At 56.4% G+C, this 230,686-nt stretch carries 230 protein-coding genes and 10 tRNA genes (2 of these 240 running past the window's edge); 128 read left to right on the top strand and 112 right to left on the bottom strand.

What is annotated here, in order from left to right; all coding sequences use genetic code 11:
• The 3 genes in view from ACAM_RS06015 to ACAM_RS06005 are tightly spaced (at most 55 nt apart) and all read right to left on the bottom strand, a layout consistent with a single transcriptional unit that may run on beyond the window.
• On the bottom strand, window positions 1-1,024 hold the 5' portion of the coding sequence (locus ACAM_RS06015) for an L-fucose/L-arabinose isomerase family protein (protein ID WP_022541925.1). Its footprint begins 269 nt before the window's first position; 1,024 of the gene's 1,293 nt are visible here — the first part of the coding sequence; the start codon lies at window positions 1,022-1,024; the stop codon falls past the left edge of the window.
• Between the two features lie 55 nt (window positions 1,025-1,079).
• Window positions 1,080-1,937, bottom strand: coding sequence for a hypothetical protein (locus tag ACAM_RS06010; RefSeq protein ID WP_022541924.1), 858 nt, complete (start codon window positions 1,935-1,937; stop codon window positions 1,080-1,082).
• Window positions 1,912-2,739, bottom strand: a complete 828-nt coding sequence (locus ACAM_RS06005) for an S-methyl-5'-thioadenosine phosphorylase (protein WP_022541923.1) — start codon at window positions 2,737-2,739, stop codon at window positions 1,912-1,914. Before ACAM_RS06005 ends, ACAM_RS06010 begins: the two co-directional genes overlap by 26 nt.
• Window positions 2,740-2,839: 100 nt before the next feature.
• On the opposite strand from ACAM_RS06005, the gene ACAM_RS06000 reads away from it, so the two are divergent.
• Both ACAM_RS06000 and ACAM_RS05995 read left to right on the top strand, forming a co-directional pair.
• Window positions 2,840-2,916, top strand: a tRNA-Ala gene (locus ACAM_RS06000).
• Window positions 2,917-3,053: 137 nt separating this feature from the next.
• A complete protein-coding gene (locus ACAM_RS05995; RefSeq protein ID WP_022541922.1) occupies window positions 3,054-5,486 on the top strand; it encodes a hypothetical protein in 2,433 nt (810 codons plus the stop codon).
• Between the two features lie 39 nt (window positions 5,487-5,525).
• Here the strand turns inward: ACAM_RS05995 and ACAM_RS05990 are convergent, their stop codons facing one another.
• Window positions 5,526-6,302: a hypothetical protein gene (locus ACAM_RS05990; protein WP_022541921.1), complete on the bottom strand. Its 777-nt coding sequence runs from the start codon at window positions 6,300-6,302 to the stop codon at window positions 5,526-5,528.
• A 27-nt stretch (window positions 6,303-6,329) separates the two neighbouring features.
• Window positions 6,330-7,247 (bottom strand): heme o synthase, encoded by a 918-nt coding sequence (gene cyoE, locus ACAM_RS05985; protein WP_022541920.1) that lies wholly within the window; start codon window positions 7,245-7,247, stop codon window positions 6,330-6,332.
• A 128-nt stretch (window positions 7,248-7,375) separates the two neighbouring features.
• Between cyoE and ACAM_RS05980 the strand changes: the two genes are divergently transcribed.
• Window positions 7,376-8,194 (top strand): rhomboid family intramembrane serine protease, encoded by an 819-nt coding sequence (locus tag ACAM_RS05980; RefSeq protein WP_232502288.1) that lies wholly within the window; start codon window positions 7,376-7,378, stop codon window positions 8,192-8,194.
• Here the strand turns inward: ACAM_RS05980 and ACAM_RS05975 are convergent.
• Both ACAM_RS05975 and ACAM_RS05970 read right to left on the bottom strand, forming a co-directional pair.
• Complete coding sequence (locus ACAM_RS05975; protein WP_022541918.1) at window positions 8,191-9,009, bottom strand: hypothetical protein; 819 nt, start codon at window positions 9,007-9,009, stop codon at window positions 8,191-8,193. The two genes, ACAM_RS05980 and ACAM_RS05975, sit on opposite strands and share 4 nt — an antisense overlap.
• 65 nt (window positions 9,010-9,074) lie before the next feature.
• Complete coding sequence (locus tag ACAM_RS05970; RefSeq protein WP_022541917.1) at window positions 9,075-10,145, bottom strand: radical SAM protein; 1,071 nt, start codon at window positions 10,143-10,145, stop codon at window positions 9,075-9,077.
• Between the two features lie 115 nt (window positions 10,146-10,260).
• Between ACAM_RS05970 and ACAM_RS05965 the strand changes: the two genes are divergently transcribed.
• The 7 genes from ACAM_RS05965 to ACAM_RS05935 all read left to right on the top strand — a co-directional run bounded on the left by ACAM_RS05965 (window position 10,261) and on the right by ACAM_RS05935 (window position 16,984).
• Window positions 10,261-11,346, top strand: coding sequence for a hydroxymethylglutaryl-CoA synthase (locus ACAM_RS05965; protein ID WP_062662314.1), 1,086 nt, complete (start codon window positions 10,261-10,263; stop codon window positions 11,344-11,346).
• A 50-nt stretch (window positions 11,347-11,396) separates the two neighbouring features.
• Window positions 11,397-12,521 (top strand): thiolase family protein, encoded by a 1,125-nt coding sequence (locus ACAM_RS05960; protein WP_232502337.1) that lies wholly within the window; start codon window positions 11,397-11,399, stop codon window positions 12,519-12,521.
• A gap of 12 nt (window positions 12,522-12,533) precedes the next feature.
• The gene (locus ACAM_RS05955) at window positions 12,534-12,935 is read left to right on the top strand and encodes a Zn-ribbon domain-containing OB-fold protein (protein WP_022541914.1); all 402 of its coding nucleotides are present in this window, start codon (window positions 12,534-12,536) and stop codon (window positions 12,933-12,935) included.
• The gene (hmgA, locus tag ACAM_RS05950) at window positions 12,907-14,172 is read left to right on the top strand and encodes a hydroxymethylglutaryl-CoA reductase (NADPH) (protein ID WP_022541913.1); all 1,266 of its coding nucleotides are present in this window, start codon (window positions 12,907-12,909) and stop codon (window positions 14,170-14,172) included. Before ACAM_RS05955 ends, hmgA begins: the two co-directional genes overlap by 29 nt.
• 291 nt (window positions 14,173-14,463) lie before the next feature.
• Window positions 14,464-15,219: a DUF432 domain-containing protein gene (locus ACAM_RS05945; protein ID WP_022541912.1), complete on the top strand. Its 756-nt coding sequence runs from the start codon at window positions 14,464-14,466 to the stop codon at window positions 15,217-15,219.
• A gap of 13 nt (window positions 15,220-15,232) precedes the next feature.
• On the top strand, window positions 15,233-16,060 hold the full coding sequence (locus tag ACAM_RS05940) for a mechanosensitive ion channel family protein (RefSeq protein ID WP_022541911.1): 828 nt from the start codon (window positions 15,233-15,235) through the stop codon (window positions 16,058-16,060).
• A gap of 225 nt (window positions 16,061-16,285) precedes the next feature.
• Window positions 16,286-16,984, top strand: a complete 699-nt coding sequence (locus ACAM_RS05935) for a DUF2258 domain-containing protein (RefSeq protein WP_022541910.1) — start codon at window positions 16,286-16,288, stop codon at window positions 16,982-16,984.
• A gap of 153 nt (window positions 16,985-17,137) precedes the next feature.
• On the opposite strand, the gene amrS is transcribed toward ACAM_RS05935, so the two are convergent.
• Window positions 17,138-18,238 carry an AmmeMemoRadiSam system radical SAM enzyme gene (amrS, locus tag ACAM_RS05930; protein WP_022541909.1) on the bottom strand — a complete coding sequence of 367 codons (1,101 nt, stop codon included), beginning with the start codon at window positions 18,236-18,238 and terminating at the stop codon, window positions 17,138-17,140.
• Between the two features lie 127 nt (window positions 18,239-18,365).
• Here amrS and ACAM_RS05925 point away from each other — a divergent pair.
• From ACAM_RS05925 to ACAM_RS05915, 3 genes are all read left to right on the top strand, one after another.
• Window positions 18,366-18,453 (top strand) — tRNA-Leu (locus tag ACAM_RS05925).
• 51 nt (window positions 18,454-18,504) lie between these two features.
• Window positions 18,505-18,978 carry a hypothetical protein gene (locus tag ACAM_RS05920; RefSeq protein ID WP_062662308.1) on the top strand — a complete coding sequence of 158 codons (474 nt, stop codon included), beginning with the start codon at window positions 18,505-18,507 and terminating at the stop codon, window positions 18,976-18,978.
• A 184-nt stretch (window positions 18,979-19,162) separates the two neighbouring features.
• Window positions 19,163-19,744 carry a TATA-box-binding protein gene (locus tag ACAM_RS05915; protein WP_369406425.1) on the top strand — a complete coding sequence of 194 codons (582 nt, stop codon included), beginning with the start codon at window positions 19,163-19,165 and terminating at the stop codon, window positions 19,742-19,744.
• 49 nt (window positions 19,745-19,793) lie between these two features.
• On the opposite strand, the gene ACAM_RS05910 is transcribed toward ACAM_RS05915, so the two are convergent.
• Window positions 19,794-20,570, bottom strand: a complete 777-nt coding sequence (locus ACAM_RS05910; protein WP_022541906.1) for a metallophosphoesterase — start codon at window positions 20,568-20,570, stop codon at window positions 19,794-19,796.
• Between the two features lie 272 nt (window positions 20,571-20,842).
• Window positions 20,843-20,958 (bottom strand) — tRNA-Lys (locus ACAM_RS05905).
• A gap of 122 nt (window positions 20,959-21,080) precedes the next feature.
• Between ACAM_RS05905 and ACAM_RS05900 the strand changes: the two genes are divergently transcribed.
• From ACAM_RS05900 to ACAM_RS05870, 7 genes are all read left to right on the top strand, one after another.
• On the top strand, window positions 21,081-21,353 hold the full coding sequence (locus ACAM_RS05900; protein WP_022541905.1) for a DNA-directed RNA polymerase subunit H: 273 nt from the start codon (window positions 21,081-21,083) through the stop codon (window positions 21,351-21,353).
• 10 nt (window positions 21,354-21,363) lie between these two features.
• Window positions 21,364-24,867 carry a DNA-directed RNA polymerase subunit B gene (locus ACAM_RS05895; RefSeq protein ID WP_148706534.1) on the top strand — a complete coding sequence of 1,168 codons (3,504 nt, stop codon included), beginning with the start codon at window positions 21,364-21,366 and terminating at the stop codon, window positions 24,865-24,867.
• Between the two features lie 42 nt (window positions 24,868-24,909).
• Window positions 24,910-27,585, top strand: a complete 2,676-nt coding sequence (gene rpoA1 / locus ACAM_RS05890) for a DNA-directed RNA polymerase subunit A' (protein ID WP_022541903.1) — start codon at window positions 24,910-24,912, stop codon at window positions 27,583-27,585.
• A 14-nt stretch (window positions 27,586-27,599) separates the two neighbouring features.
• Window positions 27,600-28,823 (top strand): DNA-directed RNA polymerase subunit A'', encoded by a 1,224-nt coding sequence (rpoA2, locus tag ACAM_RS05885; RefSeq protein ID WP_022541902.1) that lies wholly within the window; start codon window positions 27,600-27,602, stop codon window positions 28,821-28,823.
• Between the two features lie 34 nt (window positions 28,824-28,857).
• Window positions 28,858-29,166 carry a 50S ribosomal protein L30e gene (locus ACAM_RS05880; RefSeq protein WP_022541901.1) on the top strand — a complete coding sequence of 103 codons (309 nt, stop codon included), beginning with the start codon at window positions 28,858-28,860 and terminating at the stop codon, window positions 29,164-29,166.
• A 1-nt stretch (window position 29,167) separates the two neighbouring features.
• Window positions 29,168-29,602, top strand: coding sequence for a NusA-like transcription termination signal-binding factor (locus ACAM_RS05875; RefSeq protein ID WP_022541900.1), 435 nt, complete (start codon window positions 29,168-29,170; stop codon window positions 29,600-29,602).
• Window positions 29,603-29,691: 89 nt separating this feature from the next.
• Entirely contained in the window at window positions 29,692-30,135 is a 444-nt protein-coding gene (locus ACAM_RS05870) for a 30S ribosomal protein S12 (protein ID WP_010866634.1), read from the top strand.
• An 86-nt stretch (window positions 30,136-30,221) separates the two neighbouring features.
• Here ACAM_RS05870 and ACAM_RS05865 read toward each other — a convergent pair whose 3' ends face one another.
• Window positions 30,222-30,692, bottom strand: a complete 471-nt coding sequence (locus ACAM_RS05865; protein ID WP_022541899.1) for a bifunctional nuclease family protein — start codon at window positions 30,690-30,692, stop codon at window positions 30,222-30,224.
• A gap of 91 nt (window positions 30,693-30,783) precedes the next feature.
• Here ACAM_RS05865 and ACAM_RS05860 point away from each other — a divergent pair, with 91 nt between their 5' ends.
• The 4 genes from ACAM_RS05860 to ACAM_RS05845 all read left to right on the top strand — a co-directional run bounded on the left by ACAM_RS05860 (window position 30,784) and on the right by ACAM_RS05845 (window position 33,702).
• Complete coding sequence (locus ACAM_RS05860) at window positions 30,784-31,401, top strand: 30S ribosomal protein S7 (RefSeq protein WP_022541898.1); 618 nt, start codon at window positions 30,784-30,786, stop codon at window positions 31,399-31,401.
• 73 nt (window positions 31,402-31,474) lie between these two features.
• Window positions 31,475-32,788: a translation elongation factor EF-1 subunit alpha gene (gene tuf / locus ACAM_RS05855; protein WP_022541897.1), complete on the top strand. Its 1,314-nt coding sequence runs from the start codon at window positions 31,475-31,477 to the stop codon at window positions 32,786-32,788.
• 308 nt (window positions 32,789-33,096) lie between these two features.
• On the top strand, window positions 33,097-33,411 hold the full coding sequence (gene rpsJ, locus ACAM_RS05850) for a 30S ribosomal protein S10 (protein ID WP_022541896.1): 315 nt from the start codon (window positions 33,097-33,099) through the stop codon (window positions 33,409-33,411).
• 202 nt (window positions 33,412-33,613) lie between these two features.
• Window positions 33,614-33,702, top strand: a tRNA-Ser gene (locus tag ACAM_RS05845).
• A gap of 17 nt (window positions 33,703-33,719) precedes the next feature.
• Here the strand turns inward: ACAM_RS05845 and ACAM_RS05840 are convergent.
• Window positions 33,720-34,793, bottom strand: a complete 1,074-nt coding sequence (locus ACAM_RS05840) for a hypothetical protein (RefSeq protein WP_022541895.1) — start codon at window positions 34,791-34,793, stop codon at window positions 33,720-33,722.
• A gap of 185 nt (window positions 34,794-34,978) precedes the next feature.
• On the opposite strand from ACAM_RS05840, the gene ACAM_RS05835 reads away from it, so the two are divergent.
• On the top strand, window positions 34,979-35,386 hold the full coding sequence (locus ACAM_RS05835) for a CBS domain-containing protein (RefSeq protein ID WP_022541894.1): 408 nt from the start codon (window positions 34,979-34,981) through the stop codon (window positions 35,384-35,386).
• Between the two features lie 62 nt (window positions 35,387-35,448).
• Window positions 35,449-35,562: transfer RNA gene (locus ACAM_RS05830), tRNA-Pro, on the top strand.
• A 21-nt stretch (window positions 35,563-35,583) separates the two neighbouring features.
• Here ACAM_RS05830 and ACAM_RS05825 read toward each other — a convergent pair.
• The 6 genes from ACAM_RS05825 to gyaR form a co-directional block, all read right to left on the bottom strand.
• Window positions 35,584-36,516 (bottom strand): ribonuclease Z, encoded by a 933-nt coding sequence (locus ACAM_RS05825; protein WP_022541893.1) that lies wholly within the window; start codon window positions 36,514-36,516, stop codon window positions 35,584-35,586.
• Window positions 36,509-37,561, bottom strand: coding sequence for a TIGR01177 family methyltransferase (locus ACAM_RS05820; RefSeq protein WP_022541892.1), 1,053 nt, complete (start codon window positions 37,559-37,561; stop codon window positions 36,509-36,511). The genes ACAM_RS05825 and ACAM_RS05820 overlap by 8 nt, the downstream gene beginning before the upstream one ends.
• Entirely contained in the window at window positions 37,561-38,487 is a 927-nt protein-coding gene (gene prs, locus ACAM_RS05815) for a ribose-phosphate diphosphokinase (protein ID WP_148706446.1), read from the bottom strand. The genes ACAM_RS05820 and prs overlap by 1 nt, the downstream gene beginning before the upstream one ends.
• Window positions 38,488-38,592: 105 nt before the next feature.
• Entirely contained in the window at window positions 38,593-38,877 is a 285-nt protein-coding gene (locus ACAM_RS05810) for a DNA-binding protein Alba (protein ID WP_022541890.1), read from the bottom strand.
• A gap of 75 nt (window positions 38,878-38,952) precedes the next feature.
• Window positions 38,953-40,932, bottom strand: a complete 1,980-nt coding sequence (locus ACAM_RS05805; RefSeq protein ID WP_062662297.1) for an alpha/beta hydrolase family protein — start codon at window positions 40,930-40,932, stop codon at window positions 38,953-38,955.
• Window positions 40,933-41,013: 81 nt separating this feature from the next.
• Window positions 41,014-42,021, bottom strand: coding sequence for a glyoxylate reductase (gyaR, locus tag ACAM_RS05800; RefSeq protein WP_022541888.1), 1,008 nt, complete (start codon window positions 42,019-42,021; stop codon window positions 41,014-41,016).
• A 332-nt stretch (window positions 42,022-42,353) separates the two neighbouring features.
• On the opposite strand from gyaR, the gene ACAM_RS05795 reads away from it, so the two are divergent.
• Genes ACAM_RS05795 through ACAM_RS05780 form a run of 4 tightly spaced genes read left to right on the top strand, consistent with a single transcriptional unit; the run spans window position 42,354 to window position 46,200 of the window.
• Window positions 42,354-43,388 carry an ABC transporter ATP-binding protein gene (locus tag ACAM_RS05795; RefSeq protein ID WP_022541887.1) on the top strand — a complete coding sequence of 345 codons (1,035 nt, stop codon included), beginning with the start codon at window positions 42,354-42,356 and terminating at the stop codon, window positions 43,386-43,388.
• An 18-nt stretch (window positions 43,389-43,406) separates the two neighbouring features.
• Entirely contained in the window at window positions 43,407-44,252 is an 846-nt protein-coding gene (locus ACAM_RS05790) for an ABC transporter permease (RefSeq protein WP_022541886.1), read from the top strand.
• Between the two features lie 2 nt (window positions 44,253-44,254).
• On the top strand, window positions 44,255-45,073 hold the full coding sequence (locus tag ACAM_RS05785; protein ID WP_232502336.1) for an ABC transporter permease: 819 nt from the start codon (window positions 44,255-44,257) through the stop codon (window positions 45,071-45,073).
• Window positions 45,070-46,200, top strand: a complete 1,131-nt coding sequence (locus ACAM_RS05780; protein WP_022541884.1) for an ATP-NAD kinase family protein — start codon at window positions 45,070-45,072, stop codon at window positions 46,198-46,200. The genes ACAM_RS05785 and ACAM_RS05780 overlap by 4 nt, the downstream gene beginning before the upstream one ends.
• Before the next feature lie 60 nt (window positions 46,201-46,260).
• On the opposite strand, the gene ACAM_RS05775 is transcribed toward ACAM_RS05780, so the two are convergent.
• Window positions 46,261-47,415, bottom strand: a complete 1,155-nt coding sequence (locus ACAM_RS05775; RefSeq protein ID WP_062662293.1) for a DUF763 domain-containing protein — start codon at window positions 47,413-47,415, stop codon at window positions 46,261-46,263.
• A gap of 131 nt (window positions 47,416-47,546) precedes the next feature.
• Between ACAM_RS05775 and albA the strand changes: the two genes are divergently transcribed.
• Window positions 47,547-47,855 (top strand): DNA-binding protein Alba, encoded by a 309-nt coding sequence (gene albA, locus ACAM_RS05770; RefSeq protein ID WP_022541882.1) that lies wholly within the window; start codon window positions 47,547-47,549, stop codon window positions 47,853-47,855.
• A gap of 295 nt (window positions 47,856-48,150) precedes the next feature.
• Complete coding sequence (locus ACAM_RS05765; RefSeq protein ID WP_022541881.1) at window positions 48,151-49,563, top strand: phytoene desaturase family protein; 1,413 nt, start codon at window positions 48,151-48,153, stop codon at window positions 49,561-49,563.
• A 9-nt stretch (window positions 49,564-49,572) separates the two neighbouring features.
• Here ACAM_RS05765 and truD read toward each other — a convergent pair whose 3' ends face one another.
• The 4 genes from truD to ACAM_RS05745 form a co-directional block, all read right to left on the bottom strand.
• A complete protein-coding gene (gene truD, locus ACAM_RS05760; RefSeq protein WP_062662288.1) occupies window positions 49,573-50,661 on the bottom strand; it encodes a tRNA pseudouridine(13) synthase TruD in 1,089 nt (362 codons plus the stop codon).
• Between the two features lie 151 nt (window positions 50,662-50,812).
• The gene (gene rpl7ae, locus ACAM_RS05755; protein WP_022541879.1) at window positions 50,813-51,196 is read right to left on the bottom strand and encodes a 50S ribosomal protein L7Ae; all 384 of its coding nucleotides are present in this window, start codon (window positions 51,194-51,196) and stop codon (window positions 50,813-50,815) included.
• A gap of 92 nt (window positions 51,197-51,288) precedes the next feature.
• On the bottom strand, window positions 51,289-51,717 hold the full coding sequence (locus ACAM_RS05750) for a DUF2286 domain-containing protein (protein ID WP_022541878.1): 429 nt from the start codon (window positions 51,715-51,717) through the stop codon (window positions 51,289-51,291).
• A complete protein-coding gene (locus ACAM_RS05745) occupies window positions 51,714-53,048 on the bottom strand; it encodes a class II fumarate hydratase (RefSeq protein ID WP_022541877.1) in 1,335 nt (444 codons plus the stop codon). Before ACAM_RS05745 ends, ACAM_RS05750 begins: the two co-directional genes overlap by 4 nt.
• Window positions 53,049-53,334: 286 nt before the next feature.
• On the opposite strand from ACAM_RS05745, the gene ACAM_RS05740 reads away from it, so the two are divergent.
• Window positions 53,335-54,243, top strand: a complete 909-nt coding sequence (locus ACAM_RS05740; protein ID WP_022541876.1) for a VIT1/CCC1 transporter family protein — start codon at window positions 53,335-53,337, stop codon at window positions 54,241-54,243.
• A 14-nt stretch (window positions 54,244-54,257) separates the two neighbouring features.
• Complete coding sequence (locus ACAM_RS05735) at window positions 54,258-54,728, top strand: hypothetical protein (RefSeq protein ID WP_022541875.1); 471 nt, start codon at window positions 54,258-54,260, stop codon at window positions 54,726-54,728.
• On the opposite strand, the gene ACAM_RS05730 is transcribed toward ACAM_RS05735, so the two are convergent.
• Window positions 54,725-56,401, bottom strand: coding sequence for an ABC-ATPase domain-containing protein (locus ACAM_RS05730; RefSeq protein WP_022541874.1), 1,677 nt, complete (start codon window positions 56,399-56,401; stop codon window positions 54,725-54,727). The two genes, ACAM_RS05735 and ACAM_RS05730, sit on opposite strands and share 4 nt — an antisense overlap.
• A gap of 154 nt (window positions 56,402-56,555) precedes the next feature.
• Between ACAM_RS05730 and ACAM_RS05725 the strand changes: the two genes are divergently transcribed.
• A complete protein-coding gene (locus ACAM_RS05725; protein ID WP_022541873.1) occupies window positions 56,556-57,041 on the top strand; it encodes a metal-dependent hydrolase in 486 nt (161 codons plus the stop codon).
• A gap of 64 nt (window positions 57,042-57,105) precedes the next feature.
• On the opposite strand, the gene ACAM_RS05720 is transcribed toward ACAM_RS05725, so the two are convergent.
• Both ACAM_RS05720 and ACAM_RS05715 read right to left on the bottom strand, forming a co-directional pair.
• Window positions 57,106-57,183 (bottom strand) — tRNA-Glu (locus tag ACAM_RS05720).
• Window positions 57,174-57,701 (bottom strand): hypothetical protein, encoded by a 528-nt coding sequence (locus tag ACAM_RS05715; RefSeq protein ID WP_022541872.1) that lies wholly within the window; start codon window positions 57,699-57,701, stop codon window positions 57,174-57,176. Before ACAM_RS05715 ends, ACAM_RS05720 begins: the two co-directional genes overlap by 10 nt.
• Before the next feature lie 87 nt (window positions 57,702-57,788).
• Between ACAM_RS05715 and ACAM_RS05710 the strand changes: the two genes are divergently transcribed.
• Together ACAM_RS05710 and ACAM_RS05705 are read left to right on the top strand one after the other, a co-directional pair.
• Entirely contained in the window at window positions 57,789-60,257 is a 2,469-nt protein-coding gene (locus ACAM_RS05710; protein WP_022541871.1) for a valine--tRNA ligase, read from the top strand.
• A gap of 65 nt (window positions 60,258-60,322) precedes the next feature.
• Window positions 60,323-61,393 carry a pelota family protein gene (locus ACAM_RS05705; protein ID WP_022541870.1) on the top strand — a complete coding sequence of 357 codons (1,071 nt, stop codon included), beginning with the start codon at window positions 60,323-60,325 and terminating at the stop codon, window positions 61,391-61,393.
• Here ACAM_RS05705 and ACAM_RS05700 read toward each other — a convergent pair.
• The 4 genes from ACAM_RS05700 to ACAM_RS05685 all read right to left on the bottom strand — a co-directional run bounded on the left by ACAM_RS05700 (window position 61,380) and on the right by ACAM_RS05685 (window position 64,161).
• Window positions 61,380-61,619: an Lrp/AsnC ligand binding domain-containing protein gene (locus tag ACAM_RS05700; protein WP_022541869.1), complete on the bottom strand. Its 240-nt coding sequence runs from the start codon at window positions 61,617-61,619 to the stop codon at window positions 61,380-61,382. The genes ACAM_RS05705 and ACAM_RS05700 overlap by 14 nt on opposite strands.
• 188 nt (window positions 61,620-61,807) lie before the next feature.
• Window positions 61,808-62,668 carry an ATPase gene (locus tag ACAM_RS05695; RefSeq protein WP_022541868.1) on the bottom strand — a complete coding sequence of 287 codons (861 nt, stop codon included), beginning with the start codon at window positions 62,666-62,668 and terminating at the stop codon, window positions 61,808-61,810.
• A 2-nt stretch (window positions 62,669-62,670) separates the two neighbouring features.
• The gene (locus ACAM_RS05690; RefSeq protein ID WP_022541867.1) at window positions 62,671-63,474 is read right to left on the bottom strand and encodes an inositol monophosphatase family protein; all 804 of its coding nucleotides are present in this window, start codon (window positions 63,472-63,474) and stop codon (window positions 62,671-62,673) included.
• Between the two features lie 3 nt (window positions 63,475-63,477).
• The gene (locus ACAM_RS05685) at window positions 63,478-64,161 is read right to left on the bottom strand and encodes a B3/B4 domain-containing protein (RefSeq protein ID WP_022541866.1); all 684 of its coding nucleotides are present in this window, start codon (window positions 64,159-64,161) and stop codon (window positions 63,478-63,480) included.
• 108 nt (window positions 64,162-64,269) lie between these two features.
• Here ACAM_RS05685 and ACAM_RS05680 point away from each other — a divergent pair, with 108 nt between their 5' ends.
• Window positions 64,270-64,752, top strand: a complete 483-nt coding sequence (locus ACAM_RS05680; RefSeq protein ID WP_022541865.1) for a signal peptidase I — start codon at window positions 64,270-64,272, stop codon at window positions 64,750-64,752.
• A gap of 44 nt (window positions 64,753-64,796) precedes the next feature.
• On the opposite strand, the gene topA is transcribed toward ACAM_RS05680, so the two are convergent.
• Window positions 64,797-66,878 carry a DNA topoisomerase I gene (gene topA, locus ACAM_RS05675; RefSeq protein WP_022541864.1) on the bottom strand — a complete coding sequence of 694 codons (2,082 nt, stop codon included), beginning with the start codon at window positions 66,876-66,878 and terminating at the stop codon, window positions 64,797-64,799.
• 124 nt (window positions 66,879-67,002) lie between these two features.
• Between topA and thpR the strand changes: the two genes are divergently transcribed.
• The 3 genes from thpR to ACAM_RS05660 are packed head-to-tail and all read left to right on the top strand — an operon-like array spanning window position 67,003 to window position 69,631.
• A complete protein-coding gene (gene thpR / locus ACAM_RS05670; RefSeq protein WP_062662268.1) occupies window positions 67,003-67,572 on the top strand; it encodes an RNA 2',3'-cyclic phosphodiesterase in 570 nt (189 codons plus the stop codon).
• A 2-nt stretch (window positions 67,573-67,574) separates the two neighbouring features.
• Window positions 67,575-68,990: a CCA tRNA nucleotidyltransferase gene (gene cca / locus ACAM_RS05665; RefSeq protein WP_148706444.1), complete on the top strand. Its 1,416-nt coding sequence runs from the start codon at window positions 67,575-67,577 to the stop codon at window positions 68,988-68,990.
• Between the two features lie 47 nt (window positions 68,991-69,037).
• Window positions 69,038-69,631, top strand: a complete 594-nt coding sequence (locus ACAM_RS05660) for a serine/threonine protein kinase (protein WP_022541861.1) — start codon at window positions 69,038-69,040, stop codon at window positions 69,629-69,631.
• Here the strand turns inward: ACAM_RS05660 and ACAM_RS05655 are convergent.
• Complete coding sequence (locus ACAM_RS05655) at window positions 69,628-69,990, bottom strand: hypothetical protein (protein ID WP_148706443.1); 363 nt, start codon at window positions 69,988-69,990, stop codon at window positions 69,628-69,630. The genes ACAM_RS05660 and ACAM_RS05655 overlap by 4 nt on opposite strands.
• 329 nt (window positions 69,991-70,319) lie before the next feature.
• Between ACAM_RS05655 and gapN the strand changes: the two genes are divergently transcribed.
• The 3 genes from gapN to ACAM_RS05640 all read left to right on the top strand — a co-directional run bounded on the left by gapN (window position 70,320) and on the right by ACAM_RS05640 (window position 73,154).
• Window positions 70,320-71,852 (top strand): NADP-dependent glyceraldehyde-3-phosphate dehydrogenase, encoded by a 1,533-nt coding sequence (gapN, locus tag ACAM_RS05650; RefSeq protein ID WP_022541859.1) that lies wholly within the window; start codon window positions 70,320-70,322, stop codon window positions 71,850-71,852.
• A gap of 324 nt (window positions 71,853-72,176) precedes the next feature.
• Window positions 72,177-72,632 (top strand): hypothetical protein, encoded by a 456-nt coding sequence (locus ACAM_RS05645; protein ID WP_022541858.1) that lies wholly within the window; start codon window positions 72,177-72,179, stop codon window positions 72,630-72,632.
• A gap of 222 nt (window positions 72,633-72,854) precedes the next feature.
• Window positions 72,855-73,154, top strand: a complete 300-nt coding sequence (locus ACAM_RS05640; RefSeq protein WP_022541857.1) for a hypothetical protein — start codon at window positions 72,855-72,857, stop codon at window positions 73,152-73,154.
• Between the two features lie 61 nt (window positions 73,155-73,215).
• Here the strand turns inward: ACAM_RS05640 and cobB are convergent, their stop codons facing one another.
• Entirely contained in the window at window positions 73,216-73,953 is a 738-nt protein-coding gene (gene cobB, locus ACAM_RS05635; protein WP_022541856.1) for an NAD-dependent protein deacetylase, read from the bottom strand.
• Window positions 73,954-74,075: 122 nt separating this feature from the next.
• On the opposite strand from cobB, the gene ACAM_RS05630 reads away from it, so the two are divergent.
• From ACAM_RS05630 to cyaB, 11 genes are all read left to right on the top strand, one after another.
• A complete protein-coding gene (locus tag ACAM_RS05630; RefSeq protein WP_232502282.1) occupies window positions 74,076-74,543 on the top strand; it encodes an ASCH domain-containing protein in 468 nt (155 codons plus the stop codon).
• 296 nt (window positions 74,544-74,839) lie between these two features.
• Window positions 74,840-75,994 carry a hypothetical protein gene (locus ACAM_RS05625; protein WP_022541854.1) on the top strand — a complete coding sequence of 385 codons (1,155 nt, stop codon included), beginning with the start codon at window positions 74,840-74,842 and terminating at the stop codon, window positions 75,992-75,994.
• Between the two features lie 495 nt (window positions 75,995-76,489).
• Entirely contained in the window at window positions 76,490-77,992 is a 1,503-nt protein-coding gene (locus ACAM_RS05620) for a carboxypeptidase M32 (RefSeq protein WP_062662126.1), read from the top strand.
• 57 nt (window positions 77,993-78,049) lie between these two features.
• Window positions 78,050-79,378, top strand: a complete 1,329-nt coding sequence (locus tag ACAM_RS05615; protein WP_022541852.1) for an MATE family efflux transporter — start codon at window positions 78,050-78,052, stop codon at window positions 79,376-79,378.
• A gap of 71 nt (window positions 79,379-79,449) precedes the next feature.
• Window positions 79,450-80,295, top strand: a complete 846-nt coding sequence (gene amrB, locus ACAM_RS05610) for an AmmeMemoRadiSam system protein B (protein WP_022541851.1) — start codon at window positions 79,450-79,452, stop codon at window positions 80,293-80,295.
• Between the two features lie 4 nt (window positions 80,296-80,299).
• Window positions 80,300-81,103, top strand: coding sequence for a hypothetical protein (locus tag ACAM_RS08360; RefSeq protein ID WP_022541850.1), 804 nt, complete (start codon window positions 80,300-80,302; stop codon window positions 81,101-81,103).
• Entirely contained in the window at window positions 81,078-81,833 is a 756-nt protein-coding gene (locus ACAM_RS05605) for an isopentenyl phosphate kinase family protein (RefSeq protein ID WP_022541849.1), read from the top strand. Before ACAM_RS08360 ends, ACAM_RS05605 begins: the two co-directional genes overlap by 26 nt.
• Window positions 81,830-82,957, top strand: a complete 1,128-nt coding sequence (gene fni, locus ACAM_RS05600; RefSeq protein WP_022541848.1) for a type 2 isopentenyl-diphosphate Delta-isomerase — start codon at window positions 81,830-81,832, stop codon at window positions 82,955-82,957. Before ACAM_RS05605 ends, fni begins: the two co-directional genes overlap by 4 nt.
• A 72-nt stretch (window positions 82,958-83,029) precedes the next feature.
• The gene (locus ACAM_RS05595; RefSeq protein WP_022541847.1) at window positions 83,030-84,028 is read left to right on the top strand and encodes a polyprenyl synthetase family protein; all 999 of its coding nucleotides are present in this window, start codon (window positions 83,030-83,032) and stop codon (window positions 84,026-84,028) included.
• Window positions 84,029-84,565 (top strand): DUF2118 domain-containing protein, encoded by a 537-nt coding sequence (locus ACAM_RS05590; RefSeq protein WP_022541846.1) that lies wholly within the window; start codon window positions 84,029-84,031, stop codon window positions 84,563-84,565.
• Window positions 84,566-84,718: 153 nt separating this feature from the next.
• Window positions 84,719-85,252 carry a class IV adenylate cyclase gene (gene cyaB / locus ACAM_RS05585; RefSeq protein WP_022541845.1) on the top strand — a complete coding sequence of 178 codons (534 nt, stop codon included), beginning with the start codon at window positions 84,719-84,721 and terminating at the stop codon, window positions 85,250-85,252.
• 29 nt (window positions 85,253-85,281) lie between these two features.
• Here cyaB and ACAM_RS05580 read toward each other — a convergent pair whose 3' ends face one another.
• Window positions 85,282-86,727, bottom strand: a complete 1,446-nt coding sequence (locus ACAM_RS05580; RefSeq protein ID WP_022541844.1) for an RtcB family protein — start codon at window positions 86,725-86,727, stop codon at window positions 85,282-85,284.
• Between the two features lie 368 nt (window positions 86,728-87,095).
• Here ACAM_RS05580 and ACAM_RS05575 point away from each other — a divergent pair, with 368 nt between their 5' ends.
• The 4 genes from ACAM_RS05575 (at window position 87,096) to ACAM_RS05560 (ending at window position 91,305) form a co-directional block, all read left to right on the top strand.
• Window positions 87,096-89,030 (top strand): arginine--tRNA ligase, encoded by a 1,935-nt coding sequence (locus tag ACAM_RS05575; RefSeq protein WP_022541843.1) that lies wholly within the window; start codon window positions 87,096-87,098, stop codon window positions 89,028-89,030.
• Between the two features lie 92 nt (window positions 89,031-89,122).
• Complete coding sequence (locus ACAM_RS05570; protein ID WP_022541842.1) at window positions 89,123-90,298, top strand: aminotransferase class V-fold PLP-dependent enzyme; 1,176 nt, start codon at window positions 89,123-89,125, stop codon at window positions 90,296-90,298.
• Between the two features lie 7 nt (window positions 90,299-90,305).
• The gene (locus tag ACAM_RS05565) at window positions 90,306-90,869 is read left to right on the top strand and encodes an AAA family ATPase (protein WP_022541841.1); all 564 of its coding nucleotides are present in this window, start codon (window positions 90,306-90,308) and stop codon (window positions 90,867-90,869) included.
• Entirely contained in the window at window positions 90,853-91,305 is a 453-nt protein-coding gene (locus ACAM_RS05560; RefSeq protein ID WP_022541840.1) for an RNA-binding domain-containing protein, read from the top strand. The genes ACAM_RS05565 and ACAM_RS05560 overlap by 17 nt, the downstream gene beginning before the upstream one ends.
• 84 nt (window positions 91,306-91,389) lie before the next feature.
• Here the strand turns inward: ACAM_RS05560 and rpsB are convergent, their stop codons facing one another.
• The 9 genes from rpsB to ACAM_RS05515 all read right to left on the bottom strand — a co-directional run bounded on the left by rpsB (window position 91,390) and on the right by ACAM_RS05515 (window position 95,935).
• Window positions 91,390-92,007 carry a 30S ribosomal protein S2 gene (gene rpsB, locus ACAM_RS05555; RefSeq protein ID WP_022541839.1) on the bottom strand — a complete coding sequence of 206 codons (618 nt, stop codon included), beginning with the start codon at window positions 92,005-92,007 and terminating at the stop codon, window positions 91,390-91,392.
• A gap of 8 nt (window positions 92,008-92,015) precedes the next feature.
• The gene (locus ACAM_RS05550) at window positions 92,016-92,249 is read right to left on the bottom strand and encodes a DNA-directed RNA polymerase subunit N (RefSeq protein ID WP_022541838.1); all 234 of its coding nucleotides are present in this window, start codon (window positions 92,247-92,249) and stop codon (window positions 92,016-92,018) included.
• A 6-nt stretch (window positions 92,250-92,255) separates the two neighbouring features.
• A complete protein-coding gene (locus ACAM_RS05545; protein WP_022541837.1) occupies window positions 92,256-92,729 on the bottom strand; it encodes a 30S ribosomal protein S9 in 474 nt (157 codons plus the stop codon).
• Window positions 92,726-93,190 (bottom strand): 50S ribosomal protein L13, encoded by a 465-nt coding sequence (rplM, locus tag ACAM_RS05540; protein ID WP_022541836.1) that lies wholly within the window; start codon window positions 93,188-93,190, stop codon window positions 92,726-92,728. The genes ACAM_RS05545 and rplM overlap by 4 nt, the downstream gene beginning before the upstream one ends.
• A 38-nt stretch (window positions 93,191-93,228) precedes the next feature.
• On the bottom strand, window positions 93,229-93,591 hold the full coding sequence (locus ACAM_RS05535; protein WP_022541835.1) for a 50S ribosomal protein L18e: 363 nt from the start codon (window positions 93,589-93,591) through the stop codon (window positions 93,229-93,231).
• Window positions 93,588-94,448 (bottom strand): DNA-directed RNA polymerase subunit D, encoded by an 861-nt coding sequence (locus ACAM_RS05530; RefSeq protein WP_022541834.1) that lies wholly within the window; start codon window positions 94,446-94,448, stop codon window positions 93,588-93,590. Before ACAM_RS05530 ends, ACAM_RS05535 begins: the two co-directional genes overlap by 4 nt.
• Window positions 94,449-94,530: 82 nt before the next feature.
• Window positions 94,531-94,932 (bottom strand): 30S ribosomal protein S11, encoded by a 402-nt coding sequence (locus tag ACAM_RS05525; protein WP_010866566.1) that lies wholly within the window; start codon window positions 94,930-94,932, stop codon window positions 94,531-94,533.
• 15 nt (window positions 94,933-94,947) lie between these two features.
• On the bottom strand, window positions 94,948-95,463 hold the full coding sequence (gene rpsD, locus ACAM_RS05520) for a 30S ribosomal protein S4 (protein ID WP_022541833.1): 516 nt from the start codon (window positions 95,461-95,463) through the stop codon (window positions 94,948-94,950).
• Between the two features lie 19 nt (window positions 95,464-95,482).
• Window positions 95,483-95,935, bottom strand: coding sequence for a 30S ribosomal protein S13 (locus tag ACAM_RS05515; protein ID WP_022541832.1), 453 nt, complete (start codon window positions 95,933-95,935; stop codon window positions 95,483-95,485).
• 242 nt (window positions 95,936-96,177) lie between these two features.
• Here ACAM_RS05515 and ACAM_RS05510 point away from each other — a divergent pair, with 242 nt between their 5' ends.
• A complete protein-coding gene (locus tag ACAM_RS05510; protein ID WP_022541831.1) occupies window positions 96,178-97,503 on the top strand; it encodes a signal recognition particle protein Srp54 in 1,326 nt (441 codons plus the stop codon).
• Between the two features lie 33 nt (window positions 97,504-97,536).
• Window positions 97,537-98,052 carry an RNA methyltransferase gene (locus ACAM_RS05505; RefSeq protein WP_062662094.1) on the top strand — a complete coding sequence of 172 codons (516 nt, stop codon included), beginning with the start codon at window positions 97,537-97,539 and terminating at the stop codon, window positions 98,050-98,052.
• On the opposite strand, the gene ACAM_RS05500 is transcribed toward ACAM_RS05505, so the two are convergent.
• From ACAM_RS05500 to ACAM_RS05475, 6 genes are all read right to left on the bottom strand, one after another.
• Complete coding sequence (locus ACAM_RS05500; RefSeq protein ID WP_022541829.1) at window positions 98,049-99,125, bottom strand: ABC transporter ATP-binding protein; 1,077 nt, start codon at window positions 99,123-99,125, stop codon at window positions 98,049-98,051. The genes ACAM_RS05505 and ACAM_RS05500 overlap by 4 nt on opposite strands.
• A 7-nt stretch (window positions 99,126-99,132) precedes the next feature.
• Window positions 99,133-100,917, bottom strand: a complete 1,785-nt coding sequence (locus ACAM_RS05495) for an ABC transporter permease (RefSeq protein ID WP_022541828.1) — start codon at window positions 100,915-100,917, stop codon at window positions 99,133-99,135.
• 9 nt (window positions 100,918-100,926) lie between these two features.
• On the bottom strand, window positions 100,927-102,486 hold the full coding sequence (locus ACAM_RS05490; protein ID WP_022541827.1) for an ABC transporter substrate-binding protein: 1,560 nt from the start codon (window positions 102,484-102,486) through the stop codon (window positions 100,927-100,929).
• Window positions 102,487-102,529: 43 nt separating this feature from the next.
• Window positions 102,530-102,973 carry a vitamin K epoxide reductase family protein gene (locus ACAM_RS05485; RefSeq protein WP_022541826.1) on the bottom strand — a complete coding sequence of 148 codons (444 nt, stop codon included), beginning with the start codon at window positions 102,971-102,973 and terminating at the stop codon, window positions 102,530-102,532.
• 118 nt (window positions 102,974-103,091) lie between these two features.
• On the bottom strand, window positions 103,092-104,807 hold the full coding sequence (locus ACAM_RS05480) for a cytochrome b (protein WP_022541825.1): 1,716 nt from the start codon (window positions 104,805-104,807) through the stop codon (window positions 103,092-103,094).
• A gap of 22 nt (window positions 104,808-104,829) precedes the next feature.
• Complete coding sequence (locus ACAM_RS05475) at window positions 104,830-105,627, bottom strand: Rieske 2Fe-2S domain-containing protein (protein WP_022541824.1); 798 nt, start codon at window positions 105,625-105,627, stop codon at window positions 104,830-104,832.
• Window positions 105,628-106,011: 384 nt separating this feature from the next.
• On the opposite strand from ACAM_RS05475, the gene ACAM_RS05470 reads away from it, so the two are divergent.
• On the top strand, window positions 106,012-106,623 hold the full coding sequence (locus ACAM_RS05470) for an O-methyltransferase (protein ID WP_022541823.1): 612 nt from the start codon (window positions 106,012-106,014) through the stop codon (window positions 106,621-106,623).
• Between the two features lie 32 nt (window positions 106,624-106,655).
• On the opposite strand, the gene ACAM_RS05465 is transcribed toward ACAM_RS05470, so the two are convergent.
• The 9 genes from ACAM_RS05465 to ACAM_RS05430 all read right to left on the bottom strand — a co-directional run bounded on the left by ACAM_RS05465 (window position 106,656) and on the right by ACAM_RS05430 (window position 114,070).
• Window positions 106,656-107,132 carry a copper chaperone PCu(A)C gene (locus tag ACAM_RS05465; RefSeq protein WP_022541822.1) on the bottom strand — a complete coding sequence of 159 codons (477 nt, stop codon included), beginning with the start codon at window positions 107,130-107,132 and terminating at the stop codon, window positions 106,656-106,658.
• A gap of 101 nt (window positions 107,133-107,233) precedes the next feature.
• Window positions 107,234-108,403: a DUF6568 family protein gene (locus ACAM_RS05460; RefSeq protein ID WP_022541821.1), complete on the bottom strand. Its 1,170-nt coding sequence runs from the start codon at window positions 108,401-108,403 to the stop codon at window positions 107,234-107,236.
• A gap of 59 nt (window positions 108,404-108,462) precedes the next feature.
• Window positions 108,463-109,227 carry an SCO family protein gene (locus ACAM_RS05455; protein ID WP_022541820.1) on the bottom strand — a complete coding sequence of 255 codons (765 nt, stop codon included), beginning with the start codon at window positions 109,225-109,227 and terminating at the stop codon, window positions 108,463-108,465.
• A gap of 121 nt (window positions 109,228-109,348) precedes the next feature.
• A complete protein-coding gene (locus ACAM_RS05450) occupies window positions 109,349-109,939 on the bottom strand; it encodes a cytochrome c oxidase subunit II (protein WP_022541819.1) in 591 nt (196 codons plus the stop codon).
• Window positions 109,929-110,063, bottom strand: coding sequence for a hypothetical protein (locus tag ACAM_RS08490; RefSeq protein ID WP_022541818.1), 135 nt, complete (start codon window positions 110,061-110,063; stop codon window positions 109,929-109,931). The genes ACAM_RS05450 and ACAM_RS08490 overlap by 11 nt, the downstream gene beginning before the upstream one ends.
• A 107-nt stretch (window positions 110,064-110,170) precedes the next feature.
• Window positions 110,171-110,743: a thioredoxin domain-containing protein gene (locus tag ACAM_RS05445; RefSeq protein ID WP_022541817.1), complete on the bottom strand. Its 573-nt coding sequence runs from the start codon at window positions 110,741-110,743 to the stop codon at window positions 110,171-110,173.
• A 116-nt stretch (window positions 110,744-110,859) separates the two neighbouring features.
• A complete protein-coding gene (gene gatB, locus ACAM_RS05440; protein ID WP_022541816.1) occupies window positions 110,860-112,320 on the bottom strand; it encodes an Asp-tRNA(Asn)/Glu-tRNA(Gln) amidotransferase subunit GatB in 1,461 nt (486 codons plus the stop codon).
• A complete protein-coding gene (locus ACAM_RS05435) occupies window positions 112,317-113,759 on the bottom strand; it encodes an amidase family protein (protein ID WP_022541815.1) in 1,443 nt (480 codons plus the stop codon). Before ACAM_RS05435 ends, gatB begins: the two co-directional genes overlap by 4 nt.
• Complete coding sequence (locus ACAM_RS05430; RefSeq protein WP_022541814.1) at window positions 113,756-114,070, bottom strand: Asp-tRNA(Asn)/Glu-tRNA(Gln) amidotransferase subunit GatC; 315 nt, start codon at window positions 114,068-114,070, stop codon at window positions 113,756-113,758. The genes ACAM_RS05435 and ACAM_RS05430 overlap by 4 nt, the downstream gene beginning before the upstream one ends.
• Window positions 114,071-114,139: 69 nt before the next feature.
• On the opposite strand from ACAM_RS05430, the gene ACAM_RS05425 reads away from it, so the two are divergent.
• Window positions 114,140-115,045 carry a triphosphoribosyl-dephospho-CoA synthase gene (locus ACAM_RS05425; RefSeq protein WP_022541813.1) on the top strand — a complete coding sequence of 302 codons (906 nt, stop codon included), beginning with the start codon at window positions 114,140-114,142 and terminating at the stop codon, window positions 115,043-115,045.
• An 81-nt stretch (window positions 115,046-115,126) separates the two neighbouring features.
• Here ACAM_RS05425 and ACAM_RS05420 read toward each other — a convergent pair whose 3' ends face one another.
• Window positions 115,127-116,311, bottom strand: coding sequence for a citrate/2-methylcitrate synthase (locus ACAM_RS05420; RefSeq protein WP_022541812.1), 1,185 nt, complete (start codon window positions 116,309-116,311; stop codon window positions 115,127-115,129).
• Window positions 116,312-116,428: 117 nt separating this feature from the next.
• The gene (locus ACAM_RS05415) at window positions 116,429-117,373 is read right to left on the bottom strand and encodes a helix-turn-helix transcriptional regulator (RefSeq protein ID WP_022541811.1); all 945 of its coding nucleotides are present in this window, start codon (window positions 117,371-117,373) and stop codon (window positions 116,429-116,431) included.
• Between the two features lie 187 nt (window positions 117,374-117,560).
• On the opposite strand from ACAM_RS05415, the gene ACAM_RS05410 reads away from it, so the two are divergent.
• A complete protein-coding gene (locus ACAM_RS05410; protein WP_022541810.1) occupies window positions 117,561-119,948 on the top strand; it encodes a coiled-coil domain-containing protein in 2,388 nt (795 codons plus the stop codon).
• A gap of 44 nt (window positions 119,949-119,992) precedes the next feature.
• Here ACAM_RS05410 and ACAM_RS05405 read toward each other — a convergent pair whose 3' ends face one another.
• From ACAM_RS05405 to sufC, 3 genes are all read right to left on the bottom strand, one after another.
• A complete protein-coding gene (locus ACAM_RS05405; RefSeq protein WP_022541809.1) occupies window positions 119,993-121,168 on the bottom strand; it encodes a SufB/SufD family protein in 1,176 nt (391 codons plus the stop codon).
• 47 nt (window positions 121,169-121,215) lie between these two features.
• A complete protein-coding gene (gene sufB, locus ACAM_RS05400) occupies window positions 121,216-122,646 on the bottom strand; it encodes a Fe-S cluster assembly protein SufB (RefSeq protein ID WP_022541808.1) in 1,431 nt (476 codons plus the stop codon).
• A 72-nt stretch (window positions 122,647-122,718) separates the two neighbouring features.
• Entirely contained in the window at window positions 122,719-123,480 is a 762-nt protein-coding gene (sufC, locus tag ACAM_RS05395; protein WP_022541807.1) for a Fe-S cluster assembly ATPase SufC, read from the bottom strand.
• Window positions 123,481-123,569: 89 nt separating this feature from the next.
• On the opposite strand from sufC, the gene ACAM_RS05390 reads away from it, so the two are divergent.
• The 3 genes from ACAM_RS05390 to ACAM_RS05380 are packed head-to-tail and all read left to right on the top strand — an operon-like array spanning window position 123,570 to window position 125,399.
• The gene (locus ACAM_RS05390) at window positions 123,570-124,322 is read left to right on the top strand and encodes a thioredoxin/glutaredoxin (RefSeq protein WP_022541806.1); all 753 of its coding nucleotides are present in this window, start codon (window positions 123,570-123,572) and stop codon (window positions 124,320-124,322) included.
• Window positions 124,307-124,810, top strand: a complete 504-nt coding sequence (locus tag ACAM_RS05385) for a DUF2299 domain-containing protein (RefSeq protein ID WP_022541805.1) — start codon at window positions 124,307-124,309, stop codon at window positions 124,808-124,810. The genes ACAM_RS05390 and ACAM_RS05385 overlap by 16 nt, the downstream gene beginning before the upstream one ends.
• A 34-nt stretch (window positions 124,811-124,844) precedes the next feature.
• Window positions 124,845-125,399 (top strand): hypothetical protein, encoded by a 555-nt coding sequence (locus tag ACAM_RS05380; RefSeq protein WP_022541804.1) that lies wholly within the window; start codon window positions 124,845-124,847, stop codon window positions 125,397-125,399.
• A gap of 8 nt (window positions 125,400-125,407) precedes the next feature.
• On the opposite strand, the gene ACAM_RS05375 is transcribed toward ACAM_RS05380, so the two are convergent.
• From ACAM_RS05375 to ppa, 5 genes are all read right to left on the bottom strand, one after another.
• Window positions 125,408-125,755 (bottom strand): hypothetical protein, encoded by a 348-nt coding sequence (locus tag ACAM_RS05375; RefSeq protein ID WP_022541803.1) that lies wholly within the window; start codon window positions 125,753-125,755, stop codon window positions 125,408-125,410.
• A gap of 17 nt (window positions 125,756-125,772) precedes the next feature.
• On the bottom strand, window positions 125,773-126,900 hold the full coding sequence (gene gcvT, locus ACAM_RS05370; protein ID WP_022541802.1) for a glycine cleavage system aminomethyltransferase GcvT: 1,128 nt from the start codon (window positions 126,898-126,900) through the stop codon (window positions 125,773-125,775).
• 226 nt (window positions 126,901-127,126) lie between these two features.
• Window positions 127,127-127,579 carry a COX15/CtaA family protein gene (locus tag ACAM_RS05365; RefSeq protein ID WP_022541801.1) on the bottom strand — a complete coding sequence of 151 codons (453 nt, stop codon included), beginning with the start codon at window positions 127,577-127,579 and terminating at the stop codon, window positions 127,127-127,129.
• A 7-nt stretch (window positions 127,580-127,586) separates the two neighbouring features.
• A complete protein-coding gene (locus ACAM_RS05360; protein WP_022541800.1) occupies window positions 127,587-128,402 on the bottom strand; it encodes a hypothetical protein in 816 nt (271 codons plus the stop codon).
• 41 nt (window positions 128,403-128,443) lie between these two features.
• Window positions 128,444-128,971, bottom strand: a complete 528-nt coding sequence (gene ppa / locus ACAM_RS05355; protein WP_022541799.1) for an inorganic diphosphatase — start codon at window positions 128,969-128,971, stop codon at window positions 128,444-128,446.
• A 245-nt stretch (window positions 128,972-129,216) separates the two neighbouring features.
• Here ppa and ACAM_RS05350 point away from each other — a divergent pair, with 245 nt between their 5' ends.
• From ACAM_RS05350 to ACAM_RS05340, 3 genes are read left to right on the top strand one after another with little or no spacing between them, the layout of a single operon-like run.
• Window positions 129,217-130,029, top strand: coding sequence for a ZIP family metal transporter (locus ACAM_RS05350; protein WP_022541798.1), 813 nt, complete (start codon window positions 129,217-129,219; stop codon window positions 130,027-130,029).
• A gap of 21 nt (window positions 130,030-130,050) precedes the next feature.
• Window positions 130,051-130,680 carry a DUF309 domain-containing protein gene (locus ACAM_RS05345; protein ID WP_022541797.1) on the top strand — a complete coding sequence of 210 codons (630 nt, stop codon included), beginning with the start codon at window positions 130,051-130,053 and terminating at the stop codon, window positions 130,678-130,680.
• Entirely contained in the window at window positions 130,646-131,137 is a 492-nt protein-coding gene (locus tag ACAM_RS05340; RefSeq protein ID WP_022541796.1) for a hypothetical protein, read from the top strand. The genes ACAM_RS05345 and ACAM_RS05340 overlap by 35 nt, the downstream gene beginning before the upstream one ends.
• On the opposite strand, the gene ACAM_RS05335 is transcribed toward ACAM_RS05340, so the two are convergent.
• On the bottom strand, window positions 131,134-131,952 hold the full coding sequence (locus ACAM_RS05335) for an ABC transporter substrate-binding protein (protein ID WP_148706530.1): 819 nt from the start codon (window positions 131,950-131,952) through the stop codon (window positions 131,134-131,136). The two genes, ACAM_RS05340 and ACAM_RS05335, sit on opposite strands and share 4 nt — an antisense overlap.
• 171 nt (window positions 131,953-132,123) lie before the next feature.
• Between ACAM_RS05335 and ACAM_RS05330 the strand changes: the two genes are divergently transcribed.
• From ACAM_RS05330 to meaB, 3 genes are read left to right on the top strand one after another with little or no spacing between them, the layout of a single operon-like run.
• On the top strand, window positions 132,124-133,797 hold the full coding sequence (locus ACAM_RS05330; RefSeq protein ID WP_062662136.1) for a methylmalonyl-CoA mutase family protein: 1,674 nt from the start codon (window positions 132,124-132,126) through the stop codon (window positions 133,795-133,797).
• The gene (locus ACAM_RS05325) at window positions 133,775-134,260 is read left to right on the top strand and encodes a cobalamin B12-binding domain-containing protein (RefSeq protein WP_022541793.1); all 486 of its coding nucleotides are present in this window, start codon (window positions 133,775-133,777) and stop codon (window positions 134,258-134,260) included. Before ACAM_RS05330 ends, ACAM_RS05325 begins: the two co-directional genes overlap by 23 nt.
• A complete protein-coding gene (gene meaB / locus ACAM_RS05320) occupies window positions 134,247-135,215 on the top strand; it encodes a methylmalonyl Co-A mutase-associated GTPase MeaB (protein WP_022541792.1) in 969 nt (322 codons plus the stop codon). Before ACAM_RS05325 ends, meaB begins: the two co-directional genes overlap by 14 nt.
• Window positions 135,216-135,273: 58 nt before the next feature.
• Here the strand turns inward: meaB and ACAM_RS05315 are convergent, their stop codons facing one another.
• Window positions 135,274-136,443 carry an acyl-CoA dehydrogenase family protein gene (locus ACAM_RS05315; protein WP_022541791.1) on the bottom strand — a complete coding sequence of 390 codons (1,170 nt, stop codon included), beginning with the start codon at window positions 136,441-136,443 and terminating at the stop codon, window positions 135,274-135,276.
• 248 nt (window positions 136,444-136,691) lie between these two features.
• On the opposite strand from ACAM_RS05315, the gene pdhA reads away from it, so the two are divergent.
• The 8 genes from pdhA to ACAM_RS05275 all read left to right on the top strand — a co-directional run bounded on the left by pdhA (window position 136,692) and on the right by ACAM_RS05275 (window position 144,269).
• Window positions 136,692-137,861 carry a pyruvate dehydrogenase (acetyl-transferring) E1 component subunit alpha gene (gene pdhA, locus ACAM_RS05310; RefSeq protein ID WP_232502281.1) on the top strand — a complete coding sequence of 390 codons (1,170 nt, stop codon included), beginning with the start codon at window positions 136,692-136,694 and terminating at the stop codon, window positions 137,859-137,861.
• Between the two features lie 13 nt (window positions 137,862-137,874).
• Window positions 137,875-138,852, top strand: coding sequence for an alpha-ketoacid dehydrogenase subunit beta (locus ACAM_RS05305; RefSeq protein ID WP_022541789.1), 978 nt, complete (start codon window positions 137,875-137,877; stop codon window positions 138,850-138,852).
• 15 nt (window positions 138,853-138,867) lie between these two features.
• Window positions 138,868-140,115, top strand: a complete 1,248-nt coding sequence (locus tag ACAM_RS05300; protein WP_022541788.1) for a dihydrolipoamide acetyltransferase family protein — start codon at window positions 138,868-138,870, stop codon at window positions 140,113-140,115.
• A 93-nt stretch (window positions 140,116-140,208) separates the two neighbouring features.
• Window positions 140,209-141,603 carry a dihydrolipoyl dehydrogenase gene (gene lpdA / locus ACAM_RS05295; protein WP_022541787.1) on the top strand — a complete coding sequence of 465 codons (1,395 nt, stop codon included), beginning with the start codon at window positions 140,209-140,211 and terminating at the stop codon, window positions 141,601-141,603.
• 80 nt (window positions 141,604-141,683) lie between these two features.
• Complete coding sequence (gene cutA / locus ACAM_RS05290; RefSeq protein ID WP_022541786.1) at window positions 141,684-142,004, top strand: divalent-cation tolerance protein CutA; 321 nt, start codon at window positions 141,684-141,686, stop codon at window positions 142,002-142,004.
• Window positions 142,005-142,009: 5 nt separating this feature from the next.
• Window positions 142,010-142,816, top strand: a complete 807-nt coding sequence (locus ACAM_RS05285) for an HD domain-containing protein (RefSeq protein ID WP_022541785.1) — start codon at window positions 142,010-142,012, stop codon at window positions 142,814-142,816.
• Between the two features lie 41 nt (window positions 142,817-142,857).
• Complete coding sequence (gene pyrB, locus ACAM_RS05280) at window positions 142,858-143,784, top strand: aspartate carbamoyltransferase (RefSeq protein ID WP_148706442.1); 927 nt, start codon at window positions 142,858-142,860, stop codon at window positions 143,782-143,784.
• A gap of 5 nt (window positions 143,785-143,789) precedes the next feature.
• Window positions 143,790-144,269: an aspartate carbamoyltransferase regulatory subunit gene (locus ACAM_RS05275; RefSeq protein WP_022541783.1), complete on the top strand. Its 480-nt coding sequence runs from the start codon at window positions 143,790-143,792 to the stop codon at window positions 144,267-144,269.
• Window positions 144,270-144,273: 4 nt separating this feature from the next.
• On the opposite strand, the gene pth2 is transcribed toward ACAM_RS05275, so the two are convergent.
• The gene (gene pth2, locus ACAM_RS05270) at window positions 144,274-144,648 is read right to left on the bottom strand and encodes a peptidyl-tRNA hydrolase Pth2 (protein ID WP_022541782.1); all 375 of its coding nucleotides are present in this window, start codon (window positions 144,646-144,648) and stop codon (window positions 144,274-144,276) included.
• A gap of 97 nt (window positions 144,649-144,745) precedes the next feature.
• On the opposite strand from pth2, the gene ACAM_RS05265 reads away from it, so the two are divergent.
• Complete coding sequence (locus tag ACAM_RS05265) at window positions 144,746-145,192, top strand: CoA-binding protein (RefSeq protein ID WP_022541781.1); 447 nt, start codon at window positions 144,746-144,748, stop codon at window positions 145,190-145,192.
• Here ACAM_RS05265 and ACAM_RS05260 read toward each other — a convergent pair.
• The 4 genes from ACAM_RS05260 to ACAM_RS05245 are packed head-to-tail and all read right to left on the bottom strand — an operon-like array spanning window position 145,189 to window position 149,188.
• The gene (locus ACAM_RS05260; RefSeq protein WP_022541780.1) at window positions 145,189-146,193 is read right to left on the bottom strand and encodes an aldo/keto reductase; all 1,005 of its coding nucleotides are present in this window, start codon (window positions 146,191-146,193) and stop codon (window positions 145,189-145,191) included. The two genes, ACAM_RS05265 and ACAM_RS05260, sit on opposite strands and share 4 nt — an antisense overlap.
• Window positions 146,186-146,836, bottom strand: coding sequence for a class II aldolase/adducin family protein (locus tag ACAM_RS05255; protein ID WP_022541779.1), 651 nt, complete (start codon window positions 146,834-146,836; stop codon window positions 146,186-146,188). The genes ACAM_RS05260 and ACAM_RS05255 overlap by 8 nt, the downstream gene beginning before the upstream one ends.
• Before the next feature lie 20 nt (window positions 146,837-146,856).
• Window positions 146,857-148,068, bottom strand: coding sequence for a TIGR04053 family radical SAM/SPASM domain-containing protein (locus tag ACAM_RS05250; protein ID WP_022541778.1), 1,212 nt, complete (start codon window positions 148,066-148,068; stop codon window positions 146,857-146,859).
• Window positions 148,058-149,188, bottom strand: a complete 1,131-nt coding sequence (locus ACAM_RS05245; RefSeq protein WP_232502280.1) for a radical SAM/SPASM domain-containing protein — start codon at window positions 149,186-149,188, stop codon at window positions 148,058-148,060. Before ACAM_RS05245 ends, ACAM_RS05250 begins: the two co-directional genes overlap by 11 nt.
• 226 nt (window positions 149,189-149,414) lie before the next feature.
• On the opposite strand from ACAM_RS05245, the gene ACAM_RS05240 reads away from it, so the two are divergent.
• The 3 genes from ACAM_RS05240 to ACAM_RS05230 are packed head-to-tail and all read left to right on the top strand — an operon-like array spanning window position 149,415 to window position 151,860.
• Window positions 149,415-150,698, top strand: coding sequence for a Clp1/GlmU family protein (locus ACAM_RS05240; protein ID WP_022541776.1), 1,284 nt, complete (start codon window positions 149,415-149,417; stop codon window positions 150,696-150,698).
• Between the two features lie 29 nt (window positions 150,699-150,727).
• On the top strand, window positions 150,728-151,297 hold the full coding sequence (locus ACAM_RS05235; RefSeq protein ID WP_022541775.1) for a macro domain-containing protein: 570 nt from the start codon (window positions 150,728-150,730) through the stop codon (window positions 151,295-151,297).
• On the top strand, window positions 151,267-151,860 hold the full coding sequence (locus tag ACAM_RS05230) for a UbiX family flavin prenyltransferase (protein ID WP_022541774.1): 594 nt from the start codon (window positions 151,267-151,269) through the stop codon (window positions 151,858-151,860). Before ACAM_RS05235 ends, ACAM_RS05230 begins: the two co-directional genes overlap by 31 nt.
• Here the strand turns inward: ACAM_RS05230 and endA are convergent.
• From endA to glyS, 4 genes are all read right to left on the bottom strand, one after another.
• Window positions 151,857-152,426: a tRNA-intron lyase gene (endA, locus tag ACAM_RS05225; protein WP_022541773.1), complete on the bottom strand. Its 570-nt coding sequence runs from the start codon at window positions 152,424-152,426 to the stop codon at window positions 151,857-151,859. The two genes, ACAM_RS05230 and endA, sit on opposite strands and share 4 nt — an antisense overlap.
• Before the next feature lie 20 nt (window positions 152,427-152,446).
• Complete coding sequence (locus ACAM_RS05220; protein WP_022541772.1) at window positions 152,447-152,884, bottom strand: hypothetical protein; 438 nt, start codon at window positions 152,882-152,884, stop codon at window positions 152,447-152,449.
• Between the two features lie 66 nt (window positions 152,885-152,950).
• Window positions 152,951-153,373, bottom strand: a complete 423-nt coding sequence (locus ACAM_RS05215; RefSeq protein WP_022541771.1) for a hypothetical protein — start codon at window positions 153,371-153,373, stop codon at window positions 152,951-152,953.
• 72 nt (window positions 153,374-153,445) lie between these two features.
• A complete protein-coding gene (glyS, locus tag ACAM_RS05210; RefSeq protein WP_022541770.1) occupies window positions 153,446-155,197 on the bottom strand; it encodes a glycine--tRNA ligase in 1,752 nt (583 codons plus the stop codon).
• 110 nt (window positions 155,198-155,307) lie between these two features.
• Between glyS and speB the strand changes: the two genes are divergently transcribed.
• Window positions 155,308-156,234 carry an agmatinase gene (gene speB / locus ACAM_RS05205; protein ID WP_022541769.1) on the top strand — a complete coding sequence of 309 codons (927 nt, stop codon included), beginning with the start codon at window positions 155,308-155,310 and terminating at the stop codon, window positions 156,232-156,234.
• Here speB and ACAM_RS05200 read toward each other — a convergent pair.
• The 5 genes from ACAM_RS05200 to ACAM_RS05180 all read right to left on the bottom strand — a co-directional run bounded on the left by ACAM_RS05200 (window position 156,231) and on the right by ACAM_RS05180 (window position 160,949).
• Window positions 156,231-157,289, bottom strand: coding sequence for an ABC transporter ATP-binding protein (locus ACAM_RS05200; protein ID WP_022541768.1), 1,059 nt, complete (start codon window positions 157,287-157,289; stop codon window positions 156,231-156,233). The genes speB and ACAM_RS05200 overlap by 4 nt on opposite strands.
• 6 nt (window positions 157,290-157,295) lie before the next feature.
• A complete protein-coding gene (locus tag ACAM_RS05195) occupies window positions 157,296-158,087 on the bottom strand; it encodes a carbohydrate ABC transporter permease (protein WP_148706527.1) in 792 nt (263 codons plus the stop codon).
• Window positions 158,088-158,115: 28 nt separating this feature from the next.
• On the bottom strand, window positions 158,116-158,982 hold the full coding sequence (locus ACAM_RS05190) for a carbohydrate ABC transporter permease (RefSeq protein ID WP_022541766.1): 867 nt from the start codon (window positions 158,980-158,982) through the stop codon (window positions 158,116-158,118).
• Window positions 158,983-159,122: 140 nt separating this feature from the next.
• On the bottom strand, window positions 159,123-160,547 hold the full coding sequence (locus ACAM_RS05185) for an ABC transporter substrate-binding protein (protein ID WP_022541765.1): 1,425 nt from the start codon (window positions 160,545-160,547) through the stop codon (window positions 159,123-159,125).
• A 180-nt stretch (window positions 160,548-160,727) separates the two neighbouring features.
• Entirely contained in the window at window positions 160,728-160,949 is a 222-nt protein-coding gene (locus tag ACAM_RS05180) for a TFIIB-type zinc ribbon-containing protein (RefSeq protein ID WP_148706440.1), read from the bottom strand.
• A 148-nt stretch (window positions 160,950-161,097) separates the two neighbouring features.
• Here ACAM_RS05180 and yciH point away from each other — a divergent pair, with 148 nt between their 5' ends.
• From yciH to acnA, 6 genes are all read left to right on the top strand, one after another.
• A complete protein-coding gene (gene yciH / locus ACAM_RS05175) occupies window positions 161,098-161,400 on the top strand; it encodes a stress response translation initiation inhibitor YciH (protein ID WP_062662138.1) in 303 nt (100 codons plus the stop codon).
• A 262-nt stretch (window positions 161,401-161,662) separates the two neighbouring features.
• Window positions 161,663-162,241 (top strand): DUF1122 family protein, encoded by a 579-nt coding sequence (locus tag ACAM_RS05170; protein ID WP_022541763.1) that lies wholly within the window; start codon window positions 161,663-161,665, stop codon window positions 162,239-162,241.
• A 93-nt stretch (window positions 162,242-162,334) separates the two neighbouring features.
• Window positions 162,335-162,661 (top strand): hypothetical protein, encoded by a 327-nt coding sequence (locus ACAM_RS05165; RefSeq protein WP_022541762.1) that lies wholly within the window; start codon window positions 162,335-162,337, stop codon window positions 162,659-162,661.
• A 162-nt stretch (window positions 162,662-162,823) separates the two neighbouring features.
• A complete protein-coding gene (locus tag ACAM_RS05160; RefSeq protein WP_022541761.1) occupies window positions 162,824-164,470 on the top strand; it encodes a cbb3-type cytochrome c oxidase subunit I in 1,647 nt (548 codons plus the stop codon).
• Window positions 164,471-164,630: 160 nt separating this feature from the next.
• A complete protein-coding gene (locus tag ACAM_RS05155) occupies window positions 164,631-165,791 on the top strand; it encodes an NAD(P)/FAD-dependent oxidoreductase (protein WP_232502335.1) in 1,161 nt (386 codons plus the stop codon).
• Between the two features lie 52 nt (window positions 165,792-165,843).
• Window positions 165,844-168,555 carry an aconitate hydratase AcnA gene (acnA, locus tag ACAM_RS05150; RefSeq protein WP_022541759.1) on the top strand — a complete coding sequence of 904 codons (2,712 nt, stop codon included), beginning with the start codon at window positions 165,844-165,846 and terminating at the stop codon, window positions 168,553-168,555.
• 25 nt (window positions 168,556-168,580) lie between these two features.
• On the opposite strand, the gene ACAM_RS05145 is transcribed toward acnA, so the two are convergent.
• The 3 genes from ACAM_RS05145 to ACAM_RS08355 all read right to left on the bottom strand — a co-directional run bounded on the left by ACAM_RS05145 (window position 168,581) and on the right by ACAM_RS08355 (window position 169,342).
• Window positions 168,581-169,015: a hypothetical protein gene (locus tag ACAM_RS05145; protein WP_022541758.1), complete on the bottom strand. Its 435-nt coding sequence runs from the start codon at window positions 169,013-169,015 to the stop codon at window positions 168,581-168,583.
• Between the two features lie 19 nt (window positions 169,016-169,034).
• Window positions 169,035-169,111 (bottom strand) — tRNA-Met (locus ACAM_RS05140).
• Window positions 169,112-169,177: 66 nt separating this feature from the next.
• The gene (locus ACAM_RS08355) at window positions 169,178-169,342 is read right to left on the bottom strand and encodes a hypothetical protein (RefSeq protein WP_022541757.1); all 165 of its coding nucleotides are present in this window, start codon (window positions 169,340-169,342) and stop codon (window positions 169,178-169,180) included.
• A gap of 64 nt (window positions 169,343-169,406) precedes the next feature.
• Here ACAM_RS08355 and ACAM_RS05135 point away from each other — a divergent pair, with 64 nt between their 5' ends.
• The 6 genes from ACAM_RS05135 (at window position 169,407) to ACAM_RS05110 (ending at window position 176,202) form a co-directional block, all read left to right on the top strand.
• Window positions 169,407-170,690 (top strand): BPG-independent phosphoglycerate mutase family protein, encoded by a 1,284-nt coding sequence (locus ACAM_RS05135; RefSeq protein WP_022541756.1) that lies wholly within the window; start codon window positions 169,407-169,409, stop codon window positions 170,688-170,690.
• Between the two features lie 36 nt (window positions 170,691-170,726).
• Window positions 170,727-171,764, top strand: coding sequence for a cation transporter (locus ACAM_RS05130; RefSeq protein WP_022541755.1), 1,038 nt, complete (start codon window positions 170,727-170,729; stop codon window positions 171,762-171,764).
• A 404-nt stretch (window positions 171,765-172,168) separates the two neighbouring features.
• Window positions 172,169-172,591, top strand: a complete 423-nt coding sequence (locus tag ACAM_RS05125; RefSeq protein ID WP_022541754.1) for a hypothetical protein — start codon at window positions 172,169-172,171, stop codon at window positions 172,589-172,591.
• 66 nt (window positions 172,592-172,657) lie between these two features.
• Window positions 172,658-174,613, top strand: coding sequence for a ribosome rescue protein RqcH (gene rqcH, locus ACAM_RS05120; RefSeq protein ID WP_022541753.1), 1,956 nt, complete (start codon window positions 172,658-172,660; stop codon window positions 174,611-174,613).
• A 127-nt stretch (window positions 174,614-174,740) separates the two neighbouring features.
• On the top strand, window positions 174,741-175,430 hold the full coding sequence (locus ACAM_RS05115; RefSeq protein ID WP_022541752.1) for a hypothetical protein: 690 nt from the start codon (window positions 174,741-174,743) through the stop codon (window positions 175,428-175,430).
• The gene (locus ACAM_RS05110; protein ID WP_022541751.1) at window positions 175,393-176,202 is read left to right on the top strand and encodes a hypothetical protein; all 810 of its coding nucleotides are present in this window, start codon (window positions 175,393-175,395) and stop codon (window positions 176,200-176,202) included. Before ACAM_RS05115 ends, ACAM_RS05110 begins: the two co-directional genes overlap by 38 nt.
• On the opposite strand, the gene ACAM_RS05105 is transcribed toward ACAM_RS05110, so the two are convergent.
• Window positions 176,199-176,489 (bottom strand): hypothetical protein, encoded by a 291-nt coding sequence (locus ACAM_RS05105; RefSeq protein ID WP_022541750.1) that lies wholly within the window; start codon window positions 176,487-176,489, stop codon window positions 176,199-176,201. The two genes, ACAM_RS05110 and ACAM_RS05105, sit on opposite strands and share 4 nt — an antisense overlap.
• Window positions 176,452-177,255, bottom strand: coding sequence for an HAD-IIA family hydrolase (locus ACAM_RS05100; RefSeq protein ID WP_022541749.1), 804 nt, complete (start codon window positions 177,253-177,255; stop codon window positions 176,452-176,454). The genes ACAM_RS05105 and ACAM_RS05100 overlap by 38 nt, the downstream gene beginning before the upstream one ends.
• A 100-nt stretch (window positions 177,256-177,355) precedes the next feature.
• Between ACAM_RS05100 and ACAM_RS05095 the strand changes: the two genes are divergently transcribed.
• Entirely contained in the window at window positions 177,356-178,972 is a 1,617-nt protein-coding gene (locus tag ACAM_RS05095) for a CTP synthase (RefSeq protein ID WP_022541748.1), read from the top strand.
• A 13-nt stretch (window positions 178,973-178,985) separates the two neighbouring features.
• Here ACAM_RS05095 and ACAM_RS05090 read toward each other — a convergent pair whose 3' ends face one another.
• Window positions 178,986-179,318, bottom strand: coding sequence for an ArsR/SmtB family transcription factor (locus ACAM_RS05090; protein ID WP_022541747.1), 333 nt, complete (start codon window positions 179,316-179,318; stop codon window positions 178,986-178,988).
• Between the two features lie 165 nt (window positions 179,319-179,483).
• On the opposite strand from ACAM_RS05090, the gene ACAM_RS05085 reads away from it, so the two are divergent.
• Complete coding sequence (locus ACAM_RS05085; protein WP_062662584.1) at window positions 179,484-180,389, top strand: serine/threonine-protein kinase RIO2; 906 nt, start codon at window positions 179,484-179,486, stop codon at window positions 180,387-180,389.
• 42 nt (window positions 180,390-180,431) lie between these two features.
• Window positions 180,432-182,402 carry a DUF460 domain-containing protein gene (locus tag ACAM_RS05080; protein ID WP_022541745.1) on the top strand — a complete coding sequence of 657 codons (1,971 nt, stop codon included), beginning with the start codon at window positions 180,432-180,434 and terminating at the stop codon, window positions 182,400-182,402.
• 18 nt (window positions 182,403-182,420) lie between these two features.
• Here ACAM_RS05080 and ACAM_RS05075 read toward each other — a convergent pair whose 3' ends face one another.
• The 8 genes from ACAM_RS05075 to ACAM_RS05040 form a co-directional block, all read right to left on the bottom strand.
• Complete coding sequence (locus ACAM_RS05075; protein WP_022541744.1) at window positions 182,421-183,641, bottom strand: methionine adenosyltransferase; 1,221 nt, start codon at window positions 183,639-183,641, stop codon at window positions 182,421-182,423.
• 80 nt (window positions 183,642-183,721) lie between these two features.
• Window positions 183,722-184,027 (bottom strand): hypothetical protein, encoded by a 306-nt coding sequence (locus tag ACAM_RS05070; RefSeq protein WP_022541743.1) that lies wholly within the window; start codon window positions 184,025-184,027, stop codon window positions 183,722-183,724.
• Window positions 184,028-184,101: 74 nt separating this feature from the next.
• Window positions 184,102-184,223, bottom strand: a tRNA-Arg gene (locus ACAM_RS05065).
• Window positions 184,224-184,288: 65 nt separating this feature from the next.
• Window positions 184,289-185,092, bottom strand: coding sequence for a HesA/MoeB/ThiF family protein (locus ACAM_RS05060; RefSeq protein WP_022541742.1), 804 nt, complete (start codon window positions 185,090-185,092; stop codon window positions 184,289-184,291).
• On the bottom strand, window positions 185,077-186,495 hold the full coding sequence (cysS, locus tag ACAM_RS05055) for a cysteine--tRNA ligase (protein ID WP_022541741.1): 1,419 nt from the start codon (window positions 186,493-186,495) through the stop codon (window positions 185,077-185,079). The genes ACAM_RS05060 and cysS overlap by 16 nt, the downstream gene beginning before the upstream one ends.
• Window positions 186,496-186,546: 51 nt before the next feature.
• Entirely contained in the window at window positions 186,547-186,822 is a 276-nt protein-coding gene (locus ACAM_RS05050) for an acylphosphatase (RefSeq protein ID WP_062662611.1), read from the bottom strand.
• A 118-nt stretch (window positions 186,823-186,940) separates the two neighbouring features.
• Window positions 186,941-188,089: a pyridoxal-phosphate dependent enzyme gene (locus ACAM_RS05045; protein WP_022541739.1), complete on the bottom strand. Its 1,149-nt coding sequence runs from the start codon at window positions 188,087-188,089 to the stop codon at window positions 186,941-186,943.
• A gap of 42 nt (window positions 188,090-188,131) precedes the next feature.
• Window positions 188,132-188,572 (bottom strand): CBS domain-containing protein, encoded by a 441-nt coding sequence (locus ACAM_RS05040; RefSeq protein ID WP_022541738.1) that lies wholly within the window; start codon window positions 188,570-188,572, stop codon window positions 188,132-188,134.
• A 153-nt stretch (window positions 188,573-188,725) separates the two neighbouring features.
• Between ACAM_RS05040 and ACAM_RS05035 the strand changes: the two genes are divergently transcribed.
• The 7 genes from ACAM_RS05035 to ACAM_RS05005 all read left to right on the top strand — a co-directional run bounded on the left by ACAM_RS05035 (window position 188,726) and on the right by ACAM_RS05005 (window position 196,947).
• A complete protein-coding gene (locus ACAM_RS05035; RefSeq protein WP_022541737.1) occupies window positions 188,726-191,473 on the top strand; it encodes an ABC transporter substrate-binding protein in 2,748 nt (915 codons plus the stop codon).
• A gap of 232 nt (window positions 191,474-191,705) precedes the next feature.
• Window positions 191,706-192,797, top strand: a complete 1,092-nt coding sequence (locus tag ACAM_RS05030; protein ID WP_022541736.1) for an ABC transporter permease — start codon at window positions 191,706-191,708, stop codon at window positions 192,795-192,797.
• A 33-nt stretch (window positions 192,798-192,830) separates the two neighbouring features.
• On the top strand, window positions 192,831-194,396 hold the full coding sequence (locus ACAM_RS05025; RefSeq protein WP_022541735.1) for an ABC transporter permease: 1,566 nt from the start codon (window positions 192,831-192,833) through the stop codon (window positions 194,394-194,396).
• Between the two features lie 7 nt (window positions 194,397-194,403).
• Entirely contained in the window at window positions 194,404-195,378 is a 975-nt protein-coding gene (locus tag ACAM_RS05020) for an ABC transporter ATP-binding protein (protein ID WP_022541734.1), read from the top strand.
• A 2-nt stretch (window positions 195,379-195,380) separates the two neighbouring features.
• The gene (locus ACAM_RS05015; protein ID WP_022541733.1) at window positions 195,381-196,514 is read left to right on the top strand and encodes an ABC transporter ATP-binding protein; all 1,134 of its coding nucleotides are present in this window, start codon (window positions 195,381-195,383) and stop codon (window positions 196,512-196,514) included.
• Between the two features lie 34 nt (window positions 196,515-196,548).
• The gene (locus ACAM_RS05010; RefSeq protein WP_022541732.1) at window positions 196,549-196,830 is read left to right on the top strand and encodes a hypothetical protein; all 282 of its coding nucleotides are present in this window, start codon (window positions 196,549-196,551) and stop codon (window positions 196,828-196,830) included.
• A gap of 41 nt (window positions 196,831-196,871) precedes the next feature.
• Window positions 196,872-196,947 (top strand) — tRNA-Thr (locus ACAM_RS05005).
• A gap of 55 nt (window positions 196,948-197,002) precedes the next feature.
• Here the strand turns inward: ACAM_RS05005 and ACAM_RS05000 are convergent.
• Entirely contained in the window at window positions 197,003-197,641 is a 639-nt protein-coding gene (locus ACAM_RS05000) for a methyltransferase family protein (protein WP_022541731.1), read from the bottom strand.
• A gap of 374 nt (window positions 197,642-198,015) precedes the next feature.
• Here ACAM_RS05000 and ACAM_RS04995 point away from each other — a divergent pair, with 374 nt between their 5' ends.
• The gene (locus ACAM_RS04995) at window positions 198,016-199,638 is read left to right on the top strand and encodes a hypothetical protein (RefSeq protein WP_148706437.1); all 1,623 of its coding nucleotides are present in this window, start codon (window positions 198,016-198,018) and stop codon (window positions 199,636-199,638) included.
• Window positions 199,639-199,640: 2 nt separating this feature from the next.
• Here ACAM_RS04995 and ACAM_RS04990 read toward each other — a convergent pair whose 3' ends face one another.
• Window positions 199,641-199,859, bottom strand: coding sequence for a hypothetical protein (locus ACAM_RS04990; protein WP_062662593.1), 219 nt, complete (start codon window positions 199,857-199,859; stop codon window positions 199,641-199,643).
• Window positions 199,860-200,039: 180 nt separating this feature from the next.
• On the opposite strand from ACAM_RS04990, the gene ACAM_RS04985 reads away from it, so the two are divergent.
• From ACAM_RS04985 to ACAM_RS04950, 8 genes are all read left to right on the top strand, one after another.
• Window positions 200,040-201,503, top strand: coding sequence for a UbiD family decarboxylase (locus ACAM_RS04985; protein WP_022541728.1), 1,464 nt, complete (start codon window positions 200,040-200,042; stop codon window positions 201,501-201,503).
• Window positions 201,469-202,419 (top strand): 4-hydroxybenzoate octaprenyltransferase, encoded by a 951-nt coding sequence (locus tag ACAM_RS04980; RefSeq protein WP_082398348.1) that lies wholly within the window; start codon window positions 201,469-201,471, stop codon window positions 202,417-202,419. Before ACAM_RS04985 ends, ACAM_RS04980 begins: the two co-directional genes overlap by 35 nt.
• Before the next feature lie 245 nt (window positions 202,420-202,664).
• Window positions 202,665-204,665 carry a heavy metal translocating P-type ATPase gene (locus ACAM_RS04975; RefSeq protein WP_148706436.1) on the top strand — a complete coding sequence of 667 codons (2,001 nt, stop codon included), beginning with the start codon at window positions 202,665-202,667 and terminating at the stop codon, window positions 204,663-204,665.
• A gap of 192 nt (window positions 204,666-204,857) precedes the next feature.
• On the top strand, window positions 204,858-205,322 hold the full coding sequence (locus ACAM_RS04970) for an immunoglobulin-like domain-containing protein (protein ID WP_148706435.1): 465 nt from the start codon (window positions 204,858-204,860) through the stop codon (window positions 205,320-205,322).
• A gap of 130 nt (window positions 205,323-205,452) precedes the next feature.
• On the top strand, window positions 205,453-205,782 hold the full coding sequence (locus ACAM_RS04965) for a hypothetical protein (protein ID WP_232502334.1): 330 nt from the start codon (window positions 205,453-205,455) through the stop codon (window positions 205,780-205,782).
• A gap of 70 nt (window positions 205,783-205,852) precedes the next feature.
• Window positions 205,853-207,007: an RNA ligase gene (locus ACAM_RS04960; RefSeq protein ID WP_022541723.1), complete on the top strand. Its 1,155-nt coding sequence runs from the start codon at window positions 205,853-205,855 to the stop codon at window positions 207,005-207,007.
• A gap of 38 nt (window positions 207,008-207,045) precedes the next feature.
• On the top strand, window positions 207,046-207,690 hold the full coding sequence (locus ACAM_RS04955; RefSeq protein ID WP_022541722.1) for an RNA ligase partner protein: 645 nt from the start codon (window positions 207,046-207,048) through the stop codon (window positions 207,688-207,690).
• The gene (locus ACAM_RS04950) at window positions 207,680-208,402 is read left to right on the top strand and encodes a hypothetical protein (RefSeq protein WP_022541721.1); all 723 of its coding nucleotides are present in this window, start codon (window positions 207,680-207,682) and stop codon (window positions 208,400-208,402) included. Before ACAM_RS04955 ends, ACAM_RS04950 begins: the two co-directional genes overlap by 11 nt.
• Here the strand turns inward: ACAM_RS04950 and ACAM_RS04945 are convergent.
• The 3 genes from ACAM_RS04945 to ACAM_RS04935 form a co-directional block, all read right to left on the bottom strand.
• Window positions 208,356-208,781, bottom strand: coding sequence for a putative metallopeptidase (locus ACAM_RS04945; RefSeq protein WP_022541720.1), 426 nt, complete (start codon window positions 208,779-208,781; stop codon window positions 208,356-208,358). The two genes, ACAM_RS04950 and ACAM_RS04945, sit on opposite strands and share 47 nt — an antisense overlap.
• Window positions 208,782-208,900: 119 nt before the next feature.
• Entirely contained in the window at window positions 208,901-209,080 is a 180-nt protein-coding gene (locus ACAM_RS04940) for a CDGSH iron-sulfur domain-containing protein (RefSeq protein ID WP_022541719.1), read from the bottom strand.
• A 106-nt stretch (window positions 209,081-209,186) separates the two neighbouring features.
• Complete coding sequence (locus ACAM_RS04935) at window positions 209,187-210,113, bottom strand: MBL fold metallo-hydrolase (protein WP_022541718.1); 927 nt, start codon at window positions 210,111-210,113, stop codon at window positions 209,187-209,189.
• Window positions 210,114-210,303: 190 nt separating this feature from the next.
• Here ACAM_RS04935 and ACAM_RS04930 point away from each other — a divergent pair.
• Window positions 210,304-210,382: transfer RNA gene (locus ACAM_RS04930), tRNA-Gly, on the top strand.
• Window positions 210,383-210,895: 513 nt separating this feature from the next.
• Here the strand turns inward: ACAM_RS04930 and ACAM_RS04925 are convergent.
• A complete protein-coding gene (locus tag ACAM_RS04925) occupies window positions 210,896-211,843 on the bottom strand; it encodes a zinc-binding dehydrogenase (protein WP_232502278.1) in 948 nt (315 codons plus the stop codon).
• A gap of 389 nt (window positions 211,844-212,232) precedes the next feature.
• Here ACAM_RS04925 and ACAM_RS04920 point away from each other — a divergent pair, with 389 nt between their 5' ends.
• Window positions 212,233-214,029 carry a chloride channel protein gene (locus tag ACAM_RS04920; protein WP_022541716.1) on the top strand — a complete coding sequence of 599 codons (1,797 nt, stop codon included), beginning with the start codon at window positions 212,233-212,235 and terminating at the stop codon, window positions 214,027-214,029.
• A 21-nt stretch (window positions 214,030-214,050) separates the two neighbouring features.
• Here ACAM_RS04920 and ACAM_RS04915 read toward each other — a convergent pair whose 3' ends face one another.
• Window positions 214,051-215,178: an ABC transporter permease gene (locus ACAM_RS04915; RefSeq protein WP_022541715.1), complete on the bottom strand. Its 1,128-nt coding sequence runs from the start codon at window positions 215,176-215,178 to the stop codon at window positions 214,051-214,053.
• Window positions 215,175-216,077, bottom strand: a complete 903-nt coding sequence (locus ACAM_RS04910) for an ABC transporter ATP-binding protein (RefSeq protein ID WP_148706432.1) — start codon at window positions 216,075-216,077, stop codon at window positions 215,175-215,177. The genes ACAM_RS04915 and ACAM_RS04910 overlap by 4 nt, the downstream gene beginning before the upstream one ends.
• A 243-nt stretch (window positions 216,078-216,320) precedes the next feature.
• On the opposite strand from ACAM_RS04910, the gene ACAM_RS04905 reads away from it, so the two are divergent.
• Window positions 216,321-218,078, top strand: a complete 1,758-nt coding sequence (locus ACAM_RS04905) for an alpha/beta hydrolase family protein (protein ID WP_022541713.1) — start codon at window positions 216,321-216,323, stop codon at window positions 218,076-218,078.
• 43 nt (window positions 218,079-218,121) lie between these two features.
• The gene (locus ACAM_RS04900) at window positions 218,122-218,517 is read left to right on the top strand and encodes a hypothetical protein (RefSeq protein ID WP_022541712.1); all 396 of its coding nucleotides are present in this window, start codon (window positions 218,122-218,124) and stop codon (window positions 218,515-218,517) included.
• On the opposite strand, the gene ACAM_RS04895 is transcribed toward ACAM_RS04900, so the two are convergent.
• The gene (locus tag ACAM_RS04895) at window positions 218,501-219,106 is read right to left on the bottom strand and encodes a DUF996 domain-containing protein (RefSeq protein ID WP_022541711.1); all 606 of its coding nucleotides are present in this window, start codon (window positions 219,104-219,106) and stop codon (window positions 218,501-218,503) included. The two genes, ACAM_RS04900 and ACAM_RS04895, sit on opposite strands and share 17 nt — an antisense overlap.
• A gap of 161 nt (window positions 219,107-219,267) precedes the next feature.
• Here ACAM_RS04895 and ACAM_RS04890 point away from each other — a divergent pair, with 161 nt between their 5' ends.
• Both ACAM_RS04890 and ACAM_RS04885 read left to right on the top strand, forming a co-directional pair.
• Window positions 219,268-221,415: a GNAT family N-acetyltransferase gene (locus tag ACAM_RS04890; RefSeq protein WP_022541710.1), complete on the top strand. Its 2,148-nt coding sequence runs from the start codon at window positions 219,268-219,270 to the stop codon at window positions 221,413-221,415.
• Between the two features lie 48 nt (window positions 221,416-221,463).
• Entirely contained in the window at window positions 221,464-222,783 is a 1,320-nt protein-coding gene (locus tag ACAM_RS04885) for a hypothetical protein (protein WP_022541709.1), read from the top strand.
• A 5-nt stretch (window positions 222,784-222,788) separates the two neighbouring features.
• Here the strand turns inward: ACAM_RS04885 and tpiA are convergent, their stop codons facing one another.
• On the bottom strand, window positions 222,789-223,460 hold the full coding sequence (tpiA, locus tag ACAM_RS04880) for a triose-phosphate isomerase (protein WP_022541708.1): 672 nt from the start codon (window positions 223,458-223,460) through the stop codon (window positions 222,789-222,791).
• A 53-nt stretch (window positions 223,461-223,513) separates the two neighbouring features.
• A complete protein-coding gene (locus ACAM_RS04875) occupies window positions 223,514-224,665 on the bottom strand; it encodes a radical SAM protein (RefSeq protein WP_022541707.1) in 1,152 nt (383 codons plus the stop codon).
• 213 nt (window positions 224,666-224,878) lie between these two features.
• Here ACAM_RS04875 and ACAM_RS04870 point away from each other — a divergent pair, with 213 nt between their 5' ends.
• Window positions 224,879-225,742 carry a hypothetical protein gene (locus ACAM_RS04870; RefSeq protein ID WP_022541706.1) on the top strand — a complete coding sequence of 288 codons (864 nt, stop codon included), beginning with the start codon at window positions 224,879-224,881 and terminating at the stop codon, window positions 225,740-225,742.
• 25 nt (window positions 225,743-225,767) lie between these two features.
• Here ACAM_RS04870 and ACAM_RS04865 read toward each other — a convergent pair whose 3' ends face one another.
• Window positions 225,768-226,214 carry a translation initiation factor IF-2 subunit beta gene (locus tag ACAM_RS04865; RefSeq protein ID WP_022541705.1) on the bottom strand — a complete coding sequence of 149 codons (447 nt, stop codon included), beginning with the start codon at window positions 226,212-226,214 and terminating at the stop codon, window positions 225,768-225,770.
• Between the two features lie 109 nt (window positions 226,215-226,323).
• Between ACAM_RS04865 and ACAM_RS04860 the strand changes: the two genes are divergently transcribed.
• The gene (locus tag ACAM_RS04860; RefSeq protein WP_022541704.1) at window positions 226,324-227,694 is read left to right on the top strand and encodes a tRNA (N(6)-L-threonylcarbamoyladenosine(37)-C(2))-methylthiotransferase; all 1,371 of its coding nucleotides are present in this window, start codon (window positions 226,324-226,326) and stop codon (window positions 227,692-227,694) included.
• A gap of 51 nt (window positions 227,695-227,745) precedes the next feature.
• On the top strand, window positions 227,746-228,072 hold the full coding sequence (locus ACAM_RS04855) for an FUN14 domain-containing protein (RefSeq protein ID WP_022541703.1): 327 nt from the start codon (window positions 227,746-227,748) through the stop codon (window positions 228,070-228,072).
• Here ACAM_RS04855 and ACAM_RS04850 read toward each other — a convergent pair.
• Window positions 228,069-229,253, bottom strand: a complete 1,185-nt coding sequence (locus tag ACAM_RS04850) for a glycosyltransferase (RefSeq protein WP_232502277.1) — start codon at window positions 229,251-229,253, stop codon at window positions 228,069-228,071. The genes ACAM_RS04855 and ACAM_RS04850 overlap by 4 nt on opposite strands.
• A 114-nt stretch (window positions 229,254-229,367) precedes the next feature.
• On the opposite strand from ACAM_RS04850, the gene pgsA reads away from it, so the two are divergent.
• Both pgsA and ACAM_RS04840 read left to right on the top strand, forming a co-directional pair.
• The gene (gene pgsA / locus ACAM_RS04845) at window positions 229,368-229,952 is read left to right on the top strand and encodes an archaetidylinositol phosphate synthase (protein ID WP_022541701.1); all 585 of its coding nucleotides are present in this window, start codon (window positions 229,368-229,370) and stop codon (window positions 229,950-229,952) included.
• The gene (locus ACAM_RS04840) at window positions 229,949-230,269 is read left to right on the top strand and encodes a hypothetical protein (RefSeq protein ID WP_022541700.1); all 321 of its coding nucleotides are present in this window, start codon (window positions 229,949-229,951) and stop codon (window positions 230,267-230,269) included. Before pgsA ends, ACAM_RS04840 begins: the two co-directional genes overlap by 4 nt.
• Before the next feature lie 152 nt (window positions 230,270-230,421).
• Here the strand turns inward: ACAM_RS04840 and ACAM_RS04835 are convergent, their stop codons facing one another.
• Window positions 230,422-230,686, bottom strand: partial view of a replication factor C large subunit gene (locus ACAM_RS04835; protein ID WP_022541699.1) — the end only. Its footprint extends 1,163 nt past the window's final position; 265 of the gene's 1,428 nt are visible here — the last part of the coding sequence; its start codon lies off the right edge, out of view — the gene reads right to left on this strand; it ends in the stop codon at window positions 230,422-230,424.

The following is a 230,686-nucleotide window of genomic DNA, read 5'->3' as shown; positions in this document are numbered from 1 at the left end:
ACACTGACGATGTGACGCTACCCCCGGTTATGAAGTGCCTCCTGAACTGTATCCTCAGGCCCATGCTGAGGGGGGCTGTGCAGTGGGCTAGGAGCAGGCTGTCGCTCCTTATGTGAGCTGGGTTTGCGAAGAACGCTGGCTTACCCGAGGCGTAGGTGGCTAGCATCATGGATAGCGTTGCAGGGATGTCGCCCTCGCAGCCTACAACCAAGCCCTCGTCGTTGAGGAGGGAGTGGGCCAAGCAGGCGTTTGCCCCCGCCTCCTTATAGAACCACCAGCAAGCCGGCGACACAGCGTCTAACCCTCTATCCCGCCATAGCCTCTTCAGAGCACGGTAGACCTTGAGGCTTCTAGCAGGCTCGCCGTCGGCAAGTTCAACCACCTCACCCTTCTCGAGCAACTGCTTGCCGAGGTCCTCCGGAACGTCCTCCTTGGCTACGTAACCTGCAAATTCGAGAGGGTCGATCTGCACGAGCTCCACTCCAAGTCTTGCAAGGTCCTCGGGCCTGGCCCTGCTGTACACTAGCCAGGGGCTTGGAGGACCTATTGCAGCTATCCTCGACCCCCTCAACCTGGAGGCAGCCCAGAGGCCCCTTACACCCTGCTCCAGCACCCATAACGTCTCGCTGTTGCGGGGGTCGAGGCTGCTGAGATAGATCCAGGAAGCCCCGGGGCCCTCTAGCATGGGTTTAACCTCAAGCAAGCTGGGGAGACTGTTTGCATATGGCTGTGCGGCAATTAGCACGGGAACACCCTTCCCCCTAGCCTCCTCGACCGCCTCCAACGCTATAGCCTCGGTCCCCCCCGTGGCGAGCACTAGGAGGAGGCTTCTACACCCGCTCGGCTCGATCTCTTCACCGCTAGTCACTGCGTATGGCTCCACACCGGGCGACGAGCCCCAGAGGGACTTGAAACCCTCCTCAAGCAGCCTAGAGATCCTCGCTATAAGAATGGGGCTGTGAAGGGGGGAAGCCGCTATCCTGACGCATATACTGTCGAGCCGGGGGTCGTAGGGAGACTGCAAGGCGTTCCACACCCTCCACTAACTATAAGTGGGGGGTTCGAGGATTTAGGCGGCGCTAGATGAGGGCTCCGGAGACCTCTGCCGCTGCGAGGATAGAGTAGAAGCCTGCTGTTATAGGGTCGGTATTGATGTTGAATACAACTGGCCTAACCCCCCTAACTCTCGCGGAGCGTATAACATCCCTGAAGCTCGGCTCCTCGACGCTCGCCATGAAGACTATGGGGGTGGGAGGCGGCCTGTGGGCTGGGAGCCTCTCTAGCGGGTGCACAGCCCTACTGTTGTGGGAGAGGTAGAGGTAGAGGGCGCCGGGTAGCCCGAGGGGTGTCGAGTATACCTCCACCTCGCCTGACGCCTGGGCCTCCTCGATCTCTCCTGCAAACCTCTCCCTCACCCAGGATGTCGATCCTGCGAGGGCCTCCACCTCCCCTCTAAACCTCTCCTCCCTCATCCCCAGAAGCCTAGGAGTCCATAGGAGGCTTGCTACTGACATGGAGAGTATGGGAGCCTCTCGGGGGACTTCAACCCTGCTGGCACCCAGCATTGAGAGCCTCTCTTCGTACCCCGGGTGCATAGGCGGTGCAACGACGTAGACGCCCCCGGAGCCGAGGAGGCTTGCCGCCTCCACGAGATGGATAATCCTAGAGTCCTTAGGGTCTGCCGTGAAGGCGGCTACGGTGAACTCATACTCTCTGTAGGGCAGCAGGCTCAGGCTGGCCTCGCTAGGGTGTGCAAGCCTGCAGACGCCCCCCGAGTGGAGAACGCCAACGCAGAGTATTCTTGCAGCTGGTTCTCCACTCGGGGAGGCAGCTACTACCAGCTCCCCCCCAAGCTTTGGGGGAGTGACGCTCCTAGCCCAGGCCAGGCTCCTCTCGACAGCCTCTTCTAAGCTAGATTGCCGCGGTGTCGAGCGCACGGCAGCAGCTGCACCTCTCCGCCTCAGGCTCTCCCTTCAGCTTGGGTATGACGTCGTAGAGCATTCTCCTTGCCCTCTCCACATTGCTTATCATAACCCTCTCAACCTCCTCAGCGGTCACGGGCCTGTCGGCCCAAACGTCATAGTCTGTAACCATGGCCAGGGTTGCATAGCATAGCTGCGCCTCGCAGGCCAGATTCACCTCCGGCACCAGCGTCATACCTATTATGTCGGCCTTGAACACGTCCTTCCACACCCTGCTCTCAGCCCTTGTCGAGAAGCGGGGGCCCTCTATGCAGACGTACGTACCCTTCTCGTGAACCGTGTAGCCCAGCCTCCTGCCCGACTCTATCAGCCTCTGCCTCAGGTCCTCGCAGAACGGGTCCGCCATGCTGACGTGAACGGTCACAGGGCCGTCGTAGAAAGTGTAGTGCCTCCTGTTCTTCGTCATATCTATAAACTGGTCTGGGACTACAAAGTCGCCAGGCCTGTAATCCTCCCTTAGGCTGCCTACCGCGCTGACGCTTATAACCCACTTAACGCCGAGAGCCTTGAGCGCCCAGATGTTTGCCCTATAGTTTATAGCGTGTGGAGGGATTCTATGGCCCCTCCCATGTCTCGGTAGAAAGGCGACCTTAACTCCAGCCACATCACCCACTACTATGAAATCACTTGGGTTCCCGTAAGGAGTGGAGACCTTAACCTCCACAGGGTTCTCAACTATACCGGGATCATAAAGACCGCTTCCACCTATAACCCCAACCTGGGCTTTCACTCCACCCGGCTTAGTAATCTCGAACACGGAGGGGCACCAACCTGGAAAGTTATACGCTAGAGCTGAAAACTGTCCCGGCTCTAATGGTTTTTAAACTCCTGTACACATATCATAGTTAAGCCTGGGTGGGCCGGTAGCTCAGCCTGGAAGAGCGCCCGGCTTGCACCCGGGAGGCCCCGGGTTCAAATCCCGGCCGGTCCACCATCCACACATCCTGCAGGCGAGCTGCATCATCAACCCCAGGATATATTAGTTATCCCGCGATTATAGGCCAATCAATTTATTAAATTTGTATTTACAAGTATAGACAATGCCGTAGAGGTTCTACGGGGAGATGTACATTGAAAGTAACGGTCCGGGCTGTGGCTTTTCTAATTCTCCTCTCGATTATAACGGCCTCGCCAGCCCTGGCAGGCTATCCAGGCGGCGGAGAGCATGCTAGCCAGCCTAGTGTGTCGGGCGATATGTTCTACTATAGTATGGCGGCTGGGATGACTGCCGCCGCGCCTTCTCCAGTTCTGGAGGATAAACTCCTGCTAGCCACCAGTGGCATAAGCGCCGAGAATCCCTATTCCAGTTTTACCGTGTCTTTCACGAGGAACTCCAAGGTAAGCGTCGAAGCCGGGCGGTTCGGATTCGAGCACGAGCCTTCAGTGGCTGTGGATCCAGGTAATCCTGACAATATTGTGGTTGCGGCCCATCATGAGGGTCTGGCCGGTCTCCCGAACGCCATAGGAGTATACTACAGCCTTGACGGCGGATCCACCTGGACCGGGCCGATTGTAATGCCTTTGGCAAACGAGAGCGATATATACCACTCGGACCCGGCTCTAGCCGCTACCGGTGACGGTGTCTTCTACATAGCCTACATGTCCATAGGGCCTAGGGAGATGCCTGGGGGCTACTTCTTCTCCGCGTCCATAGTTGTAGCCAAGAGTGTTGACGGCGGGGCTACGTGGAGTGTCATCAATGTTATAGACCCAGGCTATATTATCGACGAGATGAGCCAGAACGGCATTATAGTCTTTGACGTCATGCTCGACAAGCCTTACATAGCGGCGGCGAGGGTGGGGGGTAGTGATATAGTCGCGGTTACATATACGGCGATAGCCGACGGCTACGACCCGGCTAAGGGTGTAAGTGTGACAATATTCCGGATAACAGCCGTGATCTCGCCCGACGGAGGCTCGACGTGGATAGGCCCTTCGACCGTTGCCGAGAAGGTTAACACGTCTCAAGGCTTTGGACCTGGGGGGCAGTTTGAGGTCCTCCAGGGCTCAAACCCGGCCGTAGCCCCTACTGGCGAGGTGTATGTTGCTTACTACGACTCCCTAAGCGACGGCTATCTCGAGGGCAGGGCGGCTATAATGGTATCCAGCTCCCAGGACCTCGGCCAGACCTGGAGCGAGCCTGAGCAGGCTGCCGTTATAGACAGGGAGATGGAGTACTACTCCCCCGCTGGCTTCAGGATGGCGGCGTCTATGTTCCCATCAATGGACGTCTCCCCCGACGGCACCATATACATAGCATATGCATCCGCAACCAGCGGTGATCCTGGCGACGTTTTCCTAGTGTACCGGACGCCCGATAGCCAGCTGTGGGAGGAGCCTATGAGGCTCAGCGCAGGCGATGGGAGCCTGCAGTTCTTCCCATGGCTAGACGTCGGCGAGGACGGTAGAGTGCACGTGATATGGGGTGACACGATGGGCGACCCCTCCTACATGACATATCACGTGGTCTACGCCAGGGTAGACACGGCCAGCGGCTCCATAGAGTACGGGCAGGTAACAGACTATGCCAGTTTAGCCTTAGGAGTGTTCTTTATAGGAGACTATTTCAACGTCGCGGCATCGCAGGGCCAGGTGTATGCGGTGTGGACTGACACCAGGATGTCCCTCAGGAAGGTCGGCCCCCTCATATACATAGGGGGTGATACAAGCATATTCCTTGCCAAGCTAGGTGAAAGGCCTGAGCCCAGGTTGGAGGTGGCCCCGGGGGAGCTGGAGGCAGGTAGAGCAGCTATAGCCGAGCTCCGGCTTGAAGACTTCCCCTCCTACGGGGTATACATGTTGAGCATAGAGGGTGTAACGCTAACCAGTATAGACACCTTGATATTCGTCGACGAGCAGGGTAGGGCGGTTCAAAGGACTATACTTCCGCCACTGGCTTCTGGATCGTACTCCCTGCAGCTAGTGGCTTTCTCAGACTCCTCCATCCACGCCGAAAAAGAAATAACCTATACTGACGTGGTGATTCAGGCTGTAGACACCAGCAGGCAGGAGATACTGAACAGCATACAGCAAACAGCAGGGGACACGGGTGCCGCCCTCGAAGCCCTCCAGGCTAGGATGGAGGCGCTGGAGGAGATAGCTAGGCAGAACAGCCAGGACATAAGTGAGATAAAGGGGGAGCTTGTCAACGTCTCGACCGGAGTAAGCAGCCTCTCATCGAAGCTAGATGACGTCGAATCATCTATAGCCTCCAAGATAGATACAGCCGCCGAGGACCTGAAGACGGAGGTGCGGAGCGAGGGTGAGAAGACAAGGAGCACCGTGGACTCGGTACTGGGCGAGATTAAGATGCTTATAGAGGATAGGACCTCGGGCATAATGGATGCGATAGACGGTCTAAAGAACGCTGTGGAGCAGAGGGTAACTGAGGTTGAGGGCAACGCTGAGACAGCGTTGAACAGGGGGAACATAGCCATGGGCCTGAGCGTGCTGGCCTTGCTGGCTGGGCTCGGAAGCGTTGTGATCGCCTTCAGGAAGCCTTAGACGGACACCCCGACCCGCGTTTCTACACGCTCTAACCTCTCAGCCTTTTTTGACCTCTACGGTGTCTAGTGGTTTGTGGGTTGGTGTGGCCTGGGAGACAGGCCTCAGGAACGCTGAGGATAGTACTACTAGTCCTGCGGTGAGGACTGGCTTGCCGTAGTCCACCATGCCCGCTATCCAGAGTATGGTTCCTACAGCGAGTATAGGTATGCTAGATATCATTGTGGGCTCGTCCACCCTAAAGGGGCATCGCGAAGCTCTGAGGAGGTCGGCAAAATATATAAAATAATATAGGGTGGCTGTGGCTAGGACCATAGCAAGCTCGTGGTCCAGAAACAGTGGGGCCGGGGCCAGCACGCCTATCGATATGGAGTGTAGCCTCCTGGTTAGGGCGAGGGATGCTAGAGCTATAAATGCTATATAGCTGGAGAGGAGGAGCCACTTATAATTGTAGGGGCTCAGCACTACAGCCAACGCTACTATAGTGCCAAGCCCGGCCACACCCGCCGCCCTGTTGCCTGTGAAGGCGAGTATTGATGCTACGGTGTTTAGTGCAACCGAGGCAATCCAAAGACGGGGGCTTACGGCGAATGCGAGGAGAGCCCCCAGCAGGAGGGCCAGGCTTATGGCAAGGCTTCTAACGCTCTTTACCGCGGAAACTATGGCTGCAGCCCCCGCAATGTACATGCCTAGCGCCAGCATGGAGAAACTTAGGTTGTCGGGAAGTATGAGGAACGCCATAAAAGGAATGCCCGCCAGGCCCAGCAATAGATGGCTGGCGAGCACGTTCCACTCCAGCCTCCAATTTCCCGCCATGCCACGGCACACCTTAGGGCTCTTGTGCTATCCGAGGAGTACTGCATAAACCAGCTCTCTCTCTAGCGGGAGGAGTATGAACACCACCGCTATTATAGGGCTTGCAAATTTAAAGAGCTTCAAAGCGTCGCGCCTCTCCCCCGTCCTGGCGAACTCTCCCATCCTCGACACCGCCAGGGCAGCGAGGATGGTTGTGCTAATGGCTGTTATAAACCCATAGCCATAATAGAGGGCGAATGCCCACGCCACAGCTACGAGGCCTGCCAGGCTAACGGCTATCAGGGTGGAGATAAGCCTTGGGTTGCCGTCGCTAGGCAGAATAGGTATGCGGGCCATACTGTACTCCTCCCTGAAATAGTAGCCGAGGAACCAGACGTGCATAGGCTGCCAGAGGAACACTATGAGCGCCATTAGTACGCCTCCCGTGGTTATCGAGCCGGCCGCGGCTGCCCAGCCGCCCAGAGCTGGCATGCTGCCTGCAATACTGCCGAACACTATGCTTAGCGGGGTGAACCTTTTTGTTAGCTGGGTGTAGGCTATTATGTCGAAATAGAGGCCAGCAACTACGGTTAGGGCCACGTACTTGTTTATGGCGGCGGCCGAGATAACGCCGATCAGCACTAAAGCTAGACTGCCGACCAGCGCCTCGCGAGGGCCTATCACGCCCGAGGGCAAGGGTCTCCTCCGCGTCCTACCCATAACAGCGTCAATATCCTTATCGAAGTACATGTTGAAGGCTGTAACACCCCCTATGCTGGAGAATCCCATAACCGTTAGGAGCCCAATCATCCGGGGATCCAGGCTGCCGCCACCCGCGAAATACGCGCCGTACATGGTGAGCATAAGGAGGGCGAGCTGCCTCGGTTTCGTTAGGGATATGAAGGCCCTAACCTTCCCTAGGGCTGAAGAGCGTGCGGCCACCCATGATGTGGTAACCCTTTTCATGCCAGGCTTAACCCCCTATTATCCTCCACGTGAACACCCGGCAACCTCTATATCCAGTGGATTTATTCTATGTTTTGTTTGAAACCTATTCAACCCACATTTAAACCTGGCGTGTATGTCATAGGTAGATGGGATGTCTACGCGGGACTCTGGTGTATAGCGAGGGCCGTGGGAGGAGGCTGGAGTTGGGCATACCCCTTGGAGACGAGGATGTGAGGGAGCTGGGCGCCCCCATCGTAAACATGTCTATAATAGTGTTGAATTTCGCCGTCTTCATAATAGGACTAGCTGCACCCTGGCTCATAGTCCCGGGGAGTAGGAGCTACAGCGACGTTATAGCGGCCCTGGGTATGGTACCAGCCTACGTGGTGGCTGGGGAGAGGCTCTACACCATATTCACATCCATGTTCCTACACGGCAGCTGGGCACACATACTGGGTAACATGCTATACCTCTACATCTTCGGCGACAACATAGAGTCCATACTGGGTAAGGTGAGGTACGTAATACTCTACATAGCAAGCGGGCTAGGCGCAGTTGTATTCCACGTGGCTAGCATAGCTTTCATGCCCTCAGAAGCTCTTATAAACGCGGCCCTTTCGAGCGCGAACCCGTGGATGATCCCCGCTGTAGGGGCTTCAGGAGCCATCTCAGGGGTTCTAGGAGCCTACGCCCTCCTAATACCTTTCAGTAGGGTGAGGATGCTGACATTCTGGGGATGGTTCCCCCTCGTCCTAAATGTTCCCGCGAGCATATTCATAGGGTTCTGGTTCATCTACCAGCTGATAATGGGGCTCGCCACATCAGTCTCAGGCGTCTCCGCAGGCATAGCCTTCTGGGCTCACGTGGGAGGCTTCCTCACCGGGGTTGCTCTGGCCCCCCTGCTGGTGGATAAGAGGAGGCTGGGCCTAGCCCTGAGGATACTGTTGTTGAAGACATACTACTAGGTAGATGTTATGGGCATAGGTTTCTCTATATATGCTAGCACCGTTCCCGCAGCAGCAAGCCCCAGAAGCCTATCACCCCTGAACCCCTGAGCCCTGAGCTTCCTATCAGCCTCCAGCAACTCTTTAGGGTTTAATGCTGGCGCTTCAACACCGGCAAGCTTCATCACCTCCAGGTAGGAGGCTACTGAGGCTGCGACGAGGTTCTTCTGTCTCGAGGCCGCGCGGTAAACCGTCAGAACCCTTCCATACCCCTTCACGTTTACCGAGAATCCATAGTCGACGTCTTGAAGCTTCTCAAATATATCTCCGAGGGTGTAGCCGTAGGCTAGTATGGAACTCCTCCTAATACCCTCTCTCTCGAGGACCTCGACAAGCTGGGACGCCCCAACAGCCTCCAGGCTCTCAACTAGGGATACAGAGTCTTCCGGCGATGAGTGGTAAAGCACTCTTCTGGCCGAGGCAGACAGGCTTTGTGATAGAGGCTTTCCCTCCCTCTCAGCGAGGCCAGCGAGGAGGGATAACGTTATTATTGCTGCGTGAACGCCAGGTATAGGCTTCTCTCCAATAGCGTCGAATGACTCGATTATCGACGAAGCTATGATCCTGCCTAGTCCCAGAGACTTAGCGTCTAGCCTTCCCGAGCCCAGGTCCTCGCCGCTCCTGAACGCCTTAAATGCTGCGCGCGCGATTATATAGGCCTCACCAAGTCTAGCCTCAAAGGCTCCCGATGGGATTAGCCTGTGTAGGCCTCCCGGCTTTATGGGTGAGGATAGAAACGTTACTAGGGCTAGGCCTATGCGCTCGGGGGTCTCCAAGACTCTCTACAACCCCTAGTGTAGTCGTGTGCTACACGGTTATTATCAGCTCATGCGGGGCGGGCTTAGTCAGGGACTGCTATGAATATGTTATCCTTATCCCGGACTATCCTAGCCTTGACCTCTACGCCTGGGTTTAGGTCTGTAGCGTTGGAGAGGCCGTAGAGGGCGACAACCCTTCTCCATCCACGGTCAACAGTCAACACCTCACCCCTGTGCCACCCCGGGCCTATAATCGAGAGGGTCACTCTATCACCCCGGTCGAACGGCTTCTCTATCTTAGGCCTCTGCTCAAAACCTATCTCCCGGGGGTCTACGAGAAGCTTGTAGCCTGTTTCCCTCTCCAGCTTTGCGAGCCAGGAGTAGAACCTCCTCCACCCCCAGAGTCTCTTGAGCCCGGCGGGCCTTCTCCCGTACTTGTGGGCTTCGAACTTCTGAATTAAAATTCCCGTGGGCCATCCACTCTTCCTCCCTGCACCCACCCTCTTAGCCCACCGAATAAGGGCCAGCATCTCCTCCTCGTTAACACCAGGCAGCACAACCGGGGTTAGAACAACGTCAATAGACGTGTTGGCTATTATCCACTCCGCCGTCCTCAAAACCCTGTTAACATCATACCACTCCACACCCACTAGCAGGCGGGCTAGACTAGGGTTCGCCGCGTCCACACTAAGGTTTATCCTATCCAGCCCGGCCTTCTCCAGCGTGCGGGCCAGGCTTCTTGACAGGCTTCCGCCATGTGTTTCGAGGGCTACCCTCTCTATCCTATTCATATCCTTGAGGGCGCTTATGATCCTGGTTATTTGAGGGTGCGTCAAAGGCTCTCCGACACCGTCAATCAACGCCTCGACCCCGCCCCCCTTTACCCTGGACACGTGCTCTACCCACTCGACCAAAAGCTCCCAGTTAACCATATACTCGCTCCTCCTCCACCGGCTGCTAGCACCGGCGTCTACGCTGCAGAATATGCAGTCGTGAAAGCAGAGAGTGCTGGGCCTTACCTGGAGCACGTTTGTCCCCCTATCTATGACGCCGAAGGCTATATGCCCTACTAGCGGGAGACTCTCCACCCAGTAAACCCTCCTTCCGTAGTGCCAGCCCGCGGGCTTCAGGGCCGTCTCGGGGCTTCGGCGCATCAGCAGCACCCTTCCGTTCGACTATAGCCGTATTCTCTGTAATACTATAGACTGAACCATTATTAAGTCTTGGCTACAAGTAAACCGCTTGACCCGGGTTGGTGTGGTGTCTATAATGTCCATGGATAGCTTGGCGGGTAAGACGCCCGAGTCGTCTGCAGGTATACACGGATGGGGAGCTTACGTTCCAGTGTACAGGATCCCCACTAGGGAGATAGCGAGGGTCTGGGGCTGGCCTGACCACCAGTGGAAGGCGCTTGATGTGTATGAGAAGGCGGTTGGGGGTGTGGATGAGGATTCCACAACAATGGGGGTTGAGGCCGCTAGAAACGCTATAGCCAGGGCTAGGGTCGACCCCTCGAGCATAGGCGCCGTATTCTTCGGCAGCGAGTCCAAGCCCTACGCGGTTAAGCCGAGCGCCACTATAATAGCTGAGGCGCTTGGAATAACGCCTGTTACCATGGCAAGCGATCTTGAGTTCGCTTGTAGAGCCGCCAGTGAGGGGATGAGGGCTTCCATAGGGCTGGTCGCATCGGGCATTATTAGCTACACCCTTGTTGTGGGCAGCGACACCGCCCAGGCCAGCCCCGGTGACGTGCTAGAGTTCAGCGCCTCCAGCGGTGCCGCAGCGTTCGTCATAGGCTCCTCCAAGGGGGCTGCCGCCGTTTTCGAGGCCAGCTTCACCTACGTCACCGACACACCCGACTTCTGGAGGAGAAGCCTGAAACCCTATCCAAGCCATGGAGAGGGCTTCACGGGGGATCCAGCATACTTCCACCATATAGAGAGCGCTGTTAAAGGCCTCTTCGAGAAGACCGGCCTGTCGCCGGGCGACTTCGACTACGCTATCTTCCACCAGCCCAACGGCAAGTTCCCTGTCAAGGTTGCTAAGAAGCTGGGCTTCACCCTGGAGCAGGTGAAGCCAGGTCTAGTGACACCATTTATAGGTAACACCTACAACGCCAGCGCCCTGCTAGGCCTTGTTAAGGTGCTGGACGTGGCCAAGCCGGGTGATAGGATACTCGTTGCCCCCTTCGGAAGCGGCGCTGGGAGCGACGCCTACAGCCTCCTAGTGACCGACGCTATAGAGGATGCCAGGCCTTTAGCACAGCCTCTGGAGTACTATCTGAAGAGGAGGATAGAGGTGGACTATGGGGTATACGCAAAGATCAGGGGCAAGCTCGTTGTTAGGAAGCTTTAGCCTGTAAAGCTAAAAGGCTTCTCCGAGGAGGTGGCTGTCTATTGCTTAACGTGGCTATAAAGAGTGTAGGAATGGTGAGGGTTGGCAGGCATTTCGGCAGCGGGGCTGAGGATCTGGCTAAGGAGGCTTTGGAGGCTGCTTTAAGCGACGCGGGCTGGAGTAGGATAGATGCTGTTGTGGTCTCCAGCTTTGTCTACCCGAGACTCTCTGGACAGGCAGACATTGCCAGCTACATCGCTTCAAGCCTCGGATTCGGAGGTGCTACAGCCATAACGGTGGAGGCTGGTGAGGCCTCCGGCCTCGCAGCAGCCGTAACGGCCGCCAGGCTGGCCGCGGAGGGTAAACGAGTGGTTCTCCTGGGTGTTGACAAGATGTCCGACGCTCCAAGCAGCAGAGTATACAGCATACTTAAGGGTGTTTACAACGTGGACTGGGACGGTGTATACCCGATTTCCCACGCAGCCATACACGGCTTGCTGGCGGACTTGTACATGAGCATGTATGGGGTAGACCGTGACACGCTCTCCTACTGGCCAGCTCTAATGCATAGCAACGCTAAGGAGAACCCGTACGCCATGCTCAGGTTCGCTATCAAGCCCGAGGCGGTTAAGGATGCGATGCCCGTCGCCCTACCCCTCACGATGCTTGACACGTTTGCCATGGGAGATGGTGCGGCGGCTGTGGCGCTGTCCAGAGGCGATGGGGGCCTTGCCGTGTTGAAGTCTGTGGAAGCGGCCTCAGGCCCCATCTCGGTCTCACACCTAGACGACCCCCTGGTTATGCCTGCTGTGAAGGAGGCGTGGGATAAGGCGAGGTCTTCTGCCGGTATTAGGAGCGTGGATGTGCTTGAGATCCACGACTCCTACACGATAACAGGCATAATAATCCTGGAGTCCCTTGGCCTCGCTGAAAAAGGTACTGCGGCGATAAGAGTTGCGGAAGGCTATTTTACATCCTCGGGAGAAGGTCCGACGGTGAATGCAAGCGGAGGGCTTAAGGCCAGAGGCCACACAGGCGGGGCTACCGGGGTGTACATGTTGGGCGAGGTAGCGATGCAGCTGGCAGGTGTATTCCCGGGGGTTAGCGCTCCCGACGCTAGATCTGGGGCTGCGGTATCGATAAACGGCCACGGATCGTCCGCATACATAGCCGTACTAGCTTCCGACAAGTCGTAGGGGGTGGTGCCGGTGTCTAGGGAGTCAACTGTTAGGGAATGGCGCACTAGACTCCCCAGGTATAGGCTGCTGGGGGGTAAATGCAGCGATTGCGGCAGGTCATTCTACCCCCCTGCGAAGGCCTGCCCCTACTGTGGATCGCGTAACGTAGCCGAAACGGAGCTACCGAGGGTTGGGAGACTCGAGGCCTACACGGTGCTCTACTCCGTCGAGAGCGGTGCCAGGGATAAGAGCCCGGTTGTCATAGGCCTCGTCGACCTAGGCGTTGCTAAGGTTGTTACAGAGATAGTTGACTACGGCGACCCCAAGATCCTGGAGAGAGGCATGCAGGTTGAGGCGGTTTTCAGAAGGATCTATGAAGACGGCGATGAGGGAGTGATAGTCTATGGGGTCAAGTTCAGGCCAAAAGCCTAATAAGATAGAGGACCTGGTTGACAGGCTTGCTAATGGTAGCCTGACCCACTCCCGGCTCGAGAGAGAGCTGGGTAATGCTAACGAGGCAGCCCTCGTCAGGAGGCTTTTCCTGGAGAGGGTTACAGGTGCAAACCTTTCGGGAGTGGCGAGCACTATACTCGACTTCCAGGAGCTCTACGGGAGGAATATTGAGAACCCTATAGGGGCTGTGCAGGTTCCAGTAGGTATAGCTGGACCCCTCAGGGTCAACGGAGAATATGCCAGGGGAGACTTCTACATCCCGCTAGCGACCACTGAGGGCGCTCTAGTGGCTAGTGTAAACCGTGGCGCAAAAGCCATAACTCTATCCGGGGGTGCTAGGGCTAGGGTTATAAGGGATGGTATGACCAGGGCTCCGCTACTCTGGACTCCCAGCGTTGACGAGGCCTACAGGCTGGCCAGGTGGGTGGAGGAGAGGATAGAGGACCTCAGAAGGGTTGTAGGTGGGGTTACACGGCATGGGAAGCTTCAGCACATCTACCCCTACATAATAGGCAACCTGGTGTGGCTCAGGCTCACGTTCTCAACCGGGGACGCCATGGGCATGAACATGGTTACCATATCGAGCGATAGAATATGCCGCTACATAGAGGAGAACTATGGGGGTGATGCCAAGTGTGTGGCACTCAGCGGAAACATGTGCACCGACAAGAAGCCAGCTGCGATAAACAAGATACTGGGTAGGGGGAAGTATGTTGTTGCTGAGGCTCTTATTAAGGGTAACATAATCAGAGAAGTTCTAAAAACCACCCCCCAAAGCATAGACCTAGTTAACACTACAAAAAACCTCCTAGGTAGCGCTGCAGCAGGCAGCCTCTCGTTTAACGCTCATTTCGCCAACATCATAGCGGCTATATTCATAGCTACAGGCCAGGATGCGGCGCAGGTTGTCGAGAGCAGTATGGGCTATACATGGACCGAGGTAAGGGGCGAGGACCTCTACATAAGTGTAACTCTTCCTAGCCTCGAAGTGGGGACTGTAGGAGGGGGCACGAGGCTACCTACCCAGAGAGAACTACTGGCCCTGCTAGGCGTAGCTGGCGGCGGGAACCCCCCGGGATCCAACGCGCTGAAGTTCGCTGAAATAGTAGCTTCTGCAGTGCTCGCGGGGGAGCTAAACCTGCTTGCAGCTATAGCTGCTGGCCAGCTAGCCAAGGCTCACGAACTCCTCGGTAGAGGAGGTCTCAGAGTCGGTTGACCCCATAGCACATTGCTTCGAACTTGCGGTTCACCACTCTATGTACAGCCTTCCTGCTGACCCGATTTTCCCGAGAGTCCTAACATACTTTAGACAGGGCTATTCTCCCGCCGCACCTAGCCATGGGTCTAGAAGGTAGCACTCTCCCGAGGCTATGGCAGCATGCTTGGCATCCTGGAATGTCGAAATTCTTAAAATTGTTACCTATATCGCTCGGACTGGTGGGAGTGCTGAGTACTATGGATATGACTATTTGGTGCCATGTTAGCACCATGTTCTGGGTGGTATTGAATGGTTGAAACCGTTGCTTCCGGTCCAGGGGAGTCAGTGTTCGGCTTTCTCTCTGAGGGTTCCCGGAAGAGCGTTTACGGCCATGAGGTAAGCATTTCCACTACAGGAGATAGCCATGTCTACGAGAGGACGGATAGCAGTGGTAACGTGGTCAACAGAACTTTGCTTGCACCTGGTGTGAGGGTTATGGTTGCTCCATACCCCCCTTTCCTCCTGCCGCTCCACGGCCGTCTTAACTGCCTGTATATGAGGCTAAGGAGCCCTGTTGTCGTGCCTCCTGGAGACCACTTCAGAGTGGAGGTGGGGATTCCCTTCGACATAGCCGTCATAGCCTCCAGTAAGGGGCGTCACACACTCATAGACTACTTTCCTCCAGGCGGTGTTACGCCGAAGATGGCAGTATATGGTAGCAACGTCGAGGGTATGTTGTGCCGGTTCTGGCGTGAAGAATGGGAGGGGCCCGCCGCCAACACTAGGTTGACGGTTGTGAATAACGCCGACGTGCAGGCTACGGTCTCAAGAGTTGTGATTCCGAGGCGAGGCCTGTCTATGTTCTATAACCCTGTCAACGGGGATATAGCGGCCTCCCCGATAAGGATGTCAGTACGGGATATTGACTCTGCCGATGTTTGGGCCGAAGAGCCGGAGCCTGGAGAGGGCTTCATTGAGGTTCCCCTGGTTGAGAGGGATAGAAGGCTCTTCGAAGCCCTTGGACCCCTGGTTCCTAGCAGGATAAGCATGATTTGGGGTATATAGGGGGTGGTGGTGTATGGCCGGTTTACCTGGTTTAGGTGGAGCGTCTCTCTCCTGGCCGTTGAGCGTTAGTTTGGACCAGCTACTAACAGCCATACTGATACTGGCCGTTGGAATTGTTGCAGCGCTGCTAGTGAGGGGCCGGGTTTACATATACCTCTCAAAACGCACATCCAGAGACATATCGGTTGCTATATCCCGGATCCTCTTCTACACTATACTATTCCTAGCCGGTGTAGCGGCCCTTGCCCAGCTGGGCATAGATGTCTCCGTCTTCCTAGTAGCCGGGGGTATAGTCGGCATAGCCCTAGGCATCGCCAGCCAGACGGTCGCCTCCAATCTTATAGCCGGTGTGTTTCTCTACCTTGAACGCCCATTCAAAGTAGGTGACCCTGTGATAGTCGGCAGCATAGGCGGAGTAGTCTACGATATCTCCATACTAAGCTCTAAGATATTGAAGTGGGACGGTGTCATGGCCAGGATACCTAATGAAGCCCTGTTCAAGAGTAATGTTGACGTTCTGAACAAGTCGCTGGCTAGACGTGTAGAATATAGGATTCCGGTGAAGGAGACGAGCGACTACTCCAAAGCGGCGGAAATAGCGTTAAACGCTATCCAGGAGGAGCCTCTCGCCCTTGCAGAGCCCGAACCCCAGGTATTCGTGGACAATATTAGCGAGAGAGGTGCTGAGATTGTTATACGCTTCTGGGCACCCTCCGACCAGTGGTTTAACGCAAAAATTAAAATGCTAAGCATAATAGTTAGGAGGCTTCTCGACGCGGGTATAGAGATAACACCCCCGCAAAGGCTTGTATCGCTGAAGGACGGCCAGGCCAAGACGTAGGGAGAGACTTTAACGAGTTCGGCCATAACAGGCGGCTAAGATGTCATAGCCCTTCCGGGGCTCCTCTTTCCGGTGGTCGGCTCGCCATAGCCCATGAATGTGGGGCTCAGAGCACCGGGCTCTATAATATTCTGTTTTACCGTGCTGGGTTTTAAAGCCTGATTTCCCAACATCGCGAAACCTTATAATCTTTAATATAACTCCTATATAATGGGTTGGTCTATATTGCCCACGCTGAGAACGGGTCTCGTTATTGCGGCTGGCTACGCTGATAAGGTTCGTAGGGTGCTCTTTGCTCAGCTTAGAGACGCCATAAAGTCTGGCGAACTCTCCAACAAGGACGTGGCTATGGCTGCAGGTAATTTGAACAGGGTTCTCTTCGAGCTGCTTGTCAACAAGCTAAAGGCCGACAAGCTCGACGTTGTAAGGATTCAAATAGACTATCATGTTAAAGACTCGCAAATACAGTTCGACTTCTCAACACTCAGAGTAGAGCTGTGGAGGAGGGTGCCCGAAGAGGAGATAGCGCCTGTAGTCGAGGATTTCGCTAAAACCGCTCCCAAGCTTCTCGAGGAGGAGATTAGGTTTACGGTGGAGAGGGTTGGCGAAACCGACGTCGGGGATATAGTGTACAGAATTATGTATAGGGGTTCCGACGTCGGGGCTTTGATAGTGACGCCGCTAAATGGTGAAGCGCTTGTGAGGGGAGCTGTTGTGGAGCCGACACCTCTTGTCCTCAAGAGGACCAGAGTACAAGTTGAACCTGGCGATCTCGACGATTTTATAAGCGATAAAGTCTCGCAGCTGTTCGCCGAGGCGCAAAACGTGGAGAAGAGGGAAGCTGTGAAAGTTGTTAACGAGATACTGGCGCTTGTAAAGGCTGGCGAGACTGTGCTTGAAGAGATTGAAGAGGCGGAAAGTTGACGGCGGTTTTAAATATATTTTTCCTAGTATCGGCAAGGCGGGCTGTACTAAGCCTTCCATGCTGCACTTCAGAATCTCTATCTAACTAGGGTCTGCCAGCGCTGGGTACGGCTCGCCGGCAGATCACGTTAAGTCTAAGCGTTTCCCCAGGCTCTACATTATAGGCATTGGATAGTTTATGCTGCGGGGTGTGTACTCACCGCGGAAGTTAAGTCTGTATCCGCAGCGTGGGCATCTGAAGTCGCTGGTGAGTCTCCACTCTACTATGGCGAAGCCCTCCCTGTCGACGACTTTGTATCCACATTTCGGACAGTACGTGTCCTCCAGAGGGTGGCCCCATACGTTGCCTATGTAAACGTGTTTCAGCCCCTCCTCCATGGCGATCCTAGCAAGCTTCTCAAGAGTTTCAACGGGAGTGTGGGGTAGGTGCCTAAGCTTATAGTCTGGATGGAACCTCAGCAGGTGGAAAGGCACTTCCGGGCCTAAGTTCTCTACTATCCACCTGGCCATGCGCCTGACATACTCGGGCTTATCCCCCAGTTTAGGCACTACTAGGTTTGTTATCTCTATCCACCATCCCTTCTCCCTCATAGCCAATATAGCCTCGTATATAGGCTCTGGATCTGGAACGAACATGATCTTCCTGTAGAACTCGGGGTCTCCCCCTCCTTTGAAGTCAACTGTAGCCGCGTCGATTAGTCCTCCTAGCTCGTCGACAGCCTCGGGTGTCATATAGCCGTTGGTTACCATAGTGTTGAGGAGGCCATGTTTTTTGGCCTCCCTGGCGACATCATAAACTGTTTCTATGAATATCGTGGGCTCGTTGTAAGTGTAGGTGATGCCGTCGGCACCGTAAGCTAAGGCTAGCCTCACCACCTCCTCGGGCGTCCTATACACACCGTAGAGACCCTTCTCTAGTCTAGATTGGCTTATTTCAAAGTTCTGGCAGAACTGGCAGAAGAAGTTGCAGCCAACCGTGCTTATGCTAAGTACGGTCGAGCCTGGGTAGAAGTGGAGCAGAGGCTTCTTCTCAATAGGGTCTATGTTGCTGGCACTGAGGAGGCCATATACTAGGGTGTATAGTTCTCCGCCTATATTCTTCCTAACGCCACATGCACCGTATTTCCCGGGGGCTATAACACACCTTCTCTGGCAAAGGTCACATCTAACCCAACCCTCCTTACCGTTGCTGAGCTTAACCCAAAGCCTGGCCTTCCTAACATGCGGCTTCTCCGTCAGTCTTAGCCCAGCCATACCCACCCCCACTATAAATTTATAGGCTGTGCCACCCCTTTAGCCCTCCCCCTCTGTACAATGCTGCTCCAAGCTTTCCCAAGCTAACACTTTATAGCCCCTAAAATACCTGTTTACACTACACGGTGCGGGGGTGCCCGAGCCTGGCCAAAGGGGTCGGGCTGAGGACCCGATGGCGTAGGCCTGCGTGGGTTCAAATCCCACCCCCCGCACCATGACTACCCCGTTGTTCTAGGCTGGTGTTTTGCGGCTTCGGTGGCTGAGTGATGTCTAGTGCTTCTATGGTTAAGGCTGTTGTAGTAATCATTGATATCGACAGGTTTGAGGAGAAAACCAGGATGCTAGGATTAGACCCCTACAAGCCTAACAGGTTCACCGCTCTTCTAACAAGCCTTATAGAGGAGTTTGCTGTTTCACGGAGGGCTACGGTTGTTTACGGTCTGGACAGGGAAAGAGGCACCGAGGAGGCTCTGGTCGAGATTCCTCTAACAGATCCTGAGGAGGTGGAAGGCGATCTTATCCGTATAGCTAGGGAGATGTGTGAGGCCGGGGCTCCAGTGACTGTTGTAGCTATTGAGAGTCTAATGGGCCCGGGGAAGCCTGCTGATAGGAGGGCAGCATATTCTGGAAGCCCGTTTAGGAGAAGGGCCAGGAGGATTCTAGAGAAGCTTAAGAAAAGAGGGGGTGGGGTAGTCTACGTTAATGGTAGGATAGTTTGGAGGTGCATGGGGTCGGAGTGAGACTAGGCCAGTCACAATATCCTCAAAGGCTGCCCGCCTCGTCATCCCCATGTTATCTAGTGTATTGATAGTTCAGCATTCAAACCCTTTATAAAGCATGCTAATAACCCTTTTTAAGGGATTTAAGGGCTGCCAGGTTGGAGGTGCGGCTGTAGTGTCTGAGGAAATAAGTTTTGTAAAAGAAATAGATACTGGAGTTGAAGGCCTTCCTAAACCAGAGGTTAAGATAGAGAATATTGTTGCCACAGTTATTCTGGAGAACCAGCTCGATCTAAACCTAATAGAGACTAAGATACAGGATGTAGACTATAATCCCGATCAGTTTCCAGGCCTTGTCTACAGGCTTGAGAGCCCGAGAGTTACAGTTCTTATATTCAAGTCTGGTAAAATGGTTATAACGGGAGCTAAAAGTATTAACCAGCTAATACATGTTGTTAAGAAGTTGTTGAAAGCCTTCGCAGACCAGGGCATACCTATAAGCGGTAAACCGCAGATACAGATCCAAAACATAGTTGCCTCCGCCAATCTTAAGGTTTACATAGACCTTGAGAAGGCTGCCCTCGAGTTCGAGAATAGCCTGTACGAGCCGGAGCAGTTCCCCGGCCTCATATACCGCATGGACGAGCCCAGGGTTGTAATGTTGATATTCAGCAGCGGCAAGATGGTTATCACCGGTGCTAAAATGGAGAACGAGGTGTACGAAGCTGTTAAGAAAGTAGCTAAAAAGCTTAAAGAAGCGGACGCCATAATAGGCATAGCGGAGTGATGAACAGGGTTGAGCGCTGAAAATAGCCTCTGTACACGCACCTCACATTTCAATCAAATATTTTGGCAAGCTCTCTGAGGGGAGGTAGCCTTAGGGAGCCTACGCTCTCGTCTATAATGATAGGCACAGCCTCTTCAACAATACCCTCCTCTCTAATGTACGGTGAGAGGTATAGGCTGCGGTCCAGAGTTATTGGATTACCCGTCTGGTAGACGCCGAGAGCGGGTAACACTATTATGCTTCCTCCACACTCCCTGGGTACCATAAGGAAGGCGGGATACTTCACCCTGCTGCCAGCAACGTTTATCTTAACAGCAGGATGCTCATGACCTATTATAATTATATCAGAGTTAAACTCTAGCTTCTTATGGCCGTGGATAGCCACAACTCCTTTCTCGACCTCAAAGTAGTCTTCAACGAACTCGCCACCACTCTTTGTTACGACACCTTGTATATAGTTGTCGTGGTTACCCCGGACAACTATAATCTTCTCAACACCCCTGCTCGAGAGCCATTCCAGAAGCTTAGCGGTCTCCAGAGCCTCCTGCTTCAAAAGCCTGTCGAACACGTGCTTCACGTCGCCAACAATAACAGCCCTCCTCGGCCTAAGCCCGGAAATAGCCCTGTCAAGCGTCAGCATAGCCCTGCGTAGCTGTACACGCGGGAGAAAGACTCCAGTCTCAGTCATAGCCTGCTCATAACCGAGATGTAAGTCCGAGAAGAGTATTGTAGAGGAGGGCTTGTGATATAGTATGGGCGAGCCTTCCACTATAAACAAGCCCTTAGCCTCCTCCAGAGGTACTAGCTTCACCATCGACCCTGCCAATCTTATCCCCGCAGCCCCGTCATACTAAGCCAGCCTAACCCATTCTAGGCGGCCTCCTCGCCTTAGATGTTATGGGGGGCGAGGGTATTACAATTTATTTCCAACAAAAAGGGTATAGACTATGCATACCGCGTGTTAGCGTTTAAGTGTATGAGCCAGATGAGGCATACTATATGCTTTGCCTAAGAAGAGGATCTTCTGTTATGTTGGATTCTCCAGACAGGGAGAGGGGTTTCGTGAGGAGCCCGTATTGCCCCCCATGTGGGGGTTTGTGGCGGGCCCGCCGGGATTTGAACCCGGGACTTCCGCGGGGCCAGGACGCAGCCCCTAAACACTCCCCCTCTACGGGTTAAAAGCCCGCCGCTCTGCCGGGCTGAGCTACGGGCCCACTCCCGGCCTGTTTTAAGGTTGTTTTGGACGCGGGGCTATAAGCATGTGGGGGGGTTAGGTGTTTGAAGTTAATTAGGCCTGGATAGAATGTGTGTTGTGGGTAGTGGGGGGTCTCCCTAAGTGTCCTCTAAAACCCGTAAGTCTAGTAGGGTGATTTTGGAGCATGAGTATGTTCCTGAACATAGGCTCTTGAGTATTGAGGAGGCGGTGCAGGTTCTGAAGAAGTTGGGTATTAAGCCGTGGCAGCTCCCGAAGATTAGTGTTAACGACCCTGTGGCACGTCTTCTGAAGGCTAAGCCCGGTGACATTATTGAGATAACCAGGCGCAGCTACACGGCTGGGGAGGCTAAATACTATAGGTTCGTCGTGGCCTACCAGAAGGGGGTGAAGTAGCGTGTCTAACATGGGTGATGGGCAGCAGCATAGAGGAGAGATAGATGTTGATGAGCTTTGGACTGTTTACAAGTCGTTTATCAGGGAAACAGGCCTTGCCAGGCAGCACCTTGACTCTTTCAACAGGTTGGTCACGCAGGAGATACAGAAAATAATTGATAGTATAGGAGAGGTTAGGCCTCAGTGGAGGATATACGCTGGAAGGCGTAGGTACAGGCGTGGTAGATTTGAAGAGCCGGAGGTTCACTTGCCCGATGTGAAGATTGTTTTCGGGAAAGCCAGGTTTAAGGAGCCTATGGCCAGGGAGGTTATAGAGAGTTTTGACAGGCGCGTTACCCCATTCGAATGCCGTGTAAGGGGTATAACCTACTCTGCCCCTCTGATGGTTGAGATGACTATAGTGCAGGACAACATGGTTGAGAGGACGCGCGAGGTCAAGATAGCAGACTTCCCTGTTATGGTGAAGAGCGTTCTAGACCCGCTATCCAAGTATGACGAGGAAACCGTGATAGAGATGGGCGAAGACCCAGGCGATCCAGGCGGCTACTTCATCATAAACGGTAGCGAGAAAGTTATAGTAGCCCAGGAGGATCTAGCGGTAAACAGGATTATAGTAAACAAGAGCACAGCCGCTACAGCTAGGATCACCCACACAGCCAAGGCCGTATCAACGGTGCTAGGGCTTAGGAGGCAGGCTATAGTCGACAGGATGAGCGACGGAACTTTGGAAGCCAGCCTGAGCAGGCTAAGATACCGGATCCCCCTTGTTGTGCTCCTTAGGGCTTTGGGCCTGGAGAAGGACTTAGAGATAATGCTTGCAGTAAGCGCCGATCCAGATGTGCAGAGGGAGATGCTGCCTAGCCTAGAGAAGGGGAGGGCTCTGGCGCCCACTAAGGAGGACGCCCTAAAGTACCTGGGCAACAGGATAGCCCCAGGCCAGCCGTTGGAGGTTAGGATAAGGAGGGCTGAGGAGTTTCTGGATACGCAGCTGCTGCCCCACCTAGGAAACAGGCCAGAGGACAGGATAAAGAAGGCATACTTCCTGGCTGAGATGGCCAACAGGGTGCTCCAGCTATATCTAGGTAAGAGGGGCGAGGATGATAAGGACTTCCTGGGTAACAAGAGGCTGAGGCTAGCTGGCGATCTCATAGCGGAACTCTTCAGAGAGTCTCTAGAGGCTCTAGCAAACACTATGGCGCAGAAGCTTGAGGAGCAGCTGGCGGAAAGGAGGCAGATCAGGCTGGACTTCCTAGTTAGGCCCACTATAATAAGCGACAGGCTTAAAGGCGCCATAGCCACTGGCAACTGGGGTCAAGACCGTACAGGGATAAGCCAGCAGCTGGACAGGACGAACTGGATCAGCCTTCTTAGCCATCTTAGGCGGGTTATATCACCCCTGAGCAGGGGTCAGGCGCACTTCGAGGCGAGGGACCTACATGGCTCCCACTGGGGGCGCTACTGCCCCTTCGAAACCCCTGAAGGAATAAACTGTGGTCTCGTCAAGAACTTAGCCCTCTCCGCCTACATCTCGGTGGGTATAGAGGAGTCTATAGTCGAGGAGATGCTCGTTAAGGAGCTAGGAGTTGTGCCTCTGGAAAGAATACTGGAAGAGGCGAAGCAGGCAGGGGAGCCTCCTGAGATAATGCTTAAGGGTACAAAGGTTTTCATAAACGGGAGGCCGCTTGGCTACCATCCGGACGGTGAGGAGCTTGCAAGAGAGATTAGGGAGCTTAGGAGGAGTGGTAGGCTCAATGTCGAAAGGCCTTGGGAAGTAAGTGTTTACCATCTAAAAGAGGGAGAGATAGACGAGCTCTATGTGAACACAGATTCAGGTAGGCTCATGAGGCCTGTTGTCGTAGTGGAGGATGGAGTGCCTAAGCTGACGAGAGAACATGTGGAGAAGCTGTCAAAGGGCGAAATAACATTCTGGGACCTCGTCAAACAGGGAGTAATTGAAATGCTAGACCCAGAGGAGGAGCAGAACGCTTTCATAGCAGAGCTGCCTTGGGAGGTGACTAAGGAACACACGCACATGGAGCTTTGGGTCCCGGCAATAGTAGGGGTAGCCGCCGCCACCATCGGCTACCTCGAGCATAACCAGAGCCCGAGGAACACATACCAGGCGGCCATGGCTAAGCAAGCCCTCGGCGTTTACGCTCTAAACTATAGGATAAGGCTAGACAGCCACTCCTACCTACTCCAGTATCCGCAAGTGCCTATAGTCCAGACTAGGATGCTTGATATAATGGGCTACAACGAGAGGCCCGCTGGGCAAAACATGGTAGTGGCCATAATGTCCTACACGGGTTACAATATAGAAGACGCACTCATATTCAACAAGGGTTCAATAGACATGGGTTTGGCTAGGGCTTACTTCTTCAGAGTATACACCGGTATTGAGAACGAGTATCCAGGAGGAGAGAGGGATAGGATAACCCTACCAAAGCCCGACGAGGTTTACGACTATAGAGGAGCGGCAGCGTATTCCAAGCTCGAGGCCGACGGTATAGTTGCGCCAGAAACCGAGGTTGAAGGCGGCGAGATACTAATAGGTAGGGTGAGCCCGCCGAGATTCCTAGGTGAAGGCAGGGTTATATCCATGGCGACCGTGAGGAGGCGCGACACCAGCATACCAATGAGGCTGGGTGAGAAGGGTGTTGTGGATATGGTAGTCATATCAACCACAGTCGAGAGAAACAAGCTTGTGAAGGTAAGAGTGAGAAACCTGAGGATACCTGAGATAGGCGACAAGTTCGCCGGTAGGCACGGGCAGAAGGGTGTTATAGGCATGATATTCCCCAGGTACGATATGCCCTACACGGAGGACGGAATAGAGCCTGACGTTATACTCAACCCGCACGCCATACCCTCGAGGATGACTGTTGGCCAGCTTCTCGAGGAGATAGCTGGTAAGCTGGGTGCTATCAAGGGCAGGTTCGTGGACGCTACACCCTTCTTCAAGGAGGATATAGACGGGCTTAGGCTGGAGCTGCTGAAGGAGGGTTACGACCCTAACGCGAGGGAGGTTATGTACGACGGTAGAACGGGCCAGATAATAGAGGCGCCGATAACTATCGGCGTTGCATACTACCAGAGGCTTTATCACATGGTTGCAGATAAGATACATGCGCGGGCGACTGGCAGAGTTCACCTCCTCACTAGACAGCCTACCGAAGGTAAGGCGCGCCAGGGAGGCCTGCGCTTTGGCGAGATGGAGAGGGACTGTCTAGTTGGGCATGGAGCCTCAATGCTGCTGAGAGATAGGATGCTCGAGAACAGCGACGCATATATAATGTATGTGTGCAACACATGTGGAAACATAGCGTGGTTCAACAGGAGGAAGAAGGTGCTCGAGTGCCCGATACACGGAGAGGAGGGCGATATAAGGCCTGTCAAAGTCCCGTACGCGTTCAAACTACTGCTTCAGGAAATAACTAGCATGATGATAAAGCCGGAGCTCAAGGTCACCGACAAAATCTCCGTTATCAGGAAGATTGTGGGTGACTATACTTGATCTTCCCGCTTAATGCCCTTGCTTCCGGGGGTGTCAGGTGACATGTCTCTCAGGCTATCTGAATTCCGTGAGGCAAACCTGCTCGACAAGATACTCTTTGGGGTCTTAAGCCCCCATGAGATAAGGCAGCTCGCAAAGGTGACCGTGGTAAGAGGTGATCTGTACGAGGCTGATGGAACCCCAGTCTCCGGGGGCCTTAGAGACCCACACTTCGGAGCTATAGAACCGGGCGAGAGGTGTCCTGTATGTGGAAACAGCAGGGAAGAGTGTCCCGGCCACTTCGGTAAGATAGAGCTTGCGAGGCCAGTGCTCATACCCCATTACACCGATTACGTTTACAAGATCCTCCAGGCAACGTGCAGGGTCTGCGGCAGGATAACCCTCCCGGAGGAGAAAATCAAGTACTATAGGCTAATCTTCAGGAGGCTCAGGGGCAAGTGGCCTCAGCTCGCCAAGACTTTCGCCACGATGGTTGTTAAGGAGGCTGCTCAGGCGACCCAGTGTCCGCACTGCGGGAAGCCACAGTACAAGGTGGTTTACATAAGGCCCTTCCACTTCTACGAGAAGAAGCCGGAAGGGGATGTAAAGCTAACGCCGTCTGAAATACGGGAGAGGCTTGAGAAGACTGGTAGCGAGATAGAGATTCTCGGTGTCCACCCTGAAAGGTCTAGGCCTGAGTGGATGGTGGCCACCGTACTGATAGTGCCTCCCCTGGCAGTTAGGCCTTCTATAACGCTAGAGACGGGCTTGAGGTCGGAAGACGACCTTACCCATGCCCTAGCTGAAATAGTGAGGCAGAACGAGAAGCTTAGGAATGTTATAGTAACGAACGCGCCAGAGACGCTTATAGAGGAGAACTGGATGGTTCTGCAGGAGATGGTTGCTGCATACATAGATAATGAGCTGCCGGGTGCTAGGAGGCTTACCCACAGGAGGAAAAGGTACCTGAAGACTCTGGCCCAGAGACTTAAAGGGAAGGACGGGAGGATAAGGGGCAACCTGTCCGGTAAAAGGGTCAACTACTCGGCCAGGACGGTGATAAGCCCAGACCCGTATATAAGCATAAACGAGGTAGGCGTCCCGGAGGAGATAGCTAAGACGCTGACTATAGCTATGAGGGTTACCCCGTACAACCTAGAGGAGGCTAGGAGGTTTGTGCTCAACGGCCCTGATAAATGGCCTGGGGCTCTCTTCGTTTACAAAACCTCGGAGAGGAAGAAGTACGATCTCAGATTCTTCAAGGACTATAAGAAGCTGGCTGAGAGCCTTGAGCCAGGTGACATAGTGGAGAGACACCTGATAAACGGCGACATAGTACTCTTCAATAGACAGCCCAGCCTTCATAGAATGTCAATAATGGGCCACATAGTGAGGGTTATGCCCGGGAAGACGTTTAGACTCAACCTCCTCGTCTGCCCGCCTTACAACGCTGACTTCGATGGTGACGAGATGAACCTCCACGTGCCGAGGCTGGAGGAGGCCCAGGCCGAAGCGAGGGAGATTATGCTTGTGGAGAAGCACATACTAACTCCGAGATACGGCGGCCCAATAATCGGCGGGAGGCAGGATTACGTCAGTGGAGCTTATCTTCTGACTGTAAAGACCCGGCTCTTCACTAAAGAAGAGGTTGAGAGGCTGCTAAGCGTGGCTGGCTACAAGGGCGATCTGCCGGAGCCCGCGATTCTAAAGCCTAGACCTCTCTGGACAGGCAAGCAGCTGGCATCCATCTTCCTACCAGACGATCTCAACTTCAAGGGTAAGAGCAAGACTAACGCTGGAGACCTTGCATGTGCTGACGAGCTTTGCCTCCACGACAGCTATATTGTAATAACCAACGGTAAGCTTCTCGAAGGCGTCCTAGATAAGAAGGCTATAGGAGCTGAGGAGCCTAACAACCTCCTCCACATCATAGCGCTTGAATATGGCAACTCGAAGGCGAGGCAGCTGCTAGACAGTTTTTACAGGATGTTTATAAGGATGCTCGAGCTCAGAGGCCTCACCATATCGCTCCACGACATAGACCTGCCTGAGAGGGCTAAGCAGGAGATCGAGGAGTTGATACGCGAGTACAAGGGGAGGGTTTACAGCATAATAGAAGATTATAGGAAGGGTACTCTCGAGCCTATACCTGGAAGGAGCCTAGAGGAGAGTCTGGAGATAAAGATAATGGAGGTTCTGGACGAGCTCAGGAAGAAAGTCCAGGAGGTGGCTTCTAACAATCTAGACCCGTTCAACGACGTGTTCGTAATGGCTAGAACAGGTGCCAGGGGTAGCGATGTAAATATAAGCCAGATGGCTGCTATGCTTGGGCAGCAGGCTGTGAGAGGCAAAAGGATTAGGAGAGGATTTAGAAACAGAGTGCTAGCACACTTTAGAGAGAATGATACAGAACCTGAGGCGTGGGGCTTCGTGCGCAGCAGCTTCAGGAAAGGCCTCAGGCCTACCGAGGTCTTCTTCCACGCAGCCGCTGGGAGAGAAGGTCTTGTGGATACAGCTGTGAAGACGTCGCAGAGCGGTTACATGCAGAGGAGGCTGATAAACGCCCTCCAGGACATAGTTGTTACATACGACGGCACAGTAAGAGATCTCTATGGGAATCTGATACAGCTTAAGTACGGCGAGGACGGTGTGGATCCGATGAAAACCTACCACGGCAAGCCTGTCGATGTAAAGAGGATTGTACAGAGAGTGAAAACTGGCAAGGCAAACACGGCCTGAGGGGGGTGGTTAGTGTGAAGGAGTTCAAGTCTCTCAAGGAGAGTTTGGAGGCGGCTAGATACATACTGCCCGAATCACTCTACAGGGAGTTAGTGGAGGCTATCGAGAAGGAGGAGGGATTAGGAGAGGAGGAGAAGATTAGTGTTGTTAAGGAGACTATAAGGACCTACCTAAGGTCGCTAGCCCAGCCTGGCGAGGCGGTGGGAACTGTTGCCGCACAAAGCATAGGCGAGCCAGGTACTCAGATGACGCTCAGAACGTTCCACTACGCTGGCATTATGGAGTTCGACGTGACCCTTGGCTTGCCAAGGCTTATTGAAATCGTGGACGCCAAGCAGACTCCCTCACAACCTCTGATGTACATTTACCTTAAGGACGAGTATGCTAAGGATCTTGAGAAGGCTAAGGAGGCTGCGCGAAAGATCGAATACACAACTCTCGAGAAGATCATAGACAACATAGAGTGGGATCTAGGCGATAGGGTAGTAGCCATAGTGATTAACGCTGAGTACATGGAGGATAAGGGTGTTACTGTAGAGATGGTTTTAGAGGCTCTAAGCAAGAGCAAGCTAGGCAACGTTATAGAGGACGGGGTTAGAGAGGTTAGCGAACAAGGCGTCAAGAAAATCATTGTATACTTTGAGATATCCAGCAAGCAACTACCCGATGATGAGCTGTTCAATTCCAACGCCTACCATAGGATTCTTGAGAAGCTTAAGAACACCTACATTAAAGGCATAAAAGGGATAAGGAAAGTCACAGTCAGGAGAGAGGAGAGCGAGGAAAGCTACGAGTACATGCTAATAGTGGAGGGCAGCAACCTTAGGGAGGTGTTGATGCTACCTGAAGTCGATCATAGGCGCTCCATAACAAACGATATCCAGGAGATAGCCCAGGTCCTTGGCATAGAGGCCGCTAGAACCGCTATAATAGAGGAGATAAAGAGGGTTCTCGAGGATTCGGGTCTCGACGTAGATATACGCCACCTCATGCTGATAGCAGATCTTATGACATGGCCAGGCTATGTAAGGCAGATAGGGAGGCTAGGGGTTGTGGGAGAAAAGCCCAGCCCGCTTGCCAGGGCTGCCTTCGAGGTCACTGTAAAGCAGTTATACGAGGCTGCCGTATGGGGCGAGGAGGAGGAGTTTGCCGGCGTGACGGAAAACATTATAGCCGGCCTGCCTCCACGTGTAGGAACAGGAAGTGTGCTGCTTAGAATAGGTGCTTCAAGAAAGTAGCTATGGTGGAGTGTGTGGCCGTGGGGTGGTAGATATGTCCGTGTCAGTGGAGAAGGCTCTAAAAGATCTTGTAAAAACCGGCGTGTATATAATGGGCTTCAAACAGTCGCTCAAGGCTGTGAAAGCTGGCGAGGCTAAGGCAGTTGTGATAGCTGAGAACACACCCCCGGAGATGCGGAGGAAGCTAGAATACTACGCTAAGCTAGCGGGCATACCCATTATAGTATTTAAAGGGACAAGGACAGACATGGGGCTCGTAATAGGTAGGAGACACGGTGTTAGTGTGCTCGCTGTCATAGACGAGGGATCCAGCAGGATACTGGAACAAGCGGAGGAAGCGTAAGATGAGCGGTGACGACAGGATCACTCTCGAGGAGCTACGCTACATCTCAGTCTTCCATAGCATAACAGGGGTAACTGCATACCGCTGCATAGTCGACGAGGAGAACAACAGGCTGATATTCCTTGTTTCGGAGGGCGAGGCTGGAAAGGCCATAGGAAGGGGGGGCAGGCTTATAAAGCTCCTCAGAGAAGCTCTTGGAAAGAACATAGAGGTTGTAGAGTATTCGAGCGAGCTAGAGAAAATAGTGAAAAACCTCTTTCCGGGCGTGAATATAGAGGGCATAAGTGTGAGGGAAAGGAACGGAGTTAAACAAGTAATTATTAAGGTAAGCGAGGAGGATAAGGGAGCTGCTATAGGAAAGGGAGGAAAGAACGTAAAGAGGGCTAGGCTAGTTCTCAACAAGCTCTTCGGAGTAGATAAGGTGGTGATAAGATGAGGGGAAGCAAAGGCGAAATAACATCGAGCTCTAGAGAGGATTTATTAGCCACACCTGAATTCGGATTATCGGGGGGGGATTAGGTAGGTATGACTGGGAAGAAGGCTCCGGCGGGCCTATTCGCAGCACGGAAGCTAAGGAGGAAGAGGCTAAAGTTCAGATGGAGCCAGAGGGAGTTCAGGATCAGAATGCTAGACCTAAAGAGGAAGTATGATCCTCTAGAAGGAGCTCCCATGGCTAGGGGTATTGTGTTGGAGAAGGTTGGCGTCGAAGCTAGACAGCCTAACAGCGCCCTGAGAAAGTGCGTGAGGGTTCAGCTTGTTAAGAATAAGAAGGTGGTTACCGCGTTTGTCCCTAGGGACGGCGGTATCCTTTATGTAGATGAACATGACGAGGTTATAATAGAGGGTATAGGAGGTCCTAGGGGTAGGTCGATGGGAGATATACCAGGAGTTAGGTATAGGGTTGTTATGGTAAACGGTGTTTCTCTAAAAGCACTCTGGGAAGGCAAGAAGCAGAAGCCGAGAAAGTAGCGCCAGTGTACGATAAGCTTTAACACTACACTCATAGATCTTGTTTCTCGCCGGTAGCTTGCTTAATTCTCAAATCCAATATACTACTAGTACTCCTCCTCCGAGTAGGACTCATGCACGAGTTTCTCGAGAACGTAGATAGGCTTTCCCGCTATTAAAGCGAGGTAAACCGCGTGGCTCGGAATCATTTTAAGCTTGAGCCTAAAACCGTCTTCCTCGAGGACTAGGGTTGCAGTGTAGAGCCCAGTATTCTGGTCGATCTCGTCAATTACAACCTCTTTCACAGCGTTCACGGCAGCATCCCTAAATACCTCACTGTTCATTAAAAATATGAAGAGGCTCTGCCTCCTAGGAGTATCTATATTATTTTTCATAACGTTAACCGCTTCCACTATCTCGATAGGTATATTTGACATTACAAACTTAGACCCGTTCTCTAGCTTGAGCTCCATGACTGTGACGTCGAAGACGAAGCCGGACCTGGGGTCGCTCATCCTCTTTATATATGCTTCTACATCCACAACCTTTACGAGGCCCTCCCCCGGCAGTACCGGCAAGCCTGCTACCCTCTCTCGCCAGAGACTAAATTAGGGAGCGAGAAGTATAAGAGTTTAGGAGGCTAATCCGACACCTCGGGGATGTAGCGGTTTGTCCGGGCAGGGCGTAGGCTTTAACTTAAGCGAGGGAGTGGAGGTAAGGCCCGACAAAATACGGCTATTCGGAAAGTGGAGCTGGGTAGGTGTGGAGGTTAGAGATCCAAGCCTCAAGAGATACATTAACCTCAAGCCTGTTTGGCTGCCTCACACTGGCGGGAGACACGAGAAAAGGCGGTTCGGGAAGGCTGAAGTCCCTATAGTTGAGAGGCTTATGAACAAGCTAATGAGGCCTGGGAGGAACGGGGGGAAGAAGCATCTTGCCTACAACATTGTTAAGACTGCTTTCGACATTATATACTTCGAGACAGGGGAGAACCCGATACAGGTGCTGGTTAGAGCTATAGAGAACAGTGCCCCGAGGGAGGATACCACGAAAATAACGTACGGAGGTATAACCTACAGGGTTTCGGTCGATGTAGCCCCCCAGAGGAGGGTTGACCAGGCGCTGAAGTTTATAGCAGACGGTGCCAGGCAGTGTGCATTCAACAATCCGAAGCCGATTGAAGAGTGTCTGGCGGAGGAGCTTATACTAGCTGCAAAGGGAGATCCGAGGAGCTACGCCATTAGGCAGAAGGAGGAGATTGAGAGGATAGCTCTGAGCTCGAGGTGAGGCCGAGCCAATTTCTTTTTAAGCCTTACTCTCTCCCTTATCCTTACGGTGTCTCTAGAGAAGGTGGTATGTCATGGCCGAGAAGCCGCATATGAACCTAGTGGTGATAGGTCACGTAGACCACGGTAAAAGCACGCTGGTAGGCCACCTGCTATATAGGCTTGGCTATATTGAGGAGAAGAAGCTGAAGGAGCTAGAAGAGCAGGCTAAGTCTAGGGGTAAGGAGTCCTTCAAGTTCGCTTGGATCCTAGACAAGATGAAGGAGGAGCGTGAAAGGGGTATAACTATAGATCTAACCTTTATGAAGTTCGAGACAAAGAAGTATGTGTTTACAATAATCGACGCTCCGGGTCACAGAGACTTCGTGAAGAACATGATAACGGGCGCTAGCCAGGCCGATGCCGCTATCCTGGTGGTCAGCGCGAGGAAGGGAGAGTTTGAGGCTGGCATGAGCACGGAGGGACAGACGAGGGAGCACCTCCTGCTTGCTAGGACTATGGGTATAGAGCAGATAATAGTGGCTGTCAACAAGATGGACGCGCCGGACGTAAACTACGACCAGAAGAGGTACGAGTTCGTAGTATCCGTTCTAAAGAAGTTCATGAAGGGCCTGGGATACCAGGTGGATAAGATACCGTTCATACCCGTTAGCGCCTGGAAGGGCGACAACCTGATAGAGAGGAGCCCCAACATGCCTTGGTACAACGGGCCGACACTAGTCGAGGCCCTAGACCAGCTGCAGCCACCTGCAAAGCCCGTGGACAAGCCCCTCAGGATACCTGTGCAGAACGTCTACAGCATACCCGGTGCAGGCACCGTCCCCGTGGGCAGGGTTGAGACCGGCGTTCTAAGGGTTGGCGACAAGGTAGTCTTCATGCCACCGGGCGTAGTGGGAGAGGTTAGGAGTATAGAGATGCACTACCAGCAGCTACAGCAGGCCGAGCCTGGAGACAATATTGGCTTCGCCGTTAGAGGTGTCAGCAAGAGCGACATAAAGAGGGGCGACGTGGCAGGTCACCTAGACAAGCCGCCCACAGTTGCTGAGGAGTTCGAGGCTAGGATATTCGTAATATGGCATCCAAGCGCGATAACAGTAGGATACACACCAGTGATACACATACACACCGCAAGCGTCAGCTCCAGGATTATAGAGATTAAGGCTAAACTCGACCCGAAGACAGGCCAGGTGGTCGAGCAGAACCCGCAGTTCCTAAAGGCTGGTGATGCAGCAATAGTTAAGTTCAAGCCGGTGAAGCCGCTGGTAGTTGAGAAGTTCAGCGAAATACCACAGCTAGGAAGATTCGCTATGAGGGACATGAACAGAACAGTCGGTATAGGTATCGTGACAGACGTAAAGCCCGCCAAGGTAGATATAAAGGCAAAGTAGCGAGCAGTATTTATATAGCGACCCCAATCCCCCTACTCCTCCCCTCTGCAACCTGGGTTTTAGGGCAGTCCTTCTACCTCCTGACTAGAATTATACCTAATAGTTTAGCATGAATGTCGTCCAAAAGCTCTAAGCTTATTAGATTAGAGATGTCTTTTGGCAATTTGTGTCAGCCCGTTGGGATGAAAGCCAGAATAAGCTGTTAGTCCCGGGGTAAGCCCAGGTCTATAATCCCTCGCCTTCCAGAGCTTCCAGAGGAGATTTATAGCCATTCGCTAATCTCATTAGAGTGAGGGTGTTCCCGGGCAATGGCTTTCAAGCTAAGGATATGGCTGTGGAGCACGAACGTCAGGAGTCTAGAGGATGTTGTTGAGCAGATAAGGAATATAGCCAATAAAACCGGGATACGCATGAGAGGCCCGGTTCCACTTCCGGTCAAAAGGCTTGAGATCCCTGTGTTTAGGCTACCCCACGGCGAGGGCAGCAAATATTGGGAGCATTGGGAGATGAAGGTGCACAAGCGCCTCATAGACTTGGAGGCTGACGAGAGGGTTCTAAGGCATCTGATGCGGATAAAGGTACCTGAAGATGTTTATATAGAGATTAAGCAGATGACGGGTTAAAGGGGAGAAGCAGCTTCCCCAGCCCCGCTACACTCACATCTCTTAGCTTATTCTCCCAGCCCAACTCCTCGCCTATTATACATATCGTTTTCCCCAGCCTTTTAGCACGGCGGTTAAACTTCTAAATGAACTGCTTCTAACGGTTTTACCCTTTCGCAGTCTAAGATCTTTATAACGGTTATCGCATCTCTTGTGCATAGGTGCCGGGGTGCCCGAGCGGTCCAAGGGGACGGGCTGGAGACCCGTTGCCCCGCGAGGGGCGCGCGGGTTCGAATCCCGCCCCCGGCGCCAGACACGCGGGTCTCCTTCTACTCTCCTAAGACTACTGGCGATGCTGCCCTCCTTTCTACCCTGAAAGCTCGCGGAACTATGTTTTTAGGGTGCGGGTCTAAGAGTGATGCTGCGTGTACGGCTAGTGCCAGGAGAGCGAGGGCCAACGATGCTTCTCTGCTAACGAGTCTAAGCGGTGTTGATGCCGCCAGCAGAAGCGGGGGGATAGGCGTCCAGGATCTAGGCCTCCTAGTGAAAGGTATCTCTCCGCCCCTCACGAGGGAGTGTAGAAGCGCGTGTGGAGCTATAACGCCTATCATTATAGCGTGCCCGGCTTCAACAATATCACGGTCACCAGCTATGAATAGGATAGTGGCTATTGCGGCCAGTGTTGCTATATGGACGGAGAGCAGATAGGCCTGGGGAGCTTTTAAACCAGGCTTTAGAAGGCTGGAGGCTGGCCTCCAGGGCCTCATGACGAACAGGTATATCAATAGTGGTATTAGATAGGGTTTGACTGACATGGTGAAAACCGTTGGTATTGACGCTGCAACGGCGAGAAGGGCTGGAGACAGCCTGATTATAGACTCTCTACCCTGCACGGGCCCCAGGCCATAGATAGAGGCGCCCACAGCCGTCGGGGCCATCAGTAGGGGCACTGGTGTTGAGAATGCGAGCACAAGGATCATGATGGCTTCGAACAGACTAGATACATCTGAGTATAGTAGAGCTAGGGAAGCTAATATGCCGGATACTGGGGGAGCTAAGGCTGCTATCCGGGTCAGTGTATTTCTCCTAATCTTCTCGGCCTGCAGCGCCATATAGTATAGTAGTGCCACTTGTGATAATAGAAACAGCATTGCAAGCATGATAGTAGAGCCGGGTATGGGAGCTGCAGTAGCGAGAATTAAGGCTAGCAGGAGCGGTATGTATTCCCTCGGCGGCCTGGGCGCTCCAGATGCTGCTGCAGTATAGAAGTTAATATACACAGACATTGGAAATAGGAGGCCAGCATAGTACCCGGCAAGCATCACGTGACTCCACACGTTAAACTCCGCCAAAGCGAGACCTAGAAATATGCTTATTGAAGCAGCTAGGATGGAGTACGCCATTACAAAACCCACGTGCAGAGGTGGGGGGCTTATTTCGGACACCATACTTAGTAGCCTGTATTCAGGGTTTTAGCGTATATCCTCCTTAGACTGTATTTAACTTGTATGCCGGTTCGGCAGGTTGATGATAAGTATTTGGGAAATATATTTTACGCTACCCATATTAAGAGTTTGTGGTGTCGACATTGTACTCGGCCTACAAATCCATTGATGCGGCTGTTAAACCCCTCACAGTAACGCCTCAAACCCCTGTGAAGGAAGTTGTTAAAATGATGTACACCCAGGGAAAAAGTGCGGCGGTTGTCGTGGATCAGGATAACAGGCCTATAGGGATATTTACAGAGCGAGATGTTGTGCGGGTTGTAGCCACAGGCGGCAGCTTAGATGCCCCGGTGGAAGAATATATGACGAGGAACCCTGCTGTTGTTAGGGATAGCGAATCCCTGACAAAGGCTCTAGCATTAATGTTGGAGCGAAGGGTTAGACATCTACCAGTGGTAGATCATGAGGGCAGGCTGGTAGGTATAATAACTGCCTCGAGCATAACCGAGGTGTTGAAACGCTATAAGGAAGAAGTGGGCGAGCTTGAGTAGAGGATATCACTGATATTTCAAACTTTTTATCCCCTAGTTGTATAGAACACGATAGACGGCCAGGGGCCGTCGTCTAGCCTGGCTAGGATGCCAGCCTGGGGAGCGCATCCCCACCCCCGCGTCGGGGGCGCCCGGATCGCTGGTGGTCCCGGGTTCAAATCCCGGCGGCCCCACCACAAACTCTACACGGCTTAAACCTAGACTGTTATCGAGACTTTCATTCCATCCCAAGCAAGAACAGTGTTGGGAAATACTCTTTTCGCTTCGCTTAGAAGAGACCTTGCCTCGTATCCGCTATACCTGCTGCTTATGTGGAAGAGGATTAGCATTTTAGCTCCTGAGCGTAGTGCTGTTTTAGCAGCGTCTAGCGACGTGGAGTGCCCTCTCTCAGCCGCCTCTTGCGCTAGGCTTGAGTCTAGGGTGGAGTCGTGTATCACTACGTCAGAGCCTTTGAGGAACTCTTCTATCCTGCTGCATGGGGATGTGTCTCCTGTGTACGCTATAGAATAGCTTCTCTCACCTAATACTGCAAGGTCTCTGAGGGTGAGGGTCTCACCCCCTACTTCGACTCGCCCCTTCTCTATCAGCTCTCTTACCCAGGGGCCAGCCCTTAGGCCTCTTTTCTCGATGATCCCAGGGTCTATACGCGGTCTAAGCTTCCATACCAGTTTGAAGGCGAGGGATTCTATATTGTGGCAGGCCGGAGTCCATTCTATGCTTAGGCGGTCGCCTGAGGACCTGCCTATCTCTAGCGAGCTATTCTTCCCAGCATCGACGAGTACAATCTCGAAACCGAGGTTCTCCCTGGTAGCCTCCAAGGTCTCTTTAACGAACTCCAGCGACTCCGGCGTTGACACTATGGTTAAAGGTCTTCTTCTCGACTGGAGCGACATTGTCATGAGGAGCCCGGCTAAACCGTTTATATGGTCTCCATGGGGGTGGGTTATGGCCACCACATCTATGCTTGGGAGGCTGACTCCCAGCCTCCTGAGCCTTATCTGAGCTGCCTCGCCAGAATCCAGCAGTACCGTGTTTCCCATCCAGTCTCTGACAAGTATTGAGGGATGCCATCGCTGCAGCGTCGGGACCGCACTGCCGCTGCCGAGTATAGCAATATCTATTCTACCCAAGCCTAGCCACCACTATGCTTCTCGTCAGGCTCCCGTGTACAAACATCTCTATAACCCTGACTACACTCAACCCGGCATCCACGGCAAGCGATTCAGGCGATCTCCTGCTTGGACCTGCATAGACGATCCATCCACCCTTCCTCAGAACTTCAACGGCGTTTTTGACGAATTCTCTAGTGAGAGCCTGGTATCCCATTCTACCAGTAGTGGTAGACCTCCCATAAGGAGGGTCTGTCGCTATAGAGTCAACGCTATCGCCTGAGAGGGGGAGCCTTGCAGCGTTCCAGGCTGAGTAGAACCATACACCGGGCGGGCAGTATTTAGATAGATTAGCAGGGCCGCCTCTCACCATAGCCCAATCCAGGTCGCCACAGGCTATCCTAGAAGCACCCACAATGCATGCCTCTATGGCGAAGCCCCCTGTTCCGCAGAAAGGGTCGGCAAAGTAGCCTCCTACTCGGAGGCGTGAAAGGTTGACGAAGGCTCTGGACAGCCTCGGCGATAGCGGGCCGGGCTTGAAGAATGGGCGCCTTCCAGGGCTCCTCTCCATGAACCCTTTACCCTCTAGCCTTGATAAGGCTACTCCGAGCATGAGAGCACCTTCCGTGGCGAAAATGCGTAGGTTTAGTGTAGCCTTTCTTTTAGAGAGTTTGAACCCCCTTCTGCCCGCCTCTGACGCTATCTTGAGGCGCAGTTTTTCCGGGTCCAGGGGGTGAGTGTATGGACCCCGTGTCTCAACGTCTATCCAGAACTCTCTGTCACCTCCGAGTATCGACGACTCAATAACGTACTGGGCATCGTTTACCACTCTATCTATGCAGGACTCAGAGGTTGAGTAGAAGCCAAGGGGGTAGCCTATTTCCTTCACGTAAGCGGCCCTTCGGGTTATTAGGGTTGGATCGTCTATATCAGCCTGGAAAATAGCGAGGCCTTCAAAAAACCCTTCAACCCTGTAGAGCCTGGACTCGACGTCGAGAATGGCCTTCAGCTCCTCGCGGGATAGCGTGGGGGAGTCGCCGCTAAGTATAGCGTAGAATCTCTCCATCAAAGGCTATACACCAGCCTCACCAGCTGGCTAGCCGCGAGGCCCGTCAAGTCGACATAGGCGACTATTTTCGAAGGCTTGCGGGGCAGTGTGTTACCGGTGATAACTCTGGAGACCCCCGCCCTTACCATCTTCTCCTCCGCATCACCAACACCTAGGTAGTGCGCTGCAAGTACTACAACACTTTTGGCGCCCTTCTCGAGAAGCCACTGAGAAGCCAGAGCTATGGTCCCCCCAGTACTTATTATATCATCTACAACTATAGCATCCTTGCCTCGAGGGTCTACCGTAGACTTTACTAGCCTCACCTCTCCAGTAACCCTATCTCTTTCCTTAACCAGGTATCCGTAGCTGGTGCACCCCGTCTCACGGGCTAACCTCTCAACCCGGGGAAGGGAGCCTATATCTGGGGCTACTATAATAGTGTCTTCTCCACATGAAACTCCAGCCTCCCTCATCATGTAGGTGAAGGGAAACATGTTAAGGGTTGGCCCGTTGAAATGGCGCAGAACATAGTCCTTATGTACTTCGATAGAAGCCAGGGCTTTATAGCCTGACGACGATAGGGCTCTCATGACAGCTCTAACACTTATTGGCTCGCCAGGTAGAAACACCCTGTCCTGCCTAGTGTAGGCCATGTAAGGCGCCATTAGTACAATATTGCTAACGCCAGCCTCCCTCAAGGCATCAGCAATGAGTATCGAGTAGACGAGGCTCCTTGATGCGGGCTTCTCAAAAGACTGTACTACAATTGCCCCCTTTATATTGTCTATATCCTCTTCAATCCTAACATACTCCTCGTCATCCGGGAACAGTTTAAACACGGGTTTAACGAGGTGGAGCATCATCCTTCTGGCCAGTCCTTCAGAGAACTCTGTAGACGCAGCCCCCCATCCCCCCACTACAACCCAACTATCCGGCGCCACCAATAGCTGTCACCCCATCCCCCCGCTATACTCGGGGAATCGCGGTCGTGTGTCTGGGTGGACAAGCAGAGAACTCTAGGAGCTGTTATTTGGGGGCTTACCTATTCAGCCTTTAGCGACTACGATCTCTATGGCAGAAACTTTTTTCTTTCCCTCGGTATCCAGGTTTTCGCTGTATATGTTTACGCTCTTTATCACCAGGTTTTTTATGAATAGGTTTTTGAGCATCTCTACAGTGTCGACTGCGTTACAAATGTTTCTGCCCCTAGCTTTTATTACAACTTCTGGAGCGCCTTCCTCGTTTAAAAGCTTCAGGGCAGCCATGACATAGTTTATAGTGGGCTTCTTGCCCACGAGAATCGTGTTTGGCTTCTGCGGCTCTATCGACACGATGCTGTACACCCCACAGTACGATTTATCGTCGAAACCTATATTAGATATTAAAACTGTTGGTAGGGAGGTAGGTTAGCTCTCTTGCTGCCCTGCCAGGTGTTCCTTGAACCAAGAAACTATTGCTTTGAGCCTCGCCACCCGTCTCCTGGGCGTTCCACTGCGCGAGAGGTTATGGTTTTCCCCTGGGAACACCAGTAGCTTTGTTTTCGCGCCTTTCAGCTTTAGAGCTGTGAAGAGTTGTAGAGCACCGCTAAGAGGGCATCTATAGTCTTCGGTGGAGTGTATAATAAGTAGCGGCGTCTCGATCTTCTCTACAGAGAAAAGGGGGCTGAAATCCACATATTTCTGTAGGTCGCTCCAGGGTTCTTGTGCTGATATAAGCTCTGGAGCGAAGTACCAGCCTATATCGCTTTCCCCGAAGAAGGTTATCCAGTTACTGCAGCTCCTCTGAGTGACCGCCGCTTTAAACCTTCTAGTCTTAGTTACTATAACGTTTGTCATGTAGCCCCCGTAGCTGCCTCCCGTGACTCCACCTCTCTGGGCGTCTAGCTGGGGGAAGTCCGACAACGCCTCATCTACAACTTTCATGAGCTCCAAGTAATCGTCAACGCCATATCTACCCCTTAGGTCTGCAAAATCCTCGCTGTATCCATCGCTCCCCCTCGGGTTCGAGTAGATTACTGCAAAGCCTTGGGAAGCGAGCATCTGGAACTCGTGGATGAAGGCGTAGCCGTAGCTAGTCTTCGGCCCCCCGTGTATGTAGAGTATCCAGGGTAGACACCCGCTACAATCTTCAGCATCAGGGGGCAACAGGACCCAGGCGTCTATGTTGCCTCCATGTGGGCTCTGCACCTGAAGCCTCACAGGCTCTGAAAGTCTCCTGGACTTTGTGAACCACGAGTTGTGTTCTGTAAGCCTGTACTCTGTCTCGTCACGATAGACGTAGATGTCTGGGGGGTTAGTGGGTCCCATTTTCACATAGGCTATGGTATCCCCAGTCTTGGATATGCTGAAATCATCCACCGTCGCGGAAGCCGGATCCACCACAGTCTCAGGCTCCCCCAAGGGCCTGCTCTTCATAACTACCATGCGACCAGCATTATGAACACTGAAGTAGATGTGGCCATTGTCATCCCAGTACATGCCCTTCAGGCAACTAGGCCCTCTTGAGTCGCTGTTCACGGTGTTTAGAGTGTTTAGGTCGAGATCGCATGTCATGCATAAAAGCTCCTCAGAGTTGAGATCGTAGACGAATATCTTGTAGTGGGAGAAGAGGCCTCTTCTCCTGTCGTTCGCTTTTACCGCTATATATCGACCCCTGGGGTCGAAAGCGACGGCAGCAATAGTTAGACCCTCTAGCAGCGTCCTCTCACTATCGCCAGCTATATCCCACAGGACTAGCTTGTGTATGAACGGTCTCTTCATGTCGGTGGAGACGGCATAGACTATGGTGTCATCGTCGGGGCCAAAGTCGAAATCAACTATATTATAGTCGGGACCACCCTTCTCTAACAGCACCTCTCCTCCAGGGTACGAGATAACAGTCAACCCCCAGTACCTATCGAAAACCCACCCCTCACTATCGAACCACACCGGTATGCGGTCTATCTCTAACACATCTCGCTCGCTATAGGGCTTCCAATCCCTCCCAACAGGCCTTCTAGACAAGTACCCTATCATGCCACCCTGGCTTGACCACTTGATGTTTAACGCTGGAAGTATAGACTCGTGAATAACCTGTGGCTCTCCGCCTGTCGGGCTTGTTACGGCTATATAATGTCTCTTACCCTGCTTGGTGTCTAATGTACGGGAGAACGCTATAACACTCCCCTCCGGGTTCCAGGCCGGACACCTGTCAGATGGTCCCCCCGTAAGAGGGCGGTAAGAGTTCTCCTCCGCTATCCATATGCCCGACCTGTATTTGTTCTCCTTAGTATCAGCCTTTACAGCGAGATAGGCTACCTTATCACCCTCAGGACTAACACTAGGGTTCGACACGAATGTCAAGCGAGTTATATCCTCCGGGGCGACACCCTTCCTAGGACTAGTCATAGCTGTTCAACTCAATCTACAGCATTATCACCCGGGGGGCTTATTAACAGTGGTTTTGGTATGGTATAGTTTTCGAAAATCCTAGAACCCCGGCCGCCTTATGTTAACTACCTCTTTGTTAACAAGGTTAGGCGGGACCTTACCCTGGGCGAAAGCTGCCAGGTTCTCCGCGGCCATCATAGCCATCCTGAGCCTCGTCTCTCTAGTAGCGCTGGCTGCATGAGGCGCTAGCACTACGTTTTTAAATGCCGTGAGCGGGTGGTTAGGATTCAAAGGCTCCTCCTCGAACACGTCCAGCGCGGCCGCTGCTATCCAACCCTCCCTAAGGGCTTTCACAAGGGCCTCGGTATCCACTATAGCTCCTCTTCCTGTGTTTACCAGTATTGCCGTCCTTTTCATCTGTTTTAGCTCTTTCTCGCCTATTAGATGTCTAGTCTCCTCCGTCAGAGGTAGGTGGATGCTCAGTATGTCAGATTCCCGCAGAAGGTTCTCGAGGCTCCTGTATTCGGCTCCGATCTTCTCCTCAATATCCGGCTTCCTAGACCTGCTGTGGTAGATTATTTTCATTCCAAAAGCTTTTCCTATCTCCGCGACTCTAGAGCCTATCCTGCCCATACCTAGAACGCCTAGGGTCTTACCCCTAAGCTCCAACCCTAGCATCATCATAGGGTGCCAGCCGGTTTTCAGCCTCCACCACTCCCCCCACCTTACAAAGTGGTCAGCCTCCACTACACGCCTAGCGGCAGCCAGTATTAGAGCCCAGGTGAACTCGGCTGTGGCCTCTGTTAGAACGCCTGGGGTGTTTGTCACATATATTCCTAGGCTAGTTGCACATTTTACATCAATATTGTCAAAACCCACAGCCATCTGGGCGACAATTCTGAGTCTGGGTGATTGTTTAAGTAGGTTGCAGTCTATCCTGTCTGTCAGCAGTGTATAGAGAGCGTCCGCCTCCCTTGCTTTAGAGAGAAGGGTATCGTACGGCGGCGGCTGATATTTATCCCAAACTTCAACTTCATAATACTTGGAGAGGAGTTCTAGAGCCTCTTGGAAAACTTCTCTCGTAACGAAAACCCTAGGCTTTTCCACAGCGTCAGCACACCAAAGGCTATAAGAGTTTTCCACTATCTATAAGCGTTGACCAGCTATAACACTATATCTCCAGAGACTGTTTTTAGCAGGTAGCGAGAGATCGGGAAGCGCCCCTAAATTTCCGCGGCATAATAATAATAGTTTGGGAGACTGCGTATGAAGCGTTTGAGGACCGTTTATAAAGTATTTGCTGCCTTAGCATCGCAGTATCGATCTAACAACGTAATTACTGTTAAAAACAATTTAATAACCCTGGATGCATTTAAAGAGGCCTCTGCGACTGTTTAGTGTATAGCTACACTTAACCTGGGTACGGGGGAGTAAGGGCTGTGGCTGAGGCCATGATAGAAGCTAGCAACCTGGTAAAACGGTTTGTGAGCGGCCGTATCAGGAGAAGAGTTGTGGAGGCGCTTAGGGGCGTATCGTTCAGGGTATACAAGGGTGAAATCTACTCTTTTCTAGGCCCTAATGGAGCGGGGAAGACTACTACCGTCAGGATACTAGCAACCCTTCTCGACCCTGACGGTGGTGAGGCTAGGGTAGCGGGTTTCGACGTTGTAAAGGAGAGGTGGGAGGTTAGGAGGAGAATAGGTGTAATGCTGTCCGTAGAGCGAGGGTTCTACTGGAAGCTTACTGGCCGGGAGAACCTGTACTATTTCGGCAGGCTCTACGGAATACCCTCGCGGGAGCTTAAGAGCAGGATAGAGGAGGTATTGGATATAGTTGGTCTCAAGGACCTGGGTGGTGCTGATAAGCCGTTCGAGGAGATGAGCCTGGGTATGAAGGCGAGACTCGGGCTTGCCAGGGTCCTTCTAAAAGACCCTGAGGTGCTTATCCTCGACGAGCCGACCCTGGGTCTTGACCCGGCTAGCGCTAGGACTATCAGAGGAGTTATAAAAAGACTGGCCTCTGAAGGCCGGACCATATTTATAACTACCCACAACATGGTTGAGGCCGAGCTGGTCAGCGACAGGGCCGCAATCATAGTAGGTGGGAGAATAGCTATGGAGGGCACCCCAGATGAGCTCAAAAAGAGGGTTTTCAACTCGGTAAACCTAGAGTTTAAGGTGAGAGGAGACGGTCAAGCAGCAAAAAAGTTCTTCTCGAAGGTTAGAAGCGAGTACGCCAATAGGCTAGTTGGGGGTGTGACCTTTTCTGAGGGTGTGCTTACCTTCAGGATCTCTGTTAGTCGGGAGGAGCCCGCGGAGCCTATAATAGACTATGTAACGCGGCTAGCCTACCAGTACAAGTTTAAGGTACTCGAGATAAAGGCTCTAGAGCCCTCTCTAGAGGACGTTTTCGTCGCTGTTAGCGGGAGCGTCGACGCGCAGCAGGGGCGGGTGAGGGGTAGAATAGCCAGGTGACGGGGGGGCTTAGCCGCCATGGCCGCTCGACCCAGCTCGGCCAGCAGCCTGTTCAGCATTTTCCTAAGGCTTGCGAGGGCCGAGGCGGAGTTTAGGCTCATGGAGCTTAGGCGCAACAAACAGTACACCATAATAACGCTCTCATGGCCGTATCTGATGATGGTGTCAATCTACATACTGGGTACGAGCTATGGAAGCATAGAATATTACAAGGCTGTGACTGGCGTGAAAGATCCCCTAATATTTCTTGCTGTAGCTAGTGCAGTAGCTTTCACGGCCGTAGGGATTATCGACTACACTTCAAACTCTCTCCTCTGGCACCGCTGGCTGGGCACTCTTCCATACGTTATCCTCTCCTCTCCAAGGTTCTCGATCTACCTCTTGGCGTCTGGCACTACTCTGACCATATTCTCAATCGCCATAAACTATGTCTCTATAGCGCCTCTCATACTCTTACTAGGCGGCCTCGACTCTTTCCTCAGGCTTATGGCTATAGTAGCTATAGTGTTCCTTGGCATGATACCGTTGATGGGCATAGCGGTTGTAGCGAGCCTCTTGTCTATAGTAGCAAGGGAAGAGGGTAATGTTCTGGGCTTCCTGAACCCGCTTCTCCTACTACTCGCTGGTGTTTTCTACCCCGTGGAACTCCTGCCAAGGCTGCTCGAGTGGGCCTCTAGGGCCATCCCGGTAACGTATGTGGTGGAGTCAGCAAAGCTGGTATCAGGGTTCGACGCCCCCGGCGTGAAACTCCTATATATTGTGTTGTACGCCTTCGCACTCATGTCTCTGGTTTATAACGTGGGCGGCCTGTTAGCGCTGGAATACCTAGAAAAGATCGCTCAGCGGAGGGGTGTCTCCGGTTGAGTATGCTGGGGGGCGTGGCCAGGGCTTTCACCCAGTTTACCATTATGGTTTGGGCTCACTCGAAGAGAGCATGGAGGATGAGATACAACCTGGTGAACTGGGCTATAATAGACGCCTTATGGCTTCTCATATTCGTATTTGCAGGCCTGGCCTTCACGCCTCCCGGCGACTATAGTGAGGTAGTACCAGTCCTCTTCTTCAGCGTGGTTATGTGGAGCTTGATGAGCACGCCAGTATGGTCTATAGGCAACTGGATTAAATTCTATGTGGCAATAGGTCTTATGGACGAGGTTGAAGCCTCGGGCGCGAGCCACACTCTATTCCTGGCGACGAGGGCGATCCCCAGCCTAGCTATAAGCCTTATATCCTCTCTGGGTGTGGGAGCGATGCTATACTACTCCACAGGGGTTAACATATTTACTGTGAGTAACCCTCCCCTTCTCGCACTCTCACTGCTGATGCTTGCGCTCATGTCAACGCTATACGCGCTAGGGCTAGCCTTCATCGGTCTAAAGCTGAAGGTGCCCGCGCCAAGTCTCGACGTTATGAACCTGGCTATGTTCTTCGTAGGCGGCGTAGCTGTTGACGTTGAAACTCTTATTTGGCCTCTTAGGATAGTCGCGGTCATAACGCCCTACAGCCACCCGGCTGAAATCATGCGCTACGCGGTGGCCGGTGATAGACCATACCTAGGCCTCCAGGGAGAGCTGCTTGCATCTTTACTATTCTTATTTCTCCTTACAGTGTTTGTGGCATTGACTAGGCATGTGGCGTATAGCGACTACAGGAGGATGGGGCCGAGGGGCGTGGGGCTTACTTGACAGGTAGAGTGCTAGGATTGATAGTAAACCCTCTCGCCGGAATAGGTGGGAGGCTCGGTTTCAAAGGTAGTGATGGGGCTTACGGTGTTAGAGCCCTTATGATGGGTGCAGAGCTCGTGGCGCCAAGGAGAACCAGGGCCTTCCTGGAGGCTCTAGATGATGCGCTAGACCATCTGGGTTCCGAGGTTAGGCTTCTAATGCCTCCGGGCAGGATGGGGGCTTCTATTGTTGGAGAAATGCATCGGCTACGGCACATAGCGGTAGAGGCTGTTCCCTGCGTAGACCCCAGGATATGGCCTACCACGGCGCACGACACGGTTAGATGTGCAAGGGCCCTGCAGGATAGGGTTGATCTTCTAATCTTCGTCGGAGGAGACGGCACAGCGAGAGACATCTTGAACGCGGTCGACATGAGGCTCCCAGTGCTTGGCATACCCTCAGGAGTCAAGGTTTATAGCAGCGTCTTCGCAGTCAACCCACAGGCTGCAGCTAGGGTTGTTATAGCCTTCCTGGAGGGGAGGGCAAGGCTTGAGGAAAGACTGGTAGTGGACGTTGACGAGGAGGAATTCAGGCGTGACAGGCTGGTGCTGAGAACTTTTGGAAAACTCCTCGTTCCAGCCGCTGAGGGCGTTGTTGAGAGCCCTAAAACCATGGGCGGCGGGGAGGGCGTAGAGGATATAGCCCGGTTCTTCGCGGACGAGCTATACAGAGACTGTACACTGTATATTCTAGGGCCTGGGCAGACTGTCGCTAGAATAGCGGAGTACCTTGGCGTTAAGAAGACGCTTCTAGGCGTGGATGCACTTCACAACCGCCGGCTAGTGGGCAGGGATCTAGATGAAAAGTCTCTACTCGAGCTTACCGAGAGGTATCCTAGGAGTGTCCTCGTCCTCTCCCCCATAGGAGGGCAGGGCTTCATACTAGGCCGGGGTAACCAGCAGATAAGCCCGCGGGTTGTCAAGAGGGTGGGGGGAGATGGGATAGTAGTAGTTTCTGACCCGGAGAAGCTGAGGGGATTGAAGAGGCTAAGGGTAGACACTGGCGATGAAGAGGTTGACAGGATGTTGCGGGGCTACATCAGGGTGCTAGTGGGGTACGGCAAGTGGAAGATGGTCAAGGTAGAGTAGCAGGTTCCGGGGTAGGATGCCAAGTATAGTGTGCGATAAGGGCGTTCAAACGGAGTTCATTCAGGATCTTAGCGGTTCCAACAGGCTCCTGAGCCTTTTTAAAGCTTTAAGCTTTTCATCCCTCCCGAGCCGGGCGAGCTCAACAGCCTCTTCCAGGGTAATGACAACCCTCTCTGCAGTCCGCCTGTCGAACTTGTAAGGCACTCCATCCTTACCCCCCACGGCATAGGCGTAGACGAAGGGGTTGAGCGGGGTTGAAACGGGGTCTCTAGTGCTAGTCGGAACACCGTAGATTATGTCAGCGACTAGAGCGAGAGCCCTAACAACCTTGGGTGTCAAGCCAGGAGCCGTTAGGAGTTCCCGCTCATCCACGGGGGGGTTGTCGGCGAGCATTTCAAGATACCTCCTCGTCCTCGGATCCAGCAGAACCGGTTTGTAGTAGGGTCTAGCGACCCGCGGGGTTCTCGGCGTCTCCGCGGCTTTCTCTCCGCGGCTTTCCATATAGTCTGTGAGTACCGTGTTTCCCCGCACTATCCTAGAGGCTTCTAGAACCATCCTCTCTATCCTCTTTGCACCCTCTTGTGCCAGATCGATATACAGCTTTCTAGCATCCCTACTTTCCGACGCCACAGCATTAAGGACACCCGAGTTGCTTCGCAGGCCTGAGACTCCGCCGAAAGGCTCTTCAACCGACTCTCTATCAATATGGTACCTTCTGGAGAGGCCGGCCTCGACGTTCATACCCTGTTGAACAGCAACCATTAAACCGGATTCCGAGACTGCAAGGGCATGTATATAGGGGGAGTAGCCGTCCTGGAGGAGCACATTGGAGACTCTGCCGGCTGCTTGGCTGAAGATTTGGACTTTCGAAGCATCTACCCCAACTCTATCCTCAACAGCCTTCACCTCCTCACCTATACTCCTCATCCTCCTGCCCTTACCACCCACAACTACGAATCCCAGGTCCTCGTCCAAGCTAGCCTTCCTGAGTACTGATATGAGGACAGTGGTGCTACCGCTACTGTCCCAATCCATACCTATAGCGTTGTTGAACGCTTGGAACCAGTAGGGGTTCGCGAGGCCCCTGACAATCGCGTCCGGCCCGTGGACCTCAACAACGGCTCTAGCTATAGCCCTGGCCAGTTTCTCCATAACCCTTAGCATCCACACAGGTACCTTGCCGCTGTGCAGCGGGAGATCTGCTATACCAGCCATCATATCCCACCGATTACGCTGATCCCATTATAGTAACACTCGATTACGGGAGGTAGTAAAGCTTAAAAACACGTGTTGAGACTATTAGGGTAACGACAGAATAGCATAGAACCAGACGAGGTGGCAGAGGCATGGCATGTGAGGGAGCACCTGAGGTCAGGATCGGTAGGAAGCCTGTAATGAACTATGTCCTAGCTATACTAACCACTCTGATGGAGCAGGGCACCAACCAGGTTGTGGTGAAAGCCAGGGGCAGGAACATAAACCACGCTGTCGACGCAGTTGAGATAGTTAGGAAGAGGTTTGCAAAGAACATCGAGATAAAGGACATAAAGATAGACAGCCAGGAGATCGAGGTACAGACGCCGGAGGGCCAGACGAGGACTAGGAGGGTCAGCAGCATAGAAATATGCCTCGAGAAGACGGGCGAGGCAGCCTAAAGCAGCGGCAAGACCGGTAGGCTAGCAGGAGAAACAGGGTTTTTTCCGCGGAGAAGGCGTAAGCGCGCCGGCGTTAACGGGAGAACCTGGGGAGGTATATATACTGCGTTAACCCAGGCTCCACCGTGACGAGAAACTTAATGTCGATGTCCATGAATCTCCTACTTTAAAAATTCAATACTCCTCCCTTAGGAGCCGAATTCCCACAGATCACTCTAATAAGCGTAACCACCTTACATAGCCGAATCTCCTATCTCCCCCCAGCAGGTTTCAACATTTAGATGGGTGTAGTGGTATGCCGCGTTACGATGCCGTTGTTGTGGGAGGCGGCCACAACGGTTTAGTTGCTGCGCTAACGCTGGCACTCCACGGTGCCAGAGTAGCTTTGGTAGAGGCCCGGGACCAGCTGGGAGGCCTCTCCTCCGACGGCCTCTCGCTAGGCGTCAGATACCCGAGGGTAGCATATGCATTGGGGCTGTTCCCGGAGGGCCTCGCGAGATTTCTAGGTGTAAATCTCGGTGCATACACCGTGCTCGCCGAACCCTCTTGGGTTGTGGTGGATGCATCATCGGGGGAAACCATATTCAGGTGGTGGACCAGCTTTGACGCGCTTATGCAGGAATTCGTGGAGAGAGGGCTGCCTCAGTCTGAGGCTCGTGCCTTCGTGAGCCTCCTCGACTCGTGGAGGCGGTGTAGCGGCGAGGTAATATTTTCTGTTAGACCACCAAGCCTTGAAGAGGCCTCTGAAGTGCTCAGCCGCTGCGGCGGCGAGCAGTTAGGGAGTGTGTTCCGCAAGAGGTTCGAGAAGGGCCTTGGACAGCTGCTGCCTAGGGATCTCTGGGGGCTGGTAACGTATCCCGGCTACGAATCGGAACCGGGGGCTGCATCTCTCCTGCATATCTGGAACGGCGGTGTGTGGAGGCAGATTCCCGGAGGATGGGCGCCTCTCCTCCTCGATCTCGAGGAGAAGGCTAGGCGAAGCGGCGTAGACATATTCAAGGGTTTAGGGCCCGCCGGGATAATGGTTAAGGGCGAGAGGGTAAAGGGCGTTAGGATCGGGAAGAGGGTTTTTGAAGCGGATAGGGTGATATACTCGGGGAGCATAGTAGCGCTGCCAGAAGCACTGGGTGACTCCAAGGATGTACTGGGGAGCGAGGTCCTGAGGGAGATAGACAGGATTTCAAGAACTTCTCTAGTGGCTGACAGGCTTAACATTTTCACTAGCTGCAAACCCGAGCCTTTCTACAGGGCTGGCGGCAGGCCGTCTCTCGTTGAAGTATGGGGGAGGGGCTACTGGTTTGAGGCCGCCTACCCCACGCTCCACCCAGAAGGTCGGGATAGCCTCTCCAGGAGGCATGTGGTGGCTCTCACCGGGCTATTCGGCGGTGCTGACCCGTACGAGATTCTTAACGCGGCGGGAGTGAGTTGTGTAGACAGGGTTGAGAGTATAGATAAGCATGTTCTGGCCATGGAGTTTCTAAACTCCTCAGGCAACCCCAACCACGTGCCGCTAAACGATGGCCGGATACTTGATAGGAGGCCCTTCGAAGGCTGGTCAGACTATACTACACCCGTTGAAGGACTATACCACGGATCCGCCTCCAGCCACCCTGGAGGCCAGGTGTCGGGGGTGCCTGGGCACAATGCCGCCGTTCGACTGCTAGTCGATGCCGGCGTTAAGCCTAGGAGCCCTCTTGCAAAAATCTAGCTTAAAATCCTACATGCACTCCAAGTAGGAGTCTATCCAAAGTATAGAGTAGAGGGCTAGAAGGGCTGTGGTGGCGAAGGCGCCCGGCGGAAGGTGGAGGCGTATCGACACCTCAGAATCGCCTAGACGCCTGCAGCTATACCTGCAGACAGGGTAGATAAGGGGCCTCAAACCACCCCTCAAGGGCAGTATTCCAGGCTCCACACCCTCCTCCTCCATAACCCTGGCTACGAGCCTTGACCAGCCGGTATGCGAGCCTAGGAGAGTCCTAGAGGGGAGCCTGGCAACTGGTACTCTGTACGTGTATCCTCCACATACGACACTAGCCGCAGACTCTCCCAGCGACCAGAGGCTCCTCCCCTCTTCGACGGCGCGGGTGAGCGCCCTGTTGAAGAGGTAACTTCTGAAGGCTTCCACCACAACTCCTCCGAAACTGCGGCCCTGGGGAGGGGCCAGGCTCTTGGATATCTCGGTAAGTATCTTGGACTCATAGTCTCCAGGAGCAATTCTCCGCTCGAGAGGATACCTGTACCCCAGCTCCCGGGCGAGGAGATCCCATCTCCCCGAAGCGTATAAGATGCTATACAAGTGGGTGTTGGGCCTTGACACTCCAAAACGCTGGGGACCGTAATGGCCGGTAATCCACTCTAGGTTCGAAGTCCTGCAACCCCCGCGAGCCTCCAGCCTAATCCTGAACATGTTACCCCTGTGGCCCCCAGGGTATACGTATCCCCCCCTCCCCAGAAGCCATGCCTCCATCCTACCGCCGTAAGCCTTAACCCTAAGAGGCGTTTTTCTACACCTGTATAGGGATACGTGTTGCCACGAGATAGAGCATGCATCCTTCAAACCCGCGTAAGAGTATATCCTACACCCTAGAAGCCTTGAGAGCGCACCAGCAGCTGCTGGCGTGCTGAGCAGCTTCTTCCTAACGAGGTAAAGCACCCACCCCCTCCTCCTCTCCCAATCAGCACGGGATTCGACGACCCTAAAGCCCCAGGGAAACTGTATGACGGCTTCAGGACCTGTAGAATGGGGGAGGCCAAGGAGCTCTTCCAGAGCCCAGTCGGCAGGCCGGCATTGAGAACCGCTGCTCATATGCTAGAGCCACCTTATTCCGCGAACATCAGTTGAAGACTACCGTGTAATGGAGTGGGGCTTTTATATGTTTACTTAACTTTTTAGGAAGGTGGAAAAACTATGTTGACGGGCTAAGGGGCCTTTGTAGATCGGGAATAGAATCCCAGCTCTATACGCCAGCCTTAGCCCTAAGCTCCTTGACTTTCTCTATAATCTCCCTTACTAGGGTGTCGGCGTCGCCAGGCTCGATTATGGCAACACTAGCAGCAGCAACCTCTATACCAGCAGCCTCGCCTAACCTCTTCTTGCTGGGCACATAGACGTAGGGTATCTTCTTTTCGTCACAGAGAAGGGGTAGGTGCATGACTATCTCCGGGGGATCCACGTCTTCCGCTATAACAACCAGCTTGGCGAGACCCCTCTCAACAGCCTTAGTGGTCTCGTTAGTACCCTTCTTTATCCTCCCAGTCTCCCTAGCACGTTTAACGGCCTCATAGGCCTTCTCAGCTAGGTCCTCTGGAACCTCGAACCTCACGTATATGGGCTTACTCATGGCTCCTCCTCCCCTTTCAGGTCGTCACAGCCTCTAGAATCAGGGTGTGGCAGACCTAATTAAAGATGTGGTTTAACCTGTGATTCCATGCGTCAAACCTTCTTGATCCCGCCTGGGCGCTGTGGTGGGGTTGTCATGCTGGCTGCGTGCGCCTCAAGCTCCTCTTTGAAACCTTTGTAGACTAGGGGGGCTATGACTAGTATCTTCCTGTCTATATAATTTTCGTCGTCAATCATCTCGTTGTCAAAACTAATGTAGTATATGGGCACTAGAACCCTGGTTTCCCCGCCTTCCACTTCGACTCTACCCTGAGACTCAAGCTCCCTCAGCACATCCTCCTCGATGTCACTCACAACAGTTATCTCTATGTCATCGCTTATCACCAGGAAATCGCTGCTGCTAGGATCCCACTCCTCAAGAGCATGTCTGGCCATGTCCTTGACGACTTCCTCAAGCCTGGCCTCGAATATCAAGCTCTCCTCTACCCTACCATGTTCTGCACGTATAACAGCTACTTTCAACCTTTACGCCCGACCTCAAGACTTGGTATTCCAGGCTTAACTAGTTTTTCAAGGTCGAGCAGCTTCTCTATAGCGTCGTCGCTAAGCCCTACTGCTTTGAGAGCCTCCCTTATACTCTTTCCCTCATAGAGCATCCTAGAAACCTCTGCGGCCTTTTCGTAGCCTATTATAGGCGCGACCAGTGTTATCAGTGCCTGGCTCCTCTCTGCAAGCTCCCTCATACGCTCGACCCTCGGCTCCACCCTCTCTATGACGAGACTGGCGGTCTTCCTAAGGGCCTCAGCTACAATTTCTACCTGCCTCACCGCAGCATAGCCCGCCAGGGGGAGGCCCATGCTAAGCTCGAACTCGCCGAGGAGGGAGGCCTGGACCAGGCTGCTGTCCAGGGCTATGGCATAGCTCGCGGCCTGCATCGCAGCCTCTAGTGTAACAGGGTTCACCTTGCCAGGCATCATGCTGCTGCCTGGGACCTCCTGCGGTATCTCAACCTCGGCGATACCGGTGAACGGCCCGCTGTACATTAGCCTGAGGTCCTGGGATAGCCTCCAGAGGTCTATGGCTACGGCCCTGACCGCGGCTGTGAGCATTGCTATGTCTGTGACCAGCCTCATAGCCCTGAACCGGCTGGCCGCAGGCTTGACTGGTATACCCGTCTTCTCGGCCAGTATGGCAACTGCTCTACGCGGGTATTCCGGGTGGGCGTTGAGACCAGTACCGACGGCGGTGCCGCCGAGAGGTACCTCCAGAACCGCCTCCAGAGCGCTCCTGACCATGGAGAGGTCTTTGGAGAAAGCGTCTCTGAAGGCGCCCATTTCCTGGCCGAAGGTGACGGGGAGGGCGTCGCGGAGGTGGGTGCGCCCGGGCTTCACTACGTTAGCATACCTCTCCTCAACAATGCCAAGGCTTGATATAAAGGCTTCAAGAGCGGGCACCAGCTCGTTTATGACCGCCGAGGCAGCGGCCAGCCGTATTGTGGTGGGTATAACGTCGTTGCTTGACTGTCCCATGTTCACGTGGTCATTAGGGTGGACCTCGACACCAGCTATCTCAGAAGCCCTCTCGGCTATCACCTCGTTCACATTCATGTTCAACCCTGTTCCACTGCCCGTCTGGAACACGTCTACCACGATTCTATCTCTGTGCTTACCCTCGGCGACCTCAAGCGCCGCCTGCATAATAGCTTTAGCTCTTTTCTCGTCGAGAAGCCCGAGCTCCATGTTAGCCCTCGCCGCCGAGTACTTAACCATACCTATAGCCCACACAATTCTCCCAGGAAACCTCGTACCCGTGTTTAGGAAGACCCTAACAGCCCTCTCCACGTACTTGCCCATACACCAACACCCACACGACACAAGCTCTAGCCCCCAGCCCGGGAGCCCCTCGCACACGCCGCTACCCCACACCAGCCACGCACGGAGTCGGCGTCGTCTAGCCAGCTCATAGAGGCTCCCGGGGCGGGGGCCCCAGCAGCCATTCTAACTATTTTGTGTGTAGGGCTGTTATTGGTTAGCGGGTACTAGCTTATATCCTTTAGGCCTCGCTGCACAGCCTAAGAATGTGGGTTTAGAGCCTAGGACGCTGGTGGGGGTACCGAGTCAGGGCGAGGGTGGGTTTGATTTGCTGACGGAGGAGCGTGTGCAGGAGGCAAGGAGGTTCTGTGAGGACGAGTACGTAGACTACATAGTTTACAGCTATCTATCCGGGATTGAGGGGGACGAGGAGAACCGGAGAGTATTGAGGGAGATGGCCGAGCAGGAGTATCGCCACTACGAGTTCTGGAAGGAGTTAGTCGGTGGTGACTGCAAAGTTAGTGTCTCCAGAATCAGGCTTATGGTACTCGGGCTTCTAAGGCGGATGCTCGGGGTTACATTTACTGTTAAATTCCTGGAGAGGCACGAGAAGGAGGTTATAGAGTCTTATAAGAAGTTCCTCGAGAATCTCGACGGCGAGGCTAGGAGGAAGCTGGAGGGGATTATAGAGGAGGAGATAAGCCACGAGAACTATCTTATATCTAGGATCAACGAGAACATAGTAAGGTATCTAGGCTTCATAGCTTTAGGACTTGCCGACGCTATAGTCGAGATTACCGGTGTCCACGCCGGGTTCCTCGGCGCGACCTCCACAACCTTGGTGGCGGGTGTGGCGGGCCTTATAGTAGGGCTTTCCGCAGCCATATCTATGGCGGCGGCGGCGTATCTCCAGGCTAAACACGAGTCGAGCACTACCGCCCCCCTACCCTCAGCTATAGCAACAGGGATCGCCTACTTCTTCGCGGTAGTAACCCTTGCCTTGCCATACTTCATCACCCACTCGAACATACTGGCCTTCGTGGCGAGCGTAATGCTGGCCGTGGTCCTAATAACCGCCTTCGTATTCTACAGCGCCGTCATAAACGAGACTAGCTTTAGGCGGGAGATCGTGGAGAACCTCGGCGTGCTCTTCGGAACCGCAGCCGCGGCGTATATATTCGGGGATGTTCTAGGTAGGATCTTCGGAATAGGCGACATTCTCGCGCTCCTATACTAGGGGAGGCAAGCGGTTTGAAGACCGAGACCCACATAGTTTTTGGCCTCGGGGCGGCTGCTCTAGCAGCATCTATGGCGTATGAAGCAGGCTTCGGCGGAGCCTGCCTACTGCCCCTAGTTCTAGCCTCCGCCGCCATCCACATTGCTATAGATCGGCTATCGCACGAGACTGTCCAGGCCTTCAGCCTCAGGACTAGGCTTCTCCACAGCGTGGAAACCCTGGCCCCGGTCTCGGCGGCCGCCGGGCTAGTGGCTGGCTATATGGCCGGGGGGACCCTTGAGTGCGAGCTCGGCGGCTGTCTAGTGTTTCTGGCCTCCGGGGCAAGCCACCTATTCCTCGACGCGCTCAACCCTACGGGCGTGTGGGTTTTGGGTAGAAGGGTGTCGGTACCGCTGGGTAGGTGGGATGATCCTGTGCTTAACGGGGTATTCTCGTTGGCAGGCCTCTCTTTAACTCTAATAGGCGTTTTAATGGCTCTTAGCTAGCCGCAGTAGCGGCCGTAGCAGGCTCTGAGGCCTGGTATCCTGTTGACCATGAACGCTATCTCAAGGGGCCTCACATAGGATATCTCCGGGCCTGGTTTGGAAGTGAGCATGCTGTAGTCCCACCTCCATAGCCTGCTGGAGATCTCCCGCGCCAGCCCCGCTATGCTGGCGCCTCTTCTGGATGCGATGACGCTGGCCGCTCTCCACGCTGTTGATAGCTGCTGCTCCTCCTCAACCTGCCTGAGCGGCCTCAGGTCAATCCTATCCTTCAGGTTTCTAGCCTCGGCCACGAAGCCCTTAACCCTGGGCTTCTCCAGCACCCTAGCCTCAGCCACCACCCGGCCAGCCGGGCGTCCATACTCCTTCGCCACCCTCCTATACCCCATTTCCCTTAGAACCCTGGAGGCCTCGAGCCTCTTCTCAGTGGCGTCGCGGGATCTAAACTCATCCATAACCACTATCCTATCAGAACTCTCTAGCAGGGGCATAGCCCCGCTCGCAACGGCTATCATTGATAGGCCAGCCTTCTTCATGCTAGGCGCCATATCGCTCAGGGGGTTTACCGTCCTCTTACCGGTGATCTCCTCCGCCCAGACGTCCCTATGTATAATGTTTGTGGCGGTCTGGTCCTCGTCGAACAGCACCCCCGAGGCGCCGGCTTCGACATACTCCTGTATCGACGCCGCTATGCTGGTTGCACCGCTGGCGTCAGGCGTGGTGAAGCAGCGTGTATCGGCCCCGCCTGGGAGCGCTTCTATGAAGGGCGACGCGTCGACGCACGAAACCCACCTGCCGTTCTCGCTCTCGACATAGGCTAGCATGTGGTCGCTTACGACGAGCTCCCTACCGTCTCCGGGTATGTGGTTCCACACGCCGTGGGCTATAGCCTCCGCCAGAGTAGTCTTCCCGTGGAAAGCGGGGCCGGTTATAGTGGTAACCCCCCTAGGCAGCCCCATACCGCTGATAACCCTACCACTAGGCAGCTCTATCTCAACCCTCATGCTTGGCGGGCTCTCGAAGGGCACAGCATCCTCCAGAGGCTCCCAGCAGCCTCCACACTTCCTGGGGAGAATCGACCCGTCTCCCACAAAGGCGTAGAGACCCATATCGTCGAGTCTAGACCTTATGTACTCCTGGTCCTTCCAGACGGATATATGCCTCTCCACATCCCCACCGGCGAGGTCCTCGAGAACCCTCTCCACAGCCCTCGGCAGCCTGTCAAGAAGGAGCTCCCTCGCAGCCCCCGCCAGAACCCTCCTCCCCCTCGAGGGTAGACCAGCCCAAACCCGGAAGAGGAGGCTCCAGAACTCCCCGTTCCTAGGCCTGGCCTCCACAGCGCTCCTGGGTATGACTATGGGTGAAGGTGTGGGTACTGAAAGCCTGCCGCTGCCACCCTCGCCAACACCCCTCATGGAATACCTCGGTAGAATCCCGCTGAGCAGCCTATGGGCGTAGTCCGCATATGGCACGGGGTGGGCTCCCGCCGGGGGTTTAACCCTCTTCACATGAACCTCGATAACGCTGGGAGGGGCGAAGGGGTCTCCCTGAACCCTTGACACCCTCACCTCCATCCTGCCGAGGTCCTCGGATGCGCCAGCTAGATCCTTATACGCCTTATACCCCCGTCTGTCTATCCTGCGGAGTACACTCTCTATAGAAACGCGTCCTACCAAAACCTAGACCCAAACATATCCCGGGGCCCCGGGGGAAATTAATGTTGGCCAGCCCCAGGGGCCAAAGCGCGGTTAACGGTGTAACCGTGCATCTGCTCCGGTAAAAATTAAAACATAATCCAGTAATTTCCGGTTTTCATGGGATTGGCGAAACATGAATAGGGAAGGGCATTTCGGAATGGCCATGGCGATTGTATTCGGGGTGTACTCTATTTTAGACGTGAAATCAATCGACTCCATCTTCCTCGGCTTCCTGATAGTAGGCCTCTCAACACTACCCGACATAGACCTTGCCCTCGAGATAGCACATAGGAAGTATACCCACAACCTAGCAGCATCGATAATAGCAGGCCTGCTGATAGGGGTTCTCCTGGAGTCGGGCGGTGTCGAGGGTTTAGGTTTCCTCGAGGGCTTTATAGCGGGCTTCACGGCAGTCTGGATACACATACTCGGGGACCTCATGACGTACATGGAGTTCCAGCCGCTCTGGCCTCTGTCAAAAAGGAAGATGGCGTTTAAACTCTTCAAATCCAGCAACAAGGCGGTCAACAGGGCCATGGCAACCCTGGGCACGGTAATTCTGCTCTACTACCTCCTCACCGATTTCTACGGAGCCTCGATAGGTTATACCGGTGGATGACGTGGTATGAGGACCTCGCAAGGCATCTAGCCCAGCTAGGCTTTAGGATGCCGGAGTTATAATGTGGTGCCGCGGCCGGGATTTGAACCCGGGTCACGGGCTCGAGAGGCCCGCATACTGGGCCGGGCTATACTACCGCGGCTCCCGCGCGCTCGCTAGCTCAGGTGCTCCGGCCTGCGGCCCGATCTCACTATTAATCTCCACGGGGGTTTTTGAGTCTTTCTCCCTCCCGCATGCAGGCGCTGATAGTAGCAGGTTAGCGATCTCCGTAAAAGCTACTAGCTGGACTATGTCGACGTTAACGATGGCCCCGTTGGGCCCTCGCTCAACCACTAGGAAGGGCAGTGGAAGAGGGTTTGAGTAGTATGAGGCTACAGCACCCAAATGGGCTCCCGCGGCGGCGGCGAGGGGTGCTAGGCGGATGCGGGTTTCGAAGAGTGAGAGTATGAGGTATGTAACGAGGGATAGGGATACTATGAGGGAGGCCGCCTCGGGGCCGCCCAGGGCGGCAGCTACCAGGGATACAAGCAGTGTCCATGCCGAGGCTATGAGGACCTCGAGACCGTAGGCCCGCTCCACAGCCTCTACCCATCCACACTCTACACCCTCCTCCAGAGGCGACTCGCCTCTGAAGCTGGCCTCGCTAGGCTTATCCTCCATCCACCACGCCCCATCTACCTATCGTCTGATACTGTGTAAAAATTATGAGTATCAGGGTTCAACCTCGCTTAATGCTGGGTGGCATGTTTGGGCGAGGAGTTTAAACCAGTTATTCAGGAGAAGAGGTGGGATTTAAGCGAGGAGGAGAGGCTACTCTCCCTCTGGGACTCTGAGGACCTGCACAAGTCCACCCTAGACCCGGATGACCCGCGTGAGATAGTTGTGATAGACACGCCACCACCATACCCAAGCGGCAAGTGGCATGTAGGCGGGGCTGCCCACTACACACAGATAGACATGATAGCCAGGTATTTCAAGCTGAAAGGCTATAACGTCGTGGTTCCCTTCTACGCCGACCGTAACGGTCTCCCCGTGGAGGTGCAGGTGGAGAAGACCTACGGTGTCGTTGCTCACGAGATGGCAAGGACCAGGGAGGGGAGGGAGAGGTTCCTAGCTCTATGCAGCGAGTTCCTAGACAGGGTTGAGGGGGAGATAGTGCAGCTATGGAGGCGGCTCGGCTGCGGCTTCGACTACTGGAGGGAAGGTACGGACAGCCCCAGATACAGGTCGATGACCCAGGCGACCTTCATAGACCTCTGGAGGCGTGGCCTGATATACGAGGCGGAAAGGCCTGTAAGGTGGTGTCCAAGGTGTAAGACGACTTTGGCCGAGGCCGAGATAGAGCATAAGGATGAAGAGGACTTTATCTACTACGTCAAATACAAGCTAGAGGAGGACGGCAGGGACCTCGTGGTGGCCACGACAAGGCCCGAGCTGCTCGCCGGCTGCGCAGCCCTGGCCTACCACCCCGAGGATGAGAGGTATAAAGGGCTGGCTGGGAAGACCGCCGTGGCGCCGCTCTACGGGCATAAGGTCAAGATAGTCGAGCACCCGGCTGTTAAGAAGGACTTCGGCACAGGCCTGATGATGATATGTAGCTACGGTGACGAGGAGGACGTGAGACTCTTCCTAGAGCTGGATCTCAAGCCGAAGGTCCTGATAGACGAGAACGGGGTCATGAACGAGAATGCAGGCCCCATAGCAGGGCTACCCGTGAAAGAGGCTAGGAGGAGGATAGCCGAGATACTCGAGAAGGAGGGTCTTCTTGTAAAGAAGGAGAGGATAGTCCACAGCGTCCCAGTCTGCTGGAGGTGTAAGACCCCCCTCCAGATCATACACAGGAAGGAGCTGTTCCTCAAGCAGCTCGACTTCAAGGATGTGGTGAAGCAGGCGGCGGCTAAGATGGATTTCAAGCCTGAGATGCACCGCAAGAAGCTCTACGACTGGATCGACAGCATCAAGATGGACTGGCCGATATCCAGAGAAAGGTTCTACGGGACAGAGATACCCCTCTGGACCTGTAGTAGGTGTGGGGCTAAGCTGGTCCCGGAGCCGGGTAGGTACTACAGGCCGTGGGCCGAGGAGCCCCCGTGGGACTCCTGCCCCAGGTGCGGGGCCCCCCGCGAGTATCTCAAGGGGGAGACGAGGGTTTTCGACACGTGGTTCGACAGCAGCATAAGCCCTCTCTACGTGACCCGATGGATGTGGGATAAAAGGTTCTATGAGAGGGCGTCACGCAACGTCCTGCGGCCCCAGGGGCAGGACATAATCAGGACTTGGCTCTACTACAGCATACTGAGGGTGCTCCAGTTAACCGGGAAACCCGCCTTCAGGTGGGTTAGGATAACGGGCCTGGGCCTAGACCCCAAGGGGAGGCCTATGCATAAGAGCCTAGGCAACGTTATAGATCCCGAGCCGATAGTGGCTAAGTATGGCGGCGACGCCTTCAGATTCTGGGCGGCCATAGCAGCCAAGCTCGGTTACGACTATCGTTTCGACGAGAATAAGGTGAAGACGGGTAGGAACTTCGCCACGAAACTATGGAACCTTGCCAGGTTCGTCTCAAGCTTCCCAAGACCTGGTGGAAGCCCTCTGGAGAAGGCTACCGAGGTCGACAAGGCCTTCCTCGCTCTGGTCGACGAGTATCTGGAGGCTGCTGACAGGGCTTATGCAGAGCTGGACGTCTACGAGCCGGCCAGCCTGCTCTACGAGCTGGCTTGGGACATGTTCGCCTCACACTACGTGGAGCTTGTTAAGGAGAGAGCCTACAACAGGTCTGGCCTATTCACGAGGGAGGAGCAGGAGGCGGCCTGGGCGACGCTGCACGAGATCCTCAGGAGGATACTTATAGCCCTCTCACCTATAATGCCATTCGTAACAGACGCCATATACAGGAGGCTCTACGGCAGAACCGTCCACAAAGAGAGGTGGCCGGAACCCCTCTTCGCCCCCGAGGAGAGGGAGAAGCTAGCCGCGACGGCTCGGTCCATAGTCACCGTGAACAGGGCTATATGGAACCTGAAGAGGTCTATGGGTAAGAAGCTGTACGAGCCGCTTGACACTGCAGAGATACTAGTGCCCAGCAGTCTAGAGAATGCCAAGAGGGATCTTGAGAGCCTCCATAAGACAGCCATAAAGACATACAGCAATACGCGTCCCGAGGGCGCGGAGGAGGCGCTTCCGGGATCCGGAGTATACTATACCGTTAAATCCTAGCTTCCTCCCACCATTCCACGCTTCTCTCAGATAAGGCACTCTGTTTTGACGTAGGTGGATATGGCTTGCGCGTCGAGGTCCTAGACAACAAGCGGAAGATAGTTAGGCTGAGGCCAGAGAGCGAGGAGGACCTCTGGCTGCTGAGGATCACGCTCAGACCTGGTGATGTGGTGAGAATACGCACATACAGAGACGTGCAGGTGGGCTCGGGCAGGAAGGAGAGGGTTGCTATGACCCTCAGCATAAGACTCGACTCCATCGAGTTCCAGCCTTTCACAGGGAAGCTGAGGATAAGCGGTATAGTGGTTGAAGGCCCCGACGAGTTCGGCGTGAAAGGAAGGAGGCACTCAACCGCTGTCTCTATAGGCACGTGGCTTGTGGTTGAGAGGGAGAAGGGGTGGGGTGAAAAGGAGCTGGATAGGCTGGCCTCGGGTAGGGCTAGGGGGACTGCAGTCGTGGCTGCAGTTGACTACGACGAATTCGCCCTAGCCGTTCTGGCGGGTCATGGCATGAAGATTCTAGAGGACACCTCTGCAAGGCTCCCCGGGAAGGACGATCCATCGCGTGAGCAGGAGATAGAGAAGTATATAGACAGGGCCGCGGGGAGGATAGTGGAGGAGGCCTCAAGGCACAGGGCCCCCATAGCGGTCATAGCAGGTCCTGGCCTCCTCAAAGCCAGGGTGGCCGAGAAGGTGCAGCGAGCAATGCCCTCGCTTAAAGTGGCAACAGTTGACACCTCAATGGGCGGTGTCGCCGGGGTTAGAGAAGCTCTTAGGAGGGAAACAGTAACCAGGATACTGAGGGAGCTTAGCATAGTCGAGGCCGAGGAGGTGCTCGAGGAGTTTCTAAGGAGGATAGCCAAGTCGAGGGACACTGTAGCCTACACGCCACAGGAGGTCCTCGCAGTAGCCAGGATGGGAGCTGTTGACACCGTTCTCCTAGTAGACAGCCTCCTCCACTCGCCGGACGATGCCGAGAGGGAGGCTGTTGACGAGGCCTTAAGGCTCGTGGAATCTATGGGGGGAAGGGTGATTATCATACCCGACGACTCCCCAGCCGGGGAAAGGCTGGCGAGCTTCGGCGGAGTGGTGGCCATTCTAAGATACCCGGTCCCGCAGGAGGCTAGGAGGCTATAAGGGTTGTAGTCCTCAAAACGCCCGGTATGCTCCTTATGCCCGTGACTATCTTGTCTAGAAGCCTCATGTTGCTCGCCTCAAGCCTTACAATAAGGTCGAAATCGCCGTAGGTAACCCTAGCCTCCGTAACATTCCTGCCATACCTCCTCACAATCTCGTCCAACACCTCCTTCTCCTTACCCACATCAACGTTTATCAAAACGTAGGCGACAATAGCCTCGGACATCACAGCTAGAGCCACCAACTATCCATTCTGGATTGAGCAGGATTTAAACATGGGAAAACAATGGGTCAGTAGCGCCGGCCCATAACGTCACAGCCCCCCGGGGCTCCTGAAGCGGCTGCTGACTCATTGATCCCCGCTCGTCATCCCTAACGTTTGCCCTCCGCGGCACGGGGGTATATTTTCTTCCTTCAGCCCCATACAGACTGGCAGTCCTCGCAAAACTCTTTTCCACAGGCTATGGGGGCTCCACAGGCTTTACACCTGCATTTGCCGCCTTCCAAGGCGCGTGCTAGGAGGCTTATGGTTGATGCGCTGCTGAACTCCAGCTCGGGCTTGTCGTCAGTCACAAGTGCTTTATACACGTATTTAAACGAGTATTTTGGTTTAACCCTTGAGGAGGCGTCGAACCTCTCCAAGGCTGCATACCCCGTTATAAACTCTGCCTCCACATTCCTGAGCCCGAGCACAACAGGCCTTCCACCACCCGCCTGAGGGGCGTCGAGGTCCCACATGTAGTGGAGGCTAGCCGATATTAGAGCTTCAACACCTATCATGCCTATCACGGTTCTAGTTATCGGTAGAACCGCCGCATCCAGCCCCAACAGCTCGGCGGCGACCGAGGCTAGACCCCTCTCCAGCCTGAGGAGCCTAGGCGCCCACACAACACTCTCTAGACGCTCAGCAGCCCTCTCCACCTGTGCAGGCAGCTCCACAAGCTCGACAGAATCTCTGAGCAAGCCGAGGCCACTGTAGACCTTGATATAGCTGGGCAGGACGGCGTAAACCCTAGCCCCATAGCTCCTCTCCACAAGGCCGACTAGCCTGGCGAAGGCGAGGCTTGCCGGGGGGTTTGTTGCCGAGGGGTAGACGAGTATGCTGACTCCCGGCCTGAAGACGTTCGAGCCGCGGAGGCTCCTTTTAACACCCCTCTCCAGCGCCGTCTTCATGCACCTTCTACACAGCCTGTGCCCGCTGAACCTCCTGTAGTAGACTGCCGGTCTAACGCGGCATAAGCTGCACATGGGCCTGGGGCCGGCTGGAGCCTCCAAGCCTATCCACTTCCCCCTTCTACGGCGATCCTGGCCAGAGTCTCGTCTAGAGATGCGACTACGCTGCCGACTCTTTCGACGCTCCACACGCCAATCCTAAGGGGATAGCCTCGCCCGTCCATGACAACGCCGCCGCACTCTCTGATAGCACCTACAGCCGCAGCCACATCTATGTTGCGCAGCCTAGCCCTTAGGTCCACGAACACGGCTATATAGCCTAGGGCTGTGTAGGCGAGCTCTAGGGCGGCGCTACCCAGGCTCCTGACTTTGAAGCCCCTCCTCAACCCCTTCAACCTGCCTATAGCTCCCGCCACGGCTTCAACTGCGCCGGGCTCGTCTACGTAAACCGATATTATAGACCCCCGTATACCAGGTTTTCCAAACCTAACCCCCCCGTGGTAGCAGCCTCCCCCCCGTGAGAAGGAGACTGGCATGCCGCTGTAAACAGGGGCTACAGACCCTGCCAGGACCTCGCCGCTCCGCGGGTCTGCGAAGGCTATGCTCACCGAGCACCAGGTTATGCAGGATAGGTAGTTAGTGCTCCCGTCCAGCGGGTCTACAAGAGCTATAGGAGCGTCGGAAGCCCTCGAAGCCACCCCCCCGGCCTCCTCGCTTATAACCTGCACCGACTCCAGCTCGCTCCGCAGCATGTCAACAATGTAGTCTTCAGCCTTCTTGTCGGCGACCGTCGTCTCACCTGTAATAACCCTCCCGAGGTCCTCGCTACACGCCATATCCCTTAGGAGCCCGGCCGCCTCTGAGGAGACCTTGACGGCCACCCTTCTAAGTTGTTCCGCGTCGTGCACCCCCTACACCTCCACAGCATGTCCTAGCGGCCTGGCGCCCGCGAACTTCTCCAGAAGCCCCGAGAGTATCTCTATAGCCCTCCTAAGATCCCCTGTTTCCACCCCCTCCACACCCGCGGCTATAGCCAGCACCCTCCTGGTTGAGCGCGTTATCATTGACGCTTTCGAGTCTCTATGTGGGTAGACGTGCATAACCAGGCCCTGGGAGTCCACGAGTATGGGGTAGTTTTTGGGTAGTGTCTGCGGCCTCCCGCCTATAGGCTCGAAGACCTCTCCCCCCCGGCTGAGGGTCAGCCTTAGAGGCGGTTTCACAGTGTCTAGATCGTAGAGGCCTATGGGAACCATCGTCTTGAGGCTTGCTATGTTGCCAGCATCAACAACATTGTTTATAAGGGGTATTCTGGAGCCCCTCAGAACCCTACGGGCTAGAGCCTCGCTACTCGGCCTCACTTTGGTAGGGTCTATGCCAAGCCTCCAGAGGAACCTCCTGTAAGCTCTAACCCTGGGATCGTCCTTTAGAGCCTCGGGCCCGGCGAAGGCCTGAACAACCTCGTCCTCAACAGATCTAAGGGTCTGGACGAGACCCTCTGGAGACTCGCCCACCGAGACGCCGTCGAAGACTATATAGACAAGCCTGACGCCAAGCTTCGCCAAAGGCTCTTCTACTCTAACCCCAACTACCCCCATTCTCCCGCGCCTTACAATTGACATGGTACTGTGGGGGAGAATAATAGATGTTAAGGCCGCTAGAGACACCCTGATGGCTGGAGAGCCTCGGGATGCGGGGTTGGAACAGTGCGGACTACTACAAGGCTCGCCAGGGCCCTCCAGCTCGTGGCAACCATTCTAATAGTATTGACAGCTATGCTCTACATTGCTGGCATCCTTTACGGGGCTGGATTCGCGGTGGTTCAAGGGAGAAGTATGGAGCCCATCCTCCATAGTGGGGATCTCGTGGTTATAGTTGGCGAGGACGGCTACAGCGTTGGAGATATTGTGGTCTACAGGAAGGGCGATAGGCTGATAATCCATAGGGTGGTAGCCGTCTACCAGGGCGACAGCGGTTTGGAGTGTTACGTTGTCAAGGGCGACAACAACCCCATAACCGACATGGGAGACCCTGTCAGGTGCGGCCCAGCTTCTATAGAGGGCGTGGGCTACGCAGTCGGAGTACCAGGGGACGCTATAGTGGGTAAGGTGTTGGAGGTTTCGGGAGTCCCCATAAAGATCCCGTACATAGGCATAATCAAAATACTCTTGGAAAACCTATACTCCTGAGGCTTGAGACCAGGCCTCGAGTCCGCGGGGCGGTTCGGCTTTCTTCATAGCAAGGCTTCGTATACCTTTTCATCGCCTAGAGCGAGAGCCGCTATCTCCCTCACCCAGGACCCCGCCCTGGACCTGCTTCTAGCTATAGCCTCCAGGGCTTCTCTAGGGGTGGAGGATAGTGTCGAAGCAGTTCTGGGCAGTGCTTTCCTAAGCCTCTCAAAAGCCTCGAGATGGTTGCTGCATAGGCTGTAGCCCCCTACTGTCGAAACAGCCCTCCTACCGCATATGTGGCAGGTTTCATCCACCTCTATGCTTCCGAGGGAAACGCCTATCTCCCTTGCTGCAGAGTCCAGCCGCTCGAGGAAACTCTCTATAAGCCTGGATATAGCCTTTTTAGACTCTTCTACCACCTCCATCCTTGTTCTACGGCCGCTGCGTATCTCCTCTATCATGGCCTCGAACCTCCTAGTGAGGTCGGGCTTGGAGAGCTCGGGGAAGAGGGTCTGGATTATGGTGGCCACGGCCTCCCCCAGCGGTGTGACCTGAGACTTTCTAGCCCCCTCGAGGTACCCCCGCTTGTACAGCGTCTCTATGATCCTGGCCCTGGTGCCCTCTGTGCCTATGTTAACGCTCTCCATCCACCTCAGCAGGCTGGCCTTGTCTAGCCTAACTGGAGACTGGCTCCACTCCACCTTGACGTCAACCCCAACCACTCTAGCCTGATCCCCCGTATTCAGGGGGGGTAGAAGCTTCTCTCGGGGTGCGCTATAATGGTAGTACTTAAGCCACCCGGGATCCTCTATCCTAATGCCCTCAGACCTCCAACCCCTACCCCTCGAGTCCCTCAGGAGTACCGTAGACTTCCCCACTATCGCGCTCCTGCTGAAAGCGGCCAGGAACCTCCTGACTATAAGCTCGTATACAGCCATATGCTCTCTGGAGAGGCTCCGGCTCGGCGTCTCCCCGGTGGGGTGTATAGCTGGGTGTGCAGGATCTTCCTTAGGCCCTTGGACGGGCCTAAGCACTCCTCCCGTCTCTCTGAGAAGCTCTCCAGCCTCCCTGGCGAAGGGACCTCTGGCGAGCTTGTCGATTATAGACTTGTAGTTTATTGATGGCGGCAGCTTCTGGCTGTTGGTGCGTGGGTAGCTTATGAGGGCTTCGAGATAGAGGTCCTCGGCTATGCTCTGCGTCTTCAAGGGCGGTAGGCCCAGTATCCTGTTCGCCTCCTTCTGGAGGTCGCCCAGGTTGAAAGCGGGCGGGGGCTTCATACTGGCCTTCTCGCTCTTAACCTCATCCACGGCGAGCCAGGGGTCCTTTCTAAACTCGCTTTTCAAAGACCTAGCTGTATCCAGCGAGGGTGGCTTCCAGCCGTGCGGCCTGGCCTCGAAAACGCTCCCACTCTTTTCGACCGATATTTTCACCGCCACCGAGGCCTTGGGGACGTGGAGGTTTATCTCCCTCCACCTCCTATAGGCCTCGACTAGCGTTGGGCTCTGGACCCTCCCGGCGCTCAGTATGACCCTCTTGCCGGCTGCCCTCCTAGCCGCCTCCATTAGCGCCCTCGACACATTTATCCCCCACAGCCAATCCATCTCGCTTCTCGCCATGCCAGCCTCTATCATCTCCACGTCGAGGGGGTCCATACGTGCATACGCCCTCCTTATATCCTGGGGGGCTAGCGTCGAGAACTTCATCCTCTTAGCCCGTGTAACGTCTCCGAACGCCTCTATTATCTTGAAGCCTATCACGCTGCCTTCAATGTCGTAGTCGCACGCATTTACGTAGAGAATGGCTCCAGGGAGGATCCTGGAGAGCATGCGGTAGAACCTGGCAAGATACCCTGCTCTCCTGTCGAACTCGAAAATCGGGCGCCACTGGAAGTGGAACACCGGGAACCCCCTGTACTCCGAGTGGGGGCCGAAGAGGTGGCCAGCCGAGGGGGCCACAACTATTGTGGCCCCATCCCTGCGCACTAACCAGTAGGAAACACCGTACTCGCTGCACCTCAAGGGCGCCCTGCCGTCTGACAGGGCGTACGCTATTTTGGCAGCCGCCTTAGGCTTCTCGGCAAGAACGGCTATGAAGGACGACGGCTTGAAACACCTCCTCCTACCGCTTGAGCGGCGGCGAAGCATAGCACCTTGAACCCACAGGATCCTATTTGTCAGCTGGCGGGATAAGCGGGGCTGGCTCCCCGGCGGTCTGTGTTATGGATAAAAATCCTTGGACCCCCCGGGTGTTTATCACTGGGACACGGCCTTGGTTAGGGTTTTTATCGCGGTAGATATAGAAGACCCGGTGGTAGTAGGCCGGCTGGCTAGGCTTAGGGACTCCATAGCCCACACGGGCGTTCCTATGAAGACTGTTGAGGATGAGAATTTCCATATAACGCTTAGGTTTATAGGAGAGGTAAGCGAGCCTGTGGCCTCGGAGATTGGGGAGCGTTTGGCCTCCATCAGGTTCGGGAGGTTCAGGATAGAGCTTAGGGGGCTAGGAGCGTTCCCCAGGCCGGAGAGGCCCCGGGTGGTGTGGGTGGGGGTGAGTGCTGGGGCCGAGGACCTCAGGAGGATAAGGGATGAGGTGGAGAGGATCCTTTCAAGCATGGGCTTCAGCCCGGAGAGGCAGGAGTTCCATCCCCACGTCACTCTAGCGAGGATAAAGGGGGCTAGGAACCTGCCCGCACTCGTGAAGCTCCTTAGGGAGATGGGCGACGTGGAGGTGGGAAGCGTTGAAGTCTCAAGTATAAGGCTGAAGCAGAGCATACTCACAAGGCAGGGACCGATTTACAAGACTCTCTATGAGGTCAAGGCCACCCAAGACCAGGGTTAGCGGTGGATGGGGCGCTGGTGTTGAACGGCGTCAAGAGTAGGGGTATCTTGCCTAGCGGGTTGAGGGAGAAGGTACTGGAGGGTATAAGGCCTACAAGGCTCCAGCTTTCGATACTCAGAAGGCTCTACCACATCGTTAAGGACGCTCTAGAAGCTTGCGAGGACCTCAAGCTACTCTCTCCCCGATATAGGGTGGAGCTTGTGGGGAGCGCAGCGAAGGGCACGCTGCTTAGAGACAAGTGGGAGATAGACGTTTTCCTCCTACTGGACGCGCCGCGGGGGGAGATAAAGAGGCTAGGCGAAGAGATACTTAGATCATGCCTGGGGGGGAGGCTGCCCTACTATTTCAAGTACAGCGAGCACCCATACGCGACAGTCTCCCTCATGGGTATGCAGGCAGACATAGTTCCTGCGCCGCTAGCCGTAGACCCGAGGGAGGCCATGGGGGTGGAGAGGACGCCGTTCCACACGAGGTACGTGAGGAGCAGGCTGGAGGAGGAGCCGTGGCTTGTTGACGATATACTACTGTTCAAGTCGTTCCTCAAGGGGGTGGGCGTTTATGGCGCTGAAACCCGTGTAGGAGGGTTCTCAGGCTACCTTGCTGAGGTGCTTGTAATACACTACAGGGGCTTTGAGGAGGCGGTTAAGGCCGCCTCATCCTGGAGGCCTCCAGTGATGATAGATACAACCGGCGGCAAGGCGGACTTCGGCATGCTTGCCAGGAGGTATCCAGACTCCCCCATGATAGTCCCCGACCCCGTTGACCCCTCTAGAAACACAGCAGCCTCCGTCACTCTAAAGAGGCTATCAGAGCTTGTACACGCAGCAAACCTTTTCATGCGGAAGCCCTCACAAAAGTTCTTCCACGCCTTCCAACCCCGCAACCCCTGCATCAAGCCTCTGCCGGGCGTTATGGTTGTTATGGTCGGCGACTACTCTAACCACCCGCCGGACGCTATCTGGGGGCGCATCAAGAGGATCGGCGAGCGGCTGTTCAGAGCGGCCAGGGCAAGAGGCTACCCAGCCCTCTCATACGCCTTCTACACAGACGAGGCTACGGAGGCCGCAGTTTACATACACATGGAGTCGCCATCCAGATACCATATAGAGGCTAGGCCAGGGCCGCCGCCCTGGGAGAGTGAGAGGGCCGTTCGCTTCACCGAGAAGAGGCTGGGGGAGGGGGGTTGGGTGTGGGTGGGGGAGGACGGCAGCCTATCGGGGGCCAGGCTATACAAAGGGAAGGCTGCAGTTGATATAGAGAGGGCGCTCGAGACGCTCCCCCTCCCCCCGGGGACGAGGATGTATAGGGTGATAGTATGCCCGTCGACTGGCCGCTGCGGTTTCCCCAGCCAGCTGGAAGCCCTTCGAGACCCCACTCCTCCCTGGGTGCGCTATGTCTTGGAGGACTGCAGGAGCTGATCCAGACCTGTTACCCGCCCCGGGGAGACTGCTGGATAGCGGCGGTTTTGGAGAAGGCTGGTGTTGAGAGGGTCTGCAGCCTGTTGGGTAAGGGTCACGCTGGAGTCGTGTTCCTCGTCGACTGGCGGGGCTCCGCTGCGGCTCTAAAGGTTAGGAGGAGGGATTCTCGCCGGGAGACCCTGGAGCCCGAGGCCAGGGCCGCTGCCTTGGCCGCCTTGGCGGGAGCAGGGCCTGAGGTCTACGACTTCAGCGAGGAGTATATAGTCATGGCCCCCGTTCTCGGCCCAAGCCTTGAGGACCTCTCTGAGGAGGGGCTTCTGAGGCCTCGCCACATACTGGCCGCCATAGAGGCTGCCAGGGCCTTGGACACCGCGGGCATACTCCACGGGGAGCTCCATAGGCCATGGAGGAGCGTCCTGTTCACCCCCAGTAAGGCTGTGATAATAGACTACGACTCGGCCTCCAGAGGCTGTGGTAACGTGGTGAAACTAGTCTCCGGCCTGTCGAGAAGAATACCTGGGATCCTAAGCCTGGTCCGGAGTGAGAGGTTCCGGAGCCTTGCTAAGAAATACTATTGGGAAGGCTGCGGAGAAACCACCTATATCGATATAGTGGAGGCGGTGAAAAAGAGCCTGAGCTAGAAGTTGAGGCCGGAGGCAGCCTCTCCCGTTTCAACCCCTGCAATCGGCTGGATCTGCCTCTTTATATGCTCCTCGACAAGCGTCGTCCTCCTGAGGACCTCAAACTTGGTAACCACATACTCCTCCTCAAACTCATCCCTGGTCATGATCTTGATCCTCCTTGGCCTCGATATGCTGAGCGGCGACTCGCACCTAGGGCACTGAGCATTGTCATAGCCCGCCAGAGCCTTAGACGGGACGGGAGGCCCGCTGAACTTGTTTCTATTGCTCTTATCACCTATCACGTACCAATAGAGCTTAAAATTACATTTGGAGCAGACCAGGGTTATCACTCCCACCCCACTAACACTTAGACCCACCGTAGCCCCACCATCCCTCCAGTAATACTCCATGAAAATAGTCAGGACGCGGGGACAAAAGGGGTCGCACCCCCTAAGGGAAGCTATGGAAACCAAAAATTAGCGTCTAATCCCTGCGTGTCGAACAAAACTTTCAATTAGCAGTAATAGGCCTTTGTCTATACTCCCGCCTGCTATCCCAGGGAAAAGGGGGGAAGCGAATATAAGTGGGTTTTTCCGTAAGTATTGCTGCCTGGCTCCCACTTCAGCTTTTGCCGCTTCATGACAGCTGCCAACCCTCTAATTTATACTGGGTTAGAGTACTTAGTATGTGGAGGTGAGTCCAAAGCTTGAACCATAAGGCTTCCCTAGAACTTAGGAGCCCTCTCTTCGAGGACATCGTCGAGAGGGAAGGAGAAGTAGGTGTCTTTAAAACCTTCGTAGCCGGAAGCTGGGTTTTGACGGACAGCCTAGCGGTGGTTAAGAGCCCGATTGACGGGAGTATAATAGCGAAGGTGTCTAGGCTCGATGCCGGAGCCATAGAGAAGGGTGTTGACGTCGTCTATAGGTTGGGGAGGAGGAGGATAAGGGACATCCCCGGAGAGAAGAGGCTAAACATACTGTCCAGGATAGCCGACCTGCTAGAAAAGAATGCAGGCGACTTTGAGGAGGTACTCATAGTTAACGCTGGGAAGACGCGGAAGCAGGCTGCGGGAGAGGTTGAGGCTAGTATAGATAGGCTCAGGAAGGCGGCCCTGGACCTCAGAAAGCTCCAGGGTGAGTACGTGCCGGGAGACTGGGACAGGCACACTCTGGAGAGCGAGGGCATAGTGAGGAGGGAGCCGTACGGTGTTGTACTGGCCATAATACCCTTCAACTACCCCCTATTCGACACTGTAAACAAGTTTGTCTACAGCACTATACCAGGCAACGCCTTCATAGTGAAACCTCCCAGCGCAGACCCCCTACCGGTTATCATGTTCGCTAGGCTAGCGATCGAGGCAGGGTTCCCGCCAGAGTCGCTCATGGTTGCAACTCTAAAGGGCTCAGAGGCGGAGAGGCTAGTCGCCGACAGGAGGATAAGCGTTATAAGCCTCACAGGCAGCAGCGAGACGGGCGTCAAAGTGATGCAGTCCGCGGGCATTAAACAGCTGATAATGGAGCTGGGCGGGGGAGACCCGGCTATAGTATTGGCGGACGCCGACCTGAAGTCGGCGGCTTCCAAGATAGCCACGGGTATAACTAGCTACGCTGGCCAGAGGTGCGACGCTATAAAGCTCGTGCTCGTCGAGGAGCCGGTCTACAGCGAGATGAAGAAACTCCTAGTAGAGGAGCTTTCAAAGGTAAAGGTTGGAGACCCGAGGAGTGAATCCACAACCATGGGACCGCTTATTGATAAAGAAGCTGTTGACGCCATGGTTGAGGCGATTGAAGAGGCGGTATCCAAGGGCGCAAAGCTACTATACGGAGGCGAGAGAATAGGCGACACATACATAACACCAGCTCTAGTAGAGGTCGAGGATAAGAGTATACTCAAGGAGCTAAAGCTATACAAAGACGAGGTATTCGCCCCCGTAGCCCTCATAACCAGCTTCTCAACCCTAGACGAGGCCGTAGAACTCGCGAACGGCAGGCGTTATGGCCTCGACGCCGCTATATTCGGGGAGAGCATGGCTAGGATAAGGAAGCTCATAAGATTCCTGGAGGTAGGGGCTATCTACATAAACGAGTACCCAAGACACGGCATAGGCTACTACCCCTTCGGCGGGAGGAAGGACTCGGGAATAGGGAGAGAGGGGATAGGCTACAGCATAGAGTATGTGACTGCGTTGAAGACAATAGTCTACAACTACAGAGGCCGCGGAATTTGGGAGTACCTCTAAACCGCCTCACCTACCCCTTTCAATGTCATTGCGACAAGGTTTTCTCAACCCTCAACCCGGCGGCTGGGTTATGTTCATGTGAGTGCTCTCTAACACAGCGGCACGGGCTCCCGCCAGGTATAATACGGGATGCTCTTTAAAAGTGCGGTGCGCCCACCTCGACTGTTAACCTCTTAGGAGAGCCTGGACCCTATTTCACCTATGGCTTTTCCAGCGGAATATACCGGTATGAACATTTAAAAAGGAATTACCAAACCCTGTCTATTTATGTGGATAAAACTCTAAGTAGCATTAGTAGTCTATAGTATTGAATGGGGGTTAGTGTTGTCACTCTACGAGCCTCTACACGGACTGAGCATCAAGGAACTTCTGATGCTGGTTACTATAAAGAAGACGGGGATTAACAGGATTGGAAAGCTCTATGACTCCATATTTCTTGACGACGAAGTGATAGATGCTGTGTTGGAGTCGCTAGCTAAAAAAGGGTATATCAGGATGGATAACGGTAAGATAGTGCTGAGCGAGCAAGGGGATAAGGCTGTGGCGGTTGGTGACGAGCTTGTGGATAAGATTGTTATGGAGGCTGTAGACTATGGTAAGAACGTTGAGGAGGTGTTCGGCTTCACCCCCGTCCTCCCCTATATACTAAACCAGTATGAGATTGACGTGGGCATAGCATTCCACGTTTTCATGGAGTGGTTCGAGAGGTTCTATGGCAACGGAGAGACAAGCAACGAGGAGCTAGAAAAGATAATCAAAGAACTCGAAGAAGAGTATTAGCTTCCCGTAAGGGAAGCCTCCTCAAAACCGTTATATGCCGTCGGGAGCCCCTATGGAAATAGTATTGGGACCTCCGCCCCGCAGACGCCCGCGCGCCACGCGGGAGATAGGGTGAAGCGGGGATCCGTCGGTGCGCGCCTCAACCTAAAATATACTCCTAATCTGGTGACGGAAAAGAGGATAGGCCCTGCCTGAATCCCTATAATATAGGGGTTGAGTCTCTTGGCCGGAGAGGTTGCCGTTAAGGATGTGAGGGGCCATTCCACGGGCGACACCTACGAGGCCACAATAACACTTGTATACAAGGGCGGCGAGCATGTGGTGAAGGTCTCCAGGCTTTGCTGCCTTCCTGGCAAGGCCGAAGCTGGAGTTGAGGACGGCAAGGTTGTAATTCGGCTTTACACCGTGGGAGGCGAACCCCTGGCCTCATGCATTATAGATGTGGGACACCTGGAGAAGGGCTGTCTAGACTGCAAGTGTCTCATGCTCCCCCCGGGGGAAAGAGGGGCTGGAGAACCATAGCATGGGTGGGGTGGGCTTGGAGCTCCTCCTATACAGGCTGAGGACCTGGGGGTAGCGGAGCCTAGACATTTATCCCTAATGCTGCCGAGACTCTCTCTGCGAATTGTACAGCCTTCATGCGGAGCTCTACGTCGGCCATGCCGGTGTACCTATTGGGCTCCGGGTTCACATTGACAAGGACGGCCCCGCTATCCTTTGCCACGAGGGGTATAAGGCCAGCCGGATCCACCGCTCCAGATGTGCCTATAACTATCATAACATCGCACTGACGGGCGAGGCGGAACGCCTCCTCCAAAACCCCTTTGTCCAGGGGCTCGCTAAACCAAACGACGTCAGGCCTCAAAAGCCCTCCGCACTCGGGGCATGTTGGCGGTAGCCTCTCCGGCTTCCCTCCCCACTCCAGCTTTAAGCCGCAGCTAGTGCAGCGAGCCCTAAGTATATTGCCGTGAAGCTCCAGCACCCTCCTACTACCCGCCCTCCGGTGCAGGCCGTCCACGTTCTGTGTTATAACAGCTGTTAGGACCCCTCTGTCTTCAAGCCTGGCCAGAAGCCGGTGCGCCTTGTTTGGCTTCGCCGATAGAACCCTCTCAATCCTCCAGGCATACCACTCCCACACCAGCCTGGGGCTGCGGCTGAACGCCTCAGGTGTAGCCAACTCTCGCGGGTCAAACCTGCTCCACAGCCCGCCCTTCCCCCTAAAGGTCGGTATACCGCTCTCCGCGCTTATACCAGCCCCTGTGAACGCCACCGCCGAGCCGGCCTCCCGCAGGATTTTGACGGCAACTTCGACACCGACCACAGCCTGCACCCCTATAGGGATATAGCCGTCACCACCAGCCCTAATCGCCCCCTCAGGAGTCTACGGTCTAATGTCCAAACCTCTATAAACCCCTGTTTTAAGGCTGTAGTGTGGGAGCCGTGTTGGAGGAGTTGGAGGAGATACTTTATCTGATGAGCATAAGGCCGCAGTATGCGAGGGCTATAATGGCTGGCAGGAAGAAGTACGAGCTGCGCAGGATACACGGCGTGCCCCCCATAGAGGAGGGTTCTATAATAGTTGTCTATGCAAGCGGTAAGGTCAAGAGCATTATAGGGGAGTTCGAGGCCAGGAGGGTCATACAGGCGACGCCGGAGAAGATATGGAGCATAGCCAGCAAGCCGGGGTCAGGGGTTGGCGAGGATGCATGGCAGTACATACGGGGTGCTAAGAGGGCTATAGCAATCGAGGTCGGTTCCAGGAGGATCTACGAGAGGCCTGTCACACTTGAGGAGATTAGGAGGATAATCCCAGGCTGGAACCCCCCCTTCAGCTATACCCTGCTGGAGCCCGGCAGCCCCATTTACGAGATCCTCATAAAAAGGCTTAGAAGGCGCTACCAACAGCTCTAGCACACGGCCCCGGGATACTGTCCTGTTAATAGCCTCCCAAACCTCCTATAAAAGACATCCAATATAAGGTATTACTAGAACCCGGCGGTAAGAATAAAAAGGGTGGCCCGCGACTGTAATACAGCCTCCAGCACACGTGTTAACCAATGTAAGATGAGGTACTACAGGTGAGGTCCAAGGCTCAAATAGCGGTGGCGGGGCTGCTAGCCATGGGGGGATAGGGCTTTGTTAAACAGTGTAGAGGCACATCCTATAGAGAGGGAAGCCCAGGCAGGGAAGGGGGGTGCCTAGCTGAAGTGCCAGTTCTGGAGGGCATACTATACGACTTCGCCAGGATGCTGAAGCAGGGGAGGAGGGACCTGCTGGAGCTCCTAGACGCCATACAATACAGCCACAACCCGCCGGAGATCGGCCACCTAGCCCGGATGACGGGGCTCGACGTATCGCATGTGAGGAGGATAGTGGAAAACCTTAAAAACACCGGTGTCAGGGCTAGGGTCGACTACAGCCTACAGAAGCTCGGGCTCTCCTACGTGGCCATGGAGTCGACCGGGAGCAACCTCCAGTACATACACGTGGAGCACGCCCTAAAATCCGAGCTAAGAACTGCACTAGGAGCCCTCAGAATCTACGCAACACCAACAGGCGCGGAAGAGCAGCTGGCAAGATACCTCATAGAAAACTACCAAGGCTCCAGGCTAAACCTACTACTGGCAAACGAGGTCCTACTCTCAAAACCCAGCTTCACATACTACTTCGAAGAACCCAAAGACATAAACCCGGCAACCGCCCTAGAACTACTAGACAACCACCCAAAAATACCAATAATAGAAGAAAAACTATACAGACTTTTACATAAGCCGCAGTCTAAGGAGAAACCAGCGTTCAGAGACCTAATAGACCTAATGATACTGGCAGGCCTCGAAATAGATTCATTATCAGTACAAAAATCATTAGTATATATAATGAAAAAACTGCATGACTTGAATTTTCCTATGAGAAAGTATTCAAAACATAAAAAACATATCTCTTCCATAATTGACGGCTTCAAAATAATGATGTATGATAAAATGGACGTTCCTGGTATGCTGTTGTATTTGAACATTAAAGATCTTTCGTGTATGCGGAGCCTAGCATTAACAATGTCTCATTATTTTTATGCAACTCAAATTGTAATGTATAGTAATTTGCAAAAGTTTAAAGAAATGGAAATGGAATTACAAAAAAGTGGGTTCAAAAAAGGAAAAACTGTACTCACATATAACATGCTAATTCTGCTAGCTATAAGTCCTGTATATCTTTATAATATAGTAGATAAAATAAGGGAAATTTGCGATATAGATGATATAAGTGTCTCGTTTTTCACTCCGGAACTTGGTAATAGAGTGTATACTTTAACATATAAAATGTATTCTCCACTAAAGGGTAGTTGGATTTTTAAGGTCAGCTAAAAGTTCTTTGGTATTTTTTGGGCATAGTTTAAAAAGTATCCTAAAATTTATCATTTTAGATAGACATATAGAGTAAAGATAGCTAGAACGGGTCGAAGTCTGGTGGCCTTGGTGCTCCGCCTGGGGACATCTGTCGACACCGTTTTTGTAGGTAGGTTCCTTTTTCTTTTCCAGTTTTTGTTCTTGGGGTAATACTATATCTGGTGGGAAGGTTTAAAAGGTACTCTATTATTTTGTGTGTTGTTTTCGTCTTTAAAAGGAGTTATATGTGTGAGTATGTTCATGGTTTGTGTGGTATCGATTTTGCCTTCTCCCAGGCCTTTACTCTAGGATTTGTTTGTCTCCTCGTATCCCGTCTGATTATTTTGTGGCTTGTTTTATAGTGGGTGTAGGTTTCTTTCCACTGTGCGGCTTTTTGTTGCTTTTTGGGTGGTTGCTGGGGGTTTGGTGTATTTAGGCGTTATTTCGTATGTCGAGTTTGTTTGGTGGGTTGGCGTGTGGGAGGTTTTTGAGAATAGTGTTGTTAGGGAGCTTGTCGAGGCTTATAGGCCTGTGTGGAGTGTTTCCCATGCTCTCTCGCTGATGGGGTGGGATAGCGAGACTTACATGCCTAAGGGTGGTGTTGGGGAGAGGGCTCTCGCCCGGGCTGACTTGTTTGTTCTTAGGAGGAGGCTGCTGCTGAGGGAGGAGCTCCTCCGGCTGCTGGAGAGGGCTGAGTCTCAGGAGGGCCTCAACGAGTATGAGGCTGGTGTTGTGAGGGTTTTGAAGAGGGAGGTGCGTATCGCCAGGTCTCTACCGGAGGAGTTTGTGTTCGAGTTTGCCAAGCTGAGGGAGGAGGCTACTCATGCCTGGAGGACTGCTAGGGAGAGGGATGATTTCGGCCTGTTCAAGCCCTATCTGGAGAGGATTGTGGAGTACGCCAGGAGGATGGCTGATTATCTTGGCTGGGAGGGGCATCCGTACAACGCTCTCCTGGACCTGCATGAGGAGGGCTTGACTGTTGTGGATGTTGATAGGATGTTCGACTCGATAGTCCCCACTCTCAGGAGGGCGTTGGAGAGGGTTCTCTCCACGGGCTCCTACCCTAGGAGCCATCCCCTCGAGTCTGTGGAGTATGAGCGTGGTGTTATGGAGGCTGTGAACAGAGAGGTCCTGGACCTCCTCGGCTTCCCGTGGGACAGGGGGAGGCTGGACGTGAGCCCCCATCCCTTCACCATAAGCATGGGTATAGGGGATGTTAGGATAACCACTAGGTACGAGGGCCGCGACTTCAGGCACACCCTGTTCGCGGTTATCCACGAGTATGGCCACGCCCTCTACGAGCTGCAGATAGACGAGAGGCTGAAGGCCTCACCACTGGCCGAGGGTGCTAGCCTGGGCGTTCACGAGAGCCAGAGCAGGTTCTGGGAGAATGTTGTGGCGAGGAGCAGGGCCTTCATACCCCAAGTAACCCCCATACTCAGGAGGCGCCTCAGCTTCCTCAAGGATTATAGCGACGAGGACGTTTACCTCTACTTCAACATAGTGAGGCCGGGCCTGATAAGGGTCGAGGCCGACGAGCTTACCTACAACTTCCACATATACCTAAGGTACACTCTAGAGAAGGGGCTGATAGAGGGCTCTATAAAGGTGGACGACCTCCCCGAGCTGTGGAACAGCATGATGGACGACCTCCTTGGCGTCAGGCCCAAGAGCTACAGGGACGGGGTCCTCCAGGACGTGCACTGGAGCCACGGTAGCATAGGCTACTTCCCAACCTACACCCTAGGCACGGTGCTCTCGGCACAGATAAAGGCTGCTATAGACAGGTCCCTCGGAGGCCTCTACAGGCTCGTTGAGAAGGGTGAGCTGGGCAAGGTGAGGATGTTCCTGAGAGAGAACATACACAGGTACGGCTCGACATACCCGCCGAAAGAGCTGGTGGAGAGGGGGCTGGGAGAGCCTCTGAACCCCGAGTACTACAACCAGTACATAACCGAGAAGTTCTACAGGGGCTGAGCAGGCCAGCACCGCCAGCCAACCCCCATATCCACTTCCCAGAGCAGGTATGCCGGGTTGAGGCTAGTCAGGGTAGACGTAGCTAGAAGAGCCATCTCCATAGGCTGGCCCCTGGTGGTCGCGGACTCGGCTCTAAGTATAGCCTGGATTGTCGACACATACTTCGTCGGCGGACTCGGCTCTGAGAGTATAGCTGCTGTTGGCGCCGCGGGCTACCTGATATGGCTTTACATGGTTTTCTCCACGCTGGTCTACATGGGAGTACTCGTCATACTCGGCCAGGCTATAGGCTCGGGGAACAGGGAGCTGGTCGAGAGGGCTTCTGGCGAGGGGCTTACGCTCTCCATAATACTATCCATAGTTGTCTGTGCCGCGGCTTTCCTAGTGTCTAGGAGTGTGCTGCGGATACTGGCCCCGGAGGTGGAGCAGCTGGCGTGGAGCTATCTCTCGGTGAGCCTGCTAACTGTTGCTATCCACTACTTGACCATACTCTACGACGCGGTGTTCCGTGCCCTAGGTAAGACGATGCCGATCCTCTACTCGAGCGGTGTTTTCACCCTGGCGAACACCATACTCGACCCTATACTAATCTACGGCCATCTGGGGGCTCCTGCCCTGGGGGTGGAGGGGGCTGCCTGGGCCTCGGTGGCCGCCTCGCTGCTTGGGTTGCTTGTCCTGGTCCACCTATCCCGGTACCTCGACTTGAGCCTTCGCCCGCTCAAGCCCTCGTCAGTGTCGCGCAGCATCCTCTCCCTAGGGTTTCCCAGCATGGTTGAGAGGGTTGTGTTCGTTGTTGGAAACGTTGTGTACCTGGGGAGCGTTTCGAGATGCGGTGCTGAGGCCCTGGCGGCCCACACTATAGGGGTTAGGATAGAGAGCCTGGCTTTCCTGCCGCTGTTCTCTATAGCAACCGCCTCCGGCGTCATGGTGGGGTGGGAGGTTGGGGCTGGTAAGATCGCCGAGTCGAAGAGCACGGGGTGGGAGCTCATCAAGCTCTCCTCCCTAGTGGGGCTGGCCGTAGGCGTGGCCCTGGCCGTCGGCGGCTGGCTTGTGACTCCCGTGTTCACGAGCGACCCCGAAGTCGCGTGGCTGTCCGCAGTCTACCTGGTGATAGCTGGGCTTACAGAGCCGCTCCTAGGGGTTGTAATGGTGGCCGGCCAGATCATAAGGAACGCTGGAGATACTAGGACGCCAACCCTGGTAAACCTGGGCAGCCTATACCTTCTCAGGGTTATCCCGGCCTACCTCCTCCCGGGCCTCATGCCCCCGGGCCTCTGCGTGCTGGGGGCCTGGCTGGCGATGGCCGTCGACATCCTGGGGAGGGCGGCCGTGATAGTGATCATATACCTAAGGTACTACACAAGGCTCGCAAGGAGGGTGGCCTAGGAAGGCCTGTGTGTAAAGCCTAAAGCCATTACCCCGCTAGCCACAAACCCATACTCGTGGGTGGCGCTTAGGTGAAGATAAGGAACCCGGCCCACGCTGGCACCTTCTACCCCGCCAGCCCGGAGGAGCTAGTCAGGTCTATAGAGTCATCCTTCACACACCCCCTAGGACCAGGCAAGCTGCCTCTAAAGGGCGGGGGGTCTAGAGAGCAGGCTATAGCCTACATACCACCCCACGCGGGCTACATGTACAGCGGCCCAATAGCGGCCCACGTCTACTACGACCTCTCCCTAGGGAGGAAGCCTGAAGTCGTTGTTCTGCTCGGGCCAAACCACACTGGCCTCGGGCTTGCTGCGAGCCTGTGGGATGAGGGTGTGTGGCGCACCCCTCTTGGGGAGGTTGAAGTGGATTCCGAGGTTGGGAGGCTTGTTGTGGAGTACAGCGGCATAGTGGCGCCGGACGACGAGGGCCATATATACGAGCACAGCCTGGAGGTCCAGCTGCCCTTCCTGCAATACCTTTATGGGGGGGAGTTTAAGATAGTGCCGATAGTGGTGCTTCACCAGACCCTCGACATTTCCATCAGGATAGCCAGGGCTTATTACAGGCTGAGAGAGGAGAACGGGGTTAACACGGTGCTTATCGCTACAAGCGACCTCAACCACTATGAGCCCTACGAGGAGAACAGGAGGAAGGACCTCCTTCTGCTGAAGGCTATCGAGGAGGGCGATCCCGATGGTGTTTTCAGGATTATAGAGGCCAACGCGATAAGCGCCTGCGGCCCCTCGCCAATAGCGGCCGCTGTCGAGGCGGGGAGGCTTGCGGGGGTTAAACCGAGGGTGCTGGCGTACGCGAACTCTGGCGACGTCACCGGGGAGAAGGCCTGGGTAGTAGGCTATCCTGCTGTGAGGGTCTAGAGGGTTGGCTGTAGAGAGCCCATCGGGGCTTGAGGTAGCAGTGGCGGCTCCCATACTAGGAGTGCCTATACCCGACTCTGAAAACCCTGTCATAGCGGCGCCGCTGGGCAGGGTACGCCTCGAGATAGCCCGAAGCCAGGAGTGCCGGGCTGATGCAGGGGATGTTAGCGGCGAGATAGCCGGTTTCGCCGACAACCTTCTAAAGGGTATAGACGCCGGCTACTGCGTCTCTGTGAGAAGCGTAGGCCGCCACCGCTATAGAGGGCTACCACTGTATGCAGCGGCAACTGTAGCCCTAGTCTACTGGGTAGCTGAGGCTCACGGCGAGCACCTCTCCTCACACGAGATACTCGAGCTAGCCTCCGTGGCCGACCCCTTCTCCTACGACAGGAGCTGGCACCCGGTGATATCGTCTGCCAGGCTATCCTCGGCCGAGGGGAGGGTTGCCGTGTATAGGAATGAGGAGGAGCTGGCCCTATACGGCGAGGAGTTTATAGAAGCAGGGTATTCGGGCGGGTTGGTGAGGGTTGAGCCAAGGGTCTCGAGGGAGAGGATAGGCATGGACACCTACAACGCCCTAGTTCACCTAGCCGGGGTTGCTGTACTCGAGGCCGCGGTCAGGCTGGGCGAGGGACAGCCTCTGGCCAGGATTGTTGGGGACATGAAGCCAATCCAGGATGGGGTGGCCAATATTGTCTGGGGCCTGGGCGACCCGGGGGGCGGGTGCGTCTGGACGCCAGACATGCCAGGCTATTTCACCAGGCTCTGCACGGGTGGTAGCGGTGGAAAAGGCGGGCCCAGGACCTAGAAGCCCGTGTTCCAGCGCCGTGGTTAAGCTGGGGGGCGGGCTGATAACGTTCAAGAGCAGACCCTACACTATAGACCGTGCAATGCTTGAGAGCGCGGCATCGCAGATAGCCGCCTACTCGAGGGGCGTCGGCAGGCTGGCGGCACTGGTGCACGGCGGCGGTAGCTACGGCCACGCTGCTGTGGCGGAGGCGGAGGCCCGGGGGGGCTTGACGCTCGAGGCGGCGCCCCGTGTGCAGCAGGCTATGCTAAGGCTCGCTATGGAGGTAGTAGCGTCCCTCGCGAGACACGGTGTGGAGGTGTCGGTCCACCCGCCCCACACATTCTGCTATGGAGGCGGGTGTATACTTGAACCTCTCAGGAGGGACTATATCCTGGGCCTCACGCCCATGACATTCGGAGACGCGGTCCCGGTGGAGGGCGGTGTTGAGATAGTTAGTGGGGACGACCTGGCAGCCCAGCTGGCGGTGGAGCTGGGTGTCGAGTGCCTCATATATGCGACCCGCGTGCCCGGCGTCATGAGCGGTGGTCGCGTTGTCCCCAGTATAAGGAGTGTGGGGGAGTTCGAGGACCTGGGGAGCGGGGATGCCACGGGGGGTATGGCTAGGAAGGTTAGGGCTGCTCTGGAGGCTTCCAGGAGGGGTGTCTCCAGGGTTGTTATAGTGGGTGGTGATAGACTTTTAGACGCTCTTAAAGGCGTTAATGTTGGTACAAGGGTTGAGGCGCGTTGACAGGCGACACTTCAGCGAGGAAGCTAGAACACCTGAAGATGATAGTGTCTAGCAAGGTCGAGTCTAGAGAGTCCACGCTGCTCGAGTATGTCAGGATTGTGCACAACCCCACTCCAGAGGTTAACCTTGGGGACGTGGACCTGGGGATAGACTTCTGCGGGGGCAGGCTCAAGGCGCCTCTAGTTATAACGGGTATGACGGGGGGCCACCCTGATGTGGAGTGGATAAACAGGGAGCTGGCTTCCGTCGCCGAGGAGCTGGGTATAGCTATAGGCGTTGGGAGCCAGAGGGCTGCTATAGAGGATCCTAGCCTCGCCAGGACCTTCAGGGCCGCTAGGGAGGCGGCGCCCAATGCATTTCTTATAGCCAACCTTGGAGCGCCGCAGCTCTCCCTCGGCTACTCTGTGAGGGAGGTTAGGATGGCTGTTGAGATGATTGACGCGGACGCTATTGCGATACACCTTAACCCTGGGCAGGAGGCCTACCAGCCCGAGGGAGACCCCTTTTACAGGGGTGTTATCGGGAAGATAGCCGAGGCTGCAGAGGCTGCTGGGGTGCCGGTTATAGTCAAGGAGACGGGCAACGGCCTCTCCCGCGAGACGGTGGCCCAGCTTAGGGCGCTGGGGGTTAGGTGCTTCGACACCGCCGGGCTCGGAGGGACTAACTGGATTAAAATCGAGGTCTTCAGGGGTAAGAAGGCTGGGTCACCGCTGGAGGCGGGGCCGCTGCAGGACTTCTGGGGCAACCCCACGGCCGTTGCGGTGATGGAGGCGAGGGCGGCGGCCCCCGACGCGTATATTATAGCGAGCGGGGGTGTTAGGAACGGTCTCGACGCAGCCAGGGCCATAGCCCTTGGGGCTGACGCCGCGGGCGTAGCGCTACCGGCTATAAGGAGCCTGCTCTCCGGGGGTAGGGGGGCTACTCTGAAGCTTTTGCGGGCGTTCGAGTATCAGCTCAGGACTGTTGTTTACATGGTTGGCGAGAGGAGGGCGAGGGGCCTCTGGAGGGCGCCTATAGTGGTGTGGGGTAGGCTTGCGGAGGAGGCGGCCGCTAGAGGTATAGACCCGCGGTGGTACGCCAATATACTGAGGCTCGAGGCCCTCGCCTATAAAGAGGTTAAGTAGGCTTCCCGCTAAAGATTGAAAGGCTGTCGACAACAGCCCTAGAGCCCCGGGGATGCTGAGGGTGTTGGTGTTTTGAAGTGGGATAAACTGTTTGAAGCCGCGTCCAGGTACTCGATGCTGATAGACCACTATATTATGGACTTCATGAGCTTCTCCCCCGACAGGCTGAGCGGCGCGAGTCTACATCTCATAAAGGCCGGGGGGAAGAGGCTTAGACCCCTCATAACGCTCTTGACGGCGAGGATGCTCGGGGGGGTTGAGGCTGAGGCCCGCGCCGTCCCTCTCGCATCGTCTATAGAGACGGCGCACACGTTCTCGCTTATCCACGACGACATAATGGATAGGGATGAGATGAGGAGGGGCGTGCCGGCGACACACGTAGTCTACGGGGAGGACTGGGCTATACTCGCTGGGGACACCCTCCACGCGGCCTCCTTCAAGATGATAGCAGACTCCAGGGAGTGGGGTATGAGCTTCGAGCAGGCCTACAGGGCCTTCAAGGTTCTTTCCGAGGCTGCACTGCAAATATCCAGGGGCCAGGCATACGACATGCTCTTCGAGAAGACTTGGGATGTCGACGTCGCCGACTACCTCAACATGGTCAGGCTGAAGACCGGGGCCCTTATAGAGGCGGCCGCCCGCATAGGGGCCGTCGCGGCTGGTGCTAGTAGTGAGCTGGAGAAGCTTATGGGCGAGGTCGGCATGAACGCTGGGGTGGCCTTCCAGATAAGGGACGACATACTGGGTGTGATAGGCGATCCGAAGGTGACCGGGAAGCCTGTCTACAACGACTTGAGGAGGGGGAAGAAGACGCTGCTAGTCATATACGCTGTGAAGAAGGCGGGGAGGAAGGAGATTGTCGACCTAGTAGGCCCCAAGGCTAGCGAAGAGGAGCTGAGGAGGGCTGCGTCTATAATAGTGGAGTCGGGGGCTCTGGACTATGCAGAGTCTAGAGCCCGCTTCTACGTAGAGAGGGCCAGGGACATACTCGCCAGGGTCCCGGCTGTTGACGGGGAGGCGAAGGAGCTGCTAAACCAGCTCCTAGACTATATTGTCGAGAGGGAGAAGTAGATGAGCGGGTCTGCGAGGGAGAAGAGGGGGTGGGGGGAGGAGTATAGCCCCGAAGACTACAGGTTCCCCGAGCTCTACATAGAGGACCGCACCTCCGAGAGGAGCATATGGGTGGACGTGGAGCGTCGAAAGTACTACAGGGGGCCTGTCGAGGGGCTGAAGCGCTACGGGCTAGCAGTCTACGAGCACGCTATCAAGGAGTCTATAGACATCGTGGGCTCTAAGGTGGTCAGAAGCTTCGTAGTACTCATACCCTGGAGGGGTATGAAGGGGCTCATGCTGAGGGAGGGCACGAGGGTTAAGCTAGTGGAGGCGGCGGGAGTCCAGGTTAGCCACTTCTCTCTAGAGGGCACTCGTGTTGGCGAGAGGACTGTTCTCTCCTACATATTAACGGGGAAGGGGGAGACGAGGACCTTAAGGGCTGGCGTGGAGGGCGTTGTGGCGATAATACTTACAGACCACGCGAGACACCCCCCAGCCTATATATATGTGATAGCCGACGAGAGCGATATTGTGTGGCTGGACCCGGCCGAATAGGCTGGGCGAGCTAGGCTTAACACCCTCCAGGTCCTCAGCCTTATAGATGGCTGTGATGAGTGGTGACGGCTGCGACCCAGACTGCCGGGGGATGATCTGTTGTCACCCTCTCTGAGCACCCCTCCCGCCAGGCCTCCTCTGGGGGTGTAGCGTTTGGGTAGGGGAGTTGAGATTGAGTCAAAGTATAGGATAGAGTGTGGTGAGATCGAGACCATCGAGGCGGTGTTGCGGGGCGCAGGCTTCACCTTCGAGCAGGAGAGTCTGGAGGTCGACATATACTATAGGCACCCCTGTAGGGACATGCTATCGAGGGACGAGGCGCTCAGGCTTAGAGTCTACAGCGGTGGAGGGGGTAAGCTCACCTACAAGGGGCCGAGGATGGAGGGGGGTTTCAAGGCTAGGGAGGAGATAGAGATCAGTCTCTCCAGCGTTGAGGAGGCCCGCCTCCTACTGGCTAGGCTAGGCTTTGAGGAGGCCCTAGCTGTGAGGAAAAGGCGACGGTACTACAGGGGCAGGGGGGTTATTGTCACCTTGGATAGTGTGGAGTCGCTTGGGTGTTTCGTGGAGATCGAGGCCGGGGAGCCGGAGAGTATAGAGAGGGTGGAGTCTATGCTCGGGCTAAGGGATAGGAGGGTGAGTGAGACTTACGCTGAGATGGCTTTGAAAAAGCTGAGGGGGGAGGGGTAGGGTGTTTGGGGGCTGGAGCGTGTGGCCGCCTAGCCCTTGGTCACGCCAATAGGCCTCATGCGCGCAACGAGCCTCCCTATACCGACGGCGTGTGCCACCTGTGCGACCCTGTCGACGTCCTTGTAAGCCTCCGGCATCTCCTCCACGACGGTCGCCCGGTTGCTCGCCCTTATGTAGATGCCCTTGGCGGCCAGCTCCTCGAGGACCTGGTTGAACGTCTTAGTCCTCTTAGCCCTGGACCTGCTCATCCACCTCCCGGCGCCGTGGGGGGCTGTGTACCAGCTCTTCACTCCCTCGGGGACGCCGGCTAGTATGTAGCTTCCTGTCCCCATGCTGCCGGGTATTAGCACAGGCTGGCCTACGTCCATGTAGTCCCTGGGTATTTCTGGGTGGCCGGGCGGGAATGCTCTTGTGGCTCCTTTCCTGTGTATCACCAGCTTCTTTCTCTTCCCGTCTACATCGTACTCCTCAATCTTAGCTATGTTGTGAGCCACGTCATAGACTATCTCGAGGCCGAGCTTGTCCGGGTCCTGGTGGAAGACCTTCCTGAAGCTCTCCCTAGTCCAGTGGGTTATCATCTGCCTGTTAGTCCATGCAAAGTTCGCGGCCGCGGCCATAGCCCTAACGTAGTTCTGGGCCTCAGGCGAGTTGTATGGTATGCTGGCTAGCTCCCTGTCAGGCGGTATGGTCCCGTACTTCCTCATTGCCCTCTCCATCACCATTAGATAGTCGCTGGCAACCTGGTGGCCGAGACCCCTGCTGCCAGTGTGTATCATAACCACAACCTGCCCCTCGAACAGGCCATAAGCCTTGGCTATCCTCTCGTCGAAGACCCTCTCCACAACCTGGACCTCGAGGAAGTGGTTGCCGCTGCCGAGGGTGCCCAGCTGCTCGGCCCCCCTCCTCTTCGCCGTCTGGCTGACCTTGCTCGAGTCCGCCAGGCTCCAGCTGCCCCTCTCCTCTATGTGCTCCTTATCCTCGGCCCAGCCGTATCCCCTGGATATAGCCCACTCCACACCCGTGTCCAGAACCTTGTCCAGCTCCTGGATGCTCAGCTTAACCTTGCCAGTGCTCCCCAGCCCGCTGGGGACGTTGTAGTAGAGCGTGTCCACAAGCTCCTTCAGCTTAGGCCTAACATCCTCCTCTGTGAGATTAGTCCTTAGAACCCTGACCCCACAGTTTATATCGTAGCCTACGCCGCCAGGGCTTATGACACCGTTCTCCTCCTCAATATCCATGGCTGCGACTCCGCCTATCGGGAAGCCGTATCCCTGGTGTCCGTCTGGCATTACTATAGAGTACTTCTGAATACCTTGAAGGCACGCCACGTTGGCTGCCTGGAGAAGCGTCTTATCCTGCTTCATCTTCTCGATCAGAAAGTCGTCGGCATAGACAATAGCGGGAACCCTCATACAAGGCTTGGCGTCCTGGGGAATCATCCACACGTACTTGTCTATCCTCCTAACAGGAAGCATGAGCAACCACCCACCACACTACCAGTTAACTCCTGTTTAACATGTATTGGACTCGGAAGGGTTTTAATCTGAAGCAGGCCTAAGCCACAATTCGGCGGAAACCCCGCCAGCCGCCTGCAAGCCCTGTCATAATGGGGTCCCCGGGGAGTCTTGAATAGCGTGTAGTCTAGCGTGTTTGCAGTAGTCCCGGTTGTGCATCGCACGTACCTGGTTGACGACGAGGTTTATACAGCCGGGCATCGCCCTGGGGCTGCTGTGGAGACCCGGGGGGGCTAGGTGGATCGTTGTATCACTTGTCGGTGGATAGCCTGGGGACGGGAAAAATTTAGAGGCCAGCATCTAGACCTGAAACTGGGTGTGTATATAGAGTGGTGAACTCGATAGACCCCCTGACGAGGCTCCACGGTATAGTGTCGAGCTACCTATCCGAGGTCCTCGGCGTTGATATAGGCGTTGTGGAGCGCCTCCTAGCCCCCCCGCCTAGGAGGGAGTATGGTGACCTTGGATTCCCGCTTATGAGGTTCGCCAGGTCCTCAAACGCGAGCGCTGACTCGATAGTTGAGTCTCTCAGGGGGAAGCTGTGGGAGAGGGGGATAACGTGGGCCTCCCCAAGGCTCGAGGCCGGCTACCTCAACATTGTCTTTGACGTGGAGAAGCTGGGGGACGAGGTTTTCAGGCTCCTATCATCGGGCTGGCGCCCCTCGATGGCGAGGACCTCCAGGCCGGAGACTATAGTGGTGGAGCACACAAGCGCCAACCCCATACACCCCCTGCACCTGGGGCACGCCAGGAACTCCTCCCTAGGCGATGCTCTCGCAAGGCTGTTGAAGGCTAGGGGGCACAGGGTTAACACGAGGTTCTATATTGACGACGTTGGTAGGCAGGCTGTTGTGGCTTCGCTAGGCTTCAGGCTATCCGGGGTTACGCCTGGGGAGCTTGCTTCGAGGATGGGTGTTAAGGTTGACCACGCCGTTGGCTGGGTCTACGCGGTCACACATAACGCTCTGGAAGCCGTTGCTGCGAGGCGGAGGGGTGAGACCTCGAAGGTTGACGAGGCCCTATCTATACTAGCCAGGCTCAAGGAGAGGGGTGACAAGGAGGTTTTCGAGCGTATACTCGAGTCCGTGGGCTCTCTGGAAGATCCTGAGAGGCTCGTCTCCGATATGATGAGGAGGTATGAGAGGGGTGAGGAGCCTGAGAAGAGCCTCATTAGGGGGGTTGTCTCCGCCGTCCTCGAGGGCTTCAGGGAGACGCTGCGCAGGTTCGGGGTTGATTTCGACGACTGGGACTGGGAGAGCGACCTCCTGTGGAGCAGGCTCGTGGAGAAGATTATAGAGGAGGCTAGGCGTAGCCCGTTCCTGACGGTACACAAGGATGCTATAGCCCTCGACATACCAAGGATCGCCCGCGAGGTCCTCGCCCGAGACCCTGAGGCGTCTTCCTACATAAAGCTGCCTAAAAGCCTGGAGATACCCCCCCTAATACTTGTGAGGAGCGACGGCACCACGCTCTACACGACGAGAGATCTGGCTTATAGCGTGTACAAGTTTAGGGTGACAGGGGCCGACAGGGTTATAAACGTGATAGGGGCTGACCAGAGGCTGCCCCAGCTCCAGATAAGGCTGGCCCTCCTGGGGCTGGGCTACAGGAGGGAGGCCCTCAACATGATGCACTATGACTACGAGATAGTCAGCCTCCCCGGGAGGAGGATGAGCAGCAGGAGGGGGGAGTATGTGACTCTGGACGAGCTCCTGGATATGGCGAAGGCCAGGAGCGTTAGGGAGGTCGAGTCCAGGAACCCCGGCGCCGATAGGGGGTGGATAGAGGCTACTGCGGAGAAGATCGCAGTGGGGGCCATAAGGTTCGCCCTGGTTAGGCCTGGTAGGCTGAAGCCGATAACGCTTGACGTGGAGAGGATACTAGACTTGAAGGAGAACACAGCGCCTTACCTCCAGTACACGCACGCCAGGGCCTCGAGCATCCTGGAGAAACACGGTGAGATAGACTATCTCAAGGCCCACCCGGCCAGCCTGGAAGAGGGTGCTAGGAGGGAGATCTTCGTGGAGGCACTCCGGTTCCCCCTAGTATCGGCAAAAGCTGCCGACGACCTAGCTCCAGAGGACCTAGCATCCTACCTGCTGAGGCTCGCCGACATGTTCAACTCGTGGTACCAGAAGGACAGTGTTATACACGAGGAGTGGGAGGGGGCCAGGCACGCCAAGGCCGCGCTCGTCCTCCTAGTGAAGAGCGTCATAGGAGAGGGGCTCAGGCTCCTGGGCGTCGAGCCCCTGGAAAAAATGTAGCCACCCGAGAGAGCCCCCCGTACGGCCCGCTCTCAACCGTTTTCTAGCCTGGCCTCCTCACAATAGTGTCAGGCCTTAGAGGTGTGGTGTGTTTGAGCAGCTCTTGGCTAACAGAGGTTAGGTCTCGGATCCCCATATTCTCCAGGAAGATATATCTCGACACCGCCGGCGCTGGCCCCCTGACGCTCGACGTCAAGGAGGCTGTAGAGGGTTTCCTCGACCTGTGGAACAGAGAGGGGGAGCCTTGGGGCGAGGCTCTGGAGGACATAGTGGAGGCGAGGAGGCTTTTCGCCTCTATGGTGGGGGCGAAGCTGGAGGAGGTGGCTGCCGTACCCGGGGTGTCATACGGGCTTAACGCATTCCTCTCCAGCCTGAAGCTCCCGCGGGAGTCTAACGTTGTGGTGAGCGAGACCAACTTCCCCACCGGCGTCTATACGTTCCACGCCATGGCTAGGAGGGGGCTTATACGAGAGGTGAGGATAGCCCGCGCCACCGACGGCTGCGTGGGCCTCGATGGGTTCGAGAGGCTTGTTGACGACAACACCTCCATAGTATACGTGGACATGGTCTCCTGGATAACGGGGTGTAGGGAGAACCTGAGGGCCCTCGCCGAGCTGGCCCACAGCCACGGTGCGTTGATGGTGAGCGACGTCTTCCACGCCGCGGGCGTCCACCCTCTCGACGTTAAGAAGCTAGGGCTTGACGCGGCGTTTACAGGGAGCTACAAGTGGCTCCTAGGCCTCCACGGAGGCGGCTTCGCCTACGTCTCCCAGGAGCTCCTCCCAAGCCTCGACCCCATGTTCTCCGGCTGGATGGCTATCGACGACTCTGTGATGGAGAGGCTTGCGAGGGGGGAGCCCCTCTTCTCGAGGCCCTTCGACCTCTCAGAGTTTAGGAGGGCGAGAGACGCTAAGGTGCTGGAGTGGGGGACATGGCCCGCCATAGCGTTCGTGAGCCTAAAGGCTTCTCTAAAGCTCCTCACCGTCTACGACGCGCCCGGCCTCTACAACAGCCACACGGGAAGGCTGGTCCAGCGGCTCATAGACTCGCTAGCCAGCATGGGGGTAGAGACTGTGACCCCACGGGGCATGACGGCTGGTATAGTGGTTTTCAGGCATAGGGAGCCGGAAAGGCTAGGCAGGTTCCTCGAGTCCCGCGGTATAGTGGCGTCCGTCAGGCCCGGGAGCATCAGGGTTTCAATCCACTTCTACAACTCTAGCGAGGACCTGGACGCGCTGCTAGAGGCCCTGGAGGAGTTCGGCGGGTGAGGAGGCTTTGGCCCCGCCCCAGGGGCTCATAGTAGCCGTTACCGGGCTTCCGGGAAGTGGTAAGAGCGTTGCAGCCAGGATAATCGCTGAGGAGCTTGGGGTGGAGGTTAGAGTTATGGGTGATGTGGTTAGGGAGGAGACGGTTAGAAGAGGGTTGGAGCCGACGCCCGAGAACGTTGAGAGGGTTGCAAGGACGCTCAGGGAGGAGCTTGGGAGGGCTGCAGTAGCGAGACTCCTCATAGAAAGGCTAGAGCCCGGGAGGTCCTATGTCCTAGACGGGCTTAGAAGCGTTGAGGAGGCTGAGGTCCTCGCCAGCGCCGGGTGGCGGGTGTTCGTGGTTGGCGTGTACGCGCCGAGGAAGAGGAGGCTTGAGAGGCTTATGAGGAGGCGGAGGGCCGGCGAGACTCTAGAGGAGGTCCTGGCTCTTAGGGACGCCAGCAACCTAAAGCTCGGGGTGGGTGAGGCTTTAGCCCTCTCGGACTATCTAATAGTAAATACTGGGAGCCTGGAGGACCTTGAGCTCGAGGCTAGAAGGGCTGCGAGGGTGGCGGCCTGTGGAGGGGACCCGTAGTAGGGTTAGGGTGACTGTGGAGGCCGAGGTCAGGCCTACCGAGGATAGGGAGAAGGTTTTGAAAGCCGTTAGGAACGTGGTGGAGCCCGATACAGTCAGGTTTGAGAAGATCGGGAGCACGGAGATACTCGTGGGGGAGTCGTCAACCCTAGCAAGCCTCTCCAGGCTGCACAGCATACTGCGGGCTGAGAGGATACTGGATGCGGCCAGGGGGGCAATGAAGAAGGGCCTGCAGGGCCCTGACAGGATGATTATACACCTCCACAAGCAGGCCGCTTACAAGGGCAGGTTAAGCTTCGTGTCAAGCGACCACGAGAGCCCCATGGGAGCTATAAGGATCACGATAGAACACCCCAACGTGAGGGAGGTTATAGACTGGCTCGCGCCCCCCACTGTCAGGGGGAGGCCAGTCTTCGAGAGGAGGATGCCCGAGTAAAAGTAAAATAACTATCCCGGCGAGGTCCTCGAGACTCCAGTTTATCAGTGACTGGAGAGAGGGTGGCCCCTGGGGGTATTGTGGCTATTTGAACACTTTCCTGGCCATGAATTCTTCGTAGCTCACGTCGAGGTCCTCGTCAGGCTTTAGCACACCCCTCCTCCTCAGTATCTCCCTCGTCAGTATCCAGTAGATGAGGGCTAGGCTCCTCCTCCCCCTGTTGTTAGCCGGTATGACTAGGTCGAGGTTCTCTATGCTGTTGTCTGTGTCTGCTAGGGCTACTACAGGGACGCCTACTTTGCTGGCCTCCACAACGGCCTGCCTGTCCATCCTGGGGTCTGTGACCATGACAACGTCCGGCTCTACATAGTGCTCTAGGTTCGGGTTGGTGAAGGTGCCCGGTATTATACGGCCGGTTATGGCTTTGCACCCTATCCTCTCACACATCATCCTCACAGGCTTCTGACCGTATATCCTGACGCTGACCACAGCTATCTTCTCAGGCTCGAACATTGAGAGGAACTTGGCCGCTATCGCCAGCCTCTCATCGATCTTGAGATAGTCTAGCTGGTAGTACCCCTCAGGCAGTATCCTGTGGACAAACTGCCTCATATACCTAGTGCATATCTGGGTGCCGTATACCACGCCAGCCTTTCTATAGAGCTCCGCGGGGACAAGCGTCTCCCTAACCTGTGTGCTCACGGCCTACTTCACCCCCAGATCTTAAGCCTCTCTGGAGGAACAGGTATCCCGACCCTATATTTTGCGGCCTGCTCTATGTACGTCACGCTGGTGAACAGCGTCCTCCTGCAGCAGTACCTGTCGACGCCTAGCTCGTCAAGAGCCTCGCCAGGGGTCTTCCCCGAGGCCACCAGCTCCCTGAACCTGGGCCAGAGGTGGCCTAAGGGCCTGCCGCACGTGAAACACCTGACGGGGGGTAGCATGGCGTGTCACCTGTACGACTTCTGCCATCTCCTCCTGGCGCTATACCTCATGTACTTCTCCGGCTCCGTCCTCCTAGGGTCACCCACGAGCATGGTCCTGTCGTGCTCCAAGAACGCCGTTTTAAGGTCTCTGCTTATCTTGTCCATCCTCCTACACACTTCATCGTCGCTCTCCTCACACCTGAAGAACTCGACGAGCCCGCGGGCTATCGCCATCCTCACGGCGTCGGCCTGCCCCATTACACCTCCTCCTTCTACTCTAACTCTTATGTCTACGAGGTTTCTTACGCTCTCACCCGCTATTAGCAGGGGCTCCATCATCTTTATCCTCGCCATCTCTATCGGATATATCTCGAGGGGGACACCGTTAATCCACACCCTACCCTTGCCAGGCCTTATCACAGCCCTCGCTATGGCCCTCTTCCTCTTCCCCGTGGATATCACTATCCTCTCAACCGGTGGGGCCTGCTCGGCGCTCACTTCTCAACACCCCCCTTCCACCCGAGCTGCCTGGCCACGGCTCCGAGCTCGATAAAGTGGGCTCCGAGCCTTGATGCATCGGCCTCGGGGAACCTAACCAACTCCCTGTTCTTAAGCTCCTCGGGCACACCCACATACACCTTAAGCCTTGAAAGCGCCACCCTACCCCTAGCCTTATTCCTGGGCAGCATCCCCCTCACAGCGTGTTTAAACAGCCTCTGGGGGGTCCTAGGCCTCTTAGGCCTCCACTTATGGCTGAAGCGGCTCTTAACCCCCAGGACCGTCCTCCTATAGCTCTCCACAACCATCTTCGGGTCGCCGCTCAACACTATCTTCTCGGCGTTAACCACCTTCACACTCCACCCGGCCAGCAGGAGCTTGGCCACCAGGCTGGCCAGGCGGCCCATTATCATGCCGGACCCGTCAACAACGATCTCCCTAGATTCTCCATCGCCGGCCAACAGACTCAAACCCCCACACTATCCCGATGACCCTAGGCCTATATTATTATGCGCGTCCTGCTCCCCCGGGGGTTCTCCCTGACAGCCTGCTCCAGGGTTATAGCCCTAGAGCCCGAGAGCCTTATCTTGACCAGGGCCTGGAGGCTGAAGGAGAGGGCGGCCACTGTAACCTTCTTCTCCAGCGACCCAGTCCCGAGGACCTTACCTGGCACCACAACCATCTCCCCGTCGCTGGCGTACCTGTTTATCTTGCTCAGGTTAACCTCGGCCCTCCTCCTACGCGGCCTCTCAAGAAGCTCCGCAACCCTCCGCCATACAGGCGCTGAGTTCCTCCTTGCAGCCCTTCTAAGCTCGCTTACTATCCTCCGGGTAACCAGGCTAGTGGGTCCGGTGGGCCTCATGACTCCTCTACACCCACACTCTCTACGGCCTCTGCAAACCTCTTAACTTTCTCCTCCAGCTCCCGGAGAGCAAGCTCCACGATCTTCTCCGGCTTGAGGGCGCCCGTGGACTCCACCTCGAGGTCCAGTATGCCGCTGTCGTAGCGGACCTCTACGGCTCCTCGGCACGCTGTTTCAGCGCAGTATCTCAGCCCGCTTGTCCTCCTTAGACCCTCTAAAACCAGGCTCCCTTTACCCCCCGATTTTAGTGCCTCCACAACATTTGGGTGGGCTGAGAGGCATTCGAGACATTCTTGGCTGGCCTTCGAGCCGTCGTATAGTAGTACGGGGGTGTACCTGAGAACCGAGAGGCTCGCGGGCGACCATTTGGTATGCTCCCTGCCCCTTCCGAGGCGTGCGAAGGCCTGGACATGAATCCTCTGGCCGGGCGCCACGTATATGAGGGGGGTATCGGGATAGACTGGCTTTACCTGGGGATCGCTTATCGACAGGTCGCCTGCTGTTATATACCTGCCCGTCTCACCCTCAGCCTCTACCTCGGCCTCCAGGCTCACCTCCACGAAACAATCCTCCTCGCTAGGCTCCTTACCAGCGCACTCCTCAGGCCTCTTATACTTCTCTACAGCCTCGTTGCTGTCTAGAACAACCAGGCCAAGCCTGTGGGCTACCATTTCGTCGTAGACTGCAGTAGTGTTATCGAATATGTAGGCGTAGTCCACAGCCATTGTGGGTACATCGCTCAAAACGGTCCTCCTCACCGCGTTAACAAGGACGACGGGATAACCCTTTATCCTAAGCCTTATCCTGAGGCCATCTAGCTCCACTACATCAACACTACGCTCCTGGGACGTAGCCACCGAATAGACACCCCGCAACCATGCTGGCTGGTGCTAAACCCGGTGAAAACATATTGGCCGATGGGCATGAGTCTCCCGGAGGCTATACCCTCCTACCCCTTCTGCCGCCCGGCCTCCTCGTGGTGTCGTGGGGTATCGGCGTTACATCCTCGATCCTGCCTATTATGAAGCCAGCCCTGGCTAGAGCTCTTATAGCGGCCTGGGCCCCAGGCCCCGGGGTCTTGGGGCCGTGGCCGCCGGGCGCCCTGACTTTAATGTGTATAGCCGCTATACCGCGCTCCATAGCCTTCTGAGCCGCCCTGCTGGCGGCTATCATGGCTGCGTAGGGGCTTGGCTTCTCTCTATCGGCCTTAACAACCATACCCCCAGTCACCCTGGCTACCGTTTCAGCCCCTGTGAGGTCTGTGATGTGGACGTGCGTGTTGTTGAAGCTACTATAAATGTGGGCTACACCCCACTTAAGCTCCCTCGGGTACATAGCCAATACTCAACACCCCCTCTACGCCTGTGCAGCTTCCTCCGCCTTCTCCTTAAACGGGCTTCCAGGGGCATAATCTATTAGCTTCTCCTCCTCCCTGCTGACCAGGTAGCCGGGGCTTGTGACCCTCCGGCCAGCTATGGCTATGTGGCCGTGTACCACAAGCTGCCTGGCCTGGTATATGGTATTCGCCAGCCCCTTCTTATACACTATCGTCTGGAGCCTCCTCTCCAGAACCTTCTCAGCGTTTATACCCAGGACCTCGTCGATGTCTACATTCGGGTTGTCTATCAGCCCCATCCTGTACAGGCTCTCGACAAGTACCCGCGAAGCCTCTCTCCTAACCTCCGGCGGCAGCCCTAGCAGGCTCCTTGCCCTATGCCTAAACCTCCTAGCCAGCGTCTCGGCCTTCCAAAGCTCCTTCTTATTCCTCAGCCCGTAACGCCCCATAAGCTCCCTCTCACGCTCCAGCCTCTCCTTTATCCACGGGTGCTTCGGGCCCTCCCACTTCTTCCTAGGCTTCCTGGGATCGCCCATAACCCCCCACCCCCGAGGGCTACCTCTTCTTGCGGACGCCTATTGTCATGCCCAGCCTGCCCGTGGTCCTCGTCCTCTGGCCTCTGACCTTCAGCCCGTACTTATGCCTTATACCCCTCCACGACCCGATCTTCATCTCCCTCTCTATATCCCTCCTAGCGTAGAATATCAGCTCGTTGCCTATGAGATGGAGATCCTTTCCAGTCTCGTAGTCTCTCCTCCTATTGTAGAGCCATTTAGGAAGGCCGAGCTGGGTTATATCCCTCAGGACTTCGTCCAGCCTTCTAATCTCCTCTTCCGTCAGGAAACCTACCTTCTTCTCGGGGTCGAGGCCTAGCATACGGATTACAGCCATGGCCGTGGTATATCCGATGCCCTTAATGCTGGCCAGCCCGTAGGGCAGCTTTAGATCTCCATCTATATCGACACCCGCTATCCTGACTATATATTTGAAGCTAGTCTCCTCAGCCAACGCCTAATCCCTGTATTCCAACATGGGGGAAGGCCTAATATAGGTTAGAGGCTCGGCCCAGCGAAGCGGTCCCCACAGCCGCTCCCACAGCCAGAGCGGCTCCGGAGCCGCCGGAACGGCCTCACAGCCCAAGTGTCAGTGGTATGTGGCCTCCCTGGGGCTTTAGCTTTCCGGTACAAGCCTCTACATGCCCTTTATCCCCTGCAGCCTCCTACTCTTAGGAGGTGGGGTTGGCGCTGCCTATGATGGAGGGCGTTAGGAGGGCTGTAGCCAAGTTCTTGAAGGGAGGGGGAGTCTATGAGAAGGCCGTTGACGCCTTCCTCAGGGATCTGCAGAGGGAGTTGATAAAGGCTGACGTGAATGTAAAGTTGGTGCTGAGCGTCACTAGGAGCATAAGGGAGAGGGCGCTCAAGGAGGAGCCCCCTCCGGGCGTCACTAGGAGGGATTGGATGATAAAGATAGTTTATGAGGAGCTTGTGAAGCTTTTCGGGGGCGAGCAGGAGCCCCAGGTGGAGCCGCCTAAGACGCCGTGGGTCATACTGCTCGTCGGAGTTCAGGGCTCGGGTAAGACTACGACCGCCGGAAAACTGGCATACTACTATGTGAGGCGCGGCTATAAGGTGGGCCTGGTCAGCAGCGACACCCACAGGCCAGGAGCATACGAGCAGCTCAAGAGGCTGGCTGAGGAGGCGGGGGCTATGTTCTACGGCGAGAAGGAGGGGGACCCGGCGGATATAGCTAGGAGGGGTTTGGAGGAGCTTCTCCAGCGGGGGGCCGAGGTAGTGATAGTTGACACCGCTGGCCGTCACGGGCACGGCGAGGAGGCCAAGCTGCTCGAGGAGATGAGGGCTATAGCCTCTAAGGTAAGACCTGATGAGGTGGCCCTGGTTATAGACGCGAGTATAGGCCAGAAGGCTATGTCCCTGGCTGAGAGGTTCCATAAGTCAACCCCCATAGGCAGCATAATAATAACTAAGATGGATGGCACAGCCCGCGGCGGCGGCGCCCTTACAGCGGCAGCCGTTACGGGGGCGAGGATAAAGTTCATAGGTACAGGAGAGACTCTGAGCGAGCTGGAGCCATTTGCACCTAGGAGGTTCGTCGCCAGGATACTGGGCATGGGCGATCTGGAGAGCCTCCTTGAAAGGATAAGGAGCTTGGAGGAGGCTAGCGAGCTCGATAAGGCGGCTGAAGATGTTTTGAAGGGGAGGATAACGATGCGCACGATATATAGACAGCTTAAGGCTATGAGAAAGCTGGGGCCCCTGGGCAAGGTCCTCCAGATGCTGCCGGGTGCTTCCATGCTGGCTAGCATAGACGAGGGGGCGCTAAAGCTGGGTGAGGAGAAGATGAGGAGGTGGATGGCTATAATAGAGAGTATGACGTACGAGGAGCTAGACAGGCCTGATATCATTGACAAGAGGAGGATGAGGAGAATAGCCATAGGCAGCGGCACAAGCGTTGAGGACGTGAGGGAGCTGCTAACCTACTACAAGAACCTTAAGACAATGATGAAGAAGCTGAAGCGCGACAAACGGCTCCTGAGAAGGCTGGGCATGGAGATCTAGGAGATCTAGATGCACATATCCTGGGGGGATGGGTTGGAGGCCGGCAGGATACACATAGGAGCAGCTGGCACCCCCCTCGAAGCCGGAGTGTTCATCTCCTCAAGCCTCCTCCTGTCCCATGGAGTCAGGCAGGGAGTTCTTGCTGCTGTGAGGCTTGGGGCTAGGTGGATACTCGCGAGGTCCTCCGACGTGAGAAGACTCTACCCCGACGCAGACAGTCTAGAGGGGTGGGTTAAAGCGGTTTTGAGGGGCCGACCCCTGGGAGCCTCCCTCATACAAGGGGGGGTTAGGGATGTGATGAGCTACATCGGCGTGAAGCCGGAGGAGCTGCTCTGCGTAGACTACGCAGGCGGGGGAGTATGGCGGGATGAAGAGAAGCTTGCAGCGTATAGAAGGGCGGTTTACGGCGATAAGCTGTGCAGCGAGGCGGGGGCTGCAGAGCGGGTTTACACCCCCGCTCCACTCAATGTCGCCCCAGCACTTGTTAACATAGTTTGGGATAGGGTCGACGCGGGGCTTGGCATACCGGGGCCATGTAGGAAGTGCTAGCTGCTGCCAGTGTGCCTGTAGACCTTAGCCTCCTCAGGGTCCACGTAGAACCTCACGGGCTGGCCTGGCGCCGGTGCTCTACGCGGGTCAGAGTATATTGTGATCTCCTGGCCCCCGACCTCTACCTTGAGCTGTGTTCTCCAGCCTAGAAACATGGCTAGAGAGACTGTTCCTTCGAACACATTCTCCCCGTTATACTCGCTGCCTGCCTTGACCCTCTCAGGCCTAATTACCACCCTGACCCTCTCACCCTCCCTAAGGCCCCCCTCCATGTCGGTCCCCACTATGGAAAGGCCCCCCTCAATCATGACCCTAACCATACCGCTGCCCAGTACCTCGGAGACAATGCCCTCAAGAACAGTGGACCTCCCTATGAATGTTGCCACGAAATATGTAGCCGGCTTCTCATAGACTTCCACAGGCGTCCCCACCTGCTCTACCCTACCCCTGTTCATAACTGCCACCCTGTGGCTTATGCTAAGGGCCTCCTCCTGGTCATGGGTCACATAGACTATGGTGACGCCGAGCCTCTTCTGAAGCCTAACTATCTCCTCTCTCATCTTCAGCCTGAGGTGGGCGTCTAGGTTGCTTAGAGGCTCGTCCATGAGGAGGACCTCGGGCTCCGTCACTATAGCCCTCGCCACCGCCACCCTCTGCTGCTGCCCCCCGCTCAGCTGGTGGGGGTAGCGGTCCAGAAGATGGTCGATCTCGAGAAGCTCGGCAGCCCACCTAACACGCCTGACAATTTCGCTCCTAGGCAGCTTGCGGAGCTTTAGGCCGTAGGCTATGTTGTCGAACACCCTCATATGAGGCCAGAGGGCGTAGTTCTGGAAAACCATAGCAGTGTTCCTCTCATAAGGTTTCAGCATTGTAACGTCCCTATCCCCTATGTAGACCCTCCCTTCGTCGGGGGTTTCGAAGCCCGCTATAACTCTCAGGGTAGTTGTCTTCCCGCAGCCGCTGGGGCCTAGGAGCGTGAAGATCTCTCCATCGCTGATCTCAAGGCTGACACTGTCGAGGGCTACAGTGGTGCCGAACCTCTTTGTCACCCCTTCCAGATTTATGCCAGCCACGGGTGCTTCACACCCCTATGAATGCGTACCTCTGCTTCAACGCCACGTTCACGAAAGTTATAGCCGCTACCTGTATAGCCATCAATATAACCACTATGGATGCTGCCAGGTGCACGAAAGCTCCTCCCCCATAACCCCCGGTTACGTAGTCGTAGATTATGTATGTTATGGGAGAGTAGTCTTCGTTGAGACCGCCTATCGTTATGCTGGTGCTCACCTCTGTGACGCTGTAGACGAAAGTTAGGAGCACACCACCCAGGAGGTTTATGCCTATGAGAGGCACCGTTATGTCCCGTATAACCCTAAGTCTTCTGGCCCCAAGGTTCATCGCAGCCTCTTCCAGGCTCTTGTGGAGATGCTTCAGCCCGGCGAAGGCTGCTCTGGTGGCGAAGGGGCTCTTCCTAACCGAGTATGCCAGGACCAGGAAGAGGGCTGGGAATTCGTAGGGGTCTAGTATCGTGCCTTTGGTAAAGTCTGTTGAGAACATTATGAGGAACCCGAGGGCTAGGGCCAGGCCGGGGAGGGCTATAGGTATTGTCGCCAGGACGTCTAGGGGCTCCGAGAGCCTCGTCCTAAGCCTCTCAACCGAATACGATGTTGTCACAGCTATTACTATTGAGATGATCGAGGCGAGTAGGGCGTAGGTCACACTATTCCTAAAGGCGTTCACCACTCGACCGTCGCTCAGGACCTCCCTCATGTGATCCAGGGTGAGGCCCTGGGGCACGGTGCCAATCCAGCTCTCGCTGAAGGCGTACACGACGACTCCTAGCTGGGGTGAGATGCTTACGAGTATCCAGGGTATAAGGATGAGGTATATGAGGGCCTTCGCAAGGGGCCCCGGCTCCTCGAGCCTACGCTCTCTAACACCGCCTTTCTGAAGCATAGCGTATTGGCGTAGGCTGAGGTACCTCTTCACGGTGACGAACCAGAGGCTGGCTGTACTCACAAGAATCAGGGCTAGTATCAGGGTGTCCACAGAGATCTCCTCGACGCTCGGCGAGGCCAGAATCTCGTTGACTATCCACCTGGAGATAACGTTGTCCACCCTGAATGCTATGGGCGCTGCGAGGTCCTCCATGCTAAATATGAAGACGAGGGCGGCGCCAGCCGTTATACCCGGCATGGCGAGGGGTAGGGTTACTGTTCTGTGGAGCCTCAGCCCCCGCGCGCCAAGGTTTTCGGCCTGCTCTTTGAGGCTAGGGTCTATCTGTACCATGCTTGCAAACGCGTTAACATAGACTATAGGCCAGAACATGAGGGTCTGTGTTAGGATGACCCCGGCTAGGCCCTGGAAGTAGACTGACACTCCAAAGAGTGACCCGGTGATCGACGCTAGAACCCCGTTGTCCTTGCCGAAGAGGTTGTAGACTACGAACGCGTTTACGAAGGGGGTGTAGAGAAGCGGCAGCATCATCACTATCCTCACCACATCCCTCCCTGGGAAATAGTATGAGGATGTTAGGAGTGCTGCTGCTGTGCCTACAATAGTGGAGAATAGGGTTACTAGGGTTGCCACTATTACTGTGTTGACTATGACGCCGTAGTCCTTTAGAGAAATTATGAGTTTGTCGGGACCGGTGGGGAGGTCTATATACTTGAAGTGGGAGCCAAGCGGCCTCTTGCTAACGAAAGGATAGTCGAGGAGGCCCCCCAGGGGGTAGTCGATGGATACGAGGGTGACGAGGGGCTTGTAGAGCAGGAGGGCCAGTGGAGCTATGAGCAGGAGGGTGAAAAAGGCTAGCGGGAATGCTGTGAATATGAGGGCACTCGGGTCTAGCCGCCTGGGCAAGGCCTTTGCTCAGCCCCCTAGCGAGGAGAGCTCGTCGAGGAGGGACTCGTACTTCGCTATAGCAGCTTCCCTCCACGCCGAGATGTAAGCATCCTTAAGCCTCGGGTTCTCCCTAAGCACGCCAGTAACCCTTGCTGCGTCCTCCTCTGTAAACACCTTTTCCTCGCCGGTGGCTGGGTCGAGATACTTTAGAGGCGACCCGAGTCTGGACATGTAGTCGTTGAAAGTCTGCTCGTCTATCTTGCCCTCCATGAGAAGCTGGACCATAGTCATCCACACTTCCTTAAGTATCCCGTTCAGGTCTACCAGTGTTGCCTTGAAGTAGAGCTGCATAGCCGACTCTATTTTAAGTGCCTCTTCGTCGCTGAACTCCATAGACTTAGCCTGGGAGAGCTTGTCGTATATTGTTTTGAGGTCCTGCCTCTCCCTGCCCTCGGGCAGCTCGAAAGCCTTCGGGTTAGAGGGCAGCCTGTTGATGTCCTCCCTGAACCATATCTTCTGGCCCTCAGTTAGCACCCACGCTATGAAAGCCTGTGCCGCCTCGGGGTGCTTGGAAGTTGTGAGGAGGGCTATGGGGTCGCCGTTTATGATGGTCTCCCCCTCAGGTATGATATACTCTGTAGCCGGGTTGGCCTTCATAGCTGTGTAGCCGTAGAAGTCGATTGTTATCCCTATAGCCACCCTACCCTGGATAACATCGTCCCTAACCTCCGCGCTACCGCCTTCAACCAGGGCGTTAGCCGCCATTCCAGTGAGGACCCTCCAGCCCTCTTCCCAGCCGTAGGCCTGGAGTATTATCTCGTACATCCTAGTGTTGCTTGTAGACCTAGTTGGGTCTGCTATCGCAATCACTGGTCTGTTCTCGAGGACAAGAGGGCCGGCGTACACGGGTGACGCAAGGTCGGCCCACCTCTTAGGAACAGGTAGGTTGTACTGGTTTAGCACGTCATGGTTCACCGTGAAGCCGAAGCTGGCGACGCTGGCTGCAACCCAGTATATCCTTCCCTCGCTGTCTACACGCTTCATAGGGGCACCGGCAAAGAGGTCTGGGATCTGTGCAGCGGCATTGAGGGCGGCGTCGCTGGTGAGGGGGGCTAGGTAGCCCGCCTGGTATAGCTGGTCGAATAGGGTTGGGCCGCCTCCCCAGGCGACGTCTATATCGCCTCTACTCTCTATGGCGCTTATCCAGCTCACGGGCGGCACGGAGTAGAACTTTATATCAACGATATTATACCTCTTAGCTATATCACTCTTAAGGAACTCCTCCTTCGCCGCCAGCTGTATCTCCCCTGGATGGCGGGTCAGAACCCTTAACACTACTGGCCCTGTCTCGACTTTTGTCTCGGTCGTGGTTTCCGCACCTCCTCCAACACCCCCCTCTGTAGTCGTCGCCGTGGTTGTCGTTACACCCGTTGCCTCTGTTGTTACCCCGGTCTCCTCTGTCTCTACAGGGGTGGTGGTCGCCGTCTCTTCGCCGCCTGGTCGGAGGAGTAGAGCGGCCCCGACGACTATCACGACGAGCAGAAGGCCTGCTATTAAAATGTAGGTAGTCCTGTTTTGGGAGGCCATTACAGGGGCTACCTCCGCTATATAACAGCTTTGATCAGGGCTCTTAACCTCCTAAAACCTCCGCCGCCGCTGCCGCTAGGGCTAGTATTAGGGAGATGTGCATTACAGTGCACCACAGGCATATTGCCCTTGCAACCCTCACCTCAAGGTATACGAGATACGGCACAGCAGCTGCTCCAGCAGCCGTGAGCAGTTGTGAAATACCGAGTAGAAGGCCTATGTCTAGGAGCACCCCCAGGAGGGCGGCTGCAAGCGTGGCGGTAAAGTATATGGGGGCGAGCTCCGAGAGGTGGATTCGCCCGGCTATGAACGCCTGGGGTATGACGTAGGCTGACCTACAGCTTATCCAACCCTTGTTTTCGGCTTTGCAGACGAAACCGCCCCCCATAAGGCTTCTCCTAAATTCGATGAAGCCGCCTATGCTGGCTAGCCAGCCTACTGTCAGTAAGGCCAGGTATACAATGTTTAGTGGATCTGCATCTACCATCGCACAACCCGTGATGTAGGCTTATAGGGAGCTAGGGGAGAAATAGGTGGTTGTATCATCTCGACGGGGCTGCGGGGTTGAGAATGTGTCAAAACATGGAAAAACCGTTCTCGCCTCTCTACAGTACGAAGATTGCAGCTAGGGCTAGAGCTAGGTAGGGTAGGCAGTGGACTTTAAGCTCGCTGACCACGTCTCCACGCGGTATCCACTCTGCGGCGAGCGCCCTGAAGAGTGCGTGCGCGAGTGCTCCACCCGATAGTAGTAGAAGCCCTGTTAGTACTGTGGCCTGCATTGCATAGGCTACAGGGTCTATGATGGCTATCGCCGTCAGTGCTATTAGGGAGAACGCAGCTATACCCACCTCGCCAAGCGCTGCCAGCAGCAGGTACCAGGGTATGGAGGTGTCCGGGTCTTGCACGGGCTGTAGCTCCCCCTCGGGCTCCACCCTAAGTTTAGCCGCTATCCAGCCAAGTATTACCGCGGCGAACGCCAGGCCTAGGAAGCCCACTGCAACCTCTTGGTGAAGCTCCGGCACGCCAAGCGCCATACCAAGTAGCGGGGGTAGAGCTGTGGCCGCCGCCAGCAGGCCTGAGGAGGCTATGAAGTCTCCAGGCGTTATGTCCTCACCCACCCTAACCTTCCTGAGCAGGTAGAGGCCTGCTATTGTAATAGCCAGTGGTGGGCTCGCTACGGTGAGCAGCTGCACCAGCCTTATAGGTATACCAGGCTCTATCATAGACCAAATGGTCAGCTGCATATAGCCGGTTAGCAGTATTATGCCCAGGCCGGTTATCCAAGGCCTGTCAACAGGGTTTGTGGAAACCTTTCTATCCACGAAGGGTATGAGCATTAATATCAGCGGCGGTAGGACGAGCGCCACTATAAACTGGAGCAGCTGGGGCGTGTTCTCCAGGCTGAGTGTCAGGAAAGTCATCTGGAAGATCCTGTAGGTGTAGAGGAAGAACCATGGGGGCATTGGTGTGAAGTCCTCAGCCTCAACAGGGTATGGCTTGAAAAGGGGTGGTAGTAGGTCTGCGAACCTCTGAGCCATGCCAGCGGTAAAGACTATAAAGCCCCACGTCATAAGGGTGACTGCCAGTATGAAGACGAGGTTGACCGGGAACCACGGCGCCAGGTCCTTCCTATCCTGCGGTATCTTCGCAGGCTCGGCCTTCCAGCCCGTCTCCTCCTCCTTCGGGGCTGGGCCGTGGACCTCGAAGAGGCCGAAGTGGAGTAGGAAGAGGAGGAATACTGTGGCGGCGAGGAGCACGTGGAGGGCGGTTATCCTGAAGTACCTTTCGGCGGGGTCTAGGCCGAAGAGTATTGCAACAACATAGAGCCCCAGCTCCTCTCCGAGGCTCCTGAGGTTGAGTGCTGAGCCGATGTTTACAGCCTCCTTAGCTATCCTATCCCCGACAAGACTGTAGCCGAAGAACGCCGTCTGGAGGGCTAGGAAGCCTGTTGCAACACCGACTATCCACACCAGCTCCCTAGGCCTCTTGTATACTCCCTTGAACAGGTTTCTGAAAGCGTGGGCGAAAACCCCTATTAGCATGAAGTGGGCTGCGTAGAGATGGCTTGTAAGCAGGAGGGCGCCGAACGGCCTCTCGAAAATTATAGCCTTACTAGACTCCAGCGGATCCGTGGGCCTATAGTAGAAGAGCAGCAGAAGGCCGGTTAGGGCAAGCCAGAAGAAGCTAGAGGCGACTATAGCCCCCAGCCATATGTCTAGCGTGAAATAGCTGTAGGGCACCCTATAGAATGGAAGGTGGCCTAAGCCACCCCTCTCGTATATCCACTCCCAAGCCTTCCTCGCAAGCATCCTAGCAGCCATAGCCCCACACCCCTTCCCATGGTTAGCACTGAACCTTCTCGGGCTCCCTGTTAACACCCACTACAACCGTGGAGCCTACTAGCTTTCCGCATGTGTTGCAGACTTTGCCGAGTATGGTGGGGCCCACAACGTCGACCGCATAAAGCTCGTCAGTCGCCGGGTCCCACTCGAGCTTTATGGCGGGCAAAGGCTTTACTGTGGGGGGTGTTAGCACTATGGAGCCTCTTGAGGGGTCGTAGGCCGATCCGTGGCACATACAATGCAGCACGCCCCCTTTAGCCCCCACGTCGGGTGGGTTTGTTGTTATTGGTGTGCCCGGAGGGTAGTATCTGAGGGCTGGGTAGGGGCAGCCCAGGTGCTGACATATTAGGTTGTAGGCCACTATGTTGCCGTCTGGACCAACGCCGGGCGGGTAAATGAAGAACCCGCCTCCCGTCGCAATCTCTTCGAGTCTCCTTATCTCGCTATCGCTTAAATCACCGTCAAGCCACGCCGGAGGCTCCATAGCGGGGTTCATCTGGCTGGGAACCCTCATCTCGGGTATTCTAATAGGCTTCCCGCTGGGAGTCTCGAGCTTTAGAAGAGTATTTATAGTATCCACAAGAGGATAGTAGAAGAGGTAATGAGTGTTAGCCTCCAGCTCCGAAGCCTTGACCGGGCTACAGTCTTCCCAGACCAGCTTGCTCCTGGGCATCTCCCCCCTAAGTATCGGCGGGACCGTATACCTAACTATAGGCGGAACTACTCCTAGGAGCGATACGGCAACTCCAGCAGCCCCGACAAGCTTTAGAAAATCCCTCCTCCTAAGCTTAACAGCCAAACCCCTACTCCCCCAGGCGGTCTAGTCAGCCTGTACAAGGTTTAAATATAGTCGAACAACTAACTCTCTTCTCCAGAAGCATCCTATATATTGAACAATATAATTCATGTGGCTTTAGTTAGAAGTGTTTAAGTAGGAGCCTCTACTGCATTCTAGCCAGCCGATATAGTGGAATATAGCATGTCTTCTGGTAGGAGGCTTTTAGCAAGGGTTAGTTTCTGGGTTAGGCTGATAATATCTGCGTGACTCGAAGCCCGCTGGGATCATGTAGACTATGTACTAGACACTACTGGATGCTTGAAGATACTCTGGCTGCAGTAGCAGATATAAAACGCTAATAGCGAATTTATGAAACAGCGGTTCGAGCGAGCGGTGGCATAAACTATGATTAGCGAAGCCAGGCAGTTCCAAGTATTCTCGGAAAATATTAGGAGGGCTAGTATTGAGCTTGGCATTCCTGCTATAGACCCTGAGGACGGCCTTATACTAGCTTCCATAGCATATTTGGTTGGCGGCGGAAAGAGGACTTATGTTGATGCTGGCGCTGGCATCGGCTATTCGACCGTCTGGATAGCCTACGGAGCTTACCATAGGTGTTTGGAGATGGCTTGTAGGATAATTGCTATCGAGTATGAGGGGGAACTGGCTAACATTCTCTCGAGGAAGCTTGAAGGGGCCAGGGATATGTTCGGGGGGAGGATAGAGTTTGAGGTTGTAGAGGGCGATGCTCTAGACTATTTCTCGGACCTAGAATCTAAAGGAGGGGAGGCTTTTGATATGGCATTTGTGGATATAGAGAAGAGGGACTACCCCAATGCTTTAGCTAAGCTTGAAAATCTGCTGGTAACTGGAGGTGTAGCCGCCTTCCACAACGCCTTTCAACCTCCCCCGCCATCCAAATTCTTTAGCATGGTATCGAAGGAGCCGTGGAAGCCCGTGGTTCTACCCACTCCAGCTGGCTTGCTTCTCGCGTCTAAAACGCCACATAAAACATGAACATGAAGCTGGCATTCGAGGATGCCTACGGCTTACGGCTCCTCTAGGGGTGCAGCTACCTCCTGCTCCACCAGAACTTTAATCTCTACAGTTCCATCCTCCACTATCTTATCTATGGCGCTTCTATCCCCCATTATCATTACGTGGTAGCTGCCCGGCCCCTGCCTCATCTCCAGTGTCTCCCCCGGCCCCAGGCATATAGGGCCTGCGGGCAGCATTACAACCCTTCCCTCCTCTTCAACGGTCTTGTGTATATCTACTACAACGTTGCCATTAACACTTTCGGCGATATCGGCGCCTACGATGCATGTGGTTTTACTGGTGTTATTTGCCACTGTGAGATAGACGCCTATAGATGATCCAGTGGATACCGCCTTTGAAGTAGCTACAACAACCCCCTTGTTTCCGCCTATAACGCTATGGGCTGCAAAGCCTATGGCTGCCCCGAGTAGAAGTGATGCTATGAGGGCAAGGAAGAATACTGACTTGCTATTTATAGAGGCCTGCAAGGCGGCTCTCCTTGGAGTACGGATAAGTAGGGAGACTAAATATAATTGTTTTGATACTTTCTCTAACAAGCTGTTATTGTCTGGGAGATAAACTATAATAACTATAATATGGCGGGGAGGTTATAGTAGATGAGATAGGCTCCCGCTCCTATTAACAATATTCCCTGTAGGTACTTCATGGCGCTAGCTCTCATAATCTTCTCGATTTTAACACCGGCTGAGGCTCCTATAGCGCCAGCTAGAGAGTAGGGGAGAGCATATCCTGCTGCAAAGGCTATGCTACTGGCTATGACCAGGTGTGGCGCCTTGCTTGCTAAGGCTATTGCTGTTAGGAGGAATGGAAGGCTGCACTGTAGGCCAAGCACTGGTAGCAGGATTTTTGCCTTGCCACCGCTTCTTATCAATACATCCCTCCCAGCTAGCGTTAGAGCGCCCCACGCTATTATCACGGACGCGGCGTAGTATATCATGAGCTGGTATATGTTTACGGGGATGAATATCGAGACCAGGTAGAGGAGGGAAAGTATGGTGCCGAGCCCAATGGCTGCTGCCATTATGCCAGTGAGGTTTATAACATAGCTTTTGAAGCGGAGCGACTCGGAGACTGATTGCGATGCAAAGGCTGCCACCATGGGTAGGCTGCACGGGGAGAACGCGGCTACAAGGCCCAGTAAGAATCCTACCACTGTAAGAGAAGCTATCAACTTGGGGTCGAATGTGTCTTTAACAAGATACGCCTGGCCTGGTGTAGAGTAGTCTATCATAAATACCTCTCCGCTTAGGCTCTTCTCCACGAACTCCTTCAAGGGACCATACTGGTCTCCGAACCCGAAGGTAGATACGTGCCTGGCCACCTCTACTCCATTCTTGTAGAGTATGAGTGTAGGTGTCCCCTCAACACCAAGATTGGTGAGGAGGTCGAAGGTAGACTCTGCATCGACCTTTATAAGGGTGTCGAGCCATACTTTCACCACCTTGACTTCGTTCTGCTCAGCCGCGAACCTTTCTATTGCTGGGTCTATCTTCTTACAGCCGAGACAGCCTGTCTGCCCTACGTAAACGAGAACCTTATCATAGCTTCTCACTACACTCCAATAATCCTTAGGATTATCAAGGAATATAATGTTCTCGTTCTTACTAGATTCGGTCACCATGAAGGAGAGGATAACCACGGCCACGAATATTATGGTGGCGAGCTTAAGCATAACACCTAGAGATACGGTCTTCGAGCTTCTCGAGATCCTAAGCTGGCTCTTCCCTCCCTTTCCCATCCCAGTCCCCCGCTATACCTATACTAGTATGGAGGGAGCAATATGATCTCCTATGTAATCTAGCCGCTCTCCTCCACCAAATTTAGAATATATTGGAGAATAGCCTCTGCAACCTGCTTCTGACCCCGCTGCCACCCCTCGTCGGTAGGGCTTATGAAATATCTAAACACGCCTTGGCTGTCAACTATTATAAACCCTGCAGTGTGATTCACCCCTATAAACCTGCACTCTCCCGAGTTTTTCAGGCTTAGGTAGTCTTCGTACGTTAGCTGGTTAACTATGCTGCCGTCCTTCTTAACACAATAGAGGCTGACGGCTATTCCAAACATGTCCCAGAGTTTCTCCTGCTTCTCGACGCTGTCGAGCACCCATATCCACCTTACCCCCTTCTCGAGGTAGTCTCCTGCCACGCTCTCCATATACCTCTCGCCATCCGCTATAGTCTCGTAGTACGGGTTTACGCCTATGGTCACGAAGACAACCTTATCCTGTAGGCCCCTGTCAACAAGCTCTCCCATGAGATAGAGCATGATAGCCGACTCCCAATGGCAGACGTCGGGACAATTCACATATTGGGGGACGACGATATTGACCACACCTTCAACAGGTATTCTTATCTCCCCCTCGTTGCTCAACGCCTCCACAGGCTCCAAGGGCTTGTTGTACTCTATAGCCGCTACATAACTGTTGTAGGATGCTATGCTTGTGTTGCCGACAAGCTTGGTTATGACTGTAGATGCGACTATCAGCGCCACCCCGACACTAATGGCGAAAGCTACTAATACAACGCCAACTGCAATAAAAGCTGTTCTACGGTCTACCACTTTTGGTACCCATGGAGCTGGATTAGACGTGTGAAGCTGATTATTTCTTCATTATAATTTGAGGGAACAAAGAAGAGGCGGGCTCCACTAGATCTTCTTAAGAGTTTTCCCGGTTTGGAGCCTATGACGTTGGAACCAGCGTAAGCCCCGTAGTGGCTGAGAGGGTGTCCACCATGCCTGCTATTATCTGTTGAGCTCCTGCCTCACTCTCTGACAATGCCTGCTGGCTTCTCTCTATAACCAGGCTTGCTTTCATGAACTGGTGGCCGACGCCGCAGTACTCGTTACATAGTATAAGGTACTCACCCTCCGCGTTCTTGGGCGGATACCACGTGAACTTTGCTATATAGCCGGGGATGACCATGAAGTTGACATTTGTGCCCGCAATTTCAAAGCCGTGTATAACGTCGGTAGTTGCTACATAGAACGTCACCTGCTTGGGATCCTTGAGCACTATGTTTGAGGGTATCCATACGAACTGCCTCCCTACTATGTACACTTCGTAGACACCCTCGGCCTTCTCCACTACAGGCGTGGTCTGCGCCTTCCGAACTATGTCATCGAGAGCCTGCTGGTCAGCCTTTATCGCTTCGCACGCAGGGTTCACGTTGAGCGCGTAGCTATAGTACGCCAAGCTCGATATAAACCCTGCTAGAACGGCAACAATTATCGCTATAAACATGTACTCGTAGACAAGCCCGTTACGCGCCATTGAAGAATCCCCTCTCAACCATGATGAGGGCAACGGATATCCAGGCTAGTATAAGCAGTGCGGTCCAGACTGCCATGACAGCGAATGCCCCTCTCCCAGCACCCGAGTTAGCCCTCTCACCCACCCTACAGCACCCCAGATTTTCTCTCTGCCAATAAAAACTAAACTATGTTTTAAAATGTTAAAACAATACGCGGGTCTGGCCATTATTTACAGTGTAAAATATATGCTCTACCTCCTGGCGAACATGTACGCTGCAGCCGCTATAAGGACCACGATCAGCAGCGCTATAGCTGCTGCCAGGCCGAAGGGTATACCCGCCTCAGCCTTCTCGGTCTGCGTCTCCACGGTTTCAGTTTCCCCGGTGGTGGCCTGTGGGGTTGTGGTCTCCTGGGCTGTCTCGGTCTGCGTTGTCTCGCCGCCGCTCACACCCGCGATGGATAGGAAGAACTCGTTTATCTTCTGTATGTCAGGGTCACTAGGCTGTTTTCCAACGTTCTGCGCCATAGTAGCCATAAGGTCATCCCAAGTGTTGAAAGCTCCCTTCTGGCCGAAGTACGCCACATCCCTGGCAAACGCATCTATATCTCCACCGTACTTCTCTGGAACCTCTTTAAGCTCATTAACGATCTCGTCCCATGTTGCCGCTACTGTTCCGTTGTGACAGCTCACGCAACCGATGCTCTCGAAAGTAGCCCTAGCCTCCTCCTCGCTGGGCTGAGCGTACATTAGGTAGCCGGTTAGGGCGAAGACTGAAAGCATAATGATTGACACCATAGCGAACGCAGTCGCCCTTACCCTCATAGCTGTAGCCACCTCAATCTAGAATCTAGACCCATGAGTCTATGGATTGGTATTGAAGGGAAAATAAGCTATTAGAGGGTGTGGCAGTGCAGTCCAGTATATATTTCTTCACCCTCTTAACTATCCTCCTCTTTTATAGCTGAAAGCCTTCGGAGAAGGATCTCCCTGGCTTGACGCGGGTCCAGCGCCCTGCCCTTGGCGGCCCTCATAACCTGGCCTACGAGATAGTTAAGTGCCTTCTTCTTCCCAGCCAGGTAGTCTTGGACAGCCTGCTTCTCCCTATTCAAAACATCCTCGACCAGACTCTCGATATCCTCAACCTTCTCCGGCAGGAGGCTTCTAACATCGGCCTCCGGGTTAGCTGCAAGCTTGGGCACTACTAGACCCTTTATACTATCGTAGGTGTAGTCTCCCTTGGCTATTAGGTTTGAGAGGACTACAATAGACTCTGGCGGAGGCCAGTTGCCAGGGCTGTAGAGGTCCTTCCCCACCTCCTTAAGCTCGCCCTTCAGATCTACACCAACAAGCCGGGCCGCTATCCCCGGGTCAGCCCCGAGCTTAACGGCTTCCAGGAATAGGCGGGCTGCTGGGAGTGTGCTTGTTATGCTCCACGCTATCTCCCTCCTAACCCCCATAGACTCTATCTCCCTGTAGACGGTTCCCGGCGTTCTTGAAGCGAGCTTCTCAGCCTCTGCGAGCATGGCTTCCGTAATCTCTACTGGGGGGAGGTCTGGGTCGGGGAAGTATAGGTAGTCAGCCTCCTCCTCTTTAACCCTCAGCGGCTTTGTCATACCCCTCTCCGCATCCCAATGCCTGGTTTCCCTTTCCACCCTGCCTCCCTTCTCGACTATAAGCCTCTGCCTCGATATCTCAAATTTCAACGCCTTCTCCACGTCCTGGGTCGAACCTATGTTTTTAACTTCAACGCGCTCGCCCCCTGCTATGCTGATGTTCGCGTCGACCCGGAACACTCCCTCGAGCCTGGGATTAGTAGCCCCGATATACTCGAGGGTGAGGAGGAGGTAGTCAACGAGCATCCTGGCGTGGCGGGGACTGGGGATATCCGGCTCGGTAACTATCTCCAGAAGGGGTACTCCGCTTCTATTATAGTCAACTAGGGCGTACCTGCTGGTGAGTATGCTGCCCTCATAGTACGTCTTCCCAGGATCCTCCTCGAGGTTTATCCTCCTTATCCTAACCCTCTCCCAGCTCCAGTCGTCGGTGTCGAGATACTCTAGGAGCCCTCCCATGCAGACGGGCGCTCCGCCCGCTTTTTCGAACTGTGTTATCTGGTAGTTCTTTGGGAGGTCCGGATAGAAGTAATGCTTCCGAGTGAAAATAATGTTCCGGGGGACTCTACAGCCCAGGGCTATAGATGCTGCCAGGGCCAGCACTATGGGCCTCCTACTCGGGACGGGAAGAGCCCCTGGTAGGCCTAGGCAGACAGGGCAAACGTTCGTGTTGGGCTTATAGCTCCTGTACTCGCTGTCGCAGCCGCAGAAGAGCTTCGAGCCCGCGTTCGAGAGCTGGACATGTATCTCTAGCCCTATTTTGACGTTAACACCGCTACCCTTCAACCAGCAACCACCCCCGCCAGGCCTGTGATGCCCTCTATTATGCGGGCGGCGCCTACAAGAAGCCTCTCACCCATCCTAGGCCCGACTAGCTGAATTCCGATTGGGAGGCTTCCGCGTATATCTACTGGGAGGGCTATAGCTGGTAGGCCTGAAAGGTTTGCTAGAACAGTGTATATGTCCATCGCGTAGAGCTTCAGGGGGTCGTCCACCCTCTCCCCTATCCTGGGCGGCATTATTGGGCTGGCTGGGGTCGCCACAAGGCATTTTCCGACAGTCTTAAGCATAGTATCCCTTATGATGCGCCTAAGCTTGGTTGCAGCGAGATAGTACTCGTCCTTATATCCCTCGCTCAAAACGTACACTCCCATCAGTATACGCCTCTTAACCTCGAGCCCGAAGCCCTTGGCCCTAGCCTCTGCAGCCTGCCTCCAATAGTCGCCGCTTCTACCCCGGACAGGGTAGAGGGTTCCATCGTACCTGGCGAGGTTGGAGGCGGCTTCGGCGAGGGCTATAGTATAGTATGTTGGAAGAACGTACGACTCCACCCCTCCAAGGCTTATGTACTCAAGTCTAGCCCCCAGGCCCTCCAGCTCCCCCATGGTGTTGTAGAAGGCTCTCTTCACAATCTCCTCCGAGTGCTCCACCAGCCCTTCCGGTATGCAGAACGAGAGGTCCTCCGGCTCCAACCCTCCCTCGCCCTCGGCTGCAGTACCAAAATGGATGCTGGTAGCGTCGTACTCGTCAACCCCAGCTATGACGTCCAAGAGGATCATCGCATCCCAGCTGCTCCTAGCCATAGGGCTTATCTGCTCGAGGCTGTTAGCGTATGGAATGAGGCCATACCTGCTGACGAGGCCGTAAGTAGGTTTAAGCCCTACAGTGGCGGTGTAGGCTGCCGGCAGCCTAACGCTACCCCCAGTGTCGCTGCCCAGCGCAACATCACAGCCACCATAGGCTAGACAGGCTCCGCTACCGCTGCTGCTTCCCCCGGGAACCCTGGAGAGGTCCCAGGGGTTCCTGGTGGGGCCGAAGGCGCTGAATTCGCCTGTAGACCCCATGGCGAACTCGTCCAGGTTCGTCTTGCCAATTATTATAGCACCCTCACTCAATAGTCTCTCAACCACTGTGGCGTTGAAGGGGGGTATGTAGCCGTCTAGCATGCGAGACCCGGCTGTTGTGGGGAGGAAGCTTGTCGATATGTTGTCCTTGACACCAACAACCACTCCTTCCAGCCTTCTAGCCTCACCCCTTTTCCACCTCCTAGCAGACTCCTCGGCAGCGTTTAGGAGTACCTCCTCGGCCTCTAGCGAGATGAAGGCGTTAACCTCTCCCTCCCACCTCCTCAGCCTCTCGAGAACCTCGGATACGTGCTCCACAGGGTCAATGTCGCCCGCACGATAGGATTCTAGAAGTTGTTTAACCGTGTGGATACGCCTCAACGCCCTCCAACCTCCCTCCAGGGTACTCTAACCCTTCCTTCGCCGTCGAGCCTGCCGGGTTCTAGGAAGCTTTCTACACTAACCATCCTCTTCCTGTCGAGACCATCCCTAATCCTCGACTGCGTCTCCCAAACGTGGTACAGGGGTTCTGGGTCGACGCCCAGCTCCTCTAGAGCGCTGGAAACCTGGCCTAGATAGTCTGCGATCCTCTCTATATCCCTGCAGACTATCTCCTTCTCATCCCCCACAAGCTCTATATGGGCTATCTCCCTAAGCCTCTCTAGAATACTGCACCCCTTTTCTTCAGCCATAGAGACCGCCGCCCAGATCTAGCTTATCCCCCCGGGCAGTAATAGGTATAGTCTGTGGATTGAACCGGGATGACTGGTGACTGTAGCCTAGCTACAACGCTCAGCTACGGAGCAGTGCTGGAGCCCTACATACATCCTAAGCCTGGGGGAGTCACCCCCTATGTGAGTGAAGGTGGTAAGAGCTTCGGCGATTTCATACTCCACGCATCCCTCTCTTCCACCATAGTAGCATGGGGGTGTCTAAAGGCTAAGGAGAGGGGGCCGTCAGGCGTAATAGCCTCCGTAAAGGAGAGGTATCTAAAGGAGGTTGCCCCCCGTTTTAAGGGGAATATAGCCTACGGGACATTCATGCTCATGGCCCCCCTCTCTGTAGCGACAGCCTTATCGGCCAGTGGGGAGCCCGAGGTGCTGGCGAGGGTCGCAAGGGAGATAATCTACTGCTGTACAGGCCGAAGGGAGAGCCTTCTTCACTACTCCATACTAAGACGCCTAGCACCCTCACACCTTGGAAGGTATGCGGGGAAGCTGCCCGACGTGACTTCGGGAGACACGAGCGGCATACCACCATACCCTCTCCTCCTGAAGCTCAACTCGTGGGACATGGTCCATAGGGAGCTGGCGGAAGGCTACCCCTTAGCTCTTGAAGCTTACAAACGCTCTCTAGACAAGGTTATTGAGGGGCGTAGCATAGAGGAGGCTCTGCTAGAGGCCCTCCTCAAACTACTGGCAGACCACGGCGACACACTCATATACCAAAAATTTGGGGGGAGAGCGTTTAAGAGGGCTAGAGATGAGGCTGGGGCCGCGCTCCGAATATCCGAGAGGAGGGGAGTTAAATATGCCGTCGAATGGTTAGAGCGCCTCTGGAGAACCCGTGGGTGGAACCCAGGGGCCGCCCTTGATGTACTGGCTGTGGCTGCAGGCTTTCTGCTTATAACAATCCCTAGGTTGGAGGGCGATCGTGACGTTCGATGAGATATCCGGCCTGGGTACGGTGTGTATCAAAAGGTATCATAAGGTAAAAAGATTTATAGTGTGGGGGCTCGGGTCCAACTCTTACCTCCTACATCTCTCCTCGATAGGCTGGTACTTGAGGCCGGTCGGGCCCACGTACTTCTCTGTGGGCCTTATCAGCTTGTTGTTTAGAACCTGCTCTATATAGTGTGCGCTCCAGCCGACCACCCTGCCCATGGCGAATATCGGCGTGTACATGGGTATGGGTATGCCTAGCTGGTAGTAGAGGACTGCTGTGTATAGGTCTATGTTAGCGGGTATCTTCTTCTCCCTCCACATAACCTCCTCCGCCTTCTTCAGCACCTTCATCCAGAACTCCCCGTCCTTGAGCTTGGCGACGAACTTGGCTGCGACGTCGGTCCTTGGATCGTGTAGCTTGTAGATCCTGTGGCCGAAGCCCATTATCTTCTCCTTCCTGGCGAGCTTCTCCTTAATATACTCCTCGATGTAGTCGTATAGTGGCACACCCTTCTCCTCGGCCTTCTTCATCGCGTCAAGGAACATCTCCATAGCCTTCTCGTTGGCTCCTCCATGTAGTGGGCCCTTAAGGGCTGCTATACCTCCTGCTACAGCGCTGTAGAGGTCGCTGAGCGTGCTCCCTATAACTCTTGTGGTGAATGTAGATGCGTTGAAGCCGTGGTCCATGTAGAGCACTAGCGTCGACTCAAAAGCTCTCGCCTCGATATCGCTCGGCTCCCTCATTATTATCATTCTGAGCACATCCCAGGCGTGGTCCCTGCTCGGGTCGGGCCTCAGGAATGTGCCGTGGTGAGCGAGGTTCCAGCCTGTGGTGAAGATAACAGGCAGCTGTGCTGCGAGCCTCAGGGCATGGTCGTATAGGAAGTCCTCGTCGAACCTCCACTCAGGGGCGTAGTACTGGCCGAGGAGCGCCGTACCATAGATCCCGTAGAACATAGGGTGGGTTACCGGGACGTGCTTCATAGCGTCAAACAGCTTCTCAGGGATCTGACCCCTATACTTGTCTATCTTAGACCTTATCTCCTTCAGCTCCTCGTCGCATGGGAGCCTGCCGAAGAGTATCAGATGCGCCGCCTCGTAGAAGCTGGCGTGCTCGCCGATATCCTCTATAGTATACCCCCTATATATCGTGGCCTCGCCCTTGGGATCAACACCACTAATCTTAGTCTCGTCAACGATAACGTTAACCAAGCCCTTTGGGACGACTATATAGTTACCCTCAACCCTACACTCTGGCTGCTGGCTCATGAGGAACCACCACAGTAGCCAAATTTACTATATTTAAATGTGGAGTTGTTTACTTGGAAAACCCCTAACGTATATACCCGTCTATCGTATGAAGCTTTTAGCCAAAGAAAACGATGCCTAATTCTTGCTCTCATCCTCGTAATGCTTTACAAGTTCTACGACATTTGTCTTACCCTTCCTTATAATCCTGACGTAACCAAGAGACTCCAGCCTCTTCAGCCTCCTCCAGAGCGTCGACTTGGGGAGGCCAGTAGCCCTCAGCAGGGCAGGCTGCTCGGAAGTGCCCCCGGAGCTCTTCAGGGTGTCAAGTATGAGCTTATCAGTTGAATCTAGGGTAGTAACAACTGCCTCAACATTATTACCGCCGCTCCCCCGCCTATACACGTAGAATGCCGCTCCCCCGGCCAATAGTATGACGCCAAGAATAATGGCTACTATAACCGGGAGTAGTCCCCATCCCTCTCTAGCCTCAGCTTCAGTAGGTGTATTGTTAGTCCCGGCGCCTCCTCCAACTGCTGCTGTATTGGTGGCGTATTCTGCCGGGACGAAGGATATGGTTGAGGGCTCGCTAAACACTATCTCGAGAGTACTGTCCTTCTTGTCATAGGAAGTTATTCCGGAGGGGAGGCCCAAGAGGATTATTCCCTGCTCCACAACAAGCGTCACGGGCACACCTGGAGGGGTCACGTCAAAGCTGAAAACACCATCGCTAGCCCTTGTGTCCACGAGGTAAGTTATCTCCAGCAGGGTCTTCTCCTCAAGGGGTACTATAAGTGTGTTTCCCTCGACTATAGGAGGTATACTACCACCATCAGCTGTTGTAACCAGTATAGTGGCTAAAATTGGGGGGGTAGGGAGCTGGATACTAGCTAGGCCAGGTCCAGCCTCAGCCCAGACCCTAGCCTCCGCCACCCCATCGCTCCTAATAGTCACCTCGACATCAGTTATGCCAGCCTCTTCCTGCGCCAAGGCTGTGTGACTGGCGATCAGGATCCCTGCTAGCACGAGTATTAGTAACACTGCTGCACGTCCCGAAGCAGTTTCACCCCTCCAGCTGGTCATTCGGGTAGCACCCCGAGCACCTTATTGGCCTGAGAGTTTTAATGCCACCAGCCGATAGACCGATACTTTCCAAGAGGCGGAACGTTCCTAAATCCAATGGAACCTGGTTCTAGAGTTGATGTTCCATAGGGTTTTAAATTAGGAACTAAGCCGGACAAGGTTTGCGGAAGCCTGGAGGTGAGGTGGTGTGAGCTTCTGGAGACTAAAACTGGCTGGAATTGCTCTCGTGTTTACTATACTACTGCCAACAGTGGCCCCCGCTGTTGCAGCTGCCCAGGAAAGCGTTAACACCAGCATGAACCTTGCCGTTAGTCCGTACATTGTTCTAGAAGTTCTCTCCATCAACTTCAGGCTAGTGCTAGAGAAGCATAGTTGGCTCCTCCAGATGCTTGACGAGGACGAGCGGGGTGTTGTTGAGGAGATAGCTGCACTGGAAGATCCACGCTCCCTTTCGCCTAGCGAGGCTGGAAGGCTTGCACAGCTAGGGATAGCCGTTAATGAGAAGATAGGACAGATGATAGCGGAGAGGATAGACGAAGAGGCTGTCAGCCAGGTTAAAACAAGGGAGGTCCTGGCAAGGGCTTCAATAGTTCTGGAGAAGCTTGGAAGGGATAGAGGAGACCCTATTCTGATCGACCTAGCTAAGGCTCTAAGGGAGGCGGCGAGGGGAGACCCGGCTAAGGCGATAAACGTACTCGCCGCTGCTGAGGCTACAGTTGAGTCTGAGGGTGCAATAGAGGTTGCAGCAGTAGGCTCAACCCAGGCCGTGGGTGTGGAAAGGGCTATAGAGATTCTCAGCGGGGTGGCTTCCAAGCTTGAACAGTTGAAAGCGGAGATCGAGGCGGAAGACGGTGGAGAGGCGGAGGTTGCCCTCGAAAGCGCCCTGAGTGGTGTGCTACTGGCAAGGTCGATACTAGAGAGCATTGCAGCCTCCACCACAGCCCTCGGCGACCATGGAAGTGGTGTCGGTAAGGCTGTGGTACAGAGGATAATAGAGGCGAGGATACAAAAACTTGAGGTCATATACCAGGATATAAGTGCCAAGATAGATGCTATTAAGGGAGAGTATGGCACCGAGCTCGACCAGAACCCTGAGGCAAAGAAACTCTTAGAGGAGGCTGAAGAAGCACTAGCGGAAGCTAGGGAGAGGCTAGACGCAGCCAATGCACTGCTGCAGGAAGGAGCTAAGGTAGGCGAGATCATGAGGGAGATTGCTAGGGCACAAGGCTACCTAGCCAAAGCGGAGGCTCTGGCTTCAGCAGCAGAGGTAGTCCTCCTCAGTGGCGGGGGTGAGACTGGCACCGCCACGCCGACAGCTACCGAGACCACCGGTACTACTGGTACTACTACCACAACGACTACCACCACTGCAGAAGAGGCCGAGGAGTCTGTTGAAACGGAGGTTCTAGCAGAGATGGCCAAGATTGAGGCTGAGATAGAGGAGCTCCAGGAGGAGCTTGACAGGCTGGAGCAGGAAGCAGCTATTGCAGGCCAGAGCTATGTACAGGAGATGCTCGATGAGGCTAGAGCCCTCCTGGATAGAGCTTCCACCCTGCTGGCGGAGGCCAGAAGTCTGCTAGATGAGGGGAAGATCGAGGAGGCTAAGGAGAGAATAGCTCAGGCAGAGGCTGCAGTGGAGAGGGCTGATAACAAGCTTGACACAGCTGAAGCTGTACTAGAGGTTATCGAGGAGTATGCTGAGAAGGCTAGGGAGGCCATAGAAGAGGCTGAGAATAAGCTGGCTAAAGCAGAGACCAAGCTACAGATAGCCGCCCAGCTATCCGGCTCGGAAGCCGTTGAGGAGGCTGTTAACAAGCTGGAGGAGGCGAGAGTGAAGCTAGAGGCCGCAAAGGAGGCTTACAGGAATGGCCGCTATAGCGAGGCTATAACCCTGGCCGAGGAGGCTGCATCTACCGCGGAGGAGGCCGAAAAGCTAGCTGAGAAGGCTATAGAAGCCGCTCATGAAGCTGCTTCCGAACTCTTAAACCAGGTTGAAGAGCTGCTCGACAGAGTGGAAGAGCTGCGCGATGAGATCGAGGACCTAGCCGAGAAGGCTAGAAAGGCTGGTATGCTCACCGAAGATATCCAGGCGGCCATAGAGGAGGCTCTCCAGAAGCTAGACCAGGCTGAGAGCCTGCTAGAGGAAGCGGCAAGCCTCGCGAGAGATGGTGATATAGAGAGTGCTAGACAGAAAATCGGAGAGGCTATAGATTTAATAGAGGAGGTCGCGTCCACGGCGAGCGAGATTAGGGATATGGTAGAGCAGGCTGTAGGAGATTTAATAGAGGAATTGCATCATATGATAGAAGAACTCCGGGAGAAGGCGGCCGAGCTCAACAGCAAAGCTGCCAAGCTCGAAGCCAAGGCTAGGAGAATGGGCGACAATGAGGCCATTAGACTTATAGAGGAGGCGAGAAGCAAAATCGCTGAGGCTCTCGAGAAGCTGCAGGACGCTATTGACAAGCTGAGCTCTGGCAGCGTGAGCGAGGCTAGGGATGATATAAGCCAGGCCGAGGACCTGCTAGAAGAAGCTGAGGAAAAGCTCGACCAGGCTAAAGAGAGGCTGAGGGAGTAGTTTTCTAAAACCCACTTTATTTGCTTGTTCTTGTTTTTAGTCTTCTACTCGAGGTTTATGAGCCAGTTGAAGGGTATTTCCATTTTCTCGAGAACGCCTGAGAACCTTGTTATACCCTCCATTACGAGGGTTACAATGTCCTTGTCGTCTAGTCCCCTGCTCTTCAAGTAGAATATAGTGTCCTCTGCTAGGCTCGCTACGGCGGCTGAGTGCCCAGCCCTGGTTATTTCGCCTGTATGTATCTCTAACACGGGGACTGCATAGCCCTTGCCCTTCTCGCTCAAGAGGAATATGTAGCTTTCCACCTCCGAAGCCGCTAGCCTAGCTGTCTCACCAAGCATAGCTACGCCGCGCTGCGCTAGGTAGCCGTTGCCTACTACAACGCCCCTAGCCCTCACCTCTCCCTCGCTCTCCGGTCCTCTGTGGAGGCTGCTTATTATGACGTCGCTAGCCGTGTTTGGCCTGGCTACCGTGCTGGCAAGGGCCTTGAGGCTAGAGAGCCTGCCGTCGAGGAGATTGTCGTCCTGGAATCTAGTCATGCGGCCGCCGCTTATCAGGTAATACTGTTGTATGGAGGCTTTATCCAGGGCTTCAAAGGCTCTGAGAGTGTAAACTGCACTTCTACTGCCGTGGATAACAATGTTGGTTACACTAGCTTCCGCATCCTTACCAACCCTGCCCTCTAAAACAGTGGTTTTCAGCCCGGGTGATGTGACATAGTCAATATAGATTATCTCCCCCTTAGCGCCGTCACCCACCTCCACAACTATGTGGTGACCTAGGTAACCCGGGCCTCCTAGGCTGGCTATAACAAGGCTCCCGAAATCCGTTCCAGGCTCCACAGTCACCTTCACACCAAGGTTAAACCTTAGCACGTGGTAAGCCTGCATCCTGCCCCCGTCAGCCCTAACTAGGGTGAAGGGCTTCAGACCCTCCAGGCTTGACGCGCTCTCCAAGTCAAACTTCTCGGCTTTAACACCTTTTGGTAGTACACCCACAGTAAGATCGGTGCCCAGCGTGATGGCGGGTTTTTGCTGTACGTTATTGGCCAGGTGCTCCGGTAGGGTGTCAGTGGAGTCAGCATAGTCTAGGTCCATAAGCCTCTCGTAGACCTTCCAGTCGGTGTAGTACTTCACCGTCGGAGTGTCAGCTATCTCCTGAAACGGAAGCTCTTTAACTAGCTTCCTAAGCTCATCCCTAGCTATTATAGTGGAAGCCATGGCTCGCCACCGCCTGACACTTGGAGCGGCTCGAGGTTTACTCCGGCTCAGCCGAATGCTCCGTACTCGCTGAACTCCAGCCTGACGACTTTAGTAAGCACGTTGGCGTATTCGAATGGCAGCTCCTTGAGCACGTCCTCCAGGAACCCCAGGACTATTAGGCTCTTCGCCTCATCCTCTGTTAGGCCCCTGCTGGTTAGGTAGAAGAGCTGCGGTTCTGTGAGCCTTCCTGTGGTTGCCTCGTGGTTTACGCTTGCCGTTGGCTCGTCCACCTGGTTGTGCGGGTAGGTATGGGCCTTGCTCTTGTCGTCGAGTATTAGGGATTCACACTCGACATTGGCCACAGCGTTCTTAGCCCCCTTCACTATCCTTATTATACCCCTGTAGACGTTGATGCCGCCATCGGCGCTAATGGTCTTGTTTATAACTTGACTCCTAGTATTTCTGCCGACGTGTATCATCTTGCTACCGCTATCCTTCAGGTAGGGCCCCTTGGCTATTGTCACCACAGCACTCCTGCTGGAGCTGTTGTCGCCTTTGAGTATAGTGCTCGGGTAGACGAAGGTCATCTTGCTGCCAATGCTACCCTCTACCCAGTCAACCCTGGCCCCCTCCTCGGCTATAGCCCTCTTGTTGTTCAGGTTTATCACGTCCTTACTCCAGTTCTGGACCGTTATGATCTTTATAGTAGCGTTCCTGTGGGCGTACGCTTCTACCATGCCGTCGTGGAAACTGAACTTCGTGAGCCTTGGAGCGCTGCAGCCCTCGATCCACTCGACGTAGGCCCCCTCGTCAGCCACTATGAGGCTGTGCTCAAACTGGCCCTCGCCACTCTTGCCTATCAGGAAGAAGCTTTCTATAGGCTCTCTGATCTTAACACCGGGCGGGACGTATATGAATGTGCCGCCGCTCCAGAGGGCGCCGTGGAGTGCCGCGAACTTGTGGTCGCTTGGCGGGAAGACCCTCATGAAATACTTCTTAACAAGGTCTGGATACTTCTGGACTGCCTCCTCGATAGGCATGACTATAACTCCCTTCTCCTCGAGATACTTCTTCACCCTAGCATACACCGTCTCGCTGTCGAAAACAGCGCTCAGGCCGCTCAGGAACCTAGCCTCTATCTCGGGCAGGCCAAGCCTCTCATAGAACTCTCTAATCTCCTTAGGCAGCTCATCCCAGCTCGAGGCCCTGTCTGTCTCGGGCTTCGAGTAGACAATCATCTCTTCAAGGTCTATCACATCTATCCCGGCTAGCCACTTGGGTGTTGGAAGCTTGTAGAAAAGCTCCAGGCTCCTAAGCCTCAGCCTCTTCATCCACTCCGGCTCCTTCTTAATCCTGCTTATCTCCTCTATAGTGCTCCTAGTGATCTTACCCCTGATCTCGATCTCGGTCTTAACAGGCCTCTCTCTCCCGAGAAGCCTCTCGGCAAGGTCCACATCCCTCAGGAGCTCCTTCTTAAGCTCTACCATCTCCCCCATAACACACCACCTTTAACCCCGTTAAATATACTAGACCGCATCCCCCTTTAATCACAACATATACTCTCTCCCTTACTTGCTCCTGGCGAGCATCCTGTAGAGCTGTGCGTAGCCTTTCTCCTCTACCTCCTTGGCGAGCTCGGGCCCACCCCTAGCCAGCACGGAGCCCCTGTAGAGCACTGTGACCCTGTCGGGCTCGACGAAGTTTAGCAGGCGGGCGTAGTGGGTTATGAGCATTACACCTCTCCCGGATTCTCTAAGCTGCTTTATGAACTCTGCGACTATCTTTAGCCCATCAATGTCGAGACCGGAGTCTGGCTCGTCAAGTATGACGATCTTGGGGTCGAAGATCATTGCCTGCAGCAGCTCGCTCCTCTTCTTCTCCCCGCCGCTGAAGCCTACGTTGACCTCCCTGTTCAGTATCTCCCTGTCGAGGCCGAGTTTAGAGGCGTATTCGTACATCCTCCTGATTATCTTCGGATCGGCAGGCTTGCTGAGGTCCTGAGCGCCTAGCCGTTTGTTGACGAAGGCTATTATGAGGCTGCTGAGCCTCACACCCGGGATCTGGGGGGGATCTTGCTGAGCCATGAAGACGCCTTTAAGCGCCCTCTCCTCCGGCGGGAGATCCTTTATACTCTCCCCGTCGAGAAGTATGTCGCCCTCTACGACCTCGTAGATCTCCCGACCCATTATGACGTAGCCGAGGCTCGACTTGCCGCTGCCGTTGGGGCCCATTACAGCGTGTACCTCTCCATAGTTGAGGTCGAAGTCAACATTGTTTAACACGATCTTTTCCCCGATCTTGGCCGTCAGGCCTTTAACCTCGAGACCCATACATGTGCACCCCTTATTTTAACCACTGTTAAAGTATAGGGTTTAGTGCTAAAAACTCTAATTCATACCCCAGGGTAAGGGGTTGTTTCTTGCAGGGGATAAGGGTTAAGATCTATGTGCACAAGACTTGCGCCTCGAGCTACAGCCTATTCAGAGGCCTCAAGGAGAAGGGTCTCCTGGATAGCGTGAAGATAGTGGAGGCTCAGGGCCCGACGGACTCGGGCGGCCGCCTCATATGGAGTGTGCCCTGGGTACTCCTCGACAGTGAGGTCCTCGCGGGGGATCCTGTAGACCTGGGCGTGGTGGAGTCTGCCCTAAAGGGGTCCAGGATCGGCGTTGGCGATGTCGTTGAGGCTTTTATGGAGGCCGTTCTCCACAGCAGTCTAGCCTCCAGCATGGCCGTACTCTCCCGCAGCCTAGATCCGGTGCTGGACGAGAATCTAGCTTCCGCTGCGGTGAGGAGCCCCCTCTCTGGGGTCAGCCCTGGCGAGGTCCTCAAGGCTGTTGGAGCAAGGGCTGACAGCCTCTACGCAGAGTGGAGCGGCAAGCTTGCCAGAGCACTGGCAATGGGCTTTGTTAGGGAGCTATGGTGGGCGCGCGGCGGCTCACTAGATCCAGGCGAGCTGGAGTTGATAGTCTCTTCCGGCGGGTTTAGGCTATGGCTTCTGGCCAAGGGCAGCCTCGGAAGGGTGGGACTCCCCGCTGACCCCAGGCTTGTTGCCGGCTATCCCGAGGTAGGCGAGGCTGAAGATTTCCTGTTGAAGACAGGCCCCGCGCTGATAAGGAGAGTGGAGAGGGAGCAGGCGGCTATACTGGGTGATGAAGAATGGATGGGCCTGTAGACCTTAAGAACAGGGTTCTCGCATGGCTGGCCGACGAGTTTAATGTGAGTGTGAAGAGCCTCCCCAAGAATGCCCCCCTAGACTGGGCTATCAAGGCCGAGACCCAGGCGCCGGTGAAGGTGGCGCTGGTAGTCCAGAAGCCTAGGGGGAGGGATGTGGTGGCCGTCACGATAGGTATAGCGCTTTCGCCTAAACACAGGGAGGCTCTCTCAAAGCTTAGCCCCGGAGCAAGGGAGGAGTTCGCCGTCACGCTTTTAACAGAGCTGATGGCCATGTGCCCCCACTGCCGGGTAGTGGCCCAGCCTAACCCCCGTGACCTACACACAATACTCATATCAAGAGAGCTCTACTCCGAGGATATAACCAGGCAAGCCCTCATGGACGCCTCGGTAACCCTGGTAAACATGTTCCTGTTCACCGTCCTCAAGCTAAACCAGATCTCCCAAACAGCCAGGACGCCGAGGGGGGTTGAGGAGGGCTACATGTAGGTGTAAGAGCGGGCCTCGCTGTGGGTGCGGTGTTTTGGCGGAGACGCTCCTGCCGGGTTCTACGGTGAGGATTGGGGATGCCCTGTGCAGGGTATCCCTACCCATTGTGGCGGGTGTTGAGAGCAGCTGTCTCCTAGTAGCAGGCGTTTTGAGAGTCACCTCAGGTCTCGTGAAGGGGGAGGCTTATGAGCATGTGTCAAGGCCTCTACAGGCGGGGCTTAGAGCCTTCCTGGAGGGCTTCGAGGCTATCGAGAATCTTGATAGCGAGTACGAGAGGGCCGCTGCCTATGCAACCGTCTATGGAGGCCTTATTCTGTATAGCAGGTGTGGGGACTCTCCGATATCAAGATTCTACAGTGCTAGGCTCCTCGTAGGCCTAGCTGCCGGGGGGGAAGGGGGTGTAAGGGTAGTTGAAGACAGGGAGGTCCTGGAGATCTGGTCTCACCTACTCTCCGGTAGGATAGACGCTGCAGACAGGCTGAGCGGCCCTCTAGCGCTACCCCCGGGCTATTCAGCTAAGTTCGGCGGGGGACAGTTCAAGATCGCCGCGTTAGGTTTCGAGTGCATGCCCCCATACATGAAGACGTAGAGAAGCGATTATTGTAGCCTGAGCCTGACAATCCTCGGCAGCCTGCTCCACCTGGCCTCTAGAAGGCAGAGTCTTGAAGCCTCGATGCGGTCGGGAAGCCTGCTAGCGAGCCATACTAGGAGGTCCTCGGCTATAGCTCCTCTCTCGCCAATCGCCTCCTCCAGGCTTGCTCTTCTGGCTGGAGCCAAGGCTTCGTCCAGGGCTGCTGCTATCCTCTCCGTATCAAGCGGGGGGCCGCAGTAGCAGGCTGTGACAGTGATATCATGCCCGTGGAGGCTATTATATCCTAGCTTCTCCGCTGTCACTGCAACGCTTATCTCGGTGCTGCTACACACCTCGAAGAATTCCTGGCCCATCCCTCGGGGACACCGCTTTAGCCTCTTGATCCAAGTGGTACTAGGGGGAACTCCTGTAGCCTAGCCTCGCCCCTCCTGCCTCTAACGTCAACTTCTATGGTATCGCCTGTGTAGGCGTACCTGGTGTCTATGTAGGCCTGGGCCACGCCCCTCTCTATCACTGGGCTGAAAGTCCCGCTGGTTACCCAGCCTACGTCAACATCGTCTATGTATAGCCTGTAACCGGTTCTGGGTATCATTCTAGCATACTTCTTTTTCATAACAAGACCAACTCTTATCCACCTAACACCCTCTCTTCTACAAGCCCTGAGGGCAGCCTCGCCTATGAACCCCTTTTTCCCCCAGTCTATAGCCCCGAGGCCGTAGCGTAGGCTCACAGCGCACGGCCACCTTAGGGGGTCTTCGCCGTACTCATGGCCTCCTAGGACGAAGCCAGCCTCAATCCTCAGGGTGTCTCTGGCAGCTATGCCCGCTGGTTTAGCCCCGGCCTCCACAGCCGCCCTAAAAATTTTCTTAGCCTCCTCGACCTCAGCGATTATCTCGAAACCGTCCTCTCCAGTCCAGCCGCTCCTGCTGACTATGTAGGCTGTAGCTCCAGCAATACTGACATTCTCCTTAAACTGTAGCGGCTTGAGATCGAGAAGATCGCCTCCACCCAGCCTCTCCATAACCTCCGTCGAACGTGGACCCTGGAGGGCCAGTAGAGCATACCTGTCCCTCAAGTCCGTTATTGAGATGTTTATCCCCATGTTCGAGGCGACGCCCCTGAAATACTCTAGCATGGCATCGGCAACGGCGGCGTTAGGGACTATGAGCCACTCGTCCTCACCGAGCCTATAGGGCATCTCATCATCCTTAACCCTAGCATACTCGTTTAGAGCGAGAGTAGGGCCGCTCATGAAGCCAACCTTAGTCTTGGAGACCCTCTTAGTATAGATCCTCTCCAGGAGCTCGGTGGCACCCTCACCCTTAACCACCATCCTCCCCATATGGCTGATATCGAATATACCCGCCTCACGTCTAACGGCCATGTGCTCCTTCAACGTCCCCTCATAGGACATTGGCACGCTCCATCCTGCGAACTCGCCGAAAGTAGCCCCAAGGCTCTTGTGGAGGTCCTCGAGGATATGCTTCCGGATAGACAATCTAAGGCACCACCCACTATAGAAGGGTCTCCTTAGCCGGGGGTAAAAGGTAACGCCCTAACTCCCAGAGGAGTTAGGAAGGGTTTGGTGCCTAGGGTGGAGCCCTCCCGGGTCATAGCTCCCCCGGGATGCGGGGGTCTCCCCGGGGCAGCATCCATTCATGGCTTTACTATTGTGAGTGCTTTTGTTTTAATTAGTTTATCCTCTAGGCGGAAGCGGGTTTGCACTAGCCTCTAACCCTGGTGTGGCTGAGTTTAACTGCCATGCCCGTTGCCAGTGCTACTGTTACTATGGCTAGGGTTGTGTGTAGGGCGGATAGCGGGGGGTTGAGGTGGTACCAGACGACGACCGCTCCGAGTATTATCTGGGTTACTAGAGCGATAATGGTTGCTGTGGCCCAGAGCTTCACCCCTCTGTCGCCTGAAGCCTTCAAGGATAGGTAGGCGGTGTATGTTATTAGAACGAAGCCTAGGCCTGCGGCCACTCTATGGAAGTATTCCAGTAATGTTGCGGTGTTGGCGGTTAGCGGCACTATTTCGCCGTTGCACGTCGGCCAGTCCGGTCCGCAGCCCATGCCAGCTCCATATGCCCTGGTGAAGGCTCCTATGGTTACTGCGAGGAATAGGAGTGCTACTCCGGCGTAGGCATATACCTGGATTTTTGCTGAGGGGAGCGGCAATGCTTGCTCACGCCCTGGTTTCAGGAGTTTCGCTTCCGAGACTTAAATAGGAGGGGCTAGACGGCGAGGCGGTGGTGCCTGGCTGGAATGGGGGTGCGGAGGAGAGGGCTTCTCTTATCAACGATCCTCTACGCATATAGCTTGCTGCGGCTAAAACGAGCGTGGCCAGGGTAAAACCACCGAGGACTGCCTTGTCAAAACCGCTCACCAGGGGCTCGCCGCACACCGGGGAGCTGGAGCTGGTTAGGAACCCCGAGACCTCTATCCTAATTGGAACTTCCCCCACTCTAGGCAGGGTGAAGGTGGCATGCTGGGAGACGAGGTAGAAGCTGGCTATTACATCCTGGGAGAGGAGTACGTGACCCTCCACAGTAATAGGGCCAGCTCTGGTGGGCCAGACGAACGACAGGGTTGTATAGCCACCTGGCTTGCATGTGTAGGGCACACCGTCCACGTTATACACTATGCGGTCGTGGAGCAAGAATGCGGGGGGCCGCTCGGAGAGCGGCCTCGCCTCCCCGGTCTCCGCCGATTCGTAAAGACCGTTTAGGAGCTTTTCCAAGCTAGCTCTCGATACTGAGATGCCCGAGGAGTAGATAACGCCAACATCGCTAACAACACCATCGTAGACGGTCACTACATACCGGGAGAACCCTAGGACGGAGCTGGTGCTGGCGTCGACAACCACAACATCTAGAGCGTACAGAAGAGGGCCTGAAGGTGCAAGCGCGAATGTCGTATACGTGGATGCCGCGGGCAAGAGTAGTACTGCCATTAGTATTGTTAAAAAGATGGGAACGGTGGTGTGGCTGAGAGTCTTCAATGGCGCTACACTCCCCCAGCTGGGGCCGGCCCGTACGCTGTTTACCCCGAGTACCTTTCTATCGCCTTCCTTATAATCTCCTTCGCATCCCTTGCCTGCCTCCAACCTGTCACTTTAACCCACTTCCCAGGCTCTAGCTCCTTATAGTGCTCGAAGAAGTGTTTTATCTTGGATTTTAGGGCTTCCGGTATATCTTCTACGTCTTTGTAGCTGGCGAAGAGGGGGTCAAGCTTAGCCTTAGGCACGGCGACAATCTTACTGTCAGGCCCCTCCTCATCCTCCATATCCAGAACGGCAACAGGGACGGCTTCTATAAGAGAGCCGGGGGCCACAGGCTCGCGGCTTATGACTAGAACGTCCACAGGATCCCCATCCTCCTCCAGAGTTCCCGGGATGAACCCGTAGTTGAAAGGATAAACCATGCTGGTGTAGAGGAACCTGTCGACTTTGACAATGCACGCCTCCTTATCGAACTCGTACTTTACGGAGCTGTTCATAGGGATCTCTATAATAACGTTAACAACATCCGGAGCCTTCTCCCCGGGCCCTATCCTCAGGCAGGCGGACATTGAGAGCACCCGTCTAACCGATAGTTTAGCAGGTCGAGTTATAAAGCTAAGCCTGGAGTAAACCAGCTCCATAAAGGGAGGAGTGTCTCAAATTCATGCAAAATATCTGGCTTAGTTTATAGCTGGTAGTTGAGTCAATTATGAACTCCGGTTTTCACTTGAAACCCGGGGTGCTTAGTAAGTTTATCGAGGAGGAGCGTCTGGGAGTGTGATGTTGCTGCGGCGCGGTAGAGGTGCTTGGCTATATGATCCAGATACTGGAGTCCATAGCGGCTCAGCTAGAGGCTCTCTCGGGGGGCAGCCCCGTTAAAGCGGCCTTCATACTTTCCCTCTACGCCTTTGCAATGACGAGCCTTGGAGGCTTTCTAGTGTTGGCTGCAAGGTTCCAGAGTAGGAAGAGGCTTGACGTCCTACTAGACGTTGGTATGGGGTTTAGCAGCGGGATAATGATAGTTGCGAGTTTCACTAGCCTCCTCATACCCGCTCTCGAGCTATCGAGCACCAGTGTTGTTATATTATCTTTCATATTAGGTGCTTTAACAGTGTATGTGATAAACGAGGTAATACCCCACGAGCACCTATTTAAAGGCTATGAGGGGCCCCCGACGCTTAGGAGGAAGGTTAAGGCCGCATGGCTAGTGGCCACAGCCATAATTATCCATAACCTGCCGGAGGGCATGTCGATAGGGGCTGCAGCCTCCTACGCACTATCCGAAGGGCTGGCGGTGGCTCTTGCTATAGGTACTCAGGACTTCCCAGAGGGCCTGGCAGTCTCCCTCCCGGTGTTTGCAGCCTCCGGCAACTTACTCCTAGCAATTTTAGTCGCAATACTGAGTGGTTTTAGCGAAGTGATCGCTGCAATAATCGTTGCAACGATAATTGGATACAGCCCTGGACTACTGGCTTCAGCCCTAGCTTTCGCAGCAGGGGCTATGGTGTTTGTGGTTAGCTATGAGGCTTTGCCCGAGTCGCACAGGAGTGGCAACGAGAAGCTGGCTACACTAGGATTCTTCGCAGGCTTCATAATAATGCTATATCTAGACACGGCCTTAGGCTAGCACTACCAGGGGCGTTTAAACTTGGGTGAAGAAGGCTCCACCGTGAGGACGCTACTGTTTCTCTCCAACCCGGGGCTGAAGCCTTGGAGGGATGCGCAGAGGCTCAAGAAAGCCATTAAGACTGGGATCCCTTGCGTGAGGAGCGTTAACGTTAGGGTAGCTGATACCCATGTTGAGCTGGACGCCATACATCGCTGCCGGGACCTCGAGAAGGAGCTTCGCAGGGTTCTAAGCGGTTTAGAAACCATATACCTCGTCTATGGTAAGAAAGCCTCCACTGCTTTGAACGTTGAGGACCTAGTGAGGGAAGCGCGGTACTGGGAGGCGCATGAAGCCCTCGAGGACCTCTACTACAGAAGCGGGCGGGACGAGCGAGTTAGAGCCCTTCTCCTCGCGGCGGCAGCCGCGGCTAAAGCCCAGGAGGGGCTTCTGGAGGGGGCTAAAAGACTCTTGAGCAGGATCAGTAGAGACGTTATAGAGGAGGGCCTCCTGGACTATGACTGCCTACTTAGAGCTGTTGAGAAAGCATGGAGGGAGGGTTCAGGCGACATACTCTCGTGCTTTGAAAGGTCAAAACTCTGCAGCGCAGAATACTTAACCGAGGTGCTGTCATGCGATGGTCAAGCCGCTAAGGAGGCCCCCAGCGATTAAAATCCTGGAAGCCGCGGCCGCCCTGGGAGACGGGAGAGTGAGGATCCTCACCGGAGGTTCAGGCGGCGTATGGGCGGCTAAGGTCTCTAGCTCGGGTAGGCCTAGGGAGTATCTAGTGGTTGTGGAGCCCCGGGGAGCGGGGGTGGTTTACGCGTATAGCGACGACAACGGCACCAGGTTTAGAGGCTACATAGGCTACCCTATACTCTCCCTCATGATGGTTGCAGGCCTCCTACCTAGGGATAGCGGTGTCGAGAAGCTCCTGGCGGGCGTCAACTGGACTCTGCTTAACGAGAGGATGAAAAGCTACGCCAGGGTCATGGAGCATCTCCGGGAGACTAGAGTTCCTCCGGGGGAGTGGGCACGGGTTGAGAGGTTTATGGGCGAGGTCCTCGCCAGGCTGAGGACGATGAAGGTCTACTACGACACCTCTCTCCCCTCGAAAGCCCTCGCCTAACCGGCTCTAGCCTTCTCCCTCAGGGTCTCGAGGAGGCTTAGCATAGTCTCTATGAAGCTGGGGCCATAGTGCGCCAGGGTGTCAGGCTCTAGGAGGACAAGCTCAGCACCCCCAATCTCCACCCCCCTCTCCTCCAACTCCCGCTTGACCTTCTCGGCTGATGTGGGAGCGTAGGCGCTGTACTCGTACAGTATGAAGTGGGGTTTGAACCTGTTGATCCTCTCCGCGGGCGGCTGGTAGATCCATGTTGTTCTATCGCGTATAAACGGCGTCTCCACCCCGGCTATCCTGAACGCGTCTGATATATAGGTGTGTGCACCGGCCGTGACGGGGCCGCCGAGATAGACCTCGTAGTATACTCTCAACCCCCCGCCCGCACCCCTTAGTTCTGAGGCCTTTCGAGCCAGCTCCGCCTCAAGCCTCGAAGCTTCTTCTAGAGCCCCCGTTACAATGCCGACCTGCACGACCTGGTCTATTATTCCGGAAACGCTAACCGGCAGCGGTATAGGGTAGACAGGGTAGCGGCTGCTGAGGTCCTCGAGCACCCTCCTCTGCGCGCCCGTAGTCACTAGTATGAGGTCCGGGTTAAGCTGGTCTAGAAGCTTCATATTAACCTTGTAGTAGCTGCCGACCTTGGGCTTCTCCCTAGCCTTCGGCGGCTTATGGTCGTAGACGCTCACGCCCGCAACACGATCCTCCAGGCCGAGCATATACAGCGTCTCGGTGATAGCCGGGCTGAGGCTCACAATCCTCTGAGGAGTCTCCGGCACCTCCACTTCCCTGTTGAGGACCTCAGAGTAGAGTTTTACTCTCACTCCCTCCAAGTTGGATGTGCACCCCCAGGCTCTGGGTTTGGATAGGGTATCCAGCCACGTGTTATAATCGTCTTGGCTCTACAATAATAACCTGTTTGGATGGGAGAGCTATATATAGGCGGTTGTGTGATCGCGGGGTAGGTGGCTGTGCCCTTCTTTGACCCCGAGTATATGAAGAGGCTTGAAGCCTCTCTTAAGAAGTGGGAGAGCGAGACTCTCCCCCAATGGCTCGAGCGGATGCCCGAGAGGATGGAAAGCTTCACTACACTCAGCGATATACCCGTTAGACGGCTCTACACCCCCCTAGACCTCAAGGATTGGGACTACCTCGAGAAGCTCGGGTTCCCCGGGGACTATCCCTTCACTAGAGGTATCCACGCTACAATGTACAGGGCGAAGCTGTGGACTATGAGAATGTTCTCAGGCTATGGAGGTCCTGAGGAGACTAACAGGAGGCTGAAGTTCCTGATAGAGCATGGCGAGACGGGGCTGAGCCTGGCCTTCGACGAGCCGACGCTCGTCGGCATAGACCCTGACGACCCCCTTGCCGAGGGCCACGTAGGCATAGAGGGGGTGAACGTGGCATCGCTGAGGGACATGGAGGTTATATTCGACGGCATAGACATGGGCCGTGTAACTACGAACATGACTATAAACCTGCCGGCCCCGGTTCTCCTTAGCTACTACGTAGCCGTGGCGGAGAAGCAGGGCGTGCCCTACCACAAGATAGGGGGCACGACGCAGAACGACCCCCTCAAAGAGTTCATAGCCCAGAAGACCTACGTCTTCCCCCCGGAAGCAGCAGTCAAGATAGCGATAGACGTTATAGAGTGGAGCGTCAAGAACCTGCCCAAGTGGAACCCGATAAGCATAAGCGGCTACCATATAAGGGAGGCTGGGGCAACGGCTGTACAGGAGCTCGCCTTCACCTTGGCGGATGGGATAGAGTATGTTAGACAGTTGATCGGAAGGAGTCTCGACGTCGACACCTTCGCCCCCAGGCTCAGCTTCTTCTTCGACGCACACATAAACTTCTTCGAGGAGATAGCCAAGTTCCGGGCGGCGAGGCGCATGTGGGCCAAGATAATGAGGGACTGGTTCGGGGCTAGGAAGAAGAGGAGCATGTGGCTAAGATTCCACACCCAGACCGCGGGTGTGAGCCTGGTCGTACAGGAGCCCTACAACAACATAGTCAGAACGGCCATAGAAGCGCTGGCGGCGGTACTCGGCGGTACCCAGAGCCTCCACACCAACAGCTTCGACGAGCCCTTCAGAGTCCCCAGCGAGTTCGCCGCCAAGATAGCGCTCAGGACCCAGCAGATAATTGCGTACGAGACTGGCGTGGCCGACACAATAGACCCCCTCGGGGGGAGCTACTATATAGAGTGGCTTACCGACGAGATAGAGGAGAGGGCGTGGAAGTACATAGACAAGATTGAGGCCATGGGGGGGATGCTGGAGGCTGTTAAGCGGGGCTACCCCCAGAAGGAGGTGACCGAGTCGGCTTACAAGTTCCAGAGAGACCTCGAGGAGGGCAGGAAGTTCATAGTGGGAGTTAACATATTCAGGAGCGACTCTATAGACGAGGCGAGGAACGTGCCCCTCCTAGAGTTCGACCAGGAGGAGATTGAGGAGAGGCAGAAGAGGAGGGTTAAGGAGGTTAGGAAGATGAGGAACCAGGAGAGGTGGAGGAGGGCGCTGGATAACCTGAGGCGGGCGGCCGAGAGGGGAGAGAACATAATGCCCTACGTTCTCGAGGCCGCCCGAGCCTACGCAACGCTAGGAGAGATAATGGGCACGCTGAAGGAGGTGTATGGAGTCTATGTCGAGCCTCCAGAGTACTAGGGAACAGGTCCTCGAAGGGCCGAAACGTCGGTATAAAGTGCTGGTTGCGAAGATGGGCCTAGACGGCCACGATAGGGGGGCGAAAGTTGTAGCCAGGGCTCTGAGGGACGCCGGCTTCGAGGTGGTTTACACAGGGTTAAGGCAGACCCCCGAGCAAGTGGCCATGGCAGCCGTCCAGGAGGATGTAGACGTTATAGGCGTGAGCATACTCAATGGAGCCCACATACACCTGATGAAGAGGCTTATGGCCAAGCTAAGAGAGCTAGGGGCCGATGACATACCCGTGGTGCTGGGGGGCACGATACCGATACCAGACCTGGAGCCCCTCCGCAGCCTAGGCATAAGGGAGATATTCCTCCCAGGCACAAGCCTCGCCGAGATTATAGAGAAAGTGAGAAAGCTCGCGGAGGAGAAGAGAATGAGGGAGGAGGCGGAGGCGTCGGAGCAGGTTGGCCAGGCTTGAAAAGCTGCTTGAGATGGCTTACTCCGGCAACCTGAGAGCCCTCGGCAGGCTTCTAACCCTAGTTGAGAATCCAGGGAGCGAGGCTATAGAGCTCCTAGAACGCCTTACAAGCAGGGCTGGCAAGGCCCAGGTTATAGGGTTTACCGGCATACCGGGGGCTGGGAAGAGCACGCTGGTCTCAAGGGTGATAGCGGGACTTAGGAGGAGAGGCTATAAGGTGGCGGTGGTAGCCATAGACCCTACTAGCCCCTTCAGCGGCGGCAGCATAATGGGGGATAGACTCAGGATGCAGGAGCACGCGGCTGACCCCGGGGTTTTCATACGCAGCATACCCACCCGGGGCATCAAGGGCGGTTTGAGCATGGCAGCCCTGGCCATGGTAGAGGTTTTCGACGCTATGGGTTATGATAAGATAATAATTGAGACGGTCGGAGTTGGGCAGAGCGAGGTCGACATTATAAACGCGGCGCACACTATAATAGTGGTGACGATGCCTGGCGCAGGGGACGACGTCCAGGCCCTAAAGGCCGGCGTTATGGAGATAGGTGACATATACGTCGTCAACAAGAGCGACAAGCCTGAGGCAAACAAGACGGCAGCCTACCTGCAGTTCGCCCTTGAGAAGGAGGATATAGGTAGGAGGGAGTCTGGGTGGAGGCCAAGGCTAGTTAAGACTAGCGCTGTGCTAGGCCAGGGTATAGAGCCTCTCGTAGACGCTATAGAGGAGCACTGGAAGTTCGCCCGCGAAACCGGGCTCCACGCCGAGAAGGTTAAGGCCAGGAGGATACTGCTGGCTAAAATGCTTGCTGAAAGCCTGCTCAGCTCGAGGGTCAACGCAGCGATGGAGGTTAACAAGACACTGCTTGAAGAGGCGGCCGCATCGGGTAGAGGGCTGTTCAGGGCTGCAGAGGTTGTAGCTCGTGAGGCGGCGTCCATGCTTCTCGACAGTGAGTAGGAGCATTGGCGAGTGCAAAATATTGTGCAGACAGGCTATTGGACGAGGGGCGTAGAGTCTAGGGCCTTATTCTACCCTGCAGGAACTTTGTGAGGACCATTCTCTGCACTTCGTTCGTCCCATCACCTATTTCAATCATCTTTATGTCCCTATAGTACCTCTCGACGTCGCTATCCTTACTATATCCTATCCCCCCGAGGACCTGCATGGCCATCCTAACGAGGTCCACCCCTGCCGTGGCCGTGTGGAGCTTGGCCATGCTCGCGTATTTTATGTAGTCGGGGCTCCCCGAGTCTAGCTTGTGTGCTGAGGTGTAGACTAGGAGCCTGCTTGTCTCCAGCTTAACGAGCATCTCAGCTATCATGCTGGATACCATCTGGTGCTCTATTATGGGCCTCCCCATGCTCTCCCTCTCGCTCGCATGCCTAACCGCGGCGTCGAAGGCGGCCTGCATGACACCCAGGCCGCTTGCACTCGTGGATATCCGCCCCTCGTTGAGGGTATGCATGACTAGCTTGAAACCGCCGCCCTCCTGGCCTATAAGATTCTCTGGCGGCACCCTGCAGTCGTTGAAGTAGACTATAGAGGTCCCGCTGCCCCTATACCCCATCATCTCCAGCTTGGAAACCTCAACACAGCTGCCCTTGTCCACGACCAGCAGGGAGATACCCCTATGCCTCTCCTCTGGCCTGCCGGTGCGCGCGGCCACTATGAAGAAGTCGGCGTACGCGGAGTTCGTTATGAAAATCTTCTGCCCGCTCACCACATACTCGCCCCCCTCCTTCCTAGCCGTGGTCATGTGTAGGGAGGCCACATCGGTTCCACAACAAGGTTCTGTCAGGGCGAAAGCACCTATCGCTCCTTTAGCCAGCCTCGATAGGTACTTCTCCTTCACCTCCTCCCCTGCGAACTTAAGGATGGGGTGCACAACCATCGAGCCGCTGACCACGGAAATCAGGCCGTATCCGCTGCTGGCCCTAGAAAGCTCCTCAATAGCCACAACGCTCTCAAGAAGGCTAAGACCTGGCCCCCCATACTCCTCAGGCACCCTCAGCGCGAAGAACCCCATCTCAGCGCCTTCCCTCAAGAGGCTCTCGGGCACCGTGTTAGTAGCGTCAATCTCCCTAGCCTTAGGCGCAACCTTCTTCTCCGCAAACTCTCTAACACTCTCCCTCACGGCCCTTACATTATCGCTTTCCCAGGGGAGCGAGGCTTGGCTGATAGACACCCTATCTGCACCTAGGGTACTCTAGGGTGTGGAGGGAGTTATTAGAGGATTGTAGCTTGGAGGGTCTTTACAACCCACAGCTACCAGCCTCTAGGCACCTCTCTTGCAAAGGCTTGTGTGGCGTGGGGCTGGTTTTAGGCTGGTGGTCTAAATGTGTGGCTGTGTTCATAAGACTGTATTTAGGACGGATAAAAAGATTACTTGCAATTAGTGTTAAGACGGGCCTTAATATGAGTAAAACGGGCCTTATGGATATTCCTTTCAAGCCTGTTGAGGGTAGTGTTGTTGAGGAGTATAAGGCACTTCTCGAAGAGGCTATGGGGTTTAAGAGAGCTGTGGACGAGGAAGGAAGGGTCGTAGACGAGGGTCTCCTGCCAAAGATTAGCGAGGGTGATATTATAGAGATCTACACATACATGGTTAGAGCCAGGGTTATCGACAGCTGGCTCCTCAAGCTGCAGAGGATGGGCAAGGTAGCCCTCCACGCTCCAAACAAGGGGCAGGAGGCTGTTGCGGTAGGCGCAGCGAAACCGCTGAGGAGGGATGACTGGGTTTTCCCCAGCTACCGGGAGCTCGGCGCTTACCTGGTTAGGGGTATGAGCGAGGAGGAAATCCTAGACAGGGCCCTGGCGAACGCCGACGACCCCCTCAAGGGGAGCGACTTCGCGATATTCGGCAACAGGAGGTATAACCTCGTCCCCGCCCCTGTCCCCGTGGGCAACCAGATCCCCATCTCGGTTGGTGCTGCGTATGCGATGAAGTATCTTGGCAGGGATACGATTACCCTCACATTCTTCGGGGACGGTGCGACCAGCAGGGGCGACTTCCACGCGGGGCTGAACTTTGCTGGCGTCTTCAAGGTTCCCGCAGTCCTCGTTATACAGAACAACCAGTGGGCTATAAGCGTTCCGAGGGCCAGGCAGACGGCCGCCCCCACGCTTGCGGTGAAGGGCCTCGCCTACGGCGTCCCCGGGATAAGAATTGACGGCAACGACGTCATGGTTGTTTACAAGGTTGTCAGCGATGCAGCGGAGAAGGCTAGGAGGGGTGGAGGGCCTACTCTGGTCGAGGCGGTTACATACAGGCTTGGCCCCCACACCACGGCGGACGATCCTTCGAGGTATAGGAAGAGTGAGGAGGAGAAGGTTATGGAGAGGTATGAGCCGTTGAGGAGGATGAGGAAGTTTATGGATAGCATGGGTATAATGACGGAGAAGGAGGCCTTGGCTCTAGAGGAGGAGTGGAACAGCAGGGTTGAAGAGATAGTTAGGAGGGTGTTGGCTAAGCCGCCGCTGCCGGAGAACGTGTTCTTCCAGAACGTCTACAGTGAGAAACCGTGGTTCATACTGGAGGAGGAGCGGGACCTTGAGGAAACGCTCAGAACGATGGAGGAGCTCGGCCTGAGCTACAGGGAGTAGGGGGTGGAGGGCAATGCCTGTTATGAACATGGTCGAGGCGCTTAACACCGCTCTGAGGGAGGAGATGAAGCGGGACAAGCGTGTCGTGGTGCTTGGGGAGGATGTGGGTAGAAGGGGCGGTGTCTTCCTTGTCACTGAGGGGCTGATAGACGAGTTTGGAGAGGAGAGGGTTATAGACACGCCTCTCACTGAGATGGGTATAGTGGCTTTCGCCATAGGCATGGCTATGTACGGTCTCAGGCCGGTGGCGGAGATACAGTTCATCGACTTCATATACGAGGCGTTCGACCAGATAGTTAACAATGCAGCGTGGTATAGATTCAGGAGCGGCGGGATGTATAGCGTCCCCCTGGTGATAAGGGGGCCCTGCTGCGGCGGGATAAGAGGTGGTATGCACCACAGCCAGAGTAACGAGTCTTACTTCATACACACACCGGGCCTCTACGTCGTTATGCCCTCCACGCCCTACGACGCCAAGGGGCTTCTAAAATCGTCTATACGGAGCGACGATGCCGTGATATTCCTCGAGCCCAAGAGCATATATAGGACTATAAGGGAGGATGTGCCTGAGGAGGACTATACCGTACCGTTGGGCCAGGCAAGAGTCGTCCAGGAGGGATCAGACGTAACCCTTGTAACATGGGGCGCTATGGTTCATCTGGCTAAGGAGGCTGCAGAGCTTCTCAGGGATAAGAGGGGCTGGAGCGTGGAGATCATAGATCTTAGAACGCTCCAGCCCTGGGACAAGGATATCGTGGTGAAGAGCCTAGAGAAGACTGGGAGGCTTGTGATAGTCCACGAGGCCAGGAGGATACTGGGCCCCGGCGCGGAGATAGCGGCCTACATAAGCGAGAACCATATAGAGCTGCTCCGCGGCCCGGTAAAGAGGGTGGCAAGCTATGACACGCCATACCCCCTGGCACACGAGAAGCTCTACCTTCCAAACATCGCCAAGATATACAGGGCTGTGTCAGACGTTATGCAGTGGTAGGGAGGGAGGTACGCGATGGGCAGGATTGTCCAGGTCAAACTGCCAGACATCGGGGAGGGTATAGCCGAGGGCGAGATTGTAGAATGGCTAGTGGAGGAGGGGGCTGTTGTAAAGCAGTTCAGCCCCCTCGTCAGGGTGCTCACAGCTAAGGCTACAGTCGAAATACCCTCACCATATACAGGCAGGGTTGTCAGGCTTCTGGCCAAGCCTGGCGACGTCGTCAGGGTCGGAGACCCTATAGTCGAAATTGAGGTCGAAGAGGGAGCGGCTACCAAGCCGCAGCCGGAGAAAGCTGAGCTGGCCGGGGAGGCAGCAAGAAGGGGTGAGGAGAGAAGGCCTGCCGAGGCGGCCGCGCAGACTCCGCTAGCTACTACGGCTGTACTGGTGAGGGCGCCCCCCAGGGTTAGGAGACTGGCTAGACAGCTAGGCGTCGACCTAACCAAGGTCAGGGGCACAGGCCCCAGAGGCGCTATTACGGAAGAGGATGTCAGGAGGGCGGCTGCCATGCTAGCCGCGGCCCCTCCACCGGCCGCACTCCCGCCAGTACAAATCGAGGAGGAGAGGATACCTGTAAGAGGTATTAAGAAGTCCATGGTCCAGTCTATGACCCTGAGCAAATCCAAAATACCTCACGCCTACATAGCTGAGGAGGTGGACTTCACCGAGCTTTCCAAGCTTAGAGAAGCATTAAAGAAGGATGCTGAGGAGAAGGGAGTGAAGCTTACTTACCTGCCCTTCGTGTTTAAGGCTGTGGCTAAGGCTATAAAGAAGTACCCGCTCGTCAACGCGGAATTCGACGAGGGGAAGATGGAGATAGTTGTTAAGAAGACCGTGAACGTCGGTTTTGCAGTGGACACGCCACACGGCCTCGTGGTGCCCGTTGTTAAGAACGTAGAGAGGAAGGGCCTGTTCGCTATAGCCAGGGAGATAGCGGAACTTACAGCCAAGGCAAGGGATATGAGGCTGAGCCTAGATGAGGTTTCTGGCGCTACTTTCACGATAACCAACGTAGGCAGCATCGGCAGCGTCATAGGCTTCCCCGTGATATACCCGCCGAACGTCGCCATACTCGGCCTGCATAGACTGGTTGAGAAGCCTGTCTACGTGGACGGGGAGCTCAAGCCCAGGAAGATAGGGTTTGTGTCGCTAAGCTTCGACCACAGAGCGCTGGAGGGGGCTTATGCAACCAGGTTCCTGATGGAGGTTAAGAGGCTTCTCGAAAACCCGGCGCTACTGTTCGCCGAGGACTACGAGTTCCAGTAGACCTTCTAAAACACCGTTTTTAACCTGAAGCCAAGGATAGTTGGCACGAGGAAGCGGTGTTTGGAGTGAATGTAGGCTCTCTAGGTGGTCGGCGTGGAGAAGTTTGACCTAGTCGTTGTCGGCGGAGGCCCCGGGGGGTATCCTGCCGCGGTTAGGGCTGCCCAGGAGGGGCTGAGCGTCGCTCTGGTGGAGATGGATAGCCTGGGCGGCGAGTGTACGAACTACGGGTGCATACCGACTAAGGCACTTCTACACCCGGCTGGGCTTGCTGCCTCGCTCGCGCGGCTGGAGTTCGCGAGAGCCAGTGTAGACTTCGACTTTAAGGGTCTTATGGATTGGGTAGACAATGTTGTTAAGAGCGTGTCGAAGGGTGTTTCAACGCTCCTTAAGGGTTATGGTGTGGAGGTTGTGAAGGGGCGGGCGGCTATAGGTGACGGCGCTGTCGAGGTTGACAGTGTGGGTAGCATAGGCTATTCAAAGCTTGTTCTCGCTCTTGGCACAAGCCCGGCCTCTATACCAGGGCTTGAGCCGGATGGAGAGGTTGTGCATAACAACAGGACTATACTCGGCCTGAGGAGGAAGCCTGGTAGGATGCTGATAATAGGCGGAGGCTACATAGGAGTTGAGTACGCCACAGCCATGGCCAGGCTGGGGGTTGAGGTCACTATTGTGGAGCTTCTCGATAGACTCCTCCCAACTATGCAGAGAGACTTCTCCAGGGTTGTCGAGAGGAGGCTCAAGAGCGAGGGGGTTAGCATACACACGAAGACGAGGGTCGAGTCGGTTGAGGGGCGTGAACGCTACGCCATAGCCGACATATCTGGTGTGGGTAGGATGGAGTTCGACACCATACTCGTCGCTGTTGGAAGAAGGCCAAACACACGGGGTGTGGGTCTTGAGAGGCTGGGGGTGAAGCTGGATAAGGCGGGGTATATACAGGTCGATAAGGAGACCCTGGAGACCGGGGTTCCGGGGGTTTACGCGAGCGGGGATGTCACAGGGCCGCCCCTTCTAGCCCACAGGGCATTCCTACAGGCTGTGGTGGCGGCTGAGAGAGCTGCAGGCGATTCCACGGCGGCCTTCGACGCGAAAGCAGTGCCGGCCGTGGTGTACACAGACCCCGAGCTGGCCACAGTGGGTCTGACGCTAGACGAGGCTAAGGCGGCTGGCATTGAAGCCGCGGAGGCCAGACTGCCCCTCGCTAGCCTGCCCAGGGTAGGGGCTATCGAGGGCTGTAGGGAGTGCTTCGCGAAGGTAGTCTACGAGAAGAGCAGCCGCGCGGTGCTCGGTTTCCACGTGGCGGCGCCACATGCATCGGAGATAATAGCCGAGGCGGCGTTAGCTATCGAGATGGGAGCCACGCTAGAGGACCTCTCCCTCACGATACACCCCCACCCCAGCGTTTCGGAGGCGTTGAAGGAGGTCGCGGAGCTAGCGCTCGAGAAGCCCATCCACTACATTCTACGCAGGGGCGCGGCAAAACGCTAGCACCGCCGGCAAACTATAATTTTTACCTCACCTCTCGATAATCACTTAGGGAGCCCGTGTTCTGGAGGGGTTGATGCTCTATGCCTCGAGTGAAAGTCGTTTTGGTCACCGCTCCTAAAGGTGATGGGGAGAGGCTCGCGAGGGAGATTGTCGAGCAGAGGCTTGCCGCCTGCGTGAACGTGGTCCGGGGGATAAAGAGCTACTACTGGTGGGAGGGGTCTATAAATCTCGATGACGAGGATCTGCTTATTATAAAGACTAGTGAGGAGAAGCTGGATACACTCATAAAAACAGTCAGGGAGATCCACCCCTACAGCGTGCCCGAGATACTGGCGCTCGACGTATCCAAGGGTAACGAGAGCTACATAGAGTGGGTTGTAAAAGAGGTTGGAGGAGGCTAGGGGGGATGTCTGTACAGGTCACACCCACCCTTGTCAGGGAGAAGGTTAGGGAGAGCGAGGTCCTCTCGGAGATTTACAGTCTCATCGAGGAAGACCAGGAGGTGCAGGCGCTACTCCGCATGTCCAACGTTATGGCCGTGGGTAGGCTGCTCTACAACGACCACGGGCCAGTACACGCCAGGATAATAGCTGGCTCAGCGCTGGAAATATTCGACAGGCTCCTGGAGAGCGGGGTGACCCCCTCAACACTTTCGGAGGGAACGCTGGAGAGTGTTGATGAAGCTAAGGCGGTGGTCCTGCTGGCGGCTTTCCTCCACGATATAGGAAACAGTGTTCACAGAGACAACCACGAGCTGATAGGGGCTATCATGTCGGAGAGGATTATAGACAGGATAGTATCTAGAGTGTTCCCCGACTGGAGCACTAGGAAAAAGGTGTTTTTCAAATCTGAGGTTATGCACGCTATATACGCCACGGCACCGAATGTGAGGGCCCTCACTGTCGAGGCGGGAGCTGTCAAGGTGGCCGATGCTACCGATATGGCCGAGGGGAGAGCTAGGATACCCTATCTGAAGGGCAAGCTGGATATGCATAGCTTGAGCGCGATTAGCATAAAGCAGGTACTAATTAGCAAGGGGTCGATGAGGCCCGTGAGGATAGAGGTCAAGATGCTGAGCTACGCCGGCTTTTTCCAGGTCGAGAGGGTCCTCCTCCCCAAGATAGAGACATCCGTGATAAGGGAGTACGTCGAGATCGCGCCATACATAATAGGTAAGGAGGGCGAAGAGCCCCTACAGCTCATGTTCCCCTAAAAACCCCTAGGCCTGGGAAGACTCTTCTGGTGGCTGGCCGGGTGGCTGGGAACCCTTTCAAGGGGCGGGACGTGATATCCATAACAGACTTCACCAGGGGAGACTTGGAGCTGCTCTTTATAGAGGCCGATAATATAGAGTCTAGAGCAAAGTCCAAACCTCTCGAGGGTAAGGTAGTTGCTCTAGCCTTCTTCGAGCCGAGCACCAGGACTAGGCTAAGCTTCGAGACTGCCGTGAAGAGGCTTGGAGGCTCTACACTCCTTATAAGCGGGGAGGAGGCGATAAGCGTTGCTAAGGGGGAGAACCTGGCCGACACAATAACAATGCTGGACTCGTACGCCGACGCCATAGTTATTAGGCATAGATACGAGGGCGCGGCCCTCTACGCTGCTGAGGTTGCGGAGAAGCCTGTCATAAACGGTGGAGACGGCCGTCAGCACCATCCTACGCAGGCGATGCTAGACCTCTACACAGTCTACAGGCTCTTCGGCTCCGTAGACGGCCTCACCTACGGCGTGCTAGGCGACCTACGCTATGGTAGGGCCGCCAGCAGCTTCATACTAGGCCTCACCCTCTTTAAGCCTAGGCACATATACCTCGTAAGCCCTCCCCAGCTCAGGGCTAGGAGGGAGGTCCTCGAGGTCCTGGAGGAGCTCGGCATCCCGTATACCGAGGTTGAGAAGCTGCAGGACGTGCTGGGGGAGCTGGATGTACTCTACGTGACGAGGATACAGAAGGAGAGGATACCAGACCCGAGGGAGTACGAGTCCCTCAAGGGCAGCTACAGGGTAACCCTAGATCTTCTAGAGTCTTCTGCTAAGGAGACGCTGAAGGTGCTACACCCGCTGCCCCGCGTTGACGAGATAGACTTCTCCGTCGACAACAGCAAATACCAGGCGTACTTCCTCCAGGCCAGGCTCGGCGTGAAAGTTAGGATGGCCCTCTTGAGCCTGGTTATGGGGGGGTAAGAGGGTTGGAGGGCGAGGGCCTGCTGGTCAGGAAGATTAGGAGCGGGGTTGTTATAGACCATATACCCCCGGGGAGGGCGTTCACAATGCTTAAGGCCCTGGGCCTCCTCCCGCCAAGGGGGTATAAGTGGAGGATAGCGGTGGTCATTAACGCCGAGAGCTCCAAGCTGGGGAGGAAGGATATACTGAAGATCGAGGGCTACAAGCCGCGGCGGAGGGACCTGGAGGTCCTCGGCATAATAGCTCCGGGGGCGACTTTCAACGTGATAGAGGACTACAGGGTTGTGGAGAAGCTCAGGCTAAAGCTGCCTGAGGTTTCGCAGGGCGTGCTAAGATGTCCAAACCCCACCTGTATAACTAGGAAGGAGAGGGAGAAGGCTGTTTCCAAGATGGTGCTCGTCTCCCACGACCCGCCGGCATATAGGTGCGTCTACTGCGGGACCACGGTGAGGGGCGAGGAGATACACGACCTGATATCTCCATAGACGGCTAAAACAGCTTGAGGCTCCCGGTTATCCTGTCGACCAGCCTAGAGGGGGCTGGGCCCACGGCAACAGCAGTAGGGGTGCCCGGCTCTAGCTGCGTCTTCCCAGCATCCCTCACGAAGGAGGCTGGGAGGCCCTCCTCCACCGCCCTCCTGTATATCTCCTGGAGCTCGTGCAGGCTATCAACCCTCAGAACCACCTTAGCCTGGCCCTGGCGCCTCCACGATTCAAGCCACCTCCTCCACTCAGGCCTACCGCTCTCCATGATGAGGAACACTGCCCCGCAGGAAGCGTGGGCAGCCTGGGCCGCCGCCTTCCCCCTGCCCATGCCGAGGTCCCTCCTCACGACTATAGCTTGCTTATACTCCTCTCTGCTCATGGGGGCTGCAACCTCTCGAGCCCGAGACTCTAGATAGATGTTTATATTGGAGGACTTAAACCCGGGGCCATCCTAAGGATTATGTGGGTGAGTCTCTGTGAAGGGCTCTATAAGAGACCCGTTCGAGGTCCTCAAAACAGCCCGGGTGGTGGCTGTCGTCGGGGCCAGCAGGAATCCCGAGAAGGACGCCTACAAGGTTCCAGAGTATCTTAATAAGGCTGGCTACAGGATCATACCAGTAAACCCCTCCGCCGAAGAGATACTGGGGGAGAAAGCCTACCCCAGTCTAGACGATATACCGGATGAGATAGCCCGAGAGGTGGATGTAGTCGACGTTTTCAGGCCTCCCAGGGAGGCTCTGGCCGTTGCAGAGCAGGCTGTAAGGCTCGCCAGGAGGACGGGAAGGAGGATTGTCGTCTGGTTCCAGAAGGGCACGGCGTCTGAGGAGGCGGTGAAAAAGCTGCTGGAGGAGGGGTTGGATGTTGTCGTGGATAGGTGCATGATGGAGGAGCATAGGAGGATGACTGGCGGAGGGCAGGCCTAGATACCCCCCCACATCCTTATCGCCAGGCGCTGCAGCGCCCCGGGGATTAGCCTTATCCTGCGGAGGCCCGGGGGGTCATACCTGGATCCCCACAGCCTCAAATAGTGCTCGCTAGCCTCGTCGAGCAGGGCTATATCCTCCTCCCCCAGCTCCAGCCGGGCGGCCGCGGCGGCGTCTCTAACCCTCTCCGGCCTCCTCCAACCCACTATAGGCACGGCACCCTTGGACGCTACCCAGGCCAAGGCTACCGACGCCTTTGAAGCGCCGAGCCGCCGGGCCACAGAATCGAGGGCCTCCTGAAGCCTCCGATCTCCCAGCGCGGCCCTGAAGACCGGATCCCCGGCCTGAGCCCTACTGGGCTCCCCCTTGAAACCGGCTAGGGCGCCCTTCGCCAGAGGGCTCCAGGCTATGGGGCTCATACCGTGGGCCCGTAGAAGGGGGAACAGTCTGAGCTCCGGTATTCTATAAGCCAGGTTATACAGTATCTGGTCTACAACCGGCTCAATCCTCCTTGAGCAGGATAGAGCGTCTTCCAGCGTGTCCTCACCGTAGTTGGAGAATCCGTAGTAGCTGGCAAGCCCCCTCTCCACCGCCCTCTCGAGCCCCCTGACCACGCTGCAGAGACTGGCGTAGACGGGAGGGGGCCAGTGGTGCAGTATAACGTCGGGGGGAGAGCCGAGCCTACTCACTATCCCTTGTGCCCCCCTCTCTATATCGCCGGGAGTGCTCCTGAAACCCGCTACCTTGCTAACTATGACGAAAGCCTCCCTCGCGTTGAGCCTTTTAAGCGCTTCACCCAGCATCCTCTCTGAGGCACCCAGCCCGTAAACCTCGGCGGTGTCAAGGAGGTTAACACCCTCCTCCAGAGCTATGGAGAGGCCTTCAACTAGGGTCTCAACCTTGAGACCTCTCCCGCCCCACATGGGCGAGCCGAACTGCCAGAGGCCCAGGCCCACCCTAGAGACCTTAGGGCCAGCTTTACCTAGCCTCGCCTCAGCCACCGACAACCCTCCCCCCGATACCCAGGCTTATTCTGGCGAGGTCCTCAACAGCCTCGGCCATGTTGAGGGCTTCCCAGACGCTCCCCCCAACGGCAACAACACCATGATTCCTGAGCACGGCAGCTCTGCAGCCCGATGCTTCGAGGGCCGTGGCCACAGCGTCCGCCAGCTCCCAGGTGCCGGGCTTGACACGCGGTACTGAGGCGATGCAGCCTACAGTTGCTTGAGCCTCCATGAGTAGGCTGGCCTCGAGCCTCAGCCCGGCGGCGTCCGCGGCTAGTAGGGCAGGCGGGTGTGCGTGTACCACAGCGGTGACACCCTTCAGCCGCCTGTAGATGGCTATGTGCATCCTCCACTCACTACTAGGCCTCCCCCTAACTACCCTACCGTCCATGGTCATCACGGCCACGTCAAGCCAGCGGAGCCCGCCTCTAAAGAGTCTCGTTGGTGAGATGTAGACGAGGCCGTTATGGAGGACGGAGACGTTGCCCCCCATAGCCTGGACCAGACCCCTCTCATAGAGGGTTCTGAGGACCTCGGCAACATCCGACATGACGCTCTTCTCGATAGGCCCCCTAGGAGTGTAGAACACTCTTACACGCCCCCGGCTTCTCCTGAGGAGGGTTATACCGGTTTGCAACATATATTTCTGGTTCCACCCCCCTAGAGTATCCTGCCGTGGCCGAGCTTCTCCACGAGCTCGTAGACGCTAGCCTCACCCACCCCGAGCTCGTGGAGCAACCTGCTAAACTCCCCTGGCTTATAGGCGCAGGCCGGGTCCTCGGCTAGAGGGTTGCCTGTGTAGGAGTAGGCTCTAGCCCTGCTGCCGCCGCATAGCTGGCTGAACTCGCAGTAGCCACACCTCCCCTCGAACACAGCCCCCCGCAGCCTGTCAAGCTCCGGGCTAGACCTGTAGATCTCCTTTAGCCTAGACCTCCTCACGTCCCCCACCGGGTATGGCAGGAAGCCGCTGGGGTAGACTACGCCTCTGTTCGACACGAATATAACACCCTTCCCATCCCTGGTGCCGGTGGTCTGAGCCCTCGCCCCGCCCTGAGGCTCTCCGAGAAGCTCCACTGTTTTCAATGTGAGCTTGCGGTAGAGGCTGCCCGGCCTGAGGTGGATCCTCCAGTCCCCTCCCACGCTCTCGAGAACCCTGCGGGTTAGGGCTATCCTCCTAAACATGGGGCCCTCAACAGTTCTCACTAGAACCCCGTATCTCGAGGCGTCGTAGAGGTAGTTGCCCACATCCTCCCACTCCTGGGGGGTCAGATCAAGCATCCTCGCCGCCCTACCGGTGGGGACTACGTAGAAGACTTCCCACACGTCCACACCTAGGTCAAGCAGCAGTTTCAACGTCTCAGGAAGGCTGTCTACGGTGGGCCTCATAACGGTGGTGTTAATCTGGACGGGCAGCCCTGTTGACAGCGCCTCCCTCACTATCCTGACGCTGGCCTTGAAAGTGCCTGGCACCCCTCGTATCGCATCGTGGACCTCGGGGAGGCCGCTGTCTATAGAGATCGAGATTCTCGCCACACCAACCCTAGCCATCTTCCTTACTACTTCCCTCGTGAGGAGGGGAGTCACACTCGGGGCCACAGCAACCCTTAGCCCCTGGCTGACGGCGTACTCGAGGATGTCCCAAAAGTCGCTCCTCATCAGCGGGTCTCCACCTGTTATCACGAGTATCGGATAGGGCTTACCGAACTCGGCTACCTGGTCTATGAGGTCGAAGGCCTCGCGTGTAGACAGCTCTCCCGGCTGGGGCTCCACAAGAGCCTCTGCTCTACAATGTTTACAAGCAAGGAGGCACGCCTTAGTAGACTCCCAGAAAACTATGAGTGGCTTCTCCTCGTAGGGCCATCTACCCCGCACTATAGCCCCACCTCTCCGCTATGACCCGGGGGTCTAGGAAGCAGAGGGGGTCGTCCCCCCAGAAGTCCCCCGAGGTTCTGAGGGCCCTCATCCTGCTGCCGCCGCCGCAGACCCCCCGGAAGGGGCATTCCCCGCATTTAGGCCCTCTTAGCATAGAGCCCACCGTTACGAAGGGCTTCAGGAGGGGGTTGTCGGTGGAGAGTATCTCCCGCAGGCTCTGCCTCCTTAGGTCCCCTACTATAACGTCCTCGAGAAACTGGCAGGGCCGTACGGTGCCGTCGGGGTATATGCTTATAGACCTCCTCCCGCAGTCCCCGTGGCTGCCGAGTATGCTGAGGAGCTGCAGGAACTCGTCCCTAGTCCTGGCGAGCCTGTCGGCGAGGTAGACTCCGGCGAAGTTGGCCCTAACCAGCAGCACCTCCACCCTGTCCTGATGTCTAGTAGACTCGTCAAGTATGGCGTCGATTGCCCTGCGGAGGTCCTCGGGGCTGGGCATGAGGTCCGGCGTCGCGCGGCCCAGAAGGTCTACCACGTATATAGCAACCCGGGGCACGCCAACCTCGCTGGCGAACCTTATGATCTTGGGGGCGTCTTCCAGGTTATACCTGGTTATGGTGAGCCTGAACCCGACGTCCAGGCCCTCCTCCAACGCGTTCCTAGCCCCCCTTAGGGCAGCTTTGAACGCGCCGGGAGAGCCCCGGATTCTGTCGTGGACCATGGGGTTAACGCTGTCGAGGCTAATGCCTACATAGCTGAACCCAAGCCTCCTAAGCCTGGCGGCGACCTCTCGGGTTATCAAGGTGCCGTTACTGCTAAGCGCTAGCTTGGGTGTTTCATGCCCTGAAAGCGCCCTGGCTATCTCCCAGAAGTCCCTGCGGACAAGCGGCTCTCCACCCGTCAGCGTGACGAGAGGAACCCCGTGCTCCACAAGCTGCTCGGCAACATGGATAGCCTCCCCTGTGGAGAGCTCCCCAGGCGACGGCTGGGGCCCCGCGGATATGTAGCAGTGCAGGCACCTCAGGTTGCAGGCCCTGGTTATGTTCCAGAAGACCACAGGTCTCATGGTGTCAGCGAAGCTGCTAGGCCTCCTGCCCCGGAGGCCCTTTATCCTCGTGCTCACCGTACCCTTACCCGAAGCCATTCGGGTGACAGGTATCATCCGCCCCCCGCACCTCCCTCCACTCTTTAACGGCCTTTGGAGTTTGGTATTCTCTAGACTGTAGTGGAACGGATGGGTAAGTATTGTACAATTATTTATATATACTATACTGTAGGGTGTGGATTCGCCAGCTGATCGTGCAAGCGTATCAGCCTGGGGATTTCTAGAATGAGAGTGGGTGCCCGGCGTGGCAGTAGTAACCCTGGATCTGGGGGAGGGCGAGGGCGTTAGGATTTTCGGACCGGCCGGGGTTGAGGTTGAGGAGGGGCTTGTAACCATACTGGGGGCCGAGCTCTCGCAGGGTGACCGGGTTGATATAGGAGAGTACAGGAGCTACCTGGCTAAGGCCCTGAAGCCAGCTAGGCTCCGCGTCTCCATGTCCGGTAGGGCTCGCGTTGAAATACCTGGAAACGGGGAGGAGCCTCTGGAGGAGTGGATACACATTGCAGACAAGATACTACAGGAGTGTGGGCGAGAGTGCACAGCCGTGGTCATGGGCCCTGTGGAGGCGGGTAAGACCTCCCTTACCGCCGTGCTTGCTAACAGGAGCCTAGCCAGGGGTATACCTACGGGTATTATAGACGCTGACATAGGCCAGGCGGACATAGGTCCTCCAGGGTTCGTCAGCCTCAGCCTGCCTGGAAGCTGGGTGATATGGCTTAGACTGCTAGAGCCTGTTGCCCTCAGGTTCGTCGGCTCCATCGAGCCGGGCCCCGTGGCGGGCAGGGTTGTGACCGCTGTTGCGTCGCTCAGGGCTAGGGCTAGGAGGGAGGGTGCGGCCTTTGTAGCGGTCGACACCGACGGGTGGGTTAGGGGCTGGGGCGCCCTCGAGTACAAGATAGACCTGGCCCGCGGTGTGAATGCCGACGCCGTCGTTGTCGTCGGCGATCCGGAGCTCTACAGCTTCCTTCAGAAGTCATTGGAGTCGAGCGTATACTACGTCAGAAGCCCCTCAGTCCAGGCTGTGAGGAGAGTCGAGGATAGGAGGAGGCTGAGGAGCGAGAATTACATCAGATTCCTAGAGGGGGGTGAGAGGGAGGTTAGCCTGAAGAGCGTGAAGATACAGGGAGCATGCATAGGGGGTGCTCCATTCGAGGATGAGAGGCTGAAGTCGAGCATAGAGTCCCAGCTAGGGAGCCCCGTAAAGCTGATGACTAGATACCCCGGGGGAGTGTGCATAGTGGTTGACGCGGAGAGGCAGGTAGAGCCCCACGAGATTAAGGGTGCTGCAAGGAAGATAGCGGGGGGCGAGGTCATCGTGGTCTCCAGGGGTAGCATGAAGGGGGTCCTGGCGGCTCTTGTCGACGAGGAGGGGGTTGAGCACCCGGCTCTACTGCTGGACGTTGACCTAGACAGCATGAAAGCCAGGTTCAAAACCAGGTTCCAGGGCGAGGTGAAGAAGGTTATATTCGGCAGGGTTAAGCTGGGGGAGGAGTACTACGAGGAAATTAGGGGCCGGATACTAGTCTAAAATTAATGTATACGGGGGTCGGCCCAGGGTTGAAGTGCTGGAGTCTGGGGGGTAGGATTCTAGCAGTTGTTACGGGGGATCTAACGAAGGTTAGGGTTGAGGCCGTTGTCAACCCAGCCAACAGCCTGATGATAATGGGCGGTGGGGCGGCTGGGGCCCTGAAAAGGGCGGGGGGCCGGGTGATCGAGGAGGAGGCGATGCGAAAGGCTCCGGTGCCTGTGGGAGAGGCTGTTATAACGGGTGGCGGCAGCCTTCCCGCCCGGTTCGTAATACACGCACCCACCATGGAGGAGCCGGGGATGAGGATACCCCTTGTGAACGCCTTCAAAGCTTCCTACGCGGCTCTAAGGCTCGCGTCTGGGGCTGGAATCGAGAGTGTGGCTATGCCCGCTATGGGGGCTGGAGTGGGTGGGTTGAGTGTGGCCGACGTCGCCAGGGAGGCGGCCATGGCTGCCTCTATACTCAGGGGGAGGTGGCCGAGGTACGTGGTCTTGGTGGCCAGGGGGGAGGAGGCTTACAGGGCTATGGAGGCTGGGGTTAGGGATGCGCTCGGGGTGGAGGGTGGAGATTGTCCTGCAGACCTAGCTCGGTTAGTATAGCTATAACGGGCAGCAGCGGGATAAGGGTTGCCCTTAGGCTGCTGGAGGCGCTGAAGGGGGAGGTGGAGATAAGGGGCATCATACTGACCCGGGGCGCCGAGGAGGTTGCCAGGTATGAGGAGGGGGTGGGGCGTGAGGACCTCAGGAGGCTCTTAAGATCCTACGCCCCGCTATACATGGAGAACGACATGGCCAGCCCCCTCGCAAGCAGCAGCAACCAGCCGGATGCCATGGCTATAGTGCCCGCGAGCATGAAGACGGTCGGCCTGATAGCCAGGGGTATACCCTCGAGCCTCCCCGCCAGGGCTGCCCTCGCAGTGCTTAGGCTCGGCAGGAGGCTGGTGGTGGCGCCCAGGGAGACGCCCCTCGGCACCGCCGAACTTGAGAACTTGCTCGCTATAGCGAGGATGGGGGGGATAATCGTGCCTCTAACCCTCTCATTCTACATTAGACCCTCCAGCGTTGAGGATCTAGTTGACTTCGCGGCGGGTAAGGTCCTCGACGCCCTGGGGGTTAAAGTCGACATCTACAGGAGGTGGAGAGGCCCAGAGGAGGGTGACTAGGGTTTGAACCAGTCTATCATGAGATAGTTGACGTCCCTCCCCCTCGCTATCGCGAAGACGAACTTCTTCCTAACACTATGGCTGAGCCTACCCGCCCTAACAATCTCGACAGGGTCCATAGCGTCCTCAGGGCTGTAAGCGTGGATTATGAAGGGGGCGTGGTCGATGCCGGGGCCCAGCCTGTATACCGCGAAGTCGCCGCCGAACTTGAGGCCGCTCCGAACAACAAACCCCCTCTCCCTCAGGTCCCTGTATATATTGTAGAGCATAGAGAACCTCGGGTTCCCCCTAACCGCGCTCCTCAGGTCCTCAACGCCAAGGCTAGACCCGTCTGGCCTCTGAACAGTGAGTATACCGTTTTCAACGAGGTATAGCGACTCTACAAGGCTCAGCCTCAGGGGACCGTTGAAAGAGGCGCCCCGGGGCTTCTCAACGTCGAGGGGCTGACCGTAGTAGCCGCAGCTGTAGAGAAGCCTCGCCTGCTCAACATCGATGACTAGGACGGAGTCTCCGATAAGTACTCCTGTGGCTTTTAGTGAGGCACACTTATCCTCCAAAACGTCCACCCAACTCCCCGAGAGGCCAGCTATGCCTCCACTCCGGCCTCATAGAGGATGGACTGGAGCCTCTCCATAACCCTCTGCAGCCTTTCCCTGGCCTCGCCTACAAGGGCTCTCTCTCCCTGAGCCTCAACATGCTTCCCCGCCTCCTTGAGAAGCGTGTTTTCCCTCCACAGGCCAGCCTCAAAGTAGTATGCCACGAGGGCGTAGAGGTCTAGCAGATCCTCCCTATCTATTCGGGCAGCCCCTATGCGGGCCGCAACCTCGACAGCGCTTTCTATGATGTCGAGTAGCGAGGTCCTCAGGGTTTTTAGGTTTGCAACCCCGTCGGCGACTCCCTCAACCCCGCCCCCCGAGCTTGCGATGCCTATGTTCGCCTCGAGATTATCTGCGGTCGCTAGATGGTCGTGAAGGACAGCGGCCAGCCTCTCTATATAGGCTTTGAGCAGGTCTTCGTCGTCCAAGGCATTATACACCCTTTCGCGGGTGAGGGTTAGACTCCGCGCCTCTCGGATTTTATGCAGGGGACCCTAGACTTCCAGCCTTACGCCCAGCTTCTCTTCACCGCGGTAGGGTCTCACTGTCGCTATGCTGTTATCCGCCACCCCATGCTCCTCCATGAGCTCCGGGTTTACGTAGACCCTGTTAGGCTCAGCCTCCTCATCTATTATAGCCTTAAAGGCGAAGCGGTGCCTGTGGGCTATGGTGATTTCAAGTAGGTCCTCTATCCCGAGCTGCTTCGCCAGCTCCGGGCTTATCCTGGCCTCCTCCGGCTTGAGCCTTGGATCGTACTTGAGCCTTATCCTCTTCTCCCTGAGCCTCCTCTCCTCCCTTAGGGATGAGGCTGAGGGGATCATTTCAACGAGCCTGGATATGGGGGCCTTCGGCCTGTCCGGCTTCACCTCCTCCTGGGCAGGGGCCTCACCGGCTTCCTGCTTGTGCTCCTCATCCATCTGTCGCCTCACCTCTCAGGCTCGACCTCCACGGCCTGATATGTAATAGTTAGACGGCGAGTTATAAAGAGTCTACGGGCTGACAGGCGTCCCCAGGTCCTCAAGCCTGGCGCCCTCGTAGATGAACCTCCTGAGCTTGTCGACTACCTCTTCGGAGTCTATCCTGACCTGCCTCCACGTATCCCTATCCCTGAGTGTCACGGTCCCGTCCTCCAGGGTCTGGTAGTCCACGGTTACGGCGGCGGGAACGCCTATCTCGTCGGCCCTTGCATACCTCCTCCCTATACTACCGGAGTCGTCATAATACACCGTAAACCCTGCCTCCACGAGTTTTTCATATATCTCGCGTGCCCTCTCCGAGAGCCTCTCATCGTTCTCCACAAGAGGCAGGACGACGGCCTGTACGGGCGCTATGTCGCGGGGGAAAGAGAGTACGACACGCCCCTCAACCTCCCTGTAAGCGTATTCAAGCGCTATATACACGTTCCTATCCGTGCCGAATGAGGGCTCGACGACGTGGGGCACGAACCTCCTCCCCGAAACCTTCTCCTCAACCTCCACTATCTTGAGGGAGCCTGGAGGAAGCTCTACACCGGCCACAACGGGCTTATCGCTGGTTGCGAGCCTCTCTAGCTCCTCATCGCTCATCCTCCCCAGCTCCTCGAGAACGGCTTTGGCCCGCGACTTGAGGGCCCTGCCTATGGCCGCCTTGTCCGCTACAACCTTCCTCTTCTTAACAACCAGGGGTTTGGGATAGGGTTTGAACGCCGTAAGGTCGTGGCCACTGTACCTCATATGCCTCGAGAGGTCATAGTCTCCCCTGTAGCTGTGGCCAGCCACCTCAACCCAACCCCATCTAGACACCTTGACAAGCTGGTCGAAGGTCTGGCTGGAGTAGTGGGCCCTCTCCTCGGGCCCCTTCTCCTCGAACATTATGCTATCCTCGGGAACCCCGAGGTCCTCGACGAACCTCATGCCGACGGCCATCCAATAGCCGAGGCACGGGCTGATGACGACGCCCTCCCTCACAGCCTCCTCAAGCCTATAAATCTCCGGCCTCTCTTCCCCCCTCCTCTTGGCCTCGTAAGTCAGTATGGGCAGCCTCGCGCCAGCCATCCTCTGGAAGAAGGGGCAGCTCCCCCACTGGTCCTCAGGGTCTATAAAGTACTCCATCTCCATTATAGTGAACTCCCTGAGCCTAACTAGAGCCTGCCTCGGGCTTATCTCGTTCCTCCCTACCCGGCCGACCTGGGCTATACCCAGGGGTATCTTGTTCCTCATAGCCTCGTAGACTCTCTTGAACGCGACGAAGATGCCCTGCGCTAGCTCGGGCCTGAGGTATCCTACGCTCCCCTCGTATGGGCCTATCTGTGTTTTGAATAGTAGGTTGAAAGTCTCAACCCTCCCCAACTGGCCCTGGCACACGGGGCACCTTAGCCCCTTCTCCCTTATGAGCCTGTCTAGCTCGTCCACACTAAGCCCCTCCGCGCTTATGCCAAGGGCCTCCTCAACGAGGTGGTCCGCCCTGTACGTCCTGCCGCAGCTGGTGCACCTCACTATAGGGTCTGTAAAGTGCTTTACATGGCCGCTGGCTATGTACACCTTCTCTGGCCCTATCACCGGTGTCTCTATCTCGACCACATGCTCCTGGTGCATGAGGACGAAGTATCTCCTCCACTTCTCTATAATCCTCCTCTTGAGAAGGTGGCCCAGGGGCCCCCAGTCGTAGAAGCCCGCAACACCCCCGTAGATCTCGTAGGAGGGCCAGAAGAACCCCCTCCTCTTGCCTATCTCAACAAGCTTCTCGAAAAGGTCCTCGGCCACAGCGCCCGCACCCTACAAGCCTGGTAAGCCCGGTGGAGGTATTATTGTGAGGGGCAGCCCGGGGATAACAGCCCTAAACCCCCAGCACCAAATAGACTGTGGGTGGTCACGTGGAGGGCGGCCCAAGGGCGAGGGACCTATACCTCCAGAGGCCCCCGGAGCCCGTGTTCGGCATCCAGAGGAGCAGGGAGGAGAGCTTGTTCAGCGTCGTGGGCGTGCCCTTCGACTCCACATCATCGTACAGGCCCGGCCAGAGGTTCGCCCCCCGGGAGATCAGGCTGGCTTCCCTGGAGCTGGAGTCCAACGGCTACTACGTCGAGGGCGATATAGACAGGGTTCCGATAGCCGATGAGGGCGACGTGGCGGCTGTCCCCGGTAGCGCCCTGCTAACCCTCGAGAGGGTTGCGAGGGTTGTCGAGGACCTGGCTCGAGAGGGTAAGGTGCCTGTGGTCCTGGGCGGCGAGCACCTGGTAACCCTTGGCGTCCTAAGGGGCCTGGCTGCAGCGGGCTTGAGGCCCTGCGTTATCGTCCTAGACGCCCACTTCGACCTTAGAAACGACTATCTCGGGGAGAGGTTCAGCCACGCGACAGTCTTCAGGAGGACGGTGGAGGAGCTCGGACTCAAACTCCTCTACATAGGTGTTAGGGCGTATGAGAAGAGCGAGGAGGTCCTCGCCTCGGAGTCAGGCCTCATAGAGTATGTACCTATGGGGCGGCTCGACATCATAGGCGTGGAGGGAGCGGTCCTCGCGGCCCGCCGGTTCGCAGGAGGCTGCGACAGGATATACATCAGCATAGACATGGACTTCTACGACCCTGCCTATGCGCCCGGCGTCGGCAACCCCGAGCCCGGCGGGGCCAGCAGTAGGGAGGGCTTAGCGCTGGCTTCACAGCTGGGCGACAGGAGGGTTTGTGGTGTTGACGTTGTGGAGGTTTCTCCCCCCTACGACCCAGGCGGGGTTACCTCGATCCTGGCGGCGAAAACCCTGCAGGAGCTCCTCCTCTCAGCGTGGCTTAGGATGGGGAGGGACGGCTAGACGCCGTGGGCCAGAGCCCTCCCCCTCTCCCTGTCGAATATATGTATTTTCTCCCTGTAGACACCCGCCACTACCCTAGAGCCCGGGCTTGGAGGCTCTCCTTCTGTCAGCTTAGCCACGACAACATCGCCCGTAGTGGCTTTGAGATGGACAACGGAGTCCGACCCCAGGTCCTCGACGAAGTCTACATGAGCCTCGAACGTTAGGTCCCCCCTACCTAGCTTCACGTCCTCAGGCCTCACGCCCACCAGCACCTCACCATCGGGGAGCCCTACCCCCTCGACTACGCCTCCAAGGACCTCGAGCCTCCCCCCGGCTATCCTGCCCCTCAGGATGTTCATCTGGGGCGACCCTATGAAGGTTGCGACAAAAGTGTTCGCTGGACGGTGGTACACCTCTGAGGGGGTTCCCACCTGCTGTATCTCGCCGAAGTTCATGACTACCACCCTGTCCCCTATAACCATAGCCTCCACCTGATCGTGGGTGACATAGATCATGGTCACGCCAAGCCTCTTCTGCAGCTTCTTTATCTCGCTCCTCATCTTAATCCTCAATATGGCGTCTAGGTTGCTTAGAGACTCGTCCATGAGGAGGACCTCGGGCTCCGTCACTATAGCCCTCGCCACCGCCACCCTCTGCTGCTGCCCCCCGCTCAGCTGGTGGGGGTAGCGGTCCAGAAGATGGTCGATCTCGAGAAGCTCGGCAGCCCACCTAACACGCCTGACAACCTCACCCCTGGGAACCCTTTTTATCTTCAGGGGGAAGGCTATGTTGTCGAACACCCTCATATGAGGCCAGAGGGCGTAGCTCTGGAAAACCATGGCCACGTTCCGGTCCTTCGGCGGCAGCCTAGTGACGTCTCTCCCGTCGAAGTAGACCCTACCCTCGTCAGGCCTCTCGAGACCGGCCACTATCCTGAGCGTCGTTGTCTTCCCGCAGCCGCTTGGGCCTAGGAGAACAACCGCTTCTCCGTCCCTGATCTCGAGGTCTATACCCTTTAGGGCAACGGTCTTACCAAACTTCTTGACTATCCCCTCGAGCCTCACGCCCGCCAACGCTGCTCACCTCGCCGCCATCGCCCACATGGTAACGAGGTAGCGCCGAGCCAGGAACATGAATACCAGGGCTGGCAGTATGAGCATGAAGGCGGCGGCGAACCTTATAGGCTCTATGGGAGTCGCGAAGGCGCTGTTGAGTATGAAGGCTGGCAGGGTCCTGTTGACAAGCGTCAATACCGAGGCCATGAATACCTCGTTCCAGGAGAGGAGGAAGGTGAACATGCCCGCCGCCGCCAGCCCCGGCGCCGCCAGGGGCAGTGTTATCCTTAGGAACACCATAAAGCTTGAAAGGCCGAATATCATGCCCGCCTCCTCCAGCTCCCGCGGGATGCCACCGAATATAGAGCCCGTTATAATGACTACGAAGGGAAGGGCCATAGCTGTGTGGGCTAGGGCGAGGCCGACCAGCGTGTCGTTGAGGCCTAGGGCGAAGAACGTTTTGAGGAGGGAGACGGATATCACTATTATCGGGAACATCCTGGTTGCTATTATAGCAAGCTTGACAGCATCCCTCCCAGGGAAGACGTATCTAGCGAGAGCGTAACCCCCTGGGAGGCCTAGTAGGAAGCTTATACCCACGGTCATAGCCCCCACGGCAACGCTCCTCAGGAAAGCCTCCCCAGCTCCCAGGACCCAGAGTGTCCTCACATGGTCTAGGGTGAACGTGGTTGATAGGATCGCGTCGGAGTAGTACACGTCTAGGGGTGTGAAGGCGTAGACTATGGAGATGCCTAGGGGCACTAGGATCCAGGATACTAGGACTGCGAGGAACGCGTACCTCGCTATGTCGCCCATCCACGCAGGAGCCGAGATCAAGGCGCTCTCACCTCAGAAGGGTCTCCCTGAACACCCTGATGTAGATAAGGCCTATGGAGGCGGATAGCAGGGCTATCACTATCGCGTAGAGCGCAGCCACATCATACTTGTGAAGCTCAACTATACTGTAGTATGCCTCCCCCGCCAGCACCGGTATATCCCTGCCGGCCAGTATCCAGACCACCGCGAAAACCTGGAAGGCGAAGAGCGTCCTTATCAGGAGGGCGGCCTGCAGGCTAGGCTTTATCATGGGGATAAGTATGTGCCTCAGCTTTACGTAGAAGCTGGCGCCGAAAACCTCCGCCGCCTCGAAGACCTCCCTGTTTATAAGCTGTGCCCCGGCGAAGAGTATCACGAAGACGATGGCCGTGGACCTCCACACCTCCGCCAGGTAGACAGCCAGGAAAGTGAGCCACCTGTTCTCATAGCCGAAGAATATTATCGGCTCGCTGATGAGGCCGAGGTTGAGGAGCAACTTGTTGAGGAAACCCTTGCCCGTCAGCATAGAATACCATATCAGCCCCGCTGCCAGGTCGCTAAGAGCCAGCGGCATGACGAGGACATAAATCACAGCATCCCTCCCCCTGAACCGCTTGAACAGAAGTATGACGGCGGTCAAGGCTAGGAGGGTCTCCGTGGGTATGACGAGGATGGCCAGGAGGAAAGTGTACTTTAGGGCGCTCCAGAACTCGGACAGGGGGCTGTAGAGGAGGAAGTCTACAGCATCGAAAGACAGACTCCCGTTTTTGACGAATGCTATCCTGAAGGAGTCTACTATGGGGTAGGCTATGAATACTGTTAGGTATAGTATTGTAGGCGACAGGAGGAGCCACGCCTTAACCCTACTATCCTGGAGAAGGCTGAACAGCGGCACGGCTCACCCTCTCGCTAAACCCACCGTGTAATATTCTGGGAGATGGGGCTAAAACACCGTTGCATAGGACTTTGCATAGGGAGGTAAAAAACAGTGTCTAGCCGGGTAGGGATTATCAGAGCTGACGGCTTGGGGGCTCGCTACTCGTCTGGCGGCGGCAGGCTAGCCCCGGCCTGCTGGAACAGGCTTAGCAAATACTGCTTCAGCTCTGGCAGCACCTGCTGGGGATCCTTACCTTCTAGCACTATAGCCTTGAAGGCCTCCCTGTAGGTGTTGCTGAAGTCTCCTCCCTTCTCGCCCAGGCTGGGTATCAATGCCACCAGCGAGTCTGGCGTGTTCAGCTGGTTACCCACTCCCTGTGCGAGTATCTTAAGCGGGCCTTCAGGCAGCTTTTCGGCCACGCCGCTAACCGCGGGGAAGAAGCCGACCTTCTCCAGTATAAGACGCTGCACATCGGGCCTCGTGAGATACTCTATGAGCTTCCAGGCTGCTTCCTGGTGTGGAGCGTTCTTGGGTATGGCGAGGCCTACTATGACCAGTATGTAGCCCCTACCCTTTGGGCCTGCCGGGGCGGGCACCACCACGAACTGATCAGGCTTCTGGACTATAGCGTCCTTTATCCTGGCGGTGTGATCCCAGGCTATGAGGACCTCGCCGTTGAGGAGGGGAGCAGCCATCGCCTCGTATACCGTGCTCTGCGGGTGCACGTAGTTCCACAGCTCCTTAAGGTAGTTCCACATCTGGACGGCCTCGGGGGAGTCGAAGTTCTTAACCTGGGCCCCCGTGAAGCTTGGGTAGAGGTAGCCGTGGAGGAACCTGTGGAAGAGCCCTTTAGGCCCTGCTGGGAATCCAAGGGGCTTCTGGCCCGTGGCCGCCTCTATGTTCTTAGCCCACTCAAGCAGCGCGTCGTAGGTCCACTTCTCGCTGCCCGTCATAACGTCCTCCTCTGTCAGGCCCGGAGGGAGGTACTTGAATGCCTCCTTGTTAACGACGAAGACGTAAGTAGCGGTTAGCCAGGGCACGTAGGCCTTTATACCGTAGAGCCTGCTATAGTCCTCCAGAACCTGTGGGAACTCCCTCCCCTCTAGGGATCCGAACTTGCTGAGGTCCTCGAGCCACCCCTTGCTGGCGTAGAGGTCTAGGCCACCGTGGAGGTCGGCTATGAGGCTTATAGTAACCTTACCACTCTCTATCTCGCTCTGGAGCCTGACATTCAGGTCGCCATAGCTCATGCCTATGAACTCGACATCAATCCCGGTCTCCTGGGTGAAGGGCGGGAGTAGCTCCTCCTTCACGAACTGCTGCTCGGTGGGCGGAACAAGCTGGGTGCTAGCCCATATAAGGGTGACCTTCTCGGTCGTGGTCTCTGTGGCAGCCGGCGATGTAGTCTCCGTAGCCGTCCCCGCTTCTCCGGTGGCCTCAGGCGATGTAGTAGTCTCGGCCCCTCCCTGCGAGTAGAAGTAGTAGCCCAGCGCCAGCAGGATTATGACGACTACAATAGCAGCCCCGACCAGGAGGTATCGCGACGTAGCCTCACCCCTCCTAAAGGACCTCCTGGAGGACACCTCCTATACACCTCTGGGATCTCCGCACTACAAGAGGTCCTGGAACTGGTGCTCATGATACGCTAGATTAGCCGCGAAACTTTAAATTAATGCCGTTATCCCCGGTAAGTACACCGAGTTAAACGGTGTTATAGAATTCGGCCGTGTAAAACCTGCGAGGGCCGGGCTCTCAAGGAGGTGTTAGACGGCGTAGACTCTCTTGGGCTTAACCTTCCCCCCCGCTCCCCGCGGCTTTACGAAGATCCTGCTGCTGCACCTCTGGCATACATAGCCCAGGCCAGCCTGGATCAGCTCGTCTATAGTATATTGGGCACCGCACCGTATACACACATAAACAACCTGCCCCTGCCGCGGCTCCTCCTCTACAAGCTCCTCTTCAACACCCCAAATGTCCTCGGCCACGCCACCCAACCCCATGGGGCAATACTTCTCCAGGCCCTATTAAAGCCTAAGAGTTCGGCTGCTGAGACCCTCTACCCTCCTAGTAAACGCTTTAAGCCTCCACCTCAGCACTATATAACGCAATTGGAGGCGGGTCAGCAAGGCCATGATGGACGAGTCTCTATGTGGAGGTCTCCCTCCGGAGATCTGCGAGCAGCTATCCGTAGAGGAGCAGATCATAAAGATAAGGCTGGAGAAAAGGCGGTTCGGAAGGGAGGTAACTATCATAGAAGGCATAAACGAGAAGGAGTTCAACCTTAAAAAACTGGCTTCAACCCTCAAGAGCAGACTCGCAACAGGAGGCACGGCTAAGAACGGGCGCATAGAGCTCCAAGGGGACCATAGGCATAGGGTGAAGAAGATACTCGTCGAGCTGGGCTTCCCAGAGGAGAATATAACGATAATAGACTAGCCAACTATACGGCAGCACTCATCAACGCAGTGAACTAAAAGTGTTTTCCCCAGGGTATCGAGGCCAGCTTCCTAGCGGCGGTTTAGACGTCATCATATCAATCCTAGATAATTGTATAAAACCAACCAGGGGTTTCGCCGTGGAGACGGGGGGGAAGTCGCCGGGGGTTCCTGCATGGTGCTCCCCCGGGATAGCCGGGTTTCTCGATGCCTTATACTCCGGGGTCAATATCAGTGTGGGCAGCGGAACAGGTGGCGGCTCTGTGAGGCTAAGGGCGTCCATATCCCAAGGCAGGTTCTCGGGAGAGTTCTTTCTAGCTGTTAGAGTTGAGGGCGGCGGCGGGCTTCTTGAACTATGTAACTCTCTAGCTTTCTGCGGAAGAGGCTTCTATAGGCCTTGGATAGAGATCTACAACGTATCGCCCAGCCTCCCCACTATAGGCTTCTCGTCTACAGCGGGCTCTCCTGTTGAGGCGGTGCTTCTAGACCTGGCGGCCGAGGCTCTGGGGCCTGCTGAGCCCCTTTACGTCGAGTATGCTTGGGATAGCGAGACGCTCTACCAGATCCAGCGGGGTGCTCCAGCCCCGGCGTCTAGGCTGGGCTTCGAGCTGTGGAGGAGGGGGTTCCGGTGGTTCAAGGTCTGGTACCATCCGGAGGGGTTTATGGAGGGTGGGGAGAAGATCCAGGCGGAGAAGCCGCTCGGCCGGGATCATGAGGAGAGGCTGGTGGGAGAGGTTAGGAGGGAGTTGGAAGGGTTCGTCAGGATGTGGAGGGGTTCGAGCAACGAATTTATGGCGAGGGCTGTTGAAAGGGCTCTGGCTATTTTAGATGGGCTTCGCTGATGTCGCCAATAAATGTTTTTAGAGAGTGCTTCTACAATGGAACTTTTAATAGTTTCAAAACCTACATAATAGTATATTTCCTGGGGTGGGATTATGGCTGAGACTGCTAAGATATTGGCATACCTGGGAGGAGTATTCGCAATCATAGCAGGGCTTGTAAGCCTCGCGACCGCAGTACCACTCGGGAGCCACCTGCTGGAGGCTGTAGGGGTCATTGACGAACCGATTATTTCAGGAGCTGTAGTCAGGCTGCTGGGAGTAATAGGGATAATAGGCGGAGTTGCTGCAGCCTATTTCGCCAGGGAGGAGAACGGCCAGTATGTCATAGCAGGCGGCGTACTAGGGCTGCTAGCGCCGTGCATACTCTCTATACTGGCAATAGTAGGAGGCTACATGATGCTTAAGAAAAGCGGCAGTTGAAGAAGCGGCTGGGCATGACAGCCCGTTATGATAGATATATTTTAGATAAATATTTTATAATGTAAATTCAAACCTCTTCCACCTGCAACACTATATTTTATCCTATCAAAAGAAACTCCATTGAGGAGGCGAGACCGAACTTAATGAATCGGGGTGTTGTTTGTGCCTGGCGAGAGAGTCTCCTACGAGGCCGAGGACAGGTTTACTAAGATCACAATGCTTGTAGCCTTCTTGATGCTCCCCTTAGGTGGCCTGTTCGGGATCCTACAGCTGTTTAAGAGGACACCGGGCTTCCCCGACCCGGTAAGCGACTCCACATACTACACTGTCCTCACCGGACACGGAGTAGTCCTGGCTATAGTGTTTACTACCTTCTTCATAATGGGCATATCAGCTTTCGTAGTATCGAGAGAGCTCAAGACCAACTTCAGCAGGCTAGCACTAAACCTCTCCCTAGGTCTGGCACTGCTGGGCACTGTACTTGCGGCAGTAGCCATACTCTCGGGGCAGGCAAAGGTCCTCTACACCTTCTACCCGCCCCTCAGGGCCAACCCCCTCTTCTACATAGGGGCGGCACTCCTCATAGTGGGCTCCTGGGTATTCATGGTAGACCTCTTTCGCCTCGTGCTGAGGTTTAGGAGGGAAAACCCCGACCTTAAGATCCCCGTGGCGACTTACGGCATCCTCACTGCCTGGGTTATATGGCTTGTGGCAACACCGCCTGTAGCCCTCGAGGTCCTCCTACTCCTAGTCCCCATGTCCCTCTTCGGTATGGAGGTGGATGTGCTCCTCGCCCGAACCCTGTTCTGGTGGTTCGGTCACCCACTGGTTTACTTCTGGCTGCTTCCAGCTGTGGCTCTATGGTACTACGCCATACCTAGGGTGCTGGGAGTTCCGCTTTTCAGCGAGACCATGGCCAAGGTGGCGTATATACTGTACATGATAGCCTCTACACCCGTCGGCCTCCACCACCAGTTCGTAGACCCGGGCATAGGACCGTTCTTCAAGCTAGTTCACACGCTAACAACGTTCGTGGTAGCAACGCCTAGCATGCTAACCGCCTTCAACATACTCGCCACCCTAGAGAGGGCTGGCAGGATGAGGGGCGGCAGGGGCCTAGTAGGCTGGGTATTCAAGCTGCCCTGGGGCAGCCTAGCTTTCTCAGGGCTGATGCTCCCAATAGTGCTGTTTGCGAACGGCGGCATAACTGGGGTGATAAACGCGAGCTTCCAGCTCAACACAGTTGTCCACAACACCACGTGGATCGTCGGGCACTTCCACACCACCGTGGGCGGGGCCTCCGCACTCACGTTCATAGCCGCTATGCTACTGCTGGCTAGGGAGATGATGAACAGGGAGATAGTGGCGCCTTGGCTTGCTGTGGCGGCCTTCTACATGTGGACCGTTGGCCAGTACCTGTTTAGCATAGGCTACTACGTGGCAGGAGTCATGGGGGCTCCACGAAGAACCTCGGAGCTACTATATGGAGGCCTGGCACCCGCAGAGTGGGCTCCATGGCTACAGCTGGGCGCCATAGGCGGTATGACATTCTGGATAGCCGGAGTGATACTCGTGGGCCTTATAGCTGCGACCCTACTATTCGGCAAGAAGACAGCCGTCCCCAAGGATGAGAGGGTGTTGGCCTTCGACAGCACCACCCCTGATAAGATAGAGAACGGCAAGTATATTCTAGAGGAGGTTAGGTTCTGGATAGTTGTTACAGTAGCTCTAGCGATCCTAGGCTATATAGGCCCGCTCTACGAGATCTTCGCGAGAGGACTTGTGCCCGTGGGGCCCGTACCACCCTGATCCAGCAACTACCTAACAGTGAAGCGGGTTTTTATCCTCCATAGAGGCCAGATCTGTTCTAGGGGCGGTTGCCTGCAAAGCGGGGGCTAAACCCCTCTCAATACAGTTTTCCCCTTATTTGGTTTCCCGGTTTTGATAGGAGTGGCCTGCGTTGGCTAAAGTGGCTGTAGTAGGCGGCGGGTTTGCCGGGCTAGTGTTCGCCAGGGAGCTGGCTTCACTAGGGTTGACAATAGAGCTTTATGAGGAGCACGGTAGAGTCGGGATGCCGGAGCACTGTACCGGCATTGTTTCGGGAAGAACCGTAGACATCATAGGCAGGGAAGCGCGTGAGACGATACTAGACTCTTACAATAGCCTCGAGATACGCTTCCGGGGGAGGACCATAGCTCTGCTGGACGTGGGAGGCGTTTATAGGCTTGACAGGGTTAGGCTCGAGGACCTCCTCCTCGAGTCCCTGAGATCCCTAGGCGGAAGGGTGCTCCTCAGGACGAGGGTTGAGAGCGTTGGCTCCGATGGCGCTGTGAGGACGAACGGCGGTGAGGCCCGTTACGACGCTGTGATACTGGCCGACGGCGTCCACGGGAGTCTTCACAGGAGGCTGGGTATTGGTTATATGGGGAGCCACCACTACGGGCTGAACATACTAGTCCCCGGGGGTGGAGAAAGCGCCATTATGGTAGACTTCAGGCTCGAAGGGGGAGTGGCCTTCTCCTGGGAAGTACCCTCGTCGAGAGGCTTTTCGGTGGCGGGAGCCATGGGCACCCTTGAAGGCGTTAAAAGGTACTATGAGAGCCTCGGGACAAGAGCCCTCAAGGTATACGGCGGCAGAATACCCGCGGGCCCGCCGGCCGAGATGCTTTGGGAGGGGCGGGTTTTTGTAGTGGGGGATGCTGGCGGTCTGGTGAAACCCTTGAGCGGCGGCGGGCTGTACCCCAACGCCAAGGCTGCTAAGCTAGCGGCCAGCTTCATTAGGCGGGGGCTTGACGTGGTGGACGCCCTAGCAGGATCGCTCTCCATAGTGTCAGACGAGCTACGTGCCCAGTACGCTGTGGCTAGGCTAGTTTATGGCACCAGGGTTCTAGAGAGCATCTCCAGGGCCATAGGAGACACACCCCTAAGGCTTAAGCTCGACTATGATACGCACCACCAGCTCCTCCTCTCAACGCTCGCACAGGCTGGACCCCTACCCTCTCTCAAGCTGATAGCGGCTGCCCTAAAGGGCGGTGGTGTAGAGGCCCCCCTCTCCCTCCTAAAGATTCTCTACCACTCTACAGTGTCTACGTACAGGCGGCTAGCCGCATTCACACTCTCCAAAGTGTAAGGCTAATACTCTCCAAGCATAAGTCACCTTAGGGAGGGGGTGCTGCAGCGCCTTGACCCGCAGTGGAGGCTTCGATTTCAAGCCTATAGAGTCTGAGCTGGAGACTCCAGAGGGTAGGGCTAAAATACTGTTGATAAACAGGATCGAGCGCGTGATACCGTCAGACTTCCATTCTCTACCCTACTCGATCCGGGTCCTACTGGAAAACGTTGTGAGACATTACGACGGCTTCGTGGTAAGAGATGAGGATGTAGAGGCGGTGGCTAGGTGGGGTGAATACGCTGGTAGAAAGGACGTTCCATTCCACCCCGTGAGGGTGGTGATGCAGGACTTCACCGGTGTGCCGGCGGTGGTGGACCTAGCCGCAATGAGAGACGCCATGAAACAGTTCGGGGGGGACCCCTCGAAGGTTAACCCTCTCATACCCGTCGACTTGATCATAGACCACAGCATACAGGTCGACTATTACGGAACCGCCGAGGCGTTCAGGCTCAACCTTAAGAGGGAGTATGAGAGGAACAGGGAGAGGTACCAGCTTCTCAAGTGGGCCCAGAAGGCCTTCTCAAACTTCAGGGTCGTCCCGCCCGGTAAGGGGATTATACACCAGGTAAACCTAGAGTACCTGGCTAGGGTGGTGTGGCTGTCCAGGAGGAACGGCACCCTCTACGCACACCCCGACAGCCTGCTAGGGACCGACAGCCACACTACTATGATAAACGGTCTAGGCGTCTTCGGCTGGGGGGTTGGGGGTATAGAGGCTGAGGCCGTGATACTAGGCCAGCCCTACTACATGCTCCTCCCCGAGGTTGTGGGGGTGAGGCTGGTTGGCGAGCTGAGGGAGGGTGTGACCACAACCGACCTTGTCCTCTACATCACGGAGAAGCTTAGGAAGAGGAATGTTGTCGGCAAGTTTGTCGAGTACTTTGGGGAGGGTGTAAAGAAGCTCAGTGTCCCGGACAGGGCGACTATAGCCAACATGGCCCCCGAGTACGGTGCTACTATGGGCTTCTTCCCGGTGGACGAGGCCACTATAGAGTATCTCAGGGGGACAGGCCGGCCTGAGTGGCTGGTCCAGCTTGTCGAGAGGTATGCTAAGGAGACGGGGCTGTGGTACAGTCTGGAGGACCCGGAGCCCAGGTATAGTGACGTAGTCGAGATAGACCTCTCCGACGTGGAGCCGAGTATAAGCGGCCCCAGCCACCCGGAGGACAGGATACCCCTGAGGGAGGCTAAGGAGCGTGTAAGGAAGATAATACTGGAATATCTGGAGAAGAAGGGAAGGGGCCCGGCTATAGTGGAGCTTAAGCTAGGGGACGAGGAGGTCCATCTAACGGATGGTAGCGTAGTCTACGCCGCTCTAACCAGCTGCACCAACACAAGCAACCCTAGCGTCATGATAGCGGCAGCCCTCCTGGCCAGGAACGCCGTCAAGAAGGGACTCAGAACACGGCCTTGGGTCAAGACTAGCAACGCCCCTGGTAGCAGGGTTGTGCCTGAGTACTGGAACAGGCTTGGCCTGATGCCGTACCTGGAGGCCCTGGGATTCCATATAACAGGCTACGGCTGTACAGTCTGCATAGGAAACAGCGGACCCCTGAGGTCCGAGATTGAGGAGGCGATAAGGGAGCATGACCTCTGGGTGGCGACGGTTCTCAGCGGCAACAGAAACTTCTCCGGCAGGATACACCCGCTAGCCAGGGGGAACTTCCTGGCCAGCCCGCCGCTGGTTGTGGCGTACGCCCTCGCTGGCAGGGTAGATATAGACTTCGAGAAGGAGCCCGTGGGCTACGACCCCAACGGAAACCCTGTCTACCTCAGGGACCTCTGGCCCAGCCAGAGGGAGGTTAGGGAGGCTATAGAGAGTGCCCTCGACCCGCAGCTCTTCATCGAAAAGTACAAGGACATAGACAGGGGGGACAGGTTCTGGGAGGAGCTGGAGGCGCCGGAGGGAGAGCTCTACGGCTGGGACCCGAAGAGCACCTACATAAGGAAGCCACCATACTTCGACAACATGCCCCTAGAACCCCAGCCCCCGAAGGATATAAGGGGTGCTAGGGTCCTCGTGTGGGCGCCTGACAGGACGAGCACAGACCACATAAGCCCCGCTGGCAGGATAAGCCCCGATTCCAAGGCAGGCCAGTATCTCATAGAGCAGGGAGTCCTGCCGTCACAGCTCAACACCTGCGGCTCTAGAAGAGGAAACCACGAGGTTATGATGAGGTGTACCTTCGACAACCCGAGATTCAGGAACAGGCTGGTGCCCGACAGGGAGGGAGGCTGGACCATATTCTGGCCGACAGGCGAGGTCATGCACGTGTTCGACGCCGCCATGAAGTACAGGGAGATGGGGATACCGCTCATAGTGCTGGCTGGCAAGCAGTACGGGGTCGGGTCTAGCAGGGACTGGGCGGCGAAAGGCCCAGCACTCCTGGGTGTGAAGGCTGTTATAGCCGAGAGCTACGAGAGGATACATAGGAGCAACCTAGTGGGCATGGGCGTGCTGCCCCTCGAATTCATGCCCGGAGAGAACGCGGAAAAGCTTGGTTTGGACGGCAGCGAGGAGTACGACATAATAGGTATAGAGGAGGGCCTCCACCCCGGCAAGATACTGACGGTGAGGGCTAGGAAGAGCGACGGCCGGGTCATAGAGTTCAAGGTGAAGGCCAGGCTCGACACGCCCATAGAGGTAGAGTACTACAAGCACGGAGGCATACTCCAGTACGTGCTAAGGAAGCTTATAAGGGAGCATGGAAGGGGCAACTAGCATTAAGGGTGGAGGCGGCTGCCTATCACGCCTCGAGAACCTTTTTTGCGATAACCGCCCTAAAACGGGCCTTCCCCTGGAGAGCCTCAACATTCTCCAAATATTCTATGGGGACGGTAAACCATCTAACCCTCCTGGCCAAAGTCTTCGCAACGTAGACTGTGCTACCAACTACAGCCGCGTAGTACCTACCACTCCTCCTAACCTCGATGCAGACCTGGCTGGGAGCCCTGTAGCCCCAAACCTCCCTCTCAGCAACACCAGCCTTTGCTGCATAGTGGAGGAGTGTACGTGCAAGCCTCTTTGGAACGCCGAGGATTCGGGAGGCCGAGTCGGCGGTGACTATCTCAGAACCGCTGCTCCCCTGGGAGAATAGCCAGAGCACTGGGAGTAGCCATGGATAGAGTTTGAGGACCTCGCGGATCCGAGCCTCCCCCTCGCCGCAATCTAACCGGGACATGGCGGCGGGGCCCCGCTGATGGTAGCGGGGGGTGGATTTGAACCACCGACCTCGGGGTTATGAGCCCCGCGGGCTGCCAGGCTACCCTACCCCGCTAGGCTACCCCGCCATATTTATTAGAGTCATAACAGGCCTGGGGCTAATATAGTTTTGAAGAACAGCTTAAAACCCCGCCTTAGAGGGGGAGCGGCACTCAACCCCCTCTATATCCAGGCCGAACCGCTCGGCTAGCGAGCACAGCTCGCTCTCGGGGACAACGCACTTCTGCCCAAGCTCCGTCTCCACTAGGACGAGATTCCCCGTTAGCCTTCTGAGCCTGGCCTTCAACCTGCGGCCCCAGGCGAAGACTTATTGTTCGAGGCTGATATTAAGGGTCTCCGGTGTCGCAGCATTGAAGATACTGTACGTGGTTCTAGACGGGGCCGCCGACTCGCCGAGCTCGCCTCGAAGGACTTTGGAGGAGGCTAACAAGCCGAACATCGACTCCCTCGGTTCTCACGCGGTCTGCGGTATGGTGTACACTGTCAAGCCTGGAGTAGCTCCTCAGAGCGACTACGCCACACTAAGCCTGCTCGGCTATAACCCGGAGGAGTACTATCCGGGCCGAGGACCTCTGGAGGCGTTTGGCGCTGGGATAGAGATGAGGAGGGGTGACGTGGCTTTAAGAGCCAATTTCGCCACGGTCGATCCCGGGACGCTGAGGATAATTGACAGGAGGGTTGGGAGGAGCCTTACATCCCGCGAGGCCAGGGAGCTGGCCTCCGCGGTGGATGGGATGGAGCTGGAGGAGGGCGAGGGGGTGGCGCTCTTCCGGGCTACAATAGGCCATAGAGGCGTTCTAGTCCTCAGGCACAGGAGGAAGCCTCTGAGCGATGCCATATCGAACACCGACCCGGCGTACGAGAGGAGGGGGCGGTTCAGCGTCGCCCTTGAGAAATACGAGCCGTATATAAAGCTGTCCAACCCCCTCTCCACGGACGAGTCAGCAGTGCTGGCGGCCAGAATGCTCAACGAGTTCACCTTGAGAGCTATTGAAGTCCTAGACAACCACCCGGTTAACAAGGCTAGGGAGAGCAGGGGCCTCTTGAAGGCCAACGCCATTCTATCGAGAGACGCTGGTGTCCTCCCCCAGGAGAAGCCTCCCGGCTTCCAGGAGAAGTTCGGGCTCAGGGGGGTGAGTATAGTTGAGATGGTTGTCGAGAGGGGTATAGCCAGGTATATCGGCCTGGAGGACATCCATGTCGAGATTGAAGGTAGGGCTAGGGAGGAGGTCTACAGGGAGGAGGCCGCTAGAGCTGTCGAAGCTCTGGAGACATATGATCTCGTGTACGTGCATCTCAAGGGGCCTGATGAGCCTGGGCACGACGGGAGTTTCGAGGGCAAGCTAAAGGCTGTAGAGGAGATAGATAAGCATTTCTTCGCACCGCTTTTGGACGGGATAAGCTCCAAGGGCCTGGAGCCGGCCTTTGTAATTACATCCGACCATGCAACACCCTGGGATAAAGGAGCCCATAGCGCCGACCCGGTCCCCCTAATGATATCCCACCCGGGCCTACGGGGTAGTGTGGACAGGTTCTCAGAATCTACATGTCTCTCGGGGGGGTTAGGGACTATTATAGGCGGCTATAGAATAATCCCAAAAGCTCTTAGCCTCCTGAAAGACTATGTAGGGTAGCCGGTGGCCTAGGTCCTGCGGGAGGAGAAGGAGGTAGTGGCACCGGGAAACACCGGCGGCCCAGAATCGCCCGGAGAGGGAAAGGCGGGGAGGTCCTCAAACTCAGCTGGTGTTAGGTGGGCTAGGAGGGTACAGGCCCCGAGCGTCTCGGCGCGTAAAATATTGAAGGCTACAAACCTGATAAGATATATCTACGCCTCAGCCCTCGCCTCAGCGGTAATGGCCACGGCCGGAGTCGCGCTATACCTCCTAGTCTTCCCCAGCGGTGTAGTGCTTGTCGAAGCCTTCGTCTGGTTCGTCGAAGCCATAACCTTCCTCAGCCTCGCCGTAGCCTTCAACATAGCGGCTTCACGAACTGTATACTACAAGGCGAGATTCGAGATACTGAGGATAGAGAGCCTCATGGCACTCCACTCGGCGTTGATCGGCGTCGCGATAGTAGTGTTTATAATGGGTAAAGCCGTTTTCTCCAAGGGAAGCGAGCCCACGCCGATAATGCTTGCCCTCTACCCCGGCGTCAGCGGCCTGGTCTCGTATGCTATAGAGAGGTACCTTTTCGGGAAGCTTAGGAGGCTTGAGGTTAGGCTGGTATCGCTGAAGTTCGTTGCGGAGAAGCTAAAGCTTGATGTGCTGCTGGAGGAGGCCGGCGCGGCGGCTATAATAGTGTCCAACCTAACGGGTCTCACTATCTTCGAGACCATAATAGTAGTGGGTGTAGGCCTCTACCTCGTGTACGGCCTGGGCTCAATAGCCCTCAAGAACCTCCTATACCTGGTAGGCCCGGGCCCTGGAGACGAGAGGGAGAGGGTTAGAAGACAGATAGAACTGGTGCTTTCAGACATGGGCTACAAGCCCAGGAGGATAAGGGTGGAGTCCTACGGCACGTTCGCCGAGGCGGAAGTGTGGGTCGAATACCCCGCCCGCGCCACCCTCGACAAGTCGTTTAGAACCTCGGTAGCCATAGCAAGATCGCTTGTGGCAAGGATACCCGAGCTTCTAAGGGCCGTTGTAATAATGGTTCCCGTCAGGAGGACTCTAGTGAGGCGGTACCAGAGGACGGGGCAGAGACGTTAGAATTCTGTTTCCTATGTTGAACCGTGCTTTATCCCTTTGGTAGCGCTTGTATCTTCCCCTTACATGGCCGTTTATCTTGAGCCCTTGTAGTGGGGGGCGGGTTCTCCCAGATTAGCCGAGGGATGCCCGTGCCGCCAATTACACAACTTTAAGCTCCAGTGTAACCGGGATAGCATGGTTTGAGTCGGTGAAAACTACTCAACAATGCCATCACAAGAAACCGTGTAACGCTGTCGGAGGAAGCGGGAAGGGACCGGCGGGCAACAATGGGGGAGAGGCTGTATATGGTGCAGAACATATCAGCGCTGGGCCGCGACGCCCCTGCTTAAACCCCGCTTAAATAAAAATTATTATTGAGGTTTTTATTGAAGCAGTGCCAACACCTCTTACAGGGGGTTCGGGGTATGGAGAAGAGTCTGAGAAGCATTCTGGGTAGGCTCTTCGGTGGAACCAGCGGTAGGAGCCCTCGCCCCGCCGAGCCTGGCCCTGGCTTGCAGCAAGCCGGGCTTCCTGGGAACATAGTTGCTACGCTGAGGAGGGTTGAGGAGGTCCTAGCGTCCACAGAGGTGCCGGGCTTCGACATTGACCTCATAACATCTGGTGTCGTGAAGAGGATAAGGCTCTCCCGCGACGGGTCGAAAGCGGCTATATTCATAGACTACACCGGTAGCGACCCCGGCTGCTACTACTGCAAGTTTATCAACTGGAGTCTTTGGAAGAGGCTCCTAGCCGATGTGGAGGCGAAGATCAAGAGTGTGGGTGTAAAGGAGGTTGTGTTCATAGACTGGGCTACAGGGGCCGTGGTAGAGTATAAGGAGAAGGACTGAGCAGCGAGGGAGCCTGCAAACCGTACTTGAGCCTCCTGTGCTGGAAAAGAGTTCAGGGAGAGAGGTGTGGCTAGGAAGGCTATGAACAGCCTTGACGTGCATGTAGCTGTAAATCTCCTTCACCAAACACTAAGGGGGGCGAGGCTCGACAATATATACTGGCCTCCAGGTAGGAACGGTGTGTTGATGAAGTTCAAGGGGCCGGGTGGCAGTGTAAACGTCATAGCAGAGCCTTCGGTAAGGATTCATGCCACGAGCAGGGCTGCGGTTCTAAGAGAGGTAGTGCCTACAGGGTTCGTGGCTGTTATGAGGAGGAGGGTTAGAGGCTCTAGACTGGAGGGTGTGAGGCAACTTGGCTTTGACAGGCTCGCGGAACTCTCCTTCTCCACGGGCCATAAGCTATACGTGGAGATAATGCCGAGGGGCGCCCTAGTCCTCGTAAATGGCGACGGCGTTGTTGAGGCCACTACGCTAGTGGCCGAGTTTAGAGATAGGGTTTTGAAGCCGAAGGTCCGGTACAGGCCTCCCCCGCTACAGGAGGATAACCCGTTCCTTCTACCCCCCGAGGCGCTGGCGGAGCTCGCGTCAAAGGGGGCTGACGCTGTGAGAGGCCTTATTAGGGGCGCTAGGGTGCCGGGTGAGGCGGCGGAGGAAGCGCTCGACAGGTGTGGAGTGGACTACGCTGCACACCCCTCCAGCCTAGGGGGAGGTGTTTGGGAGTGTGTAGCTGGGGTTCTACAAGACATCTATAGGGAGTCGCTCCAGGGGAGAGGCTATCTATGCAGGGGGGAGAAGGGGCTGGAGGCAAATCCCTTCAGGAGGGAGAGGCTAGAGTGCAGCGAGCACCCCACTTTCCACAGCGCGCTCGACGAACTCTTCACACCCGGAGGCGGCGAGGCTGGAGAGGAGCCTGAGGTGGCGAGGCTACGGAGGAGTATGGAGGAGGCTGTGAAGCTTGCTGAGGAGTACAGGCGTAGGGCTGGCGAGCTGAGGAGGGCTGCCGAGGCTGTAGCATCCTCGTATCAGCAGGTGGATGAGGCGCTCCGCAGGGCTGTTAGGGGCGAGGCGCTCCCCCCGGTGGCTGAGGTTAGAGGGAACAAGGTAATCTTGGAGCTAGGCGGTATTAGAGTTGAGGCTACCCGGGGTGAGGATGCGGGGAGGCTGATACTGAGGCTCTACCGGGAGGCGGGCGAGCTTGAGGCGAAAGCTGAAAGGGCTGAAAAGGCCTTTGCCGAGGCTAGGTCTAGGCTGGAGGAGGCTGTTAGGAGGGCTAGGCTCAGGCGTCTCAGGAGGATCTTAGAGAGCCGGAGGAGGTTCTGGTTCGAGAAGTACCATTGGACTATAACGAGGGGAGGGTTCTTGGCAATAGGGGGTAGGGATGCTGGTCAGAATGAGAGTGTGGTAAAGAGATATCTAGGGCACGAGGATATATTCCTCCACGCCGACATACACGGAGCCCCCGCCACAGTACTGCTCACGAGAAGGCTCATGCCAGGCGAGGAGGACATATATGACGCGGCGGTTCTGGCAGCAGCGTACAGCAAGGCCTGGAAGGCGGGGGCTGGAGGTGTAAGCGTCTACTGGGTCTATGGGAGGCAGGTGTCTAAAACCCCTCCATCCGGCGAGTATCTGGCCCGCGGCGCGTTCATGGTCTACGGCAAGAGAAACTATATACACCACGTACCCCTTAGGCTAGCCCTCGGAGTAGCCATGCACAGGGATCTCCCCCAAATAGTAGTAGGCAGCGAGGACGCGGTGTCTAGATATGCCATAGCCTACGCTATACTACTGCCCGGGGATATGAGTGTGGGAGAGGCGGCGGAGAAGCTGAGAGCTACCCTCTCCAGGATCGTCTCGAGGGCTGTGGGCGAGGAGGCGGCTCTCAAGGTAGAGGCCTTACCGTCGGGGGAGATCGAGGCAAGACTCCCCGGGAGATCCAGGATAGCTGGGGCCAGGGCTGGCAGTGGCGATGCACGGCTTTTCGAGGAAGCCCTGAAAAGATACGCCTCTTCAGAGGCCTAAGTGCGGCGGAACAATGGTTAAACCCTAGGAGACCACAACAAATCTAACTAGGGGGGTGTAGGCTCTAGTAAAGGGCTGCCTAGAGCCTCCGCCGGGCACCCCAAAGGGGCTTGGGTGTGGAGGGGCTTTGGTGGAGATAACGGGGGAGACTCTAGCTAACGCTCTGCTAGTGCTTATACTGGCGGCGCTTCCCAGCGTAGCCTGGTTCTTCCAGGTTAGGAAGAAGATGATAAGGCGGCAGGCGGGTCTGGTCAGGGTTTTCGAGCAGGTTATAGGCCCCCGGGACCAGAGGTATGTGGTGCACGGGTATCTAGTCGGGTTCACTGCGGAATACTGGGTCAACAGAGGGCCTATAAAGAAGGTTTATATAACGTATACGACACCCCCATACCACGCCTTCTTCTACCTACCCATCATTATGCTGTTCAGGAGGCGCGAGAAGCTTGAGGTTGCAGTGGAGGTTAGGGACTCGCTGGGTGTCAAGGGCGAGGCACACATATACAGGCGGGGCGGTATAGATGTTGTCCAGCTTGTGTATAAGGATGTTAAACAGAGCCCCCTGAGGAGAAAGCTGAGGAGGCTTAAGCTGCCGGATCTAGGTGCCGAGGCCTACGCCACTGAGGGGGAGGCTTTGGACTTAGCTAGGGAGCTTTGGAGGAGGCTCTCCCGTCTCGGGTCGGTGTTCCGGGTCTCCGTGGTGCCCGGCAGGAGGCTTGTACTGGCGGTAACGTCCCCCAGGCCCGATTCCTTTGGAGCGGTGGTGGAGGAGGTGTTGTCAGTTGTCCGGGCGACAGCGGAGGAGGCAAGGCAGGTTTGAGGGGTTCGAGGCTTTCAGGCTATCGCGCCTCCTCTGCAAGCTCTCACGCTGCTCAAGCCTAAGGCTCGCCAGCGATCTTGGGGATGAGACGGAGCCTGTCTTGGAGGGGGGTGTGGGCGGGGGCGGCATAAGCGGCCAGCATGCCGCCGTCTTCATGGCGGAGAGCGTATATAGGGCGAGGCGTGGTGGAGACTGTTGCAGGGTGTTCGACGAGGTCTCGAGGGTTATAGTGAGTATGCTGCCGGAGGATGAGCTGGAGGGGATTGCTAGGAGGCCTCTCGAGCCCCTAATATCGGGTGTGGCGAGAGGCTATCAAGGGAATGTATATGGGCTTGCCGGGCTCCTCTCCTCCATCTGGCGGTACGTCAGGAAGCCCAGCCTAGGTAGTCTAGTTGACCTAGCTGGCGCGATTCTGAGGGAGGCTTCTAGACCCTGCAGTCTGAACCCCGTGTTGGAGGACGAGATAAGGAGGTACGAGTCTAGGATGAAAGCTTATGGAGTAGGCCTCGCCCTCCTAATCCCCGCATACATCGTAGCCCCGGTATTCTTCGGGCCGCTAAGCTTCGTCCCGCTGGGCATGGCTACTGCAGCGCTATGGTGGGTTATGAGGAGGGATGGGGCTAGGTTCTACCTCCTCAACGTGGAGCGTGGATGGAGTGCCTGCCGGCTCAGCAGCGAGGATCTTGAGGAGATAGTCCTAGGCGCCTCACCCATCAGCAGGGCCTACAAGGATCTGCTGGGTATGGATGTGAGGAGGATGTTCAGGTCCTAGCCGCACGTAAGCTCAACAACGCTCCATCCGTCCTCCCTTCTGTAGGACCTGATCCTCAGCCCAAGCCTGGAGGCTTGGAGGCTCAAATGGACCTTCCAATCCTCCAGGCCGCACTCCCCCTCGCACTCCTCCCTGACATAAACACGGGCAACACCGCCTGTGACCTCGAGCACAGCCTCAAGCTGAGGGTTTGACTCGGCTAGCCCGCTGACCAGGGCCACCGCCCTCTCCTCGAGACCGCAGCCCCCGCTACCCTCCCCTGCAGAATTCCCCGAGGCTCCTGGCAACCTTAACCCCCTCACCCGCCATTCTAGCGGCCTCCTCCACGCCTACGATCCTGTACATTCCTGTTAGCACAAGCAGGGAGTCTACACCCCAGAGCCTTGCGAACTCGACGTCAGTATCTATCCTGTCACCCACGACAACCGCTTTCCCCGGCCTGTATAGTGTTTGTAGGACCTCGACCAGGCCTCTGGAGGGTTTCCCAGCGACGACTGCTGGCCTCACGCCGGTGGCCTTCTCGAGGAGGGCTACTATAGAGCCCGCGCCGGGTATAAGGCCCTTGGGCGTGGGCAGGGCGTGGTCGAGGTTTGTGGCTACGAAGAGGCTCCCGTCGTGTATGGCGGAGGCGGCTCTAGCCAGCTTCCCGTAGGTGAGGTTCCTGTCGAGCCCCACAACAACAGCATCCACATCGACATCGTCGCCGGAGCTGGCCACGGTATGGCCCTCCAAAACAAGCTCCTCGACAAGCCCCTCCTCCCCGACTACCATCGCTGTTGAGGGGCCCCTCTCCTTCTTCAGCAGGACAGCCGCGCTGTAGGCGCTGGTGACTATCCTCTCCGGGGGTATATTAAGCCCTATACTCCTCAGCATTGACGCGTAGACTCTCCTGCTGCGGGTGGAGTTGTTCGTCAAGACCACAAGTCTCCCTTCAGAGGCTAGTCTCCTCAGCACCGCTAGATTATCCTCTATAGGCTCTCCCCCAATCCATATAACGCCGTCTAGATCGGCGAACACTATATCGTAGCCGTCCAGTCCAGGGCAGCCCTGCAACCCTCCAACCCCGCCTGAGATACTCGGATGGCGGAGGTGATTTAGCTTGGGTTTTACAACTTATTAGGGACGGGTTTTCGAAGATACTCTAGAGGCGGCGATGCCTTCTAGGAAGTATGTGATAGTTACTGGAGGAGTTCTGTCGAGCGTGGGCAAGGGGCTCACCACGGCCAGCCTGGCTCTTCTGCTCTCGAGCCGTGGCTACAGCGTTGAGGCTATCAAGATAGATCCTTACATAAATGTTGATGCCGGCACTATGAACCCCTACATGCATGGAGAGGTTTTTGTGACGGAGGACGGGGGGGAGACCGACCTAGACATAGGCCATTATGAGAGGTTCCTTGGTAAGAACCTGTCTAAAAAACACAACATAACCACGGGCCAGATCTACTTCTCCGTTATCTCGAAGGAGAGGAGTGGAGACTATCTGGGCCAGACTGTCCAGGTTATACCGCATATAACTGACGAGATAAAGTCTAGGGTAAAGGAGGTAGGCGATGCATCCGGGGCCGACGTTGTTATAGTGGAGATTGGAGGCACGGTGGGTGATATAGAAGGCCTTCCTTTCCTAGAGGCTGCCAGGCAGATGAGGCTTGAGGAGGGCTTCGACAACACCTTCTTCATACACGTAGCCCTAAGCCCCTACCTCCCCACGACGGGGGAGCAGAAGACGAAGCCTGTCCAGCACAGCATACAGGAGCTGAGGAGGATAGGTATACAGCCCGACGCCGTGGTGGTCCGCAGCCACTACCCCCTCGAGCCCGAGGCGGTCAGGAAGATAGCACTCTACGCCACACTGCCTATGGAGAACGTGATAAACAGCTACGACATAGAGAACCTCTACAGGCTTCCGCTTCTCCTCGAGAAGCAGGGGCTCGCGAGGCTGGTTGAGAGGAGGCTGTTCGGGAGGGAGTCGCGTCCGGACCTCTCCAGGTGGGAGGAGTTCGTGGGCCTCTACGAGAAGGCTTCGAGGAGGGTGAGGATAGCCATGGTGGGCAAGTACACGAAGCTTAGGGACAGCTATATAAGCATAGTTGAGGCTGTTAAACACGCTTCAGCCTACGAGGGGGTGAAGCCGGATCTCCTATGGGTAGAGAGCACCGATATTGAGAGGGGTGAGGTAGATGTTGACAGGGTGTTTGAGGAGGCCGACGCGGCGGTAGTGCTCCCGGGCTTCGGCGTTAGGGGTGTTGAGGGAAAGATAGAGGCGATACGCCGCTTCAGAGAAGGCAGGAAACCCCTGCTCGGCATATGCTTCGGCATGCAGCTCTCGGTGGTGGAGTACGCTAGGAACGTGCTGGGCCTGAGGGAGGCTCACACGACTGAAGTGAACCCGCATACACCCCACCCTGTAGTAGACCTCCTGCCCGAGCAGAGGGGTATAGACAAGCTGGGGGGCACTATGAGGCTAGGCGCGAGGCCTGTAAGGATAGTGGAGGGCACTATACTCTGGAGCCTCTACGGGAGGGAGGTCGCTAGCGAGAGGCATAGACACCGTTACGAGGTTAACCCCAGCTACGTCGACAGGCTGGTGGAGGCTGGTCTTGTAGTGAGTGCGTGGAGCCAGGAGGGTTATGTGGAGGCTATAGAGCTTAGGCCCAGAGACCACCCATTCTTCCTTGCAACCCAGTTCCACCCGGAGTTCAAGAGCAGGCCCCTGGACCCGGCACCGGTCTTCAGGGGCTTCATAAAAGCTCTGGCCGGGCAAGAAAGCTAGCCCGCCGGACCCGCTACTCAAGCATGAGTACTATCCGCCTAGCCCTGAGCTCAACAGTCTTCCTTATACCCCTGTCCCCCGGCTGGTAGCGTGGCACAACAATCCCTATCTCCTCCAACTTTCTTATCTGGCTGCTTATGTTAGCCTTGCTCTGGCCGAGGACCTCCGAGAGCTCGTCGAGAGTCTTAGGGCCATCTGCAAGCAGCTCTATAATCCTCGTCCTAGTCTCGTTAGCCAGCGCGTGGGCTACCTTGGCTATATGCCTATACCCCCTAACATACATGACACCCTCCTCCTCAACTATTCCCTCCTCCTTCCCGGCTATACTATCAGGCGTGGAGCCCACTCTTACCCCCCCAATATTCGGTTACCAGCAAATTTTAAAGTGTTAGAACAAGTTTTTATAATATGCAGTGCTGTTGAACAGGTTAGACACTCCCACCTAAGGTTAGGAGGGCTCCCCCAGCGTTATACCCTCCTGGCGCCACAAGTCAGTACGGGTACGTGCCGGTTGCCGTTGAACCTGTGGAGCGTCTACACCAGCTTGGGCGGCGACGAGCTGAGGGTGCTTAGGGCTATTGAGAAGTGGATGAGGAGGTACCGCTACGTGCCGGTAGAGCTTGTCGAGAGGTCTTCCCGCCTACCCCCCTCAAGGTTCTCGAGGGCTGTGAAGACGCTTGTAACTATGAAGCTTATTAAGAGGAGGCTCGGTAGCCTGAGCGGCTACACGCTAACATACACGGGGCTTGACGTGCTGGCGATAGACAATCTGAGGTCTCGCGGGATTATAGAGGTCCTAGGCGACAAGATAGGGCTCGGTAAAGAGGGGGACGTCTACATAGCCGTCTCGCCGGCAGGCTCCAGGCTGACGGTTAAGCTGCATAGGGCTGGTAGGGAAAGCTTTAGGAAGATTAGGAGGCACAGGAGCTACGCGCTAGACCTGAGGCCCACGAGCTGGCTCGACGTCTCCAAAGCCCTGGCTGAGAGGGAGTTCAAGATACTCGTGAGGCTCGAGGAGGAGGGCGCCAGGGTTCCCAGCCCTGTAGCGTGGAACAGGCACGCCGTTGTCCAGAGGTACGTTGAGGGGGTTCTACTAGCCGAGGTTAGAGTTCTCGACGCCGAAACAGCCGCGTCCATCCTTAGGGATGTGCTTGAAACCCTGAGGATAGCTTATACGCGAGTCGGAGTGGTCCACGGCGACCTTAGCGAGTATAATGTCATAGCAACCGCTGAGGGCGGGGGCGTGGTGATAGACTGGCCCCAGTACGTCTACAGGGACGAGCCCCACGCCCACGAGCTGCTCACGAGGGATGTAGACTATATTCTAAGATATTTCAGGAGGAGGGCGGGGCTAAAGGTTGAATTAGCCCCCGCTATAAAATATGTGATGGGGGAGACAGGAGAGCCCCCTGTGTAGACCAGGCCCCGACAGGGGGGTGGTGTTGTAACGCGCGCCGTTATGGGCGTCGATATAGTTTCCGGAGAGCCAGGAAGCAGGAGCGCCAGGTACGCAGCGGTTATACTTGACGGCAGTGGTAGGGTTGTGGAGAGGCACGAGTCAATAAGCCTGGCTAGGCTTATAAGGATAGCGTGGAACAGGCAGCCCGACGTACTGGCGGTGGACAACGTCTTCGAGCTCGGCAGGGGTGAGAGGGATGTCGGCAGGGTCGCCTCCATGCTACCCCCCAAGACAAGGCTGGTCCAGGTTACCCTGGATGGCGGAAGGCTGGCGAGCCTGAGGGAGGTTGCCGAGAAGTATGGTATAAGGATCGATAAGAAGCCGACTCCAACAGCTACCGCATACCTCCTAGCCGTGCTCGCCCTAGAGGGGGCTGGAAACCCTGTGAGCGTCCTCGAGGAGAAGACTCTGGTAACAGTCTCTAGGGCTAGGAGCGGGAGCGCGGGGGGCTGGAGCCAGGCTAGGTATCAGAGGAGGGTTAGGGCTGCAATATCACAGGCGGTCTCCCGCATTAGGGAGTCGCTCGACAGGGCGGGGCTCGACTACGATCTAAACTATAGGAGGAGCGAGGGCGGGATAGAGTCTGCAACCTTCATAGTCTATGCTCCCAGAGAGAAGCTGGAGGGTGTTGTGAGGCGTAGGGAGGGTCCCGACTACTCAATTAGGATAAAGCCGGTGGCTAGGAGCAGGATACTAACACTCCCGAGCACGCCGGATAGGGGCTCCCCCGTGATAGTGGGGATAGACCCCGGGATAACAACTGGGCTGGCAGTCCTTGACATCAACGGCAGGCTTCTCCACGCGGAGAGCGGTAAGAACCTGGATAGGAGCAGGGTGACGGAGATAGTCTACAGCCTTGGGAGGCCGGTGATGGTTGCTGTAGACGTGTCAGACCCTCCGGAGACGGCCAAGAAGCTCGCAGCCCAATGGGGCGCCATACTCTACACCCCGCCTGCAGACCTCACGACCTCTGAAAAATGGGGTCTTGCTAGGCGGGTCCTCGGTCCCTCCGTTGATGACACACATGTTAGGGACGCCGCGGCAGCGGCATATAAAGCCTACATGACTCTCGAGTCCAAACTCCGCTCTGTCGAGAGGGCTATCGAGAAGATGGGGATAGATGTTGATGTAGAGCGTGTGAAGATTGACGTTATAAGGGGGGTTACGCTGGCTGAGGCGCTGGAGCGCGCTATAGAGGAGGAGCTTGGAGGGGGTGAGCCGGAGCTCACCAAGCCCGAGCAGGGTCAAAACAACCATCAGTCCCAGGGTTCTGGGGATGGGGGTAGTGTCTACAGGGAGATAAACAATCTAAGAGAGGCCCTCGAGGCCCTAAGGATAGAGAACTCGAGCCTTAGGAGGCGGCTTGAGGACATGGAGAGCGAGGTTAGAGCGCTCAGGGCGCAGTTGGAGAGAGCCAGGGCGCGGGCTAGGAGCGAGCACAGCCTGAAGAGGGAGACGGAGATTGTGAGGGAGAGGGTGAGGAAGCTGGAGCAGAGGCTCGAGGAGTCTACGCTCAGGATTGAGGAGCTGAAGGCTACCGTGGGGGAGCTTAGGAGGGCTGTCGAGCTTCTGGGACGCGGCACTCACCTACTGGCGGTGGAGCTGGACAGGCTCACGCTGAAGACGGTTAGAGAGACCGCCTCTACGGCCCGGGGCGGCCGTCTCATAATCGTGCTTAGAGGCGGGGACACCTTCACCTGGGACGCCGTGGAGGAGCTGGCGAAGACTGGCGTGGAGGCTGTGGTGGCGGAGCACCCAGACTCCCCCGCGGCCAACGCCCTGAAGAGCAGGCGAGTCCCGGTAATACCCCTCAGTGAGGTCCAGGTCCTCAGGCTCGGCGGCTACGTGCTAGTGTCAAGCGAGGTCCTGAGAATAGCGGGGGAGATGAGGGCTGAGTGGAGGCGTAGGAGAGATGCGGCTGTGGATATCATGAGGATAGTTGAGGAGTACCGGAGGTCCTCCCGCCGCTAACCCCCCCTTCCGCAGCGTCTAGTAGACTGTTATATCGCCTCTCACAAACTTCTCGGTATAGCCTGTTATACCGTCTAGGACTGAGTTGGCTATAGCCTCTATCTCTCTCTTGGCGTCTGCGGTGATCTCCCTACCGCCCTCCATCCTAACTTTCACATCGACTATTAGAGGCCTGTCGATAGGCTTGCCTATCTGGCTCACCAGCTTCACGTACACCTCCTCCACGCTCTTCACCTCGCGGTGGATTAGGGCTGCTATGTCGTTGGCGACGACGTTGTATATCTTACCAACGTGGTTTACAGGGTTCTTGCCCGCCGCGGCCTCCATGCTCATAGGCCTCATAGGCGTTATAAGCCCGTTAACCCTGTTGCCCCTCCCGGTTGCACCATCGTCACCGTGCTCGGCACTCGTTCCCGTTACGGTCAGGTAGAGAATGTTCTTCTCGGGTATGTCGCCGGTGTTGATGTTAACCTTGACGTCATAGTCTGGAGCGATCCTCGACGCTAGATCGAGTATAAGGTTCTCAGCCTCCTCCTTGACGGACAGGTAGTCGCTAACACTGTCCACCTGGCTGCTTACTACGGCCATGGCCACGGTGAGTGTTATCGTCTTCCCGTCCCTCACTCCCATCACCTTCACATCCTCCCCGACGGCTGGCAGCCTCGCCTTAGTCTTCCTGCTGTTCAGGAGCTTCTCGGTCTCGAGAACGAGCCTTTCAAGTGTTGATAGGGGTGCGTAGCCCGAGCCTATGCTGGTGTCGTTGGCTAGGGGCACTCTCTCCTCAGCCTCGAAAATACCTACGAGATCCACGCTACCCCGACCCACCCTGTAGTCTACTATGACGTGCTCCTCAGGGTCTAGGAATCTAAAGTTCTCCCTGATGTAGTTCTTCACCGCCCTCAGGATCATTGGGCCGACGGGCACGCTCTCCACACCGCCCCCGGTCTTGACGTCGGTGGTCGCCCTACCCGAGACAAGGATATAGATGGGCTGGAGGACCTCCCCCCCGCCCAGCCTAGGCGCGGCCTGGCCGCCGACGAGAAGCACCTTGTCAACGTTATGGTGCAGAACCTTGCCAAACCTCTCCACATAGTATTTACTCAGCTCCCTGCTCACAGCCTCAGCCGCAGCGTCACAGATCGTGTCAGGGTGCCCGAGCCCCTTACGCTCCACAAGCTCCACCTGCAGGTCCTCAACCCTAGGGTAGGGGTAGCTCTCCACCACAATCCTACGGGCCACTGCTACTACACACCCTAAGTTACCGGGGGGTTCCAGTCGAGGGAAATATATTGTACTGCCATACACCAGGGAGGCGAGGCTCACCCTCCAAGCCCGAATATTAGCCTTATGGAGGCGTGGAGAGACGGCCACAGAACCAGGTAGACCATAACCTGGGAGAGAATAGACTCCACCACCCCAGATATCGAGCCTCCCGAGAGCCTCGAGTAGACGGGGTAGAGAGCTAACGCGACAGCCAGACACAGAGCAACACCCCCCACCCCCAGCGCGAGACCAGGCTCAACCCCCCAAATAGAGGGCGCCAGACCCACCAGCCCCGTGGCCAGGGCCGACGCCAGCGCTAGAGAAGCCCCTACAACACCTGCAGCCGCCACGTTAGCCTTCAACACCCGAACCCCCGCCATCAACCCAAGGGTTAGGAGCCCCGGCGCAGCCCCCCGCCACCAGGGGGGCTGTTGTGTGGCGGGCCCGCCGGGATTTGAACCCGGGACCACCGGCTTTCCCCGCGCAGCAGAGACAGGGGCTCTCCCGACCCCCCGCGCTTAGAAGGCCGGCGCTCTGTCCTGGCTGAGCTACGGGCCCGCTCCGGATGGTTTATTCTCTACTCTGGAAGCCTTTATAATGTGGAGCCGCTGGCACGCCCTCCCTTAGAGACCGTATAGGCTGGCGAGGTCCTCACCGCCTTTGAGCCTGGTGAGGCATAGCCCACAGTCCATTTGGGCTAGCCTGAGGACCTCAATCCTTGGGTAGGTGAGGTCGATTATGGCTAGCCTGCTGTAGAGGGGCTCCCCTACGCCGGCCAGGAGTTTCAAGGCTTCAAGGACCTCGAGGGACGATACCACCCCGACGGTGGGGGCGATTATGGCTGTGCAGCCCGACAGCTCCGGGTTCGAGGGGGCTATGCACGCTAGACACGAACTCCTACCCCTCTCAACCGTGGTTACCTGGCCGTGCATCCTCTCGGCAGCCCCGTGGACCAGTGGCCTGCCGCGTCTCCAAGCTGCCGCGTCGAGCCATAGCCTAGCCATCCAGTTGTCCAGCCCGTCCACGATGACGTCGGCCTCCTGGGCGAGGTCCTCGGCGAGGATCGGGTCTAGAGGTTCGGGGATGGGCTCCACCTCGGCCTCCGGGTTCATTTCAGCCAGCCTCTCCGCTGCAACTACGGCCTTGTACTTGCCAACGTCGCCTCTCCCGTAGAGGACTTGTCTGTTAAGGTTGCTCGGCTCAACAACATCCCTGTCGACTAGGATTAGCCTGCCGACGCCCGCTGCGGCAAGGTAGGCGGCCGCGAGGCTCCCAAGCCCGCCTAGACCCACCACGGCGACTCTCGCGCTGGCCAGCCTCAGCTGCCCCCGGGCGCCGAGGAGGCCCAGCTGCCTGGAGTACAGGTTGAGGTCCAGCCTCTCTATAGCCCTGGGGTCGAGGGGCTCCAGCCCTACTTTCTCCTCCACTCCGTCTTCTCCCCCATGTCGTGGAGTATGAAGCCGAGCTCTGCCAGCCTGTTCCTGATATCGTCTGCGAGGTCGTACATCCTCCTCTTCCTCAGCTCACTCCTCACATCAACAAGCGCCTGCACCAGGCTGTCCTCGAGAGTCTTCTCGGGTCTCCTAGACTCCATTATGTCGGGGGAGAAGGCGTAGACGCTGTTGAATGCAGTGAGTATCCTCCAGGATAGCCATAGGAGTGTGTAGCTCTCCGTTTGCTCAACCTCCCTGAAGTATGTTGTGGTGAACTCCCATAGGCTGCTCATGGCCTTGCCCATGTTGAAGTCGTCGGACATGGCCTCATGCCACCCCGAGATCACCCTCTTGAGCTTGGCGAGAGTCTCAAGCTCGTTATCCCCGAGCCTGCCGCTAGGCTCAGCCCTCTCTAGCCTCCTACCGATGGAGTCTGCCGCTTGTCTAAGCCTCTCATACAGCCTCCTATACTGGCCTAGAGCCTCCTCGCTATAGTCTAGGTTGCTCCTGTAGTGGGAGCTGAGTAGCCAGAGCCTCAGGGGGCCCGGACCCCACTCCCTCAGCGCCTCCCTGAGGGGTATGATGTTCCCCAGGCTCTTGCTCATCTTCTCACCTTTTATAGTGAGGTAGCTTGCGTGCAGCCAGTACTTGACCCATCTGTGGCCGAAGTAGCTCTCGCTCTGCGCCCTCTCATTCTCGTGGTGAGGGAAGACCAGGTCAACCCCTCCCCCGTGAATGTCAATCCTGCTTCCCAGGTACCTGCTGCTCATGACGCTGCACTCGATATGCCATCCAGGCCTACCCCTCCCCCAGGGGCTTTCCCAGCTTGGCTCGCCGGGCTTGGCCGCCTTCCATAGGGCGAAGTCATAGGGGCTCTTCTTCTCGTGCATCACATCCTCCTCCTGCCTCCAAGCCTCCTTCGAGAGGGAGCCGCTTAGCATGCCGTATCCAGGGTACTTGTCGACCTCGAAGTAGACGCTACCGCTTTCGGCAACGTAGGCGTAACCCTTCTCGATGAGGCCGTGGACGAACCTGATTATATCCGGTATATGGTCGGTGACCCTCGGATGGTGGTCTATCTGTATGCCCAGGCTCCGGAGCCCCTCGAAATAGTCCCTGCTATACTCCTCCACAACATCCCTCCAGTCCCTCCCCTCCTCCCTCGCCCTGTTTATAATCTTATCGTCAATATCCGTGATGTTCTGCACGTGGAAGACGTCGAAACCCCGGAGCCTGAGGTAGCGCTTAACCGCGTCGAATACTGTGAAGGTCCTAGCGTGGCCTATATGGGTGTAGTCGTAGACAGTAGGCCCACACACATACATACCGACGAGAGGCGGCCTGTGGGGGGTGAAAACCTCCTTCCTCCTACCGAGCGTGTTAAAGACCCGTATCAACACGTAGCACCCACCGAGAATCCCGGGTAGAAAGGAGTGGAGTGCTGGGCCTCAATACCTTATCTCAAACCCCCTGAACTCCCCCCTGTAGGGCTTCAGCTCCACCCTCAGCTCCTTAACTCTAGCCGCCGGAGGACCTCGGAGGGCCCAGCATATCAGCCTCTCAACAGCCTCCCCCTCACCCTCGACAACAGCCTCTACACTCTCACCGTCAGGCAGATTCCTAACCCACCCAGACAGCCCGAGACGCCTGGCCTCCTCACGCATGCTAGCCCTGAAAAACACGCCCTGCACAACGCCCCTCACAACAATCCTGGCCCTGACCATACTGTCCTTAACGCTTGGAACAGCCAAAACACCCACCCCCGACCCCAGCCCCCCGGGAATGGCCAGCATTCTACTCGGTCTAGCCAGGAGTATTTAGCCTAGGCCCCTAACCCATCCTTTAGAGGAGCTGCTTGACTAGGTTTACGTATTTGAATCCTGTGTCGGGCACTACAACAACGTAGTCGCCAGGCTCAAGCTCTCCTTCGCCAGCTTTCTTTGCCAGAGCCTTCACAGCAGCGCCGCCCGAGGGGCCTATAATTAGGCCGTCGCTCCGGGCGACCTCCGCCATAGCCTCCACCGCCTCCTCCAGGGTCACCTCGGCCAGGCTGTAGTCGATGTCGAGCATGTTTATCCAGAGCATCCCCGTCTCAACCCTCCTTATCCCCGGTATGGAAGCATCCTTTGCTGGCTGCACTAGAACCGCTTTAACCCCAGGGTCGACGCTCTGGAGGTAGAAGGCGACTGCGGACATGTGCCCGGAGGTGCCTAGACTCCCGGAGACGCCTTTTAGCCTGAGTCCTCCCCTGCGGGACTGGACGAAAATCTCCCGCGCAGTCCCCCTCATGTGGGCCTCGAAGTTTGCGTCGTTGTAGAACTGGTTTACATGGACCAGGCCCCCGCTCCTGGCATCTTTCATAACCCGGGGGAGGAGGTGGACTGTCGAGGGCGCTTCAGGATCTACAATAACCTCGGCGCCGAGCAGCCGGGGGAGTGTCTTCCCGAAATCCTCAGCAGCACCAGGCAGGTAGACGCGGGCCTTGTACCCGTAGAGCCTGGCTACAGCGGATAGCGCTATACCAAAGTTCGAGGAAGTGGCGTCTCCGACTAGCGAGCCCTTCTCCACCCTTCTGGAGAGCCTGGAAACAATCTCTACAGCCGGCCTATCCTTCACGCTGAGGCTGAAGGGATTGTACCACTCTAGCTTTAGCCAGAGCCTAACTCCCCCTGGCAGCTGGAGGCGGGACCTAACTAGAGGCGTCGGCTTCCCTCTCGTGAAGAGGTCTAGGGGCGAGGAGAACACCATATCCGGGGCCCCGCCGATATCGTAAACACCCAGCTCCTCCAGGGTGTAGCTGCATCCCTCCCCCACCGGTATCTTGACAGCTCCTATAACGTAGAGTGCCTTCACATACCCTGGCTTCTCCCTGGGGTTGGAGACGCACCCGGCCGCGCCCCTCCTCAACACACCCCTAGCTGTCTCAAGATAGGAGAAACCTCGTACAGAGTCTAGAACCTCCAGATACCCGCTTATATCAGCTAAAGGCACTTCGCCGAGCTACCCCCAGGTGCACCCAGCTACCCGCCCCGCCTAATCAGCACCCCTTAGCTCCTCCACGTCGATCTCAAGGGACAGCAGTTTGGATACCAGCCTCAGGGCAACTATGCTAACGATCTTGCCCCCCTCCTTCACGGCGACACCGGGCTTTCCGCTGGCTAGAAGCATTGTTATCACCCTCTGTATACTAGCAGCCCCGCCGACTTCGAACAGCGCCTCCTCCCTAAGCTCGGAGACCGGTTTCTCCCTGCTATAGCTCTTGACGGCGTCGCCAATGCTCACAGCGAACTCGCCTTCCCCGCTCTTCACTACTATGAACTCGCATCCCTCGTGAACGCACTTATCTACAGCATCTGCAACCGTAGCTCCGGAGTCGACGTACACGATATTGTGGGCTACCTCCACGCTGTCGATGATGGACGATATGGGTGTTGAGGGGTCGAGGGAGATGTGGAGGCACAGCTCGCCCTCCAAACAAGCACCACCAGGGCATTCTTTGGGGTTGAAGCAGTATAAGCCTGAGAACCACCTATTCTGTTGATGAATCTATACACAGGTTTGAAGCTTAATTTAAAGCCAGTTATGTAGAAGCGTTATAATAATGACCGTATGGTGGGTGGATAGATAATGAAAGCCGGTTTAACCAGGATACTCATAGCAGCGGTTATGATAGCCATATTCGTCCTACCATCGATCCCGCTGGTCACTCTAGCCTCAGCACAGGCCGGCCAGCCTGTTGAGAGGATAACGTTTAAGACGGTCACCGACATGACGGCTGGCATCGTCGAGGTCGGGAGCGGCAACGCAGACATATTCCTCTGGAGCCAGCCCCTGAAGAACTACCTCGACATACCCCAGGACGTCATGGCTAACATAGACCTCATACCCAGCAGCTCAACCTTCACTGCCCTCGCAATCAACCTCGCGAGCAACATTTACGATTCCACCAAGCAGGGCGAGATAGTGGTTAAGGTCAACGGCCCCGGAGACTATGAAACCATTCAGGGAGTCCAGATACCTGGTCTTGTCTATAAGAACGCCGACAGCGCCTTCGGCAGCAACTGGGTCGACATAACCCAGGTCGACCCCAACGACAGGAACATAGAGTTCAACCCCTTCGGCGTGAAGAAGATAAGGCAGGCGCTCCAGCTGATAATTGACAGGAGCTTCCTAGTAAACGGCATCTACCAGGGCAGCGCCAACCCCATGCTGACGGCCATCAGGTCTGGCCACCCGGCTTACGAGTGGGTGGCTGATATACCAGAGGAGCTGGGCGTCACAAGCGTTGCTGATGTCGCCACAGCCGAGCAGCTGATGGAGGAGGCGATAAACGAGCTGAACCAGATATACGCCGAGTACGGCTACCAGCTGGTGTTCAAGGACGACCCACTAGCCCCCGGAGGCAAGTGGCTGTACTTCGTCTACCCCGACGGCACCGAGGTTCAGGTAGAGGTAAACTTCCTGATTAGAGTTGAGGATGAGAGGCTAGACAGCGGTAGGCAGATCGCAAACTGGATCGAGAGCTACCTCTGGATAAAGGTTAACAGAATAGAGAGGACGAGAACAATAGTCACGCCACTGGTCTACGGTATAAACCCGATACAGACAAGCGATACCATAGGAGGCAGGCTATGGCACCTCTACACCAAGGGCTGGGTCTCGGTAACCGACGACCCGATATACTGGGCCAGGTACGACGTAGCGTTCTTCTACGCCCCGCTAAGGGGCTACGGCCCCAACCACAGGGTCCAGGACTGGTGGTTCTGGTTCAACCCTGAGATGTACGAGCTGGGCTACAAGCTGTACTTCGGCAACTATACTCCAGACCAGGTGGACCAGCTAAGGGAGGACATTAGGGCGCTGACAAGGCTCGGCCTGGAGGAGGTACCCAGGGTATTCCTGACCGAGAACCTAGAGTTCTTCCCCATAAATAAGAACAGGGTCACCGGACTGATATTCGGCACAACGACAGGCCTCTGGAGCATGTGGGGCGTCAGGACATCAAGGACCGTCGACGGCAACCTGACTGTGATAGAGTTCAGCGCCGCTGGAGCGCTCTTCCTAAGCCCCTGGAACCCGGTGCTAGGCTTCACAGACATATACAGCGAGGTAATCAGGTACCAGGTCGCTGACTTCGGAATGTACGCACACCCAGTAACCGGCATACCTGTGCCCATCAGGGAGAGCTGGAACGTAGAGGTCAACCCCGACGGCATACCCGTGCCTGACGACGCCATGGTCTACGACCCCGTTGAGAACAAGTGGATAACAGTGGGTGAGGCCAAGGCCCAGGGCAAGGACTACATACCAGGTGTGGGCAGCGTAGTCTCAGAGGGCGCCCAGGCATCGGCCAAAGTCACGTTCGACTTCGTCCTGGGCAAGTGGCACGACGGCACCGACATGACCCTAGCAGACATACTGGGTGTGCTAGCCTTCTACTACGAGTGGGCGTTCGACGACAGCCAGGTGACGGGCGAGACAGACCCGTTCTACGATTCCGAGATAGACGGTGCAGTGACGGGCACGCTGGAGCTGATATACGGTATTAAGATTGTCGACGATGACACTATAGAGGTCTACACACCCTACCTGGACGTAGACCCCGCGCTGATAGCATCCACTATAGACATGTGGGTGTGGACCCCGCTGCACATGATAATGGCCCTGGAGAAGGCTGTTGTGGAGGATCCCGGAGGCACTAACTACGGCTGGACGGACAGGGAGGCTACTGGCGAGATAGCTGTGGATCTGCTGAAGCACCCTGATGTGATAGCCCAGATGGCCTCCGAGCTGGTAGGCCAGACCGAGGCTCTGAAGTACGTGAACGGTCTCAACATCATGAGCCAGAGCGACATGGACGCCAGGCTCCAGGCCTACGTGAACTTCATAAATGAGAAGGGCCACGCCGTCGTGTTCAACGGGCCCTTCATGGTAGAGAGCTACGACCCCAACGCCAACGTTATGGAGCTAGTCTTCTTCCAAGACTACCCGCTGGGCAAGGGCTTCATACCGCCGCAGCTCCTCGAGGTAACTAGGAACAACGTCTACGGAACCATAGAAACGGCGCCGCCGACAACCACGACTGAGACAACGCCCACAGAGACGACAACCCCAGAAACAACCACAACGCCCACAGAGACCACACCAACGGAGACCGCTCCAGCCCAGACAGTAGTCATAACCAAGACCCTTGAGAAGACTGTGACCCAGGTGCAGACTGAGACGGTGACCAAGACTCAGGTGCAGACACAAACCTCCGTGGTCACCCAGACAACTACAGTGACGACGGGCGTAAGCACTACGGTGCTGGCCGCGATAATAATACTGATAATACTGGCGGCCGCGGCGTTCTTCTACCTAAGGAGGCAGGGTTAAACGTAGCCTCCACAACCCCATACTATTTTAACTTTGTACAAGTTTTTTAGGGCCTCGTTTAAACACATGGCTTCTCCCAGGTCCTCCCCTAGTCTTATGCTACCTCGTTAGGTCTTCCTTACCAGGCGTAGATTTCACCGGTTTCAGCTTCATCGTCTAGTCGAGGAGAGGCATATTTAGCAGTTGGATCACTAATAAGGTTTCATAATAGGAGCTAGTGGGGGGCTACTGGATGTCAGTTCTCCGCTTTGCCGGCGCCAAGATATTTAATGCCGCTATTACGCTGCTAGTCGCTCTACTCCTTATATCGGGGATTTTCGCCGTCTACACGGTTACCGAGCTTAGGGGGAGGCTGGCGGAGGAGTATGTGCTGGCTTTGAGGCAGCTTGAGGTGCAGTATAGGAATAATCCTGAGCTTCTTGAGGAGAAGTCTAGGCAGCTGTACGAGAATCTTATGGAGAGGTATGGCTTGACCGGCAATTTTGCTCAGGATGTTGTCACGTGGACTGTTAAGCTTATAAAGAGTAATATTACATTCGACTTCGGCACCACCCAGTACTCCTACATCGGCGGCACTAACGTTATAGGCGATATACTTCTCCTCGCTATGAAGAACACAGCTATACTCTTCCTGACCGCCACTCTCATAACCTTCGCTATAGGGATAATACTGGGCTTCCAGATGGCTAGGAAGCCTGGCAGCATACTTGACAGGGGGCTCTCGGTCTTCGGTATGATAAGCTGGAGCTTCCCCACATGGTGGGTCGCCATTATAATGATACTCCTCTTCTCCTTCTACCTCCGCATCTTCCCCGCGCAGGCCCAGTACGTCTACTTCGAGCTCAGCAAGATCCCGCCTGACATGCCTTTCCTCGAGACGCTACTGGAGCAGGCTAAGATATGGCTGAAGTACATGACGATGCCGGTTATGACCATAGTTTTGGTGAGCTTCGGAGGCGCATCCTACCTCATCCGGAACATAGTCTTGGGAATACTTCAGGAGGACTTTGTGACCGCGGCAAGGGCCCGGGGGCTGCCGGAGAGGAGGGTTATATATGGCCACGTCCTGAGGACGAGCAGCCCTCCAATCGTGACTTATCTCGCGCTCAGCATAGTGGGGGCTTTTGGAGGCGCGATTATAACCGAGGCGGTCTTTGGCTGGCCAGGTATGGGGCTTGTCTACTGGATAGCGATACAGCAGAGCGACGCGAGGGTTCTAGTGGCGAGCACCTGGGTCCTCACGGTGTTCTTCATACTGACTATCCTTATATTGGACTTCATCTACAGCCTGCTAGACCCGAGGGTCAGGACGGGAGGAGCTTAGTGGAGACGAAGAGTATAACTGGGGTGTACTAGGTTGAGCTTGACGGCTGAGAGTGTTAAGGGCTTCTTCCGGGAGTATCTAAGGTACCCTATAGGCATAGTCGGGCTTATACTCTTCGTTATACTTCTGTTTATGGCAGCATCCTTCGAGATTTACGGTGACCAGGAGGCGATAAAGAACTGGTTCACGAACACACAGTATTTCGAGGACTATCCGAAGACTGTCCCGCCATGCTGGTTCGAAGAGCTTAGGGGCGGAAACCCCACTCCCACTCTTGTGCTGAGGTCTGACGATCCAGAGACTAGTCAGCTGCTCGCGGAGAAGCTGAGGGCCTCGGTGGAGAGGGGTGACGACGGCTATGTGAGGCTGGTAATCAACATGGAGTTCGACGTTCCCGGGAACAAGCCTCCCGTGGACGTGTACTCAACCCTCTACATGGCCTACAACGTGACAGAAGGGTTTATGTACGTTGAGAAGATATACCTTGAGAGGCCAGACGGCTCGGAGTTTGTTTTCGTGGAGAAGAGCGAGGCCCCCCAGCTACCCATAGTAGGAGGCCTCCCAGCACAGCTCCAACAGCCTGGGGTTAGGATCGACAACGTCTTCCCAGGCATGCCTCTAAAGAAGCTGAAGGGCTCCTCAGTGAGCTTCAGCCTCAAAAGCATGGCCACAAGCCAGTCCCTCCTCCAAAGGTTCGTAATACCAAGCCTCCAGGAGCAGGGTATCGACGTTAACCAGATCGGCTTCGGCAACATAGTCACAAACCTTTACAAAGCAATATTCTCGACCGACCCGATAAACTCCCTGGTGACCGGGAGCTATGACGTGCTTAACGGAACCTACAGGCTGAACATAGTTTTCGTCGCGCAGGACGCAGAGATAAGCGTGGAGCCGGAGAAGCTTGTGGTTAAGGGCTTCTGCTTCGGCTTCCTGGGGACTGACGACCAGGGTAGAGACCTGTTCCAAGGCCTCATCTACGGCACCAGATGGGCCCTTATAGTGGGGCTCCTGACGAGCGCTATAACGGTGGTCTTCGGCAGCCTCTACGGCATAGTCTCCGGCTACCTCGGGGGGTTGGCGGACGAGGTTATGCTCAGGTTCGCCCAGATAATATACAGCCTGCCAGCCCTCCCCCTCCTCATACTATTCGCGGCGATAATAGGCGGTAACATATGGGTTATCATATTCCTCATAGTAGCCTTCAGCTGGCCTGGGATAGCGTTCGTAACAAGGAGCATGGCGTTCCAGATAAAGAGCGAGCCCTACGTGGAGGCCGCTATAGCCAGCGGGGCGAGCACCATAAGAGTTGTGCTCCTCTACCTAGCCCCGCAGGTGCTCCCCTACATGTTCGCGAGCATGGCCCTCAGCGTCCCAGGCGCGGTTATAGCGGAGGCCAGCCTCAGCTTCCTAAACCTGGGAGACCCCGACCTTGTAACGTGGGGTAAGATCCTCTTCGAAGCCCAGGACGCTGGGGCAGCGTTGAACGGGTACTGGTGGTGGGTCATCCCCCCCGGGCTGGCGATAGCTGTTGTGGGGATGACATTCGTGTTCATAGGGAACGCTCTGGACGCGATCCTGAACCCCAAGCTGAAGAGGTGAGTGCCCCGTGGCTGAGGAGCTTCTGGTTGTAGAGGACCTCAAGACATACTTCTACACCCTCAGGGGGATAGTCAGGGCTGTGGACGGCGTCTCCTTCACACTGAGGAGGGGCGAGATCCTGGGTATAGCGGGGGAGAGCGGCAGCGGTAAAAGCACCCTAGCATGGAGCATCCTAGGCCTCGTCCCCCCGCCGGGCAGGATCGTCGGCGGAAGGATAATGATAGACGGGATGGATGTTACGGCGATGAGCGAGACCGAGCTGAGGAGGAAGGTGAGGTGGAAGAAGGTTAGCATGGTGTTCCAGGGCGCTATGAACGTGCTAACCCCGGTCTACACTGTTGGGAGGCAGATCGAGGAGGTGCTCCAAGTCCACAAGGGGGTTGGAAGGAGCGAGGCTAGGCAGAGGGTTTACGAGCTGCTTGAGAGCGTGGGGCTCCACAGGAGCATAGCCGACCGCTACCCCCACGAGCTTAGCGGGGGCCAGAAGCAGAGGGTTGTCATTGCGATGGCCCTCGCGCTGGAGCCGGATATAGTGATAGCCGACGAGCCCACCACCGCCCTAGACGTGGTGGTCCAGGCCCAGATACTAAACCTCCTCAAGAAGCTGGCCTGGGAGAAGAACCTATCGATAATACTGATAACCCACGACCTCTCGGTCATAGCCGAGCTTGCGGAGACGGTTATGGTGATGTATGGGGGCAAGATAGCGGAGTACGGGCCCAGCGACACCGTCTTCACAAAACCCCAGCACCCCTACACACAAGCCCTACTCAGAGCCATACCGAAGCTAAGGGGCCCCATAGACAGGCTCGCCTACATACCCGGCTCCCCCCCGGACCTCCGCAACCCCCCGCCGGGCTGCAGGTTCCACCCCCGCTGCCCGAAGGCTTTCGACAGGTGCTCCAGAGAGGAGCCCCCGCTCTTCAAGGTGGGCGAGCGCCACCTGAGCGCGTGCTGGCTTAGCGAGGGAGGGGGTGAGTAGGCATGTCTAAGGTTCAGACGGAGGCGGCCCAGAGCCCCGGGGCTCTGGGTGGCGAGGTCCTGAGGGTCGAGGACCTCAGGGTCTGGTTCCCCCTGAGGAGGAGCATCACGGAACTCATAACGATGAAGCCCCAGAGGTTCGTGAAGGCCGTTGACGGCGTGACGTTCAGCATAGCCAGGGGAGAGGTCTTCTGCCTCGTGGGAGAGAGCGGCTGCGGCAAGACGACCACGGGCAAGGCCATACTCAGGCTCGTAAAGGCTACTGGTGGAAGGGTTTTCTTCAAGCCGAAGAAGGAGATTCTCGACGAGCTTGAGAGGAGGGGTGTCAGGAGCCTGGGCGACGGCTTCATAGACCTCCTAGCCGTGCCCAAGAGGAAGTTCAAACCCCTGAGGAGGGAGCTGCAGATCGTCTACCAGGACCCCTATGGCAGCCTAAACCCCAGGTTCACAGTAAAGAGGATACTCGAGGACCCGCTGCTGATACACGGCATAGGAGACGCCAGGGAGAGGGAGGAGATGGTTGCCAGGATGCTGGAGGCCGTCAAGCTGACGCCGGCGAGCGACTTCATGGACCGCTACCCCCACCAGCTCAGCGGGGGCCAGAGGCAGAGGGTGGCCATAGCCAGGGCCTTCATACTAAACCCGAGCCTGGTGGTTGCTGACGAGCCCGTCTCAATGCTCGACGTCTCCATAAGGGCCGAGATACTGGAGCTCCTCCTGGGCTTCAGGGAGAAGCTGGGCACCAGCCTCCTATTCATAACCCACGACCTAGCCGTGGCGAGGTACATCTGCGATAGGATAGCGGTGATGTACCTCGGCAAGATAGTGGAGACGGGTGACGCCAGGAGAATAATCGAGAGGCCTATCCACCCCTACACAAAAGCCCTAGTAGCCGCAATACCCGAGCCAGACCCCTCCAACAGGAAGAAGCTAAGGGAGGTTCCGATAAAGGGCGAGGTGCCCAGCGCCGCCGCCATACCCCCCGGCTGCCGCTTCCACCCTCGCTGCGTCGAGTACGAGCAAGACATAGACAGGCTGAGGGAGATGTGCCCCGTTAAGGAGCCGCCTCTCAAGAGGCCTACTGAGGGGGAGGAAAGCAGAAGAGTGGCGTGCTGGAGATACATACCATGGAGCTAGGGGGAACCGTAGAAGAACGGGGGATGGTTCAGGGTTGTCTAGCCTCGCGGAGGTTATGAGGGCGGTCAAGACTGCGGTGGAGACGTTCAACAACTGGCTGATGGGTGATATGGAGCTGGTTATAGACTCGATAAGGGACGGCATTATAAAAGCCCTTGTAAAGCAGAACTGCGCTTGTAGCCTGGACTTCAGCCTGAAAGAAGAGCTGGAAAACGCCTTCAAAGAGGCGGGGCTAGAGACGGAGGCCGAGGTCCTCGGCTGGGACGTGGAGAGAGGCGGCTACAAAGTAGAGATAAGACTGAAAAACCCAGGCTAACCAATTAAAACCGTAGGGGCGGCAACCTCAATACACCGGGAGCCGCCGTAGCTCAGCTGGCAGAGCGCCGCCCTGGTAAGGCGGAGGCCCCGGGTTCGAATCCCGGCGGCGGCTCCACAAACCTAAATCTTAGGCGGTAGGCACCTGGGACGTGGTATTCTGCTTCGAATATTTAAACTTTCTGTCCTTGCATGGAGCGGGCTCCCTTCTCTCCAACTATAAGAGCTAGGCATCTTCTCAGGTGCTTGATACCGGGTATTAGACTTGGCGTTTCAAGAGCATACCTCCTAAACTCCTCACCATACGCATCCTCCATGTACTTCTCCTCAATCCTTATTACAAGTGTGAACCAGGCGTAGAGCAGTAGAGTCGATATTAAGGGGTAGCCATATATCAGACCCAGGCCAAACATCATGGTTAACACCCCCAGGTATAGGGGGTTTCGTGTACACCTGTAAGGCCCGTGGGTAACCAGCATTGACCTTGGCCGTGTCCGGATCCTAAGACCCAGGATATAGTTTCCTATAAACCATCTAGACGTATCTAGAGTCGAGCCCAGCATGTGGAGTGGGCGGAAAACTGTCAAAACCCAGGCCACTAGAATTAGCCCCAGCAGCGTTACAGCACCCCCAAGGAGCTTAAGCCCGTATCCTGGGTGGAGCTCAACCCCTAGAAGCCGCCAGAACAATTTTCCAATATAGAGTGCTACGAGAACGTTAAACGCTATAGCCAGAGCCTCCCCTGCAAGAGCCTCCCTCCTATTACAGGCCTTGAAGAAGAGCCTAGCTAGCTTGATTGAAAAACTCTTCACAACACGCCGCCCGCATACCCTAACTCTAAATAGGGGGGTAAGAGTTTACCTCTGGTTTATAGCTTGTGTAACCATAGGCAGCTTCCCGCGGATTTCCCACACCCCACCCCTAGGCTTATTTACAAGCTTTTACTAACTACCGGAATCTGTTCAGCCGGGCCAATTGAAAATCTTTTGGCGTGGGAGTTTAGGTGGTAGCGGGGCTTCCATCCTCAATGACGGGGGGTTATGGGGCTTTAGCCGCAGTGGGTTTGATTGGTTTTATGAGGCACTATTAGTTTTAATCCTGTCCTGGGCGCGCGTGCTAGGGCGCTTACCCCGATTTTAATTTAGGCGGTTGGGCCAGGTTGTATTTTGTGTTGGGTTGTGGAGGTTTGGAGGAGCGCCCTCTAGAAAGGCTTGTTATATTATCGGGAGTGACGGGCACCGAGATATCTTCGCTCCTCAGCGCGGCCGAGGGGGAGCAGGATGTCTATAGGGCTTTGGGTTGTGGCAGGTGTGTGTTCAAGTTTGAGGAGCTCGTGGAGGACCTTGCCTTGGGCCCCTGTGGTGATATCAGCCAGCTGGTCAAGCTTCTCCAGGTCTCCAGGCCTAGTGCTAGGGGGGCGTTCAGGCGCGCCCTGGATAGTCTTAGGGAGAGGGTGGAGAGGGCTGGATGTAGGGTTGCCGTTGTGAGTATGCACCTCTCCTACCTTAGCCGTGATGTGCCTACGCCCAATCCGGTTCTAGGGGATGTTGTAGGCCTCGCCAGGGAGGTTATTGTTGTCCACGTTTCTGAGGACTGGTACGACCTTCTAGACGCTATTGCTGAGAGGCTGCATAAGGGCGGGTGTGCGCCCCAGTACTCGCCGTACAGCTTCAACCCCCTCACCCTCCTCTACTGGCGGGGTATCGACATGAGTGTGGCCGAGATGCTGAGGGACTTCTTCCCCAACGTGGAGAGCATGATATACGCTGTAAAACACCCCAGGGAAACCACGGTCAGGCTCCTGAGGAGCCTCCTGGGGTTGGGAGTGTATGAGATGGTCTACGTTTCCCACCCGATAACCAGGGTGAGGAGCCTTTACCTCAGGCTTAAGGAGAGGGGGGTCGATAGGCCTCTTGGGAGTCTACCGCTTGTTAAGGCTATGGAGGGGTTTAAGAGGGCCTACATGGAGAGCAGGCCGGACACCATACTCTTCGACCCAACAACTATTGACGAGAAGATACTCGACCTAGACAGGGAGGTCTACAAGGCCATCTGCGGCGGGGAGGCGAGCCTAGAGGGCAGGCCGGTCTACTCGTTCATACACGTGAACCACAGCAACAGGTGGCCAACGCCCCCGGACTCCCCGAAGGCCGAGGCCGGTAGGTACAAGCATCTCAGAGGCTCTCTCAACCTCGTCCCAGCCATAGGAAAGCTGGCTGGCTCTGAGGAGGTTGAGCTGCTCAACGATGTATGCCGGGGCGGGAGCCTCTGGGCTGGCTACACCCCCCTAGCGAGGAGGGTTGAGGAGGTTGTGGACAGCCATATAGAGATTAGGGACTACAAGTATGTTGAGCAGTCGAAATACCTCATAGTATTGATGCCCACCCTCTACAGCACGGAGGAGGCGGGGGGCGAGGGTTATAGGCTGAGGGCGTGGAGCGTGGAGAGCCAGGGGGTGTATAACGAGGTTGCGAGGGCCCAGGCCCTGGCGAAGCCTGTTTACGTGTACATACTACCCATCAGCCTCGAGGCCGCGGCGGCTGACGTCGGCCTCGAACCCCTGGCCCTCCTCGAAGCCCTCGAACCGGGACCGCCCTGCGATCCTAAGTCAAAGCTGGAGAGCCCCGAGGACCTGGAGGCCATATCGGAGCTCGTGGGGGCTTGCGCGAGGAGGAGGATGAACCCGCCCTTCAACTACATACCATCCTCCGCCAGGATATTCGTGGCGAGACCCCTAGCCTCGCCCGAGGACCTCCGGAGGGCCACCGAGATATACAGGCAGCCCGGCAGCTTCAGGCTGGTAATATGATGCTAGCCGGAGCTGTACAGCCTTGAGACTATGTGGCGGATCGCCTCGTCCGGGTCCCCCCACCACACACCAGCGTACCTAACGCTAACCCCCTCATCACCCGCCTCCCTCATGACTACCTTCAGGCCTAGCCTCTGGAAGAACCACGCCAGGGCTTCAGCCCTCCTCCTGGCGTGAGGGCTGTATGTTATCACCACCTCGCCGTCAGCCGGCCCTGCCATAGCCTGCACCCTACACATCCTAAGGCCCTCGGCCTGTTAGAGCTGTGATGGATGGTGTTACCCTAGGGGAGGAGGTGCGTGGATATACCATGCATGGGCGGAACTACAGCCAGCCCCCAGGCCTATACCCCCCGTTTATACCCTCGGCCTCCAACTCCCGGTTGATGGGGTGCCCCTGTTTTGAAGCCCACAGCCGACCTTAGATCCTACCTCGAGTTCCTCGAGTCCAAGGGTATGCTGAGGAGGGTCAGGGCCGAGGTCACCCCGGTGCTGGAGATCCCTGAGATTCTTAGGAGGATCATGTACAAGGGCTCAGGCTATGCGGTGCTATTCGAAAGGGTGAAGGGACATAGAGGGTTCAGGGTTGCTGGCAATATATTCTGCAGCCTCGAAGCCGTCAGGGAGGCCCTCGGTGTTGAGAGGCTAGAGGACATAGGTGAGAGGCTTTTCGAACCGCTAAAGGGTCCCCCACCCCTGGGTATCGGCGGGAAGCTTAGGAGCCTCGGCGAGGTCCTCAGCCTGGGTAGGTACATGCCCAGGGCTGTGGGTAGGGCGGGGTTCACGGCCAACGTTCTCGAGGGCCGCGAGGCGAGCTTCCACTCTATACCCGCCTTCAAGGTGTGGCCTAAGGATGGGGGGCGCTACCTCACCTATGCCCTCGTCCACGTTAGAGACCCTGTCAGGGGGGTCATGAACATGGGTGTCTACAGGGTTATGATAGCCGGTGAGAGGGAGGGAGTGGTTCACTGGCAGATACACAAGAGGGGTATGCAGGCGCAGCAGGATTCTGTGGAGAAGGGTGAGAATAGGATACCAGCGGCGCTGGTTATAGGCTCCGACCCAGGCACGCTACTCACCGGCGCTATGCCCGTTCCCTACCCTATAGATAAGCACCTCTTCGCTGGCGTCGTCCGGGGGGAGGGGCTGCCGGTGTATAGGCTCCCCAACGGGATCCACGTGCCTGCTAACGCGGAGATAGTGCTCGAGGGTTATATAGACCTTGAGGACCTCAGGGAGGAGGGGCCCTACGGCGACCACTTCGGCTACTACGACAAGCCCTCCAGGCTCTTCCCCACGTTCCACCTGGAGAGGGTGTGGCACAGGGACGAGCCTATATACTATGGCAGCGTCACTGGCAAGCCGCCTCTCGAGGACGTGGTTATAGGGAAGTTCGCGGAGAGGATATTCCTCCCCGCGATACAGACTCTACTCCCGGAGGTTGTGGACATCGACCTGCCCCCCCACGGGGTGTTCCAGGGGATGGCCTTCGTTTCGATAAAGAAGAGGTATCCCGGCCACGGGAAGAAGGCTCTGCTAGCGCTCATGGGCCTCGGCCAGCTTAGCCTGACGAAGATTATAGTTGTCGTCGACCACGACATAGACGTGCACGATGTAAACCAGGTTATATGGGCCGTGTCAAGCCACGTAGACCCCCAGAGGGACGTCCTCGTCGTCCCCCACAGCCACACAGACGAGCTAGACCCAGCCACCCCCACCCCCATGTACGGCAGCAAGCTGGGTATAGACGCCACCAGGAAGCTCCCCGAGGAGTATGGGGGGAGGGAGTGGCCCGAGGAGGTGGCCCCAGATCCGGAGACGGTGAGGCTTGTTGAGGCCAGGTGGGGAGAGTACGGGCTCGACTAGCCTCTCGTGGGACGCGGGAGCTCTCAGGAAGGGAGGGAGGCTCCACGCCTACATGAGGCTCGTGAGGATAGAGCACACTATATTCAGCCTCCCCTTCGCCTACGTGGGAGCCCTACTATCCGGATACCCATTCACCCTGGCCGACGCCATCCTCATGGCTGCCGCGGTCGTCGGCCTGAGGCTCGCGGGGATGGCCTACAATAATATAGCCGACCTGGACATAGACAGGCTGAACCCAAGGACCATGAGGAGGCCGCTTGTAGTTGGTGCGGTGACTATGAGGGAGGCGTGGGCTATAGTTGCCTTGGGCTCGGCCATCTACTTCGCCTCCGCAGCCCTCCTGAACAAGTATGCCCTACTACTCTCCCCACTAGTCCTGGCTATAGCCCTTACCTACCCCCACGCTAAACGCATTCACCCCCTACCTCACCTCCACCTCGGCGTAGTCCTTGGGAGCGTGGTCTTTGGGGGTGCCGTGGCGGCCTCGGGAGACGAGGCCTCAAGCCTGGCCGAGGTCCTCAGAAGCGTTCCATGGCTGTACGTCGCGGCCGTGTCACTCTGGGTCGCGGGGTTCGACACCATATACAGCATTATGGACATAGACTTCGACAGGAACCACGGGCTGAAGAGCATACCAGCAGCGATAGGCGAGAAAGGAGCCCTCGCAGCATCCCTAGCCATGCACGCAGCATCCATAGCCCTCTTCGCTATGGGGGTAGAAGCCTACGACCTCGGAGCTATAGCCACAGCCTCTACGGCCCTCACAGCCTCAGTGATAATACTTGTGCAGACTATGGCCTGGCTGGGAAGGGTTAAGGAGAGCTTCAACCTGAACCTTGCCGTGCCAATCCTCATAGGCATTGGCATTATAATAGATACACTCCAACATAAACTCCGATTCTTCTCGGATGGGTGAGTGAACCATCTCCTGACAACATAAGCTGTTGACTGATCCTGGTACTGTGATAAAGCCTCTCTGCAAGTGGCGTGGGACAGGCTTAGGCCTGGTAGCATTGGGGCTTGCTACCTCTGAACTGTCTGTAGTTTAATTAGCCTTTGTTTGTATCGAATATTTATCACCATGTCAGCCGCAGAACTTTATGGCTTAAATTATGCTTGTGCACCCTCCCTTACAGTTGGCTAGTTTAGGCTGTGATGAAAATGCATGGAGACCACGGTAACCATGGGCACGATCATCACTCCCGGGCGAAGAGTCGACAAGACCATGCGGATCACGCGGGCGAGTATAAGAGGAGGTTTATAGTCTCCTCAATACTAACGGTCCCAATCCTCATCCTCTCGCCATCGATCCAGAGGTGGGTGCTGGGCTCAGAGCTGGCAATGCCAGGCTCGCTACCCCTCCTATGGGGCTTGTCAACAGCCGTCTACGTCTACGGAGGCTCGCCCTTCCTCAGCGGGCTCGTTAGGGAGCTTAGGAGATGGACACCGGGTATGATGACTCTTATCGGCATTGCCATCACAACAGCATATATATACAGCAGTGCAGTGGTCTTCTTCATAGAAGGGGCGACGTTCTTCTGGGAACTGGCAACCCTTATAGACGTGATGCTCCTCGGACACTGGATTGAGATGAAGACGATCTCGAGGGCTTCACGTGCCCTCGAGCTTCTGGCCAAGTCCCTCCCCGCCACCGCCCACCTGGTCACAGAGGAGGGTGAGATAGTCAATGTTGACGTATCTATGGTGAAGCCTGGTGACAAGGTTTTGGTCAAGCCTGGAGAGAAGATGCCCGTTGACGGTGTAGTGGTGGAGGGTGTCACCAGCGTTGACGAGGCTCTGGTCACAGGCGAATCTAAACCCGTCACGAAACGGCCCGGGGATAAGGTCATAGCGGGGGCTGTCAACCTAGAGGGCTCTATTATAGTGAGGGCTGAAAAGACCGGTAGGGAGACTTACATAGCACAGGTTATAGAGCTTATCAAGAGTATACAGGAGAGCAAGTCGAGGGCCCAGGACATATCCAACAGGGTGGCAAAGTGGCTAACCGTTATAGCTCTCACCGGTGGGGGCTTTACCGCCTTCACATGGCTCTACCTAGGGCAGCCAGCCACCTTCGCCCTAGAACGGGCTGTTACAGTCATGGTTATAGCCTGCCCCCACGCCCTAGGCCTGGCGGTCCCCCTCGTCATAGCCCGCTCTACAGCTCTGGCGGCAGCCAAGGGTATACTGATTAGGGATAGGATAGGCTTTGAGAAAGCTAGGGAGGTTACGGCAGTTGTTTTCGACAAGACAGGCACACTGACGAAGGGCGTTTTCGAGGTCACGGACTTGGTGGCCCTCGGGAGCATGGACCCGGAGGAGGCTCTGGCCATAGCCGCCAGTCTCGAGGGTCGGAGCGAACACCCCATAGCCCAGAGCATAGTGAGGTATGCGAAGTCCAGAGGAGTAAAGCTCCGGCCTGTTGAGGATTTCAGAGCGATGCCTGGCAAGGGGGTTGTGGGTAGGGTAAACGGCATTGAGGCAATGGTAGTGAGCCCCGGGTACTTAAAGGAAGCTGGCTTGGAGGTCTCCGACGGCAGGGTAGATACTCTCGTACGGCAGGGGAAGACCGTTGTCTTCCTCCTAGTGAACCGGAGGCCAGCCGCAGCTATAGCCCTCTCTGACGTGATAAGGGAGGAGAGCAGAGAGGCTATAGCTACCTTGAAGAAGATGGGCATAAAGCCTATAATGCTCACCGGCGATAACAGGCGCGTCGCCGAGTGGGTTGCCAAAGAGCTCGGGATCGACGAGTTCTACGCAGAAGTCCTTCCTCATGAGAAGGTGGAGGTTGTTAGGCAGGTAAGGTCGAAGGGGCATATAGTAGCGATGGTAGGCGACGGGGTCAACGACGCGCCGGCCCTCATCGAAGCCGACGTGGGCATAGCGATAGGAGCCGGAACGGACATTGCCATAGAGTCGGCAGACATAGTCCTAGTTAAGAATGACCCGCGCGACGTGCCCGTGGCTATTGAACTCTCCAGGAAAACATACAGGAAGGTCGTCCAGAACTTGGCCTGGGCTACAGGATACAACGCGATAGCGCTCCCACTGGCGGCAGGCATCCTATACCCCATCGGCATACTACTACCTCCCGCGGCAGGCGCCTTCCTAATGAGCATGAGCACCGTGATAGTCGCGGTCAACGCAACACTACTACGATAGACATAGAATGCACTTGATCACGCCTGATTAGAAGAAGACGTAAAAGCTGGAGAGCCAAGCAAGCTCTCCCAGGAGGCATACTCCCGGTAGGGGTACTCGCAGTGGATAGCTTTCCAGCTGATTAGAGGCTAAAATAGCCTAGATACATATTCCCGTATAACAGTTTGGCTTCTCTCTGGTTTAATGGGTTTAGTGCCTGGTTGTGCAGGTGTTATGTTAAAATATATACTTGCAGGTTTACTCCTGGGCATTCTAGTAGCTGTGCCCTCGACCTACCTCGCCTTAACAAACATAAATCTCCCGGCGGAGGATATGGTGGGTGAGGCTGTTTATCTGGAGCCGGATAAGCAAGTCTACGGTAGCGGCGACACTGTAACAGTCAAGCTTGTGAATAACGGCTACCGCACTCTAGAGTACTATATCGGGTGGACCCTGTACACTTGGGACGGCGGGACATGGGTGGCGGACCCCAAGTTTAATCCTGTTTTTCCCATCTCCAAAGACACTATAAAGCCTGGAGAAACCAAGGTTGTAGCAGTTTTTAAACCAGAATCTTTTGACTTCAATCCGGGTGAATATAAGATCGTGAAAATCCTTGAAGACGTTAATAGCGAGGAGCACATACTGGTCGAAGCTGAATTCAGGGTTGGAGGCTAGCCTGCCCCGGTCTTTTAGCCGAAGCAGGAGCTGGGCTGGCTTGTTGAGCAAGGCCTGAGGGGACTACAGCCCACTACCCATCGTTATAAATAACTTATGCCGACCATTATTCTAATGGTGTCAGGCTTTGGTGAAAGCCCTTGTCATAATATCGAGCAGCGACGTTGACAAGGCTTTGACGGGAATGCTCTGGGCTACCAACGCTTTGAAGAGAGGCTGGGCCGAGGATGTGGAGCTAATATTTTTCGGGCCTATCGAGGCTGAGATAGCTAGAGGCAACCAGAGGCTCCTGGAGGCTATAGCGGCCTACTCCGAGGTTAAGGGAACCCCCCTAGCGTGCAAGAGGGTGGCGGAGATCGGCGGCTTTGAGGAGGCGTTGAAGGATAAGGTGAGGGTAGAGTACGTGGGGGCTAAGATAGCGGAGCTCCTAGGCAAAGGATATACACCCCTAGTATTCTAGCCTAGACTCTCAGTCTTGGATACACAGTTTTGTCTGGCCTATTACAAGACTTATCATGGGTGCTCCTGCTTTGGCCGGAGCGTCTGAGGTCCTCGGCAGGGCATTGACAGCCGTGGGCGTAGACCCGTCTACCGTAGACCTCGAGAGCCTCTCGACGAGGAGGAGCGTGAGGGTATCCAGGTTCGAGGACCTCGTCTACGTGGGGTTTAGGCGGCAGTTCCGCGGGGTTCCTGAAGGCACCCTCGTGGCGTTCAGGCGTGGTGAGCATCTCGTCGTCTGGGGATACCCCTCGATAAGGAGGATGCTGCTGCCCAGGATCGCTGTTCCCAGGTGGTTCCCCGGGCCGACGGTGCTTGTCGAGGAGAAGATGAACGGCTACAACGTCAGGGTCTTCTCCCTCGGCGGCAGGATATACGCTGCTACACGAGGAGGCTTGGTATGCCCCTACACCACCAGAAGGCTCAGGAGGCTCCATGGGGAGGCTCTCCAGAGCCTTCTAGACAGCCTTGGCCCTGGCTCCTACATAGCCGGGGAGGTTGTGGGGCTTGAGAACCCCTACACCAGATACTACTACGAGGAGGCCCCCGGCTTCGGCTACTTCATATTCGACATATTCAAGGAGGGGACACCGCTGCCTCCTAGGGCGAAGTTCGCCCTAGCCCCCGAGCACGGCCTCAGGACGGTTAACCTGCTCGCAGAACTCCCCGTGGACGGCCTGGGTGTGGAGAGGCTCTACAGGATAGTCGAGGACCTGGAGAGGAGGGGTAGGGAGGGGGTTATAGTGAAGGATCCTGAGGGTAGGGTGGAGCCCCTGAAGTACACCACGAGCAGCACAAACATAGGGGACATCAGGCTTGGGATGAGGTACCCGTTCGAGGAGGGGAGGTCCTTCCTATTTCCCCGGATTCTCAGGGAGATCTTCAGGGAGTGGGAGACGGGCCGGAGGAGCTACGGCGAGCTGGGGGAGGCTATACTCGCCCCTGCTATAGAGGCTGTGGAGGCTGTGAGCAGGGGTGAGAGGCTTGTGGAGGAGTTCGAGCTTGTCCTCGGGGGCGAGGATGAGACTGAGGAGGTTATAGCCTACTTCGCCAGCCTAGGCGTGCATCTCGAGATAGCCGGAGTCTCGCGAGGGGTTGATGGTGTGAGGGTTTCCTTCAGGAAGCCGAGGAAGAGTGAGGGGGAGATAGCGAAAATACTGGAGACCGGCATTAGCCCCCTAGACTAGAGGGCCTTTGTTTGCGGTGCCGTCGGGGGTGGCTGGTGTTGGGTGAGAGGCCTCCGCCTAGCGTGGGCAACGTTGTGGTGGCCGACACTACAATGTTCACCGACGCCAAGCTACGCGAGGTCCTCGGCGCCAGGAGCTTGGAGGAGGCCGCCAGGATAATGGCTAGGGTGCTAGCCAGGGCGTCCAGGATGGGGCTGACAGTCTACATAACCCCCAGCGTCAGGGCGGAGATAGAGAGGTTCATGCTAGGGAACGGGGTCCAGCCCGCAACCCTAGCCCGGCTCCTGGCGTGGGTGAGGGTTAAACCCCCCACCACACACGAGCTCCGCCTGCCGGCGGCCATGTTCAGGAGGTATGTTGAGACTGTTAGGGCTAGGCTGGATAAGGGGCTTAGGGTGGCGGAGGACCATGTGAGGAGGGCTCTTAGGAGTAGGGATGAGGAGGGCGTTATAGTGAGGTCGCTGAGGGAGAAGTACAGGGAGCACACTAGGAAGGGTATGCTGGATAGCGTGGAGGATGTGGACACCCTTCTCCTCGCCCTCGAGCTTGGCGCGGCCGTGGTTACTAGCGATGAGGGGCTTCGCAAGGCGGCCGAGGACCTGGGGCTCACTGTCCTAACGCCCGTCGAGCTGCTGGAGTATATACTCGCCCTTGAGGAGGAGGTCAAGTCGGTTGAGGAGTAGGACCCTCCTCACCCTCCTCCTAGCCCTGCTACTGGCGTCCAACCTACCATACTCCTCCGCCGCGGGAGAGGCTAAAGCCCCCCACCTCAGCCTCCCCCAGGGGGTTTCAACCCTCCAGCTGCCGGAGGGCCAGGGGCTAGCCTACTCCCCCGGGGACCTGGCCTACGCTGAAGCCTTTAGAACGCAGCTTAAGGGGGATACTATTATAGTCGTGACGGGTAGCGAGGGCCTCAGGCTAAGCGGTGGAGTAGATGATGGCGCTCTTAGAGCTAAGGCAACCCTGCCCAGGGGCTGCGAGGACCTCGAGCCAATGGTGCACGCCTACCTCGGCAGGGTTAGTATAGGCGAGATAGCCATGGGGTATACAAGAGTCTCCTGCGGGGGCGGGATGGCCGAGGTCCTGGTGGACCTAGACGGCGTGCTAGCCCTGGCCCACCCAGACCCGGGGGAGCTTATGACGATAACCATAACCCTCGCCCCGGGGGCAGCCCTGCTCATAATAGCCTTCCAGCCAGCCCCCGAACCCTCGGAAGGAGGGGCCCAGGGCGGGGAGCCCCCTGTAGACCCGGGTGTGACGGCTAGGGAAGGAAGGGATAGCGGGCTTCCCCTAGGCCTCGGCAGCCTGGCCATCCTAGCCCTAGCCCTCTCCGCGGCTATATTGGGCGCTATTCTCGAGGGCGTCCATCCAAGGCTTCGCGGAGGATGTCCATAACCCCGGGGCTGCTCCTAACCCTCCTGTAGAGGACCGCCACCCTCCTCCCGTTGACCAGGGGCCCGTGGGCCCTGAGCCCGCCGCTGAAAGTGCGGGGAATGTGCAGTATCTCGTGTATAACGACCTTAACCTTCTCCTCCAGGGGGAGGGGATCGAACCTCTCGGAGACAACCTCAATAACATACCCTGGGTTATAGCCGAGGGCCGCCGCCCAGGCTCCTGGGGTGCCGTAGATCCTTGCATAAGCCCTACTCCTGCTCCCCCTACTCCTTACACAGTAGACGCGGGAGACGTCCACATAGTCAAGCCCCAGTGCGGTGACGAGGACCTCAACAGCCCTACAGACCTCGGGCGCCCTCTCGTACCTAACCCTCCCCAAACCCCCAGCCACCACCAGGATGGTGGAGCCGCGTCTAGAGTAAAAAGGGGGTGGGATACCCGATGTGGGGGCGGGGGTTCTATGGGGCGTGTCTCTCGGCTATCGTGGAGGCTTGGCGGCTAGAATTCGGCCTCGAAAGCCACCTTCTCCTCGGCCTGGAACCCCACCTTCGCGTGGGTGCCGTCGCAGTAGGGCTTGTTGTTGGAGTGGCCGCAGCGGCATAGGGCCGTCTGCACTCTACCGTCGACCTCGAGCAGGTAGGGGCCGTTCTTCTTCGCAATTATCCTGACCTTCGCCATTGCCCCTGCACCACTCCACTCTTTAGGGGCCGTTCTATATAACGTCTCCCTATACGTGGGGCCAGCCACTACCCCCGGGGTAACCTCCTGTGGGGCGTGGGCGTGTTTAGAGCTGGGAGAGTATCTGGCCCACCACCCTATCCCTAATCTCGCCGAAGCCGCAGTCCACGGCCGCGAACCCCCGGGGGGTTTTGCTGACGCAGCCCCAAACGCCCAGGAGGCCGAGGAGCTTCTCGATCATCATCCTCTCGAAGTAGCCCATAACAGCCTCGAGACCCTCCAGATACCTCCGATATATTACCCCCCGGCCAGCGAGGTCCTCAGGCCCCCCAGGCCTGCCTAGCTGTGCTAGAGCCCTGTGAACCCCCTCGGCCTGCTCCACTATCCTACTGGCAAACCTGGCGAGAGCCTCCAACGCCTCCCCCCGGGTGTACACCCTGTCCTTATGGGCCGACACGTACTCCCCCGCCTCAAGCCCCGCCGCCGCCCTAATGTCGAGGAGGAACAGCTCGGGGCTCGCCTCGGGGTTGCCGTACCAGGGCCCGAACCCCGTTAAATCTATGTCGACAAGATGCACCACCCCCCCGGGGGCCTCCAGGAGGGTGTGCGTCAGGAGGTGTCCCCTCGCCGGGTACGTCTTGAGGCACACGCCCCGGAGGCAGAGGTCTTCCCCCGGCCTGAAATACTCCGACGGCTCCGGGACGCCCTGGAGGTCCATGGCGAGCCTCGCCATATCAATCCACTCCCTCCACATCTCCCCGGCAAACCTCAGCGCAAGCCTCTCAAGACTCCCGGCGTAAGGCTCCTCACCCACAGGCGCAAGAACCCTCCCAGCCCGGACCCTGTGGAACCCCCTGATATGGTCGGGGTGGAAATGGGTGAACACCAGGGCGTCAACACCCTCCAAACCATAGGCCCACGGCTCGCAGCCAGTATCAACCAGAACCTTGAAACCACCATCCTCAACAAGCAGACAATTACTATAGGGGAACCTACCGCTCAAAGGCCCAGGCACCAGCCTAGCGCGAGCCAACCCAGACCAACCCCCAGAGAGGTGGGTGGAGGCGGTGAACACGTCCCAGGCCCGCTCACTCAAACCCCCGCACGCGGGGGAGTCACAGGCCACATACAACTATCACCCGCAGGAGGCTATAACAGCTAACCTAAGAGGAGCAAAACCCTAACGCTTTAACCCCCCGGCCGAAACAAGAAGATAATATGGCGCGGCCGTCGTCTAGCCTGGACTAGGACGCCGGCCTCCCAAGCCGGTGGTCCCGGGTTCAAATCCCGGCGGCCGCACCACAAACACCTCCTCACCATCACCAACGCATCATACCAAGAATCATCCACCCAAAGCCCTGATTATATCAACACCTCCTAGACAACGGACAAGAATAGCATTGGGAAATTTAAGAAAGCTAAGCAACCCATATACACCTAAACCCCCATCCCTTATCCCGCTAAAACAGGAAAACAAAGGCTAACCTATAAAAGCATCCAAGCTTATAAGCTTTTCTACGAAAAACCAAGGCCCCTCAACACGGGGGAAACCAGGAATTCGTACTACCACCGAAAACCTTAAAAACACCTAACCTACAAACAACAACAAGGAACCCCACAAAACAACATTGTTGAAAACAAGCAAGACTAAGAGGGAGCCTTGGCTGCAATGCACCCAGGCTTTACCAAAGTTGAAAACAAGCAAGACTAGGAGTTCTTTGATGTAAATAACGTGTCTATTAGTCGGGCTGGTTCGGCTTTTGACTTTTTCTTTCTATGTCAATGGGTAGTTTTTCCCTGTGTTGCCCCGTTTTCCTAGGGGTTTATTACGATTCTTCCTATTCTTCCTCCTTCTAGTGCTTCTTTTAGGGCGGTGTTTATCTGGTCTAGGCTGTAGGCTTTGTAGAATGGTTTGACTCCTCCTTTGCCTATGGTTTTTATGGCGGCTTCCCATTCTTTCCGGGTGAATGCTGCTGATCCTGTGAGTGTTATCTCTCTCATTACTAGTAGTGCTGGGCGTTTGATGGTTACTGGCTCTCCTGATATGTTGCCTATGAGGACCAGGCGTCCCCGGGGGCGGAGGGCTCTCATGCTCTCGTTTATCGTGGGCGCCCCGACTGTCTCCATGACGACGTCCACCCTGCCCCTCTCCCTGTAGAAGTCTAGGCTTGTCACCGTCTCGACCCCGATCTCCTCCTCGAGCACCCTGCCCTTCTCCCTGCTCCTAGTGTAGGCCACAACCTCAGCCCCAAGGAGCTGTAGGTACTGTATCCCGTGGACCGCCACCCCGCCGCTCGCACCCGTCACCAGAACCCTCTCACCCGGCCTGACGCGGGCGACGCTTGCGGCGTGCATCATAGTCGCCACCCCGCATGTTGCGGCGGCGTACTTGTTGAAATCCCCGTCGGGGAGGGGTATGAGGTTCTCCCGGGGGGCGTAAACCCTCTCCGCATAACCCCCCGGCAGGTTCTCCCCCAGTATAGCCGGGGGACAATCGCCCCCCAGGCAGCCCGGGTCCGGTATGGCGGGGTAGACGGAGACGGGCTGACCCTCATAGAGGCCGAAGACCTCGTGGCCCAGGACAAGGGGCGGTTTGAGGTTGGGGAACCCTCCCTTCCACACCACAAGATCCCGGCCGCACATGCCCACGCTCCTAACCTCCACAGGCACCCAGCCCTCAGGAGGGTCGACCTCGAACTCCTCAAGCCTGAAAGGCTCTCTCCAGCCGTACAGCACGGCAGCCCTAAACTTGTCTCCCAACATAAACCACCCGTGCCACCAGACCGGACAACCAATATTGGAGTCGCGACAGTCATTAATAGATCTTTTACAGAGGCTTTAGACACCGAGTGTGCCGATATCTCGGCTGCATGCTCCCTGAACCTCGAGGCCGATGCTGGCTATCTAGTCCACCCCCAAGGTGCCATGCTGTACCGTGGTCCCTCTGCCTGCTTGTCCCGGGCTTCTATTATAATCGCAGATTATGTGGATATGTGTAGTGGATGCGGAGGGCGTTGTCGAGGCCTCTTTGAAGGGTGCAGGACCGAGATGGATGGCTCAACCATTGAGAAGGCGGCTCGCGTTGTAGGCTGGCTGAGCTACACCATCTCCCAGATGCTGCCAGGGCTGCGTATGCGGAGAAGTGGATAGTCATGGGGGTCGCTATAGGGGCGGCCTCGGGATTGGCTGCTCTAGCGTTCTACCAGCTCCTCAATGCTGTGGCTGGGATTGCAACGGCGGCCTTGGGGGGAGCCGCGTCTACAGGAGACCTCGGTCTTGTGCTCTCAGAAATAGGCAGCCCTCCCATCCTCGCCCCCCTGGTCATACTCGGGGGTGCCCTGGTGAGCTCCGTTATAGTGTATAGGCTGTCTCCCGAGGCTGAGGGGCACGGGACCGACGCAGCTGTGAAGGCGTTCCACCGCAGGGCCGCCCAGATACCGTTTAAAACCGGCATTGTAAAGGCGGTGGCCTCATCCATACTCGTGGGCACCGGGGGTAGCGGGGGGGTTGAGGGGCCGAGCGTCCAGATAGGAGCCTCCATAGGCTCGACCATAGCGAGGATGCTTAGGCTCAGGATCGAGGATAGGAGGATAGCCCTTGTAGCCGGCATGTCGGGAGCCCTCTCAGCCCTATTCCACGCGCCACTGGGAAGCACCTTCTTCGCCGCCGAGGTCCTCTACAAGAGGGATCTAGAGGTGCAGGCGCTCGTCCCAGCCTTCATATCCTCCATCACAGCCTACACCCTAGCAACTATAGCAGGCTACGAGCCCCCCCTCCCCAGGCTGGAGATAGACGGTTCAAACCTCTACACCCCCGAGTCTATAGCTAGCTACATACTCCTCGGCATCTTCCTCGCACCCTTCGGCTACCTCTATGCCAGGGTTTTCAGGGAGTCTGAGCGGGCCTTCAGGAGGCTCGAGGACCTAGGCCTGCCCCGGAGCCTCAGGCCGGTGGTGGGGGCGGCGGGCCTCTCACTCCTAATATACGCAGCCCCCTTCGCCGCGGGGAGCGGGAGAGGGGTGCTGGCCGCCGTACTCTCGGGGGAGCCCGTCTCCTGGCTGCCGGTGGGGGCCGCCGGGCTTGGGGCGGCCCTTGCCCTGGCGGCCGCTGGCCTGCTAAAGATAGCGGCCACCAGCCTCTCCATAGGCTCGGGTGGCAGCGGGGGTGTTTTCGCGCCCGGCCTGCTGGGAGGAGCCCTCCTGGGCCTCTCATTCTACGCCCTACTAGAGGGGACGGCGGATACACCTCTCCCGGCGATGGCGTACGCCTACCTGGGCATGTCAGCCTTCTTCGCTGCCGCAGCCAAGGTACCCCTGGCGACGAGTATCATGGTGGCGGAGATGGGGAACAACTACCTCCTAATACCCCCAAGCCTCCTGGCCTCTATAGTGGCCAGGGAGATCTCGGGGAACACATCCATATACTCCAGCCAGCTCCTCCACAGGCCGCCTAGGGAGGTTATCGATGCCGAGGCCCTGCTGGCTCTACTAAGGGAGAAGGGTATAAAGGTGCAGCTAACCGCTGGGCAGCTCGCCGACGGGGGTGTGAAGCCCGTGGGGCCCGAAACCCCCGCGGGGGAGGTGCTCAAGCTGATGGAGAGGGGCCTCCCAATAGTGCCGGTTGTTGACAGCGATGGGAGACCGGTCGGCGTGATAACACCGGAGGCGGTGGAGGAGGCTATAGAGGAGGGGGTAGACCTGTCCACAACACCTGCCTCCATGCTGGCGTACATGGAGGTGCCGATAGTGAGGGAGGATGAGGGTGTGGACGTTATCCTAGAGAGAATGCTGACATACGAGTCCGAGGCCGCCATAGTTGTTGGCAAAGATGGCAGGTACCGGGGTGTTGTGCTGGCGGAGGAGGTTATAGCGGCGCTAGCCTACATCATCCAGGAGGCCGGCCCGGCCTCCACACCTATAAGGCGCCGCCCAGCCCAGGCTGTAGGGTAGAGGCTCCTCGCTCCCCGCCTCCTACTCCTCCACCGCTAGGGCCATAACCCTCCTGTATGACAATACACCCACGATGCCCGCCAGGGCTAGTGTTATGTAGAGGGGCCAGGCCCCAGCCAGGGCTTCCGCCGGAGTGGCAGAGCCGAATATAGCCTGTTTACCCAGCTCGACAGCTAGGGTCAGGGGGAAGTATAGTGACACGTCGGCCAGAAGCCCTGGCAGCATTTCCCTGGGGATAGCCAGGCCGGTGGAGAATATTAGGAGGAACCCGGCTATACCCGCCAGCGCCGCCGCGGTCTCCTCAGTCTTTACCAGGAGGCTGATGGGTATTGAGGCTAGGAATATAGTCTCCAGCCCTGCGAGGATGAGCACCGCCCCCGCCACCACCCCCAGTGGGTTCACACCACTGTAGTCCGCGCCCAGGAGGATGGAGCCAGCGAGGATGGCCAGGGTGGTTACGATGGAGGACGTCAGGTTCATGCCCGTCATGAAGCCGAGGAGGCTCCTCGACCCTCCAGGGCTGGATGCGACGAGGTCGAGCATCCTCTCCCTCCTCATAGCTATCAGCATCACCATGCCGCCGTAGAGCGCGATGTAGAGGGACTCCACACCAACGAGGTTGACGCTGTACTCGGCAAGAGCCCTCTCCGGTCCGGAATCGCCGCTTATCCTCTCCACCTCAACACCAGCAGCCCTCAATAGCAGGTTCTCCAGGGTCCTGAGGTCCTCGCCCTCCAGGCCGACCTCTCCCCCCAGTATCGAGGCTGCCACAGCCTGGGCTAGCCCCCTAGCCAGCGGTGCGTACTCGTCGCTACTGTAGAGAACCCTCACACCACCCTCCTCCTCCAGGATTGCCACCGCTATGAAGCCGCTCCTCAGCCTTTCAACCAGCTCCTCCGGAGACTCGGCAGCTTCGGGGCTTAGGCCCATGCTCTCGAGTATATCGTAGACTCTAGAGTCCCTGGGGTAAACCCCTATGGCGGGGCCACCTCCTCCCCCCAGGAATATGTATTTGGCGATAACCAGGAGCAGGAGGGGGAAGCCTATGTACCAGAGGAGGACGGAGGGGGTCCTCCGCAGGCTATAGAGCGTCATGAGGGCCCCCGAAGCCAGGCCCAGGGCAAACCCCGACCGTCTACCGCGGCTCAATCCATCTCCTCCCCCGTGACGGCGAAGAACACCTCCCTGAGGCTGGGCTTGAGGACCTCGATCCTCTCAACAAGTATACCTGATTCGCTATAGGCCGAGGCTATCCGGGCCACATCACCAGGAGCGTCTATAAGGTAGTCTGCAAACCCGGGCCCCTGGTGGACTGGCTCTAGCACACCCGGCACCCTATCGGCCCAGACCCTAACCCTAGGCCTCGGCGCGTACCTCTCTATGAGCTCCCTAGGCCTCCCCCACGCGGCCAGCCTCCCCCGGTGCATTATGAGGACCCTGTCAGACTCCGACTCGGCCTCCAGGGGGTCGTGGCTGCTGAACACCACAGTCCTACCCCTAAACACCCTCCTCAACGCTGACCAGAGGGACTCTCTAGCCCTCACATCAAGACCACTCCCGGGCTCGTCGAGGACAACGACCTCTGGGTTGGCAGCAAGCGCGAGGGCAATGCTCAGCGCCCTCCTCTGCCCCCCGCTGAGCCTCGCCACCACACGGCCAAGGACATCCTCGAAACCCAGCATCTCGAGAACCCTCCTGGCCTCCCTCCTGGCAGCGCCGGGGCTAAGACCCAGGAGGCCGCCTACGATGGTGATATACTCCATCCCCGTCATCCTCCTAGCCATCGGGGGGTCCTGGGAGGCATAGCCTATCAAGCCCCTAGCCTCCCTCCACCCATCACCCCACACATCATACCCGCACACAAACACGCTACCCTCTGAGGGCCTAAGGACCCCCGCAACCATCCTGAGAAGCGTTGTCTTGCCGCTCCCGTTAGGCCCCATCACACAGGCCCGCTCGCCCTCGCCGACGCTGAAAGAGACGCCAGCGACCGCGGCACGGCCTCCGAACCTCTTCCACAAACCCCGGACCTCCACAGCACAGCCCAAACCCGGCACTCCCCCATGCAATAGTCACCACGTAGGAGGAGCACTGTAATTAAGCTTATCATAGTCCTGATTAGCGTTTAACCAGCGCTGAGCCCGGAGGGTTTCCAGAGATGATGCAGCACGATATTGTATAAGCCAGCCTAAAACATCGCACCAGCAATAGCTCATACCCCTGGAGCCCAATATTCTGTTTAGACTAATTAACACCGGGAAACATTATGCTTCCAGGAGGCGAATCCTGTGTTGACCGCAGAGTTCTCCAGAATGGTTAGCGATATTGAGCGTCTCATAGCGGTTGAGAAGTACGGCGTCCAGGGTGTTGTCGACGGTGATAAGCTGCTCGTCATCGGCTTCAGGGAGGGCTCTGTCAACGCTTACGTCTTCGACGGCGCCGAGGCGGAGAGGCTTAACAGGGAGCCTATAAACGGTGTTCTAGACCCGGGGTATGGTGTAGGCAGGGTTATACTTGTTAGAGACGTCTCCCGGGGGGCGGAGAAGCACGCTCTCTTCAAGGTTGACCCGTCGAAGCCCGGGTCGGAGGAGAGGCTCGGGGCCGTCGAGCCCATGAGGATTCTGAGCGGCGTCGACACGGGGGAGGCTATTGTTTTCACCGGGGCCACGGAGGAGAAGGTTGCCCTGTATGCTCTTGAGGGCGATGTGCTGAGGGAGCTTGCCAGTCTACCGGGCTTCGGCTTCGTCTCCGACGTTAGAGGAGACTTAATAGTAGGGCTAGGCTTCTTCGGGGGCGGCAGGGTATCGCTCTTCACTTCGAGCCTCTCCACGGGCGGGCTAAGAAAGGTCGAGAGCAAGGAGGGGAGCTTCACGGCCGCAGCCATATCACCGGGCATGGAGATAGTGGCCGGGCTGGAGACCGCAAGAGAGGCCAGGATAGTCAGAGTAGACCCCGGGGAGGCTTCCATCGTGGAGCTGGAGCTCCCTTCAACCGACATAGCCCAGTACAAGCCAATGGCCATCACCTGGCTCGGCTACCTCCCAGACGGCAGTCTCGCGGTTGTCGCGAGGAGGGAGGGGCGCAGCGCCGTTTTCATAGACGGCAGGAGGGTTGAGGCTCCCCCGGGTAACCACGGGAAGGTTGTCCTCTGGAGGGGCAGGCTTGTAACGAGCCACACTAGCCTCTCCACGCCACCCAGAATAGTCACCATACCCTCGGGGGAGGCTATACTGGAGGGAAGGCTACCCGGGGACCTGAGGTCCTCACTAGCCGCCTCGAGGTTCGTCTGGGTCGTGAGCTTCGACGGTTCCAGGGTCCCCACCCTCGTGCTCGAAAGCGGCAGAGCCCCGAAGCCCGGCCCCACAGTGGTCCTCGTCCACGGCGGCCCCTTCGCCGAGGACAGCGACTCGTGGGACACCTTCGCGACCAGCCTCGCGGCAACCGGCTTCCACGTTGTGATGCCTAACTACAGGGGGAGCACTGGTTACGGGGATGAGTGGAGGCTCAGGATAATAGGGGACCCCTGTGGTGGAGAGCTTGAGGATGTTGCAGCTGCCGCAAGGTGGGCCAGGGAAAGTGGGCTAGCCAGGGAGCTCTACATAATGGGATACAGCTACGGCGGCTACATGACCCTGTGCGCCCTCACTATGAAGCCAGGCCTCTTCAAAGCAGGCGTGGCTGGGGCTAGCGTGGTTGACTGGGAGGAGATGTATGAGCTGAGCGACGCTGCATTCAGAAACTTCATAGAACAGTTAACCGGTGGCAGTAGGGAGATCATGAGGAGCAGGAGCCCGATAAACCACGTCGACAGGATAAGAGAGCCACTAGCACTCATACACCCGCAGAACGACAGCAGAACACCCCTTAAACCTCTCATCAGGCTCATAAGCGAGCTACAGGCCCGGGGTAAAACCTTCGAGGCACACATAATACCTGACGCGGGCCACGCTATAAACACCATGGAGGACGCGGTAAAGATACTTTTACCGGCGGTCTTCTTCCTATACACGCAAAGGGAGAAGGCGAAAAGCCCGGGCGGAGAGCCCTAACGGGGTCCCCCATTTACCCGCTGAATACTAGGGTGGAGGGCCTTTGCCTCAGTATTACATGGCGCTCCAGCTGTTGCACGTACTAGCGGCCATACTCTGGGCTGGAGCTATATTCAACTCACTATGGATGCTCGCCCGGGGCAGAGACGATGAGCTAAGGGAGGTGCTGAGGCTCACAGGATGGCCCGCGACCCTGGGTATAGTTCTCGCTGGCGTTACGGGGCTGGCCATGGCCCACCTACGCGGCTACCCCCCGCTAGCTCACGCTAAGATAGCATTGTACATACTGCTTTTCGTTGTAGGGGGCTACGCACACTACAGGCTGGCAGCCAGGAAAGGCGGAGGGATGGAGGCAACGGTGAAGATGCTCCTCCTAGCGGCTGCTGCGGTAACCGCGGGTTTGGTGGTTGTAGGTTGGATGCTTAGATTCGGCCTGTAGCCACGCCCGGGCTCTGCATGGGGGCTGTCGGGCTCTCCACGCCCCCCTCCTGTGCTTTGAGCTGTATAAAGCCTACCAGCAGCAGCACCCACGACACTAGGAGGACGAGACCCCCGATTATGATTATGAGGGTGATGGACCCGATTAGGTAGGCCAGCCCCGCGTACCTGAACATGTCTACACCAGATTTTTCCGCAAGCGTGTCGAGAGCCCTCCGGAAGAACACGGCGGATGCAACCAGGAGGACGTAGAACACTATGAACCCTAGTATCAACCCCCCGATCCCGGCGGCCGAGAGGGCCTCTATCTCCCCGGGCTCGAAGGCCCTTCCTGTAGCCAGGGTGAAGAGGCTTGCTCCTGTTATGAAGATGAACGCCAGGAAGCCTGCTATCGAGAGAGCCACGCTAATAACTGCGTTGCGGAATATAGACTCCTCCCCAAGCATCTTAGAAAGCATGTAAAGGGAAACCAGCACGAGTATGAAGCCCACTATACTGGCAAGCGGTACGAGGATGCCCAGGAGAACTAGGGCGGACCCGGCTATCCCGAGCATCCTAGCGGTCCCAAAATCCTGGGGTGTTGAAGCCAAAACCGTTACACCGCTTAATACGATACCACTAATATTATTAAACTTTCACGATGAAAACTAGGTCTAACAAAGCGGTAGATTCAACATGCAAAAACCGGTCTAGAGGGGGGTGCAAGGCTTCAAACTCTCGGAACTCCCACGCTCACCAGTGGGTGTGTAGAATGGGTGTTGAGGGGGAGATTAACCGTTTCCTCCAGATCCTCCGGGAGTCCAGGCAGAGGGGACTAGTGGTCGTGGGTACCAGGGATATGATAGGCTGGGCCGAGAAGCTGTCACGCTATGCTAGTGGTGACTGCGCCATAGTAGCTCCATCCTCCAAGGGGCTCTCAAGCCTCTGCAAAGCCTGGGCTCCTCCAGGCTCTATAGAGAGGATACTGGGGGGAGAGTTCTCCGCTGCTATAATAGCGGTTGAGGGTCTCATAAGGCCCTCGATAATAGCTGGCGCCGGCGAGACCATACGCTCAAGAGGATTCCTGGCGATAGTGGCCGACCCGCCGGGCGAGTGGGATCCAGGTCCTCCCGGGGGGACAGGCCTCTACAGGCAGTACCTGATCTCCTCCATAAAGGATAACCCGCTCCACCTCTGGGTGGACGCCGATGCCGGGAGGATTGTTTCCCGGTCAACAGATCTCTCAGAGGGCGTGGGCACGTCTTGGAGTCTAGATGGATACAAGCCTTCCCCCGCCTCCGGCGTCCCAAGGAAGCTCGCAGCGGCCTGCAGGTCTGAGAGCCAGGCTAGAGCTCTAGAAGCCCTAGCCCGCTTCCTCAGGGGCAGGTGGCGCAGCGCCCTGGTGAAGGGTGATAGAGGGCGGGGGAAGAGCTACGTCCTAGGCCTGGCCCTCGCCTACGCCGCGTGGAGGAGGCTTATAGGGAGGGTTATCGTCGTCGGGCCCACCCCCTTGTCGGTCCAAAGCATGATGTCCGGCCTGTTGAGGGGGCTTGAGGTCCTCGGCGTCGGGGGATACAGGGTTGTCAGAGCCTCGGGGGGCGAGGTCGTCAGGGTCTCTGGAGCGTGGTTTAGAGTTGCATACGACCCCCCCGACACCGCGGAGCCCGCGCCCCTGGTTGTCGTTGACGAGGCCGCCGCAGTCGGTGTGGCGAGGGTAAGGAGGCTGTCCTGGAGGGCGGGTAAGACGCTTGTGGCGACGACTATACACGGCTACGAGGGGAGTGGCAGGGCTTTCGCAAGGCTACTCCCAACCATACTCCCCAAGCCATATATGGAGCTGGAGCTGGCCGAGCCCATACGCTACCTCCCCGGCGACCCCCTGGAGAGGTGGCTCTACAGGGTCTTCCTGCTCAAGGCCGAGCCAGCCGAGCCCGAAGACCTCTCTGAACTCCATGCTGTGGAGGTGCCTAGGGAGGTCCTCGCGAGGGAGAGGAGGGTTCTGGAGAGTGTGTACGGCATACTGGTCCAGGCCCACTACCGGAACACGCCCGACGACCTGCTGGCGATGCTCGAGAGCACCCACCACAGGATCTACGCCTTAACAGCGGGAGGTACGCCAGCGGCGGTGGCCGACGTTGTGATCGAGGCTCCTGAAGCCGAGGAGGAGGCTAGGATTGCTTTGGACAGGCTACTCTACATGGCTGGCGCCAGCGATGCGGCTTTTAGGGGGTGGAGGGTTTCTAGGATAGCGGTACACGAGAAAATACAGCGCAGGGGCCTGGGATCCAGGCTCCTTGGGTACATTGAGGAGAGGGCGAGAGAGTCGGGGGCCAGCCTCCTAACCACCATGTTCTCAAGGCACGACGTCATACCCTTCTGGATCAAAAACGGTTTCACACCCTTCTACATAAGCCCGCGATACAACAGGGTTACAGGCGAGAAGAACATAGCCCTAGCAAAGCCCTTGGACGAGAGGGGCGGGGAGATCGTTGAGGCCGCATCCAAAGCCCTCTCCCACAAGCTAGTCCTAGCGGGCTCAAGCATATACCGGGATCTGGCGGCGGAGAAGCTGGCGCTCCTACTCCACAGCACGCCGCCCTCCACTCCTCCCCTAGGCCTCACCAGAGTCCAGGCAAGACATCTAGAGGGATTCCTCAAGGGAGAAGCTATGGCCGACCAGGCCTTCGACGCCGTCTACATAGCCTTTGCAAACGCACTCCTAGCAACCCGCAGCTGGAACCCCAAAGACCCCAGGGTTATAGGTGCTGTTGCAAGGGTTGTACAGGGCAAACCCTACAGCGAGGTCGCCTCCATAATGGGCGCTGAGACGGTTGAGGAGGCTGTAGAGCTGGTTGAGGGGTTTCTAAGGGAGGTTCTGGAGGATGCTAGGGGTATATGGAGCAGCAGGGTAATACCGTAATACCCCTAAACCCCGACACCCTATCCCCGGGGGGTGTACCGGGGGGCCTTGGCTTCGGAAGCCCTAGGGGCCGGTGTGGCGGCTGAGATGTTTGAGGCGGTTAGAGGGAGCGTAAGGCTTGTAGACGGAAGGCCAGTCTTCAGAGAGGGTGCGGGAGAGCTTCTCGAGAGGCTGAGGCTCACCATTGTAGAGGCGGTGCTGGCCAGCGGCCTGGAGAGGGCTGCAGAGTGGGTTGAGATTTTCAGGGGAGAGCTCGAGAGGGCCCGCAGGGCTGCCAGCCTCAGGGGGGTGCTGCTCCCCAAGGAGCTGAGGAGCTTCATAGAAGACCCCCGGGGCCACCTGGCTAAGAAGCTCTTCCAATACTCAATAGACCTTGCCCGTGGGAGGCTTTCCCCCGAGGAGTTCATGTCGAAGGCTAGGAACGCGCTGAACACCAGCATGGCGACAAACCTGAGGAGCATCTACCAGCACTGGGTCTTCCTCGCCCTCGTGGCTGAGTATGGCCGCAGGGGGGCCTCCATAGTCTACCCCGACCACGGGTTCCTCCACATAGAGAGGCAGGGGAGGCAGAGGGGCGGGAGCATACCGGCTAACGCTGTAGTCAGGCTCCCAGGCGCCAGGGAGGCTAGCTTCTACCTCGAAGCACCCCGCCCGGTGGGCTGGGGCGACTCCAGGGGGCTGGAGAGGACGTGGAGCCTCTACACGAGCCTGCGGCCCGACATGATAATCTACGGGGGTAGGGTGCTGGATATGGTGGAGTGGGTTGAGGGGAGGCCTAGGGTTAAGAGGCCGAGTGTCGTGGTTGAGTTTAAGGAGCTTGAGGACTGGTACGATAGGGTTAGATACCTCAAGGGCCCCCTGGTGAAGAGGTTCTCGGCGGAGGAATGGTACGAAAGGTGGTTCGAGGGGCTTAAGACGGGGCTGGCTGACATACTGGGGGTGGAGCCGGGCCGGAGGGAGGAGAGGAGGGAGGGGGTTAGGGTTAGGGAGCACAGGCTAGTCCTCCTATACAGGGAGGTGTACAAGCCCGACCTACTAGTCCTGGTCTCCAGGGCCCCAGTACCGGGTGCGATAAGGCGTGAGCTGGAGGCCGAGGGCGTGGCGGTTGTGGACGGGGTAGAGATAGGTAGTAGGGGGCCTGTGGAGGAGCTGGCGGAGGCTCTGGAGCCCTATTTCGAGAAGGTTGTAGACACTCCTCTAGACGAGGTGGAGCATAGGCTCTGGCTCATGGGGGTTCAGGTGGATAGGAGGAGGCTTGAGGAGGCTCTGGCGAGGATGGCGCTGGAGGACCTCCCACGGCTCGCCTCAATGCTTGAGGAGGGGCTGGAGGCAGGGGCTGGTGGCGGAGAGGCTGGTCAGCAGGCGTGACGCCACTATACTCTAGCCATAGCCTCGGCCAGCTCCAGCATCTTCCTGTAGGGGTCTTTAGCCTTCATAACAGCGCTCGCTACCAGCACCCCCCTGGCTCCCAGCTCGACAGCACGCTTGGCGTCCTCTCCGCTGGTTATGCCCGCGCCAGCCAGCACAGCCACCCCCCTGTCTACGCTGGCCACCGCCTCAACCCCCCGTGTTATAACCTCTGGTTTAGCCCGGGACACGGGTATGCCTGTCCCAATAAGCTCCGGAGGCTCGAGGGCAACCATAGCTGGCTTCAGGAGGGCGGCAGCCGCCGCCTCCTCGGGCGTGTCGGCGCAGGCGAGGACCTCGAGCCCCAGCTCCCTCGCCCTCTCAACCACCGCTTGGAGGTGCCTATAGGTTACTTTGTGCTCGCTATGGTTCACCATGACACCCTTGAAGCCCTCCAGGGCTGCGGCCTCCACCGGCGTGTAGCCCGTGTGGGCGCCAAGGTCGAGGGGGTCTGCGTGCTGGATGTACACGTCGCCGTAGACACCGGCTATGGAGGAGGCGTTAACCAGGGGAGCCACTAGTATAACCCTAACGTCAGCCTCCTGGGCTACACGGCCAGCGTCTCTGGCCAGGCTCCTCCCTTCGGGTCCAAAGGCGGATCTATAGGTTTTCATGTTAACCGCGAGAACGGGCTTCAATACTGGGTCACCACACACATGGTTCCAGGCCGCCTCTGTTAAGGCTTAGCCCCCTACTTTGTCACGGGCTCCCAGTCGAGCCCCAGCTGCTCGGCGTATCTCCACGCCTCCTCAATCTCCCTCCGGCTGGGCCTCCTCGCTATCTCCGGCCATTTGTGGGGCATTCTTAGGACGAGGTTGTCGGGGTGGTACTGGTCCATAATGTTGACTAGGACCCCGCCGTCCAGGTTCTCGGCTATCCACCTGAGCACGGGCTTGGTACAGCACTCTACATGGCCCGGCATGACCAGATGCCTCACTATCATGTCTCCATGCTCCGCGGCTATCCTTATGTTCCTCGTCGTCACCTCCCAGTACCGGGGGACCGCTGAAAGCCTCATGGCACACCTATTGTTGCCGAACTTGAGGTCGGGGAGCCAAATGTCTATCAGGTCCACGAGAATGTCGAGAGCCTCCAGCGTCATGTACATGTTGCTGTTCCACAGCTGGGGTTTGGAGTGGCTGGCGTACCTCATGCTCTCGACGATAACGTGGAGGCTGGGCACAGGGTCGCCGCCGACATGGTTAATATTCCTGGCGCCAGCCTCAGCCAGCCTGTCCTGAATCTCCGCCAGCCTCACTGGCGTTACAGGCACCGCTTCCCTAGCCTTCCACTGGCTTACATCCCAGTTCTGGCAGAAGACGCAGGTGAAGTTGCAGCCGCCATAGAATATGGTCCCGCTGGGGACCAGGGGCGCCTCCTCCCCTAGGTGGAGGAATGCGCTGTGAACATAGACATCCCAAGCCAGCCTACAGGCCCCCCTACGCCCCCTAGCCCTCTCCACCCTACACCTCCTCTCGCACAGCTCGCACGGGCTCGCAAGCCTCCTGACTAGCTCCACCTTGACGTCCATCAAGCTGGGACTAGCATCCTCGAGACCCTCCTCGTAGCTCCCGCCCTCCCGCAGACTCCTATAAAGCCTCCTAAACTCCCCCGCAACCCTCTCATGCTCCCTCCACAGCTCCTCAGTCGAAGCCTCCTTAACATCCTCCAAACTGTCGAACCCGACCTCGAAAGAACGCACTATCCTAAACTTCGGCGGCTCCTCCCCCCTCATAACCCTCACATACCACCCAAGCTTCTCCTCGACCTGGGGGTATCTCCTCCAGACGTACAGGGCGTCAGGCCTAACCAGATACCACTCCGGAGCCGCGTATATCGGCATACCACACCCCCAACTATACATTATAACACGGGCCCAGCCTAAACCTTAGCACCCCCCAGTGGCGGAAGGCTAAACAGCGGGGCCAACATACTTTCTAAATTCCGGGGCGGCGCCCGTGTGGAAGGCGTTGACTAGGGAGGCCCCAGAGGGGTTGATGGCCTCTCCAGCCCTCCGAGGCGCCGCTCGCCAGACTTGTTTGGAGGCGATTTAGCGGTGGAGGTTGTGGTTAGAAGGCTGGTAGACCCGGTGGAGCTTGAGGAGGCTGTTGAGGTGCATGCTAGGGCCTGGGGTAGCAGGGATTATAGGGAGGTGGTGGCGCCGCACATCCTCAGGGCGCTGGTAGACAACGGCGGCCTGGTGCTTGGGGCTTTCGCCGATGGGAGGATGGTTGGCGCGAGCTATGGATGGTATGTGGGCTGCGGGGAGTCTAGGTACTTCTACAGCCACGCAACGGGTGTGGAGGAGGGCTACAAGTACCGTGGCATCGGGTTCGCCCTGAAGGCTAGGCAGAGGGAGGAGGTCCTCAGTGAGGGTGTAAGACTGGCCAAGTGGACCTTCGACCCGCTTCAAAGCCTTAACACGAGGTTCAACCTGGCCAAGCTGGGGGCTATATACAGGGTTTACAAGGTGAACTACTACGGCGAGATGACTGACGAGATAAACAGGGGTCTGGGGAGCGATAGGGTCGTCGCAGAGTGGTGGCTGGACTCCAGGCTGGTGAGGATGAAGCTGGAGGGCAGGCTTCGCCCGCCACCCGCTGAGGAGCTTAAGAGGGTATACGGCGCGGTCGAGGCTCTCGCCCACAGCGGCGACAGCACACCCCAACCTCGGGAGGCTGCGGGTGCAAGGGTGGCGCTTGTAGCCCTCCCCAGAAGCATTACCAGGGTTAGGGAGGAGCTGGGGGTTGAGGCTGCGAGGAGGTGGAGGGAGGCCACTAGGCGTGCTATAACCAGCCTCCTATCCGCAGGCTACGTCGCTGTCGACCACACTTTCGACTCCCAGGGGAGAAGCTTTGTGGTCCTCGTGAAGGCCAGCCTCCAGGATGTTCTCGACGCGAGGCTCCCCTGGACCGTCTAGACAGCCATCTGGAGGTCCTCAGGGTCTAAATAGGCTTCACAGGCTGCTCTGCACCGCACGCCTCGCACTTTAATATGTAGGTCCTCTCCTGCCTCAGCAGCTTGGTGTCTATGCTCCCGCATGTTGGACAGCGGACGTAGATCTTCATGAACAGCTGGAGGAACTGGTTTATAACCTTCCTAGAGACCTTGACGTTGAGGATGAGCTGGCCGCTCTCCTCCTCGTAGCTCGCCGCTGTGGCCAGCTCCTTCTGCAGATACCTCGCAACCAGCTTCGGGTCCCTCTTGAGAGCCTGTGATATCTCCCTGAAGTTCCTAATCACGGTCTGGCTCCCTATCCTGATTATCTGGGGCTCGGGTATGCGGTACTCAGCCGTACCGCTCTTCGGCGGCACCTTCTTGTAGAGCTTCTCGAGAAGATAATCATAGTCCATAAGCCTCTCGGCCTCCTCATCCAAAACCCTGCCAGCCATCCGAACACCCAACAGCGATATATCAACCCCCGGGGATATTATAGTATTATACACATGGCGGCTCCACACCGCCCATACACCCAATAAACCACACCCGTGGTGAAGAAGAATGGAGTGCACAGGCAAAGCGGGAGCGGCCCTCCACGGCAAGAACGGTAGAGGCGGCGCCGTGAGTAGCAGAAAGTACTACCTAGAGGTGTATGGATGCTCGCTCTCAGAGTTCGACGCCCTCATAATGGCGTCCAGGCTCGAGGAGGCCGGCTACAGGCGTGTGGAGAGGCCTGAAGATGCCGACGTTATCCTCGTCAACACCTGCGCAGTAAGGCTAGACACGGAGCAGAGGATAGCTGAGAGGCTAGAGAAGCTGAGGCTAGATCTACCAGACAAGAAGTACGTGGTGGCTGGCTGCCTTGTCAGGGCGAGGCCCGGGCTTGTGGCGAGGCTCATGCCCGAGGCTAGCCTCCTCGCGCCCCAGGCTGTTGAAAGGGTTCTCGAAGCGGTTGAGTCGCTCGATCATGGAAGAAGGCTTGTGGTTCTGGAGGGCCAAAGGGACACGAGCTCCATGCCACCCCTCCCCGTCACCGACGCTGTTGTAACCGTGATGATACAGGAGGGCTGTCTAGGCGACTGCAGCTTCTGCATAACCAAGGTTGCCAGGAGGCAGGTGAAGAGCTACAGCCCCAGGATTATAGTGGAGAGGGTTAGGGAGGCTGTTGAGAGGGGTGCTAGGGAGATAAGGCTGACAGGGACAGATGTTGCCGTCTACGGTGTAGACCTACCTGGCAGGCCGAACCTAGCCGACCTTGTGGCTACTATTCTGGAGAAGGTTGAGGGGGACTATAGGATCAGGATAGGCATGATGACTCCCGACCAGGTGGAGCCCTATCTAGACAGCCTCCTTGACGTCTATAGGGATGAGAGGGTCTACAAGTACTTCCACCTCCCAGTCCAGAGCGGTGACGACGAGGTCCTCAAGATTATGAAGAGGAACTACACAGTCGAGGAATACAAGGCTATACATAGGAAGATAAAGTCCAGGTTCCCCGACGCCATGGTGGCTACCGACATAATAGTTGGCCACCCCGGCGAAACCTGGGAGGCCTTCTGGAATACTGTAAGGCTTGTGAAGGAGCTGAGGTTCGAGAAGGTACACCTAGCCCAGTACAGCCTCAGACCCCACACCGAGGCCGCCTCCATGGAGCAGGTTCCAGACAGTGTGAAGAAGGAGAGGAGCAGGATACTGGGGGGAATAGTGGCTGAGATAGGCCTGGAGCTTAACAAGAGGTATGTGGGCCGTAGGGTCAGGGCCCTCGTCGCCGAGCGCTCATGGAGGGAGGGCAGCATGACCGGGAGGCTGGACAACTACACGCCTATAGTCCTCCCCTACAGCGAGGAGGCGATGGGAAGGTGGGTATACGCGGAGGTGGAGGAGGCGACGTTCTTCGACCTGAGGTCCTCCAGATTCGAGCTTGAACCCTAGCTAATCCTTATCACCCGGCGGTGCAGAGCATTATATTTGTGGTGGGCTGATATGGCTGAAATCACTGCTGGCGACATCTTCACAGGCGTGCTGCTACAGCTGGGGGGCGGCGGCATCCTGGGGTTCGCCGCCGGCTATGCCCTCAAAAAGGCTATAAAGATCCTCCTCCTCGCAGTTGGTGTGTTCACCCTGGGCCTCCTAGGCCTAGCATACTACGGCGTGGTAAGCGTAAACTGGGACAAGCTCGCCCTCCTTGTTGAGAGGGCTATCTCGGGGGGTGAGGCGGCCGCCGCCAGCCTAAAGTCCTACATAATAGCCGCCACACCCTTCGCCGCCAGCTTCCTAGTAGGTTTCTCCCTGGGCTTCAAATACGGCTAGCGCCAGTAGTTGTAATAGGCGGGGGGCTTCCCCTCCATCACACCCCTGTAAAGCGCTATGTGCTGGCTAGCCACCATCGGCCACTGTGTAGCCGCGGCATAGCTGTAGAGCTGGGCGCTCGCCGAGGCGGCGATCTCATAGTTTCTAGAGAGCCACTCCATCCTCCGGGCCAGCAGCTCCGGGCTCCTTGGGGGCACTGTCAGCATGGGCGAATACTCGTAGAGCTCCACAAGCCTCGGCACCCTCGTCCCGAGAACCGGCTTCAGACTCCCCATGCTGAGGTGTAGGACGCCGCTTACACTATACTTCCCCGGCCTATCCTTGTAGGGTAGGACTATAGCGTCGCTCATGGCGGCCAGCATGAGTATCTCGTCCGTCGAGAGATACTTCTCTATAACCTTTATCCTGCCCCCCATAGAGGGTATCTCCTCGGGGGCCACCCCCATGGGCTCGCCCGCCACCACTATCCTAAGCCTGCTGTCGCCCACAAGGGCCGCGGCGCTGGCCAGGATGTCCAACCCCTTGTCAGGCCTCAGGAACCCGGGGGTAACTAGGAGGAGCTCGGAGTCCTCCACCTCAACACCGAGCTTCTCCGCCAGCCTATGCCTCGGGTAGCCGAGGTAAGGGTTCACCAGGGTGCCATGGGGTATCTTGACTATGACGCTGGGATCGACCCCCTGTGCCTGGAGCTCGAACTCCATGAGTATGCTGTGGGTTATTATAGCGTGGAGCCTGCTGGCCCTCCTCTGCGTCTCCAGCCTCTCCTGGCTCGCCGTACTCTGCTTATGAACCACAGTGTGGAATGTTGCCACGACAGCGGATGCCAACCCCCTCTTAAGAGTCTCCAGCAGGGCGTCTACGATACGTGGCCCGTCACCGTAGATACCGTACTCGTGCTGAAGGTGGACAACGTCAGCCCCGCCATCATCCTCCAGGTTCTTTATAAGCCCCTCATAGGAGGGGTCACGCCTCATGTAAGACGGGATTATCTCGACCCCGAGAGGCTCGTCGTAATACCTCTCCCACCCGGCCTCCCCCGTGGAATACACCCTTATAGATGCCGAGGGGAGGACTGTCCTTAGCCCTGAGGCCAGCATCCTGGTGTACTCGCCGACGCCGCAGTGCACCGGAGGATATCGAGATACAAACGCTATCTTCAACGCCAATTCAGACCTAGGCACCCCCAGAGCATCCGCCGCATCCAAAGGTAAAGGGGGTATGCCGCCCAGTTTAAAGAGTGTGGATGCGCTCAACGGTATCGAGGGCCCCATGAGGAGTAGAGGTGCAGGCCGGTCTTGGGGGTTATCAACAGGCTGAGGGGATTCTATGAGGCCAGGGTGGCTCCAAGGCTTGCCGCACTACTCTCGAAGGCCACGCCAAACCCCAATGTCTATACCCTAGCGAGCCCTGTGGCCGCAGCTGCAGCAATACCAGCGTGGCTATACGCATCCCCCGCCGCTGGCCTCCTACTAATAGCCCTCTCCCTCGCGCTCGACGCTGTGGACGGGGCGGTGGCCAGGTTTACAGGTAGGGCCAGCTTACTCGGCTCCTTCCTCGACTCCAGCCTCGACAGGGTATCGGACACGCTATACCACGTCGCACTCTACATAGCCGGGGTGCACCCGCTAGTGGTCATGGCGATGCTCTCCGGGGGGCTGATAGTGCCGTACCTGAGGGCGAAGGGCGAGAGCCTCGGGCTAGAAGTTAGGGGGAGGGGGGTTATGGAGAGGGGGGAGAGATCCCTCGCTATCCTGGCAATACTTGCCGTCTCGGTCTACAACATCCAGGCAGCAGAAGCGCTGGCTATAGCGGTGGCGGCGCTGGTCTGGATAACAGTGGCCCAGAGGACGATATATATCGTGGGTGAGCTTAGGGGTTGACTAGGGAGGACCCGGTTGAAACTCTACTCAGGCTTTTGAGGGGGTTTGCGAGGCTTAGGGCGGGTGTCATCGATATTCTAGAGGCCTCCGGCCAGGAGAGGTTTAAGATACACATCTCAAGCCTAATCAGGGCGAAGAGGGAGGAGCCCACAAGCTATGTCGTCGAGGACCTGCTACACGAGCTATCGGCCCCCACGTACTCGGAACGACTGGAGAGGCTGGGCATAAGTATTGTGGAGGATAAGGGTGAAGTCTATGTGGAGGCTCCAACCAGCCTGCTCTTAAAGCTGAGGCGAGAACTGGAGACCGGAGAGTAGGCGCTGGAAAAGCACACTGTGTGGCCAGCCCCGTGCGCTCCCCGCCTCATCCTAGCGGGTGTCCCGCTGGCATCGGCGGGGCGGGGAGGTGGGGCTGGCCCCGGGGTATAACTGTGTTTCCCTCTGTCCTTTCAACCGTTGCTGGGGGCGGGCTACTGTTCTCCGAGGAAGAAGTCGAGGCCCACCCCCTTCCTCTCCCTCCTCCTGGCTTTCCGCCTCTCCCCGCCTTTCTCCCCTCCTGCCTCTGCGGCCGAGGGTTTAGCGGGTTTCTCAGAGAGCCTCGCCTTCTTGAGTGTGGCCACCGCCTTCAGTATCTCGCTCTTACGGCTGCCCGCGAGAAGCTCTATCATGCTCTCTGTGAACCCGTATTCCAGAGCTATCAAGGCAGGCTTTGTGGGGTCTCTGGAGCTCCTGAAC

The sequence above is a fragment of the Aeropyrum camini SY1 = JCM 12091 genome, from assembly GCF_000591035.1.
GTDB lineage: Archaea > Thermoproteota > Thermoprotei_A > Sulfolobales > Acidilobaceae > Aeropyrum > Aeropyrum camini.
This window is presented reverse-complemented; position numbering and strand designations above follow the sequence as displayed.

Bases quoted from the DNA above. Each gene is read 5' to 3' on its own strand.
- ACAM_RS05195 (WP_148706527.1), bottom strand. From the start codon at position 158,087: ATGGGCGACATAGCGAGGTACGCGTTCCTCGCAGTCCTAGTATCCTGG.
- ACAM_RS05445 (WP_022541817.1), bottom strand. From the start codon at position 110,743: ATGAGGGTAAGGGCGACTGCGTTCGCTATGGTGTCAATCATTATGCTT.
- ACAM_RS05095 (WP_022541748.1), top strand. From the start codon at position 177,356: ATGCCTTCTAGGAAGTATGTGATAGTTACTGGAGGAGTTCTGTCGAGC.
- ACAM_RS05015 (WP_022541733.1), top strand. From the start codon at position 195,381: ATGTCTAAGGTTCAGACGGAGGCGGCCCAGAGCCCCGGGGCTCTGGGT.
- ACAM_RS05725 (WP_022541873.1), top strand. From the start codon at position 56,556: ATGAATAGGGAAGGGCATTTCGGAATGGCCATGGCGATTGTATTCGGG.
- ACAM_RS05870 (WP_010866634.1), top strand. From the start codon at position 29,692: ATGACTGGGAAGAAGGCTCCGGCGGGCCTATTCGCAGCACGGAAGCTA.
- ACAM_RS05375 (WP_022541803.1), bottom strand. From the start codon at position 125,755: ATGGGCCAGGAATTCTTCGAGGTGTGTAGCAGCACCGAGATAAGCGTT.
- ACAM_RS05765 (WP_022541881.1), top strand. From the start codon at position 48,151: ATGCCGCGTTACGATGCCGTTGTTGTGGGAGGCGGCCACAACGGTTTA.
- cyoE (WP_022541920.1), bottom strand. From the start codon at position 7,247: ATGAAAAGGGTTACCACATCATGGGTGGCCGCACGCTCTTCAGCCCTA.
- ACAM_RS05580 (WP_022541844.1), bottom strand. From the start codon at position 86,727: ATGCTTCCTGTTAGGAGGATAGACAAGTACGTGTGGATGATTCCCCAG.
- pth2 (WP_022541782.1), bottom strand. From the start codon at position 144,648: ATGAGCAGAGAGGAGTATAAGCAAGCTATAGTCGTGAGGAGGGACCTC.
- ACAM_RS05430 (WP_022541814.1), bottom strand. From the start codon at position 114,070: ATGGCTGAAGAAAAGGGGTGCAGTATTCTAGAGAGGCTTAGGGAGATA.
- ACAM_RS05305 (WP_022541789.1), top strand. From the start codon at position 137,875: ATGCCTGTTATGAACATGGTCGAGGCGCTTAACACCGCTCTGAGGGAG.
- ACAM_RS05350 (WP_022541798.1), top strand. From the start codon at position 129,217: ATGATCCAGATACTGGAGTCCATAGCGGCTCAGCTAGAGGCTCTCTCG.
- ACAM_RS05700 (WP_022541869.1), bottom strand. From the start codon at position 61,619: ATGTCCGAGGCTATTGTCGCCTACGTTTTGATAAACGTTGATGTGGGT.
- ACAM_RS04975 (WP_148706436.1), top strand. From the start codon at position 202,665: ATGCATGGAGACCACGGTAACCATGGGCACGATCATCACTCCCGGGCG.
- ACAM_RS05990 (WP_022541921.1), bottom strand. From the start codon at position 6,302: ATGGCGGGAAATTGGAGGCTGGAGTGGAACGTGCTCGCCAGCCATCTA.
- ACAM_RS05415 (WP_022541811.1), bottom strand. From the start codon at position 117,373: ATGACCAGCTGGAGGGGTGAAACTGCTTCGGGACGTGCAGCAGTGTTA.
- ACAM_RS05790 (WP_022541886.1), top strand. From the start codon at position 43,407: ATGGCCGCTCGACCCAGCTCGGCCAGCAGCCTGTTCAGCATTTTCCTA.
- ACAM_RS04990 (WP_062662593.1), bottom strand. From the start codon at position 199,859: ATGGCAGGGCCGGCTGACGGCGAGGTGGTGATAACATACAGCCCTCAC.
- sufB (WP_022541808.1), bottom strand. From the start codon at position 122,646: ATGGGGGAGATGGTAGAGCTTAAGAAGGAGCTCCTGAGGGATGTGGAC.
- tuf (WP_022541897.1), top strand. From the start codon at position 31,475: ATGGCCGAGAAGCCGCATATGAACCTAGTGGTGATAGGTCACGTAGAC.
- ACAM_RS05920 (WP_062662308.1), top strand. From the start codon at position 18,505: ATGTCTAGTGCTTCTATGGTTAAGGCTGTTGTAGTAATCATTGATATC.
- ACAM_RS05840 (WP_022541895.1), bottom strand. From the start codon at position 34,793: ATGGCGTACTCCATCCTAGCTGCTTCAATAAGCATATTTCTAGGTCTC.
- truD (WP_062662288.1), bottom strand. From the start codon at position 50,661: ATGAGCAGCGGTTCTCAATGCCGGCCTGCCGACTGGGCTCTGGAAGAG.
- ACAM_RS05965 (WP_062662314.1), top strand. From the start codon at position 10,261: ATGTCCATGGATAGCTTGGCGGGTAAGACGCCCGAGTCGTCTGCAGGT.
- sufC (WP_022541807.1), bottom strand. From the start codon at position 123,480: ATGGGTCTCGAGGTTAAAGGCCTGACGGCCAAGATCGGGGAAAAGATC.
- ACAM_RS05325 (WP_022541793.1), top strand. From the start codon at position 133,775: ATGTCGAGCCTCCAGAGTACTAGGGAACAGGTCCTCGAAGGGCCGAAA.
- ACAM_RS05970 (WP_022541917.1), bottom strand. From the start codon at position 10,145: ATGCGCCGAAGCCCCGAGACGGCCCTGAAGCCCGCGGGCTGGCACTAC.
- ACAM_RS04920 (WP_022541716.1), top strand. From the start codon at position 212,233: ATGGGGGTCGCTATAGGGGCGGCCTCGGGATTGGCTGCTCTAGCGTTC.
- rpoA1 (WP_022541903.1), top strand. From the start codon at position 24,910: ATGTCTCTCAGGCTATCTGAATTCCGTGAGGCAAACCTGCTCGACAAG.
- ACAM_RS05820 (WP_022541892.1), bottom strand. From the start codon at position 37,561: ATGGAGAGATTCTACGCTATACTTAGCGGCGACTCCCCCACGCTATCC.
- rpsJ (WP_022541896.1), top strand. From the start codon at position 33,097: ATGGCTTTCAAGCTAAGGATATGGCTGTGGAGCACGAACGTCAGGAGT.
- ACAM_RS05745 (WP_022541877.1), bottom strand. From the start codon at position 53,048: ATGGGCAAGTACGTGGAGAGGGCTGTTAGGGTCTTCCTAAACACGGGT.
- ACAM_RS05300 (WP_022541788.1), top strand. From the start codon at position 138,868: ATGGGCAGGATTGTCCAGGTCAAACTGCCAGACATCGGGGAGGGTATA.
- yciH (WP_062662138.1), top strand. From the start codon at position 161,098: ATGGACGAGTCTCTATGTGGAGGTCTCCCTCCGGAGATCTGCGAGCAG.
- ACAM_RS04940 (WP_022541719.1), bottom strand. From the start codon at position 209,080: ATGGCGAAGGTCAGGATAATTGCGAAGAAGAACGGCCCCTACCTGCTC.
- ACAM_RS05145 (WP_022541758.1), bottom strand. From the start codon at position 169,015: ATGTCCCGGTTAGATTGCGGCGAGGGGGAGGCTCGGATCCGCGAGGTC.
- ACAM_RS05470 (WP_022541823.1), top strand. From the start codon at position 106,012: ATGATTAGCGAAGCCAGGCAGTTCCAAGTATTCTCGGAAAATATTAGG.
- ACAM_RS05715 (WP_022541872.1), bottom strand. From the start codon at position 57,701: ATGGAGGATAAGCCTAGCGAGGCCAGCTTCAGAGGCGAGTCGCCTCTG.
- ACAM_RS05450 (WP_022541819.1), bottom strand. From the start codon at position 109,939: ATGGCGCGTAACGGGCTTGTCTACGAGTACATGTTTATAGCGATAATT.
- ACAM_RS05030 (WP_022541736.1), top strand. From the start codon at position 191,706: ATGTCAGTTCTCCGCTTTGCCGGCGCCAAGATATTTAATGCCGCTATT.
- ACAM_RS05785 (WP_232502336.1), top strand. From the start codon at position 44,255: ATGCTGGGGGGCGTGGCCAGGGCTTTCACCCAGTTTACCATTATGGTT.
- ACAM_RS05485 (WP_022541826.1), bottom strand. From the start codon at position 102,973: ATGGTAGATGCAGATCCACTAAACATTGTATACCTGGCCTTACTGACA.
- amrS (WP_022541909.1), bottom strand. From the start codon at position 18,238: ATGGCTGGGCTAAGACTGACGGAGAAGCCGCATGTTAGGAAGGCCAGG.
- ACAM_RS05945 (WP_022541912.1), top strand. From the start codon at position 14,464: ATGGTTGAAACCGTTGCTTCCGGTCCAGGGGAGTCAGTGTTCGGCTTT.
- hmgA (WP_022541913.1), top strand. From the start codon at position 12,907: ATGGGGTCAAGTTCAGGCCAAAAGCCTAATAAGATAGAGGACCTGGTT.
- ACAM_RS04925 (WP_232502278.1), bottom strand. From the start codon at position 211,843: ATGTTGGGAGACAAGTTTAGGGCTGCCGTGCTGTACGGCTGGAGAGAG.
- ACAM_RS05385 (WP_022541805.1), top strand. From the start codon at position 124,307: ATGGATGGGCCTGTAGACCTTAAGAACAGGGTTCTCGCATGGCTGGCC.
- ACAM_RS05980 (WP_232502288.1), top strand. From the start codon at position 7,376: ATGGGATGTCTACGCGGGACTCTGGTGTATAGCGAGGGCCGTGGGAGG.
- ACAM_RS05460 (WP_022541821.1), bottom strand. From the start codon at position 108,403: ATGGGAAAGGGAGGGAAGAGCCAGCTTAGGATCTCGAGAAGCTCGAAG.
- ACAM_RS05805 (WP_062662297.1), bottom strand. From the start codon at position 40,932: ATGACTAGTCCTAGGAAGGGTGTCGCCCCGGAGGATATAACTCGCTTG.
- ACAM_RS05340 (WP_022541796.1), top strand. From the start codon at position 130,646: ATGGTCAAGCCGCTAAGGAGGCCCCCAGCGATTAAAATCCTGGAAGCC.
- ACAM_RS05490 (WP_022541827.1), bottom strand. From the start codon at position 102,486: ATGGCCTCCCAAAACAGGACTACCTACATTTTAATAGCAGGCCTTCTG.
- ACAM_RS04855 (WP_022541703.1), top strand. From the start codon at position 227,746: ATGGCTGAAATCACTGCTGGCGACATCTTCACAGGCGTGCTGCTACAG.
- ACAM_RS05050 (WP_062662611.1), bottom strand. From the start codon at position 186,822: ATGGTCAGGGCCAGGATTGTTGTGAGGGGCGTTGTGCAGGGCGTGTTT.
- ACAM_RS05035 (WP_022541737.1), top strand. From the start codon at position 188,726: ATGAAAGCCGGTTTAACCAGGATACTCATAGCAGCGGTTATGATAGCC.
- ACAM_RS05480 (WP_022541825.1), bottom strand. From the start codon at position 104,807: ATGGCTGCTAGGATGCTTGCGAGGAAGGCTTGGGAGTGGATATACGAG.
- ACAM_RS05215 (WP_022541771.1), bottom strand. From the start codon at position 153,373: ATGGATGAGGAGCACAAGCAGGAAGCCGGTGAGGCCCCTGCCCAGGAG.
- ACAM_RS05080 (WP_022541745.1), top strand. From the start codon at position 180,432: ATGGGCGTCGATATAGTTTCCGGAGAGCCAGGAAGCAGGAGCGCCAGG.
- ACAM_RS05510 (WP_022541831.1), top strand. From the start codon at position 96,178: ATGATGGAGGGCGTTAGGAGGGCTGTAGCCAAGTTCTTGAAGGGAGGG.
- ACAM_RS04890 (WP_022541710.1), top strand. From the start codon at position 219,268: ATGGGTGTTGAGGGGGAGATTAACCGTTTCCTCCAGATCCTCCGGGAG.
- cutA (WP_022541786.1), top strand. From the start codon at position 141,684: ATGCCTCGAGTGAAAGTCGTTTTGGTCACCGCTCCTAAAGGTGATGGG.
- ACAM_RS05420 (WP_022541812.1), bottom strand. From the start codon at position 116,311: ATGAGCCAGCAGCCAGAGTGTAGGGTTGAGGGTAACTATATAGTCGTC.
- ACAM_RS04865 (WP_022541705.1), bottom strand. From the start codon at position 226,214: ATGGCTGGCAGGGTTTTGGATGAGGAGGCCGAGAGGCTTATGGACTAT.
- ACAM_RS05895 (WP_148706534.1), top strand. From the start codon at position 21,364: ATGGGTGATGGGCAGCAGCATAGAGGAGAGATAGATGTTGATGAGCTT.
- ACAM_RS05255 (WP_022541779.1), bottom strand. From the start codon at position 146,836: ATGTTGCAAACCGGTATAACCCTCCTCAGGAGAAGCCGGGGGCGTGTA.
- ACAM_RS05330 (WP_062662136.1), top strand. From the start codon at position 132,124: ATGAAGAGGCTTGAAGCCTCTCTTAAGAAGTGGGAGAGCGAGACTCTC.
- ACAM_RS05550 (WP_022541838.1), bottom strand. From the start codon at position 92,249: ATGCTACCCCCCGTCAGGTGTTTCACGTGCGGCAGGCCCTTAGGCCAC.
- ACAM_RS05125 (WP_022541754.1), top strand. From the start codon at position 172,169: ATGGAGAAGAGTCTGAGAAGCATTCTGGGTAGGCTCTTCGGTGGAACC.
- albA (WP_022541882.1), top strand. From the start codon at position 47,547: ATGGCATGTGAGGGAGCACCTGAGGTCAGGATCGGTAGGAAGCCTGTA.
- ppa (WP_022541799.1), bottom strand. From the start codon at position 128,971: ATGTCCGCCTGCCTGAGGATAGGGCCCGGGGAGAAGGCTCCGGATGTT.
- ACAM_RS05535 (WP_022541835.1), bottom strand. From the start codon at position 93,591: ATGAGGCCCACCGGACCCACTAGCCTGGTTACCCGGAGGATAGTAAGC.
- ACAM_RS05880 (WP_022541901.1), top strand. From the start codon at position 28,858: ATGTCCGTGTCAGTGGAGAAGGCTCTAAAAGATCTTGTAAAAACCGGC.
- ACAM_RS05875 (WP_022541900.1), top strand. From the start codon at position 29,168: ATGAGCGGTGACGACAGGATCACTCTCGAGGAGCTACGCTACATCTCA.
- ACAM_RS04860 (WP_022541704.1), top strand. From the start codon at position 226,324: ATGGAGTGCACAGGCAAAGCGGGAGCGGCCCTCCACGGCAAGAACGGT.
- ACAM_RS05940 (WP_022541911.1), top strand. From the start codon at position 15,233: ATGGCCGGTTTACCTGGTTTAGGTGGAGCGTCTCTCTCCTGGCCGTTG.
- ACAM_RS05590 (WP_022541846.1), top strand. From the start codon at position 84,029: ATGAGCGGGTCTGCGAGGGAGAAGAGGGGGTGGGGGGAGGAGTATAGC.
- ACAM_RS05405 (WP_022541809.1), bottom strand. From the start codon at position 121,168: ATGGCTTCCACTATAATAGCTAGGGATGAGCTTAGGAAGCTAGTTAAA.
- ACAM_RS05165 (WP_022541762.1), top strand. From the start codon at position 162,335: ATGGCTGAGACTGCTAAGATATTGGCATACCTGGGAGGAGTATTCGCA.
- topA (WP_022541864.1), bottom strand. From the start codon at position 66,878: ATGCTTCGCCGCCGCTCAAGCGGTAGGAGGAGGTGTTTCAAGCCGTCG.
- ACAM_RS05775 (WP_062662293.1), bottom strand. From the start codon at position 47,415: ATGGCTGGTATAGCAGATCTCCCGCTGCACAGCGGCAAGGTACCTGTG.
- ACAM_RS05285 (WP_022541785.1), top strand. From the start codon at position 142,010: ATGTCTGTACAGGTCACACCCACCCTTGTCAGGGAGAAGGTTAGGGAG.
- ACAM_RS05425 (WP_022541813.1), top strand. From the start codon at position 114,140: ATGACTGGTGACTGTAGCCTAGCTACAACGCTCAGCTACGGAGCAGTG.
- pdhA (WP_232502281.1), top strand. From the start codon at position 136,692: ATGGATATTCCTTTCAAGCCTGTTGAGGGTAGTGTTGTTGAGGAGTAT.
- ACAM_RS04875 (WP_022541707.1), bottom strand. From the start codon at position 224,665: ATGCCGATATACGCGGCTCCGGAGTGGTATCTGGTTAGGCCTGACGCC.
- rpsD (WP_022541833.1), bottom strand. From the start codon at position 95,463: ATGGGCGATCCCAGGAAGCCTAGGAAGAAGTGGGAGGGCCCGAAGCAC.
- rpl7ae (WP_022541879.1), bottom strand. From the start codon at position 51,196: ATGAGTAAGCCCATATACGTGAGGTTCGAGGTTCCAGAGGACCTAGCT.
- ACAM_RS05685 (WP_022541866.1), bottom strand. From the start codon at position 64,161: ATGGGGGTAGTTGGGGTTAGAGTAGAAGAGCCTTTGGCGAAGCTTGGC.